We start from the raw sequence: 224,758 nt of genomic DNA, 5'->3' as shown, positions 1-224,758 counted from the left end.
GTCACGATAGACATGACCATCACCACGGTGATGACCTTCTACGTGATCCGCTTCGGCTGGAAGTACCCGCTGCTGCCCTGCATCCTGGCCACGGGCGTGTTCTTCCTGATCGACATCACCTTCCTCGCGTCCAACCTCCTGAAGGTGGCGCATGGTGGCTGGTTCCCGCTGCTGATCGGCATCTGGATGTTCACGCTGATGCTGACCTGGAAGCAGGGCCGGCGCCTGCTCAGCGACAAGCTGCGGCACGACGCCATCGAGCTGCCTGGCTTCCTCGAGGCCGTGTTCATGAGCCCGCCGGTGCGCGTGCCCGGCACTGCCGTGTTCCTTTCCGCCGAGCCTGGCGTGACGCCCAACGCCTTGCTGCACAACCTCAAGCACAACAAGGTGCTGCATGAGCAGAACCTCTTTGTGACGGTGAAGCATCACGAGGTACCCTGGATCGGTTTCGACAAGCGCGTCGAGATGGAAGCCATGGGCAACGATTGCTGGCAGGTCGTGCTGCACTTCGGCTTCAAGAACGAGCCCGACGTGCCTTATGCGCTCAAGCTGCTGGAGCAGCATGGTGTGCAACTGGATGAGATGGAAACCAGCTACTTCCTGTCGCGAGACATCGTCATCCCGACGATAGGCTCGGGCATGGCCCTGTGGCGCGAGAAGCTGTTTGCCAGCATGCACCGCAATGCGGCGGCCGCGGCCGACTTCCTGCACCTGCCGACCAACCGAATCGTGGAGCTGGGGTCGAAGGTCGAAATTTGAGAGGCGGCTTGCGGCACATTGCTGCCATTCGTTTTCTTGTTCCTCTGTTGGTCGAAGATCAGGCCGCCAGCGGGTTCCCCTGCGCTCGTGTCCCCCGGCCCTGGCTGCGCCAGGTCCTCCTCCTTTACCTCGCTTCGGGAAACCCACTGCCGACCTGATCCGCACCACTGTGGCCTTCGCCTGGTGGCATGCGCAGGTTCGGCCGAGGGTGTCGGGTGAGGGTTTGGGCGAGGTAAAGGAGGAGGATCGGGCGAAGCCCGGTCCGGGGGACAGGAGCACAAGCCCTCACCCGATGGCCTCGGCAGCGCGAACGAGCTTCAACGCGAACGGCTGCTACGTGCCGCCACCTTGCATTCAGGCCAATGCGGCGCTGTGATGCCCCTGCGCATCAAAGCGCACCACCGTGCCTTGCGGAATCAGCTCCCAGCCCGTGTGGTCGTCCACCAGCGGCTCGGAGGCCACCAGCAGGCCGCGGGTCTCGAAGTGGTGCAGATAGAGCGTGGGCGCGCGCTTGTCGCTCGAGTAGCGGAAGGCGTGCACCTGCTTGCCGTCGGCCAGCGCAGCAGCAAAGCGCAGCGGCGCCTGGATGTGCAGGACGTGCATCATCGCCAGCGTTTCATTGAGTACCTGGCTGACCGCATCGGGCACCGTCTCGCCCATCTCCATGCGCGCCAGGATCAGCAGGAACAAGAGCTCTGAATCGGTCGCGCCCTTGCGCTGCGCGTACAGATGATCGGGCAGCCGGGCCTCCATCGCACGGCGCAACTGGCCGTAGCCGCCAATCTGCCCGTTGTGCATGAAGAGATAAGGCCCGTAATGGAACGGGTGGCAGTTCTGCCGTGCGATGCCGGTGCCGGTGGCCGCACGCACATGCGCAAAGAACAGGTGCGAGCGCACATTGGCGCACAGGCCCAGCAGGTTCTCGTCCGACCAGGCCGGCATCACCTCGCGGTAGACGCCGGGCGCCTCGCGTTCGCCATACCAGCCGATGCCGAAGCCGTCGCCGTTCGTGACCACCTTGGCCTCGTCGGCCCGCAGCGACTGGCGCACCAGCGAATGCGGCGGCGTGCAGACCAGCTCGTCCAGGAAGATCGCATCGCCTACATAAGCCAGGAATCGGCACATGTTTGACTCGCTCGCTATGCTTGGTCCATGTCGATGATCCAGCAACGCCTGCAACAGCTTTCGCTCAGCGCCATCGTGGCCGGTTTCGTGGCCGTGCTGGTCGGCTTCACCAGTTCGGTGGCCATCGTATTCCAGGCCGCCCAGGCCGTGGGTGCCAACGCGCAACAGACCACCTCGTGGATCTGGGCGCTGGGCCTCGGCATGGGCATCACCAGCCTCGGGCTGTCGTTGTGGACCCGGCTGCCGGTCAAGGTTGCGTGGTCCACGCCGGGCGCTGCATTGATCGCGGCCACGCAAGGGCTGACGCTGCCGGAGGCGGTGGGCGCCTTCCTGCTCTGCGGCGCGCTGATCCTGGTCAGCGGCCTCACGGGCTGGTTTGAGAAGTTGATGGACCGCATCCCGCTTGCCGTGGCGGCTGCGCTGCTGGCCGGCGTGCTGGCACGTTTCGGGCTCGATGCGGTGATGAGCGTGAAGACCGCGCCCTTGCTGGTGCTCCTGATGGCTGCGGCCTATCTGCTCGGCCGGCGCTGGTGGCCGCGCTATGCGGTGCCTGGCGTGCTGCTTGTGGGGATCCTTGTGGCCGCCGGGCAGGGCCATCTGCACATGGACGCCGTGACGCTTGAATGGGCGCAACCGGTCTGGACAACACCGGACTTCAGCTGGGCCGCGGCCATCGGCGTGGGCCTGCCACTCTTCATGGTCACGATGGCCTCGCAGAACCTGCCCGGCGTGGCCGTGCAAAGGGCGTCCGGCTATCAGACTCCGATCTCGCCGACCATCACGGTGACAGGTCTTGCCACCTTGATCCTGGCGCCCTTTGGCGGCTATGCCTTCAACCTCGCGGCCATCACCGCGGCCATCTGCATGGGCCGCGAAGCGCACGAAGATCCGGCGCGCCGCTACTGGGCGGCAGCCATGGCCGGCGTTTTCTACATCCTGCTTGGCTTGTGCGGCGGCGCGGTGGTTGGCCTGCTGGCCGCGTTCCCGAAGGAGCTGGTGGCCGCGATTGCCGGCTTGGCCCTCTTGGGCACCATCGCCGGCGGCCTGGCGCAGGCCTTGAAGGAAGAGCAGCATCGCGATGCCGCGATTCTCACCTTCCTCGTCACCCTGTCGGGCGTTTCGATGCTGGGCATCGGCTCGGCCTTCTGGGGCGTGGTCGCCGGCACGGTTTCCCTGTTGGTGCAACACTTCCGCAAACGCGCCTGAAGCCGCAGGCGCCCGAGACCGATTCAAGAGAGATTGCCCATGAAGATGCTTTTCGTCGCCGACCCGCTCGAGTCCTTCAAGATCTACAAGGACACCACGTTCTCGATGATGCGCGAGGCCGCCCGCCGCGGGCATGAGCTGTGGGCCTGCCATCCGGCCGATCTCGTGTGGCGCTCCGGTGGCCGCGTCGTCGCTCGCGCTGCACGAGCGATCACGCTGACCGGTGATGCCGATGCGTGGTTCAACGTCGTCAGCCAAGGCGAGCTGGCCCTCGCCGACACCGACGCGGTGATCATGCGCAAGGACCCGCCTTTCGACAGCGAATATTTCTACGCCACCCACCTCCTGCAGCAGGCCGAGCGCGAGGGCGCCAAGGTCTTCAACAAGCCGGCGGCGCTGCGCGACCATCCCGAGAAGCTCTCGCTGCTGGAGTTCCCGCAGTTCAGCGCGCCGACCCTGGTCACGCGCAGCGAGGAGGCTGTCCGCGCCTTCCACAAGGAGCATGGCGACATCATCCTGAAGCCGCTGGACGGCATGGGCGGTACCGGCATCTTCCGCGTCGGCGCCGACGGCCTGAATCTCGGCGCGATCATCGAGACGCTCAACAAGGGCGGCGCCGAGACGGTGATGGTCCAGCGCTACCTGCCGGCCATCAAGGACGGCGACAAGCGCGTGCTGGTGATCGGGGGGCAGGTCGTGCCCTTCTGCCTGGCGCGCATACCGCAAGGCGGCGAGGTGCGCGGCAACCTGGCGGCTGGCGGCAAGGGCGTGGCGCAGCCGATCAGCGCGCGCGACCGCGAGATTGCCGAGACGCTGGGCCCCATCCTCGCCGCACGCGGCCTGCTGCTCGTGGGCCTGGACGTGATCGGTGACTCGCTCACCGAGATCAACGTCACCAGCCCGACCTGCTTCCAGGAAATCACCGACCAGACCGGGTTCGACGTGCCCAGGATGTTCATCGACGCGCTGGAACGCAGCCTCTGATCAAGCCGGCGCCAGGGCGCGCAGCAGGTCGCGCCAGGTGACGATGCCGACCGGACGGAATGCCTCGTCGACGACGGGCAGGCAGGACACACCGTGCTCGAGGAACATCTGCACCGCCTCCGTGATCGTGGCCTCGGGCCGCAGCGTCAGCGGCTTGCGGCTCATCACCTGATGGACCCGCTTGTTGAGCGTGGCCTGGTCGCGCGGCGTCTCGACGATGGTGCCCGCGAACGGGCTCAACGCCCGCAGCAGGTCGCGATCGGAGACCACGCCGAACAGCCGGCCTTCCTCGACTACCAGCAGGTGGTGGAACCGGGCCTTGTCGAAGATGTTCTTGACCGTGTTCAGGCTGTCGTCCAGCTCCACGGTCACCAGCGTGGTCGACATCAGCTCGCGAATCTGCATCATCTGTGGGCGTCTCCGGCCAGGTGCTGGCGCCAGCAGATTTTGCCGCGTCCCCTTATGCTTCGCCAACGCAATTCAAAGGAGCTGTTCGATGATCACCACCCGTGCCGCCGTTGCCTGGAAGGCGGGCGCCCCGCTGACCATTGAAGAAGTGCAGCTCGAGGGCCCGCGCGCCGGTGAAGTGCTGGTCGAGGTGAAGGCCACAGGCATCTGCCATACCGATGCCTTCACGCTCTCGGGCGCCGACCCCGAAGGCATGTTCCCGGCCATCCTCGGCCACGAAGGCGCGGGCATCGTGCTGGAGGTGGGCGCTGGCGTCACCTGGCTCAAGCCTGGCGACCATGTGATTCCGCTCTACACACCCGAGTGCCGGCAGTGCAAGTTCTGTCTCTCGCGCAAGACCAACCTCTGCCAGGCGATCCGCCCGACGCAGGGCAAGGGCCTGATGCCTGACGGCACATCGCGCTTCTCCATCGGCGGCCAGCCCATCCTGCACTACATGGGCACGTCCACCTTCTCCAATCACATCGTGGTGCCAGGTATTGCCCTGGCCAAGATCCGCGAGGACGCGCCGTTTGACAAGGTCTGCTACATCGGCTGCGGCGTCACGACAGGCGTGGGCGCCGTGCTGTTCACCGCCAAGGTGGAAGCGGGCGCAACGGTCGTGGTGTTCGGCCTCGGCGGCATTGGCCTGAACGTGATCCAGGGCGCCAGGATGGTGGGTGCCGACAAGATCATCGGCGTCGACATCAACCCGGGCCGCGAGGCGATGGCGCGCCAGTTCGGCATGACGCATTTCATCAATCCGAAGAACGTGGCCAACGTGGTCGACGAGATCGTGCAACTGACCGATGGCGGCGCCGACTACAGCTTCGAATGCGTGGGCAATACGACGCTGATGCGCCAGGCGCTGGAGTGCACTCACAAGGGTTGGGGGCGCAGCATCATCATCGGCGTGGCACCCGCTGGTGCCGAGATCAGCACGCGGCCCTTCCAGTTGGTGACTGGCCGCAAATGGGAGGGTTCGGCCTTCGGCGGCGCGCGTGGCCGCACCGACGTGCCCAAGATCGTCGACTGGTACATGGACGGCAAGCTGAAGATCGATGAACTGATCACCCACAAGCTGCCGCTGGAACGCATCAACGAAGGCTTTGACCTGATGCATCGCGGCGAATCGATCCGCGCGGTGGTGGAGTTCGGATGACGGAGCTTTTGAGCGAGCACGGCTGCTTTGGCGGCGTGCAGCGCTTTCATCGCCACGAGTCGGCCGAGATCGGCTTGCCGATGCGCTTCGGCCTTTTCGTGCCGCCCCAGCCGCGTGCGCTGCTGGTGTTCCTCGCGGGCCTGACCTGCACCGAGGAGACATTCGCCATCAAGGCCGGTGCGCAGCGCCTGGCGGCTGAGCTGGGCCTGGCGCTGCTCACGCCAGACACCAGCCCGCGCGGCGCGAACGTGGCGGGTGAAAGCGAGAGCTGGGACTTCGGTGTCGGCGCTGGCTTCTATCTCGATGCCACTCAAGAGCCTTGGGCCAGGCACTGGCGCATGGAGAGCTATCTCCTGAACGAACTCGTGCCGCTGGCGCAGACCGAGCTGGGCCTGGACGCAGCGCGCACCGGGCTGTTCGGTCACTCGATGGGTGGCCATGGGGCCTTGACGCTGGCGCTGCGCCATCCCGGGTGCTTCGCCTCGCTGTCGGCCTTCGCGCCAATTGCCAATCCGATGCAGTGCCCCTGGGGCCAGAAGGCTTTCACGGGCTATCTCGGCGACAACACGCAGCCCTGGCGCGCCCACGATGCGAGCGAGCTGATGCGCGCTCAGGACGCCGCGCCATACCCGGCCGGCATCCTCATCGACCAGGGGCTGGCCGACAAATTCCTGGCCGAGCAACTGCAGCCGGAGGCCTTCGAAGCGGCCTGTGCGGCGGTGGGGCAGCCGCTGACCCTGCGTCGCCATGAGGGCTACGACCATGGCTACTACTTCATCGCCAGTGTGATGGACGAGCACTTGCGCCATCACGCCGCCCGGCTCGGCGCCGCCGAGGCGCCGTGAGATAAAAAAAGCGGCCCGAGGGCCGCTTGCTACTGGCGGGATCGAAGCCGCGAGGCTTACTTGAAGTCGCCCGCAAACACGAGCTGGAAGCCGTCCAGCTTGAAGTGCTTGCGCAGCGCGGCGTTCACCGCTTCCGGCGTCAATTGCGCGATCTGGTCGAGCTGCTGCTGGCGCTGCGTCATCTTGCGCTCCAGATGCAGGTCGCTCGCCAGCATGCCGGCCAGGGCCGCATCCTGAGCCAGACGCAGGCGGCTTTCGCTGAGCAGTGACTGGCGGCCGTCAAGCACTTCCTCGGCCGTGAAGCCGTCAGCCAGCGCGCGAGCGACTTCCTCACGCAGCGCGGCTTCGACCTTGGCACGGTTCTGCGGCGCGAAGATCGCGTACAGATACCAGCTTGAATCCGCATCGCGCGGGCTCAACTGCACGCCTGAACCGACGCCGTAGGACAGACCGTCCTTTTCGCGGATGCGCAGCCACAGGCGCGAGCTCATGCCGCCGCCGAGCAGGTGGTTGGCCAGCTTCAGGGCCGCATGGTCCGGATGAGCGTCGTTCAAGGACATCGGCAGCAGGCCGAACAGCATGGCATTCTGCTTTTCAGGCGTGGCCACCTGTTGCAGGTGACCCGGCTTGGTCGAGGCGGTGTCGGCAATGCGGGTGTAGCCCTGCTGCGCCTTCCAGTCGCCGAGCGCCTGCGCCGTGGCGGCCTGGACTGCCGCTGCATCGAAGTCGCCGACCAAGGCCAGCTCGGCCGACCCAGCGCCGTACAGGCGGCTGTGGAATGCCTTGACCGCGGCGAGCTTGACGGCCTTCAGATCGGCTTCCTGCTCGGCAAAGTTGCGGGTATGGCGAGCGTCGCCGCGCGGGTACTCGTTGAGCGCCGCAGATGCAACGACCGGCGCCAGCGCCTGCGGCTCATCCTTTTGCGACTGGATGCCGGTCAGGCCTTGCGCCCGCAGCTCTTCCAGCGCCGCGGCATCGAAGCGCGGCTGGCGCAGGATCTCGCCTATCAGCGCCAGCGCCGGCACGGCGTACTCGCGCTTGGTGCTCCAGCTCACGTGCACCATGTCCGGCCGCGGCGCAGCAATGGTGAGCTCAACCTTGAGGGCTTCGAGTGCATCCTTCAATTGCTCGCGGCTGCGCTTGAGCGTGCCCATCTTCAGCATCGCCGCAGTCAGCTCGGCCACGCTTTGCTGGCCTTGCAGGCTCTGGGCCGAACCCAGGTGCAGTGTCAATTGGCCACGCACCGCTTCGCCGCGGGTGGGCTTGGGCAGCAGTGCGAGCTGCAGGCCGTTCTTCAGGCGCGAGGTCTGCGTGGCGCGCTCGACATTGGCCGGCGTTGCATCAAAGGCCGCCACTTCGGCGGCTGCGGCCTGTGGCTTGAAGCTGGCCATTTCCTTGTCGAGCTCGACGAAGGCGGGCTTGGGTGCGCGCTGCGGTTTGTCGGTCGGGATGTACTGGGCCAGCGTGCGGTTGCTGCGCAGGAAGCGCTCATTGGCGACGCGCTGCACGTCTGCGAGCTTGGCGGCCTTGACACGGTCACGCAGCAGGAAGAACAGGCGCCAGTCGCCTTGCGAGATGAACTCGGACAGCGTCACGCCCACGGCCTCGGGGCTGGTGAAGCGTTTTTCCCAGCTGTTGAGCCAGCGGGTGCGTGCGCGCTCCAGTTCGGCGGCTGTCACCGGCTTGTCGGAAAAACCTTCGACGACGCCAATCAGTTCCTTGTTGAGCGCATCCTGCGATGCCTTCGGCGCCAGCTCGGCCATCAGCATGGTGAAGCCGGGCTCGGCCAGGGCCAGGCCGAAATGGCCGACCGAGGAGGCAAGCTTGGTCTGCTCGACCAGGCGCTTGTGCAGACGGCCGCCCGGTGCTTCAGACAGGACCAGCTGCAAGAGTTCGATGGCGGCGTAGTCGGGGTGCGGGCCCGGCGGCACGTGATAAGCGGCCAGCGATTGCGCGGTGCCGCCCACCCGGCGGATCGTCACCAGCGATTCACCGTCCTGCACCGGGTCGATGGTGTAGGTCGGCTTGCGCGGCGCTTGCGAGGCCGGCAGTTTGCCGAAGCTTTGCTCCACCCAGTCCAGCACCTTGTTCGGGTCGAACTTGCCCGAGACGATCAGCGTCGCGTTGTCTGGCTGGTAGTAGCTCTTGTAGAAAGCCTGAAGGCGGCCGATGTCCACGTTCTCGACATCAGCCCGAGCGCCGATCGTGTCCTTGCCGTAGTTGTGCCACTGGTACATCGCGGCCAGCGCGCGCTGCGAGGTGACATTGCCCGGGTCGTTCTCGCCCATCTCCATCTCATTGCGCACCACCGTCATCTCGGTGTCGAGGTGGGCCTTGGCGATGAAGCTGTTGACCATGGCATCGGCCTGCCAGTCAAGGTACCACTGCAGGTTGTCGTCGTTCGCGGCAAAGGCGGCGAAGTAGTTGGTGCGGTCGAACCAGGTCGAGCCATTGGCCTGCAGGCCGCGCTTGGTGAACTCGCCCCAGGGCTCCTTGTACTTGGGGCTGCCCTTGAAGATCAGGTGCTCCAGCAAGTGGGCCATGCCCGTCTCGCCGTAGTTCTCGTGCCTGGAGCCGACGCGGTAGGTCACGTTGACCGTCGTCGTGGGCTTGCTGGCGTCGGGGGCCAGCAGGATCTGCAGGCCGTTGGGCAGGCGGTACTCGGTGATGCCTTCCACCGCATTCACGGGCTTCAGGCTATGGGCGTTGAGCACGCCAGAGAGCCCCGCCAGGCTGAGCGCCAGTGCCAGCTTCTTCATCGTCTCGTTCATTTTTTGTCGGTTCTCCATGTCCTCCGAGGGCCCTTGGTGAGCCCTTCCCCGGGGGCGCACAGTCTAAGCGCCATGGGTGGGGAGGAACCTTCGTCAGGCTTTGACGGACGACAGGAGCTCGAGCCTGGAAGCCTGGTTCTGCTGGTACAGCGACACGGCCTTCAGGGCGGCCTGTTGCTGCATCGTGGCCTGGGAGGCCTGGCTGCTTTCGGCGGCGAGGTCGGCGTCGACCCGGCGGCTGCGCGTGGAGGCGAGCGACTCATAGCTGACCGACAAGCCGCTGACCGTTGCTTCCAGGGCCGACTGTGCGGCGCCGATGCTGGCCTGCTGGTCGCTCACCTGGGCCAGTGCCTGGTCGATCTTGCCGATGGCATCGCGGGCGCTTTCCGGGCTGGTCACCGAGGTGGCGTCCAGTCCCAGGCCCTGGGCCGATACATCGGCGAGATCCAACTGCACGCCTTGCTCTTCGCTGGTCTGGATCTTGGCGCCGAAGCTGCCGTCGAGCAGGGGGCGGCCGTTGTAGCGGGTGCCGGTGGCCTGCTGGTTGAGCGTCTCGGACAGCTTGGCGTATTCGATGTCGATGGCCGTGCGGTCGCGGACCGTGAGGCCGGCTTCATTGGCTTGCAATGCCAGCTCGCGCATGCGCTGCAGGGCGGCGTTGACCTGGCCCAGGGAGCCGCTGGCTGTATCAGTGAGCGAGAGGGCGTCGCTGACATTGCGGCGCAACTGGCTGGAGGCGCTGAGCTGAGCGGAAAGGCGCACGGCAATGGCTGCGCCAGCCGCATCGTCGGCGGCGCTGTTGATGCGCTTGCCACTCGCTATCCGCTGGTTGGCTCTGTCTCTGGAACTGTTGGCTTGGTCGAGTTGGCGCGCGTTGATTTCGATGCCGTTGGCCATGAGCCTGCCTCGTCAAGAATCGCTCGCGAGCCTGAAGGATAGAGCCACAAGGGGCCTGATGTCGAGCCATCAGGGACAATCCGGGTATGAATCCCCTCGACTGCACGTACGCGCGGCACTGATATGGCCGTCCTTTCCATCTCCAACGCCCATCTCGCCTTCGGCCATGTGGCCCTGCTCGACGGTGCGAATTTCGCCCTGGAAACCGGCGAACGCGTCGGCCTGATCGGCCGCAACGGAACGGGCAAGAGCTCGCTGCTGAAGATCCTGGCCGGTATCGACAAGATGGACGACGGCCTCCTGCAACTGCAGCAAGGCCTGACCAGCGTCTATGTGCCGCAGGAGCCCGAGCTGCGACCGGAAGCCACCATCTTCGAGGTGGTCAGCGAAGGCGTGGCCGAGGCCAAGGCCCTGCGCGAGCGCTACGAGATCCACGACGAGAACGACGACCTGGCCTGGGTCCAGGAGCGCATCGAGCACATCGGCGCCTGGAACTGGGAACAGCGGGTCGACGAAACCCTGCACCGCCTGGGCCTGGATGGGGACCGTGTGGTCGGCTCTCTGTCCGGCGGCTTGAAGAAGCGGGTGGCGCTCGGCCGCGCGCTGGTGGCCCAGCCGGATGTGCTGCTGCTTGACGAGCCGACCAACCACCTGGACCTGGACGCGATCACCTGGCTGGAAGGCCTGTTGAACGACTTCAAGGGATCGCTGCTGCTGATCACCCACGACCGGGCCTTCCTGGACAACGTGGCCAACCGCATCGTCGAGCTGGACCGCGGGCAGTTGCGCGGCTACCCGGGCAATTTCGCCGCCTTCCAGGCCGCCAAGGCCTATGAGCTGGAGAACGAGGCACTGTTCAACGCCCGGTTCGACAAGCTGCTGGCGCAGGAAGAGGTATGGATCCGCAAGGGCGTCGAAGCCCGGCGCACCCGAAGCGTGGCGCGCATCCAGCGACTGGAGGCCATGCGCCTGGCCCATGCGGCCCGCCGTGATGTGCAGGGCAAGGTCAGGCTCGATATCGACACCGGCGGCGCCAGCGGCAAGATCGTGGCCGAGCTGGAGAACGTCAGCAAGAGCTACGGCGACCGCTGCATCGTGCGCGACTTCACCGCCACCATCTTGCGTGGCGACAAGGTCGGCCTGGTGGGTTCCAACGGCGCCGGCAAGACCACACTCTTGAAGATGATCCTCGGCGAGCTGCAGCCCGACTCAGGCACGGTGCGCCAGGGCTCGCGCCTGACGGTGGCGTACTTCGACCAGATGCGCGACACCTTGAACCTGGACGCGACCTTGGCTGACACGATCAGCCCGGGCAGCGAGTGGATCGAGATCGGCAGCCAGAAAAAGCACGTCAAGAGCTATCTGGGCGACTTCCTGTTCTCGCCGGCGCGCGCCAATTCACCGGTGCGCAGCCTCTCTGGCGGCGAGCGCAATCGCCTCTTGCTGGCGCGCCTGTTCGCCCGCCCGGCCAATGTGCTGGTGCTGGACGAACCGACCAACGACCTCGACATCGAAACCCTGGAGCTGCTGGAAGAGCTGCTGGCGGACTACGACGGCACGGTCTTCCTGGTCAGCCACGACCGCCGCTTCCTGGACAACGTTGTCACCTCGACCATCGTCAACGAGGCTGACGGCCGTTGGCGCGAATACGAAGGCGGCGTGCAGGACTGGCTGATACAGAGCAAGCGTGCGGCTGCCTTGCAGGCCAAGCAGGCCGCTGCCGCACCGGCCCCCGCGCCAGCTCCGGCACCCGCTCCGGCCCCTGTTGCGGCGGCTGCGCCCAAGCGCAAGCTCAGCTACAAGGAGCAGCGCGAGCTGGACGAGATGCCTCAGCGCATCGCAGCGCTTGAGGCCGAGCAAGCCGTCCTGAACGGCCTGCTCAATGGCAGCGAGCTCTACAGCCAGGGTGCTGCACGCATCGCCGAAGTGACCGAGCGTGCCGCCGCCATCGACGGCGAGCTGCTGGCGCTGATGGAGCGCTGGGAGGCGCTCGAGGCTCGTTGAGGCCCTTCAGAGCTTGTTCAGCTGGCTGGCCGGAACCAGGCTGCCCTGGCCGCGCAGCTGGACCACCAGCTCGCCATGGCGGATCACCACGTATTCGATCGTGGCGGTCTTGCCGCCATGGTTGACCTTGTCGCCAGGCTTCAAGGGCGCTTGCATGGGGGGCAGCACGATGGGACGGGGCGGCGCGGCCTTGGGCGCGGCCGGCGCTTTCATCACCTGCATCATCCGGGCATGGAGCTCGGGCCGTTCCTGGGCCATGCTGTCCAGCGACTTGCGCATGGTGTCGCGCAGGTCGGCGGCAGTGAAGGGCTTCTTCAAGACAAAGCGCGCACCGGCCTGTGCCGCGCGGGCCTCCAGCTCGGGCGTGATCTCGAAGCTCAAGAGCGCCAGTCGGCAGCCCGGGTGCGCCTGCTGCAAGTGCTGGTGCAGGCCGAAGGCATCCATCTCGGCCTTGGGAAAGCTGTCGCTGATCAGGAAGTCGGGCTTGAAATCCAGCCCCTGCTGCAGCGCGCTGGCGATATCGCCGCAGCAGCGGATGCTGTCGGCGGGAAACCCGTAGCTCTCCAGCAGCTGGCGGGCGAAGGTCTGGACACCGGGCAGCGGGTCGACGATCAGGAATCGAAGCGGGTTGGCGGCGCTCATGCAGCTGGGAACTTCCATTGGTGATGGCGGTGATACTAGCGGCCTCTTGCCAATTTCCGATCAAGCGAATGACGCCTTCACGATCATTTTTTTGCGCGATGTCGCTGCTGTCCGCGATGCTTCTGCCGAACGGCGTGAAGGCTGCCGGTGGGCCACCGCTGTGGGAGGTGGGACTGCTTGGATTCAGCGCCAGCCAGAATGCCTATCCAGGCGCCAGTGAGCGCACACAAAAGACGCTTGTCCTGCCTTGGCTGATCTATCGCGGCCCCTTTTTGCGTGCTGATCGTGGCAGCGTCGGCCTGCGGGCGGTGCGTACGCCCGAGTTCGAGCTGGATCTCGGCTTCGCCGCTGCGCTGGGCGCGAGCTCCGAAAAGGTGCAGGCCCGCAGCGGCATGCCCGACCTGGGGTTGCTGCTGGAAGCCGGCCCCAAGCTGCGCTGGAACCTGGCCGAGCAGGGCGCGCTGCGCTGGCGTGCCGACCTGCCGCTGCGCGCGGTGTTCGACGCATCGGACTCGATGAAGATGCGCGGCTGGTCGCTGGAGCCGGCCTTGCAGCTGGAGCATCGGGGCGAAACCTGGATGAGCAGCTGGAGCGTGGCTGCGCTGCTGGGCAATCGGCGGCTGGCCGATACCTTCTATGGTGTGGCACCCGTCTACGCGACGGTCGAACGGCCCGCCTATGAGGCACGCGCCGGCCTGATTGCCTGGCGCGCCAATCTCGCGGTTTCACGCGCCCTGGCAAAAGATTGGCGCGTGTTCGGCTTCACGCGGCTGGAAAGCCTGGCCGGCGCCGCCAACCGCGCCAGCCCGCTGGTGCAGCGGCACAGCGGTGTGAGCTTTGGCATCGGCCTGTCCTGGAGCGGCTGGCGTTCGGACCAGTCAGCCGCCGATTGACTGGCTCCTAGAGCTCCTGCCGCAGCTGCTGCAGGAGCTTCCAGAAACGCGCGTCCTGCGCCGTGGCGAAGTTGATGCGCATCAGCGTGCCGGCGCGCCGCGTCGCGCTGAACAGGAGGCCGGGCGCTATCAGCCAGCCCAGGTCCAGCAGGCGCTGGGCCAGGCGCTCGGTATCCACGCCCACATCGACCCAGCCGAACAGGCCTTGCGGTGGCGTGATGAATTGGCAGCCGGCTTCCAGCGCCAGTCGAACGGCTCGCTGGCGCGCTGCGTCCAGCCGGGTCGTGACGCGCTCGGCATGCCGGCGCAACTGCCCTTGTTCCAGACACAGCGCCACGGCCCGCTCCAGCAAGGGGCTGGTGGTGAGCGTGGACAGGAGCTTCAGGTCGGTCAGCTTCTCGATGCGCTCCGTGCTGCCCGCCAGATAGCCCACGCGCCAGGCGGGCGTGAGGATTTTCGAGAAGCCGGAGACATAGAGCGTGCGCTTCAAGCCATCGAGCGCCGACAAGCGCGGCGCATGGTTGGGCGCCATGAAGGCATAGGTGTCGTCCTCGACGATGAGGAAGTCGCCTCGCTCGGCCAGTCTCAGGATCTGATGGGCTGCGGCCAGGCTCAGGGTCTGGCCGGTCGGGTTGTGCAAGACCGAGACGGTCACGTACATGCGCGGCCGGTGCTCGTCGACCAGGCGCTCCATTGCCGCGAGATCGGGCCCGTCCGCGCCGCGGGGCACCGGCAGCAGGCGCATGCCGGCTTGAGTCAGGCGCGCGTACTCGATCGCCCAGCCGGGATCGTCCACCAGCACGGCATCGCCGGGCTGCAGGAGGCCCCGGGTGATCAGGTCCAGCGCATGGGTCGCGCCCACCGTGGTCAGCACCTGCGCCGGTGTGGCTGCGATGCCGAGGTCTGCATTGAGGCGCTGCGCCAACACCTCGCGCAGCCGCACGTCGCCGCCGGGCTCGCCGTATTGCAGGGCCAGCGCGTCGGCGCTCTGGCTCACCACCTTGCGCAAGGCGCTCTGCAACATGGGCAGGTCGAGCCAATCGGCGGGGAGGGTGCCGAGACCCGGCGAGGTGGCTGCTTCGGCCTGGAACATGCCGCGTATCAGCGCCGTGGCATCGAAGGGCTTGTGCGCAGGCGTTGCCGCAGCAGGCGCGGCACGAGCGGCCGGCTTGGGCCTGGGCGCGGCCTCGCGCACGAAGAAGCCGCGCTGCTTGCGCGCTTCTAGCAGTCCCGCAGCGAGCAACTGGTCATAGGCCGCCACCACGGTGTAGGGGCTCACGCCATGGTGCTGCGCGCAATCACGCACCGAGGGCAGGCGGGCGCCGGGCAGGAGCAGGCGCTGCTGGATGCGCTCAGCGAATCGCTGCGCCAATTGCTGGGCCAGCGGCACGCTGGAGCCGCGGGTCAGGGTGTCGCGTGGAGCGCTTGTGCTGGTGTTCATGCCAATACAGATCCGCAGGATGTCTGGCCAAGTGTATTGGTTCTGTACTGGTCGAGGCGGCTAGACTGGGGCGATGAAAGCTGAACGCATGCTCGGCATCCTGGGCGGCATGAGCTGGGAGTCGACCAGCCACCTCTACCAATTGCTGAACCGCGGCGTGGCCGCGCGCCTGGGCGGCCTGCACAGCGCCAATCTTGTGATGCGCAGCGTGGACTTCGAAACCATCGCGGCCCTGCAGCGCAGTGACGACTGGGCCCAAGCCGGCGCCATCCTCGGCGAAGCGGGCGCTGGCCTGAGGGCTGCCGGTGCGCAGGCCTTGCTGATCGCAGCGAACACCATGCACAAGGTGGCCGACGAGGTCGAGCGCCTCAGCGGCCTGCACTTGATCCACATCGTCGATGCCACGGCCGAAGCCTTGAAGCAGGCCGGCGTGCGCCGCGCGGGCCTGCTGGCCACGCGTTACACCATGGAAGGCGCGTTCTACCGCGAGCGCATGCGCGAACGCCACGGCATCGAGATCCTCATTCCCGGTGATGCGACCCGTGCTGAAGTCCATCGCGTGATCTATGACGAGCTGTGCCTGGGCAAGGTCTGCGAGCCCTCGCACCAGTTCTACCGCCGCGCCATCGCCGAGCTGGCGCAGGTGGGCGCGCAAGGCGTGATCCTTGGCTGCACCGAACTCTGCCTGCTGCTCGATACCGAGCGCGATGGCGACATCCTGCCGCTTTTCGATGGCACCGCCCTGCATGCGCAGGCGGCCGTCGACTGGCTGACCTCCGATAATTCCTGAAGGCTCTTTGAGAGCCGCAACCGAGACCCCCATGAGCAGCACTGTCTGGACCCAAGCGCGCCGCGCCGCGCGCATGAACCCTTCCATCATTCGCGAGATCCTCAAGGTCACCGAGAAGCCCGGCGTGCTGTCGATGGCGGGCGGCCTGCCGTCGAGCGACACCTTCCCGGTCGATGCCCTGAAGGCCGCCTGCGACACCGTGCTCAGCAAGAACGCCAAGGAGGCGCTGCAATACGCCGCCAGCGAAGGCTTTGCGCCGCTGCGCGAATGGGTGGCCGAGCGCGTGAAGGCGCTGGGCATGAACATCAGCCCGGACCAGGTCTTGATCACCAGCGGCTCCCAGCAGGGCCTGGACCTGGTGGGCAAGATCCTGTGCGACCAGGGCGTGCCGGTGGCCGTGGAAACGCCCACCTATCTCGGCGCGCTGCAGGCCTTCACGCCCTATGAGCCGAACTTCACCAGCCTGGAAACCGACGAAGGCGGCGTGCGCCCCGAGGCCTTCGGCCGCCTGGCACATGATGCACCCGGCACGCGCTTTGCGTACCTCCTGCCCAACTACCAGAACCCCACCGGCCGTGTGATGAGCCTGGAGCGCCGCGAAGCCGTGATGGCTGCAGCCAAGGCGGCTGGCGTGCCGGTGGTTGAAGACAACCCCTATGGTGACCTCTGGTTCGACGAAGCCCCGCCGCCGGCGCTGGCCTCGCTGTGGCCCGAAGGCACGATCTATCTCGGCTCCTTCTCCAAGGTGCTGACGCCGGGCTTCCGCCTGGGCTTCCTGATCGCGCCCAAGGAGCTGTACCCGAAGTTCCTGCAGGCCAAGCAGGCGGCCGACCTGCACACGCCCGGCTTCAACCAGCGCGTGGTGCACGAGGTGGTGAAGAACGGTTTCCTCGACCAGCATGTGCCCAAGATCCGCGCGATCTACAAGGCCAACCGCGATGCGATGGCCGAGGGTCTGCGCAAGCACCTGCCCGAGGGCTGCGAATGGCAGAGCCCCAAGGGCGGCATGTTCTTCTGGATCCGTCTGCCGGAAGGCTTTGACGCAATGGCGCTGCTGCCACTGGCGGTGGAGGCGGGCATCGCCTTTGTGCCGGGCGCTGCGTTCTATGCGCAGTCGCCGGACCCGCGCACGATGCGCCTGTCCTTCGTCACCTTGACGCCCGAGCTGATCGCCGACGGCATCGCCATCCTTGGCAAGGTCTTGCGCGAAGCGATGGCCGTCGTCGACGAGCCCACGCCCTGAAGAGCGACGTGATGCAGGCGCAGGGCTGGCGTGTTGATCGCGAATGGACGGCCGAGGATTTCGACGCCATCCACGCCTTCCTCAGCCGCGCCTACTGGTGCGAAGGCATACCGCGCGAGACGCTCGAGCGGGCCATGCGCGGCTCGCTCAACTTCGTCCTGCGCAATGCCACGGGCCGCCTGCAGGGCTATGCCCGCGTCATCAGCGACCAGGCGACATTTGCCTATCTCTGCGATGTCTTCATCGATGAATCGCAGCGCGGCCAGGGCCTGGGTGACTGGCTGATCGGTCAAGTGATGGCGGCCCGCGAGCTGCAAGGCCTGCGCCGCTTCTCACTGTTCACCCGCGATGCCCATGGGCTCTACGAGCGCCATGGCTTCAAGCCGCTCGCCACGCCCGACCGCGGCATGGAAATCGTGCGCCCCGGCCTCTATCTCCAACAAGCCTCCAAGCCATGAGCCTCTTGCGCCGTTTTGTCCAGGTCGATGTGTTCACCGCCGAGGCGCTGAAGGGCAATGCGCTGGCCGTCGTGGTCGATGGTGGTGGTTTGAATGAGGCCGAGATGGCGGCATTTGCGCGCTGGACCAATCTGTCGGAGACGACTTTTCTCCTGCCGCCCACGGATGCTGCTGCCGACTACCGCGTGCGCATCTTCACGCCGGGCGGTGAGCTGCCTTTTGCCGGTCATCCGACGCTGGGCTCGGCCCATGCCTGGCTGGCCAGCGGCGGCGATCCGAAGAAGCCCGGCGAGGTGGTGCAGCAATGCGAGATCGGCCTGGTGCGTGTGAAGCGCATGGGCCAGCGACTGGCGTTTGCCGCGCCGCCGCTGCGTCGCTCTGGGCCTGTCGAGCCCGAGTTGCGAGCGCAAGCCTTGCGCTCGCTGGGCATTGCCGAGGCCGATCTGCTGGACCTGGTCTGGGTTGACAACGGCCCGGCATGGATGGCCGCACGCTTGAAGAGCGCCGAGGCCGTGCTCACCTTGAAGCCGGACTTCGTCGCAATGAAAGGCTTGAAGCTGGGCGTCGTCGGCGCCTATCCGGCCGGCTCTGACCTGCAGTTCGAGGTGCGGGCCTTTGTGCCGGACATCGGTGTGCCTGAAGACCCGGTCACCGGCAGCCTGAACGCCGGCCTCGCCCTGTGGCTGATGCAGGCCGGCCATGCCGCCGACCGCTATGTGGCCGGCCAGGGCCAGGCACTCGGCCGTGACGGCCGCGTGCATGTCTCTCGCGACGCCGAGGCGACCTGGATCGGCGGCGATGTGACGCCGCTGATCCATGGACAAGTCCGGCTGTAGGCGCGCGGCCTTACCTCTCGGATTGGAAGGCGTCGTGGCAGGCCTTGCAGGTCTTGCCGACGGCGCCCACGGCGGCCTTGATCTGGGCCAGGTCACCGCTCTTGCCAGCCGCGTCGAGCTTGGATGCCTCGGCCTGGAAAGCTTCGACGGCTTCCTTGAACTTGCCGGCCTCGCTCCAGACCTCGGGCTTGGCGCGGTTGGGCAGGCCCTTGTCGGTGCCGGGGCCGAAGGAGTTGAAGGGCAGCTTGGCCAGCAGGGCCACCAGATGCGCGTTGTCGGCGGCAACCGTGGCGTCGAAGGGAATGCGACCCTGGGCCATGCCGTTCAGGCGGCCGAAATGTGCACCCATCAATGTCATCGCCGACTGACGGTACTTGATCGCCTGTTCGGGGCGGGGTTGCGGCTGGGCATGGCTGGACAGGGCGACGCACAGCGGCAGTGCTGCACATGCGGCGATCTTCAAATGACGCTTCATCCTTGGATCCTCATTCTGCAAGGTTGGCAGGGGCTGCGACCGGTCGGCCGCGCCGGGCGAGTGTATGGAATTTGCAGCTTCGGCATGCTGCGGTATCGTTGCCGCCTTGTTGCAGTTTTCAAGAAGGCATGACCGAAGGTCAACGCGAAGAGGTGCGGGTATGGGACCTGCCAACACGACTGTTCCACTGGGCCCTGGTGCTGTGCGTGTTCGGTTCGGTCGTGAGCGCCAAGGTCGGCGGCAATGCCATGGTCTGGCACATGCGGCTGGGCTATGCCGTGCTGGCACTGGTGGCTTTTCGGATCCTGTGGGGCCTGGTCGGCGGTCGCTGGTCGCGCTTCACGCATTTCATCTACAGCCCGGCTTCCATCTTTCGCTACCTGCGCCGCAAGCCCAACGCGGGCGAGCGCTTTGATGTGGGCCACAACCCGCTGGGTGGGCTCTCGGTGCTGGCCATGCTGGCCTGGCTGCTGCTGCAGATCGGCTCGGGCCTGATTGCCGACGACGAGATAGCGACCACCGGCCCCTTGATTCGCTTCGTCTCCGGCGACGCGAGCCTGGCCTGGACCGGCTATCACAAGAGCTGGGGCCAATGGGGCATCTTCGCGCTGACGGGTCTGCACATCGCAGCCATCCTGTACTACCGCTTCGGCCATGGCCACGATCTGATCGGGCCGATGCTCAGTGGTGACAAGAAGCTGTCGTGCGGTGCGCAGGCTTCGCGCGATACCTTGGCCACGCGCGTCTTTGCCTTGACCTTGTTGCTGGCTTGTGCGGCGGCGGTGTATCTGATGGTGGTGATCGGAGAGGGGGGTGGATGAGCCAGCCTTTGGTTGAGTTGATCGTGCCTGAGAGCACGGAGCATTGGGATGAAGTGAGGCGGCTGCTCATCGACTACAGCGAAAGTCTGAAGGTCGACCTGTGCTTCCAGGGTTTCGAGGCGGAGCTGGCGAGTCTGCCCGGACCTTATGCCGGCGAGACGGGCCTGTTCCTGCTGGCGCTTGTTGACGGGCAGGCTGCGGGTTGCGGGGCATTCCGAGACCTGCCGGATTCCGACTATCCGAACGCCTGCGAGATGAAGCGCCTCTTCGTCCGCCCGGCCTTCCGCCGCTTTGGCCTCGGCCGCACGCTGGCTCAGACGCTGATAGACCGGGCCGCGCAGGCCGGCTATTCAAACATGCTGCTGGATACGCTGGACGATATGGAGGCGGCGCGCGGCCTGTACGAGAGCCTCGGGTTCGAAGAGGTGCCGCCCTTCTATTTCAACCCGATCCCGGGCGCGCACTACCTGAAGGTGGAGCTGGGCTGACACCAACCCTGGTTACGGCGGGTTTCGGCCCTAGCATCGCGACCATGAGCGAATTCAAGATCGAGCAAGCGGGCCCGACGCCCGCGCGCCTGGGCGAATCCCCAGTCTGGAGCGTGGCCGAACAGGCGCTGTACTACGTGGACATTGCCGCGCATCAGGTCTTGCGCCTGGGTGCAGACGGGCGCCTGAAGCAATGGCAGATGGACGCCGAGCCCGGCTGCATTGCCTTGACTGGAGGCGGCTTGCTGGTCGCACGGCGCGATGGTCTCTGGTGTCTTGACACCGCTAGCGGCGAGGAGCAGCAGATCGCTCCACCACCCTTCGACCCGGCCAGGCAGCGATTCAACGACGGCAAGACCGACGCCGCCGGCCGCTTCTGGATCGGCACGATCGATGACGCCCGGGCGCCGCAGGCCGCGCTCTACCGCTGGGCTGACGGCCAGTTCACGGCCATGGCCGACGGCATCACCAATTCCAACGGCCTGGCCTGGAGCCCCGACCAGTGCACGCTGTACTGGACCGACACCAAGGCGCATGAGATCTACGCCTTTGATTTCGACCTTGCCACCGGCGGCATCGCGAATCGCCGCATCTTCGCCAGCTTCGAGCCGCGCGCCCCTGGTCAGCCCCTGGAGGCATACGGCGGCCGGCCCGATGGCGCCGCCATCGACGCAGAAGGCTGCCTCTGGGTGGCGATGTACGAGGGCGCCCGGCTGGTGCGTCTTGCGCCGACGGGCGAGCTGCTGGGCGAGGTTCGCCTGCCGGTGCGCTGCCCGACCATGCCGACCTTCGGCGGCCCCGATCTGCGCACGCTCTATGTGACAAGCGCGCGCGATGGCAGGCCGCAGGAAGAGCTGGCTCGCGAGCCCTGGGCGGGCTGCGTCCTGAAGCTGCAAACGGCAGTGCCAGGCCGCCCGCCGAACCTGGCGCGCCGCTGAACGGGACTTCCGGCACTGTTGGAGTGCGCCGACCTCGCCACTTTTTGGGGCGGGCACCCAGGGTTTGTCAGGAAACTTCGGGTTTCCACATATAATCTTTGGGTTTTGCCGACAGCCCCCGGATCGATCGTGACCCCTACTGAGACGCGCGACAAAGTGCTTGCAGCGCGGAATGCCAAGGCAGGCACCTGGGATGACGAGAAGTCCGGAGATGCGGGCGGCGAAGCAGCTTTCAAGGTCCTGACGCGAGAAGAAGCCCAGGCCCTGCGAGCGAAAAACCCCTTGTTGTCACCGTGGAAGGTGGTCGCGGCACAGGCTGCGGCGGGCGTGGTGTTCACCGCGCTGTGGTGGTTGTTCGCCGAAGGAAGTGTGAAAGCGTGGTCGGCGCTGTATGGCGCCGTCGCGGTGGTGCTGCCGAATGCCTTGATGGCATGGGGCACGACCCGGCGTCAGGTCACGAACGCAAGCGCTGCGGTGCTTTCGTTTGCGGTCTGGGAGCTTGTCAAGATTTTGCTGGTCATCGCCATCCTGGTGGTGGTGGCCAAGCAGGTGGCTGATCTGAGTTGGGTGGCGATGCTGCTGACCATGATGGGCTGCCTGAAAGTTAACTGGCTGGTCCTGCTCACGCGGGGCCGAAACAAAAGCATTAGCGACGGAAACTGAACATGTCAGCTGAAGGTCACGCGCCCAGTGCTGGTGAGTACATCACTCACCACCTGCAACATTTCCAGAAGAACTTCGCGTTCGAGAACGTCAAGCAAGTCAGCATCGTCGACTTCAGCCTGTTCAACCTCGACTCCCTGATCTACTCCGTGGTCCTGGGTTTCCTGGGCTGCTTCATCCTGTGGCGTGCCGCTCGCAAGGCCACCTCCGGCGTGCCGGGCCGCTTCCAGGCCGCCGTCGAAATCCTCTCTGAAATGGTCGAGAACCAGGCCAAGGGCGTGATCCACAACGAAGCGAGCCGCAAGCTCGTCTCGCCGCTGGCACTCACCGTCTTTGTCTGGATCTTCCTGATGAACGGCATGGACATGCTGCCGGTCGACCTGCTGCCCGCCGCCTGGGGCCAAGCCTACGGCGCGATGGGCCATGACCCGCACCACGCCTACATGCGTGTCGTCCCGACCGCCGACCTGTCAACCACGCTGGGTCTGTCGACGAGCGTGCTCTTGATGTGCTTCTTCTACAACATCAAGATCAAGGGCCTGGGCGGCTGGGGTCACGAGCTGATCTCGGCACCGTTTGGTGCCCACCCGGCCCTGTGGCCCTTCAATTTCCTGATGCAGCTGATCGAGTTCGTCGCCAAGACGGTCTCGCACGGCATGCGACTGTTCGGCAACATGTTTGCCGGCGAACTGGTGTTCATGCTGATCGCACTGATGGGTGGTGCGTTCACGCTGTCGGCTTCCGGTTTCGGTCTGGCCATTGGCCATCTCGTTGCCGGTACGGTGTGGACCCTGTTCCACATTCTTGTGATCACGCTGCAAGCCTTCATCTTCATGATGCTGACGCTGATCTATATCGGCCAGGCGCACGACGCGCACTGATCGACCGCTTTACTTTCCCTTCCTTTCTTTTCTTTCTCATCTCTCTAGGAGCTTCAAATGGAAAACATCCTCGGCCTCGTGGCACTGGCTTGCGGCATCATCGTTGGTCTGGGCGCTATCGGCGCTTCCATCGGCATCGCGCTGATGGGTGGCAAGTTCCTGGAATCGTCGGCTCGCCAGCCTGAGCTGATGAACGAACTGCAAACCAAGATGTTCATCTTGGCCGGCCTGATCGACGCTGCTTTCCTGATCGGCGTTGCTATCGCTCTGCTGTTCGCCTTCGCCAACCCGTTCGCCGCTACGCTGCTGGCCAACCTGCCGAAGTAATCACCGCTTCCCTTTCACGACCGAAAGGATTGAGCCGTGAATATCAATGCAACACTGATCCTCCAGGCGATCGTTTTCGCGATCCTGGTCTGGTTCACGATGAGCTTCGTCTGGCCGCCTATCACCAAGGCACTGGACGAGCGCGCTGCCAAGATCCGCGACGGCCTGGCCGCTGCGGACAAGGCCAAGTCCGAGCTGGCCAACGCCAGCAAGGCGGCCGACGAGCAACGCGCGCAAGCCCGTGGTGAAACCACCCAGCTGCTGTCCGACGCTGAAAAGCGCGCAGCGGCCATCGTGGAAGAAGCCAAGAAGCGTGCAGAGGAAGTCGGCGCCAAGATCGTGGCTGATGCCAAGGCCGAGGCCGACCAGCAAGTCACCCGTGCCCGTGAGGCCCTGCGCGAGCAGGTTGCTGCGCTGGCCGTCAAGGGTGCCGAGCAGATCCTGCAGCGCGAGGTCAATGCCAGCGTGCATGCCGAATTGCTGGGCCGTCTGAAGACGGAGCTGTAATCATGGCCGAGCTCGCAACCATTGCCCGCCCGTACGCTGAAGCGCTCTACCAGGTCGCCAAGAAGCACGATGTGAAGGCCTGGGGCGCAGCGCTCGACGCGCTGTCCCTGGTCTCGCAGGATGCCGAGCTGCGCCAGTTCGCCGACAGCCCCAAGGTCACGGCCGAGCAGGTCTTCGCGGTCACCACCGCGGCGGCCAAGCAAGAAGCCCTGGCCCCGGAGCTGCAGAACTTCCTGCGCGCAGTGATCGAGAACGGCCGCCTGTCGGCGCTGCCGGCGGTGGTCGAGCAGTTCCATGTCCTGGCCAATGCGGCCGCGGGCGTGGCCGATGCGCAAATCTTCAGCGCCTACCCCATCGAAGCAGCCCAGCTGAGCGATGTGGTGGCCACGCTGGAAAAGCGCTTCGGCCGCAAGCTCGAGGCTCATGTGACGCTCGAACCCGCGCTGATCGGCGGCATCCGCGTGGTGGTTGGCGACGAGGTGCTGGACACCTCGGTCAAGGCCCGCCTGGAACGCATGAAGGTGGCACTGACCGCCTGAGCCCTTGGGCTCACGCGCGACGAACATCGACCGAATCACCCCCTCAGTACCAAGGCGCCGCGCTGCACACAGCAGCGCGCGCCGCGGGACCGAGCAGATGGGAGCAAGCAATGCAACTGAATCCTGCTGAAATTTCCGAACTCATCAAGTCCCGCATCGAGGGTCTTGGTGCCTCGACGGACGTCCGAAACCAGGGCACCGTGGTGTCCGTGTCCGACGGCATCTGCCGCATCCACGGTCTGTCCGACGTGATGCAAGGCGAAATGCTGGAGTTCCCGGCCGACGTCTCTGGTCAGCCTTCCTACGGCCTGGCCCTGAACCTCGAGCGCGACTCCGTCGGCGCCGTGATTCTGGGTGCCTACGAGCACATCTCCGAAGGCGACACCGTGAAGTGCACGGGTCGCATCCTGGAAGTGCCGGTCGGCCCCGAGCTGATCGGCCGCGTCGTCAACGCGCTGGGTCAGCCGATTGACGGCAAGGGTCCGATCAACGCCAAGATGACCGACGTGATCGAAAAGGTCGCTCCGGGCGTGATCGCGCGTAAGTCTGTCGACCAGCCGGTGCAGACCGGCCTGAAGTCGATCGACTCGATGGTGCCCGTCGGCCGTGGCCAGCGCGAGCTGATCATTGGCGACCGCCAGACCGGCAAGACCGCCGTGGCCATCGACGCCATCATCAACCAGAAGGGTCAGAACATGACCTGCGTCTACGTTGCGATCGGCCAGAAGGCTTCGTCGATCAAGAACGTGGTGCGCGCCCTGGAACAAGCCGGCGCGATGGAATACACCATCGTCGTGGCCGCTTCGGCGTCCGAATCCGCTGCCATGCAGTACGTCTCGGCCTACTCGGGCTGCACGATGGGCGAGTACTTCCGCGACCGCGGCCAAGACGCGCTGATCGTCTATGACGACCTGTCCAAGCAAGCCGTGGCTTACCGCCAGGTCTCGCTGCTGCTGCGCCGCCCGCCGGGCCGCGAAGCTTTCCCTGGCGATGTGTTCTATCTCCACAGCCGTCTGCTGGAGCGTGCCGCTCGTGTGAATGCCGACTACGTCGAAGCGTTCACCAAGGGTGAAGTGAAGGGCAAGACCGGTTCGCTGACCGCGCTGCCCATCATCGAAACCCAGGCCGGTGACGTGTCCGCCTTCGTTCCGACCAACGTGATCTCGATCACCGACGGCCAGATCTTCCTGGAAACCAGCCTGTTCAACGCCGGTATCCGCCCCGCCATCAACGCCGGTATCTCGGTGTCGCGCGTCGGTGGTGCTGCACAGACCAAGCTGATCAAGTCGCTGTCCGGCGGTATCCGTACCGACCTGGCCCAGTACCGTGAGCTGGCTGCGTTCGCGCAGTTCGCTTCCGACCTGGACGAGTCGACCCGCAAGCAACTCGACCGCGGTGCCCGCGTGACCGAGCTGCTCAAGCAGGCTCAGTACTCGCCGCTGCCGATCAGCCTGATGGGCGCGACGCTGTATGCCGTGAACAAGGGCTTCATGGACAGCATCGACACCAAGAAGGTCCTCGCGTTCGAGCACGGCCTGCACCAGTTCCTGAAGACCAGCCACGCCGCTCTGCTGGCCAAGCTGGAAGCCGACAAGGCCATGGACAAGGATGCTGAAGCCGAGCTGAACGCCGCAATCACGACCTTCAAGAAGTCGTTTGCTTAATTGACCATGACCGGGCTGTGATGCAAAGAACGGCCCGGACCTAACAGGAGAAATCATGGCATCAAGCAAGGAAATTCGCGGCAAGATCAAGTCGGTCGAGAACACCAAGAAGATCACCAAGGCCATGGAAATGGTCGCGGCTTCGAAGATGCGCAAGGCCCAGGAGCGCATGCGCTCGGCTCGTCCGTACAGCGAGAAGATCGGCAACATCGCCGCCAATCTCGCCACGGCCAACCCCGAGTACAAGCACCCTTTCCTGGTCAGCAATGACCAGGCCAAGGCGGCCGGCTTCGTGGTGGTAACGACGGACAAGGGCCTGTGCGGTGGTTTGAATACCAACCTGCTGCGCGCGACGACTGCCAAGCTGAAGGAACTAGAAGCCGCCGGCCAGAAGGCCGAGGTCGTTGCCATCGGCAACAAGGGCCTGGGCTTCATGAACCGCATCGGCGCCAAGGTCGTTTCTCAGGTGACGCAGCTGGGCGACCAGCCGCACATCGAGAAGATGATCGGCCCGGTCAAGGTGCTGCTCGACGCATACGCCGAAGGCAAGCTCTCGGCTGTGTACCTCTGCTACACCCGCTTCATCAACACGATGAAGCAGGAGCCGGTGGTGCAACAGCTCTTGCCCCTGACGACCGAAGGCATGAAGACGGCCGGTGGCAGCCACTCGTGGGACTACATCTACGAGCCGGACGCCAACACCGTCATCGACGAATTGCTGCTCCGATACACCGAGGCCCTGGTCTACCAGGCTGTCGCGGAAAACATGGCGTCCGAGCAATCGGCACGCATGGTGGCCATGAAGGCCGCCACCGACAACGCCGGCACCCTGATCGGTGAGCTGAAGCTGGTCTACAACAAGACCCGCCAGGCCGCGATCACCAAGGAGCTGAGCGAGATTGTCAGTGGCGCCGCCGCCGTGGGCTGATCCCGATCGAACGCTAATAGTTTTGAATTAAGGAACGAAAAAATGGCTAACACTCAACAAGTGGGCAAGATCGTTCAGTGCATCGGCGCCGTGGTGGACGTGGAATTTCCGCGCAACCAGATGCCGAAGATTTATGACGCGCTGAAGATGGAAGGCTCTGCCCTGACCCTGGAAGTCCAGCAACAGCTGGGCGACGGCGTGGTGCGTACCATCGCCCTGGGTTCGTCCGACGGCCTGCGCCGCGGTTCGCAGGTCTACAACACCGGTGAGAACATCAAGGTACCGGTGGGCAAGGCCACGCTGGGTCGCATCATGGACGTGCTGGGCGCGCCCATCGACGAACGTGGTCCGGTCGACCAGGCGCAAACCGCTTCGATCCACCGCGCTGCACCGGCCTACGACGAGCTGAGCCCGTCGCAAGAGCTGCTGGAAACCGGCATCAAGGTGATCGACCTGATCTGCCCGTTCGCCAAGGGCGGCAAGGTGGGTCTGTTCGGTGGTGCCGGTGTGGGCAAGACCGTGAACATGATGGAGCTGATCAACAACATCGCCAAGGCCCACAGTGGTCTGTCGGTGTTCGCTGGTGTCGGCGAGCGTACCCGCGAGGGCAACGACTTCTATCACGAGATGGCCGATTCGGGCGTCGTGAACCTCGAGAAGCTCGAAGACTCCAAGGTCGCCATGGTCTACGGCCAGATGAACGAGCCCCCGGGCAACCGTCTGCGCGTGGCCCTGACCGGCCTGACCATCGCCGAGTCGTTCCGCGACGAAGGCAAGGACGTGCTGTTCTTCGTGGACAACATCTACCGCTACACGCTGGCCGGTACCGAAGTGTCCGCTCTGCTGGGTCGTATGCCTTCCGCCGTGGGCTACCAGCCGACGCTGGCCGAGGAAATGGGCCGTCTGCAAGAGCGCATCACGTCGACCAAGATTGGCTCGATCACCTCGATCCAGGCCGTCTACGTCCCTGCGGATGACTTGACCGACCCGTCGCCTGCCACGACCTTCGCCCACTTGGACGCAACCGTCGTGCTGTCGCGTGACATCGCTTCGCTGGGTATCTACCCCGCGGTCGACCCGCTCGACTCGACTTCGCGTCAGATCGACCCGAACGTCATCGGCGAAGAGCACTACAGCACGACCCGTGCGGTGCAGGGCATCCTGCAGCGCTACAAGGAACTGCGCGACATCATCGCGATCCTGGGTATGGACGAGCTGGCACCGGAAGACAAGCTGACCGTGGCTCGCGCCCGCAAGATCCAGCGCTTCCTGTCGCAGCCTTTCCACGTGGCCGAAGTCTTCACCGGCTCGCCGGGCAAGTACGTGCCGCTGAAGGAAACCATCCGCGGCTTCAAGATGATCGTGGCTGGCGAATGCGACCACATGCCGGAACAAGCGTTCTACATGGTCGGCACCATCGACGAAGCGATCGAGAAAGCGAAGAAGTTGGGCTGATCGTTGGCGACGGAGCGGGCAACCGCTCCGTACCAAGAACAACCCTCTCAACTACGCTAAGGAAGATTGAACATGGCAACCATTCATGTTGACGTGGTGTCCGCCGAGGAGCAGATCTTCTCCGGCGAGGCCAAGTTCGTCGCGCTGCCGGGCGAAGGCGGTGAGCTGGGCATCCTGCCCCAGCACACGCCGCTGATCACCCGCATCAAGCCGGGCGCCGTGCGCATCGAGAAGGCCGACGGCAGCGAAGAGTTCGTCTTCGTCGCTGGCGGCATCCTGGAAGTGCAACCGGGCACCGTGACCGTGCTGGCCGACACCGCCATCCGCGGCAAGGACCTGGACGAGGCCAAGGCCCTTGAGGCCAAGAAGATGGCCGAGGAAGCGATGAAGAACGCCAAGAGCGACATCGACTTTGCCGCCGCGCAAAGCGAGTTCGCCGCCATGGCCGCCCAGATCGCGGCGCTGCGCAAGTTCCGCAAGAAGTAATCGGTCAGTCACCAGCACAGGCGCCGGCCTCGACAGCCCCGCCAATGCCGACGACGATAGACGCCCGCCGACGCGAGTCAGGCGGGCGTTGTTTTTACCAAGCTCTACGCCATGTCCACACCCATTCCCCTGACCCGCCACCAAGGCCTGGAAGCGCTGGAACTGCGCGCGCCCGATGGCGCAGCGGCCACGCTGCTCCTGCATGGCGCGCACCTGCTGTCGTGGACGCCGGCCGGCGCCGGCGAGCAGCTGTATCTGTCGCCCAGCAGTGCCTACGCCACGGGCCAGGCGGTGCGCGGCGGTGTGCCGGTGATCTTTCCGCAGTTCGCCGGTCGCGGCACCGGCTTGCGCCACGGCTTTGCACGCACCAAGCCCTGGCAGCTGGTCTCGGCCGAGGTGGGCAGCGACGACGCCATGGCCGTGCTCCGCCTGCAAGACGACGATGCCACGCGCCTCGTGTGGCCGCACCGCTTCGAGGCAGAGCTGTGCGTGCGCGTCGCCGGCCGCAGCCTCGAGATCGAGCTGGCCTGTGAGAACCGCGGCGAGGAGTCGTTCGACTTCACCGCCGCGCTGCACACCTACCTGGGCCTCGGCAGCCTGCTGGACGCGAGCGTGCGCGGCTTCTCGGGTCTGCATTACTGGGATTCGATCAAGAACAGCGAGCAGCGCCAGCGCGTCGACCTCCTGTTGCCCGAGCCTCCGCTGGACCGCATCTACCACCAGGTCGAGCAAGACCTGACCCTGACTGAGGAGCCAGTCGGCCGCCCGGGTCGCCGCGTCACGATCCGTCAGCAGGGCTTTGCCGATGCGGTGATCTGGAACCCTGGAGCCGAGGCTTGCGCCCAGCTGCCCGACATGCCCGATTCGGATTGGCAGCGGATGTTGTGCATCGAGGCTGCAGCGATTGACCGCCCGATCAGGCTAGAGCCCGGCGAAAGCTGGGCAGGCATGCAAAGCCTGGTCCTAGAGTAGGACCGGCGCGTCCGGAAGTTCGTTGCGGTTGGCCTCGCCGGCCGCCAGCGGGAAGTGCTGGAACAGCAGCTCGCTGACACTCTCCACCGCCTCGATCAGCCCGGCTTCAAACAGGCCGGCTCGGAACTGTTCGCGCATGCGGTCCACCATGCGCTGCCAGACCATGCTGTCGACCTTGTTCATGAGGCCGCGGTCGGCCACCAGTTCGATGCTGTGTTCGGCCAGCAGCAGATAGATCAGCACGCCGTTGTTGTTCTCCGTGTCCCAGACGCGCAGTTTGCCGAACAGGGCCACCGCCCGCTCGCGCGGCGTGGCATCGCGCATCAGGTAGGAGGTCGGCAAGCCGGCCTCGACGACCACACGCAGCTCGCCGCTGTGCAGCCGCTCCGAGGACTGGATACGCTGTTGCAGCGCTTCCATGGCGTGCGGTCCGAGCACGCGGCGCGAGTCGCCGGCATCGAGACTGCGATGCTTGACCAGGCGTTTCAGGCGTCGGAACCAGGCCATCACCAATCTCCCGAGGCGCCACCGCCACCAAAGTCGCCGCCACCGCCAGAGGAGAAGCCACCGCCATCGCTGCTGCTTCCTCCGCCGCCACTCCAGCTGCCTCCGCCACCCCAGATGATGGGCATGTCGCTGCCACCGCCATAGCGCCGGCCGATGCTGCGGCGCGAGGAGCCGATGCCCAGCACGCCCACCAGCACCAGCGACAGCAGTGCTGCCAGGCCGGCAATCCACCAGCTGTTGGCGATCAGCCATCCGACGCCGCCGACACCCACGCTGGTACCCAGGCTGCCGAGCTTGCGGCCGAGTATCGAAGTCAGCACTACACCGACGATGGGCACGCCGATGAAGAACAGCATGGCCAGGGTTTCGAAATCAAAGTCGCTGCCGCCTGTCGCAGCAGCCGGGCCCGACTTCGTGCTCGGGGCCGGCAACGCCTCGCCGCGGATCCGTGCCTGCAATTGATCAACCGCCTGGTTCAGGCCGCCGGCGTAGTCGCCCTTCTTGAAAGCGGGCGTGATCGCGTTCTGGATGATCTGGCGCGCGGCCAGGTCGGGCACGGCGCCTTCCAGCGCCTTGGCCACTTCGATGCGCACCTTGCGCTCGTTCTTGGCGACGATGATCAAGAGGCCGTCGCCAACATCGCGCCGGCCGATCTTCCAGGCATCGCCCACGCGCTGCGCGAAGGCGGCAATGTCTTCCGGCGCGGTGGCCGGCAGCATCAAGATGACGATCTGCGGGCCGGCCTGCTGCTCGAAGGCCGCCAGCTTGTTCTCCAGGCTGGTGACCTGCAGTGCATCCAGGGTGCCGGTCTGGTCGATCACGCGGGCGGTCAGCACCGGCACCGGGCGCAGCTCCTGCGCCCAGGCGGGCAGTGCCAGGGCCAGCAGCAGGGTGGCAAGCAGCCAGCGCATCAAGGGCCTACTTGGAAGCGGGCGCTGCAGGCGCTGCAGGCTTGTCGAAACTGACCGTCGGGGCCGCCGTGATGGCCGCTTCGTTCTGCACCTGGAAGTTGGGCTTCACCTGGTAGCCGAACATCATCGCGGTCAGGTTGTTCGGGAAGCTGCGAGCGTGCACGTTGTAGTCGGCCACCGACTTGATGTAGCGGTTGCGGGCCACAGTGATGCGGTTCTCGGTGCCTTCGAGCTGCACGCGCAAATCCTGGAAGCCCTGGTTGGCCTTCAGGTTCGGGTAGTTCTCGCTAACGACCAGCAGGCGCGACAGCGCGCTGGAGAGCTCGCCCTGCGCGGCCTGGAACTTCTTCAGCGCTTCCGGATCGCGGGCCAGCTCGGGCGTCACATTGATGCTGGTGGCCTTGGCCCGGGCCTCGACCACCTTGGTCAGCGTTTCCTGCTCGAAATTGGCTTCGCCCTTGACCGTGTTGACGATGTTGGGAATCAGGTCGGCGCGGCGCTGGTACTGGCTCAGCACCTCGCTCCAGCTCGCCGTGGTCTGTTCGTCCAGGCGCTGGAATTCGTTGTAGCCGCAGCCCGAGAGGCTCAGGGTGGCTGCGAGCAGGACGGTGGCACCGAGGCTGCGCTTCAGGGTCATGGTCATGTGTTTCTCCAGTGAGGGACGCCGCTGCAGATGGTGCCGGTCTGGCCTGCATCAAGTGCCGGCCGAGTATCGCAGCGGATAATGTTCGGATGACCGCAGTCCTGCAAAACGATACTTTCCTGCGCGCCTGCCTGCGCCAGCCGACCGACTACACGCCGCTGTGGCTGATGCGCCAGGCGGGCCGCTACCTGCCCGAGTACCGCGCCACCCGCGCCAAGGCTGGCAGCTTCATGGGCCTGGCCACCAACCGCGACTACGCCACCGAGGTGACGCTGCAGCCGCTGGAGCGCTATGCGCTGGACGCCGCGATTCTCTTCAGCGACATCCTGACCGTGCCGGATGCAATGGGCCTGGGCCTGTCGTTCGCGCAGGGCGAGGGCCCGAAGTTCGAGAAGGTCGTGCGCGACGAAGCCGCCGTGGCCGCCCTCGAAGTACCCGACATGAACAAGCTGCGCTATGTGTTCGACGCGGTGAGCTCGATCCGCCAGGCGCTGAACGGCCGCGTGCCGCTGATCGGCTTCTCCGGCAGCCCCTGGACCCTGGCCTGCTACATGGTCGAGGGCGGCGGCTCGGACGACTACCGCCACGTCAAGGCCCTGATGTATTCGCGCCCCGACCTGATGGAGCGCATCCTGGCTGTCAACGCCGAGGCGGTGGCGCAATACCTCAACGCCCAGATAGAAGCCGGCGCGCAAGCGGTGATGCTGTTCGACTCCTGGGGCGGCGTGCTGGCCGATGGCGCCTTTCAGCGCTTCAGCCTGGCCTACTCGCGCCAGGTGCTGGCCAAGGTCAAGACCGAACACGCGGGCCAGCGCATCCCGCGCATCCTTTTCACCAAGGGTGGCGGCCTGTGGCTGGACGAAATCGCCGATGCCGGCGCTGACGTGGTGGGCCTGGACTGGACGGTCAACCTGGCCCGCGCCCGCAAGCAGCTGAACGACCGCGTGGCCTTGCAGGGCAACCTGGACCCCAACGTGCTGTTCGCGCCGCCCGAGGCGATCGCCGAGCAGGCCAAGGCGGTGCTCGACAGCTTTGGCAACCCGCTGCGCGCCGATGGCTCCCATGGCGGCCATGTGTTCAATCTGGGCCATGGCATCAGCCAGTTCACGCCTCCCGAACATGTCAGCGCCCTGGTCGAAACGGTGCACAGCCATTCGCGCCGTTTGCGTGCCGGCGCCTGAGCGCGCCGCGGCGCGCCAATTCGTGAAGTAAGCACTCAGGGTTTGGACTTATCCCCAAATGTGTGCAAGCGACGTGCGGCTGCCGGCCATGCTGCGCCGCAAGTTCTCGTTTTCCCGATTGCGGGCTAAGTCCTTGATTTCCAAAGCAAGTACGCATTTCGCACAAGCGGAGCTCCAAGAGGCCGGAGCGTCAGCTTGTTCCACGGAGCAGGGCCTGTGCGTATCTTTCCCACAAAGTTATCCACAGCTTGTGGGAAAGCATTTCAATCCCTTGCAAATCATGGACTTGGGACGGAATGCTGAGCTTTCACCTGAGCGATGGCTTGAGCCATGAGCGAGCAGGCGCCGTCGCAGCTTTTGCCGCCGCTGCAGCGCTTGCGCGTCGCGGTTGACGCGCCCCAGCACAGCGGACTGACGGGCCCGCTGGACTACGCCAGTGAGCAGGCGCTCGCTCCAGGCAGCCTGGTGCGGGTGCCGCTGGGCCGGCGCGAGCTGCTGGGCGTGGTCTGGCCGGCTGCGCGTGAAGATGCGGCAACTGGCGCGGAATTTCCACTGCAAGACTTGCGGCCGGTCACGGCAGCGCTGGACGCGCTGCCGCCCCTGTCGGCGCACTGGTGCTCGCTGGTCGAATTCGCTGCGCTCTATTACCAGCGCAGCGTCGGCGAGTTGGCGGCTGCTGTCCTGCCGCCCCAGTTGCGGGAGCTCGAGCCCAAGCAATTGCAGCTCCGGCTCAAGAAGCTGGACAAGCTGGCCCTGCCGGTGCCCGCAGAGCCTGCCGCCAGGCCGGAGCTGAGCCCGGCCCAGGCTGAGGCGCTGGCTCAGCTCGATGAGCTGCTGGCACAGAACGGTACACAGTCGCCGCAGCCATTGCTGCTCTATGGCGTGACCGGCAGCGGCAAGACCGAGGTCTATCTGCGTGCCGCCGAGCATGCGCTGGCAGCCGGCCGCCAGGTGCTGGTGCTGGTGCCCGAGATCAACCTGACCCCGCAACTGGAAGCCCGCTTTGCCGAGCGCTTTGCAGGCACAGCCATGGTCTCGCTGCACAGCGGGCTCACGCCGGCCCAGCGTCTGCGCAATTGGCTGGCCGCGCATTTCGGGCGGGCGCAACTGGTGCTGGGCACGCGGCTGGCGGTGTTCGCCTCCATGCCCAAGCTTGGTCTGATCGTGGTCGATGAAGAGCACGACCCGTCCTACAAGCAGCAGGACGGCGCCCGCTACTCGGCGCGCGACCTCGCCGTCTACCGGGCGCATCTCGAGAAGCTGCCGGTGATTCTTGGCTCGGCCACGCCATCGCTTGAAAGTTGGCACAGAGCCGAAGAAGGGCGCTATCGCCGCTTGTCGATGCCGCAACGCATAGGCGGTGGCGCGCTACCCAAAGTGCGCCTGTTCGACATGAACAGCCTGCCGCGCAACAAGGGCGTTACCACGGCCTTGAGCAAACCGCTGATCGAAGCGCTGCGCCAGCGTCTTGAGCGGGGCGAGCAAAGCCTGATGTTCCTGAACCGGCGCGGCTATGCGCCGGTCCTGCACTGCCTGGAATGCGGCTGGAAGAGCGAATGCCCGCACTGCAGCGCCTTCCGCGTCTTCCACAAGCTGGACCGCACGCTGCGCTGCCACCACTGCGGTTTCACCGAGCGGGTGCCGCCCGCCTGCCCGGGCTGCGGCAATCCGGACATCGCGCCCCTGGGCCGCGGCACCGAGAAGCTGGAAGAGCAGTTGGCCGAGGCCTTGCCGGGCGCGCGCGTGGCCCGCATCGATGCCGACTCGACCAAGCTCAAGGGCTCGCTGGAAGCGCAGCTCGGTGCGGTGCATGCGGGCGAGGTCGACATCCTTGTCGGCACGCAGATGGTCACCAAGGGGCACGACTTCCGCCGCATCACCCTGGTTGCCGCGGTCAACCCCGATGGCGCCTTGTTCAGCAGCGATTTCCGCGCGCCCGAGCGGCTGTTCGCCTTGCTGATGCAGGCCGCCGGCCGCGCCGGCAGAGATGCTGAAGCTGCGGCGCGCAGCGAGATGTGGGTGCAGACCTGGCATCCTCAGCATGCGCTCTACCAGGCACTGACCACGCACGACTTCGAGCGCTTTGCCAGGAGTCAGCTGGAGGAGCGCCTCTCGGCCGGCTTGCCGCCGTTTGCGCATCTGGCCTTGCTGCGTGCAGAAGCCCGCACGGCCGAGGCCGCGAAGGCCTTCTTGCAGGCGGCGGCTGCCGTGGCTGCCGAACTCGATGGCGCCGGTCAGGTGCTCCTGTACGCGCCGGTGCCGATGCAGGTGGCGCGGGTTGCCAACATCGAGCGGCTCCAGATGCTGGTCGAATCAGAAAGCCGCGTCGCCCTGCAGCGGCTGCTGGCCGCCTGGCTGCCGGCGCTCGGCGCGCTCAAGCGCGAGCACAAGGGACTGATCCGCTGGGCGGTTGACGTGGATCCGTTGGCGATCTAGGCCTCGGCAGTCCTGAAGCTGCTGACCGTCTGCACCAAGGCCCCAGCCTGGCTGCGCATGCTCTCCGATGCAGCCGCCGACTGCTCGACCAGCGCGGCATTCTGCTGCGTGGCCTGCTCCATCTGGCTGACTGCCTGAGTGACCTGCGCAATTCCCCGCATCTGCTCAGAACTGGCCGCATTGATCTCCGCGACGATGTGGTCGACACGGGCGATGGCACCGACGACTTCCTCCATGGTCTTGCCGACCATGCTGGCTTGAGACGAGCCGCTTTCAATGCGTTCGACGCTGGTCTGTATCAGACCCTTGATCTGCTTGGCAGCCTCGGCTGATCGCTGCGCCAAGGCACGAACTTCACTGGCAACTACCGCAAAGCCGCGGCCTTGCTCACCCGCGCGCGCGGCCTCCACGGCGGCATTCAAGGCCAGGATGTTGGTCTGGAACGCGATGCCGTCGATCACACCGATGATGTCGACCACCTGTCGGGATGCCGCATCGATGGCCTTCATGGTTTCCATCATGCCCTCGACCACCGTGCCGCCTTGCTGGGCCGTGCCGCTGGCATCGGCCGCGAGTCTGCTGGCCTGTGCCGCGCTATCAGCGTTGCGTGAGGCCGCGTTGTTGATCGATTCCATGCTGGCTGCAGCCTGCTGCAGCGAAGCCGACTGATGCTCCGTCCGCTTGCTCAGGTCGGCATTGCCGCTGGCGATCTCGGTGCTGGCGCTGGCCACGTGTTCGGCGTTCGCGCGCACCTGCCCGACGAGTGTGCTGAGGCCGGTCTGCATCTGCTGCAATGCCTGCAGCAGCGGACTGAACTCATCACCCTGCTGTTCGATCATGGTCACCGTGAGGTCACCATCACGGACCCGCTCGGCGACCTGCTGAGCCGTGCCCACGCGCAGTCGCATCTGGCGGCCGACCCACCAGATGGAAACGGCCAGCAGGCTGACGCAGGCGACCACCATGCCCTCCAGCACGGACTCGATCTGCTGCGTGCGCTGGCCTGCTCCATCCAGCGCGGCCTCCAGCAATTCGGTCTGATACTTGACCGCCGGCCCGAGCACGCCCAGCACCTCGTTGCGGATCGGTACCGTGCGGTCCGCCAGGTAGGCGAAGGCCTCCGGCTTGCGGTCGTCGAGGATCAGCTGCACGTTGGCTTCGGCCACCTTCCAGAACTCTGCAAACTTCACCGGCAGCCCCTGATACAGCTGCCTGCCGCGCTCGGTGCTGAGATCGCGCTCGTAGGCCCGCAGGTCGTCTTCGATCAGTTGCCGCTTCCTGGCGATGTCTGACAAGGAGGCATCTCGTTCCTGTGTGTTGCGGGCCAGGATCGCGTGCCGGAGTTGCAGCGATGCGCGGGTCAGGTTCAGCTCCATCCGGTTCATGCGGGACAGCTGCGGGACGCTGGTCTGCTTGGTTCGCTGCGTCGTCGCCTCCACCTCGCCCATGGATATGCGGGCGTAGATGGCCACGCCCACCAGGGTCAGGCCGAGCAAGGCGGCGACGGCATAAAGGCGCCAGGTCAGGCTGCGGAAGTTGAGTTTCATGATGCAAGGCTCCAAGCCGGTGAAGTGCGAAATGCGGCTTAGAACGTGGTCCAGCTGTCTCCGTTGGTGCCGGTCTTGAGCGTGGGCTCGACTGGCGCGGCTTGGGTGAACGATTGGCGCTTGGCCGGTGTGGGCAGGCGGCTCACATTGGTGGCACGCTGGCTGCTGCGGCGCTCCTCGCCTTGCCAAGTTGTCGGAGCTGCCCTGACTGCCGTGGCCGCCGTCGCCGGCACGGCTGCGCTGCCGCCGACGCGGAATACCGCCACCGCACTCACCAGCTCCTGGGCCTGGACACGCAGGCTCTCCGCCGCTGCAGCGCTTTCCTCGACCAGGGCGGCGTTCTGCTGCGTGGCCTGATCCATCTGGCTCACGGCATCGCCGATCTGCGTCACGCCCGAGGTCTGCTCGGCACTGGCGGCACTGATTTCGCCCATGATGTCGGTCACGCGCTGGATCGCCTGGACCACTTCGCTCATGGTGGCGCCGGCCTGGTCGACCAGGCTCGTTCCCTGCTCCACGCGCTCTACGCTGGTGTTGATCAGGGTCTTGATTTCCTTGGCCGCGTCGGCACTGCGTTGGGCCAGGTTGCGCACCTCGCCGGCCACGACCGCGAAGCCGCGGCCCTGTTCGCCGGCGCGAGCTGCTTCCACGGCCGCGTTCAAGGCCAGGATATTGGTCTGGAAGGCGATGCCGTCGATCACGCTGATGATGTCGGCGATGCGCTTGGAGGCGTCGTTGATGCCCTTCATCGTGTCGACCACTTCGCTCACCACGGCACCACCGCGCTGGGCCACATCGCTGGCGTTGCGGGCCAGCTGGTTGGCTTGCTGGGCGTTGTCTGAGTTCTGCTTGACGGTGGAGCCCAGTTGCTCCATCGAGGCGGCCGTCTGTTGCAGGGCGCTGGCCTGCTCTTCGGTGCGGCTCGACAGGTCCTGATTGCCCTGGGCAATCTGGGCGCTGGCCGTGGCCACGCTGTCGGAGTTGCCGCGCACCGTGGTGACGATGCCGGCCAGAGCGCGCTGCATGCGTGCCACGGTAGCCATCGTGCTCTGCTCATCGCCGTTGCGTACCGGCACCGGCGTGGCCAGGTCCCCGTCGGCCACGCGCTGCACGGCCGCGCTCAGTTCGCCGGGCTCGGCACCCAGCGCGCGGTTGAGGTTGCGGGTCAGGCCCCAACCAACCAGGCCGCCGACCAGGCCCATCAGACCGGCCAGGGCCAGCATCAGCATGGCCGCAGATGTCGCTTCGTCGCTGGCCTTCTTGGCCAATTCACGTGAAAGCTCAGCCTGCATCATTGTCGAGTCGTCGATGGCCTTGAACAGGGCGTTCTGGTGAGCCCGCACCTCGGTGATCAGCAGCTCGCCGGCTTCCTCGGTCTTGCCCTGCTCTCCCAGGGCGACCACCTTGTCGAGCGCGCGGTTGTAGAGCGTTCGGGTGTCGGCAATCACCTTCAACAAGTCGCGCGACTTGGGGATGGTCAGCATCTTGTCGAGTTCCTGCGTCAGCGCATGGTTGGCCTGCCGCGCATCGGCAAGGATCTTCAGTTCGGCCGCCCGTTCGGCGGGGTCTTTTAGCAAGGCGAGGTTTCGCGCCGTGCGTGCCGCTGTATTCATGTTGTCCTTGACGTCCGTGAACTTGTCGACCTTGACCATGCGATCGTTCGCCAGTTCATTCACTTCGGCGGCGATAGAACGCAACTCCAGGGCGCCCATCAGGGCAATGCCGAGGCCCAGGGCGACAGCGGTACCAAATCCGAGGGCCAGGCGAGTGGAGACCTTCATGGTGCGCTTGTTCATGATGTGTATTCGTGCAGGTTGGTTTTGAGGGCGGTGAGGCTCTTGCGCACTCACTGCAGGACCGGCTGTACCAAGCCCATGGCCGCGCTGGACATCAGCTTCTCGATGTCCAAGAGGACCAGCATGCGAGCGTCGGAGCTGCTTTCGTCGGGCGTGCCGATGCCGGCGATGTAGCGGGCGTCGACGGTGTCGTTGAAGTCCGGGGCGGGCTTGATCTGCGAAGGCAGCAGGGCGATCACATCGCTGACCGAATCCACCACCACGCCGACGATGCGGTCGGCCAGATTGAGCACCACGGTGATGGTGAAGGCGTCATAGGCTGGCACCGGCAGGCCGAAGCTCAGGCGCAGGTCGATCACCGGCACGATCACGCCGCGCAGATTGACGAAGCCCTTGATGAAGTCGGGTGCGTTGGCGATGCGGGTCGGCGCCTCGTAGGAGCGAATCTCCTGCACGCAGCGCAGCTCGATGCCATAGGACACCCCGCCGAGTTGGCAGGTCAGCACTTCCAGCGGCCCGGCGGTAACGGCCGCATCGGCCATCGACGTCAGCGCGGTAGAGCGCTCCTGGACGGCGGGAATCAGGGCTGTATTCATGTCGGACACCTTTCAATCTGTTGGTGCCCTCATGTTAAATGATCAAAATGATTCTTCGATCATTTTGTTCGGCAATTTATCACATTTGCCAAAATTGCCAGCTATAGTTTGATTTCGATCAGGGATTTCCCGGAAGCCGCTGGCGCAAGGCTTGCCACTGAGCGAGGGATTGGGGCCAGTCGGCCTGCTCGGCGCTGTCCTCCAGCTGGCGCGCCAATTGCGACTCGGCGGCGTGACCGAGCGTCAGCAGCACGCTTTTCAAGCTGTGTGCCAGGCGGCGCAGAGCCAGCGTGTCGCGCTGCTCGCATGCCTGATCGCCCTGCTCGCGATCCAGCTCGAACTGGGACAGGCAGGCTGCCCTGAAGGTACGGTAGAGCGGTTCGTCACCACCGAAATGCTGGGCTACGGCCTGAGCCTGGTTCGCCGGCAATGCGCTGGTCGCTGCTACTGCGTCGTCAGCGGCAGCTGCGTTTGCACCTGCAGAAGGCGTCGCTTGCGTCAGGCCCAGCCCTTCCTGCACGCAGGTTTCCAGCTCCAGGATGCTGCACGGCTTGGCGAGCTGGCGCCAGACGCCAAGCTGGGCGAGGTGGTCCTGGACATCGCCGACCAGGCCGGCACTGAACACGGCGATGGGGGCGCCCTGGAGCAGGTCGGAACGCCCAGACAGCTCCTCGATCAGGTCCAGCCCGGAGCCGTCGGGGAGCATCAGATCGGAGATGAGCATCTGCACCGGCGCGGCGGCCAGCGTTGCCCGGGCTTCGGCCAGGGTGCTGGAGATCAGCAGGTCAAGATCTAGCTCTTCGAGCGCCATCCGAACCAGGTGCTGGATGGTCGGGTCATCTTCCAGCAGCAGCAGGCGCGGCCTTGGTTTCATGGGTGGGGCGAAGCCTCGACCAGGGCGGCCCTCAGAAGCGCCGGCAACTCGGTCACCAGACGCGGCTTGTGGATGACGGGCAGGCCCGCCAGGGCAAAGGCGTAGGGGGCCAACTGATCGCCTTCCAGCGAGGTGACCACTATCAGACGGCTTCGCGCGAATTGCGGCTGGGTCCGCAGGCTGGTGATCAGCGTCGCCCCGTCTATGCCGGGCAGCAGGATGTCGACGATCAGCACCTGCGGCTGGATCTGGCCGTACATCGTCAGGCCAACGATGCCATCCGATGCCGTGTGCAGCTGGATCTCCGGGAACTGCTGGTTCAGCAGCAGGGCGATGAGCTTCTGGTAGTGCGTCGAATCCTCGATCAGCAGCACCTGGGGTGCTGCCGAGGCGGGGCGCGTGCTGCGCGGCAGCACGGCCGGCGAGGGCTCAGCAACGCCGCCGCGCCGAGCCATGAAGGCTTCGATGGAGGCCCGCGATATGCGGCGATGGCCGCCCGGTGTCTTCCAGGCCTTCAGCTCTTCGCGATCAACCATCAGTTGCACCGAGCGCACGGCCATGCCCAGCACCTGGGCCACTTCCATGGTGCTGAAGTCGTTCTTGTTCGGGTCGAGCAGGGGGCGGTTTTGAGACATTGAGTAATTTTGCCGAATTTTCGTCGGCATCATAAAGCGAGTCTTGACGCCATTAAATGATAAATGTGATACTTCGCTTCATCAAATCTGAAAAAGCACCGGAGTAGCCACATGAAGAAGATCCTGATCGTCGATGACCACGTGGACATCCGTCGCCTGGTCCGCATGACCCTGGAGTTCGAGTCCTACGAGATCTTCGAGGCCGAGGACGGGGCCACGGCGCTGCTGCTGGCCGAGGCTGTGCGGCCCGACCTGGTGCTGCTGGACGTGATGATGCCGGGCGAGCTGGATGGCCTGGATGTCTGCTGCAAGCTCAAGAGCGACCCGATGCTGCTGAATCCCCGCGTCATCATGCTCAGCGCCCGGGGCCAGGCGCAAGACTGCTCGGCAGGCCGGCAGGCCGGCGCCGACGCCTACCTGGTGAAACCATTCAGTCCCCTGCAATTGATCGACGTGATCGCTCAGCAATGGGAGCACGCATGATTGCCGTCGCCCTCGACACCCCTTCCGGCACCGCGCGCAGCTTCGACGATGCGGCGGCGGCGCAGATGGAGCGCATCGTCACGGACCTCGGCCGTGTCTATCAGGAGCGCAACGAAGCCCTGCGCGAAGTGGCACGCGCCCATCACGAAGCGCTGCTGCGCCTGTCGCTGGCCGCAGAAATGCGCGATGACGATACCGGTGTGCACATCACCCGCATCGGCCACCTGGCGGAAGGCCTGGCGCTGGCGCTGGGCGAAAGCAAGGACTTCGCGCGCGAACTGCGCCTGGCCGCCCCCATGCATGACATCGGCAAGATCGGCGTGCCCGACCTGGTGCTGAAGAAGCCGGGCTCCTACACGGCGGACGAGCGGCAGGTCATGAACCAGCACCCCATCATCGGTGCGCAAATCCTGGGGCGATCGCGAATCAGGCTATTCCAGCTGGCTGCCGAGGTGGCCATGACCCATCACGAGCGCTGGGACGGCAGTGGCTATCCGCTGGGTCTCGCGGGCGAGGCGATTCCGCTGTCGGGCCGCATCGTCGCGGTCGTCGATTTCTTTGATGCCTTGACCATGGACCGCTGCTACCGCGAGGCCTTCAGCGACGAGGTGGCGCTCAAGATGCTGGCCGAGCAGCGCGGCCTGGCTTTCGATCCTCGCGTGGTGGAGTGCATGCTGGCCCATGCGCCGTTGCTGATCGCCCTGCGCGACGCCATCAACCGCAACCCTCCCGACCTCTTAAACCTGACCGTTCCAGACTGAGCCGCGACACACAACTGGTACAAGGACGACTTCATGAGAAAACTCAAGATCACCGTGGCCTGCGTGATTCTGGTGTCGATGCTGGCAAGCTTGCTCGCCTTCGGCACCCGACCAGCCCAAGCGCAATCAGTGCAGGCCGGTGCCAGCACGCTGGAGCGGGTGCGCAGCAGCGGCAAGCTGCGTGTCTGCATCTGGCCCGACTACTACGGCATTACTTACCGCAACCCGCGCAACGACAAGCTGGAGGGCATCGATATCGAACTGTCTGCAGAGCTGGCACGTGATCTCAAGGTCAAGCTTCAGTATGTGGAGTCGTCGTTCCCGCAGCTGGTCGAGGACCTGAAGAGCGAGCGCTGCGATGTGGCCATGTTTGCGGTGGGCATGCTGCCGCAGCGCAAGGCCGTGCTGGACTTCACCCAGCCCTACCTGCAAAGCGACATCTATGCGGTCACCACGCGTGCCAACCGCGTGGTGCGCCAATGGTCGGACCTGGACAAGCCCGGCGTCGTCGTCGCGGTGCAGGCCGGCACCTTCATGGAGCCTGTGATGGCCCAGGCGCTGAAACAGGCCACGCTGCGCACGGTCAAGCCGCCCGAGACCCGGGAGCGCGAGCTGGAAGCGGGCCGGGTCGACGCCTTCATGACCGACTATCCCTACAGCCGGCGCCTGCTCGACAACGCCGACTGGGCGCGCCTGGTGGCGCCGCCGCAGCCCTTTTTCGTTCTGCCCTACGCCTATGCGATCAAGCAGGGCGACGCTCCCTGGCTGGCACGCCTCAACGAATTCGTGGCCACCATCAAGCGTGACGGCCGCCTGAGCGCTGCAGCTGGGCGCAATGGCTTGAGCGACATCGTCGTTCGCTGAACTCGGACCATGCTCCGCGAGACACGCTTCCTGCGAAATGTCGTCCTGGCCTCCGCCAGCGGCGCGGCGCTGGTGGTGGTGCTCGGCCTGAGTGCGCTGGCCTGGTACCAGCGCGCCGAGGCCCTGGGCAACGGCCGCGCGCGGGCGGAACTGCTGGCTGACGTGTTGCAGGACCAGGCGAGCCGAACGGTGGAATCGGCGGCCGTGGCCTTGCGCGCGCTGGGCGACAGCCTGCAGGCCCGGAGCCAGCCAGACCCGGCCCATGAGCAGGCACTGCTGTCGCAGTCACTGCTGGGCCTGAGCTCGGTGCGCAGCCTTGCGCTGGTCGACGAGTCCGGTCTGGTGCTGGCCAGCTCGGAACCGCGTGACGTCGGTGTGCGCCTGCCGCTAGCCGAGCTGGAGTCGCTGCCCGCAGCCGGCCGCAGCAAGCTGCTGAGCCTGCAAACCGGGCGCGCCCTGGCCGACATGCGCAACAGCGGCGCGAGCCACCGTGTCAGCTTCCTGCCGCTGTGGCATCGCATGGCGTCGGGCAGGCTGCTGGTCGCCTTGATCAATCCCGACACCATGGCCACCTATCAGCAGACGGTTGCGGACCGCAGTGCGATGCAGGCGCTGCTGGTCAGTTACCAGGGCCAGGTCTTGACTGCAACGGAGCAGTTGCCCATGGAGGTGGGCAGTTCGCTGGCCAGTCATCCGGTCCTGGCTCTTCTGATCGGCCGGCAGGAGCATGGCAGCTACCTGGGCGATGGCGTGGTCGCGGGCCGCCAGATCGTGGCTTGGCGCGGCTCGCGCAGCCAGCCCTTCCTGATGCTGATCGAACAGCCGCAGGCCTTGGCACTGCAATCTTGGTACCAGGGTGTTTGGAAGCTGGCCGGTCTCGGCCTGCTCATGCTGACCCTGCTGGTGGCGGCCAGCTTCGTGGCGTTGCGCAGCCTGCGTGGCCGCATGCTGGCCGTGCAATCGGCGCAGAAGGCCCATGAGAAGGTGGCCCTGCGCGAGCGCGAGATGAGCGTGGTGCTCAAGAGCGTGCAGGAGCTGATCTTTCGGGCCGGACACGGCGGCGTGCTGACCTTCGTCAATGCACGCTGGGGCGCGGTCACGCAGGACCGTGCCGAGCTGGCCGTCGGCCGCCGCCTGCAGGACCTGGTCGAGCCGGCCGATGCCGCGAAGGCCGCCGGACTGTTCGACCCCGATGATCGCCCTGGCCCGCGCACCGCGCAGATCGGCCTGCGCAGCGCCGAAGGTGGGCTGAGGCAGTATGAGGTCGCGGTCGTGCCGCTCTATGCCAAGCAGCACCTGGTCGGTTTTGCCGGCAGCGCGGTGGACGTGACCGAGCGCGAGGTGGCCCAGCACCAGCTGCAGCGGCAGCTGGCCTTCACCGGCTTGCTGCTTGAAGTGAGCCCGCAGCCGATCTCGCTGGTCGACATGCAGGGGCAATACGTGACGGTAAATCGTGCCTGGGAGGCCTTCACCGGGCTCAAGCGCGAGCAGTTGATAGGCAGCCAGTTCGGCTCCACGCTGAGCATGGCTGACAGGCAGGTGCACGAGCGGCACGATGCCCAATTGCTCGCCGAGGGCGGCACGCTGCGCTACGAGGCCCGCATGAAGCATGCAGACGGCCAGCCGCGCGACATGCAGGTCACCAAGGTGCTGCTGCTGGACGAGCAGGGCGGGCCGGCCGGCATCCTGAACACGCTGATGGACGTCAGCGAGTTCCGGGAGGCCGAACGCGCCACCCGCGAGGCGCGCGATGCGGCCGAAGAGGCCTCGCGCGCCAAGTCGGAGTTCATCGCCAACATCAGCCACGAACTGCGCACGCCGCTGCAGTCCATCCTCGGCTTCTCGGAACTGGGCGTGGCGCGGGGCCGCGATTCGCCCCGGCTGGTGACCATGTTCGAGAGCATCCATGCCTCGGGCCAGCGCATGCTGGCCCTGGTGAACGACCTGCTCGACGTCTCCAAGATCGAAAGCTCGGTCGGCACCTTCCACATGGAGCGCTGCGACCTGCGTGCCCACATTCGCAGCGTGGCCCGCGAGTTCGACCCGCTCTTGCAGCCACGCCGCCTGCAGCTTGACTGCGTCATCAGCGAGCAGCCGCTGAGCGCCAAGGTCGACCCGCTGCGCTTCCAGCAGGTGGTGCGCAATGTGCTGGCCAATGCAGTCAAGTTCAGCCCGGACGGCAGCAACATCGAATTGGCAGCGTCCCTGCACGAGGACGGCCAGATCCACATCGACATCGCCGACCGTGGGCCGGGCATACCGCCGGGCGAGCTCGAGGCGATCTTCGATGCCTTCGTGCAGTCCAGCAAGACCAAGGATGGCTCGGGGGGCACCGGCCTCGGCCTGGCCATCTGCCGCAAGATCGTCGAGCTGCACAAGGGCAGCATCCAGGCCAGCAACCGCGAAGGGGGTGGCGCGCTGTTCAGCATCGTGCTGCCGGGCCGCGGCGATGCGGAAACCGGCTTCACGACCACCTATTGAGCGCCGCTCTCAGGGACGCGGTTCGCCCAGGTGCTGCCTGAGCCAGTGGCTCATTTCCCATTGTGTGTGGCCGACCGACTCGCGCGCGGCGTAGCCGTGCGCTTCATAGGGCAGGGAGACGAAGCGCACCGTGCCACCGAGGCCGGCGAGCGCGTGGTAGAGGCGTTCGCTCTGCAGGGGCGTGGTGCCGGAGTTGTTGTCCGCGTCGCCGTGGACCAGCAGCAGCGGCTCCTTGATCTGCTGCGCATACAGCAGGGGCGAGAGGCGCAGATAAGTTTCGCGCGAGTCCCACAGCGAGCGCCGCTCGCTCTGGAAGCCGAAGGGCGTCAGCGTGCGGTTGTAGGCGCCGCTGCGGGCGATGCCGGCCTTGAACAGGTCGGTGTGGGCCAGCAGGTTCACGGCCATGAAGGCGCCGTAGCTGTGCCCGCCAATGGCCACCTTCTTCGGGTCGGTTACGCCCAGCGATTCGGCCTTGTCCAGGATGGCTCGGGCATTCATCGTGATCTGCTCGATGAAGCCGTCGTTGATGCTGCGGATGTCGCCAACCACCGGCATCGTGGCGTCCGACAGCACCACGAAGCCGTCCAGCGCCAGCAGCTGCGGCGCCAGGCCCGAGTAGCGTGCGAAGCGGCTGGTGGCGCCGCTGATCTGGCCGGCCAGCGTCGGGTCGTTGAACTCCAGCGGATACGACCACACCAGCGTCGGGCGGCGTTCGCCTTCCTTATAGTCGGGCGGCAGGTTGAGCCAGAACGACATCTCCACACCGTCGGCGCGCTTGAAGCTGACGAACTCGCGGTGGATGCGGCGCAGCGACGGCGTCGGGTCGCGCATCTGTGTCAGGGCATGCAGGCCGGCGCTATCGCGCAGGAAGATATTGGGTGGCTCGGACGGGCTCTCGCGACTGAGCAGCAGGCGGTTGCCCTCCAGTAGCGCGAGCGGCTGCTCATAGACGGTTTCGGACGACTGGAACACATGGGCGCTCAGGCCGTCGCGCAGCGAAAGGCGGTCCAGGAAGGGCTGCTCACCCTTGGGCTTGAAGCCGGCGCCCAGCATGTAGATGTCGCCTTGCGGCGAGGTGCGAATCACGCTGTGGCCGTTCGTGAGTATGCGCATCAGCGGCACGCCGGGGTGGCGATAACGCTCACGCTGCGCGTACTCGAACAGCGGCTTGCTTTGCGTGCCGTTGAGCGGTAGCAGATAGGTGCGGACCCAGGCGCGGTTGCGGTCGGTTTCGGTCAGCAGCGCCTGCTGGCCATCGTCCAGGAAGCGCAATTGCGTGAAGCGATGCGGCATGCGCTGCACTTCGCGCGCTTCACCGGTGAAAGGCGGGTCCAGGCGCATCAGGCGGTCGCGGAACGGTACTCGCGCATTGGAGTTGCCGCCGTCCAGCGCCTCGATCCAGTAGACCGCCGCGTCCTTGCTGGGCGAGGGATAGAAGACCCGCGGGCCGATCAGCACGCCGTCGATTGCCACGCCCTTGCGCATCGGCATGCGCGTCAGTTCCTTGAGCACGCGGCCTTCGCGCGAGCGCACTTCCACGACGGTGGGGAAGTCATCCCAGGTCAGGTCGTAGCTGAAGGGGCGGGCGACCCGCTCGGTCAAGAGGTACTGCGGTGTGCCGGGCGCGCCGACGCTGCTGATGCTTGCGTAGAGCTGGGGCTCGCCGACCTCGCGCACCGCGCCGGTGGCGACATTGACCAGCACCATCTGCGAACGAGCGTGGTACTCGAACAGCGACTCGTCGTAGGGCGACTGCAGCAGGTCGGCGTAGTTGCGCTCCGGCGAGGCGCGGCCGCTGGCCTCCTGCACGGCGGGGCGAGGCGTCGGTTTCGGTGGCGGGCCGCGGCGGGCCACGCTCAAGACCAGCAGCTCCTGCGGATTGAGCCAGGCCTGCTCGCCCTGGCCCAGCGCATTGTTGAGCCTCAGCCCGGCGATGGCGCGCAGCCGGCCGCTGGCGGTATCGCCGACCCAGAGCTCGTTGGCCTGTTCCATCCGGCGCTCCAGGACGAAGCGCTGGCCGTCGGGCGCCCAGGCGAAGCTGTGGAAGGCGCCGCCGGCGGGCAGCTCGATGGTCCGCTCCGGCGCATCGGAGCTGTTCAAGGCACGCAGCCGCAAGCGCTGCAGCACCTGCAAGGGCTGCGGCGTGCCGCTGCCGGGCTCGAAGCGCAGGCCTGCCAGGCGCAGCACCGGCCGGGCCAGTTCGTCGATGCCCGGATAGGGGCGGATGTCCATCAGCGCCAGCGTCTGCTGGTCGGGCGAGACCCAGGGCCGCGGCGGCACCGGTGCATCGAGCACCTGGCGGATGGCGGTGCTGGGCTGCAGATAGCCGGCCGGCTCCTGCGCCTGCGCCGCGCCGAGCGCGAGGCTAAGCAGCAGCGGCGCGAGCCACAGGGTTCGGCGCGGCATGCTCATGTCGATCAGCGGCGGGCTTGCGCGGATTGCAGCCGGCGCAGCACCGGCGCGTTCAACTCGCGGGTATGGCGGTTCCAGGCGCGGGTCAGCTTGTCGATGTCGGCCTGCAGCCTCTGCGCCAGGGCCTGGTCGCCGCGCTCCAGCGCCCAGATCGCATACTCGGCGTGCGCCTCGAAACTGCCGAAGCGATGCAGGCCGTTCTCGAACTCGCTGCGGGCGGCGTCCTGCTGGCCATCTGCCGCCAAGGCACGGGCCAGCAGCAGGCTCAGTTGATCGGCGCGGAAGCCCGGCTGCTCGTTGCGGATGGCTTGCAGATGGGCCACGGCGCGCGCGGCCTGGCCGCTTTCAAGCCAGGCGCGGGCAGCACCGAACTTGATCTCGGCATCGCTGGCGAACGGGCCCTTGAGGCAGGTCTCGAAGGCCTGCGCTGCTTCGGCGGGCTGGCCGGCCTCGAGCAAGGCCTGGGCCAGGCGCATCTGGTTCTGGGCCGTCGGTGTGCCTTCGAGCGCCGCACGGGCTTCGCGCAGCTCGCGCCCTGGGTCCAGCGAGCGGGCGGCGGCTGCCACGGTGCGTTGGGCACCGCGCTGCAGTCGCGAGCCGGGCAGGTAGACCGCCGCGAAATAGACGATGCTGCCCAGCAAGGGGAACATGAAGAGGATCAGCATCCAGTACATGGGCTGACCGTTGCGGATGGCGTGGATGGCGAAGAAAAGCGCGACCAGCACATGCAGGCCGACTCCGATGAAAGGCATGGTTTGAGGCTCCCCGGGGCTGTCGAATCTTGTGGCCGCTATTGTGCCGCCGCCGTTGCTGCCGGCCGTATCAAGAGCCAGGCCAGCGCGGTGAAGCTCAGGAAGGCCAACACTGTCGAGGCCATGATGATGCGTGCCACGCGGCCGTTGTCGGCGCCATAGCGCTCGGCCAGCAGTGAGACATTGCTCGCGCTGGGCAAGGCGGCGGCCAGCACGAGCACCAGCAACTGGAATTCGCTCAGCGGCAGGCCGAAGCGCCGCCCCACCAGGCCCAGGCTCCAAACCAGCGCCGGATGCAGGATCAGCTTGATCAGCGCCACCGGCAGATAAAGCGCGACCGGCGTGCGCCCCTGGGCATGCCGGCCCGAGCGCCAGAGCACGGCGCCGATGGTGAACAGGGCGACCGGTGATGCGGCGTCACCCAGCATGCGGATCACGGTGTCCAGCGGCCCGGCCGGATGCAGGCCGGTGGCCGAGGCCAGGATGCCCAGTGCAATCGACCAGGGCAGCGGATTGGACAATGCGCCTCGCAGCGCTTGCGCCAGTGCGGCGCCGGCCGTCGCAGGCCGGCCGTCGGCGCGCGGGTCGTGGGCGCTGGCCAAGGCCACGCACAGGGAACTCGTTACAAAGAGATCGGCCAGCACGGTGCAGATCACCGGTCCGGCGGCGTTCTGGCCCAGCAGCGCCACGAGCAGAGGCACGCCCATGAAGCCGGTATTCGGGAATGCGGCCACCAGGGCACCGAAGGCGGCGTTCTTCATGTCGACGCGGGGCGAGCGGGTCAGGGCGATGGTCAGTCCGACGATGGCCAGGGCCACACTCGCATACAGGCCCAGCATGGCCGGGTTCAGGAGCTCCAGCACCGGCGTGTTCATGCCGAAGCCGAACAGCATGCAGGGCAGGGCGAAGAACAGCACGAAGCCGTTGAGCCCCGGAATGGCGCTTTCGGCCAGCACACCGCGCGAAGCCGCCAGGTAGCCGCACAGCACCAGGGCGAAGAAGGGCAGGGTGACGGCCAGGATTGCTTGCATCGGCCGCGAGTATCGCAAGCCGGCTTGCCCCCTCACACGGGGGATGTGAGCGAATGCTCGCCAGCCCTTTGTTCGAGGGGGCATGGGTTTCGGGCAGGGGTGGGGCTGGCTAACATGGCAAGCCATGCGTTTCGCTTTCAACCACCGTCCGCGGCCGGTCGCCGGTCCGCCAGCAGGTGCCACCCTGGTACCCGAGCAGCGCCTGGGCGTCTGGATGTTGCGCCGTGCGCTGCACGCCAGTGCTGCCGGCCAGTGGTATCGCGCCGAGCATGTGCTGGCCCGCGGGCAGCGCGCCGCCCTGATCGTGTTCGAGAACGCCACCGATGCCGCCGCACTGATGCTGCGCTTCGCCGATGGCGCCTCCGAGCTGGCGCGCCTGGAGCACCATGGCATCGTCACCCCAATGGACAGCGGCGTCACCCCGCATGGCAAGCCCTTCCTGGTGCTGCCCTGGGTGGAAGCGCGGCCGTTGATGAGCCTGACCGAGCGCCTCGCCCTGCGTGAAAGGCTGGCGCTTCTGCTGCAGCTTTGCGATGCGCTGGCCCATGCCCACAGCGAGGGCCTGCTGCTCTCCGAGCTGGACCCAAGCCTGCTGTGGGTGCGCGCCGATGGCCGCCTGCAGCTGATGGGCTTGCACCTGAGCCACGAGGAATTGCCCGAGCCGCCGCACCCGGCCCTGCTGGTCTATGCCAGCCCGGAGCGTCGGCAGGGAGCGGCGCCCAGCAGCGCCAGCGAAGCCTATGCCCTGGGCGCGCTGCTGTGCGAGCTGGTGCATGAACGCGCCCCTGATCATCACGAAGCCAGCCCCGAGCACGACAGTGTCGCCACCCGCTGGCCCGAGTTGAGCCCGCAGCAGCGGCTGAGCCTGGAAGCCCTGGTGCACAAGGCCGCCAGCCCCCTGCCGGAGCAGCGCCATGCCAGTTCCGAAGCACTGGGCCTGGACCTGCGCTCCTGGCTGGCTGGCGAAAGCCATTCAGCCCTGCAATTGACGCCGATGCCGATCGCCAATTCCGCGCCCATGCCCCTGGACAGCGGGGCCGATGAAGCCGCAGGTGCGACATCCTGGTTCTGGCGTTTCTGGCGCCAGATCACGGCCAACGAGCCTCGCTAGTCAGCACCCCGTACGGCCCCAGTACGGCCCGGCACTGGCGGCACTGCGGCACCCGCTCAGGCGAGCTGCGGGCCTGCCTTGCCGGCTTCCACCACGAAGCGGGCCTGCGCCTGCACGGCGCTCTGCGCATCCCAGGGATCGAGCACGGCGCGCAGCTCGGCCTGCATCAGGCCAGCCTTGAGGTCGAACCGCACGTAGCCACGCTGGTCGCTGCGTGACAGCAGCATGTGCGGGTTGTGGGCCAGCCCCTGGGTCATGCGCTCCTGCGAACCGCCGTGGCTGGTGATCGAGGTGCCGCAGAACTCGCTGGCCAGCAGCGGTGAGTCGGTCCGGTCGAAATCGGCGCGCAGGCCCGCCACATGGTTGGCATGCACATCGCCTCCGAGCACCACGGCATTGGGCACCTTGGCCGCGGCAAGGTCGTTCAGCAGGCGCGAGCGGGCGGCCGGGTAGCCGTCCCAGCCATCGGTCCAGTAGCGGCCGCCGCCGTTGCTGGTGTCGCGCTGGCTGTGGCGGGCCATCAGGGTCTGCTGGGCCAGCAGGTTCCAGGGGCGGCTGGCGTCCCAGGTCTGCGCCAGCCAGCGCTCCTGCGCTGCGCCCAACAGGCTGCGGTTAGGCTCGATGAGGGCCGGGCATTCGCTCAGGTCCACGGTGTTCGATCCGCTGCGGCCCGGCTTGGGGCAGACCTGGGGGTCGCGCCAGCTGCGGCCGTCCAGCGTGATCACACGGGCCAGCGATCCCCAGTCCCAGTGCTGGTAGAGCCGCAGCGGCGCCAGGTTGTCGGCCCGTGGCTGCCAGGCCTTGGGGAAGGGCATGTGCTCCCAATAAGCCTGAACGGCAGCGGCCCGGCGTGCCGGGAAGTCTGCCGCCAGGTTGTCGCCCTGGTTGCCTGCATAGTCGTTCGACACCTCGTGGTCGTCCCAGGTGCAGAGCCAGGGTGCGCGGGCGTGCATGGCCTGCAGGTGAGGGTCGCTCTTGTGCAGGGCGTAGCGCTGGCGGTAGTCGTCCAGGGTCTGGCAGGCGCGGCCGGTGTGCTGGCGCTTGGCCTGGCTGTCCTTGCCAGGGCCGTACTCATAGATGTAGTCGCCCAGGAAGAGCACCAGGTCCAGCTCCTGCTCGGCCATGTCGCGCCAGGCGGCGTAGAAGCCGTGGTCATAGCGCTGGCAGGAGGCGATGGCGAAGCGCAAGGTGGCCGGAGCGTCGGGTGCCGGCGCGGTGCGCGTGCGCCCGACGACGCTGCGCTGGCCCAGGGCACTGAAGCGATACCAGTACCAGCGATCGGGCTTCAAGCCGCTGGGCTCGGCATGCACGGTATGGGCGCTGTCAGGGCGCGCGGCCTCCACGCCGCTGGCGGCAATGCGCTGGAAGCCCTCGTCCTCTGCAAGCTCCCAGCGAACCTCGACCTGTTCGGGCAGCGCAGGGCCGGTGAGCCGGGTCCACAACACCAGTCGATCAGGACGCGGGCAGCCCGAAGCCAGGCCCAGGGCGAATCGCTCGGTGTCGGCGGCCAGGGCATGGCGCAGGAACAGCGGCGCCGCGCCCGCCGCCAGGGCCCATTGGAGAAGCTGGCGACGGTCGGTGTTGATGCTCATGGCAGAAGAGCTTACTCAGGAATCGCGATGTGCCATTGACGGGCCAGCTCGCGCAACTCGCCTGTCGCCCGCATCTGGCTCATGACCTGGTCGATGCTGTCGCGCCAGGCTTCGCCCCGCGCATTGCGGGTGTAGGCGAAATGCCCGCGCTGAAAGCTGATGGGAGGATTGATGATCTGCAGCTCCTGGGCGAGACCCAGGGCTTCGATCACCGGTGCGGTGTTGCGCTCATTGCTGGCCAGCAGTTCGATGCGTCCGCGCTTGAGCATCAAGAGGCCGGTCTCCACGGTCAGCGCGGTACTGAGCACCTGCAGGCCCGGACGGGCACGCTCGAACTCGTCGCCGTAGGCCCAACCCTGAACGATGGCCACGGGGACCTGTGCCAGCGCCGTGAAGTCGCCCACCCAGTGCGTGGCCAGGTTGCGCCGGGCATAGAAGACCAGGGCGTCGGCATAGAAGGCCTGGCGCGAGAAAAGAAAGCGCTGCTCACGTTCCGGCGTGCGGTAGGGGCCCACCAGCACATCGGCCTGGCCCTGCTCGACCATGGCCTGCGCGCGCAGCCAGGGCAGCACCTCGAAACGCAGGCCCAGGCCCATGCGCGCGGCGGCGCGGCGCATCAGCTCGGCACCCAGGCCATCGGCCTCGCCTGGCTTGCCGCTGGCCTCGAAGATGCGAGGGAATGAGGTGCCCACGACCAGCAGATCGCGCGCCAGGGCCGGTTGGGCGACCAGGGCCAGCGGCGCCAGCAGGCACAGCCGCCGGACAGCACGATGCTCATCCATCAGTGTGGCGCCCCTGGGGGAAATGCTCATGCCGCAGAGCTTAAGCGATGCATCGCCAGTCATGAGCGATGGCTATCATCCTTTGCATGCCCACCGATGTTTCGCCAGCCCTGTCGGGCCAGCCGCCCGCCCTGCCGGCTCGCCCTGCGCTGAGCCGTCCGAACCACGCAAGCCGCTGGCTGGCGATGCTGCTGGCCCTGGGCTGTGGCCTGCTGGGCCTTGGCCTGGCCAGCCACTACCCTTTGCTGCCGTCGCTGGCTGTCGCTGCCTATCTGGCTGTGCTGGCGGCCAGCTTCCGCTGGTGGCAGGCCGCGCCCCTGCTGTTGATCGGCCTGGTGCCTGTGCTGGGTCTGGCCACCTGGACCGGCTGGTTCATCTTTGAGGAACTGGACCTCCTGGTGATGGCTGCCGCCGCGGGCGGCTATGCCGCCTATGCGCTGGGCCGGGTCGACAGCAAGGCCCAGGCCTGGCGCCGGCCGCTGGCGCCCTCGGCGCTGGCCAAGCTCTTGCTGCTGCTGTTCGCGGCCTCGGTGCTGCTGTCGGTCTGGCGCGGCATCCAGGACGCCGGTGGCCTGGAATTCGGCTGGTGGCAGGGCTACCTGGAATCGCTCAACGGTCCGCGCCAGGCCAAGGGCCTGGTCTATGCCCTGCTGCTGCTGCCCTTGTGGCAACGCGCGGCAGCGAGCCGGCCGGACCGGATCGAGCGCGGCATGCTCTTCGCCATGTGCCTGGCGCTGGCCGGCATCGCGCTGGCGGCCCTGTGGGAGCGGGTGGCTTTCCCCGGTCTCCTGAACTTCAGCTCAGACTACCGCAGCACGGCCATGTTCTGGGAGATGCAGGTGGGCGGCGCGATGCTGGATGGCGCCCTGCTGCTGTGCCTGCCTTTCGCGCTGGCGGCGCTGATGCGCCAGCGCAGCCCGGTGCTGCTGGGGCTCTTGCTGGCCTTGGTGCTGATGGCCAGCTATGCCGCGCTCACCACCTTCTCGCGCGGCGTCTACCTCGCCCTGCCGGTGACCTTGGCAACGCTGCTCTTCCTCAGCTATCGCCAGCACCATGCGCGCAGCACCTCGCTGGCCGAGCAACCCCAGCACCTGGAAACGGCCTTGCGCGCCTTGCCCTTGCTGGCGTTGCTGGGCTTGTTCGGTTTCAGCGCAGCGCAAATCTTTGCGGTGGCTGGCTATCGTGGCTTGCTGGCACTGTCCGGTACGGCCTTGCTGCTGCTGTTTGCGCCGCGGCAATTGCTGGTCGAAGGCGTTGGCGCGCGTGCCCTGGTGCTGTCCATGGCGGCCTTGCTGGGCACGCTGGCGGCGGGCTTGAGTTGGTCGGTGGCGAACTGGATACCCAAGTCCGCCTATGTGATCTATGGGCTGTCCTTCGCCTTGGGCGCCTTGCTGATGTGGCGGCCGCCCAGCCGCATGGAAGCCACGCTGCGCACAATGCTGGTGAGCACGGTGTGGTTCTGGAGCCTGGGTTGCGTGGCCGTGGTGGCAGGCAACTGGGGGGGCGAGCTCGCCTTGCGCGCGACGCTGTGGCCGCTGGCGCTCTGGGCGCTGGCCTGGGTCTGGTTGCTGGGCGCGGCGCCGCAGGCGGCTGATCGCCTGCTGGCGCTCCACTGGCGGGTGCGCGCGATCCTGGCTGGCGTGCTGCTGGTCAGTGGCGCCATCGTGTCGACGCTGGAAGGTGGTGCCTATCTGGGCGAGCGCATGGCCACCGGCGTGCAGGACCTGGGCGCCCGTGTCGATCACTGGCGCAGCAGCTACCGGCTCCTGCAAAGCGATGAGGAGCGTTGGCTGGGGCGTGGCAGTGGCCGTTATATGGCGACGCGTTTCTATTCCGGCCCGGTGGACGAGCGGGTGGGCGACTTCCGCCTCGGCGATGAAGCGGGCCAACCTTTCCTGCGCCTGAGCGGCGGGCGCCATCTGCTGGACTATGGCGGCATGCTGCGCGTGACCCAGCGCATCGCCGTGCCGAGCGGGCCCCTGACGCTGCAGGCGCGCGTGCGGGCCGGCGAAGCAGCAGGCCTCTTTGCCGAGGTGGCCGAAAAGCATCTGCTCTACCAGGAAGGCCGCAGCCACAAGGCCTTGCATGTGAAAGGCAAGCCCGGTGAATGGCAGACGGTGCAGCTCAAGCTCGATGCCTTGCCGCGCGGTGCCGGCGGCGACTGGTGGGCGCCGCGCCTGATCACCTTTGCCATCGCCGAAACCGTGGCGGGCAAGGAGCTGGATGTGGGCGAGCTGCAGTTGATTGACGCCTCGGGCCGCAATTTGCTGGCCAACGGCGACTTCTCCGCGGGCCTGGCGCGCTGGTACTTCACCAGCGACCGCCACCACCTGCCCTGGCATGCCAAGAGCCTGCCCTTGCACCTGCAGTTCGAGCAGGGCTGGGTCGGCCTCTGGATCTGGGCTGCACTGGTGGCCGCGGCGCTTTGGCGCGTCAGCCTGGGCCGTGCGCGTGCCCATGCGCTGGCACCGGCGGTGGCCGCGTCCCTCGTCGGCTTCCTCATGGTGGGCCTGTTCGACAGCCTGCTCGATGCGCCGCGCATCTCCTTCATGTTCTACAGCGTGCTCTTGCTGGGCTTGTGCCTGCGGGCACTGCCGCCGGGCGTGGTGCAGGATTCGCGTCAGTAGCCGCTCACGGGGCGCCGCTATCATGGTCGGCCCCCATAGTGCCGTTAGTGCCGTTATTGCCGTTATTGCCGTCCGTGCCGTCCGTGCCGTTCGTGCCCTTCCCCGATGTCCTCCCCGCCTCTCGACGCTGCCGCCACGCTCAACCCCGCGCAATTGGAGGCGGTCTACCACCTGACCGGGCCCTGCCTGGTGGTGGCCGGTGCCGGCTCGGGCAAGACGCGAGTGATCACGACCAAGATCGGCCAGTTGCTGAAGTCTGGCTACGCGGCGCGCAATATCGCCGCCATCACCTTCACCAACAAGGCCGCGCAGGAAATGCGCGAGCGGGCCAAGGCGCTGGTCGGGCCCCGCGCCGCCAAGGACCTGGCGATCTCGACCTTCCACAGCCTGGGCGTGCGCATCCTGCGCCAGGAGGGCACGCGCGTCGGGCTGAAAGAGCAGTTCTCCATCCTCGACAGCGACGACGTGCTCTCCGTGCTGCGTGATGCCGGCGGCACGACGGATGCCAACCAGGCGCGCTCCTGGCAATGGACGATCTCGCTGTGGAAGAACATGGGCCTGAACGCTGCGCAAGCCGCCGCGCAGGCCAAGGACGAGAACGAGCGCACCGCGGCCATCGTGATGACCAAGTACCAGGAGCGTCTCGCGGCCTACCAGGCGGTTGACTTCGACGACCTGATCTCCCTGCCGCTGAAGCTCCTCACCGAAGATGCCGAGGCGCGCGGCAAGTGGCAGGACACCCTTCGCTATGTGCTGGTCGACGAGTACCAGGACACCAATGCGGTGCAGTACGACCTCCTGAAGCAACTGGTCGGTGAGCGCGCGCTGTTCACGGCCGTGGGCGACGACGACCAGAGCATCTACGGCTGGCGCGGCGCGACCATCGAGAACCTGAAGCGCCTGCCGCTGGACTTCCCGCAACTGAAGGTGATTCCGCTGGAGCAGAACTACCGCTCCACCGGCGCCATCCTGCGCGCGGCCAACAACGTCATCGCGGTCAATCCGAAGATCTTCGACAAGAAGCTGTGGAGCGAGTTCGGTGATGGCGAGCCGGTGGCCCTGGTCGAGTCCGATGGCGAAGACCACGAGGCCGAGCGCGCCGTCTCGCGCATCCAGGCGATACGTGGCCAGGGCGGCGCCGGCATTGAGTTCAAGGACTTCGCCATCCTCTACCGCGCCAACCACCAATCACGGCCTTTTGAACAGGCACTGCGCCGCGCGAACATTCCCTACAAGGTCAGCGGTGGCCAGAGTTTCTTCGACAAGGCCGAGATCAAGGACCTGTGCGGCTGGTTGCGGCTCCTGGTGAACCAGGATGACGACCCGGCCTTCCTGCGCGCGGTGACCACACCGAAGCGCGGCATCGGCCACCAGACCATCGCCGGGCTGAGCCAGTTCGCCGGCAAGTGGAAGTGCAGCATGTACGAAGCGCTGTTTGCCGAGAGCCTCGGCACGGCGCTGAGTGCCAAGCAGATCGGCTCGCTCCACGAATTCGGCCGCTATGTGAACGAGCTGGAATACAAGGCTCGTCACACGTCAGGTGCGAAGGAAGCGAAAGTGCTGCTGCTGGAATGGCTCAGCGACATCGCCTACGAACAGCATCTCTACGACAACGAAGAGAACGAGAAGGTCGCGGCCGCGCGCTGGAACAACGTGCTCGATTTCGTCGACTGGGTGGCCAAGCGCTGCGGCGGCGAGATCCAGGAGGACGGCGGCAAGTTCGAGACCGAAAAGCAGACCGTGCTGCAGGTCGCGCAGACCATCAGCGTGATCCTCTCGATGGCCGAGCGCAACGAAGACCAGGACCAGGTCGTGCTGACCACCCTGCATGCCAGCAAGGGCCTGGAATGGCCGCATGTCTTCCTGGCCGGCGTCAACGAAGGGCTCCTGCCCTTCAAGGCCGACGACGAAGAGATGACGGCCCAGCGGCTCGAGGAAGAACGCCGCCTCATGTACGTGGGCATCACCCGTGCCCGCAAGACCCTGGCGGTCAGCACCCTTCGCCGGCGGCGCAAGGCGCGCGAGCTGGTGATGGGCATCCCGAGCCGCTTCATCCTCGAGATGAAACTGCACGAGTCGTCGGTCAAGGAAGACCCGCGCGAGAAGCTCAAGCGGCTGCGCGAGGCGTTTGCTGCAAAGGGGGCGGCGTCGAGCGCAGCCCAAGCTGCCGACAAGTCCTGAGCGGCGCGACGCCGCCGTTCGCCCGGCCTCTGCGGCGCCCGGATTCCGGACATTTGCAACGCCGGGCCGGCGCCGCTGCGCTTAGGATTGCTGATCGCGTTGGGACAGTGCCAAGACCATGATGAACAAGCGCAGGCAGAGGTGGGCTGTGGGCTTGCTGGGCGTTGCCCTGCTGCCGGCGGCCTGGGCGGCCGATGACGACAGCCTCGAGGCATTGCTGCAGCGCGAGGTGCAGGGGCCGTCGCGCTATGCGCAGAGCCTGCTGGATGCGCCGGCTGCGGTAAGCGTGATCGGCCGGCGCGAGTCGGCCCTGCTCGGCCACGCCACCGTCGCCGACATGATGGCCCGCCTGCCCGGCATCTATTTCAGCCACTCGCGCCAGTACATCTCGGTCGGCATGCGTGGCCTCAACCGGCCTGGCGACTACAACGCCCGCCTGCTGATGGCCATCGACGGCTTCCGCAGCAACGATGCGACCTATGATCAGGCGCTGCCCGAGTACGAGTTCCCGCTCGTCGCGGAATGGATCAAGCGGGTGGAGCTGGTGCATGGCCCCAGTTCCTCGGTCTATGGTGGCAATGCGCTCCTGGGAGTGGTCAACCTGGTGACGCAGGATGGCGCCGACGCGCCGGGGCTGCGCCTTCAGGGCTCGCTGGGTAGTTTCGGCAGTCGTCGTGCGATGCTGCAGTACGGCGGCGTCGATGCCGGCGGCGGCGACCTGTTCGTCGGCGCCAACTTTCAGCGCAGCGATGGCGAGGACCTGGAGCTGCCCGAGCTTGGCCTGCCCGGTGGCCGCGTGTCGGGCCTCGACGGCATGCGCCATGCCAGCCTGTTCGCCAAGTACCGCCGCGGCGACTGGCGCGCGACGCTGAGCGCCATGCAGCGCGACAAGGATGTGCCCACCGCGCCCTATGGAACGCAGCCTGGTGTGGCGGGTACGCGCTACCGTGACAGGTACGCGCATGTCGAGCTCAGCTACGACGAAGGGTGGCGGGACGCTCTGCGGCGCAGCCTGCGCGTCGGCCTGGCGCAAAGCAGCTTCGACGGCCGCTATGTCTACGACCAGGGTCTGATCAATCGTGATCAGGCCGCAGCCCGCTGGGGCAGCGTCGACGCGAGGCTGCAGTGGAAGGGCTGGCTCAACCACGACCTGATGCTCGGGCTGGACGCGCGCACGGTGCCGGGCGTGCACCAGCGCAACTTCGACGAGCAGCCCTTTGCCTCGGTGCTGGACAGCCGTGAATCGAGCCACTCGCTGGGGCTTTACGCGCAGGACCAATGGCGGCTGAGCGAGAGCTGGCAACTGACCGCCGGCCTGCGCCTCGATGCGATCAAGGACTTTCGCGCCGAATGGTCACCGCGCCTCGCGCTGGTTTACCGGCCGCGACCGGAAGAATCGATCAAGCTGATGCTGGGTCGCTCGTTCCGTGCGCCCAACCTGGCGGAACGCTTCTATGCGGACGGGGTTTCGCAGCAGGCCAATACCGGGCTGTTGCCCGAACGGCTGCAGACGATGGAGCTGGCCTGGGAGCGCAGTCTCGACGCGCAGACCGCGCTGAGCTTCAACCTCTACCAGACACGCCTACTCGGCATGATCGAGATCGTGCCGATCGACGATACCAGCCTCGGGCGCTACGAAAACCTCTCGCGTGTCGCCACGCGCGGCTTTGATCTCGGCGTGGAGCAGCGTGGCCGCAGCGACTTCCATTGGCGCATCGATCTCTCGCTGATGCAGGCCCGCAGCGCCGGACAGAGGCTCAGCAACTCGCCGTCCTGGCTGCTCAAGGGTCACCTGATCCTGCCGCTGGCGGCCCACTGGAGCCTCGGCCTGGAGGGGCAGGCGATGGGTGCGCGTGAGGGCCGCGTGCGCGTGCCGGGCCATGTGCTGGTCAACGGACTGCTGCGCTTCACTGGCTGGCAGGGCCAGGTGCTGGGACTGCGCGTGCGCAACCTCGGCGATGCCCGCTACTGGGATCCCGCCGGCCCCGAGAACGAAGCGCTGCAGCGTGTGCCGCAGGCGCGGCGCAGCCTGCAGCTCGACTGGCAGCTCGCTTTCTGAGCCTGGGCAGCCATGTCGAACCGGCCCCTGACGCGAACTCTCGGCTTGCTGCTGCTGGCCCTGTCGCTGGTGGCCGAGGTCCGGGCCCAGGCCGACACGGCGGCCCAGCTGAAGGCGCAGATCCTGATTAAGGCCCTGCGCTTCGTGGATTGGCCCGCGGCCAGCCTCGGCCCGGGCCAGCCCTTGCACCTCTGCCTGGCCGACGATTCACCGCTGGCACAGGCCCTCGGGGCGCTGGCCGCGCCGGCGGTGAACGAGCATGCGCTGCGGCTGCGGGCGCTGCGCGATCGTCAGCTGGCAGCTTGTCACGTGGCGCTGGTCGGCCCGGCCCAGGACTGGAGCGGCGTCGCGACAGGCGCGACGCTGCTGGTGGCCGAGGCCCCCGGGATGCTGGATCGTGGCGCCATGCTGAATCTGCAGGTCGAGGACGGCCGCGTGGTCTTCGACGTCGACCTCGACGCGACGCGGCGGGCCGGCCTGGAGATCAGCGCCAAGCTGCTGCGCCTGGCGCGCTACGTGAGGAAGCGCTGAGATGAAGGCCTCAGGCTCGTTGCGAAGCTGGCGCTGGCTGCGGCTGCTGTTCGAGCAGCAGCGCGAGGCATTGCTGGCCCTGGGTGCCTTGCTGGTGTTCGCGCTGATGCTGACCCTGGTGCAGTACGCACGGCTGGACCAGCGCCTGCGCGAAGACCTGCAGGTGCAGGCCGACATGGTGGCCGACACTGCATCGGCCGCGCTGCTGTTCGACAACGCCGGGGACGCGGCCGAGATCCTGAGCGCCTTCAAGAGCTCGGATGCGGTCGACCAGGCCGTGCTGCTGGACACTGCCAATGGCGTGCTCGCGTCCTATGCCCGTCCGCCGCGCCCGCGTCACCGGCTGGACACGCTGGCCGGCCAGGTGCAGGTGGTGGCGCCGGTCCGGGCCAAACAGGACACGGTGGGCCGGCTCGTCGTGCGGGCGAGCCGGCTGGGCGTCTGGCTCGACCTGCTGAACTTCGTCGGCACCGCGCTGGGCATGCTGTTCGCGGCGCTCGGCCTGGCCTGGCTAGCCTCGCACCGGCTGCGTGCCGATGTGCGCGAAGCCGAGCGCCGCACGCGCTACCTGGCCCACCACGACGCGCTGACCGACCTGCCCAATCGCGAGACACTGCGACTGGCGCTGGCTAGCGCGGCGGCCGAGGCGGCGCAAAACGGCACGCCGGCCGCGCTGCTGTTCATCGACCTCGACAACTTCAAGCAGATCAACGACAACCATGGCCATGCGGCCGGGGACCGGGTGCTGCAGGCGGTGGCGCAACGGCTGCGCGGCCTGCTGCGCCCGGACGACCTGGTGGCGCGCCTGGCCGGTGACGAATTCGCGATGCTGCTGGCGGCCCCGGTCGACGAGGCGCTGGCCCGCGATGTGGCCTCACGGGTTGTGCAGCTGCTGCCGCAGCTGGTGGACGAGGAAGGCGACTGGCTGCGCGTCCATGTTTCGGTGGGTTTGGCGCTGCTGCCGGCCCACGCGCTGGACCCCGACGAGGCGATGCAGTGCGCCGACGCGGCGATGTACCAGGCCAAGCGGCTCGGCAAGGATGGCTACCAGCTGTATTCGCTCGAACTGGGCGAATCGCTGCGCGCGCGGCTCGGCCTGGAGCAGGACCTGCGCGAGGCCCTGGCGGCGCGGCAGCTGAGCCTGGCCTACCAGCCGATCTTCGACCGCGAGGGTCGGCTGGTCTCGATGGAGGCGCTGGCGCGCTGGCGGCATGCGCGCTGCGGCTGGGTTTCTCCGGCCGAGTTCATCCCGCTGGCCGAGGCATCAGGCCTGATCGTCGAGCTGGGCCTGAACGCGATCGAGCGGCTGGCGGCGGACTTGCGTGACTGGCATTCCCAGGGACTGGTCTGCCCGCCGGTGGCGCTGAACCTGTCGTCGCGCCAATGCCGGCGGCCGCGCGACCGCGAGCGTCTGCTGGAGGCGCTGGCCCGGCACGGGCTCGGGCCGCAGACGGTCGAGTTCGAGCTGACCGAGAGTTCGGTGTTCGAGGACCTCGACCAGCCTGATTCGATGGTGGCCCTGCTGCAGAGCCAGGGCTATGCACTGGCGATCGATGATTTCGGCACCGGTTACAGCTCCCTGGCCTACCTGCGGCGCATGCGCTGCCGCAAGCTGAAGATTGATCGTCTGTTCATCCACGGTCTGGCCAACAGCACCGAAGGCCACATGCTGGTCGAGTCGGTGATACGCGTGGCCCAGGCCATGCAGATGCTGGTCGTCGCCGAAGGTGTCGAGGAACGGGCCGACTGGCAGTGCCTGGTCGACATGGGTTGCGACCTGTTCCAGGGCTTTGGCCTGTCGCGCCCGCTGGCGCCGGTGCAACTGGCCGGGCTGCTGCACTCACAGCAGCAGGGGCAGCGCACCTTGATCGAGGCCTGAACGGCGGGTCGGCGGGCGTGCAATCACTCCTGCGGCTTGCGGCCCTCGCCAGCGGTGGCGGGCGCCGGCTCGCCGCGCGGGTTCAGCCAGCCCTCCAGGCTGACCTTGTCTTCCCAGGGCGCCGGGCGGCGCACATCCCAGTGGCCGCGATGCACGGGCTCACCTTCGGGGCTGAGTTCGAAGCTGACCAGCAGGTCGCCCGGCTTGCGCCAGGTCGTGAGCAGCACAGGCTTGCCGTTCAGCTTCACCTCGTTCCTCTTCTCGCCGATCGGCACCGAGGACGGCCCGGCTTCGAAGGCTGACTTCAGCGCGCCCAGTGCGGTGGCGAATACGCGGTCGTAGCGGTTGAAGGGATTGGTGGCCGGGATGCCCAGGTTTAGCGGCGGCACGTTCGAATAGAACACGCGCCGGGACGGCAGCAGCACCAGGTAGCTTTGCTTGTCCGCGCCGGACTGACGCTCGCCCAGCAACTCGCCGTTGTCGAACCAGAGCAGGCGCGCCGCCGAGCCCAGCTTGTCGTCGCGCAGCTCGAGGGCACCGGGGCAGTCCCAATGGGCGGTCGTGCCGCCGCAAGGGCCGGCGGCGGCTCCTTTCCTGTCCTGGGCCTGGGCCGCGGAGCAGGCCAGCAGGAGCAGCAGCGAGAATCGGGCCAGCATTTTTTTCATGGCATGCGAGGGGATGTACCGTGTGGGGCAGAAGTTTCGCATGAGCAGAATGGCAGGCATGACCCTGTCCAAGTTCGATTTCCTGATTTTTCTCAGCGCCCTCATTGCCGTGGGGTTGAGCGCTTTCGGCGGCCCGCCGGCGCTGTTCTTCGTCTTCAAGCCGCTGACCACGATCCTGATACTCGCCTACGCCTGGCAGCGAGGGTCGGGTCTGGCGCAGCGGCGCTGGATACTTGCCGGGCTGCTTGCCTCGCTGGCCGGCGACATCGCCTTGCTGTGGCCGCAACAGGGCTTTCTGCCAGGCTTGGTCTCCTTCCTGGTTGCGCATCTGTGCTACCTCTGGGCGTTCACAAGGGTGCAGCGCCTGGCCGCCTGGCCCTGGGCCTTCCTCGCGTACGGCCTGCTGGCCGGCTTCATCCTCAGCCGCCTGTGGGCTGGCGTGCCGGCGCCGCTGCAAGGGCCGGTCGTCGTCTACGTGCTGTGCCTGAGCGCCATGGGCGCGCAGACCCTGGTGCTGGCCAAGCGGTCGTTCACGCCCGGCAACCGCGTGCTGGCCTTGGGGGGCCTGCTGTTCGTGATCTCCGACGCCTGTCTGGCCACCAACAAGTTCGCCGGCCCGCAGCCGCTGGCGGCCCTGTTGGTGCTGCCGACCTACTGGGCCGCGCAGTGGTGCATCGCCAGCTGGCTGGCCCCGGCCGCGCGGGACTGAGGCTCAGCGCAGCCGCCGGTACAAGGTATTGCGGCTGACACCCAGGCGGCGCGCCGCCTCGGAGACGTTGCCATGGCAGTCGCGCAGCATCTGCTGCATGCGCTGCGAGGCGAGGGTGCGCAGGTCCTCGGTCTCCAGGGGCGCGGATGCTGCCTGCAGCATCAGGTCGTCGAGCAGGTCTTCCGGCAGGTGGGCCTGCACTATTTGTGTCTCATCATCGTCCAGCAGGGCCACGGCCGTGCGCAGCACCTGGGCGAGCTGCCTCACATTGCCGGGCCAGGCATGGGCGGCGAAGGCCTGGGCCAGCGCAGGCGCCAGCGTCAGCGGCCGGCCCGGTGCCAGGTCGTGCAGCAGCTGCGCGATCAGGCCTGCCAGGTCGCTGCGTTCGCGCAGCGGCGGCAGCCTCAGCATCAGGCCGTTGAGCCGGTAGTACAGGTCTTCGCGGAAGCGGCCCTGCTGCACCAGCTCGCGCAGCGGCCGGTGGCTGGCGGCGATCAGGGCGAAGTCCAGGTCGACCGGCGCGCCGCCGCCCAGGGGCTGCACCTGCCGCTCCTGCAGCACGCGCAGCAGGCGGGCCTGCAGGGCCAGCGGCATGTCGCCGATCTCGTCGAGGAACAGTGTGCCGCCCGCCGCTTCGCGCAGCCGGCCGGGCGCACCTTCGCGCCGCGCGCCGGTGAAGGCACCGCCGCGGTAGCCGAACAGCTCGGCCTCGATCAGGGATTCGGGCAGGGCCGCGCAGTTGACGGCGACGAAGGGCCGGGCGGCGCGCGGCCCGCTGTCGTGGCAGGCGCGCGCGAACAGCTCCTTGCCCACGCCCGACTCGCCCTGCAGCAGCAGCGGGATGGGCTTGTCGAGCACGCGGCGGGCGCGGGCGATCTGCTGGGCCAGCGCGGCATCGCCGCTGTCCAGCTGCTGCAGTGCGTCGCGCGGTGCAGGCAGCTTGACCTGGGCGGGGACCGGGGCCGCGGACGGCCCGCGGCGCGCGCCGTCGAGCCGGGCCCACAGCGTGCCGGCCGCCGTGCCCTCGACCGCCTGCGGGCCGCCGCGCTGACGCAGCGCGGCCACGGCCTGCTCCATCACCGCGTCCAGTTGCCACTGGCCGACGGCCGAGGCCGGCAGGCGCAGCAGCTCGAGGGCTGTCCGGTTGGCGCCAAGGATGCGGCCGTCCTCGTCCAGTGCCAGCAGGCCTTCGACCACGGTGCCCAGGCCTTCGGGCCGGCCATGCAGCCGCAGCCTCAGGCCGGCGCCGTGCCGCGCCTCGAAGAGCTGGTGCTCCAGCATGCGGCCGGCGGCGCGCACCAGGCCCAGCGCATGGCGGTGCTCGCCGCGCTGGTCGCCGGAGATGTCCAGCACGCCCAGCAGGCGGCCATCCGGTCCCCAGATCGGCGTGGCGGCGCAGGTCAGGAAGCCATTGCGCTCCAGGAAGTGTTCGCCGCCGTGGACCATCAGCGGCCGGCCCTCGGCCAGGGCCGTGCCGATGGCATTGGTGCCGCGCCACTGCTCCAGCCAGTTGGCACCAGGGCGCAGCGCCACGCGGGCCGCCTTGTCGGCAAAGCCGGTGTCACCGAGGGCCTCGAGCAGCATGCCCTCGGCATCGGCCAGCATGACGATCTGGCCGGCATCGCGAATCTGGTCGTGGACGAATTCCATCACCGGCCGCGCCTGGGCCAGCAGCTGGCGGCGCTGCTCCTGGGCGCGGCGCAACTGGGCGGCCGAGGCATGGGGCACGCCGGCCGAGCGGCCCTGCGGCTCCAGCCCATGGGCCAGGCTGCGCTGCCAGCTGGCCTCCACCGCGGCGTCAAGCAGGCCGCTGGGCGGCGCGCCGGCCTCCAGCAGGGCGCGGCGGGCCTGGCGCAGGCTGCGGCCGTCGGGGCGCGGCCGCGCGGCAGCGGCCAGGGGCAGGGTCCACATCACTCGTTGTCTCCTTGCGGGGCTCCAGGTCGGGCGCCGTCTGGCAGCGACCCTAGGGCCGGGCCCCGCGCCACGGAAGCGGTTCAGCCGGATTGCGGTTGCAACTGCTCCATCGCGTGACAGTCCCGCAGCACAGGCCTGCGTCGTCGGCACAGTCTGCGCGCGCCGCCTGACCCGGTTCTTGCGGGAATGGGCCGCCAGGCTGCCGATCCGGCCCCTGGCACGATCCCTGCAATTAAGCGGCGCGGATGCCAGCAGGCACCGATTCACGACAAACACAGGAGACTGACCATGATCTACGCCGCCCCGGGCACGCCCGACGCCCGCATCGCCTACAAGCCGCGCTACGACAACTTCATCAACGGCCGCTTCCAGCCGCCGCTCAAGGGCCAGTACTTCGACGTGGTCACGCCGATCAATGGCCGTGTCTACACCCAGGCCGCGCGTTCCGGTGCCGAGGACATCGAACTCGCGCTCGATGCCGCCCACGCCGCAGCAGCCCAGTGGGCCGCCGTGCCGCCGGCCGAGCGCGCCGGCATCCTTTTGAAGATCGCCGACCGGCTCGAGCAGAACCTGGAGCTGTTGGCTTATGCCGAGACTGTGGACAACGGCAAGCCGATCCGCGAGACGCTGAACGCCGACATCCCGTTGGCGGTCGATCATTTCCGCTACTTCGCCGGCTGCGTGCGGGCCCAGGAGGGTGCGCTCAGCGAGATCGACGGCCACACGATCGCGTACCACTTCCATGAGCCGCTGGGCGTCGTTGGCCAGATCATTCCCTGGAACTTCCCCATCCTGATGGCGGCCTGGAAGCTGGCGCCCGCGCTGGGTGCCGGCAACTGCGTGGTGCTCAAGCCGGCCGAGAGCACGCCCATCAGCATCCTCGTCCTGGCCGAGCTGATCGCCGACCTGCTGCCGCCCGGCGTGCTGAACGTGGTCAACGGCTTCGGTCGCGAGGCCGGCATGCCGCTGGCCCAGAGCAAGCGCATCGCCAAGATCGCCTTCACCGGTTCCACCGCCACCGGCCGCGTGATCGCCCAGGCCGCCGCCGGCAACCTGATTCCGGCCACGCTGGAGCTGGGTGGCAAGAGCCCCAACCTGTTCTTCGACGACGTGATGGCCGAGGACGACGCCTTCCTCGACAAGGCGATCGAGGGCCTGGTGCTGTTCGCGTTCAACCAGGGCGAGGTCTGCACCTGCCCCAGCCGCGCGCTGATCCAGGAGAGCATCTACGAGCGCTTCATGGAGCGTGCCATCAAGCGTGTCGCCGCGATCAAGCAGGGTAACCCGCTCGATACCGACACCATGATGGGCGCCCAGGCCTCGGCCCTGCAGATGGACAAGATCCAGGGCTACCTTGCGCTCGGCAAGGAAGAGGGCGCCAAGGTGCTGATCGGTGGCAGCCGCGCCGACCTCGGCGGCGATCTGGCGGGCGGCTACTACATCCAGCCTACGCTGTTCCAGGGCCACAATCAGATGCGCATCTTCCGCGAGGAGATTTTCGGTCCGGTGCTGGCCGTGACCACCTTCAAGGACGAGGCCGAGGCGCTGCAGATCGCCAACGACACGCCCTACGGCCTCGGCGCCGGTGTCTGGACCCGCGACGGCAGCCGCGCCTACCGCCTGGGCCGCGCCATCCAGGCCGGCCGCGTGTGGACCAACTGCTATCACGCCTACCCGGCGCATGCGGCCTTCGGCGGCTACAAGGAATCCGGCATCGGCCGCGAGACCCACAAGGCCATGCTGGACCACTACCAGCAGACCAAGAACCTGCTGGTCAGCTACTCGCCGAACAAGCTCGGCTTCTTCTGAGCAGACAAGGGGCCCGAGGGCCCCTTGTGCTCACATGCCCTTGAACAAGTGCGTGTAGCTGCGGCTGACCTCGAGCTTCTCGGTCAGGCCTTTCACGCCCACCAGTTGGCGGCCGCGGAAATCGCGTGTGATGCCGTTGATGGCCTTCACGTTCACCAGCGTCGAGCGGTGGATCTGCCAGAACAGCTTGGGGTCCAGCTCGTCCACGAGTTCCTTGATCGGCTTGCGGATCAGCGCTTCCAGCGTGGCGGTCTGCACCCGCGTGTACTTCTCGTCGCTGATGAAGAACAGCACGTCCTCGACCGGGATCATCTGGATAGCCTGGCCCACGGTGGCCTGGATCCACTGCAGATAGGCCGGCGCGCTGCCCGGGTTGAGCTGGGCCGAGAGCTTGTGCAGGAGCTGCTGCATCGGCGCGGCGGGCTTGCCGTCGTCGGGCACCGGCTCATTGCTGTGGCGCTGCGAGAGGCGCTTCTTGACCCGCTCCACTGTCACCTGCAGCCGCTCGCGTTCGGCGGGCTTCAGCACGTAATCGGCCACACCCTGCTCGAAGGCTTCGACCGCGTACTGGTCGTAGGCCGTGATGAAGACGATCTCGGGCAGCAGCCAGTCCTCGTCTTCCGGCAGCTGGGCGATCTGCCTGGCGGCGTCGACGCCGGTCAGGCCGGGCATGCGGATGTCCAGGAACACCAGGTCCGGCTTGTGCTCCTTGACCAGCTCGACGGCCTCGATGCCATTCTTGGCTTCGGCGACGATGTCCAGGTCGGGCCAAACCTCGGTCAGGCGGCTGCGCAGTTGCTCGCGCATCAAGCGTTCGTCGTCGGCCAGGACCGCGCGCACGCGAGGGGTGTGGTTGGTGTCGTTCATGCGCCGATGTTAGTCGTGGATCAGCGCAGGTTCGACCGGTGTCGCCGGAGCCTGGGGCGGCAGCGGCTTGGCCGGCTTGCGGCGCAGCAGCAGCCACAGCACGAGGCCGATCAGGATCAGCGGCGAGAACACCACGGCACCGACGCTCAGCGCAGCCAGCACACCAAGCGCCAGTACCGCGCCAACGATCAGCAGCGGCAGGCCGATGCCCACCAGCAGGCACAGCGGCACGACCACCAGCACCACCACCGCAGCGATGGCCAGTCCCACGGCGCCGCCGATGATGTCGCCCAGGTCGAGCGCACCAAGAATCATCTCCTCGCCATTGACCGTGATCGACATGCCTTGATGATCACCAATGTGGTGCCAGAGGCTGAAGCCGCCGGAGATGGCCGCGATCAGGATCAGCAGGGTGAAGACGGCGAAGACCTTGAACACGCGTTTCATGCTTTTGCTCCTTCGTTGGAAGAGTCGTCGGTGCGGCTGCGATAGGGCACTTGAATCGTGACCACGGTGCCGCTGGGTTGGTTTTCGGTGACGGTGACGGTGCCCTTGGCTCCGTAGAGCAGCGAGAGGCGTTCGCGGATATTGGCCAGGCCCACGCCGGTGCCGCTGGTGGCGGCGCGGCCGAAGCCCAGGCCCGTGTCGGCCACGGTGATCTGCAGCTTGCCGTGCACGATCTCGGCCTTGACCTTCAGGCTGCCGCCCTCGGCCTTGGGCTCCAGGCCATGCTTGATCGAGTTCTCGACGAGGCTCTGGATCATCATGGGCGGGAACTCGGCCGACAGCAGGCCCTCGGGCACGTCGATCTCGGTCTGCAGCCGTTCTTCCATGCGCACCTTGAGGATCTCGAGGTAGGGGCGGATCACGGCGATCTCGCGGCCCAGCTCACGCACACCGCCGGTCGCGTTGGCTTCGCGCATGGTCGGCATCGAGGCACGCAGGAGGGCGATCAGGTTCTTCTGCATCTGCGAGGCGCGGGCCGGGTCGGTTTCGATCAGGTGATCGATCGAGGCCAGGGTGTTGAACAGGAAGTGCGGCTCGACCTGGGCCTGCATGGCGGCCATGCGGGCTTCGACGACCTGGCGGCGCAGCGATTCGGCCTCGGCAGTCTCGGTGGCCTGGGCTGCCTTCACTTCGGCCTGGATGCGGCTCTTGTACATGGCCTTGATCACGGCCGATGACAGCACGATCAGCCAGGCCAGGCTGTCCAGCAGATCGCCCAGCCGGGCGTAGGTGACACGGGTGCGCGGGCCGCGGCTCGATTCGAGCATGGCGTTGCGCGCTTCTTCCACCTGGTCGCGCAGCTCGTCCATGGCCTGCTCGCGGGCCCGTTCGCGGGCTTCGCGCACCGTCTCCTCGATGGCCTTGCGGGTTTCCTCGACCGCCTTGCGCATCTGGTCGCGGTCCACGCCCTTGGGCAGGCCGATGGCGATCGAAGGCAGGTCCTGCAGCTCCTCTTCGCTGAGGGCGTTGCCGGATGCGGCACTGGCGCCGGCGGCGGCCTTGCGCGGCTCGATGCGCAGGCCTTCGTCATCGATGGTGATTTCGTAGTGGATCGGCTTGTCCGTGGCAATGGCCGGAGTGTCAGCGGCACGCTTCTTGGACAGCTTGGGGATCTTGGGCGCCTCGATGGGCAGCTCTTCCTCGCCGGTGCGGAACTTGAAGTTGAACGGCGGCAGATGCTGCAGGACGTTGGCCCCGATGATCAAGGCAACGGCGAGCAGGGTGAAGCGCTTCCAGCTGATGCTGACCAGCCAGCCCGCATAGATGTGGAATGCGCGGACCGTCAGCGCCGAAAAATGCTGCCAGCGCTGGTAGGGGGTCGGGTTGGTGGGGAGGGTGGCGCTCATGGGAATCTGCCTTGTCGATGGTTTGGACTGTACGCATGCCCAAAGTCAGGCGGGGCGAGGGAGCGATGCACCGTGCGCCCGGAGGGCCCAGATGCACTATCCGGCGACAGTCGGCAGGCCCCAAAAACAAAGCCCGCCGGATGGCGGGCCTCGTTCGTGAACTATGTCACGAGGCGGGGTGAGGCGCCCGCGCAGTCGCGGGCGAGGGGCTCACGTTTACTGCTTGACAGCCTCAACCTGGATCACCAGGCGCACATCCTTGGGGAAACCCCAGGCCAGACCGTAGTCCACGCCCCACTGGGTGCGGTCGATGACGGCGGTGAAGTCGCCACCGCAGACTTCGCGCTTGAACATCGGGTTGTCGTAGCAGCCGAAGTTGCTGGCCTTCAGCGTCACCGGGGCGGTCTTGCCCTTCAGCGTCAGCTGACCCTGCACCTCGACCACCTTGGCGCCGTCGAAGACGAACTTGTCACCGACGAACTTGGCCGTGCCGAACTTGGCCACGTCGAAGAAGTCCTCGCTCTTCAGGTGCTTGTCGAAGGCAGCGGCGCCGGTGTTGATGCCGTTCATGTCGAAGCTGATCTCGACCTTGCCGGTCTTGGCGGCGCGGTCGAGGGTGACCGAGCCTTCCTTCTTGTCGAAACGGCCGCGGTTGGTCGAGACACCGAAGTGCGAGATCTCGAAGGTGGCGTAGGTGTGGGTCGGCTCGATGGCGTAGGTGGCCGATTCGGCCTGGGCGATGCCGGCGGTGGCCAGGGCTGCGGCGAAGAGGAGGGCTTGCTTCAACATGGTTGCGGTCCTTGGGGAGGGTTGGGGGAGAAAACTGGAGAAGAATGGAAAAAGAAGAAGATGCAAGATCAAAGCGGTGCAATGCCGCTGAAAGCCAGCTTGAACTTCACTTGCACATCGTTGGCGACCATCGAGGTGTCGGCCCATTCGCCGTCGCCAATCTTGAATTCCAGGCGCTTCAGGACGAAGCCGCCGGTCGCGGTGGTGGTGCCGCCCGCCTGGCTCAGGGCAATCGGCACGAGCACGTCACGTGTCTGGCCCTTGATGGACAGCTTGCCGGCCACCTCATACTTGCCGCCACCCACGGCCTTGACGGCCGTGCTCTGGAATGTGGCTTGCGGCACTCGCTTGGCATCGAACCAGGAGGCCTTGACCAGCTCGGCGTCGAATTCCGGTGCGCCGAGCGTGGCGCTGGCCAGCTCGATCGCGAAGGCGACCTTGGCGGCCTCGGGCTTCTTCGGGTCGAAGCTCAGTTGTGCATCAAAGCGCTTGAACTTGCCGTCCACCGGCACGCCCATCTGCTTGCTGATGAAGCCCAGCTCGCTCTGAGCCAGCAAGAGCGTGGCGGCGGCGGCCGGCTTGGCAGTCGTGGGGGCCGCGGCGGGCTTGGCCTGTGCCTGCGCAGCGTTGTTCGTCAGGGCCAGCACGGCGGCCGAAGCCAGTGCCAGCAGGGTGGTCGAGAGAGTCCTCATCATTGGTCCTTTGCTGTTGGCGGCAGGGCCGGCAGCATGCGCTGCACCAGGCCGTCGCGGTCGATGAAGTGGTGCTTCAGGGCGGCGGCCACATGGGCCAGCACCAGAGCGCCGAGGCCATAGGCCAGGAATTTGTGGGCCTGCTTCAGCGTCTCGGCCAAGGCCTTGTCCGGGCCCACCAGGTCGGGCAGCGGCAGCAGGCCGAACCAGACGATGGGAAAGCCGGCAGCCGAGCTGTAGGCCCAGCCTGCCAGCGGCACGGCGAAGAACAGGGCGTAGAGCGCGCCGTGGGTGATATGGGCGGCCTGGGCCTGCCAGGCCGGCATCGGCAGATCGGCCGGCGGCTTGCGGTACAGGCGCCACAGCAGTCGCAGGGCCGACAGCGCCAGGATCGTCACACCGGCCCATTTGTGCCAGTTGTAGAGCTTGAGCCGCGCCGGCGAGAAGGGCAGGCTGGTCATGTACAGGCCCACGCCGAAAGCGCCGACGATGGCCACAGCCAGCAGCCAGTGCAGTGCCATGGCCAGCGGGCTGTAGCGCTGCTCGGGGGCGAGGGGGGCTTGCGTCATGGCTGGCGTCGGTGGGTTGCGAATGACGTCAGTTTCCGTGCGGAGCTGCCGCCCGCGGTTCACGGCGCTTGACGCCATGGTTCAGTTCATTTGAAGGATGGGCGACTTGTGGCAGCCCGCACCCCCTTGAGAGGGATGGTTTGTGCACGGCGTGCTGCCGATACTGCGCCCCTTGTGAAGAAGCCTCGCAAGAGGGCTCATCACATGGAGGATGGGAGGGGTTGCCGTGCCGGTTCACCAAGGCCCGAAAGGGGGAGGTGGCCGGCATTGCTCTTTTTTTGAATGCCGCTCCGGCTCACAGGCTCGCAAGCCCGGGGGGGGGGGCTATATTGCGCGCTGCCCCGAGTCTTGAGCTGTCTCTCGCCGTGCCGCCTCTGCCGCTGTCTTCGCCTTCACTTCCCACCGCCACCGACCCCGACGCCGATGTGCTCAGTGTCCAGCAGGAGCTCTTGCGCCTGCTGGCCAGGCAAGGCCGGCGCGTGCCCCTGCCGGTCGGCCTGAGTGCCTTCGTCATCGCCCTGGCTGCCTCTGACGCCCTCGGTTGGGCGGTACCGCTGGCCTGGCTGGCCCTGGTGCTGGGTGTGCTGCTGCTGCGCTGGTGGATGCTGGGCCGCCTGCCGGCCTGGCATCAGCAGAGCATGGCGCATCGCCTGCGCTGGGCGGTGGCCTTGAGCGGCCTCAACGGCCTGGTCTTTGCCGCCTCGTTCGCCTTCACGCCCTGGCTGATCGACCATGCGCGGATGCTTCAGACCATCCTGCTGCTCGGCTTGTGCGCCGGGTCGGTCGCGACGACGGCAGGCTATCGACCGGTCTTTCTGGCCTTTCTCTTGCCGATCACGCTGGCCAACAGCATGGCCTGGGCGCTGCATGCGCATCGCAGCAGCGCCGCGGGGCTGGAATGGGCGCTGGCCGGGCTGATCCTGGCCTTTGCCTGGATCCTGGCCGGGTTGGCGCGGGATGCCTACAAGGTGTTTGCCGACTCGGTGCTGATACGCCAGCAGCAAGTGCGCAGCAACGAGCACCTGCGCCAGGCCTTGCAGCGGGCCGAAACGGCCAACCGGGCCAAGACCCGATTCTTCGCCTCTGCAAGCCACGATTTGCGCCAGCCCCTGCACGCGCTGTCGCTGCTGGGCGCCGCGCTGCAGATGCGGCCGCTGGAGGCGGCCAGCCAGAAGATCGTTGGCCAGATGAACCAGGCGCTGGAGTCGCTCGGTTCGCAGATGGATGCCTTGCTCGACATCTCCAAGCTCGACGCGCAGGTGCTCGCCTTGAAGGAGACGAGTTTCGGCCTGGCGCCCTGGCTGGCCCGGCTGGTGCAGGAGTTCGGCCCGCCGGCGCAGCGCAAGGGGCTGAGCCTGACCCTCGATTGCCCGCCCGAGGCGCAGGTGCTCAGCGACCCGGTGCTGCTGGAGCGCGTCGTGCGCAACCTGCTCGACAACGCGATCAAGTACACCGCCACCGGCGGCGTGCGCCTGCATGTGCGCGCGGCCGGGCTGGGCGGCGAGCCGCGCTGGGAGCTGGCGGTCATCGACAGCGGCCAGGGCATTGCGCCGGCCGAGCAATCGCGCGTGTTCGAGGAGTTCTATCAGGTCGGCAACCCGGAGCGTGATCGCGCACAGGGCCTGGGGCTGGGACTGTCCATCGTCAGCCGCCTGGTGGACCTGCTCGATGCGCAGCTGCGCCTGGAGTCCGAGCCCGGCTGCGGCAGCGTGTTCACGCTGAGCCTGGCGGCCGCGCCGCAACAGGCAGTGGAGGCGCCCGCTCCCACCGATGCTCGTGAGCATCGCCTGGCCGGCTTGCGGGTGCTGGTGCTCGACGACGAGCAATCGGTGCGCGAAGCGATGCAGGCCCTGCTCTCGGCCCACGGCTGCGAGGTGCGTCTGGCTGCGACGACCCGTGGCGCCATGCTGGACAGCCTGGCCGCGCCACCTGACCTGCTGTTGGCCGACCTGCGCCTGCGCAATGGCGACGACGGCATTGCGGCCGTACAGTCCTTGCGCTCGGCGCTGCCCGACCTGCCGGCGCTGCTGGTCAGCGGCGACACCGCGCCCGAGCGCCTGCGCCAGGCCCAGGCCGCCGGGCTGACGCTGCTGCACAAGCCTGTTGCGGCCGAGGCCTTGCTCGAAGCGATGGAGCGCCTGCTGGTGCGGCGCTACCCGACGCTGTCGACCTTGGACGCTTGACCTCGGTTGGCACGGCCCAGCTCGCCGCCATAGTGCGCGGCCACCCGCGCGTCCATTACCTTGAACCACAGCGGCGGCAGGTAGGCCAGCATCAACATGCCGGCATAGCCCATGGGCAGTTGCGGGCTGCTGTCGAAATGGCGCAGCGCCTGGTAGCGCCGGCCCGGATGCGCATGGTGGTCGCTGTGCCGCTGCAATTGGTAGAGGAACAGGTTGGACACCACATGGTCGGAGTTCCAGGAATGCTGCGGCCCGCAGCGCTCGACGCGCCCATCAGCCCCGCGGCTGCGCAAGAGGCCGTAGTGTTCGATGTAGTTCACCACCTCGAGCAGCGAGATGCCGTAAAGGGCCTGGACCAGGGCAAAGGGCAGCACCGCAAAGCCCAGCCAGGCCACGACGGCAGCGTAGAAAAGCAGGCTCAAGCACCAGGCCTGCAGGCATTGGCGGCGGTCGATCTGCCAGGCCGAGCGCAGGCTGCCGACGACGGTGCGCGGCAGGAAGGCCCAGAAGCTTTCGCCCAGGCGCGCACTGGCCGGGTCTTGCGGCGTGGCCACGCGCAGATGGTGGCCGCGGTTGTGCTCGACGAAGAAGTGACCGTAGATCACCGGCGCCAGCGTCAGCAAGGACAAGGCGCGCTCCCAGCTTGGCCGCTTGTGCCCCAGCTCATGCGCGGTGTTGATCGCGATGCCGTTCACGCCGCCGACACTGAGCACCAGGCCCAGCCATTGCCAGCCGCTCAGGTCCATCGTCGCGGCAATCCACAGGCCCAGCAGGGTCGCCGCATATTGCGAGGGAATGTAGGCCACCACCACGGCGCGATGCCAGATCGATTGCTCCAACCCGGCCACGGCTTCTTCAGGCGGGTTGCTGCGGTCTGGCCCCAGCAGGGCGTCCAGCACCGGAATGACGCCGTACATGACGATGCTCATCAGGAACAGCCAGTGCGTCTGACCGGTCTGGATGAACTTCACAAGATGCCAGGCGACGAGCAGGGGCAGGGCTGGCGACAGCAGCCACAGCCAGCGCTTGGGGTCTTGCCAGGAAGGGTCCATGGCGGGCGACGATGCGCGCGCGGCGCCCCTGCGTCAAGAGCGCTTGCCCGGGGCGAGCCCGGTCAGGCGCCAGCGACTGTGCCAGTGCGGTTCGCAGCCTGGCGCCGGCGGGCGGGTTTACCCACTTGCCCCGGGGCGGCCGGGCTTTGATATTCGACCTGGCGAGGCGGGGGCGTGAGCTCACCGCCGGCGCAGATTCGCTTCAGAACAATCACCAGGAGACCGAGATGAATGACAAACCTGTCGCGCCGGCTTCACGTCGACGCTTCTTGAAGAAAGCTGCCACCGGCACGGTTGCCGCCGGAGCCATGGCGGCGCCAATGATTTCCAAGGCCCAGACTGTCAGCCTGCGCTTCCAGTCCACCTGGCCGGCCAAGGACATCTTCCACGAGTACGCGCAAGACTTCGCCAAGAAGGTCAACGAGATGGCCGGCGGCCGCCTCAAGATCGAGGTGCTGCCTGCCGGTTCCGTCGTGCCGGCCTTCCAGTTGCTGGACGCCGTCAACAAGGGCACGCTGGATGGCGGCCATGGCGTGGTGGCCTATCACTACGGCAAGAACTCGGCGCTGGCGCTGTGGGGCTCCGGTCCGGGCTTCGGCATGGACCCGAACATGCTGCTGTCCTGGCACAACTACGGTGGCGGCGAAGCCTTGCTGGAGGAGATCTACAAGGCCATCAACATGGAGGTGGTTTCCTACCTGTACGGCCCGATGCCCACACAGCCCTATGGCTGGTTCAAGAAGCCAGTGGCCAATCTGGAGCAGATGAAGGGCGTCAAGTTCCGCACCGTGGGCCTGGCGGTGGACCTCTATACCGAGCAGGGTGCGGCGGTGAACCCGCTGCCCGGCGCCGAGATCGTGCCTGCGCTGGACCGCGGCCTGATCGACGCGGCCGAGTTCAACAATGCCTCGAGCGACCGGGTGCTCGGCTTCCCTGACGTGGCCAAGAACTGCATGCTGCAGAGCTTCCACCAGAGCACCGAGCAGTTCGAGATCCTGTTCAACAAGGCCAAGTACAACGCGCTGCCGGCCGAGCTGAGGAAGATCATCGACTATGCAGTGCAGGCCTCCAGCGCCGACATGAGCTGGAAGGCCATCGACCGCAATTCCAAGGACTATGCGGAGATGAAGAAGGCGGGCGTCGCGTTCTACAAGACCCCGAACGCCATCCTGCAGAACCAGCTCGACTCCTGGGACAAGGTTGTGGCCAAGAAGTCGGCCGAGAACCCGTACTTCAAGAAGGTGCTGGACAGCCAGCGCGCCTTTGCACAGCGTGCCGGGCAATGGCAGAACGACTATCTGGTCGACTTCAAGATGGCCTGGCACCACTACTTTGGTCGCAAGGGCTAGGCCCGGACCTCAAGGAGGCTGAAACCGGAGAGTGGCAGTCCCCGCCCGACTGCCACTCGTCTGTCGAAGGCCGCTCCGCAAGAGAAGGCCCGCGCAACAAGAAGGACGTCACTGATGCAAGCAATGCTGCTGGCGGTGGATCGCGTCTCCACCTGGTTGGGCCAGGCCTTTGCCTGGCTGATCCTGCTGCTCACAGGCCTGATCACCTGGGAGGTGTTCTCGCGCTATGCGCTGAACACGCCCCACGCCTGGGTGCTGGACGCGCAGATCATGCTCTACGGCACGCTGTTCATGATGGCCGGCGCCTACACGCTGGCCAAGAACAACCATGTGCGCGGCGACGTGCTCTACAGCTTCTTCTCACCGCGCGCCCAGGCCTGGGTGGACCTGGTGCTTTACGTGCTGTTCTTCCTGCCCGGCGTCGTGGCGCTGACCTGGGCGGGCTGGAACTATGCGCAGGAGGCCCTGGCCATCCGTGAGCAGACCTTCTCGGCCGTGCCGTTGCCGCTCTACCCGTTCAAGTTCGTCATTCCATTGGCCGGCGGCATGCTGCTGCTGCAGGGCTTGGTCGAGATCGTGCGTTGCCTGCAGTGCCTGCGCGACGGCGAGTGGCCCTCGCGCGGTGAAGACGTGGTGGAGGTCGACGTCGACAAGCTCAAGGCCATGGTCCATGTGAAGAACGAAGACATCGAAGCACTCGACCGCCTGGTCGTCCCCCCGGTCCGCGAGGAGCGCCCGTGAAAATCCGCAAAGAACTGTGGTTCGGCTTCAGCCTGATGGCGCTGATCCTGCTTGGCGTGGCCGCCATGCTGATCAGCGCCGAGCAGATCACCCGCGGGCATCTGGGCCTGCTGATGCTTTCGCTGGTGGTGGTGGCCATCATGCTCGGTTTCCCCACCGCCTTCACGCTGATGGGCATGGGCATGATCTTCACCTGGCTGGCCTACGACCGCGACACCGACAAGACGCTCACGCTGATGGTGCAGTCGGCCTTCAACGTGATGAGCAAGGATGTGCTGATCTCGATCCCGCTGTTCGTGTTCATGGGCTACCTGATCGAGCGGGCCAACCTGATCGAGAAGCTCTTCCGCTCCCTGCATCTGGCCATGGCGCGCGTGCCGGGCTCGCTGGCCGTGGCCACCATCTTCACTTGTGCCGTGTTTGCCACCGCCACCGGCATCGTCGGCGCGGTGGTCACGCTGATGGGGCTGCTGGCGCTGCCGCAGATGCTCAAGGCCGGCTATGACGTCAAGCTCTCGGCGGGCGCCATCACGGCGGGTGGCTGCCTGGGCATCCTGATTCCGCCCTCGGTGATGCTGATCGTCTATGGCGCCACGGCGGGCGTGTCGGTGGTGCAGCTCTATGCGGGTGCCTTTTTTCCGGGCCTGATGCTGGCGGGGCTTTACATGCTCTACGTGATCATCCTGGCCAAATGGAAACCCCACCTGGCGCCGCCGCTGCCGATGGCCGACCGCTTCGTGCCGCTGCCACCGCTGACGCAGCCGCTTGCCGACGGCATCTCCAACCGTGCACTGCCGGCCCTGCTCGCCGCACTGCGCGGACGCCGCAATATCGGCGTGCCGGCGGCCCATGTGCTGCGTCAGCTGGGCGTGGTGCTGCTGCCGCTGCTGCTGTTCCTGGCCGTGGCGGGCCTGTCCTATCGCGTGTCGACGGCCGCCCCCGAGGCGGCAGTCCTGGTCCAGACCGACAGCGTGAGCACGCCACCGGGTTCCGCAGTTGAAGCGGTTCAAGGTGGCCTGCAAGAGCCCCCAGGGGCCGAGCAGGGCGGCGGTCTGAAGGCGCCGCCCGGCGCCGAAGAGGAGGCCGCCAGCGCCGCCGCGCCCGGGGCGGTCGCTGCGCCGGCCGCAGCCGCAGAGCGCGTGCCGGCCTCGCGCAACTTCTGGATCGGTACCGGCGTGGGCGCCCTGCTGCTGGCGCTGTTCTACCTGCAGTTCACGTTCCAGCGGCTCGAGATCTTCAAGATGCTGCTGGCGTCGTTCTTCCCGCTGGTGGTGCTGATCGTGGCGGTGCTGGGTTCCATCGTGTTTGGTCTGGCCACGCCCACCGAGGCTGCGGCGGTCGGTGCCGCAGGCGGCCTGCTGCTGGCTGCGGCCTACCGGCAGCTGAACTTCGGCGTGGTCAGGGAGTCGGTGTTCCTGACCGCCAAGACCAGCGCCATGGTGTGCTGGCTTTTCGTGGGCAGCGCCATCTTCGCGGCGGCGTTCGCGCTGCTGGGCGGGCAGGAACTGGTCGAGCGCTGGGTGCTGTCGATGAATCTGACGCCGGTGCAGTTCCTGATCCTGTCGCAGCTGATCATCTTCATCCTCGGCTGGCCCCTGGAGTGGACCGAGATCATCGTGATCTTCATGCCGATCTTCATCCCGCTGCTCGACAAGTTCGGCATCGACCCGCTGTTCTTCGGCCTGCTGGTGGCGCTGAACCTGCAGACCGCCTTCCTGTCACCGCCAGTGGCGATGGCGGCCTTCTACCTGAAGGGTGTGAGCCCCAGGCACGTGACACTGAACCAGATCTTCGCCGGCATGCTGCCCTTCATGGGCATCCAGGTCATTGCCATCGTGCTGCTCTACATCTGGCCGCAAATCGGCCTGTGGCTGCCGCACCTGCTCTACAAGTGAGCCTCAGGAACGTGCCAAGGCGCCTTCGAGCCTGAAGGTCTCGACCATGCTCGCCAGTCGCAGGGCCTGCTCCTGCAGGCTGGCGGCGGCCGCCGCGCTTTCTTCGACCAGGGCCGAGTTCTGCTGTGTCATGTGATCGAGCTGGCTGACCGCGGCATTGATGGTGGCCAGGCTCTGGCTCTGCTCGCGGGAGCTGGCGCTGACCTCGCCGAGCACGCTGGTCACGCGCTTGACGCTGTCGACCACGGCGCCCATCGTGGTGCCCGCGCGGCCAACCAGGCTTGAGCCGGCGTCGACCTCGCTGACGCTCTGGCCGATCAGCGTCTTGATCTCCTTGGCAGCACCGGCCGAACGCTGCGCCAGGGCCCGCACCTCGCTCGCAACGACCGCAAAGCCGCGGCCTTGCTCGCCCGCGCGGGCTGCTTCGACCGCCGCGTTCAAGGCCAGGATGTTGGTCTGGAAGGCGATGCCGTCGATCACACCGATGATGTCGCTGATGCGGCCCGAGCTGGCGTGGATGCGCCCCATGGTGTCCACCACCTGGCCCACGACCTGGCCGCCGTTCTGTGCCACGCTGGCGGCGTCCACCGCCAGCTGGTTGGCTGTGGCGGCAGAGTCGGACGAGCTGCGCACGGTGCTGGTGAGCTCTTCCATGGTGGAGGCGGTCTGCTGCAGGCTGCTGGCCGCCGCCTCGGTGCGCTGACTCAGGTCCTGGTTGCCCATGGCAATTTCGCTGGCCGCCGACTTGATGTTCTCGGCGCTGTCGCGCACATCGCGCACCAGGCTGCGCAGGGAGACGACCATGCGGTTGAGGCCGCGCTGCAGGTCGCCGATTTCGTCGCCCCGGCCGCTTTCCAGTTGCACCGAGAGGTCGCCCGCGCCGATGCGCTCGGTCGCGTCCAACGCGAGGCGCAGCGGCGGGATGAAGGAACGCGCCATCAGCCAGGTGCTGACCAGCAACATCAGCACCACGGTGCCGAGCAGCACGGCCGTGATCATCACGCTGGCCGAGCGGGCGCTCTTGGCTGCCGCTGCCACGTCCACGGCCATGCTGCGCTGGAGGTCCACATAGGACTTCTGTGCGGCGAGGTAATGCTCGAGCAGGCTGCGCACGCCGGCGACCTGCGTGTCCGTGTCGCCGCTGCCCCTGGCCTTGGCGGCCGCATTGCGCGCCTCGATGTAGACGGCGCGTGCCTTGGCGATCGCGGCAAGGCTGCTCTTCTCTTCCTGGGTGTCGGCCGTTGCCTCGATCTTCTTCTGCAGCTCGGAGATGCGGGCCGAGGTCGCATCCATCTCGGGCTTGAGCAGGGTCGCTAACCCAGCATCGCTGGCCTGAAGGCCGGCCATGGTGCGGGCCGCATTGGCCTGCGTGAGCCCGGCCCATTGCAGCGAGATCTCCAGCTTTTCCCGCTGCTCGGCCTGTGCGGTCTGCTCGGCCTCCAGCGCCTGGGCGCTGCGCCAGCTCGACACCAGCGTCAGTGTGAGGAGGATGGCCGCCGTCAACAGCGTGGGCAGCCAGAGCCGGAAAGAGATGCCTATGGCCTTGCCGTTCATCATGATGGACCCCTGGAGCGGTTCGCAGTGACCGCCTGAAGTCCATTGAATGCCGGCGCCAGAACTATGTCAATCCGGCCCCGTGCGTTCCGAGCATCTCGTGCACATCGTGGCTCATCACGGCCAGGTAGGCGGCCAGCAGCAGGTAGCAGCTGCCGTACTCCCACTTCACGGCCGCTGGCACAGCGTAGTAGGTCTGGGCCTCGACGCTGTCCTTGCGGTACTTCCAGGCTTTCCACAGCTGGGGCCAGGCCAGGATCGCCATCAGGATCAACATGGGGCTGGGCCGCCACAGGAACAGGCCCACCAGCACGGGCACGCCCAGGAGCCAGATGCGGGGCGAGAGCACGGCCGTGATGCGGCCGCCGTCGAAGGGCGAAACGGGGATCAGATTGAACAGGTTCAGGAAGAAGCCGCTGTAGGCAATGGCCAGCAGCAGGTTCGAGCCTTCGCTGCGCGCGAGCAGGTAGCACAGCGTGGCACCCACGGTGCCCACGAGCGGGCCAGCCAAGCCTACATAGGCCTCGGTCTGCGCATCATGCGGCAGGTCCTTCAGCTCGACCCAGGCGCCGACGAAGGGAATGAAGGTGGGCAGGCCCACGTTCAGCCCCTTCTGCCGGGCCGCCAGGAAGTGGCCCATCTCGTGCACAAAGAGCAGGGCCACGAAGCCCACCGCATAGCGCCAGCCAAAGATCCAGGCATAGACCACGACCGACAGCAGCATGGTGCCGCCACTGGCCAGCAGCTTGCCGAACTTGAGGCCCGAGAAGGCCAGCAGCAGCAACTTGATCATGGGGTGGCTTCAGGCCTGGGGCTTGTTGCGCTTGAAGAACTTTGCAGCGACGGCGGCGACGCCGGCCCCGCCCAGGATGAACACCTTGGCGAACTTGGCGACGAAGGCGAAGACCACGGCCAGGAGGCCCAGCTTCTTGGCGCCCACGCCCAGCACCAGCGCGGCCAGGCCGTATTCGGCCACGTGGTCGGTGCTGCTGTCGAAGTCGGCATAGCGCTTGCCTTCGTTGAACTCCAGCGCGGCCAGCAGGCTTTGCGCCTCGGCCTTGTGGCTGCTCAGCTCGTTCAGGCCGGTCACAAGGTTCAGGCTCATGTAGCCCTCGCGGCCCAGCGCATAGGTGTTGTAGTTGACACCGGCTTCATCGCCAGCCGGCGCGCCCTTGCTGCGTGAGCTCATCGCCCAGACGAGCCGGTGGCTGTCCTTGGCATAGGCGGGCTTCTCGGCCCAGCCGGTGATTTCCATCGCCGGCACGCCCACCTTCACGCGCTCTTCGTTGGAAGCCTCGGTGCCTTCGCGGTAGGACTTGAGGAGATCGTCGGCGTTCCAGTCCTTGGCGTCGTCGTCCTTGATGTAGCCCGACTTCTCGAAGCGCAGCACGGCGAACCAGCCGCCCTGGCCCGCCGGAAAGATGACGCCTTCCAGGTCGGCATAGCTGCCCGGATTGCCCATGGCGCGCATCACGGCCGCGGCCTGCGGCTGCGGGATGAAGACCTTGCCCTCGGGCAGGTGCAGCACGGCCTGGCCGGCCAGGGCGATGTCCTGCGGGCCGGGCTTGGCGGCCTGCTGGGCATCGGCCCAGGCCTTGGCGGCGTCGTCCTTGCCTTGGGCCAGGGCCGGCCCGGCGTTGACCAGCAGCAGGAACAACAGCGCCCGCGCCAGCATGGCGTTCATCTTCATCATTGTTGGAATCTCCCTGTCTGATCGGTAGCCCCGCATGAGGGCGCGTCAGTCTAGCCGCCGCCTGCCGCTTGACTGGCCTTGTCCATGCACGATACTATGCAATGCATAGTAACAATGCATTGCATAGCCATGAGCGACGAAGACGATGACTCGCAGGAGCGCTGGCAGGTCCAGATGCGCAAGGGCACGCTGGAGCTGGTGGTGCTGGCAGCGCTGAAGGGGGGCAGCCTGTATGGGCTGGACCTGCTGCGCCAGCTGCAGGAGTTTCCGACCACGGCCATCAGCGAAGGCACGCTGTACCCGTTGCTGGATCGGCTCAAGCGTGACGGCCTGCTCGACGCCAACTGGGTGCAGGAGGGCGACACGCGGCCGCGCAAGTACTACCAGCTCAGCGACAAGGGCCAGCAGCGGCTGGCAAACCTGAGCGCCTGCTGGATGCAGACGGCCGACGACATCGGACAACTGCTCAGCCGTGCGGCACAGCGCGGCACGGGCAAGCAAGGAGAAGACTGAAATGGACACTCAAGAAAAGATTCAAGCCTATTGCCGCGACCTGGCGCACTTTCTCGCGCCGCTGGATCCGGCCGATGCGGCCGAGGTGATACGGGAGATCAAGGGCCATGTGCTCGATGTGCTGGAACAGCAGGACCAGCTGGGCCAGACGGTCGGTCTTGAGGCAGTCCTGGCTGGCTTCGGCCCGCCGCGCGAGTTGGCGGCACGCTATGTCTCCCATGTACTGGCCGGCACGCCGCCGCCGCGGGGCTTCCGTGCGATCCAGACGGTCAAGCGCGGCGTGACCCGCGGCCTGTACTGGTCGATGGCCGGCTTCGGCTACGGCCTGGCCCTGTTCTGCCTGGGCCTGGCCCTGGTCAAGCTGCTGGGACAGGAGTCTGTCGGCATGTGGTCAACGGCCGGCGGCAACAGCGTGGTGATCGCCTTTGCCGGTGCACCGAATCCAGACGCGCCTGAATTGCTTGGCCACATGTTTGCGCCGGCCGCCCTGCTGGTAGCAGCGGCCATCGGCCTGCTGACCCGGCGTGTGTTGCAGGTCCTCGCTCGCGGCATGGGGGCCGGGCGGTGAAGACCTTGCTGACCCATCTGCGCCACTTCTCCGTGGTGTTGCTGTTGCTGGCGGTGCCGGCCATTGCGCTCGCCCTGGCTTATGGCGTCGATCTCGACTACGGCGATGACATGCGGGCCTGGAAGGTCGGTGACGAGGGGCCGCATGTCTTCGCAGCGGCCGATGGCTGGGTTGTGAACCACATCCGTGGCAGCCGCCAGCAAGGCTTTGTGCTGGAGCAGCAGCGCCACCCGACCGGCCAGGGTTTCGAGACCAGCGTGCACTTCCCGCTTGACGACAGCAGCTTCAGCGTGCGCGTCGAGCCCGGCATCGCGGCGCCGGCCGCGGTGCATGAAGACGGCCAGCCCATCCTGGCCGTGTCCGACGTCGAAGGCAACTACAGAACCTTCCGCGACTTTCTCATCCAGCAGCGCGTGATGGATGCTGCGCTGGAATGGACCTTCGGCCGAGGCCATCTGGTGCTGGTCGGCGACTTCGTTGACCGCGGGGCCTCGACGACCCAGCTGCTCTGGCTGATCTACAAGCTCGAGCAGGCTGCCCGTGCCAAGGGCGGGCAGGTGCATTTCATCCTCGGCAATCACGAGATCAAGAACCTGCAGGGCAACTTTCGGGCCGCGCACAAGAAGTATCTCGGCGTGGCTGGCATCCTGGAGCGCCAGCACCAGGAGCTGACGGGCGCAGATTCCTTTCTCGGCCGCTGGCTGGCCAGCAAGAACACCATCGAGAAGATCAATGGCCATCTGTTCGTGCATGGCGGCCTGCATCCGGGTCTGGCCGAGGCCGGATTCGATCTCGATCAGATGAACCGCAGCGTTCGCGAGCACTATCGCCGACCCTACTACCCGCGCCAGCAGCGTCTGGCCGAGGACCTGCTGATCAACACGCAGACGGGGCTGGCTTGGTACCGCGGCTACTTCGAGGACGGGGTTTCGCAGGCGCAGATGGAGGCCACGCTGCGGCACTTTGACGCCAAGGCCGTTGTGGTCGGCCACACGCCGGTCTGGCGTGTGCAAACGCGCTTCGACGGCCGGCTGCTTGCCATTGGCGTCAAGCATCCGCTGGACTACCGTGGCAGCCTGCCACCCCGGCGCTCAGAGGGGCTGCTGATCGTGGGCGGCCAGTACAGCCGCGCCCTGCACGACGGTTCGACCGTGCCGCTCTAGCCGCGAGGGCGCGCGTGCGGCCCGTTCAGCGGGCCGTTGCTCAGGCGGCGCGCCACTGCGCCATCAGGCCGTCCCACTTGCCGCGCGCGGCATGCACATGGCGCTCCTTCACATGGCCGTAGCCGCGGATCTCTTCCGGGATGCGGGCAATGTCGGTGGCGAGCGGCAGGCGCTCGGCCGTCAGGCCCTTGCTCAAGATCGCTTCGATGCTTTCGCGGTACTGCTGGATCAGCGCGCGTTCCATCTTGCGCTCTTCGGTGTAGCCGAAGATGTCCAGCGCCGTGCCGCGCAGGCCCTTCATCTTCGCCAGCACCGAGAAGGCCGGGCGCACCCAGGCGCCGAATTGGCGCTTGATCAGCTCGCCCTTGTCGTTCTTCTTCGACAGCAGCGGCGGCGCCAGGTGGTGCACGATCTTGTAGTCGCCCTCGAACTGCGCGGCGATCTTGTCGGTGAACGAGGTGTCGCTGTGCAGGCGGGCGACTTCGTACTCGTCCTTGTAGGCCATCAGCTTGAACAGGTACTTGGCCACGGCTTCGGTCAGCTTCGTGCTGTTCAGGGCGCCTTCTGCCGCACGCACCTTCTCGACGAAGGCCTTGTACTGCTCGGCATAGGCCGCATTCTGATAGCCGGTCAGGAACTCGACGCGCTTGGCGACGATCTCGTCCACGCCCGGGCGCTTGACGAAGTTGATCACCTGCTTGGCGGCGAACAGGCCCTGCACGGCGGCGAGGTCATGGGCGCAGCGACGGCCCCATTCGAAGGCGGCCTTGTTGTTGTCGATCTGGACGTTGTTCAGCTCGATGGCGCGCATCAGGGCTGCATAGCTCAGCGGGATGCGGCCCTGCTGCCAGGCATAACCCAGCATCAGCGGGTTGGTGTACAGCGAATCGCCCACCAGCTTCACGGCCACTTCCTCGGCGTCGAACATGCCGAGATGGTCCTTGCCGACGGCGGCTTGAATGGCGCCCTCGCAGGCGGCGCCGGGGAAGCTCCAGTTGGCGTCATTCACCAGGCTCGCGGTGGGCGAGCCATGGGTGTTGAGCGCCACGAAGGTGCGGCCTTCGCGCATCACGGCCAGCGTGGTCTTGTTGGCAGCGACGATGGAGTCGCAGGCAATCACCAGCTGCGCTTCGGCGGTGCCAACCTTGGTGCAGTGGATGTCGTCCGCATGGTCGGCGATCTGGATGTGACTCCAGGTGGCGCCGCCCTTTTGCGCCAGGCCTGCCGCGTCCTGCGTGATCACGCCCTTGCCTTCCAGGTGGGCGGCCATGCCCAGCAGCTGGCCGATGGTGATGACGCCGGTGCCGCCGACGCCGGCGACCACGATGCCCCAGGCTTCGGCTGCGCTCGGGATCGTGGGCTGCGGAATGACGCCCATGGCGGCATCAAAGGGGTTCAGCGACTTGTCCTTCTTGGGCTTCCTGAGCGCGCCGCCTTCGATGGTGACGAAGCTCGGGCAGAAGCCCTTGGTGCAGCTGTAGTCCTTGTTGCAGCTGTTCTGGTTGATCTGGCGCTTGCGGCCGAAATCGGTTTCCAGAGGCTCGACCGACAGGCAGTTGGACTGGATGGAGCAGTCACCGCAGCCTTCGCAGACCAGTTCGTTGATGACGACGCGCTTGGCCGGATCCACGAGCTTGCCGCGCTTGCGGCGGCGGCGCTTCTCCGTGGCGCAGGTCTGGTCGTAGATGATGGCCGTCGTGCCCGGGATCTCGCGGAACTGGCGCTGGATCGCGTCCAGCTCGTCGCGGTGGTGCACGGTCACGCCCAGGCCCAGCGGCTTGCCGGCGTACTTCTCGGGTTCGTCGGTGACGATCACCAGCTTGGCCACGCCTTCGGACAGCACGCTGTTCATGATCTGCGTGACGCTGTGGCCTTCCGGGCGCTCGCCCACCTGCTGGCCGCCGGTCATCGCGACCGCGTCGTTGTAGAGGATCTTGTAGGTGATGTTCACGCCGGCAGCGATGCTCTGGCGGATCGCCAGGATGCCGCTGTGGAAGTAGGTGCCGTCGCCCAGGTTGGAGAAGATGTGCTTCTCATCCGTGAATGGTGCCTGGCCGACCCAGGGCACGCCTTCGCCACCCATCTGCGTGAAGGTGGCTGTGTTGCGGCCCGGCATCCAGGTCACCATGTAGTGGCAGCCGATGCCGCCCACGGCGCGCGAGCCTTCGGGCACGCGGGTCGAGGTGTTGTGCGGGCAGCCGGAGCAGAACCAGGGCGTGCGGTCGGCACCGCCGGCGGTCTTCTCCTCGGCCTTGAGCGCGTTTTCCTTCGCGTCGATCACGGCGACGCGGGCGTCCAGGCGGGCCTGGATGTCGCTGTCAACGCCCAGCTTCTTCAGGCGCTTGGCAATGGCACGGGCAATGATGGCCGGCGTCAGGTCAGCCTGAGGGCGCAAGAGCCAGTTCTGGCTCGGGTTGGCCTGGTTCCATTCGCCGCCGGTGTTGTCACCTTCGATCTCGTCGAACTTGCCCAGCACATTGGGGCGCACATCGGGGCGCCAGTTGTACAGCTCTTCCTTGAGCTGGTACTCGATCATCTGGCGCTTTTCTTCGACGACCAGGATCTCCTGCAGGCCGGTGGCGAAGTCGCGCGTGATGGTGGCTTCCAGCGGCCACACGACGTTGACCTTGTGCAGGCGGATGCCGAGGCGCCGGCAGGTGTCGTCGTCCAGACCCAGGTCGTGCAGCGCCTGGCGGGTGTCGTTCCAGGCCTTGCCGCTGGCGATGATGCCGAAGCGGTCGTGCTTTGTTTCCACGACGTTGTAGTTCAGCTTGTTGGCACGCACATAGGCCAGGGCGGCGTACCACTTGTAATCCATCAGGCGCTTTTCCTGCTCCAGCGGCGCATCGGGCCAGCGGATGTGCAGGCCGCCCTCGGGCATCTGGAAGTCTTCCGGCAGGATGATGTTCACGCGGTCCGGGTCGACGCTGATGCTGCCCGAGGATTCAACGATCTCCTGGATCGTCTTCAGGCCCGACCAGAGGCCAGAGAAGCGGCTCATGGCGAAGGCATGCAGGCCCATGTCGAGGATGTCCTGCACGCTGCTCGGGAAGAACACCGGGAAGCCGACGGCCTTGAACACGTGGTCGCTCTGGTGCGCGGCCGTGGAGCTCTTGGCGATGTGGTCGTCACCGGCCACGGCGATCACGCCGCCATGCTTGGAAGTGCCGGCCATGTTGGCGTGCTTGAACACGTCGATGCAGCGGTCCACGCCCGGGCCCTTGCCGTACCAGATGCCGAACACGCCGTCGTACTTGGCCTTCTCCGGGAACAGGTCCAGCTGCTGCGAACCCCACACGGCGGTGGCGCCCAGCTCTTCGTTCACGCCCGGCTGGAACACGATGTTCTGCTTGGCCAGGTGCTTCTTCGCCTGCATCAGCATCTGGTCGTAGCCGCCCAGCGGAGAACCGCGGTAGCCCGAGATGAAGCCGGCAGTGTTGAGGCCGACCATCGCGTCCCGCGTGCGCTGCAGCATGGGCAGGCGCACCAGGGCCTGCACGCCGCTCATGAAGGCGCGACCGTTGTCTAGCGAGTATTTGTCATCCAGCGTGACCTTTTCGAGGGCGCGCAGGATGTGTTCGGGCAGCGGTGCATTCATGGGCGATGGCTCCTGGGGGACGAGGCTGGCAGTGCTCGCTTGTGGCGCGCGTGCGGGCCCGGATATCGGCAGTATTCCGGATCAGCGAGTGTAGGGAAAGCATGGCGAGGGGTGCTTTCTCATTTGCGCCCAAAACCGAAGCTTGGAGCAATAATCTTTCTCAAACTGGCAAATCACTACCAATATGGCGACGAAATTCCGCAAATCAGGGCAAACCCAGGTCTCCGTGCCGGCGTCTTCTCAGGCTGGCCAGCCCGTGCCCGCCGAGAGCGAAGACGGCGCGCTGGACCGCTATCACATCGCCATCCTCGTCGAGCTGCAGCGCGAGGCGCGCCTGTCCAATGCCGAGCTGGCGGCGCGCATCGGCCTGTCGGCCGCGCCGACCTGGCGCCGCGTGCGCTGGCTGGAGGAGCAGGGCTACATCACAGGCTATCGGGCCGAGATCGACCGCCGCAAGGTCGGCCTCGGTGTGCTGGCCTTCGTGAAGGTGGATGCGGACCGCAACAACGCGCAGGCCACCAAGGTGCTGGAAGAAGCGATACGCCGCCTGCCCGAAGTGATTTCCTGCCACTACATCTCGGGTGCCGGCACCTTCGAGCTGCAGGTGCTGGCCACCGACCTCGATGCCTTCAGCCGATTCACCATCGACACGCTCTTGAACCTGCCCAACGTCAAGGACGTGCACACCAGCTTCTCGCTGGGCGAGGTCAAGGCCGGCGGCGGTGTGCCGCTCGCACACTTGCAATCGGCACGGGGCGGCTGATCGGGTAGGCTTGTGGCTCATGACACGCGTCACCACGACACCTGGCTGGACAGACCGCCTCGCGGACCTGCTGTTCACCACCGAGCCGGTGCAGCGCATACGCCTGCGCCAGGCCAGCCTGGCCATCGCCCTGATGGCGATCTGCGTCTGCATCATGCAGTACGCGGCCTGGGTCACGGGCGTGGACCAGGGTCCGCTGTGGTGGTGGACTGTCCTGTCCCTCGGCGGCCTCCTGACGGCCTACCTCCTGATCCGCTGTGGCTGGAGCAAGCGCCTGGCCGATCCCTCGCTGACCGTCGGGCAGATGGTGTTCGCGATTGCCAGTGGCGCCATCGGCTACTCGATGGCCGGGCCGGTGCGCGGCGCGACCTTTCCCATCCTCATGATCATCCTGGTGTTCGGGATGTTCCAGCTGCGCGCCAGCACGACCCTGCGCATCAGCCTCTATGCCCTCGGCCTGTTCGGCCTGACGATGGCGGCGATGTCGCAGTGGAAGCCCGCGGTCTACCCGCCAGCCGTCGAACTGGGCCACTTCCTGATGCTGGCCTGCACGCTGCCGGCGGTATCCATCCTGGCCGGGCGCCTGAGTCGCATCCGGCACCGGCTGGCGCAGCAGAAGACCGAGCTGGCCGAAGCGCTGGCGCAGATCCAGTCCATGGCCACGCGCGATGAACTGACCGGGCTCCTGAACCGCCGCCACATGCAGACGCTCCTGGACCAGGAGGTGCAGCGCTGCCAGCGCAGTGGCCAGAGCTTCTGCGTCGCGCTGCTGGACATCGACCACTTCAAGCGCATCAACGACCAGCATGGCCACGGCGCTGGCGACGCGGTGCTGCGCGGCTTTTCCGACGTTGCGCAGGCGGCGATCCGCGCCTCCGACGTGCTGGCGCGCTGGGGCGGCGAGGAGTTCGTGCTGCTGATGGCCGATGCGCGCATGCCGCCGGCCGTGGCTGGCGTTGAGCGCGTGCGCGAGCATGTGGAGGCGCTTCGTGTGCCGATGGGCGAACGCATGCTGCAAACCAGTGTTTCGGCCGGCCTCACCCAGCACCGCCCCGGTGAAAGCCTGGAGCAGACACTGGAGCGGGCCGACCGACTGCTCTACCAGGCCAAGAATGAAGGCCGCAATCGCGTGCTTTACGGCTGAGTCTGCAGCGGTGCCCAGGCCTATGCTGAAGCTCTCATGATCAGGCGCCATCTTCTCGTACACCTGCTTCCCGCGCTGCTCCCAGCGGTGGTCCTCGTGCCGCTGCTGGCGCGGGCCGCCGAGCCGCCACAGCTGATGTTGCAGATCGAGCTGCGCTGGGTCGAGTCCAGCATCAGCGGCGCGGCTCTGGCCGGCAACAAGCAGGGTGCCGTGGTGGTGGGCACTGGCGGCTCGGTCTCGCCCAAGGGCGGCAAGATGGTCTCCACCCGGCCCGACGATGCCGGCGTCGGCGCTGTGCAAAGGCTGATGGTGCTCAATGGCCGCTCGGCCAGCGCCTTGATGAATGAGCGCAAGCGTGTCGAATGGATCGATTGGGGCGTCGAGATGCGCCGGGGCCAGATGCAGCCGCAGGCGCAGTCGCGTTCGGTCTGGGTTGAACGGCAGACCGGTGTGCAGCTCAAGGTGAACTGGCCCGGTGGCGCCAAGCCGGCCCTGCTGGAGCTGCGCAGCTTGCAGCCGCGCGACGAGGCCGGCAGCGAGGAACTGATCAGCAGCCTGCTGGTACCGTTGCAGCAATGGGTGGTGATAGCCCGTGACGGCGTCGGCCCGCAGGCCTCACCGCCTGGCGTCTACAGCAGCCGCGACGCCGAGCCGCAACTCAGCCGCGAGCTCCAGGTACGCATCAGCCCGGCGCCGCAGTAGTTTGAAATTGGTATCTGATTGGTAGTAAATTGGTGTTAGTCTTCGCGTCGCTTGCGACACGGAGTCCTCATGCGCCTGCCTGCTACCGCGGTACTGTCCTTCTGTTGTTCCCTTTCCCTTTCCCTTGGCCTGAGCGGTCCGCTGCTTGCTGCGCCGCCGGCTTTCGGCGGCAAACCTCTTGCGTTCAAGACGCAGCCCGATTCGCCCGTCGTCGGCGCCTATGTGCCCGGCTGGGAAGACATCAGCCTGCTGGACCGGATCCAGCCCGGCAGCCTGAGCCATGTGCTCTATGCCTTTCTGCGCATCTGTGGCCCGGGCCAGTTGGCCAAGGACGAAAAGCTCTGTGCTGGCCGGCCCGAGTTCTCGCTGAGCGATGGCGAGACCGAGCGGCGCTTTGACGCCGGTTTCCTCAAACTCAAGCAGCGCCTGCCCGAGCTGCAGGTGCTGGCCTCGGTTGGTGGCTGGGGCGGCTCGGACGGCTTCTTCCATCTTGCTGGCGACGCCGCCAGGCGCCAGGCCTTCGCCACGGACGTGGTGCGCTTCCTGCGCGAGCATCCGGGCTTCGATGGTGTGGACATCGACTGGGAGCACCCGGGCGACAACGGCAAGGTCAATGGCGTGCAGCTCGGCAGCAAGAGTGACGGCCAGGGCTATGCCGACCTGATGGACGATCTGCGCGCCGCCGTCGAGCTGCTGGGCCGCGAGACCGGCCGCCGCTACCTGGTGACCACCGCCGTCAATCCGACCAGCGCCATCGTTGAGCGCATCAACTTCCAGCAGGCCGCCAAGGCGCTGGATCTGGTCTTCATGATGAGCTACGACTACTACGGTGCCTGGTCGCCCGATGCCGGTCATCACACGGCCTTGAGGAGCCAGCGGCCGGGCGATGAAAGCCTGGAGCGCTCGGTGCAGAACCTTGAACGTGCCGGCGTGCCGCGCAAGAAGCTGGTGGCCGGCGTGGCCATGTACGGCCGTGGCTTTGCCGGTGTCAGCAAGCCGGTGAACGGCGCCGCACGCAGCGGGCCGTATCCGGCTGAAGGCGATGTCGGTGCCGTCACCTACCGTGCCCTGCGTGCAGACCGTATCGATGATCGCGGCCAGCCCGCGAAGGGCTGGCAACTGCGCCACGATCCGGGCACCGGCTCCTGGAGCCTGTACGAGCCCGGGCAGCAAATCTGGATCGGCTTCGATGACCCGCGCGGCGTGCTGGACAAGGGCCGCCATGCGCGCCGCGCCGGCCTCGCTGGCCTGTTCGCATGGGAGCTGTCGCAGGACTACCGTGGCGAGCTGCTCAATGCCATGAATCTCGGCCTGGGCAAGCGCCCCCGCTAGCTGCATGGGGTCAGGCCGTGCCTGCCGCGCCACGTTGATCGGGCCGATGCCGGCATTGCCTTGACCTCCGCCTCCGAAAGGAGGTAAATCGGCGCGTCGTGCGCCGTGCATGTGCGCATGCTGCTGCTGCCGCCTCCGCAAGGAGCATGGGAAGGAGCCCGCCGTGCTGTACAAGCCCTACCGCATCCTCAGTCTGGACGGCGGGGGCACGTTTTGCCTGGCACAGGCGCGGGCACTGCAGGAGCTGTTCGGCCCCGACATGCCGGGGCGCCAGCTGCTCTCGCAGTTTCAGCTGGCGGCCGGCACCTCGGGCGGTTCCTTCGTGATCGCTGCGCTGGTGGCCGACCTGACACCCGGCCAGATCGTCCGACTGTTCCAGAGCGAGCAGAACCGGCAGCGTTTTTTTTGCAAGCTGCCCTGGTACGAGCGCCTGCTGTCGGTGCTCACGATGGGCGACATCGGCTGCCGCTTCAGCATGGAGAGCAAGCGCGACTTCATGGCCTCGGTGGTGGGCACGAACGGGCCCAGGAAGATGTCGGAGCTGGCCGATGAGTGCGGCATGCCCGAGCTGCTGATCGTCGGCTACGACTACCAGTTCGACCGCGCCAAGCTGCTGCGCAGCCGCAGCGACAGCGGGGCCGCCAACTTTCCGCGCAACGACGGGCATATCAGCCTGCTCGATGCGATCAATCTCTCCACGCATGCGCCGCTGAACTGGTTCGGCGGCCTGGCCAGCGCCGCAGGCAGCAACTCACCGGGCTTCTGGGACGGCGCGCTGACCGGCTTCAACAACCCGGTGCAACTCGCGGCCAGCGAGGCGATTGCCAATGGCGTGCCCCGCGATGCCATCGGCGTGCTCTCGCTCGGCTCCGGCAACTGCATGCTGCTGCATTGGGACGCCGATTGCGACCCGTCCTTCAAGGTCAAGGCCCCCAGACCCTGCCTGCGCAAGGACCTGCGCAAGGTGGCGCGCGCCATCATTGCCGAGCCGCCGGATGCCGACAGCTACCTGGCCCATCTGTCCCTCAGCGCGCAGGTGCCGCGGCAGGCGGGTCAGGTTTGCGAATCGCCGATCATCCGTTGCAGCCCCCTGATCCATCCGCGCCGTGAGGGCCAGCATTGGGCGGCGCCCAAGGGCTTTGCCTCGCCCGAGGAGTTCGGCCGTCTGGTGGACATGGACATCGCCGCCACCGCCGATGAGGACGTGCGCCTGATCGAGCTGCTCTGCGACAACTGGATCTCCGGCGCCAGCCAGAACCAGGCGGTGCGCCGTGCGGGCGGCTACTTCTCGCTCGATGCCAACGGCCGCTGGAACGAGCAACGCTGCTGCGAGATCGGCTACGCACGCTTTGCCGATGCCAAGGCGGCCTGGGCGAGCATGAGCCGCGAGCCCGCGGTGACGACACAAGGCCGCGAATGCGCAAGCTCAGAGTCCTGATCGTCAACTGCTACTCCGACAACAACCGCGGTGCGCGAGGCAATCCGCTCTTCGTGCCGCAGTCCATTGCACCGCTGGCGCTGGCCGGCGCCTTTGCCCGGGAGTGCTGCGAGCTGCAGGTGCATTGCGAGTTCCGCCAGGGGCCGCTGGACGAGCTCAAGCGCCTGGCCTGGGCGCAGCTGCTTGTGCTCACCGGCCTCAACAGCGCACTCGACCGCATGAAGCAGCTCTGCGCCTATGCCAAAAGCTTGAACCCGGGCGTGGTCGTGGTGGCTGGCGGGCCGCTGGCGCGCGTGCTGCCCCAGCTCTGCGCGCGCTACTTCGACATCGTGCTGAGTGGCGACGTCGAGTCGCTGGCCGAAATGGTGGCCGGCATGTATGGGCCCGAGATGCGCGCGGCCGCGGTGACGCCGCGCCTGGACCTCGGCCCCCGCTGGCATCCGGTCGGCTATGCCGAGGCCAGCCGCAACTGCAACTTCGCCTGCAGCTTCTGCTCGATGACGGCCGAGGGCCGGCCCTACCAGTCGCTGGCCCTGGCCCAGGTGAGGGCGCAACTGGAGCAGCTGCAGGGCAAGCAATGCGTGATGTTCCTGGACCAGAACTTCTTCGGTGGCGCGAGGTGCGACGTGGAGGCGCGCATGGAGCTGCTGCGGGAGTTTGTCGATGCTGGCCACATCAAGGGCTGGGCAGCGCTCGTGACCTCGGACTTCTTTGCCAAGGACGATTGGCTGCAGCGGGCGCGGCGCAGCGGCTGCATCGGCTTCTTCAGTGGCGTCGAGTCAATGGATGACGCGCAGTTGAGGCATTATCAAAAGAAGCAGAACCTGCAATTGCCCGGCGCGCAGCGGATCGAGCGTTGCCTGTCCGCCGGCATGACCTTTCATTACGGCCTGATCTTCGACCCCCGCGAGCGGCGGGTGGCGGCGATGCGGTCCGAGGTCGAGGCCATCGCGTCCAATCCGGCCTTGACGCTGCCGAGCTTCATCAGCCTGGCGATTCCGCTGCTGGGCACGCCGATGTTCAGGCGCCTGGTGGCCGAGCATGCGCTGCTGCCCCACCTCAAGCTGCGCGACATGGATGGCCGCTCGCTGCTGACTGAATGCCTCGACCCGGTAGACGAGGTCTGCCAGCTGCTGGCGGAGATGGACTTCTGCATGATTGACACCACCCGCGCGCGCCGCCATGCCTGGGGCCTGTGGCGTCGCTATCGCGGCACGCTGCCGGCACGGGCGCTGCTGTCGGCGCTGAGCCCCGACCTGGCCTGCCTGCTGCCGCGCTTCTCGACCGCATCGCGTGAGGCGCACCTGGGCGCCGGGGCCGCCCGGCGCACCCACTACGGGCCGAGCGAGCCGCTGGGCACGCTGTACCAGCCGCGCATCCCGCTGGAGGCGCGCTACCAGGCCTTCTTTGAACCCACCCGTGTCACCGATGCCCAGGGAGAGCTGCATGCCGACATGCAGGCCGACCTGGGCTCGTCCGTCAGCACCGAGATGCCGGTGCAAATCCTGATCGAGCGGCAGCGCTTGCCTGCGATGATCCGAGGGTAGGCCAGCACAGCCAACAGGATCGCGATGACCAGCAGTACCCGGCATCGAATCGACCTTTCCTCCCGGACCGGGCCGGCCTGGCTGTGGCTGCTCATGCTCCTGGGCTGCCTGCTGTGCGATGGCTCGGCGGCTGCCGAGTTGAAAAAGCTTTCGTCCTGGCCGGATGAAGCGGGGCGTGAGCAACGGCTGAACGAGGCGCTCTTGCAGTCGCTATCGGCCGCGGCCTGGTGCCCAGGATCGGCCCCTGCACAGCTGCTGTCCGGCCGCACGGCGCAGCTCTTCCGGCTCGAAGGTCCGGTGGCCGCCGACACCCTGGTGGTCGACGAAGACCCCATCGTCGAGCTGTTCGGCCTGGCCTATCGCGAGTCCAGTGGCTGTGCCCGCTTGCGCATGGGCGGGCGCACGCAGGCCAACCCGGCCGGCAGCCTCCTGAGCCCCTGGCCCCATCACGGTCTGGACGCCCGCGCGGCCGATTCGCCCATGCTCCTGATCATCCAGGATGCCAAGGCAGTGCGCTCCTGGATCGAGCTGGTGCCGCGCGAGGAGCTGCAGCGCAAGACCGGCCAGCACTGGATGGTGCTGGCCTGCTTCATGGGCATGCTGCTCTTGATCCCGTTCCTGAGCCTGCAGCTGGGCGTGCTCGGCGAGGCGAGGCTGTCGCTCGCCTATGCGTTCTATGTGGCGACGCTCGTGTTCTGGTCGGTTCAGAACTTCGGCCTGGCGCAGCAGTGGTGGGCCTTCTGGCCGGCACCGCGATGGTTTCCCGAGCTGCATGGCCTGTCGGTCAGCCTGCTCACGCTGGGCATCGGCCTGGCCACGCTGGAGTCCCTGCAATTGCGCGGGCGCGAGCGCCTCGCGCTGGCCGCGCCGGTGGCCGTGGTGGCCCTGATGTTTGGCGTGGCGTACAAGTTCGAAGGCCTGTACCGCAGCGCGGCCATGGCCCTGGTGCTGCTGGCCGGCGTGGTGATCGCGCTGCTCGTGCGCCGGCTGCGGGCGCGTCAGCTTGTGGACCCCTGGTTCCTTGCGGGCCTGGGCGCCAACATGCTGGGCGGTGCCATCCAGTCGCTGACCATCGTGCTGCCCGACACCGCCTTGCGCGGCTTCGGCGGCCATGCCTTCGCCATCGGCAACCTGGTGCATGCACTGGCCTGGGTCACGGCCGTGCAGCGCCGCCATGTGCGAGACCGCGAAGCGCAGCGGGTTCAGCTTGAATACGACGCCAATCACGACACGGTCACCGGCCTGCCCAACCGCAAGTGGCTGGACGCCTGCCTGACGCGCAGCATCGAACAGATCCGCAGCGTGCCGGCATTGAGCCACGGCGGCCTCTTCGTCGATCTGGACCGTTTCAAGATCCTCAACGACACCCTGGGCCACTCCAAGGGCGACGAGCTCCTGTGCCTGCTGTCCAAGCGCCTGGCCGATCTCTTTGGCGAGCATGGCTCGATCACCCGCTTTGGCGGCGACGAGTATTTTGTCGTCGTGCACCAGCCCTGCGGTGAGATCGAGCTGGCGCTGCTGGGAAGCGATGTCTTGCGCCGCCTGCAGGAGCCGATCCAGCTGGACGGCCGCACGCTGCGGGTCTCGGCCAGCATCGGCATGGTCGTGATCGGCGAGCAGTACAACAGCGCCGAGGAGGTGATCAAGGACGCCGATCTGGCCCTGCACCTGGCCAAGACGCGCGGCCGCGCGCGCTTCGAGATCTTCGAGCCGCCCATGCGTCAGGCGGCCGAAAACCGTTTCCGCATCGAGTCGGACATGCGCCAGGCCATCGAGCGCGGCGAGTTCAAGCCCTTCTTCCAGCCCATCGTGCGGCTGGACGGCCAGACCCACGCCGGCTTCGAAGCACTGGTGCGCTGGGAGCATGCGCAACGGGGCTTCATTGGCCCCGGCGAGTTCATCCCGGTGGCCGAGGAGAACGGCCTGATCAACGAGATCGGCCTGCAGGTCATGGAGGGCACCATGCGCCAGGTCGCGGCCTGGCGCCGCGCCGGCCAGTGGCAGGAGGGCTGGTATGTCAGCGTCAATGTCTCGGGCGTGCAGTTGCGCGATGCCGGCCTGGTCGAGCGCTTCACCGACCTGCGCTCGCAGCTGGGGTTGCTGGTTGGCGACATCCGTATCGAAGTGACCGAGAGCTCGGTGATCGCCAACCAGGACGTGGCCTTCGGCCTGCTGCCGCGGCTCAAGGAGCAGGGCTTCCTGCTTTGCATGGACGACTTCGGCACCGGCTATTCGTCGCTCAGCTATCTGAGCGAGCTGCCGTTTGACGTCTTGAAGATCGACCGTTCCTTCATCACCGACCTGTGCCGGCGCCAGGAGCTCGGCGCGCTGGTCAACACGGTGATTTCGCTCGCTGACAGCATGGGCATGATCGTCGTGGCCGAGGGTGTTGAAGAGCCGGCGCAGTGCGAGGCACTGCACAAGCTGCACTGTGGCTACGGCCAGGGCTATATGTTCTCGCGGCCGATGAATGCTGCGAACGCGACGGCCTGGCTGGAGGCCGCGGCGCGGCCCAAGCAGTCGGCGGCGGCCTGAGCCCGGCATCTGGTGCTGGCGTTGCATTCAACCAACCACCAGCAGGCTGAGGGTGCCGGGGTGGCGTGATTTGCGCGAAATCAAGCCTTGCTGCGGCTTCGACGGCCTATAAAGCCTCATGGCCCGACAGAAGCCTGCCGGGGAATTGGAGTGCTTCCACCAGGAGTTTCGGATGCGAGCTTTCAGATCTTCTTCGGCCGTGTTGGCCCTGGCGCTTGGCGCGCTGGCGGCGCCGGCCGCTTGCGCCCAGGATCTCAGCCTCAGCGGCTTCGGCACGCTGGCGCTCGGGCGCAGTTCCGGCAGTTGCGAGAGCAACGCGGCCATGGCCAGCGCCTATACGGGCTACTGCACGCGAGCCATCGCCGACTGGGGGCATGGCGGCGTGTACACCCCTTCGACCAGTGCGAAGCCGGAAAGCCGGCTGGGCCTGCAGGGTCAGGCCAAATTCGATGCCAACTTCTCCGCCACGGTGCAGCTGACGGCCAGGTCGCTGGAGGAGCAGCACCTGAACCTCGAATGGGCCTATCTCACGGCGCGCCTCAGCCCCGACTGGACGCTTCAACTGGGCCGCAAGCGCTTGCCGCTGTACTACTACTCCGATTTCCAGGACATCGGCTTTGCCTACAACACGGTGCGCCCGAGCCCCGATGTCTACGGCTGGGACGTGGTGAACTACAACGGCGCCAGCCTCGCCTGGAGCCGTGACGTCGGCGAGTGGACGCTGCGGGCCGAGGCCTTGGCGGGCAGCGAGAACAGCAAGAAGAATCCCTATTCGCGCCTGGTTGTCGACGACCCCATGGACGTCAAGTGGAGCGGCATCACCGGCCTGGTGCTGGAGTTCAGCCGCGACTGGTTCAGTGGCCGCCTGAGCTACACCCGCTCGCAGTTTCAGCAGACCGACCACAACACCGGCGTCGTGCTGGCCACGCTGTCAGGCAAGACGCGCGTGAACCAGAGCTTCCTGGGTGCGGCTTTCAACGCCGATATCGGCGCCTGGACGCTGCGCAGCGAAGTCGGCCGCAGCGACCGTGCCGAGCTCGGCTACAAGGCCAGCTTCTACCTTCTGACGGCGGGCTACCGGATCGGCGCGTACACGCTGACCGCAGGCACCAGCCAGTACCGCGAGACCACCCCTTACCCGGCCGACTACGTGCCCGTCGTTGACCGCGGCAGCCTGCTGGCCTTGCGCTATGAGCTGCACAAGGGCGGGGCACTCAAGCTGCAATACGACCGCATCAGTGATCGCGGCAGCAGCCCGTTTGCCGGCAGCGCACGGCTGCTGAGCGCCAGCTATGACTTTGTCTTCTGAACCGGAGCCCATCATGACCACGCCAATCCGTGCTGCCAGCCTGACCCTGCTGCTGATGCTGCCCCTGCTTGCCGCTGCGCAGGTAGCGGTGATCGTCAACCCGAAAAGTGCCCTGACTTCGTTGACGGCTGACCAGGCCGCCGCCATCTTCATGGGGCGCACCAATGTGCTGCCCAGTGGTGCCGCAGCCCAGGCTGCAGACCTGCCGGAGGCCAGCACCAGCCGCGAGCAGTTCTACAGCAAGGCCGCCGGCAAGAGCTCGGCCCAGGTCAAGGCGGCCTGGTCGCGCCTGACCTTCTCTGGCAAGGCCACGCCACCCAAGGAGCTGACCAGCGCCGCCGATGTCAAGAAGCACGTGGCAGCCAATCCTGATGCGATTGGCTACATCGAGAAATCCGCTGTCGACGCCACGGTCAAGGTGGTGCTGGTGCTGGACTGACGAGGGCGTTCAGCCCCAGGCGCTGAACGGCCGCTACGGCAGCAGGAGCTGCAGCTCGCGCAGCGCGGCATTGCCGCTGGCGTCCTGCACCCGCACCTGCAGAAGGTACTTGCCCGCAGGCAGCGAGCCGGGGTCCCAGTGGCCCGGCGTGGCGCGGCCGCTGCGCAGTTCATTCGCCAGCTGGTAGCGGAACTGCGTGGCCCGGGCGCCATGCACCGTGATGCCGCTGCTGGGCGCATACGCCAGCTTCACGCCCAGCTCGTCGTCTACCGGCAGGGCCTCGAAATTGAGCGTTTCGCGCCAGCCGTTCTCGAAGCCTGTCGCCGGGCTGCCGTCGTCCTTCACGAGCTGCCAGGCGAGCGTGCGCACGCCCAGGCGGCGGCGCTCCAGGTTGTCGTTCACCTGGTCCCAGGCATCGACCACGATCTGCAGGGGCGCCCTTGGCACGACCAGAACACCCGCCCTGTCGCGCCTGGCCAGGCGCTTGCCTGCGGCATCGAACAGCTCGATGGAATCGATGCGCGGCTGCACCTCGTCGACAAAGCCCTTGAAGCCCAGGGCCAGCGGGTCGCGCAGGAAACCCGGTGCCCCCAGGGCCAGGTGCACATGGGCCATGGGATTGATCGAGCCGATCACCTCGCCGGCGTTGTAGCGGGTGCCACGGGCCACGCGCACGCGCTCGACCTTGCCGGCAGCATTGCGCAGCATCTGCATGCGGCGCGGGTCCACCGGCTTGCCGGCCTTGTCGCGGCCGATCTTCACGTGGATGTACATCAGGGGCCCGATGGCCAGGCCTTCACCCAGCCGCCCAAAGCCGTAGGCGGCTGCCGGGCTCAGAACCTTGCCGTCGGCAATCGTCACCACGGCTTCACCCACGTCGCCGCGGATGTCGAGGCCCGCATGCATGTGATGGCGGCTGTCGAGCTTGCCCTGCTTGTCGCGGCCGCCGCGCACCTCGCCGAGCATGCCCACCACCTCATGCCAGCTGTTCTGCGGACGCAAGGGCCAGCGACCCTCACTGGCGAGCGGCGGCTGTTCGAGCGCGGGGCCCAAGGCACCGGAGGCGCCTTCACCCGCCAGCACCTCGTGGATGCGAAAGGCCGGTGCATCGGCCACCAGCACGCGGCCGCGTGCGTCCACGGCAATGCCGCTGGCTCGTGCGAAGCGCAGCGCGCCACCGGTCAATGCATGGACCTGCTTGCTCGCCGTGATCTGCAGGAGCTGCCCCTTGCTCAGCAGGCCCACCAACATCACGCCGTCATGCGAGAAGGCCAGGCTCAGCGGCCTGCGCAGAAGTGCTTCCTCATCGTCCTCACGGCTGTGCAGCCAGGTCTGCACTTCGCCGGTCCGGGGGTCGACGCTGCGAATCGCATCGTTGCGGGTGTCGGCCACCCAGAGCCGACCCTGCGCATCGAGCGCGAGGGCCGAGGGCGTGTCGAACAAGGCCTTGTCGCCCGGGCCATCGGCGTCGCCGGGCCGGCTGCCGCCGGCCAGCGTCGTCACCAGGCCATCGGGCGAGATCATGCGGATGCGGTCGTTGTGCGTGTCGGCGACAAAGACCCGGCCCTGGCCGTCCACCGCCACGGCCAGCGGCGCATTGAAGCGCGCCTGCGCACCGGCGCCATCTCGCCAGCCCGGCGTGCCGTCGCCGGCCACTGTCGTCACCTGGCCTTGCGGACTGACCTTGCGGATGGCGTGATTGCCCGTGTCGGCCACATAGACATTGCCGGTCGCATCGAGCGCCAGGCCCGAGGGCGTGTTGAAGCGGGCTTGCGCGCCCGCTTCGTCAGTGAAGCCTTCCACACCGCCGGCGAGCGTGCGCAGCTGGCCGTTGCGCTCCAGCACGCGGATGCGGTTGTTGTCACCACCATCGGCGATGAAGAGGCGGCCGTCGGGCGCAGCCACCAGGCCGTAGGGGTCGGAGAAGCGCGCCTGCGCGGCCGGGCCTTCCTGCGAGCCCGCCACGCCGTCTCCCGCGAGTACCGCGATGTGCGCCGGGCCGCCGATCAGGGTGGGTGCGGGCGGGGCCGGCGTGGCTGGCGCCGGGGCGGCCGCGCTGGCCGCACTAGAGGCCGCGGGCGTTGGCGCTGATGGATGGTCGGGTGGCACCAGCAGCCAGGCCAGGCCGGCCGCGCCAGCCACCAGGCTCAGGAGAGCCAGCTGGCGGCGCATGGGGTCAGGGAAGCTTGCGTCATGGGTCGGGCATCGTAACCGCGCCCCTCGCACAGAGCAGCCGTCGCTTGGGCAACAATCCGGGGGCCCAACGGAGGAACCGACCTTGCCAGCTCTCAAGTCCCGCCTTCTGCTCATCCCCTTGCTGCTGGCCGCTGCGCTGGCGCCGCTGCAGGCCGCCACGCCCAAGGATTCCCTGATCCTGGCGATGGCCTTCGACGACATCATCTCGATGGACCCGGCCGAGGCCTTCGAGATTGCCGCCGGCGAGATCATCGGCAACACCTACGAACGCCTGGTCGAGTTCGATGTGGCTGACCCCACGAGGCTCAGTGGCGAGCTGGCCAAGGGCTGGACCGTCTCGGCCGACGGCAAGACCTTCACTTTCGAGCTCTTGCCGGGCCTGCGCTTCTCCTCCGGCAATGCCCTGACGGCTGAAGAGGTGGTCTGGTCTCTGCAGCGCGCGGTGCTGCTGGACAAGACGCCGGCCTTCATCCTCACGCAGCTGGGCCTGTCGAAAACCAATGTGGCCGAGAAGGTGCGCCAGACCGGCCCGCTGACCTTGACCATCGAGACCGACAAGTCCTATGCGCCCAGCTTTGTGCTGAACTGCCTGACGGCCAATGTGGCCTCGGTGCTGGACAAGAAGCTGCTGCTCGCCAAGGCGCAAGGCACGGACTTGGGCAATGCCTGGCTGAAGCTCAACCATGCCGGCTCCGGCCCCTACAAGCTGCGCGAGTGGCGGGCCAACGAGCTGGTGGTGCTGGAGCGCAACGATCAGTTCCACGGCAAGAAGCCGCCGCTGCAACGCGCGATCTATCGCCATGTGAAGGAAGCCGCCACTCAGCGCCTGCTGCTGGAGAAGGGCGATATCGACATTGCCCGCAACCTCGCGCCGCAGGACATCGACGCGATGAAGGGCCGGCCCGATGTGCAGCTCACCTCCACGACCAAGGGCACGGTCTATTACCTGAGCCTGAACCAGAAGAACCCGAATCTGGCCAAGCCCGAGGTGCGCGAAGCCTTGAAGTGGCTGGTGGACTACGACGCCCTCGGCGCCACCCTGATCAAGAACATCGGCGTCCCGCACCAGAATCTTCTGCCTTCCGGCATGTTCGGCGCGAGCAGCGACAAGCCCTACAAGTACGACCCGGCAAAGGCGCAGGCCCTGCTGGCCAAGGCCGGGCTGCCGCAAGGCTTCAAGGTGACGATGGACACGCGCACGGTGCAGCCGGTGCAAGGCATTGCCGAAGCGGTGCAGGCCTCGGCCAAGCGCGGCGGCGTGCAGATCGAGATCATTCCCGGCGACGGCAAGCAGACGCTGACCAAGTACCGCGCCCGCAAGCACGACATCTATATCGGCGAATGGGGTTCCGACTACTGGGACCCGCACAGCAATGCCGATGCCTTTACCCGCAACGTCGACAACAGCGATGAGGCCAAGCTGAAGCCGCTGACCTGGCGCAATGCCTGGATCTCGCCCGAGCTGACGAAGAAGACCGATGCCGCGCTGCTGGAGCGTGACCCGGCCAAGCGCGCAAAGATGTACCAGGAGATCCAGGCCGACTTCCGCAAGCACAGCCCCTTCGTCATGCTCTTCCAGCAGACGCAGGTGGCAGCGGTGCGCAAGGGCGTCGAGGGCTTCCGCCTCGGCCCCACGTCGGACACGACCTACCTCTTCACGGTGAGCAAGAAGCCTTGAAGACGAAGTTCCTGCGCGCCGCGGCGGGCCTCTTGTCGACGCTGGCGCTGACCTATCTGGGCTTGCTGGCCGTCACCTTCTTCATCGGCCGCGTCGTGCCGGTGGACCCGGCGCTGGCCATCGCGGGCGACCGGGCAAGTGAGGAGCAGCTGCAAAGAGTGCGCGTCGAGCTGGGCCTGGACCGTCCGCTCCTGGAGCAGTTCGGCCTCTACCTGAAAAAGGTGGCGCAGGGCGACCTGGGCCAATCCATCCTGAGCAACAACCCGGTGGCCGAGGACATCGCCCGCGTCTTCCCGGCCACGCTGGAGCTGGCCACGGTGGGCATCACCATCGGCGTGCTCTTCGGTGTGCCGCTGGGCGTGTGGGCGGCGGTGAAGCGTGGGCGCATGGCCGATCAACTGCTGCGGCTGATCGGGCTGTTCGGCTACTCGATGCCGATCTTCTGGCTGGGCCTGATGGGCCTGCTGCTGTTCTACGCCAAGCTTGGCTGGGTCAGCGGGCCAGGGCGCATCGACATCGCGTTTGAATACAACGTGCCTGTCGTGACGGGCCTGATTCTTGTCGATGCCGCCATGGCCGGCGAATGGGAGGCCTTTCGCAGTGCGCTCTCGCACCTGGCCTTGCCAGGCGCCTTGCTGGGCTACTACTCGCTGGCCTACATCAGCCGCATGACGCGCAGCTTCATGCTCAAGGAGCTGGGCCAGGAATACGTGGTGGCGGCGCGGGCCAAGGGGCTCTCCGAGATGCGCATCATCTGGCGCCATGCCTTGCGCAATGCCGCCGTTCCTTTGCTCACCGTGATTGCGCTGAGCTTTGCCGGCCTGCTCGAAGGCTCGGTGCTGACCGAGACCGTGTTTGCCTGGCCGGGCCTGGGCCAGTACATCACCAACTCCCTGCAGAACGCCGACATGAACGCGGTGCTCGGCGGCACGCTGGTGGTGGGCACGATCTTCATCGCCTTGAACCTCGTGTCCGATCTGCTTTACCGATTGCTGGATCCGCGTACTCGATGACTGCATCGTCACTTCACCAATGGCTGACGAGCGAGCGGCCAGAGTCTCGCCGCCAGGCCGCGCTCGGGCGGCTCTATTCAGGCTGGCGCAGCTTTGCGCGCAACCGCCTGGCACTTCTCGGACTGATCCTCGTGCTCGGGCTGATGGGGATGGCCGCACTGGCGCCCTGGATCGCGCCCGCGGCGCCGGATGTGGGCGACCTGATGAACAGCCGCCTTCTGCCGCCCTCCGGCGCGCACTGGATGGGCACGGACGAGCAGGGCCGCGACATCTTCTCGCGCATCGTCTGGGGCTCGCGCATCACGCTCTTTGTCGTCACCGTCGTGGCCATCCTGGCCGCGCCCATCGGCCTGCTGGTCGGCACGCTGGCGGGCTATTTCGGTGGCTGGGTCGATGCGGTGCTGATGCGCATCACCGACATCTTCCTGGCCTTTCCCAAGCTGATCCTCGCGCTGGCCTTTGTGGCCGCGTTGGGCCCCGGCATCGAGAACGCGGTGCTGGCAATCGCGATCACGGCCTGGCCGGCCTATGCACGCATTGCCCGCGCCGAGACCCTGAGCCTGCGCGGCGCCGACTTCATTGCCGCCGTGCAATTGCAGGGCGCCTCACGCTGGCGCATCGTCCTGCGCCACATCATGCCGCTGTGCCTGCCATCGCTGATCGTGCGGGTGACGCTGGACATGGCCGGCATCATCCTGACCGCTGCCGGCCTGGGCTTCCTCGGCCTCGGCGCGCAGCCGCCCAGCCCGGAATGGGGCGCCATGATTGCCGGCGGCCGCGCCTTCGTGCTGGACCAGTGGTGGGTGGCCGCCGGGCCGGGGATCGCCATCTTCATCGTCAGCCTGGCTTTCAATCTGCTGGGGGACGGGCTGCGGGATGCGCTCGACCCAAAGGAGGCCGAGTGACAAAGCCTCTTCTTGAAGTCGAAGACCTGCGCGTCAGCTATCCGGCCCGCGATGGCGGCCGTATCGAGGCGGTGCGTGGCGTGTCTTTCACGCTCGGCCGCGAGCGCCTGGGTATCGTCGGCGAATCGGGCTCGGGCAAGTCGCAGACCGGCCGGGCCATCCTCGGCCTGTCGGCACCGGGCGCGCGTGTCGAGGCCAAGGCCTTGCGCTTTGATGGCATCGACCTGCTCAGCAGTTCTGCAGCCGAGCGGCGCGCGCTGCGCGGCCAGCGCATGGCCCTGGTGATGCAGGACCCGAAGTACTCACTGAACCCGGTCATGAAGATCGGCGCGCAGATCGTCGAGGCCTTGCGGGCGCATCGCAAGCTGGGCAGCGGCGATGCGCGCGAGCGCATGTTGAAGGCCTTGAGCGAAGTCGGCATCGAAGCGCCCGAGCGCGTGGCCGGCCTCTATCCGCACGAGGTGTCGGGCGGCATGGGCCAGCGCGTGATGATCGCGATGATGACCATCGCCGAGCCCGAAGTGCTGATCGCGGATGAACCCACATCGGCGCTCGACGTCAGCGTGCAGCTGCAGGTGCTGGCGGTCCTGGATCGCCTGGTGCGCGAGCGCAACCGTGTGCCCGCCCCCCGAGGGAGTGGAGAGAGCTTGGGGCGGCCCGGCGCTTCCTCCATGGGCCTGGTCTTCATCTCCCACGACCTGCGCCTGGTTGCAAGCTTCTGTGACCGCGTGCTGGTGATGTACGCCGGCCGGGTGGTTGAAGAGATTGAGGCCACGCGGCTGCACGAGGCGAAGCATGCCTACACCCGCGGCCTGCTCGATTGCCTGCCTCGGCTTGATGCGCCGCGTCATCCCTTGCCGACCTTGCAGCGCGAGGAGGCGTGGAAGTCATGACGGCGAATCAGGTAAATCGGGCTCTCGGCCTCGAGGTCAAGCATCTGCAAGTGCGCTTCGGCGAGTTCACGGCCCTGCACGACATGAGCTTCACGGTCGCGCCGGGCGAAAGCCTGGGCCTGGTCGGCGAATCCGGTTCGGGCAAGTCCACGGTCCTGCGTGGCATCTGCGGCCTGGTTCAGCGCAGCGCGGGCGAGGTGCAGTTGCTGGGTGAGTGCGAGCTGCCCAAGCCAGGCAGCAAGGAATTTCGCCGTCGCGTGCAGATGGTGTTCCAGGACCCCTACGGTTCCCTGCATCCGCGCCAGACCGTGGACCGCATGCTGGCCGAGCCCTTGGCCATCCATGGCATCGGTGATGCGGAGTCGCGCATCGAAGCGGCGCTGGAGGCGGTGGGTCTGGGCAAGGGCTATCGTTTCCGTTACGCGCATCAGTTGTCGGGCGGTCAGCGCCAGCGTGTCGCCATTGCGCGAGCCTTGATTCTCGAGCCGCAATTGCTGCTGCTCGATGAGCCGACCTCGGCACTCGACGCCTCGGTGCAGGCCGAGGTGCTGAATCTGCTGGAAGCGCTGCGCCGCGAGCGCGGCCTGAGCTTCCTGATGGTCAGCCACGACCTGGGCGTGGTGACGCACTTGTGCGAGCGCGTGATGGTGATGCAGCGGGGGCGCGAGGTCGAGACGCTGGAGGCTGCGGCGCTGGCGCAAGGCCGTGTGAGCCAGGACTACACGCGGGAGCTCATGGTGGCGGCCCAGGGCTTTGTCAGGCGCGCGGCCTGAGACCGATGCGTCTTTTAGTCGCTGACAAAGACCATGCCCAGCACGCCCACCGTGCGGAGCTTGTCGTTCACCGTGGTGTAGGAGGCCAGGCCCAGCGAGTGGTACTTGGAAGCGAAGGCAGTGATCTGGCCGACGCCCAGGGCGCCTTCCAGCTGGCTGCGCTCTGCCACGGCCTTCTTGATCTTGTCGCGGTGCTGGTCGGCCGAGGGGTTGGTGGCAAAGCCGGCAACCACGAGGGCGGCCAGCACCAGCAGGGAGATCAGGGATTTGCTCATCAGGAATCCTTCGGGCTCAGGGTCTTGAACATCACATGGGCATCGACATAGCCCAGGCACTGGTGCTTGAAGGCGCCGGGCAGGGTGCCCACGATCTCGAAGCCGAGTTGCTGCCACAGGCGCACCGCGCCGGTATTGGTCGAGACCACCAGGTTGAACTGCATGGCCCGGTAGCCGCGGCGCAGGGCTTCGGCCTGCGAGTGCTCGCACATCAGGGTGGCGAGGCCCTGGCCGCGTGCGGCAGGTGCCACCAGATAGCCGCAGTTGGCCACATGGCTGCCCTGGCCCGGCTGATTGGGTCGAAGCGCATAGCTGCCCAGCAGCTCTCCGTCTTCACCACAGATCACGAACGTGGCCTCGGGGCCCTCGATCCAGGTCTTGTGGAGTTCGGCGTCGGAGCTTTGCGGCGCATAGGCATAGGTATCGCCGGTGGCGAAGACCTCTTGCAGCAAGGGCCGCAGCTGCGGCCAGTCACTCGCCTCGAAGGCGCGTATCAGCGGCACAGCAGGTCGGCCAGCGATTCGGCGGCGATGGCCCAGTCGGCATCTTCCGCAATCGCTTCGCTCAGGAAGGCGGCCTGGCTGGCCGACCAGACTGGTGCGTCCTGCACCGCGCAACCCAGGCATTGCTGGCGGTTGCTTTCGATGAAGACGCGGATCTGCGCCGGCTCATGCGGCAGGCCCAGTTGCTTGAATAGATCGACAAGGCTGTGGAACGGTGATTCCATCTTCAACTCCCGGAGCTTTGATTCAGTCTAGCGACTACTTTCAACGGCTCAAGCCGCGCGCGGCAATTGGCCAGACCGCCTCGACCCGGCCGGCGCGCACGGCGATCACCTCGTCGTGCAGGTTGAAGGTCGGGTCGCAATGGCCGGGCACCAGCCAGAGCTGCGTCCCCAGGGCCGGGCGTTCCGCCTCGGGACTGAGCAGCTGGACGATGCCGTGCTCGTCGCTGGCGGCGCTGTAGCTGAGCTGCTGGCTGACCTGGCCATGGCCCCACACCAGCGGCAGGCCCGAGTCCAGGGTCAATGACTTGAGGCCGGCGTCCACCACCGTGCGCTCGCCATTGCCCACGCTCATCACGCTGCTGGCCAGGAACAGCGCATGCTCGAAGTGCAGCGTGCCGGTGAAATCATTGCGACCGTAGTCGGCGTCCATGCCGATGTAGGAGCCCGGCTGCACCTCGGTGTAGACGCCGCTGGCCAGGTCGAACTCGACCGTGCCGCTGCCGCCGCCCGTGATCACCTCGCAGGCATGGCCGGCCTGCCTCAGCGCAGCCACCACGGCCGCCGTGCGCTCGGCAGCACCTGCTGCGGCGGCGCGCCGCTCTTCATGGCCGCGCACATGCTGGATGCTGCCCAGATAGGCCTGCAAGCCCTTGAAGCGCAGTTGCGGATGGCGCTGGATCTGCTCGATCAAGGCCAGCACGGCGGGCGCGTCGGTCACGCCGCAGCGGTTCTGGCCGATATTGATTTCCACCAGCAGGGCCATCTGGCTGCCGACCGCCTGGCTGGCAGCGGCGAGGTCGGCAATCTGGCTTTCATGGTCGACGCACACGGTCAGCTGGCAATGCCTTGCCAGCTCGGCCGCCAGCGCGGCCTTGGCCGGGCCCACGGTTTCGTTGCTGATCAGGATGTCCTGCACGCCGGCGTTGGCGAAGGGAAAGGCCTCGCTGACCTTCTGGCAGCAGATGCCTACCGCGCCGCGCTGGATCTGCGCCAGCGAGATGGCCGGGCATTTGTGTGCCTTGGCATGCGGGCGCAAGGCCACGCCGGCCGCCGTCGCTGCGGCCTGCATGCGGTCCAGGTTGCGCTCGAAGGCATCGAGTTCCAGCAGCAGGGCAGGGGTGTCGATGCTTGAGAGCGCATCGCCAGGGCGCGCGGCAGGCGGCAGTTGCAGAGGAGATGTCATGCGATCACAAGGCTGAGCAGATTGATGCAACGCCGTAACCGGCGGCGGGCTAGCATGGTGCCATGAACAAGCCCTCCGCTCCGCGCCTGGCCCTGATCGCCCATGACCACAAGAAGGACAGCATGCTGGCGCTGGCCTCCGAGTTCCTGCCGCTGCTGCAGGCCTGCCGCCTGATGGCCACCGGCACGACCGGGCGGCGGCTGCGCAATGAATTGGGGCTGGAGGTCGAATGCATGCTCAGCGGCCCCCTGGGTGGCGACCTGCAGATCGGTGCGCGCCTGGCCGTGGGTGAGGTGGATGCCGTGGTGTTCCTGCGCGACCCGATGACGCCGCAGCCTCATGAGCCCGACATCAATGCCCTGGTGCGTGCCTGCGATGTTCATGACGTGCCTTGCGCCACCAATCTTTCCGGAGCACGCCTGCTCTTGCGGGCCTTGGTTGCCCTGCCGACGCAGGTGTGAGCACCGCAGCGAGGCGCGCCTTCAGCGGCAGGCCCGGGCGTCGAGCAGGCGCTTGTTCAGCTCCAGTTGCAGCGGCTTGTTGTCGCGATTGGCCAGCTTGCTGATGTCGATCTCGATGTCGCGGATCTCGCGCGCCGAAGGGCAGGGCTTGCCGGCCTGGGCTGCGCGCGCAGGCGGCGGGTCGACATCGTCGAAGGCCACGACCACGCCATTGCGCAGCGAGACGTAGAAGCCGCGGCCGCCGCGCTGGTAGTAGAGCTGATCGGTCGAGTCGGGCCCGACCTGGCCGCTGCTGCTGCGCAGCGGCGAGCCCATGGCCGAGTCGAGCTCGGCGCGGGTCATGGAGACCATGGGCCGGCCCGCCATGATGGCCTCGCGGACCTTGCGCTGGCGTTCCAGCTCGCTCAACTGGCGGCTGTAGTCCGCAGACGCCGCCGCAGCAGCGGGCTGGTCCACGCGCATGTCCAGCTTCTGCTGGCCATGGCCATCGGGGCAGGGGTTCTGCTGGAAGCTGAGGGAGCCGTCGGGCGCGCGGCAGCGGTACTGGGCGGCGGCCGGCAGCGACACGCTGGCAAGCAGCAGGAGGATCAAGAGGGGCAGGGAGGGTGGATGCATGGTCGCAGCCTAACGCCGGCTCGGCGCAGCGAGTTGACCGCTTGTGCGCATTGCCGGCCCCGCCTTGTGGCAAGACCTGGCGCCAGTTGGCGCGGCGTCCCTGCAACGCGATGTCATACTGACCAGCCATCGAACATGGGAGTGAGGCGATGCTGACTCGTCGCAAGACACTGATCGGCGCTGCGGCCCTGGCCGCACCGGTCTGGGCCCTGGCCCAGCAGCGCGGCGCCGCGCGCGTCGTTTCGACATGGGACTTCGGCGTGGGTGCCAACCAGGCCGCCTGGAAAGTGCTGGGCAGCCGGGGCGCAGCGCTGGATGCGGTGGAACAAGGCGCACGCTGGGCCGAGGGTGAGTTGTGCAATGCCACGGTGGGCCGCTGTGGCTATCCGGATCGAGAGGGCTACCTGACACTCGACGCCAGCATCATGGATGGTGATGGCCGCTGCGGCTCCGTGGCAGCACTGGAAGACATCCGGCATCCGATTTCGGTAGCTCGCCGGGTGATGGAGAAGACACCCCATGTGATGCTGGTTGGCGCGGGGGCTCAGCAGTTCGCGCTGGAGCAGGGCTTTGCCCGCGAGGCCTTGCTGACCGACGCTGCCCGCAAGGCCTGGCGCGAGTGGAAGCTCGAGTCCAGGTACCAGCCGAAGATGAACGTGGAGCGTCTCTCGACCTCACGTCCCGGCGACAGCGCCAATCACGACACGCTGGGCCTGCTGGCCATCGACAGCCAGGGCCGTCTGGCAGGCGCCTGCACCACCAGTGGCATGGCCTGGAAGCTGCGCGGCCGCGTCGGTGACAGCCCCATCATCGGCGCAGGCCTGTATGTGGACAACGAGGCCGGTGCCGCCACGGCCTCGGGCGTGGGCGAGGAAATGATCCGCAATGCTGCGAGCTTCCTGGTCGTCGAGATGATGCGCCAGGGCAAGTCGCCGCAGGAAGCCTGCGTCGCGGCGCTGGAGCGCATCGTGCACAAGCGTGAGGCCGCGAGCAAGCAGCTACAGGTCTGCCTGCTGGCCATGAACAAGCACGGCGAGGTGGGGGCCTGCGCGCTGCACCACGGCTTCACGTATGCACTGTGCGATCACGACCAGGACCGGCGCCTGCTGGAGGCACCGTCGGTCTATCCGAAATCCTGACCTCGGCCAGGCGCCGCGCCAGCCCATGAGGGGTTCCTCAGGCCCGCAAGACCTGACCCTTAAGCGCCCCTCCACTGTAGCCCGGGAAGACCTGAGCCAGCGCCGCATCACTCACGCCGAGGTGACGTTGCAGGATCGGGCTCAGCACCGAGCGGAAGTCAGTTGTCACCGCCAGGTCGCGGCCGTCGGCCAGCGCCGAGGTCTCGAGGCCCGGCCAGTCGCCCAGCACCTGGCCGCCTGCCACCGGGCCGCCGAGCAGCCACATCACATTGCCGCGGCCATGGTCGGTGCCGCCGGTGCCGTTCTGGCGCACCGTGCGGCCGAACTCGCTCATCACGACGATGACGGTGTCCTTGAGGCTGTCGCCCAGGCCCTGGGCCAGGGCTTCCAGGCCTTCGCCGAGGCTCGCCAGCTTGTTGGCCAACTGCCCCTTGGCACCGCCCTGGTTGACGTGGGTGTCCCAGCCGCCCACCGAGGTGAACGCGAGCTGCGTGTGGGCGTCGGCCTGGATCAGCTGGCCCAGGCGCCGCGCATCGGCGGCAAAGCTGCGGGCCGAAGGCGCGCCGTTGTCGGCACTGGGGTCCATGCTGCGGCCGCCGGCCATGCCGCCACCCTGGGCGCGGCGGGCTTGGCCCGCTTCCATGCTGCGCTTCATCTCGCCGCGGCCTTCGGTGGTGTCCTTGTAGGTGCGGGCCATGGTGGCGTCCTGGCCGTACATCTTGTCGAGCGCGGCCTGCACCTTGGGGTCGTCGATGGCCTTGGGGTCGAGCGCGCGCGGGCCCACGCCCAGCGAAGCGACGCTGGCGGTGCCGGCAAAGATGCGCGGCGGCGTGGCGCCCATGCTCACGGCGCGGGTCGGCGCGGCCTCGCCGGGCATGCGGGCCACGAGGCGGTTCATCCAGCCGTCGGGCGTGCTCTTGCGGCCGGGCGTGCCGCTTTCCATGTAGTCCTGCGCGTCGAAGTGCGAACGCGTCGGATCGGGCGAGCCGCTGGCATGCACAAACCCTAAAGCGCCCTGGTCCCAGAAGGGCTTGAGCCGCGCCAGCGCCGGATTCAGGCCGAAGCGGCTGTCCAGTTTCAGCACGCCGTCTTCGGCGCCTGGTGCGGCGAGCGCGGTGCTGGTTCGCGACTTGGCATAGTCAGCTTCACCGTAGGGCACGACGACCGAGAGGCCGTCCACCGCACCGCGCAGCATCACGACGACCAGCTTGCGCTTGGCGAGTTCGGTGCTGGCAGCGGCCCGGGCTGCGCGTGACCAGAGGGTCCAGCCGGCGAGGGCGCCGGTCTGCAGGAGGAAATTTCGGCGTTGCATGATGTGTGCTTCCTTCAGCGGCGCATGAAGTCGGGGCTGCCCAATGCGAGCGTGAGCTGCATGGCAGCAGGCTCGGCGGCGATGCTCTTGCGGGTGCTGTCGCTGAGCAGAGGGCCCAGGGTGTTGATCAGCGCCTGGCTATCCAGGTTGGCGTTGGTGCCGCGGCGCATGCGCCGCTCCGACAAGGTGGAGGCGAATTGCACGCGCTGGGCCAGCGCTTCCGGATTCATCCACGCGGCGGCCGTGTTCTTGTAGCCATCGGGCGTCTGCGAACCGTAAAGCGGCATGCCGGCCTGGGCCAGCAACTGCATCAGCGGCGCCACGTCGGCCGGCGTGCTCACGTCCAGCGCGCGCAGGCTGCTCAGGACGTACTGGTAGGGCGTCTTGAACTTCGCGCCATAGGCCTCGCGGCTCCAGAACTCTTCCGAAGTGATCAGGGTCTGCGTGACAGCTTTCAGGTCGCCCTGGGTGGCGAGGAATCGGTCGGCCAGGCGCTGCACCAGGGCCGGCGGCGGCTGGTCAGACACAAAGGCCTGCGCCAGCTTGAAGGCCAGATGCCTGGCGGTGGCCGGATGGCTGGCCAGCACGTCCAGCGCCATTTCGCCTTCGCCCTGCGCATTGCCGGTCACCGTGCGACCCAGCCATTGCTTGGTGCCGCCGTCGTGGCGGCGCGGGTCGAATTCGAACAGCGCGCCCTTCGTGCCCCTCTGCGCCGCGCGGTAGTCGACGGTCCATCCGGTCAGCATGCGCGCCAGTTCGGTCACGTCGCGCTGGCTGTAGCCACCGTCCACGCCCAGCGTGTGCAACTCCATCAGCTCGCGGGCGTAGTTCTCGTTGAGGCCGGTCAGTCTCTGGGCATTCGGGTTGGCGCGCGCCTGGCGGCCCGGCGGCTGGTAGCCGGTCTTCACGCTCTGGACATTGTCCAGATAGATCAACATGGCCGGATGCTTGGCCGTGGCGGCCAGCATGTCGCGGAAGCGGCCGAGCACAAAGGGCCGGATCGCCTCGCGCTCGTAGGAACCGACCAGCACCGACACCGGCCCCTTGCCGGCGAAGACATTGAAGTGGTTGAACCAGAATTCGACCAGCACTTCCTCCAGCTGGGCCGGGCTGTCGATGGCGCGCAACAGCCGCGCCTGGCCGGCCTGCGCCAGCACGGGCCGCACCAGCTCGCGGCGGGCATTGGCCTGCGCCTCCTGCACCTTGGCGTTGTCGGCCTTGCCGTCCATGGCAGCAGCTTCGCGCCTGGCCACGCGGTTGGCCTGCGTGGCCTCGCGGTAACGGCCGATCAATTCGCCCTGGCTGAGCCTTTGCGTATCGAGCGCGGCGAGCCGGGCTTTCAGCGCCTCGGGCGGGGCCAGCTTGGCAGGCTCCAGTTGCGCAGCAAGAAAGGACTGCAGCCAGCGCTCCGCCCCGTGCTGCCTGATCGCCGTGATGTCGCTGGGCCGCGGGCCGTAGCCCAGGCGGTTCAGCGCATGCAGGGCCTTCTCATCGGCGCTCAGGCGCGGAGCCTGGGCCCAGCTGATGCTGCCTGCCAATGGCAGGGCCGATGCCAACGAAATGCCCTGGAGGGCTTGTCTTCTTGTGAGTTTCATTTTGCGACTCCGTACTGCCAGGTCCGCAGAGTCGCAAGTGTCGATCAAGCCGGCATTGCCTGTGTGCAAAGCTTTGTTGCCAGGGGGCGCCGGCTCGCTAGTGGCTTACCCGCGGCTCAGTTCGCCAGCTTCCAGTCGCCCTTGTCGATGGTCAGCAGCACGCGGGCGTTGTCTTCCAGGCCCCAGTGGTCCTTGGCCGAGTAGCGGATCACGCCCTGGGTGATCGTCACGCCCTTGCTGTTCTCCAGCGCCTCCTTGAGCGCGGCGCGGAATTCGGGCGTGCCGGGCTTGGCCTTCTTGAGCGCCACCGGCACTGCCGCCTGCAGGAGCAGCTGCGCGTCGTAGCCATGGGCCGAGAACTGATTGCGCGTGCCCGCGCCGAACTGCTGCTCATAGCGCTCGACGAACTCGGTCGCCAGCTTCTTGGACGGATGCGCCGCCGGCAGCGATTCCGGCATCACTGCCAGGCCCGCCACCACGATGGCACCATCCACCTCCTTGCCGCCCAGGCGTATCAGGTCGCGCGAGGCGGCGCCGTGGGTCTGGTAGATCTTGCCCTTGTAGCCCCGCTCCACGATGGCCTTGTGCGGCATCGCCGAGCCACTGCCGGAGGCGCCGATCAGGATGGCGTCCGGCTGCGCCATGGTGACCTTCAGCGCTTGCGCCGTCACGCTGGTGTCAGACCGTGCGAAGCGTTCCGTGGCCAACGATGCCAGCCCAGCCTTCGCCGCCAGCGCATCGAAGGACTTCAGCCAGGTTTCACCATAGGCGTCCGAGTAGCCGAGGTAGGCGTAGCTCTTGATGCCGCTCTTCTTCATGTGCTCGATCAGCGCGGAGGCCATCAGCGGCGTGGACTGTGCGACGCGGAAGGTCCAGGCGTCCTTGCCTTCGGGCAGATCGACCGGCGAGGTCGAGATCTGCACCGTCTGGCCCTCGGCCGCCACGACCGACAGCGCGATGGAGGCCGGCGTGGCGGTGGAGCCGACGATCACGTCCACCTTGTCTTCGGTGATGAAGCGGCGACCGTTCTTGACCGACTGCGTCGCATCCGAGGCATCGTCCAGGATGATCAGCCGGACCTTCTCTCCGCCAATGGTGTCGGGCCACAGGGAGATGCCGTTCCTGGTCGGAATGCCCAGACCCGAGGCCGGCCCGGTCAGTGGCAGGCTCACGCCGATGGTGATCTCGGCCTGCGCGGCGCCGAAGGCGAGTGTGCTCAGGACTGCCGCAACGAGCGGTCGGATGGACTTCTTCTTCATGATGTCTCCTGGGTGGGTTGAATCGGCTGCGGCTTGCGCGGCCTGCCTTCGGATCAGGGAGGACACAGCTTGCGCAGCAGTGCGCACAGCTGCTTCTTCTCGGCCTGGTTCAGCGCGGCCGAGATGCGCTCGTCATGCTCTTTCACGGCCTGCTTGTAGCGCTTGAGCTGGCGCGCGCCGGCCTTGGTGAGCAGCAGGCTGTAGGAGCGGCGGTCGCCGGAGGCCTGGCGCTCGATCAGGCCTTTCTCCTCGAAGCCATCGATGATCGCGACCACGCCGGAGCGCGCGATGCCCATCACCTCGGCCAGGCGCGTTTGTGAGATGCCGGGGTTGTTTTCAACAATCACCAGCGACGAGAAGCGCTGCGGCGTGATCTCTTCCCCGTCCATCGTCGCGGCGAAGTCTTCGTAGATCGACAGCTGCGCGCGACGCACCGCATAGCCGACCAGCTCGTCGAGCACGTCGTACTCCACGCCTTCTATACGGGCATTGAAATGGATGCGCTGGGTCAATCCGTCTCCTGGGTCTTGTCCATCTTTTGCCTGCTCGACGCTTGTGTTCGTTGAGATAATTGTTATAGGCTATAACAATTAAGCGCGCATGTCATCTTGCGACGCAGCATCAGCAACAGGAAACGGAGAGCGGCGTGAAAGTCACGATTGCAGGGGCCGGTATCGGCGGGCTCAGCCTGGCGCTGATGCTTCATGAGCGCGGCATCGAGGTGGAGTTGTTCGAGGCCGTCGGTGAAATCAAGCCGCTCGGCGTCGGCATCAACTTGCTGCCACACGCCAGCCAGCAGCTGTGCCGGCTCGGGCTGGAAGACGCTCTGGCCGCCCACGCGATAGAAACCTCCACGCTCGCCTACTTCAACAAGTTCGGTCAGGAGATCTGGCGCGAACCGCGGGGCCGCGCGGCCGGCTACGACTTCCCGCAGTTCTCGATCCACCGCGGCGATTTGCAGATGACTTTGCTGGCGACAGTGCAGGAGCGCATTGGCCGCGACAAGGTGCACGCCGGCCACGCTTTTGCCTCTTTCGAGCAAGGCACCGACAAGGTCGTCGCCTGCTTCATGCGCCGCGCAGACGGCGTGACGGTGCAGTCCGAATGCGATGTGCTGGTCGGCGCCGACGGCATCCATTCCTCGCTGCGCAAGTTCCTCTACCCGAGTGGCGATCAGCCGCGTTTCTCGGGGCGCATGCTGTGGCGTGCGGTGACTGAAGCGGAGCCCTACATGGATGGCCGCAGCATGTTCATGGCCGGCCACCAGGACCAGAAGTTCGTCTGCTACCCGATCTCCGAACCCTTGCGTCGCGAGGGGCGTTCACTGATCAACTGGATCGCCGAGCTGCGCGTGCCGGGCGGCGAACTGCCCAGCACCGACTGGAACCGAAAGGTCGACAAGTCGGTCTTCGCGGCACCGTTCCAAGATTGGAAATGGAACTGGATCGACATTCCCGCCATCATTGACGGCGCGAAGGAAATCTACGAATTCCCGCTGGTCGATCGTGACCCCTTGCCGCGCTGGACCTTCGGCCGCGTCACGCTCCTGGGCGATGCCGCGCATCCGATGTACCCGATAGGCTCCAACGGCAGTGCGCAGGCCATTCTCGATGCGCGCTACCTGGCCGACTGCCTGGCCGACGACGCCGACACGCCCTACGCGCTGCGCGAGTACGAGGCCGAGCGCCTGCCCAGGACCACCGGCATCGTGCTGCGCAACCGCATGAACGGGCCCGAGCAGGTGATGCAGCTCGCCGAATCACGGGCGCCACAGGGCTTCAGCAGCATCGATGAAGTGATTCCCCGAGAGACGCTGGAAGCCATGTCCCTGCGCTACAAGCGATTGGCGGGATTCGACAAGGACAGCTTGAAGGCCAAGGCCTGATCAAGCCCGCCCACCGCTGTGGGCCGGGTCCGTTGCCGCTAGCCCAGCGCCCTGGCGATCTTGTGTCGCGCCACCGTGGGACGCGGCACCTTGAATGGGAACCAGCGCCGCACATCGTCTTCCAGGCCGATGCCGTGCATGAAGTTGTAGATTGCCTTCTTCAGCGCCACGCCCAGCTGGTCGTGGTCCACGCCCGTGGGGTCGATGAAGCCGACGTCGTTCTTCGCGAACGGGCTCTCAGGCAGCGGCAGCAGCTTCACACCGAAGTCTTCGGGTTTCTGGCCGACGGGCGAATGCACGGTGCAGGCAAAGCGGTGGAAGAAGCCGCTCTGGATGCAGCCGTTCTCGAACAGCTGCCGCACATATTCCAGCGCATCGACCGTGTCCTGCACCGTCTGCGTCGGGAAGCCGTACATCAGGTAGGCATGCACGAGGATGCCGGCGTCGCTGAAGGCCTTGGTGACACGAGCCACCTGCTCGACCGACACGCCTTTCTGCATCAGGTTCAGCAAGCGGTCCGAGGCGACTTCGAGGCCGCCGGAGATCGCGATGCAGCCGCTGTTCGCCAACTGCTGGCAGAGCTCGGGCGTGAAGGTCTTCTCGAAGCGCACATTGCCCCACCAGCTCACCGCCGTGCCGCGCTTCTGCAGTTCGGCGGCCAGGGCCTTCAATGATTTCGGCGGGGCTGCTTCGTCCACGAAATGGAATCCCGTCTGGCCGGTCTCGGCCACGATGGCCTCGATGCGGTCCACCAGCAGTTCGGCGGAAGCCGCGTCGTAGCGCGAGATGTAGTCCAGCGTGACGTCGCAGAAGCTGCACTTCTTCCAGTAGCAGCCATGGGCCACGGTCAGCTTGTTCCAGCGGCCGTCGCTCCACAACCGGTTCATCGGATTGAGCATGTCCAGCAGCGACAGGTAGCGCTCGAGCGGCAGTCCATCCCAGGTGGGCGTACCGACGTCCGCGAAAGGCACGTCGGGCTCGACAAAGTTCACGTACTTCACGTCGCCTGCTTCATCCCGGATGAAGGTGCGCACCAGGCGTTGCTGCGAGCGCTTGCCAGCAAGGTGCTCGATCAGCGCCAGCAGCGGCCGCTCGCCGGCATCCAGGGTCACGTAGTCAACGAAGTCGAACACGCGCGCCTCGCTCAGCTCGCGCAGCTCGGTGTTGACGAAGCCGCCGCCTAGCACGATCTTGATGGTGGGGTTCTGCGCCTTGACCGTCTGCGCGATTCGCAGGGCTGCATAGACCGCACCTGGGAAGGGGACGGAGAGCAACAGCAGCTCCGGCTTGTGTCGCTCCAGCGCCTCGATGGTCAGCGCCTGCAAGGTTTCATCCACCCAGTTCGGCGCTGCCAGCAAGGCCTGGTGCAGCGGATCAAAGCTCGGCTGGCTGGTGGCCAGTTGCTCGGCATAGCGGACGAACTCGAAGCGCGGGTCCACCGCTTCGCGCAGCACGTCAGCCAGGTCGTTCAGGTAGAGCGTGGCGAGGTGGCGGGCGCGGTCCTGCAGTCCCAGTGCTCCAAAGGCCCAGGAGAGCGGATCGCCGCTGCCATCGTCGGCATAGGCTTCCAGCGTCTCGAAGCGTGGGCCTTCCGGTAGAAAACCGCGCGTGTTGATGCGATGAGCCAGCGTGGCGTCGCGGCCCTGCAGGAAGGCCAGCACCGCATCGATGGTGGCGATGTAGCGCGCGCCCTGGGCGATGAAGCTGCGCAACTTGGCCGAGGGTCGCGCCACCGCTTCGCTCAGCTCCAGCAGCTTCTCCAGACCTGGGCGCGAGAGCAGCCGCAGCACCAGAGCCAACGCCAGGTCCTCCTGCGCCGCATCGGCGAAACCGCGCGAGCGCAGAAAGCCGGTCAGGTAGGCGGTGGACGGGTAGGGCGTGTTCAATTGCGTCATCGGCGGGATGACGCTGAGGATGCGCAGGGAGGTGGGGGCAGGAGACGACATCGGGGGGCAAGGGCGCGACAGCCCTCGATTGTCCGGCACCTTGGCCCTCAGGCGCTCAGCTCGCGCAAATACCCGCTGGGCTGGGCACCGGGACCTGCATGCCGCTGAAGCGGGGCTGCTCGGGGCGGCTCACATCGAAGTGGCTCAACTGATCGCTGCGCTGGTTGCTGACCCACAGCGAACTGCCGACAACGCAGGCATTGCGCGGGTAGCTGCCGCGGGTCCAGTGGTGGTCGATCAGGCGCGGCTGCTCGGGCGTGTCGATGGCCAGCACCGCAATGCTGTCGTAGAGCCGGTTCAAGGCATAGAGATGCCGGCCGCCGGGCGCCAGCACGAGGTCGGACGCATAGCTGGTGCCAGCGAAGCCGGCCGGCAGCACCGAGCGCTCGTCCAGCAGTTGCGGGCCTTCGGGCAGCAGCCGCACAGTGGACAGGGTGCAGGACTCTTCCTGCAGCACATAGACCAGACTGCCGTCTTGCGGATGAAAGACAAAGTGGCGAGGGCCGGAGCCCGGGCTCAGCATCAGCTCGCTGGCCGGCGGTGGCGGCAGGTCCTTCACGAGCGGCCAGACCAGCAGCCGGTCGCGGCCGAGGTCGGTGCCCAGCAGCCAGCGGCCATCGGGGCTGGCCTGGATCATGTGGCCATGCGGCGCGTCATGCCCGCTGCGCGCCTGGCTGCCGCGCGGCGCACGCAGCGCCTGCTCGGGGCCGGGGCGACGGTCGGGGCCGCGGCAGCCGTCCCATGAAATCGCAGGGGCCAGGCTGCCATCGGCAAGCACCGACAAGCCGGCAAAGCGCGCATCACCATAGTGCGCCACCCAAAGTCGACCAGCGGCGAGGCTCAGGTGCACCGGCCCTTGTCCGCCGCTGGGCAGGCGCTGCTCGAAGGCCAGCCGGCCTTGGCTGTCTTGCTGATAGACCGAGATCGCGTTCCCGCTTTCTTCGGCCGCATAGAGGCGTTGCGATGCCGCGTCTGCCAGCAGCCAGCTCGGGCTCTGGGTGTTCTCGGTGATGCCGATGTCGCGCAAGCTGCCGTCAGCCTCGATGGCAAAGCTGTAGAGCCCGCGTCCCGCCGGGGCATGGCTGCCCACATGCAGGAAGCGGGCGGCGGACGTCTGAGGCAGGAGGAGGGCAGCCATGCTCAGCAAGACCTCGCGTCGAGTCGGGTTCATCAGAGACGCAGCCGCAGGCCGCGGCGCAAGAACAGATGCAGGAGCAGAAGCACCCACAGCAGGAAGACCCCGCCACGCAAGAGACCCGCCCAGCCTTCGCTGAGCGCAGCCGGCCAGTCCCAGCCGATCAGCGAAGTCAAGGCGCCCAGCACAAAGGGAATCAGATAGGCCAGCAGCGGATGCTGGCCCGCCTCGCGCAGTCCGCCGGTCACTTTGCCGCTCGCTGGCCAACGCAGGAGCGCTTGCTGCAAGAGCAGGTAGAGCAGGGCACTGGCGCCCGCGCACAGCAGGCCCCAGGCAGGCGTGGCGTAGATCTTGGAGATGCCGCCCCAGGGCCGCAGCGCGAAGCCTGCGGCCAGCAGCGCCAGCGCCAAGGCCAGCGTCCAGCGCGCCGCATGCGATGGCGCTTGCGGGCCATGCATCAGCAAGGCGGTGATCACGCCGGACAAGACCAGCAGCAGATGCGTGGCGTGCCCGCCGCCACCGACGCTGGGGTTCAGCAGGTAGAACCAGGCCAGGCACAGCGGCAGCACGGCCGCTGCAACAACAAGGCGAGCCTGCGCCGGGCTCAGTAGAAAGATCAGGGCTGCCAGACCGTAGGCCCAGCCGATCAGGCCGAGGATGCCCCACCAGTGCGGCTGCAGGCCTGTCCATTGACCCTCGGCATGTGGATAGACCGAAGCCAGGGCCAGCAGCACGATCACGCCGGCAAGCCGCCAGGGCCAGGCCAGCGCCGGCCCGCCGCTCACGCTGCCCCACAAGACAAAGCAAGCCGCCAGCGCCGCGAGCAACCAGGCCGCTGAAGCGAAGCCGGCCGGCGCCATCTCGGCATTGACCATGAAGACGCCCAGCACCAGCAGGCCGGCTACACGCATGGCCGCTTGCCGCAGCGCGCCGCTCAATCCGGCCTTGGCCAGTTGCGCCTGCAGTGCGAAAGGCATCGACATGCCGACGATGAACAGGAAGGCCGGGAACACCATGTCGACAAAGCTCAGCGCATCGGCATCGGCCGGCATGTGCTTCATCCACGCCGGCAGGCCGGCCACGCCCGCCCATTGGTTGACCAGCACCATCACTGCCACCGTCAGGCCGCGCATCAGGTCGATGGCCGGCCAGCGCACGGCCTTGGCTTGCACAGCATTCATCCGTCGCTCCGCAAGTTAAAAAAGGGGCGGCCGCGAGGGCCGCCCAAGACAGGGGCAGGAGACAGCTGCCTCCGCTTCGAGGATCAAGCTCAGTAGTTGACCGTGGCACGCAGCCCGACCATGCGTGGCGGGTTGTAGCTGTTGAAGGTGTAGCCGCCGGTGTTGCCCTGGCCCATCCAGTTCTTGATGATGTTGTTCGTGAGGTTGGTGCCCCACAGTTCCAGGCTCCACTTGTCGTTGCTCGGCGCGAAGCGCACGGAGGCATTCCAGTTGGTGTAGGCCTTCTGGAAGTCGCCGATGTGATCGTTGTCGAGGTTGCGCACCGTGAAATACATGCGGCTCTGGTAGCGCATGCCCACGCTCGGCGACACCACATAGTCGCCCACCGGGATGTAGTGCGAGTAGTTGACGGCGTAGGAGATCTTGGGCGCATAGGGCAGGCGGTTGCCGGTCACGTCCTTGATGCGGCGGCCGCGCTTGTCGGCGTCTGCGCCCAGATAGATCGGCGCGCATTCCTCGGCCTTGAACATCGAGCGGTAGCCGCAGATCCAGTTGTCGTCATAGGTCGGGTAGGACTTGACCTTGGCGTCCAGGAAGGAGAGGTAGCCCGACAGCGTGCCGTTCTCCCAAGGCAGGACCTTGTACTCCAGCTCGACGCCACGAATGCGGGCCTTGCCGATGTTCTCGGTCTTCCAGGCGTTGACGATGTCGCAGGCCGGGTTCCAGTCCGGGCAGGTCTGGCCCGCCGCGAGCTTCTTCTGGCCGACTGCATTCATGCCCGTGGTGTGCATGTCGTTGTAGTCGGTGCTGAACAGCGTGACGGACAGGTCCAGCTTGTTGTCGAACAGCCGGCCCTTGTAGCCGAGCTCGAAATTGCGCGTGGTCTCGGGCTTGTACTCGAGGAAGCTGAACTTGTTGCTGCCGCCGTCCACGCAGGTGCCGCCGCCGCAGGTGTCGAACTGGTCGCCGAAGCCACCCGGCCTGTAGCCGGTGGCCAGCGAGGCGAACAGCATCTGCTTCTTGTCGATGTCGTACTGCAGGCCCAGGCGGTAGGTGGCCTTCTTCCAGTTGGCCTCATGCTCGTTGTTGCTCGGCGGCGTGTAGGCCGAGGGGCCGGCGAACGGGCCCATGCCCATGGTCAGGTCGGTGCCGTTGTGCGGCGTGCACAGGCCCAGCTCGCAGGGCACGGTGTGCTGGCCGTTGTAATACCAGGGCGTGCCGGCGTCCCAGTTGCCGTAGGAGCGGCCGCCCTTGTCGCTGCGGCGGTCCTTGCTGAAGCGGATGCCTGCGGTGCCGGTCCAGCCTTCGGCCAGCGCCATGTCGCCCTGCGCGAACAGGCCGCGCGATTCGACGCGGCGGTCCGGCTGGTCGTAGTACTGGCCATAGGCCATGGCCCAGGGCGCTTCCACCAGCATGTCCTGCGCGAACAGGATGGCGTTCTTCTCGTCCATCGTGAAGATGCCGGCCACGTAGCGCCAGTCCTTGGTCTGCTGGCGCAGCTGCAACTCGTTGACCAGGGACTTGTAGTTCGAGGCCACGGTGTAGGTGGCGCGGTCGAAGGCATGCTGGTTGCCCCAGTTGCCCCAGGGCTGCATGATGCCCACGTCCTCGTTCAGCCAGGCCTGGCCGCCGTCGTCGTCGTGGTCTTGCGAGCGCTTCTGCACCGCGTAGGCGGCCTTGTAGCCCAGCTCCATGCCGTTGCCGAGCTTCCAGGTGATGTTGCTGCGGGCGGTGTCGATCGACATGTCGATGCGGCCCGGCACATTGATCTTGGCAAACCACTGGCCCTCCGGGCCGCAAGCCCACTTGGTGCCGGCCGCCATCTCGCAGTCCTTCAGGCCGACTTCACCGGCGCTGTTGTTCTGGTAGTGCTCGTAGCCGAACTGCCATTCGAGGTCCTTGCTGATGGCCCAGCGTGCGGTCACGCGGGCGGCGTACTGGTCGGAGTTTGTGTAGTAGTCAGACGGGTCGACCTTGCGGTTCAGGCGCTGGTCGACGTCGGGCTTGCCGTCCGGCGAGAACGTGCCGTCGGGCTTCTTGATGCCGCGGTCGCTCAGGTCGCGCACCTGCTGGATGTAGCCGTCGCGCTTGTCCATCATGAAGGCGCCGCGGATCGCGAAGTTGTCGGCCAGCGACACGTTCTGCACGATGCGCAACTGGCGGCCCTGGTAGCTGCTCGTCTGCAGCTGGGTCCAGCCGTAGTTGTTCTTGAAGTCCGGCGCGGCGGGGATGATGTTGACCACGCCGGCCGTGCTGTTTCGGCCGAACAGCGTGCCCTGCGCGCCGCGCAGCACTTCAACCCGGTCCAGGTCGAACATCAGGGCGAGCGAGCCTTGCGGCCGCGGCGAGTAGATGCCGTCGATGTGGATGCCCACGGCCGGGTCGCCGATCTCGGTGAAGTTGGTCGAGGTCACGCCGCGGATCGAGGCCAGCACGCCGGAGTCGCCGCTGGACAGGCCCAGTTGCAGGTTGGGCACGTAGCCGCTCAGGTTGATCAGTTCCTTGACGTTCTCGCGCACCAGGTCGTCGGCCTGCAGGGCGCTGACCGAGACGGGCGTCTTCAGGAGGTTGGTGGCGCTGCGGGTGGCGGTGACTGTCACCGAGGGCAGGGTGTTGGGCGCTGCGGTCTTCTTCTTGCCGTCCTTTTCCTCCTCCTTGTTGGTGGCCTGCTGGGCCAGCGCCGGCAGGGCCAGCGTCAGCAGGGCGGCGGTGGCCACGGCCGATAGACGGGGGAAACGGGTGGTTTTGTCTCTCATTCTCAGGTCTCCAAGGCTCTTGTGAATCAACACCCCAGCGGGTGCAGGACGGGAACGCCAAACAGTGCGCTGGCGTGTTTGTAGTAATCGATGCGGCGCTGGTTCTTGCGCCTGGCGTCGGCGTCGTCGGGCTTGTCGCATTCCAGCGGCCCGTTGATGGCGCGGGTGGTGGCGCCGAAGCCCTCGCCCTGGCGCAGCGCCTGGTGGGCCGAGCGCGGTGCTTCGCCGGTCTGGCTCATCCAGTACCAGAGCGCGGTGCGCCAGGCGACGGTGGAGTCGCGGGCCACGCGGTCGGGGTCGGCCCAGAGGTCCAGCCCCAGGTAGTCGCCCGCGGCCTTGTACTGGTAGTTCCAGCTCAGCTGGATCGGGCCGCGGCCGTAGTACTGCTGGCCGGGCGCGCAGCCGAAGACATCGGTCTTGCGGCAGTAGTGGTCCCAGTTCTCCTTGCGGTACTCGCGCTGGGCGCGCAACTGGTCGCTCTCATGTGCGATCTGGCCGAGGAAGGCGGCCATCTCCTGCGCGCGCTGCTGAGCGCTGCCCCAGGCGGCGAATCCCGGCGTCTGGCGCACGGCTTCGGTGAAGCCCTCGTAGCTGTAGAAGGCGAGGCGCCTGGGAAAGAGCTGATCGAACTGCGCCAGGCTGGGCAGGAAGGCGTGTTCGGCCGCATGGGCATTGGCAGCCAGCGGCAACTGCAGGGCAAGGGACAATACGGAGGCCAGGCGGCGGGTTCGGATCATGCGGAAAGGCAGCAGCATCGATGCAGATGGCAGACTGTCCGCCGGACCGCCTATGCGGCACTTCAAGGACTTGTTAAGACTGCCTTAACGCCGTTCTCGCTAGAGTTCACGCCATGAGAATTTGCTTGCTTGAGGACGACCTGGAGCTCGGACGCTCCCTGCAGGCCTTGCTGCAGAACGCCGAGCACGAGGTGATGTGGCTGCGCCGCATCGCCGATGCCAAGCTGTGGTTGCAGGAAGGTGGCTTCGACGCGGTGGTGCTGGACCTGGGGCTGCCGGATGGCGACGGCATGGAACTCTTGCTGCGCATCCGCCGCAGCGACCGCAAGCTGCCGGTCTTGATCATCACGGCGCGCGACGCCATCGAGCACCGGCTCGACGGCCTGGACGGTGGCGCGGACGATTACCTCGTCAAGCCCTTCGCTGGCTCCGAGTTGCTGGCGCGCCTGCGCGCCGTCACCCGCCGCTCACTGCCTGCCGATGCCGATGAAGCCGCCGCCGAATGGCAGCTGCGCGACCTGGTGCTGGACGAACCCCGGATGGAGGTGCGCCGCGGCATCGAGCGGGTGTCGCTGTCGCGCACCGAGTTCAGCCTGCTGCTCACCCTGGTGAAGCTGCCGGACCGCGTCGTCACACGCCGCCAGCTGGAAAGCCGCGCGCCATGCCAGATGGATGGCCGCAGCCTGGACGTGCACATCTCCAACCTGCGCCGCAAGATCGGCGAAGGCTATATCCGCACGGTGCGCGGCGTGGGCTACCTGGTCGAACGGCATTGAGCGCCGCCACGCCTCCTCAGCGATCGCTGTTCCGCCGCAGCGTGGGCGCGGTCTTCGTCGTGCTCTTCCTGACCTGGCTGGCGCTGGTGGCGCGCGAGTTGATAGACATCGGCCTCCTCCAGGTGCGCAATGGCCAGGCCGAGAACGCGCTGTGGGCCGGCCTCTCGCTGGACCGTGCACGCGAGACGGCGGACGAGCCGGCAGAGCTGCTGCAGGCGCTCGAAACGCTGGACGGCCTGCGCGACAAGGAGTGGCAGCAGAAGGGCTACCGCGCGCCGTTCCGCTTGCTGCAGGTCCTGCACCGCGGCCAGGTGCTGGCGGAGATGAAGCCGGTCCTGGAAGGGCGCGGCCGTGTGCTGCCGCAGGAGAAGCGGCGCGGCGACGACCCGAGCTGGCTGTATGTCGAGTTGCGCGATGAAGCGCGTGAGCTGACCGTGCGCCGCTGGCAGGAGCGGCCAGGCGACTGGCATTTCAGCGTGGCCGGCCTGAGCTATTACGCCCGGCCCCTGCTTTACGGACTGCCCCTGCTGGTGCTGCCCTTGTGGCTGCTGTTCCGGCTCGGATTTGCACCCTTGCAGCGCATGGGGGCGTTGATCTCGCAACGCTCGGCCCAAGACCTGACGCCGCTGCCGCCAACGCCCTACAAGGAACTGGCACCGCTGGTCAATGCCGTCAACTCCTTGATGCTGCGGCTGCAGCAGCGCATGGACCGCGAGCATGAATTCCTGATGGACGCGGCGCATGAGTTGAAGACGCCGCTGGCCGTGGTGCAGCTCGGCGCCGAAGCGCTGGACCAGGGTGACGCGCAAGCCCGCGAAGAGGCACGCGAGCGGCTGCGCCTGGGCGTGCAGCGCGCCACGCACACGGTGCATCAGCTGCTGGCCCTGGCTCGCTCCGGTGCCGACTCGCTGGAGCTGAGCAAGTGCCACCACGACCTCGTCGACCTGCTGCGCGAACGCATCGCCCTGTCCAGCGGCCTGGCGGTGCAGCGCCGGATCGAGCTGGAGCTGGTGTCGCCCGAGCATCTGGAGATGTGGCTGAATCGCGAGTCCATGGGCAGCCTGATCGACAACCTCGTCGACAACGCCATCAAGTATTCGCCCGACGGCGGCCAGGTGACCGTGAGCCTCGGTGAGGAAGCTGAGGTCGTGGTGCTGCGGGTCAGCGACCAGGGGCCTGGCATTCCGGCAGAACTGCGTGAGCGCGTGTTCGAGCGCTTTGTCCGCCTGGACGGCGCGCGCTGCCACGGCAGCGGCCTGGGCCTGACCATCGTCGAGCGCGCTGCCGGCCAGCACCAGGCCGAGGTGCTGCTGCTCGATGGGCCGGGTGGCGTGGGGCTGACGGTGGAGGTGCGCTTCCCGAAGGTGCTTGGAGGCTGATCGGCCCAGTGTCAGCCCCCTTTTCGCGCATCACTCCTCCGGCAGGAACAGCCACAGCAGCAGGTAGACAAGCACACCGCCGCCGGCACACAGCGTGCCCAGCGTGAAGGCCAGGCGCCAGACCCAGGAGGCCAGGCCGGTGCTGCGGGCGATGCCGCCGCAGACGCCGCCGATCCAGCGGTCATTGCGGCTGCGATGCAGCGTGTTGATCGCCGTGGCACCGTTGGCGTAGTTGGAAGCCCCGGCTGCTTGCGCAGCCGGTTCGCCATTCAGGACCCGGGCCTTGGCGCGGGCAAATTCCTCGTCGCTCAGGACGCCGCGCTGATGCAGTTCGGCGAGCTTTTCGAATTCGTTGCTGTAGTTCATCTGGCTTCTCCTCGAAAGTGTTTCGATGAGGCAAGACTACGCCTGTGCACCAGGCAAACCAGCGCGACGCGACGGACTGCAGCAGGGCCTGCACAGGCCAGCAACAACGCGGCATCAGTGCAAAGTGGGGCTCACCAGCTGCCGGTGTTGGGCATCGAGATCCAGGGCTCTGCGGGCGCCAGGGCCGGGCCCTGCTGCAGCAGCTCGACCGAGATCTCGTCGGGCGAGCGCACAAAGGCCATGCGGCCGTCGCGCGGCGGGCGCAGGATGGTCACGCCATGGTCCTGCAGCCGCTGGCAGGTCGCGTAGATGTCGGCTACCGCGAAAGCCACATGGCCGAAGTTGCGGCCACCGCTGTAGACCTCGCCCTTGCCGTCCGCGTCGGGCCAGTTGTAGGTCAGCTCGATCTGCGCATCTTGGTCGCCTGGGGCGGCCAGGTAGAGCAGGGTGAAGCGGCCCTGCGCATGCTCGCTGCGGCGAACTTCTTCAAGACCGAGGGCGTCGCGATAGAACTTCAGCGAGGCTTCGAGGTCGGTGACCCGGACCATGGTGTGCAAGTACTTCATGCAGGACTCTAGGAGGAGGATGCCCGCATTGTCGGGGCTGCCGCGCCCCCGTGCGGGCGGCCTGCGGAAATCCCGAGCAGGTCCCGCAACAGGGGGACGCGGCGGACGAGCACATAGCCCAAGAGGCACAGCGCAAAGGTCAGCACGATCAGCAGCAGGCCTTCAGCCACCGCTGGCAGCGCCAGGGGCAGCAGCAAGCGGGTCAGCAGCACGATGACGGTCTGGTGCAGGATGTAGACGCAGAAGATCGCCGGCGTCAGCCAGCGGCGCCAGGCATGGTCGAAGTTCAGCCATTGCCTGGCAAAGCCGCAGGCGGCCGTGATGGCCCACCATTCCAGCCCACCCCAGACGCAGCGCATCAGCAGGCGCAAAGCCTGCGGCGGTTCGACCTGGTCATAGGCCTTGAAATAGCCGATCAGGACCGCCCAGGCCAGAAGGGCCAGGCCCAGCGCCCAGCGGCGCCATTGCTGCATCAGCGTCCATAGCGCGCTGTGAGCGCCCAGCAGGCCCAGCAGGAAGAGGTAGCCGTACTGCGCATGGTTGTACCAGTCCCAGGTCAGGTTGTGGGTGGAGGGGAACAGGCTCACCAGCTGGCGGGCGGCCATCAGCGGCAGGGCAAGGGCGAGCAGGGTGAACAGCGCGCCGCGCGGCTCGCCGATCCAGCGCTCGAAGCGGTCGGCGAGGCCCGGCCAGACCCGCCACAGCGCCCAGCCGATCAGGCTGTAGACCCACAGGTAGGCAACGAACCAGAGGTGGTTCCAGGTCGGCAGGTCCAGGCATTTGCCGTCCTTGCCGCAGAAGCCGTGATATCCGTGGACATAGAGGTCCATGAAGTCCAGATAGCTGCCGGCATAGCCGAGCTTGGTCTGCACCTCGAAGAAGGGCTGCGGCGGCACGATCACGAACATGCCGAAGATCAGTGGTATCAGCAGCCGCTTGGTGCGCGAGCCGACAAAGCCCTGCCCCTTGCCCAGGAGATGGCGAGCGGCCGCACCGCCGACCAGGAACAGCAGGCCCAGCCGCCAGGGCGAGGTCAGGATCATCAGCGGTTCGATGAAGTCACTGGCCGACGCGCTCTTCACATGCCAGTCCCAGCTCACGTAGTACATGCCCACGTGATAGGGCACCAGGAGGCCGAAGGCCAGGATGCGCAGCCAGTCGAGGAAGTACTGGCGCGAAGAAGCTGTGGTGGTGTTCATGGCCGCAGCATCGCGGGCTTGTCTGCGTGCGACGAGCCTTCTGTGGCCAGTCGCACCGGCCTTGGGGCCAGCCGCATGGCGGGCAGCGAACTCAGCAGCGCAACTGATCGCGGTAGCTGCGTGAGACACGCAGCTCTTGGCCGCTGCTGAGTGTGAGTTGCGCTTCACCATGCGGCAGCGCTGCGATCTGCTTGATGTGGCTGGCGTTCACCGCATGGCCCCTGTGCACGCGGACGAAGCCGGCGGTGGCCGGGTGCGCGAGAAAGTCGGCCAGCGTTCGCCGTTCGAGATAGGTCTCGGGCGGCGCATGCAGCTCGATGTAGTTGTCGGCCGTGGCCACCCATTCGATATCAGCCAAGGCCAACTTCCGCAAGGCGCCGCGCCGCTCCACCAGCCAGTGCCCCGCAGCCGGCTGCAGCTGCTGCAAGGCGCTGACAAGCCCGCCCTTCGCGGGCGCTGCACGCTGCTGCAAGCGGCCACGCAAGCGTTGCAGGGCGGTGCTCAGTCGCTCCGGCGTGAAGGGCTTGAGCAGATAGTCCACCGCATGGAGGTCGAAAGCCTGCAAGGCATGCTCGTCGTAGGCCGTGCAGAACAGGCAGGCCAGCTCGGGGCGCTCCTGCAGCAGCTGCATGGCGAGATCCAGGCCGGTCCGGCCCGGCATCTGGATGTCCAGGATCAGGGCGTCTATATCGGGCTGAGCCTGCAGCGCCAGCAAGGCCTCGTCGGCATCGGACGCTTCGCCGAGCCACTTCACGTCGGCCTCATCGCGAAGGAGCCGGCTCAGCTTGGCGCGGGCCGGCGCTTCATCGTCAACGATCAGGAGCTTCATGCGGCACCTCGCGCGGGCAGCAGCAGCTCCAGCGCCGTGCCGCCGTCAGCCGCGGGGCCGATCTGCATGGATGCGCCCGCACCATAGGCCGCCTGCAGGCGCTGGCGCAGATTGGCCAGGCCGAGGCCGCCTTCGCGTTCGAGCCGCTCGGCGACCACGCCGCTGTTGTGCACGCAGATGCGCAACTGCTTGCCATCGCCGATCAGGCCGGCCTCCAGCCGCAACGAGACCGTGCCGCGGCTCAAGGCCACGTCGTGCTTGATCGCGTTCTCCACCGGGTTGAGCAGCAAGAGCGAGGGAACCGACCAGGCCTGGGCTTGCGGCTCGATCCGCCAATGCACCTGCAGCCTGTCGCCAAAGCGGGCCTGCATCAACTCCAGGTAGGGTTCGATCAGCGTCAGCTCCTGCTGCAAGCTGTGCCAGCCCTGCTGCTGGGCGGCCAGCGCGGAGCGCAGAAGATCAGCCAGACGGCACAAGAGCCGGTCGGCCTTCTTCACGTCCTCGTACATCACCGAAGAAATCAGGTTCAAGGTGTTGAAGAGGAAATGCGGCTGGACTTGCTCGGTCAGCCGTGCGAGCCGCGCCTCGGCCAGCTCGGCGCGAAGCCGCGCACTCTGCTGCATGTGGAACAGGCCATGACAGATGGCCACGGTCAGCGTGTAGCCGATGAAGTCCTTGCCCGCCTCGTAGCCCAGCACGCTCCAGACCGTGCCGGCGTCGTAGTCGACCTGCATCAGTGCATAGACGGCAAAGCGGATGCCGAACATGCCGCCCACATGGGCCAGCATGTAGAGCAGGGCGCCGCCGGCATGGCGCCGCACCTGGCGCAGCAGCGGCGCACCGATGCCGGCCACATGCCAGTGATAGACAAGGACGGAGAGCGGCCCGGTCAGCGCCGCCGAGCTCAGCTCCCACAGAAAGGGCTCCCAGGCATGCTCGCCACCGCGGGCCAGGTAGTGCTGCAGCTCCGAGAGGCTGCGCAGCAAGGCCACGGCCAGCACAAATGCGGCATAGGCCCAGGGCCACAGGACCCGCTTCTTCCCGTCTTGTCTTGGCTCCAGCATCCGCGCAGCATAAGGGCGCGCTCGCCTTGACGCGGGCGCTTCGCCCCAGCCGGCCGGGCTTTCGCCCCTTGGCCGCAGCGCTCCGGCCTTCAGTTCAGAAGTCCAGCCACTCCAGTTCGGCGGCCAGTCGGCCGCCCTTGATGTATTGCAGGGTCTGGCTCAGGAGGTCGAGGTTGCGGTCGAAGCTGGCGTGGCCGGCGCTGGTCTGGTCCAGCGCCTTGGTCGTGCGCACCTTGGTGCTGCCGATGACGTGGGTGTGGCTCGCGGCGCGGCGGCCGAAGGCCTTGGCCCAGCGCGCCACCTCGTCGGCCCCAGCGCCGTCCCAGTGCCTGGCATCGTGGGCGGCGGCCAGGCCCAGCAGCGCTTGCCTGCGCTCGTCTTCCAGGGCGCGCGACACCAGGTAGAGCAGGCTCTTGCCATAGACCGGCTCGGCGGCGCTGGGCAGGCCGTCGGCCTGCTCGTTGGCATCGCTGAGCAGGTGCAGGTGCAGTCGGTCCAGGCTGAGCACGCCGGCGGCGTCGGCCGCCAGCCAGTGCTTGTTGGCAAAGGCCATCGAACAGGCCGGCGCGAACAGGTTGCAGCTGCTCAGCCTCAGCGGCGCGCCGCTGTCACTGATGCGCGTCAGGCCATGGCCGAGCAGGATGCTGCCGGCCGAATGGGCGATCCAGTGCAGCTCCAGGCTGGCGCCCGCCTGGCCGAGCCGGGCCTGCAGCTCGGTGAGCCGGCTGACCAGCAGGTCCAGCACATGTCCTGGCGCTGACGCGGCCGCCGCGTTCTCGCGCATCTCGCTCCAGATGCCGCGGGCCAGCGTGCGCGCGGCGACCTCCAGCGCCCGGTCGCGGGCCTCGCCCTGGCTGGCCATCAGCGTGCCTTCGCGGCCTTCGCCCGCCGTGCGGCGGCGCCAGTCCTCAGCCACTTGCGAGAGCGCCTCGCCGATGCCGTTCTTCCAGGCGATGAAGACCGGGTAGATCCCGTTGGCCTCGAAGCAGGGCGCCAGCACGCGGATGCGGCGTATCGCCTCGGCTTCGCCGTACAGGCCGCCGAGCGCATAGACCGCAAGCTTCAGGGTCTTGGGCTTCCTGGCCGCCTTCCACCAGCGCAGCGGCGCCTCGCTCAGCAGCTCGGCGGCGTGGCCCTCGCGATCAGTCATGTCACGGGTGAGGTCGCTGACGACCAGCAGGCCTTCGCCACCCATCACCAGGCTGTGCCGGTAGGCGCGCTCGCTGGGCCAGGGCCGGTAGGCGTGGTGCTTGAAGGGATGGTCGACCGGCCAGGGGTCGTCTGCCGGGCTGCCGTGTTCGCTGTTCACCGGCTGCAAGGCGCCGAGTGCCCGGCCGACCGGGAAGGACGAGGCTGCGGCACGACCGGCCAGGCCCTGTGCTGCCGCCAGTGTCACGCCCAGGGCCACGGCCCAGGCATCGGTCGAGTTGGCGATCCAGTCGGCATAGGGCAGCACGGCAAAGCCGCTGGCGCCGAAGTTGGCGCCCCAGGAGTTCTGCACGATGAAGCCGTGTTCGTTGTAGCCCACCAGGGCGAAGGCATGGTTGCCCGCCTTGCTCTTGTCGACCTCGGGCGGAATGATGGGCAGCTCGGCATGCGAGTCCACGCTCTCGCGCTTGCCGCAGTTGTCCCAGCCGTCGTGGGCCGAGCCCGAGCAGTAGACGGCGCCGATTTCGCAGATGGCCGCCTGCATGTCGACGATGGAGAGCCGGTTGATGCGGTAGTAGACGCCCAGCGGCCGCGTGACGGCGTCTTCCGCCCAGCCTTCGCTCGGACGTTGGAAGATCGGCTTGTTGTTCGCATCCAGCGGATAGGGCCAGAGCCGGTCGGCGCAGGCGCCGTGCTTGTGCCAGCCCTTCAGCGCGCCGCGGCAGCTGGAGCCGTCGTAGTCGGTGCCCGGCCATTCGTCGTAGCGCTTCGCCAGCTCATAGAACATGCGCGCGCTGACCCCTTCGAACTTGCCTTTGCCGCCGCTCTCGACATGGCGGCGCCACATCAGGTAGTTGGCCACGCAGGCCAGGCCGAAGCCGGTGCAGGCGCCCTCCAGGCCTTGGTTGAGCAGGAGGCCGGCCTTCAGGTAGGCGGGGATGAAGCGCTTGATGTCGGCATCGTCCGGGAAGCGCGGCGGCAAGGAGCGCAGGGGGGCGCGATAGAGCAGGTCGCGGAAGTCCAGGCGGTCGGGGCGCGCGTCGAGCATGCGCAGCCGCAGCCCGCCCTGTTTCGCATCAGCCTTGCTCTTGCTCTTGCTGGCCATGGCGCGCTCCTGTTGCCGTGGCCGGCATCATCGGCCGGGTGCCAGGCCTTGCCTGCCCCTAGAACATGGGCTGTGGGAGACTTCCGGCCCCAGGAGGGATGAGAGATGGAAAAAAAGCGGGTTTGCATCGTCGGCGCAGGTGCCGTGGGTGGTTGGATAGGCGCCTTGCTGGGCCGTGCCGGCGAGGTGGATTTGAGCGCGCTGGCGCGGGGCGCCACGCTTGAAGCGCTGAGAGCACAGGGCTTGCGGCTGGACATCGGTGGCCAGCGCGTCACCGTGCCGGTGAATGCAAGCGGCGACGCGGCTGGACTGGGGCCGCAGGACCTGGTCATCGTGGCCGTCAAGGGTCCGGCGCTGGCTGCCGTTGCGCCGGCCGTGGCCCGGCTGCTGGGCCCCGAGACCCGCGTGCTGGTGGCGATGAATGGCGTGCCCTGGTGGTTCTTCCAGGGCCTGGCCGGCGAGGGCCAGGGCTGGCAGCTGGAGTCGGTCGATACCGGCGGCCGCATTGCGGCGCTGATACCGGCCGAGCGCGTGATCGGCTGCGTGGTTCACGCGAGTTGCAGCGTCAGCGAGCCGGGTCTGGTGCAGCACAAGATGGGCGCGGGGCTGATCGTGGGCTCGCCGTCGGGCGGGCGTCCGGCCGAGCTGGAGCAGTGGGTGGCACTCTTGCAGCGCGCCGGCTTCGAGGCGACGCTCTCCGAGCACATCCAGCGCGACATCTGGTTCAAGCTCTGGGGCAATATGACCTTCAACCCGATCTCGGCGCTGACCGGCGCGACCGGCGACAAGATCCTCGACGACGAGCTGGTGCGCGGCTTTGTCACCCGCGTGATGCTGGAGGCGCAGGCGATCGGCGCGCGCATCGGTTGCGCCATCGAGCAGACGCCCGAGCAGCGCCACGAGGTCACGCGCAAGCTGGGCGCCTTCAAGACCTCGATGCTGCAGGACGCCGAAGCCGGCCGGCCGCTGGAGCTCGATGCCCTGGTCGGTGCGGTGCGCGAGATCGGCCAGCGGCTGGGCATGGCCACGCCCAACACCGATGCCTTGCTGGGCCTGACACGGCTGATGGCGCGAAGCCGCGGCCTCTATCCGCACGCTGGGTAAAACCTCAACCTCTTCACGCCCGCTTCACGCGGAGCTCCGTAGCCTGCAGACCTTCTTGTTCATTCCATCTGCGGAGCTCCCATGACGCTTTCCCTCCCTCGCCGCCTGCTGGCGCACGCCGGCCTCGCGGCGCTTTCGCTTGGTCTCATCGCGGCACCGTCGCTTGTTGCTGCCGCGGCACCGAAGGCAGAGCAGCGCGTGCTGCTGGTGCTCAGCAGCCAGGGGCAGCCCGAAGACAAGGGCAAGCTCGGTTACGACTTCCATGAGTTCGCGCTCGCCGCCGAAGTCCTGAAGGCCAACGGCCTGGCTTTCGATATCGCCAGCCCCAAGGGCGGCGCGGTGCTGGGTGAGCAGGCGGATGAAAGCGCGGCGGTTCGTGCGCAAGCAGACCCTGCCTTGATGGCCCGCCTGCAGGCCACCTTGCCCATCGCCAACTTGAAGTCCGGCGAGTATGCGGCTGCCGTTGTGATCGGTGGCAAGGGCCCGATGTTCGACCTGCATTCGAACCAGGCCTTGCAGGATCTGCTGGGCCGGATCCATGACCAGGGCGGCGTGCTGGGTGCGGTCTGCCATGGCCCGGCTGCGCTGCTCAACGTGAAGCTGGCCAATGGCAGCTCGCTCCTGCACGGCCGGCGGGTCACCGGCTTCAGCAATGCCGAGGACCGTCGCTTCTCCAAGGGCCTGCTGGAGCGCTTCCCCTTCATGCTGGAAGACGCCTTGCGTGAGCGGGGTGCGCGCTACGAGTCGCGTGGCCTGATGCTGCCGCTGGTGGTGCGCGACGAGCGCCTGATCACCGGCCAGAATCCCTTGGCCACGCCGACGATGGTGGAGGCCGTACTGGAAGCGTTGGGCCGCAAGCCCGCGCCGCGCGAGCCGGGCGTGGAAGAAGCGACGCTGGAGCTGATCGAGCTGCATCTGGCCGGCAATCCGGCGGGCGCGCGTGCCGCCCTGGCGGCCCGGCCGGCCCGCTACCAGCCCATCCTGATGGGTGGCTACGGCCACTTGCTCAGCGAGACCGAGACGTCGCCCGAGCGCCTCGCCATCGCCGTGAGCCTGCTGCGCCATGCGCAGGAAAGCGTGCCCACGCATGCGGGCGTCAACACGGCGCTGGCACGCACATTGGTCAAGGTCGGCCAGAAGGCTGAGGCGATTGCACTCTTGAAGGCTTTCCTGGACAAGCAGCCGAGCAGCCCGCGGGCGCGACAATTGCTGACCGAACTGGAGGCCTGAGCCCTTGCCATGTCCAGCACTGCGCGCCTCAATATCCTGCTGATAGAAGACCATGCGGCGCTTTGCGACACCATCGCCGAGTACCTGGGCCTGCAAGGGCACCGGGTCGATTGCGCGGGTGACGGCAAGCTGGGCCTGGACATGGCCTTGGCGCAGCACTACGACCTGGTGCTGCTCGACCTCAACCTGCCCCGGCTCGATGGCCTGCAGGTCTGCGAGCAGTTGCGCGCCACGGCGGACAGGCATCTGCCCGTGCTGATGCTCACGGCGCGCGACCAGTTGGGCGACAAGCTGGCCGGCTTTGCGGCTGGCGCGGACGACTATCTCGCCAAGCCGTTCGAGCTCGCCGAACTGGCCGCGCGTTGCCTGGCCATGGCGGCAAGGCCGCGCATGCAGCAGGTGCATGTGCTGGAGATCGGTGACTTGAGCCTGGACCGCCGCCGCCAGGTGGCGCGCCGCCAGGGCCAGGTCTTGACCTTGCAGCCGCTGGGCTGGCAGATTCTCCTGGCGCTGGCTGAAGTCCATCCCGCCTTGATGAGCCGCCATGAGCTGACGCGGCGGTTGTGGGGGGATGAGCCGCCTGATTCCGATGCGCTGCGCTCGCACATCTATCAGCTGCGCCAGGCGCTGGACAAGCCCTTTGATGCGCCACCGATGCTGTGCACGGTAGCGGGCCAGGGCTACAGGCTGGAGCCTGCGTCATGAGGACGCGAGCAAGTTCCTTGCAGCAACGCATCGTCCTGGCTTTCGCCGCCCTGAGCCTCTTCATCTGCGCGCTCTTCGTGCTGTTGTCGCTGGCGATGATGTACACGGTGGAAGACAGTTTCTTCGAGCGCATGCTGGCCGAGGAGGCTGAGCATCTGCAGGCTCAACCGGGCACCTCGCCCTTGCGCAGGTTCGTCAGCCTGCATGCCAGTACGGCCAGTTTTCCGAATGATCTGGCTGCGGCTTTCGCCGCCGAGCCCAGGCGGCGCGAGTTCGCCGGCAGCGAAGGTCGCCACTACCACCTGCTGCAAGTGCAGGAGCCGCAGGTCTGGCTGGTGGCCGAGGTCAGCAGCCAGCTGCAGGTGCGGCCGCAAAGGGCGCAGCTTCTGAGTCGATTGGGGCAGTTGTGTGCGGCGCTGCTGCTGGCTTCGACGGCCCTGGGTTGGTGGCTGGCGCGACAGGCAACGCAACCCCTGGCACGCCTGGATCGGGCGCTTCGCGATGCCGAGCCGGGCGCTGCGTCCCTCATCGATCCCGCCAGCTATCCGCCGAATGAGATCGGGCGGCTGGCCGAGAGCCTGCGTCAGGCCTGGCAGCGCAACAAGGAATTTGCCGAGCGCGAGAAGGCCTTTGGCCGCGACGCCAGCCATGAGTTGCGCACGCCGATGGCCGTGATCGCAAACGCGGCCGAGCTGATGCAGGCGCGCGGCGAACTGCCGGCGCATGCCCAGGCCCCCCTGGCGCGCATCCGCGAAGCCAGCCGTCACATGGCGCTGACGGTGCGCAGCCTGCTGAGCTTGTCTGGCGACGCGCCGCTGCCTGAGCCACGCGAGTTCGATCTGCGCGCGCTGGTCGAGCAGGCGCTGGCCCAGCATCCGGCGTTGACGCGGGTCGAGATCGACCTGCCTCCAAGCCTGATCTTGCAAGGCCAGGCCGAGGCTCTGTCCGTGATCGTCAGCAACCTGCTCGGCAACGCGGCCCAGCATGCGCCAGGCAGCCTGGTGCGCCTGGATTGGCGCGCGGGTGAATTGCGGGTGACTGACGAGGGGCCGGGCTTTGCCGATGGTCCAAGTGCGAGCGCCGGCTTCGGCTTCGGCCTGTCCATCGTCCAGCGGCTTTGCGAGCGCCATGGCATTGGCCTGAGCATCGCCAGCGGGCCCGCTGGAAGCACGGTGGCGTTGAAGCTCTGAGCGCTCAGGCTTCGCCCGTCTGCAGCCGCCACAGCGCCGCATAGGCGCCACGGCGAACGAGCAACTGCTCATGCGTGCCGCTCTCGACGATGCGGCCGTTCTCCAGCAGGTGGATGCAATGGGCTTGCCGCACCGTGGACAGGCGATGCGCAATGACCAGCGTCGTGCGGCCCTGGCTGACCACGGCCAGCGAGCGCTGGATGGCGGCCTCGGTTTCGTTGTCCACCGCGCTGGTGGCTTCGTCCAGGATCAGCACGGCCGGGTTCTTCAGGATCGCGCGGGCCAGGGCCAGGCGCTGGCGCTGGCCGCCGGAGAGCTTCTGGCCGCGCTCGCCCACACGCGTGGCAAAACCGAGCGGCAGCTTCTCGATGAACTCCAGGCATTCGGCCTGGCGCGCGGCCGCGTGGATCTGCGCATCGCTGGCGCCGGGCGTGCCGTAGGCGATGTTGTCGGCAATCGTGCCGTCGGTCAGGAAGCTGTCCTGCGCTACGTAGCCCAGCTGGCGGCGAAGGTCCTGCAGGTTCAGCCCGGCGATGGGTTCGTCGTCGAGCAGGATGCGGCCCTGCTGCGGCTCGTAGAAGCGCAGGAGCAGCTTGACCAGCGTTGACTTGCCTGAGCCGGTGCTGCCGACGAAAGCTGCCGTCTCGCCGGCTTTGATGGTGAGGGAAATGTCGTGCAGCGTGGGCTGCTCGCCATAGGAGAAGCCAAGTTGCTCGAAGCGCAGCTCGCCCCGGCTGCGGCCGCCGAGGTGCCGGCCCTCGTAGGCGATATTGATCGGCGTGGCCAGCAGGCCCAGCGCCCGCTGCGTGGCGGCCATCGAGCGCTGGTACATGTCGGCCACTTCGGCCAGGCCGGTCAAGGGCCACAGGAGGCGCTGGGTCAGGAAGACCAGCACCGAGTAGGCGCCCACGGCCAGCTTGCCCTGCAGCGTCAGCCAGCCGCCATAGATCAGCGTGGCGGTGAAGCCCGCGAGGATGGCCATGCGGATGACCGGCGTGATCGCCGAGGAGATGCGGATCGCGCGGGCATTGGCCTGGCGGTAGGCGTCGCTGGCCTGGCGGATGTGCTCGGCCTCGAAATCCTCGGTCGTGTAGGCCTTGATCGTGGGCAGGCCCAGCAGGTTCATGTTGAGCCGGGCGGACACATCGCCCGCCGCCTCACGCACCTCGCGGTAGCGCGGCGCGAGGCGCCCCTGGAACCAGAAGGCGCCGAACAGGATGAGCGGCACCGGCAGCAGCGCTATCAGCGCGAGGCCCGGTTGCAGCGCGAAGAACACGGCGCTGACCATGACCGAGGAGCAGACGACCTGGATGATCTGGTTGGCGCCGCTGTTGACGAAGCGCTCCAGCTGGTTGATGTCGTCATTCAGCACCGACATCAAGGCGCCGGTGCGCTGGTTCTCGAAGAAGGCCAGCTCCAGCTTCTGCACATGGGCGTAGGCGTCGAGGCGCAGGCGGTGCTGGATGTCCTGCGCCAGGCCGCGCCACTGCACCTCGTACAGGTACTGGAACAGGGATTCGCCGCCCCAGATCACGACGTTCAGGGCGCCCAGGAAGAGCAGCTGGTGCCAGGTGTCGCTGATGCCCACGCCGACGAGGATGTTCTTGGCGAGAAAACTCTGCTCGCCGCGCACCACCACGTCCACCGCCGTGCCTATCAGCACCTCGGGCAGGATGTCGAAGAACTTGTTGAGGGTCGAGTAGAGAACGGCCAGGCGGACCTGGCCGCGCTGTGCCCGCGCATAGGCCAGCAGCTGGCGCAGCGGATGGGAGGGAGAACTCACGGTGATCGGATTCCTGTCGCGGACGGCGCCCGCGCGCACGCCAGGAGTGCGTCGCTTCAGTAGGGCAGGCCGGCGGCATTGTCGCGCCACAGGCGCTGGAACTCGCCGCTCTTCTTCATGGCCTCGATCACGGCATCGACGCGCGCCAGCAGCTCGCGGTGCGGGCCATTGATAGCGGTGACCAGGTGCAGGCCGGGTGCAGGGGCGTCCGGCACGTTCGTGTGCTGGAGGTCGGGCTTGTCCAGGTAGTGATGGCGGCCGCCGTCGATCTGCTGAATCACCTCCAGCTCCTCGACGAAGTAGTCGCAATTGCCGAGCAGGGTCTTGGAGATCAGGGCGGTATAGCTGCGCGACCCCTGGTCCAGGTCCTTGTCGCTGAGTCCGTAATGAAGGTAGCTGGAACCGTTCATGCCGCAGCCGCGGTATTTCTTGAGGTCGGCCCGGCTCTTGATCGTCAGCGGCTGGCTGCGACGAAAGAACACCTGGGGCGTGAGCACCTTGTACGGCGCAGAGAAGGCCAGCACTCGGGCCCGCTCCTTATCGCGATAGGCGCCGATGGCGAAGTCAACCTCCCCCATGGCCACGGCCCTGAGGCAGCGCTTCCAGGGCAAGCCGCCTTCGATTCGGACCTGAAGGCCCAGCCGCTCAAACACGGCCGGCCACAGGTCGGCGCTGAAGCCGGCCAGCTTGCCGGTCGCCTTGTTCCTGTACAGCCAGGGCGGGCCGTCACCGGGTTCGGAGCAGAGTGTCAAAGTGCCGGCCTGCGCGGCCGACAGCGAGGTCAGCAGCAGGGCGGCAGTCAGCAGTCGCGTCGCCAGGCTCATGGATCGTATGCTGCCATCGAATCCGGCCGTGCGCGCTGAAACCAGTCGTGTCGGCGCGTCCTGTCCGTTTCAGAGGGGACGAACACCCATCAGCCACTGATGGGCCCAGAACGCGAACCCGGCCCAGGCGAGCGTGCCGATGGCGATGGTCAGCGAAGTCATGGCTGCACTGCCCCCCGGGCGCACCAGGCCGGCCGCCGCGTCGCGCTGCCGCGAACTGCGAAAGCACAGGATGGCCCAGACCAGGAAGCCGCCGAAGAGCAGCACATCGGCCAGCGTGTTGTTGGCGAGCAAATGGGCCAGGGCCCAGGTCTTGGTGCCCAGCAGCATCGGGTGGCCAAGCCTGGCCTTGATCTGGTTGCCCGGCACATAGGCCGCCACCAGCAGGATGAAGGCGAGGAGGGTCAGGAGGGCGGCCAGGTGGCTCATGCCCGGGAGGGGCTGCCACAGGATGACTTGCGCCATGCGGGCCTGGCCATAACCGTAGATGATCAGCCCGAAGCCGAGCAGGGACAGGGCGGTGTAGCTCAGCTTCCAGGCCTTGTCGCCCAGGTTCGCGATCTGTCGGCTGCGCCAGTCGTCTGCAAACATCCGTACCGAGTGCAGGCCCAGGAAGATCAGCAGTCCGGCAATGAGTTCAAGCATGGGTCAGCTCCGCGCCAGTTCGTGGCGGGGCTGACTATAGCGGCGGGCGGCCGCAGCTTCAGGCGGAGGGCACCAGCAGCTGCATGCCCCAGAGCAGGGCCGGGTAGCCCAGGCCCCAGATTGCGGCCACGAGGACCAGCACCTTCACGGCGGTCAGGGCCTGGTGGGCACGCGGGGTATTCAGCACGGGTTTCAGTGTGGTCATCTCGCACTCCTTGATGCAGGTGTAGCTGATAACGAGCAAGAGATGTGCCTGGCCTACCTCCAGAATCCCCGCGTTCCGGGCATCTGTCACAAGCCGTGTCAGGCCGTGCGGTCCACCCGCAACGCCAGCACCACCGAGCTGGTGGTCTTGATCACGCCCTCGATCTCGCCGATCTCGTCGAGCAGCTGGTCCAGCCGGGCCGTCGTTTCTGCAGTGAGCAGGGCCATGTAATCGAACTCGCCGCTGACGGATGCGAGCTGGCGCAGCTCGGGGATCTTGGAGATGCGCAGCACCACCTCGCGCCCGGCCTTAGGCTGCACCGTGATGCCTACATAGGCCTGCACCGCACGCTCGCCGGCCTCGGTGCCGAGACGGGCCGTGTAGCCCACGATGGCACCGCTGGCCTCCAGCCGGGCCAGCCGGGCCACCACCGTGGTGCGCGCAATGCCCAGTTTGCGTGCGAGATTGGCCGTGCTTTCGCGGGCATTGGCCTGCAGGAGGGTGATCAGCTGGCGGTCGGTGGCGTCGGTCACGGGTTTACCCTTGTTTGATGCGATTCGTCGAGATGTGCTGACGAAATGGCCTGGATGCCTAGTTTATCGACGATAGGTCGCTTTCTTTCGTCCGCACCCCTTCCTAGACTTCGGGCCATTCGCGGATTCGCGTTCCCACAGATTTCCAGGAGACCCACCATGATGAAGATTGCCCTGCTCGGCGCCGGCCACATCGGCGAAACCATTGCCCGCCTGCTGCATGGTTCCGGCCATTACGACGTGACCGTGTTCGACAAGAACGCCGCCGCCCTGGCCGTGCTGGCCGGCGAGGGCATCAAGACCCAGGTCGTGCAGGAAATCGGTCCTGGCGCTGCCGCCCAGGTGCGCGGCTTCTCGGCCATCGTCAACGCGCTGCCCTACCAGCTGGCCATCCCCGCGGCCCACATGGCGCTGGAAGCCGGCTGCCACTACTTCGACCTGACCGAAGACGTGGCCGCCACCAAGGAAATTCAGCGCATCGCCACCGGCGCCAAGACGGCCTTCATGCCGCAGTGCGGCCTGGCCCCGGGCTTCATCGGCATCGTCGCCGCCCACCTGGCCAAGAGCTTTGACAGCCTGCATGACGTGAAGATGCGCGTCGGCGCGCTGCCGGCCTTCCCAACCAATGCGCTGAAGTACAACCTGACCTGGTCGGTCGACGGCCTGATCAACGAGTACTGCCACCCCTGCGAGTGCATCCACGACGGCGAGAAGATCGACGCGCTGCCGCTGGAAGGTCTGGAGCATTTCTCGCTGGATGGCACCGAGTACGAGGCCTTCAACACCTCGGGCGGCCTGGGCACGCTGTGCGAGACCCTGTCCGGCAAGGTCAAGAACCTGGACTACAAGACGGTGCGCTATCCCGGCCACCGCGACCTGATGCAGTTCCTTCTGGGCGACCTGGCCCTGAAGAACGACCAGGAGCTGCTGAAGGACATCATGCGCAAGAGCATGCCGGCCACGATGCAGGATGTGGTCCTCGTGTTCGTGACCGTCTCGGGCATGAAGAACGGCCGCCTGGTGCAGGAAGTGTTCGCCCGCAAGATCTTCGCCGAGCGCGATGGCGCCCGCCCGCTGTCGGCCATCCAGATCACCACCGCCGCCGGCATGTGCGCGGCCGTCGACCTGTTCCGCCAGGGCAAGCTGCCGCAGTCCGGCTTCGTCTCGCAAGAAGAAGTCTCACTGCCGGAATTCCTGGCCAACGAGTTCGGCAAGGCTTACCAACAGTCGCGCCAAGTGGAATCGATTGGCTGAGTCAGGACCGAGGGAAGTCCCTGCGGACTTCCCGACGCCTGACGAAGAACCGCGCGCCTGCCAGCGCGCGGTCGGACGAAAAAGGACAATCCCCACATGAACACCTCTGAACTTCTGAACGCCCTGGGCGTTCCTTCCTCCGCCTTCACCGGCGGCTCGCTGACCGTCCGCTCGCCCATCGATGGCGCGCAATTGGGCGCTGTGCACGAAGCCACGGCTGCCGAGATGACGGCCGCTGTCGAGCGTGCCCACGCCGCCTTCCTGCAATGGCGCAATGTGCCCGCACCGAAGCGTGGCGAGCTGGTGCGCCTCTACGGCGAAGAGCTGCGCGCCAACAAGGCCAACCTGGCCCGCCTCGTGTCGCTGGAAGCCGGCAAGGTGACCAGCGAAGGCGAGGGCGAGGTGCAGGAGATGATCGACATCTGCGACTTCGCCGTCGGCCTGTCGCGCCAGCTGCATGGCCTGACCATCGCCAGCGAGCGCCCGGGCCACCGCATGATGGAGCAGTACCTGCCGCTGGGCGTGGTCGGCATCATCTCGGCCTTCAACTTCCCCGTCGCCGTGTGGGCCTGGAACTCGGCCCTGGCCTTGGTAGCCGGCGACACCTGTGTCTGGAAGCCCAGCGAGAAGACCCCGCTGACAGCCCTGGCCACGCAGGCCCTGTTCGACAAGGCGCTGCAGCGCTACATCGCCGCCGGCCATGCCGCGCCGGCCCATCTGTCGCAGACGCTGAACGGCGGTGCAGCTGTCGGCGAGGCGATGGTGGATCACCCAAAGGTGGCCCTCGTCTCGGCCACCGGATCGACCCGCATGGGCCGTGCCGTTGGCCCTCGCGTGGCGGCCCGCTTCGGCCGTTGCCTGCTCGAACTCGGCGGCAACAACGCCATCATCGTGACGCCCAGCGCCGACCTGGACCTGGCCGTGCGCGGCATCCTGTTCGGCGCCTACGGCACGGCCGGCCAGCGCTGCACCACCACGCGCCGTGTGATCGCTCACGAGAGCATCCATGACGAGCTGGTCGCCCGCCTGGACCGCGCCCGCGCGCAACTGAAGATTGGGTCCCCCGTCGAGCCCGGCAACCTGATCGGCCCGCTGATCGACAAGGCCTCGTTCGACGGCATGCAAGCTGCGTTGAAGGCAGCCCGCGAGCAAGGCGGCGAAGTGAGTGGCGGCGACCGCGCGCTGGCCGACACCTACCCGAACGCCTGGTACGCCCAGCCGGCCCTGGTGCGCATGCCCTCGCAGACGGCCATCGTGAAGCACGAGACCTTCGCCCCCATCCTGTACACGCTGAAGTACAAGACGCTGGACGAGGCGATTGCGATCCAGAACGATGTGCCGCAAGGCCTGTCCTCGGCGATCTTCACCAACGACGTGCGCGAGGCCGAGGCCTTCATGGCCGCCAGCGGTTCGGACTGCGGCATCGCCAACGTCAACATCGGCACCTCGGGCGCCGAGATCGGTGGCGCGTTCGGTGGCGAGAAGGAAACCGGTGGTGGCCGCGAGAGCGGTTCCGATGCGTGGAAGGCCTACATGCGCCGCACGACGAACACCGTGAACTACTCGCGCGAGCTCCCCCTCGCCCAAGGCGTCAAGTTCGATATCTGATCGCGATTGACAGACTGACACGGCGGGCTCCGTGCGGGCCCGCCCCACGGAGTACCCCCCCCATGCTTGAAACAGGCCTTGGCCGCCTGCTCGTTGCCACCCTGGGCGACGCGGCGGCCAAAGAACTCTTTGCCCAGGTCCATGTCACGCCCGCGCTCCTGAAGCCGGCGGCGGAGACGATCAGCCGCGCCGAGTTGGCGCAGGCCTTGAACCTGGCCTTGTTCCGCGACGTGCTGCAGCGCGTGCCGGTCGGTGCCGCCTATGTGGCCGATTGCCAGCGCGCCGGCGAGCGCGTGGTGTTCGACCATGGCGCGCTGCGCACCGTGGCCTGGCCCAGCGGCGCGCTGCCGCCCGGCGAGGCGGCGATCACGCGCGTGTTGCGGCCGCTTGGCTTCTTGCGGGCCGAGAACTATCCGCTGCCCAAGCTGAAGATGACCGGCCGCAGCTGGCGCCATGCCGACTTCCCGGAGGACATCGCGCAGTTCTTCGTCTCCGAGCTGCACCCTGAAGAGTTCACGCTCGAGTTCCAGGAAGCCGTCAGCCGCGTGATCGGCGATTCGCGCGACCCCTTGTCCCCGGTCCACCTGGCCCTCTTGGAGCAACTGGCCCGAGATGGCTCGCTGGCCACCGAGCAGGCGCAGGCCTTGCTGCCTGCCTTGATTGGCTGCTTCGCCCGCCAGCATCCGCTCTTCACGTGGCGCGACTACGAAATCCTGCTCGGCGAATCGGCCGAGATGGCCTGGATCGCGACCGAGGGCAATGCCTTCAACCATGCGACCGACCGCGTTGTCGACATCGAGGCCGTGGCCGCGCTGCAGCGCTCGCTGGACCGCCCGATCAAGCCCAGCATCGAGACTTCGGCCTCCGGCCGCGTGCGCCAGACCGCCTTCCGCGCGGCGCAGGTGCAACGCCAGTTCCTGCATGGCAGCCAGATCGTCACGCGCACCGTGCCGGGCTCCTTTCATGAGCTCATTCAGCGAGCCAATGAGGACGAGGGCGGCCTGGACCTGCGCTTCGACGCCGGCAATGCAACAGGCATCTTCAAGATGACGGCTGCCGAATCCTCGGCATGCTGATGGACGAGTTCCTGCGCGCCGCGGACGAGGTCTGCGGCGCGGGCTTCGTCGTGGCCGGCCCGGCCATCGAGCCGCGCTACCTGCAACCGGCCCGCTATGCGGCGGGCCAGGCCGCGGCACTCGTGCGGCCGTCAACGACGGCGCAGGTCGCGGCACTGGTCAAGCTGTGCGCGCGCCATGAATTGATCCTGGTGCCGCAGGGCGCGCACACGGGTCTTGTGCAGGCAGGCACGCCGACCGATGCTTCCATGCACGTGCTGCTGACCACCGAGCGGCTGCGCGAGGTCTTCGAGTTCGACCCGCTGGATCGGACCTTGCGGGTGTCGGCCGGCTATCGTCTCTCGGAAGTGAATGAACGCCTGGCCGCACACGGCCTGTGGTTTCCCATCGACCTCAGTGCCGACCCGAGCATCGGCGGCATGCTGGCCCACAACACCGGCGGTACGCGCATGCTGCGCTATGGCGATGTGCGGGCCAACACGCTCGCGCTGACGGCGGTGCTGGGCGAGGGCCAGGTCTTGCACCTGGGCCGGGGCCTGCAGAAGGACAACGCCGGGCTGGCCTTGCAGCATCTGCTGGTCGGCAGCTCGGGCGCGCTGGGCTTGATCACCGAAGCCACACTGAAGCTGCATCCCCTGCCGCGTCAGCAGGCCTCGGCGCTCATCGCGCCCGCCAGTCTGGAGGCGGTGATGCCGCTCTATCAGCGTGCGATGGCTGGCGAACTGGCTGGCATGGTCAGCGCCTTCGAAGGCATGTCGGCGGCCGCATTGCAGGCGGCACTTCATCTGCGCGGCGACCCCGGCCGGCTGTTCGGTGGCCAGTTGCCGGCTTATGCCCTGTTGCTCGAGCTGTCGAGTGAGCTGCCTGCCGCGAGCCTGGACCTCCATGCCTTGCTGCAGCGATGGCTGGAGTGCGAGTTCGAAGCTGGCGCCGTCGTCGATGCGGTGCTCGGGGCGGACGACACCGTCTGGTCCTTGCGTCATGGCATCAGCGAAGGCCTGCGCGAGCAGGGGCGCGTGATCGGCTTTGATCTCAGCCTGCCACGCCGCCACTTCATGCGCATGCGCGAACTGGCGGGTGCCTGGCTCGGAGCCGAGTTCCCCCAGGCGCTGGTTGCCGACTTCGGTCATCTCGGCGACGGTGGCATGCACTGCAACCTGGTCTGGCCCAAGTCAGCGCCGCCGCTTGATAACGAACAAATGGCGCGCCTGCGCTCCGGCATCTATGCCATCTGTGCGGACTTGGGTGGCAGCTTCAGTGCCGAGCATGGCATTGGCCCCTCGCTGCAGGCCGACTACCGCGCGCTGACCGAGCCGGCCGTGCTGCGCCTCTCGGGCCAGGTCGAGTCCTTGTTCGATCCGCGCCAGACGCTCGGGCTGACAAGTTTCGGGCCGGTCTGGAAATCAGTGCTATAGTGCGGCCTCTTCGCTGAACGGGGTGACCCGGCAGGCGCAGAGAAACTAGCCCAGATGGCGGAATTGGTAGACGCACTAGTTTCAGGTACTAGCGGGTAACTCCGTGGAGGTTCGAGTCCTCTTCTGGGCACCAAATCAAGAAAGGCCGATGCGAATGCGTCGGCCTTTTGCGTTGTGCGCCCAGAAAGCAAGGTCCCTGCGGACCTTGCGGGAGGAATCGAATGGCGTCCGCATGCTTGCGGCGCCGGGGTCGCGGGACGTGACCGAGTCCTCTTCTGGGCACCAAATGCAGAAGGCCAGCACGAGAGTGCTGGCCTTTTTCATTCGCCAAATCAAGAAAGGCCGATGCGAAAGCGTCGGCCTTTTGCGTTGTGGATCACCCCGCAAACAAGCCATGCCTGGCGGGACTTCCCGTTCTAAACTCGTTCGCAAAGAGCTATCAGGATCAGGGTGGATCAGGGCGTGCAGGAGGCAGCATGCAGCGAGCGGCGGCGCGAAGCGATTCCATGGGTGCGGGCGTCACGCTGTTGCTGATCGCCTTGCTGGCCATGGCGGCCGTGACCGGCCTGCTCGCCCTGCGGGCACAGCAGGCCGTGGCGATGGTCGAGCGCCAGCATCAGGTGAGCGAGCAGCTGCGCGGCCTGAACCAGCTGATGATCGCGCTGCTGAATGCAGAGACGGGCCAGCGCGGCTTTCTGCTGACCCGCCGGGACGCCTATCTGCGGCCTCATGCAGAGGCGGTGCACGAGCTGGACCATCGCCTGGACGAGCTGAGCCGCATGCTGACAGTGCCCTCGCAGCAGGCGCGCCTGACCCGCGTGCTCGAGCTGGTCCGGGACAAGCGCGAAGAGCTGAAGCGCAGCATCGAGCTGAGTCGGGAAGGGGCGCATGAAAAGGCGCTCGCCATCATGCTGAGCGACCGGGGCAAGAGCGACATGGACAGCCTGCCCAGCGAACTCGGCGTCCTGATGGCGGCGCTGCGTGATGAGCGCAGCGGGCTCGCGGCCGACCTCGCTGCCGATGCCGGTACCACGCGCCTGATCCTGCTGCTTGGCCTGAGCCTGCTGGCAGTCTTCGCCACACTGGCCCTGTGGCAGGTCCTGCGCGGGAGCGCGAAGCTGCGCGAGGCCGAAGGGCGGCTGCGCCGCATCGCCAACCATGTGCCGATGCTGATCACCCAGTTTGATCGCCAGCGCCGGATCATCTTTGCCAACGAGCAGGTACGCCGGCTCTATGACATTGCGCCGCACGACGTGCTGGGCAAGACGGTAGGGGCGGTGCGCGGGCCGGACGCCGACGCCGCCCTGCAACCTTTCATGGACCGGGTGATGAGTGGCGAGGCGGTGCGCTTCGAGAGCCAGAGCGAAATCAAAGGCCGCCTGCACTACTTCGCGCAGCACTACGTGCCCGACCTGGGTCCCGATGGCAGGACTCGGGGCTTCTTTTCGGTGACGCTGGACATCACCGAGCGCAAGGAGAGCGAGGCCCGGGCAAGCGCCAGCGAACGCAGGCTTGCGGTCATTGCCGATGCCCTGCCGGGCCTGATTGCCTACCTCGATCAGGACCTGCGGCTGCGCTATGCCAATGCCACATTCCACGAGTGGCTCGGGGTGGCGCCCGCCGCCGTGATCGGGCGCCCGCTGGCCGAAGTCATCGGCCCCGACTTGTTTGCGCAGCGCGAGCCGCATCTGCGGACGGCGCTCGGCGGCCGACGGGTGCAGGTCGAGCTGAGCTCCGAAGCCTTGGGGCAGTTGCGCCATCTGCAGAACGACTACATCCCGGACCTGCAGGCCGATGGCCGCGTGGTGGGCATCTTCGCGCTCAGCACCGATGTCACGACGATCAAGCGTGCGCAGCTGCAACTGGCCGATATGGCCCGCACCGATGCACTCACCGGCTTGCCCAATCGTCGCGAGCTCGACCAAAGGCTGGCGCTGGCCCTGGTGCGGGCGCAACGCGAGGGCTGGAAGCTGGCGCTGCTGTTCCTGGACCTTGATCGCTTCAAGGCGATCAATGACGAGCGCGGGCATGCTGTTGGCGATGCGGTCCTGCAGGCGTTTGCAAGGCGGCTGCAGGCTTGTGTACGTGCCACCGATACCGTGGTCCGCCTGGCCGGCGATGAGTTCGTCATCCTCGTCGAAGGCCTCAACGAGGCCGGCGATGCCACCGCCGTGGCCGAGAAGATCCTGCAGGCGATGGAAGAGCCCATGGTGCTGGGCAGCCTGCGGCTCGACGCCGCCGCCAGCATCGGCGTGGCACTGCACGAGGGCCAGGCAGGCCAGACCGCCGAGCAGCTGCTGGCCCAGGCCGATGCGGCGCTCTACGAGGCCAAGCGCGCTGGAGGGCAGCGCTATGTGCTGCGCTCGGCTGTCTGAGCTTGCGCCGCAATCTCGGGGATTCGCGCGAAGCCGAGCTTTACGGGCCGGGAGCCGCTGACAGCTTGGGCAGCCACAAGCTCACCTGCAGGCCGCCGCCTTCCCGATTGGCCAGCGCGATGCCGCCACCATGGGCCTCGGCGATCTCGCGGGCGAGGGCCAGGCCGAGGCCGGTGCCGCTGCGTTTGGTGGAGTAGAAGGGCAGGAGCGCCTGCGCGAGCACGGCCTCGCTCATGCCGGGGCCGCGGTCGCTAACGCTCAGGCGCCACTGGTCGCCCTGGGCCTGGATGGAGAGCGTCACGTCCGCACGCTCGCCGCCGGCCTCGTGGGCGTTCTTGACCAGGTTGATCAGCGCCTGCTCGACCTGGGCCGGATCGATGGTCGCCGGCCCCTCGGGCAGCGGGCCGTCCAGCGTCAGGTCGCCTTGGGCCAGAAGGCCGGCGACAAACTCGGGCCAGGCAATCGTCTGCAGGTGCGGCGCTGGCAGCTTGGCCACGCTGGCATAGCCGGCCAGGAAGCTGTGCAGGTGGGCGGCGCGCGCGCCGATGCTGGCAAATACCTGGCCCGCGCGCTCAGCGTCCCCGCGCCGCACCAGCTCGGCGCCGCTGTGCGCCAGCGAGGAGATGGGCGCCAGCGAGTTGTTCAGCTCATGGCTGATCACGCGTATCACCCGCTTCCAGCTGGCCACCTCCTGGCGCGAAAGTTCGCGTGTCATGCGGCGCAGGAGGATCAAGCGATGCGGCCTGCTCTGCATCAGGAGGCGGCGCTGCGAAAGATGGAAGCGCTCCTCGGTGCCATGCACCGTATCGTCGATGCTGAACAGCCGGTCTTCTCGGCTTTGCAGCGCCTCGCGCAGGGCCGGCGGCGCATCGACCAGCAGCTCGGCGAGCCGGCGGCGCGTCAGGCTGCGGCCCTCGTCCATCAGCTGGCGCGCGGCCAGGTTGGCGTAGACGATCACGCCGTCCTGCTGATCCTGCTCCACAGCGCAGAGCAACAGCGCCACCGGTGTGTTTTGCACCAGGGTGTCGAGCAGCAGCTCGCGCTGGGCCAGCTGCGTGCGTTGCTCCCGCAGCGCCAGGCCCAGCTCGGCATGTGCGCGGGCCAGCGCCTCGAGCTCGCGGCCACCGCCGCTGATCGCCGCGATGGAGCTGCTGTAGTCGCCATCGCGGTAACTCAGCGTCGCGCCTTCGAGGGCCCGCAACAGGCGCTCCAGGGGTCCCAGTTGCCAGTTGGCGAGCCAGATCAACCAAGGCAGCATCAGGACTGTGCTCAAGGCCAGGCTGACCCATCCCCAGGCCTGCGGCGCTGAACCCCAGTCCAGCCATTCCAGCACTTGCGGCAAGGGCCAATGCACAAGCGCCGCATGCACCAGCATGAAGGCAATGCCGCTGAGCAGCAGCAGGATCAGGAGGCGGCTGTGCAGGCTGCCGCGTAGCATCGCAAGACTCACTCGGCGCCTACTCGCTGCTGATGCCGTAGCGTTCCATGCGCCGGTACAGCGCCTGGCGCGACAGCCCCAGCTGCTGGGCCGCGCGGGCCACCACGCCGCCCGCATTGCGCAGCGCGGCAAGGATGGCATCGCGACCGGGATCGTCAAGATTGCGCGGCGCCGCCGCCGTGTTCAGCTCCAGGCCCAGGTCGGCCGGCATGATCAGGCCATCGCGGCACAGCAGCGCAGCGCGGGCCATCACGTTCTTCAGCTCGCGCACATTGCCGCTCCAGCTGTGAGCCAGCAGGAACTCCCGCGCGCTGTCTGACAGGCGCGCGGCACCGGCCAGGAAATGCTCGGCCAGCGGCAGGATGTCTTCGCGCCGCTCGGCCAGGGCCGGCAGGCGCAGCTCCACCACATTGAGGCGGTAGTAGAGGTCTTCGCGGAAAGCGCCCTGCGCCACCATGGCCTTCAGGTCGGCATTGGTGGCGCTGATCACGCGCACCCGGGTTTCGCGCGTCTTGCTGGACCCGAGGCGCTCGAAGCGGCCCGTCTCCAGCACGCGCAGCAGCTTGACCTGGCCCGCCAGCGGCAGGTTGCCGATCTCGTCCAGGAACAGCGTGCCGCCATTGGCCGCCTCGAAGCGGCCTTCGCGCGCCCGGTTGGCACCGGTGAAGGCGCCACTCTCCGCGCCGAACAGCTCGGCCTCGATCAGCTCGGCCGGCAGCGCGCCGCAATTCAAGGCAATGAAGGGACCGCCGACCGCAGCGGAATTCGCATGCACCACGGCGGCGATGCGCTCCTTGCCACTGCCGTTCGGGCCGGTGATCAAGACAGGCAGCGGTGCCCGCGCCACCTGGCAAGCCAGCTCCAGCGTTGCCAGCATCGCATCCGATGCGCACACCAGGTCGTCGAGCTTGAAGCGCTGGCGCAGGCTGTCGATGCGCGCGCGGCGAGCCTGGCGGCCACGCTGCGCCTCGGCATTCGACTCGGCCAGCTCCAGCAGGTTCTCGACCGTGGCCAGCAGCTTGGCGTCATCCCAGGGCTTGGCCAGGTAATCGGCCGCACCGGCTTTCACCAGCGCCACCGCCTGCTCGAGCTGGGTCCACGCGGTCAGCAGGATCACCGGCAGGTCGGGTGAACGTGCGCGGATCTGCTGGAACAGTGCCCGACCTTCCTCGCCCGAGGTGGTGTCGGCGCTGAAGTTCATGTCCTGGATCACCAGGTCCACCGGCCGGCTGGCGAGTAGGGCCAGGCCCTGCTCGGGCGTGGCGGCGTAGTGCGCTGCAATATCGTGCAGCGACAGCAAGAGGCTCAGCGCTTCGCCAACGCCGGGGTTGTCGTCAATGATCAGTACGGTGCGCATGGGCTGCGCAGCATAGCGCTCAACTCCGGAGTGCGGCTACAGGGGGCAAGGCCGCTGCGCGCCGTGCGGGCGAAAGAACCGCCAGCTGCCCGAGCAGGAACAGCGTCACCGCGCCCACCGGCAGATAGAACAGCGGCAGGCGTGGCAGCTCGTAGTTCTTCATCAGCAGCACGCTGATGCCGTAGGCCGCAGCCATGCCAAGCAGCAGGCCGAGCGAGGTGAGCAGGAAGTTCTCGGCCTGGAAGTAGCGCAGGATCTGGCCGCGGGTGGCACCCAGGGCGCGGCGGGTGCCGATCATGCGCGTGCGCTGCTGCACCCAGAAGCTGGCCAGGCCGACGATGCCGAAGGCGGTCACCAGCAGCAGCGCGATGCACACGGCGCCCATCAACCAGGCCATGTTGCGGTCCTGGCGGTAGTAGGTCTCGCGCAGGTCGGTGAACAGGCTCTTCTCGCGCACCACACGGCGGGCCTGCATCTTCTCCAGCCCGGCAGCGGCCTTGCTCAGCACGGCCTCACGTTCACCAGGCGCCACCCGCACGAGGAACACGCCACCGCGGAAGCTCATGCGGATCGGCTGGATCAAGGTGTGCAGCTGGTTGCTGCTGTTGCCGCCCGGTTGCGGCGACACCAGGCGCTCGACCACGCCGACGATGCGCGCGGGCTCGTCACCACCGGTGTACAAGGCTTGACCAACGGCCGGCTTGCCGGGGAACAGCTTCTCGGCCAGGGCCTTGTTGATCAGCACGGCCGACACGCCGGCCTTGGCATCGTTCTCCATCTCGCTCTGGTTGCGATATTCCTCGTTGGCAAAGTCGCGGCCCTCCAACAGCTTGAGGCCCAGGGTCTGCAGCCAGCCCTCCGAGACCATGTAGTTGGCCACGCCAATCCCGTCTTCCTGGCCATCGGGTTTCAGGCGCACGCCAGTGGCCCAGAAGTTGTCCTTGAACGGGATCTGGTTCACGAGGCTGACCGATTTGACGCCGGGCAATGCACGCAGCATCTGCAGGTCCAGCCTGGTCACCGCATCGGGGTTCTCGACCCGTGTGAGCGTGGAGACCTGCAAGGTCAGCAGCTCGTCCTCGACGATGCCGCTGGGGGCTTCCATGCGCTCGACGCGCTGGAAGATCAGGAACAGCGCATTGCAGACGATGGCGCAGGTCAGGGCCACCTGCAGCACGATCAGGCCGGCGGCGGTCTTGTGGCGCTTGAGCGTGGCGAGAATGGGCATCAGGTCCATGGCTCGGCTCCCTTTATTGGGTCTTCAGTTGCAGGGCCGGCGTCACCTGCGTGGCGCGCCAGGCGGGCAGGAGGCCGGCGGCCAGGCTGGCCAGCAGGGCCAGGCCCAGGGTGGTGAGCAGCATCGCCGTGTCGAGTTCGATCATGCCGGCGTAGTCTGCCGAGCCATTGCGTACCGCCCAAAGGCCGAGGCCCGTGAGCACGAGGCCCAGCAAGCCCCCAGCCAGGCCCAGGCTGCCCGCCTCGACCAGGAACTGCAGGAAGATCTGCCGACGCGGCGCACCCAGGGCGCGGCGCACGCCGATCTCGCCCGAGCGGCGCAGGCACTTGGCCAGCAGGAGCCCGACGGTGTTGACCAGGCACACGGTCAGGAAGCCGAAGGCCAGCCACAGCTGCAGCTTGATGTCGCTGGGCACGACCTCCTGCTTGTTCAACCAGTCCATCACTTTGTAGAAGCCCACATTGGTCGGGCGCTCGAAGCGGCCCGCCTTGCGCTGCAGTTCCGAGTAGTCCTTCAGGTACTGGTGGTAGGCACTGGCCTTCTCGGGTGTGCCGAGCTCGGCCCAGTACTGGATCCAGGCGCAGGGCGCGCCGCTGTCGCGGCTGGTGCTGGGCGCATGCTCGGCCCAGCAGTTGAAATTGCCCATGGAACCGAACTTCAGGTCCATCGCTGTGGTGAAGGGCACGAAGACGTCTTCGGCATTGCGGTAGGCGCCGATGGTCATGTCGTAGAAGGTCGGCACCGGCCGCCACTTGCCCAGCACGCCGATGATGGTCAGGTCTTTCTCGCGGATGCGGATGACCTTGCCCAGCGGATCACCGCCGCCGAACAGCTGCTCATTGAGCTTGTCCGAGATCACCACCACGCGGGCGGCAGCCTTGTCGTCGGCGGCGTTCCAGGTCCGGCCCAGGCGGACCGGCACATTGAACATCGCGAAGAAGTCGGCCGTGCTGTAGCGCGCCGTGGTGAAGGTCGGCTTCTGGCCGTCCAGCTCCACTGCCACGCCGCCGGCGGTCATCATCACCTGGCGGTCGGCACGCGCTTCGCGGATCAGCGCTTCGGCGTCATAGCGGGTCAGCTGCAGCGGAGGCTCGTCGCCGGGCTTGTAGCCGCGCAGGGCAAAGGCGTCGAGCTGGATGTTGAAGAGCTGCCCGCTCTTGGCCGGAATCGGGTCGCCCGACAGCACATGGAACACCGTCAGCGTGGTCATGCAGGCGCCCACGCCGATGGCAATGGTCAGGAGCATCAGCGCGGTCAGCCCGGGGCTGCGCCGGAAGCTGCGCAGCGCGAGTTCAAAGTAATACTTGATCATCATCTCGTCTTCCTCTTAGTTGCCGCGCAGCGCGGCCACTGGGGGCAGTGCGGCGGCGCGGCGGGCCGGCGCGAGCACGGCGAGCTGGCCGAGCAGGTAGAGCGTCAGGGCGCCGACCGGCAGGTAGCTCCAGGGCAGGCCGGCGATCTCGGCGTTGCGCATCAGCACGGCACTCAAGCCCAGCGCACCGACCACGCCCAGCACGATGCCGGCGCTGCTGAGCAGAAAGTTCTCGGCCTGGAAGTAGCGCAGGATCTGGCCGCGCGTGGCGCCCAGCGCGCGCCGCGTGCCAATCATCCGTGTGCGCTGCTGCACCCAGAAGCTGGCCAGGCCGACGATGCCCAGGGCCGTGACCACCAGCAGCGCAAGGCACACGCCACCCAGCAGCCAGACCATCATGCGGTCCTGCTTGTAGTACTCCTCGCGCATGTCGCTGAGCAGGCGCTGGCGGATGACGACCCGGTTTGCATCCTGCTGTTCCAGCGTGGCGACCACCTTCTGCAGCATCGCTTCGCGCTGGCTCGATTCCACGCGGATCACATAGCTGCCGCCGGCATACGAGGGCCGCAGCGGCAGCAGCATCGAGACATTGCCGTCGTCGCCGGTGAAGCGGGCGGGGCTCGGCGGGCTCAGGCGTTCCAGCACGCCGACCACGGTCTGCGGCTTGTCGCCGAAGACAAAGACTTGCTTGCCCACCGCGGATTCGTTCGGGAACAGGCGCTTGGCCAGCGTGCGCGTGATGATGACGGCCGGCATGTTGACGCCTTCGCTGTTGCCCTGGAAGGCGCTGCCGTTGAGCATCTCCTGCGGCTCGAAGTCGCGACCCTCGACCAGCTTCAGGTCGAGGCCCTTGATCATGCCCTCGCTGCTTTCGTACTGCGAAGCTTCGATGCGCTGTGCTTGCTCGTCCTGGGAGAGGCTGACGCCGCTGCTGTTGTTGTTCCCGCCGTAGGGTACCTGGTTCACGATCATGGCCGTCCGGACGCCGGGCAGGGCGCGCAGGGCGGCCAGGTCGCGTTGCGTGCCGGCGTCGGTGTCGGTGCTGTCCACCTTGGTGAGGCCGCGCAGGTCCACCACCAGCAACTCCGACTCCGGGATGCCGAGATCATTGTTGAGCACGGCCACACGCTGCGAGATCAGGTGCAGGGCATTGCAGACGATGGTGCAGGTCAGGGCAATCTCGAGCACGATCAGCGCGGCCGCGGTCTTGTGGCGGCGCAGCGTCGAGAGAATGGGCATCAGGTCCATGGCGCCCTCCTTATTGGGTCTTGAGTTGCAGGGCGGGCGTCACGCTGGCAGCACGCCAGGCGGGCAGCAGGCCCGCCAGCAGGCTGGCGACGAAGGCCAGAAGCAGCGTCAGGCCGAGCATTTCCCAGTCCATGCGCGCCAGGCTGGCGTAGTCGCTCGGGCCCAGGCGCACCAGCCACAGGCCGCCCCAGGCCAGCAGCAGGCCCAGCACGCCACCGGCCGCGCCCAGCACGCCGGCTTCGACCAGGAACTGCGAGAAGATGGCGCGTCGCGAGGCGCCCAGGGCTCGGCGCACGCCGATCTCGCCTGAGCGGCGCAGGCACTTGGCCAGCAAGAGACCCACGGCATTGGTCAGGCACACAAGCAGGAAGCCGAAGGCCAGCCAGACCTGCAGGCGGATGTCGCCGGGCAGCACCTTGCGGTGGGCCAGCCATTCCATCACCGTGCGCAGGCGCACATTGGCGGGCCGCATGAAGCGCCCGGCCTTGCGCTGCGCCTCGGAGTACTGGACCAGGTAATCGCGATAGCCGGCGGCCTCCGCCGGGCTGGCCAGCTCGACCCAGTATTGAATCCAGTCGCAGGGCGCATTGAGCGCGAGCGGGTCGCCGCCCGGTGCCTCGGCCCAGCAAGACATATTGCCCGAGCGCGAGAAACGCAGCTGCGCCGCCGTGGCGAAGGGCAGGTAGATGTCCTCGGCCTTGGCGTAATTGCCCACGTGCAGGTCATAGAAGTGCGGGGCCGGGCGCCAGGGCTTGAGCACGCCCTGGATCTGCATGGCCACGCTGCCGACGGTGAGCGTCTTGCCCACGCTGTTGGCGCCACCGAAAAGCCGCTCGTTGAGCTCATGCGAGATCACCAGCACGCGGCCGGCGGCAGCGTCGGCGGCAGCGTCCCAGCCGCTGCCGAAGGCGAACGGCGTTTCGAACATCGTGAAGAAGTCGGCCGAGGTGTAGCGGGACGAGGGGAAGAAGGCCTTGCCGGTCTCCGGCCGCACCGAGACCCGGCCGCCGCTCATCATCACCTGGCGCAGACCGCGCTTGTCGCGCAGCAGGGCCTCGGCATCGAAGCGCGAAAGCTGCAGGTTGGGCTCGCCGCCCGGCTTGTAGCCGACCATGCCACGTGCATCGAGCTGCACATTGAAGAGCCTGTCACTCTTGCCCGGCATCGGGTCGCCGGAGAGCACGTGATAGACGGACAGCGTCGTCATGCAGGCGCCGATGCCCAGGCCCAGGCCCAGCACCATCAGGGCGCTCAAGGCCCGGCTGCGCTTGAAGGCGCGCAGGGCCAGGTCGAAGTAGTAGCCGAGCATCATGATTTGGCTCCTCCGCTCACGGCGGGTTGCAGCAAGGCGTTGACGGCGGCCAGCTCGGCTTCGCCCAGGGCGCCTGCGGCCTGGCGCAGCAGCAGCGTGGCCAGCACATAGCGGTGGCGAGCCTGGGTTTGCGCCATCTGGGCCTGCGCCTGCACCTGGATGGCCAGCAGCAGGTCGGTCATCGTGCGGGTGCCCAGTTGCTGGCCGGCACGCGTGGCGGTGAGCGAGCGATCGGCGGCCGCAACAGCCGCCGAGCTGCTGCGCACCAGGGCCAGCCCGGCCAGCACGGCCTGGTACTGGGCTTGTGTTTCACGCACCAGCGCACGGCGGGCAATCTCGACCTGCTCGCGCTGGTTGTCGCGCTGGTACATGGCCTGGCGTTTTTGCGATTCGGTGGCGCCGCCGGCGAACAGCGGAATGGTGAGGCGCACCGCGATCTGGTGCTGGGTGCGGCCGATGTCCAGCGGCGGCACGCCGCTGCCGCTGGTGCGACGGTCGCTTTCCACACCGGCGCTGAGTGTGGGCAGGTGGGCCGAGCGGGCCGCGTCGACGCGGTACTCGCTGCCCTGCAGCTGCGCCTTGCCAGCGATCAGCTCGGGGTTGCCGGCCAGCGCTCGCTCGACCCAGGCGGCGGGGTCGGCCGGCTCGGGCGGCATCACGTCCAGCTGAAGCATCAGGGGGCGCAGTTCACCCGGCATGCGGCCGGTGATCTCGGCCAGCGCTTCGCGGGCGTCCATCAGGTTCTGACGGGCCTGGACCGTGGTGCCACGGGCCAGTTCGTGGAAGGTGCGCGACTGCTCGACGTCGATCTGCGCCGCCAGGCCGGTCTCGAAGCGCGTCTGTGCCTGCGAAACCTGGGCTGCGAACGCGCCTTCGTTCGCCTCGGCCGTGGCCAAGGCGGCCTGGGCCGACAGCACGCCGAAGTAGGCCAGCGCCACGCGGGCGCAGAGCTGCTGTTCTGCGGCGCGCCAGCGGGCGTCTTCTGCTGACAGTTCAGACTGGGCGGCATCGAGCCGCTTCCACTGGCTCAGGTCGATCAGCGTCTGGCTGATGCTGCTCGAGATGCCGCGGCTCGCTGCACCGCCCGGCTGCGTGCGCGTGTCGCCGATGCTGGCTGTCCAGCTGGGCAGCAGTTCGGCGCGGGCCTGCACAGCGAGCTCTTGCTGGATGCCGCGGCGGGCACCGGCTTGCGCCAGACGCGGGTCGGCCGCGCGGGCCTGCGCATAGACCTCCAGCAGATCCTCAGCCTGGGCAGGGAGCGCCAGCAGGCAGGCAAGGGCGAGGGCGGAGTGACGAAGCAGAGACGGCATGGTGAGAGAGAGAGAAGGCGGGCTTCAGGCTGCAGCGTGGTGTGCGGTGTCTCGCATCGCGCGCTCGAGCTGCAGGTCGGCGGTCATGTCGACCACCTGGCCGTCCATCACATGCACATTGCGCTGGGCGCGGGCGGCGAGCTGCATGTCATGGGTCACCATCACGATGGTGGCGCCGTCGCGGTGCAGCTCTTCCAGCAGGTCCATCACGCTGCGGGCCATCTGGCTGTCGAGGTTGCCGGTCGGCTCGTCGGCGAGCAGCAGGCGCGGCTCACCTGCCAGTGCGCGGGCAATCGCCACGCGCTGCTGCTGGCCGCCGGACAGCTCTGCCGGATAGTGCTTCTCGCGGGCAGAGAGGCCCACGCGCGCCAGCGCTTCGCGGGCGCGGCGGCGGCGCTCGTCGCTCTTCATGCCGCGGTAGCGCAGGGGCACCTCGATGTTGTCCAGCACGTTCAGGTCGGGAATCAGATTGAAGGCCTGGAAGATGAAGCCGATCTTCTGGTTGCGCAGGCGGCTGCGCTGGTCGTCGTTCATGCGGCTGACGTCCACGCCATCGAGCAGGTAGCTGCCGCCGGTGAAGGCTTCCAGCAGACCGGCGATGGTCAAGAAGGTGGTCTTGCCCGAGCCCGAGGGGCCGGTCACGGCGACAAACTCGCCTTGCTTCACTTCGAGGTTGAAATCGCGCAGCGCGTGGGTCTCGACCATCTCGGTGCGGTAGACCTTGGAGAGGGATTGCATCTTCAGCATGGTGTTTCCTTGGACGTGATGGTTCTATCGATCAGTTGCTGAGGGTGACGCGCTCGGCGCCCTTGAAGAATTCGGTGCCCGAGATGACGACGGTCTCGCCGGGCTTCAGGCCTTCCAGCACCTCGACCTGCGACAGGCTTTGCGCGCCCAGGCGGATGGGGCGGCGCACGGCCTGGCCGTCCTGGATCACATAGGCGATGCGGCCACCGCCTTCATCGACGAAGGCGCCACGAGCCACTTGCAGCACGTTCTCGCGGTGGTCCAGCAGCACGCGCACCGAGAGGCGCTGGTTCTGGCGCAGCTGGGCCGGCTGCTCGCCTTCGAAGCGCAGGCGCGCCGAGACTTCGTTGTTGACCACTTCCGGCGAGATCGAGCTGACGCGGCCCTTCCAGGTCTTGCCATTGCCGGAGATCTCGCCCGGCATGCCAGCCTGCAGTTCGCGGGCGAAGCTCTCCGCCACCTGCATCTGCACTTCGAGGGCGCTGAGGTCGATGACGGTCAGGAGCTTGGCGTCCTTGGCCACGCTCATGCGGTCGGTGATGAACAACTGGCCGACCTGGCCGTCAACGGGCGATCGCACCGACAGCTCTTCCTGCTGGCGCTGCAGGTCGGAGACCACCAGCTGCTGGCGCTCGTAGGCCTGGCGCTTGGCGGCGAGCTCGAACTTCAGCGCATCTTCCTTCAGCGTCAGCAGCTCACGGGCCTGCTTCAGCGCCACGTCGGCGCGGGCCACGGCGTCGCGCGCCAGGTCCACCTGCATGCCGGCCGTGGCACCGGCGGCATAGGCCTGGGTCTGACGCTGCAGGTCGTTCTGCGCGGTCTTCTGTGCGATGGTGGCTGTCTCGAGGCCGCTGGCCGCCTGGGCGCGTTGCTGTCGGGCGTCCGCCTCGGCGCGCAGCCATTCACTCTTCAGCGCATCGGCGTTGGATTTTTCCTGGTTCAGCTTGGCCAGCAGGTCGGGACTTTGCAGGCTGAGCAAGACCTGACCCTTGGTGACGGCGTCGCCGGCCTGGATCTTCAGCGTCACCGTGCCCGCGTTGCCGGCGTAGAGCGTGGGGCTGTTGGCGGCAACGACCTTGCCCTCGCCGGCCACATCGCGGGTCAGCGGGCCTACCAGCACTTGCGCCAGGGCCAGGCGTGAGGACTGGACCGAGGTGTCGGAGGCCAGCATCCGCTTGGCGGCGGGTGCCAGGAAGAACAGGGCGGCGAGGGTGGCGACCCCGGCGCCTATCCAGACGGCGCGGCGTTGGGTGAAGCTCTTCTCGGGGAGCAACTGGTCGGTGGCGGAGGTGTCTCGAATCGTCATGGCTGTCCGTGGGGAAGTCGGGACAGCTTTTGCAAGCGCCGTGCCATCTGGCGATGCTGGAGAACATGAGCAAAATCAAACACTTGGGCGCGTCGACCCGGCGGGCAATGTGTCCGCGGACAGTCGTGGACGGCCGGCCGGACGCCGGCGGACGGTCACCGCGGCCTCAGCGCAGGTCGCGCAGGCCGCTCAGGGCCCCGCCACCAGGCGTGCGCACCACCGGGCAATTGACCACGATGCCGGTGTGGCGCAGCTCGACCTGGCCGGCCTGCTCGGCGGCCAGCAGCGCCTCCTCGGAGCTCAAGAGCCTGGGTGTGGCACCGGCCTTCCAGCGCACCTCGACCAGGGCCCACAGTGGGCTGTAGCTGGCGTCGGCGTTGGCGCCACCCACGGGCCTGGGCACCGAGGGGAAGATGCTCAGCTGCTCGCCATTGGCGAACTTGTAGACCCGCTCGACCGGCGTGCGCGGCCGGCCTGGCGCGACCGGCGCCAGTGCCTGGGCCAGGGCCGGGACATGGTTGACACCCATTGCACTAGCCATGGCGGCGTCGGAAATGTCGGTGGTGACGTAATCGACCTTGAGGCCCTCGAACCAGGCTTGCTGCAAGGGCAGGCCGACGTGCGTCGCCGGCGCCGCGCAAGCGGCAAGAACGAGGAGGGGCAGGCAGTGCAGCAGCCTGAGAGCGATGGCAGGAATGTATGGGCGCATGGCGCTAGGTCGCTGCAGCCGGTGCAGACCTTACAGCTCAGGCCAGCAGCGTCAGCAGCAAGGCGGCGCCGACGGCCAGCACGGCCACCGCCAGCGTGCTCAGCAGCGGGGCAGCGCGGCGCAGCGAGGGAGTGAGAGCGAGGTGCATGGCGGGCGACATCACGGGATGAATGAGCTGATTCTGCTCAGACCTCGCGCCGCCTGCCATTGCTGGCCTGTAAAGAATCTTTCCTAGGGGGGTATTGACCGGACCGGGCCCCGGTTCAGGGCGTCGATTGCGGGGCTGAGGCCTCGAAATGCTCCACCTTGGGCGGCTCGGCGAAGAAGGGCCCCACGATGGCGCGCCACTGGGCGAACAAGGGGCCGCCGCGGAAGTCCACCGTGTGGTTTTCCAGCGTCGCCCATTCGATCAGGAGCAGGAAACGCTCGGGCGACTCGATGCCGCGCTGCAGCTGGTATCGCAGAAAGCCGGGGCTTTGCGAAATCACCGTGGCCACGCCCTGGCGAATGGCGGCTTCGAACGGGGCCTGCTGGCCGGGCAGGATGCGGATGTCGGCGACTTCAAGAATCATGGCGGACTCGGGCAAGAGCGAAATGAAGGCAGATGCTAGCGCGCTGCCGATGGCGTGTTGCGAGGCGCGCTGCGCCGAATGGCGGAATTGACGTCGCGCCAGTAGCGGCGCATCCTGACTGCTCGGATGGTTGCCAGGAGCACATCATGGGCATTGCACGCAATGGGGCTGACGGCGTCGCTTTCGTTCTGCTCGTTCTTGCGTCCACGCCGGGCCTGGCGGCCGGCACCGGCGTCTTCGTCAACGGCAGCGAACTCAAACCCGAAACCCTGCGCGCCCTGCAGCAGGCTTATCCGGTGGCAATAGCCGCCGGGCGCTACTGGTACGACGCTCAGTCCGGAGCCTGGGGCCTGGAAGGCCAGCCGATCGCCGGCCAGATGCTGCCCGGCCTGGCCCTGGGTGGTGCGCTGAAGACCGATGCCTCCAAGGGCAGCTCGGGTGTCTTCCTGAATGGCCGCCAGCTCACCGTGGGCGAGAAGACCTATCTGGAAATGCTCTGCCAGACCCCGGTGCTGCCGGCCCGCTATTGGGTGACGGCGCAAGGCATGGGCGGCTACGAGGGCGGCCCGCCCAGCTTCAACCTGGCGCAATGCCCGGGGCTGGCCAGGGGCAACGGCAATGGTGGCGCCCGTTCCAGCTCGCGCACCTATTGCGACGCCAATGGCAACTGCACCAGCACCGGCGTGCTGGGAACCATCACCACCGGCCGCTGAAGCCGCGCGCGGCCCCGGGCATCTACCAAGTCACAATGCGCGCCGAGTCCCGATGATGCGGGACGCGCGCGCATCGACCATGCGCGCCTCACAAGACCAACCTCCAGCAAGGCCTGCCCGTGACCACAAGCCACACCATGCCCGATCGTCCCAGCGAGCTGACCGTACGCGGCCTGCTTCTGGGCATCGTCATCACCTTCATCTTCACCGCTGCCAACGTCTATTTCGGCCTCAAGGCCGGCCTGACCTTCGCCACCTCGATCCCGGCTGCCGTGATCTCGATGGCCTTGCTGAGCCGCTTCAAGAACACCACGATCGAAGAGAACAACATCGTGCAGACGGTCGCATCCAGCGCCGGCGCGATCTCCTCGGTGATCTTCGTGCTGCCGGGCCTGATCATGGTCGGCTGGTGGAACGGCTTCCCGTACTGGACCACGATGACGATCTGCGCACTCGGTGGCGTGCTGGGCGTCATGTATTCAATTCCGCTGCGCCGCGCGCTGGTGACGGACTCTGACCTGCCCTATCCGGAAGGCGTGGCCTGCGCCGAGGTGCTCAAGGTCGGCTTCCAGGAAGCCGATGCCGGCCAGGCCGCTGAAGAGAACCGCAAGGGCCTGATGGCCATCCTGACCGGCGCTGTGGTCTCCGCCGGCTTCAGCCTGGTGATCGCCTCGCAGTTGTTCGCGGCTGAAGTGCAGCGCTTCTTCCGCCTCGGCGAGGGCGGCCGTGGCGGCGCCACCGGCTACACCTTTGCGCTGTCGTTCGCGCTGTTGGCCGTGGGCCACCTGGTGGGCCTGTGGGTAGGTATCGCCTCGCTTTTGGGTGCCGCGATTGCCTGGGTCGTCGCTGTTCCCTACTTCTCGGGCCTCCAGGACGCCGCCAGCAATGGCGCCATCCCTGAGGCCGCCAAGCTGGCGGTCACGGTGTGGAAGGAAAAGGTTCGCTATATCGGCGCCGGCGCCATCGGCGTGGCCGCGATCTGGACCCTGATCAAGCTGGCCCAGCCGGTCACCGCCGGCCTGCGTGCGGCCATGGCCGCTTCCCGCAAGCGCAAGGCTGGCCAGGGCGCCAGTCTGCCGCGCACCGAACAGGACATTCCCATCGGCTGGGTGGCTGCCATCACCGCGGTCTGCATGCTGCCGATCGGCTTCATCCTGGCCCAGTTCGCCCAAGGTGCCGGCCTGGGTGAGCAGGTCGGCCTGCTGGTGATCGGTGGCGTCGCCTATGTGGCGCTGATGAGCTTCTTCGTCTCGGCCGTCTGCGGCTACATGGCCGGCCTGGTCGGCTCGTCGAACAGCCCGCTGTCGGGCGTCGGCATCCTGGTCGTCATCGGCATCTCGCTCCTGCTGGTGTCGGTGATCAAGCCGCTGGTGCCTGCCTCGCTGCATCCGGCGCTGGTGGCCTTTGCGCTGTTCGTCACTGCCGTGGTGATTGCCGTGGCCGTGATCGCCAACGACAACATGCAGGACCTGAAGACCGGCCAACTGGTGGACGCCACGCCCTGGCGCCAGCAGGTGGCGCTGGTCATCGGCGTTGTGGCCGGCGCGCTGGTGATCCCGCCGGTGCTGGACCTCCTGAACCAGGCTTATGGATTCACCGGCGCTCCCGGTGCCGACCCCGCCAAGGCGCTGGCCGCACCGCAGGCCGCCTTGATCTCGGCACTGGCCAAGGGCGTGATCCAGGGCGACCTGAACTGGAACCTGATCGGCATCGGCGCCCTGATCGGCGTGGTGATGATCGTGGTCGACGCCTTGCTGCGCAAGAACGTCAAGGGCGCCAGCATGCCGCCGTTGGCCGTGGGCCTGGGCATCTACCTGCCGACCTCGACCACGCTGATGATCAGCATCGGCGCCATCGTCGGCCACATCTACGAACGCCGCGCCGAGCGCAGCGCCAAGCCTGAGTTCAGCAAGCAGCTGGGCGTGCTGCTGGCCTCCGGCATGATCGTCGGCGAAGGCCTGCTGGGCGTGATCATCGCGGCCCTGGTGGTGTTCTCCGGCCAGGACTTCCCCTTGGGGCTGGTCGGCGGCGAGTTCACCGAACACTATGGTGTCTGGCTGGGCGGCGTCGGCTTCGCTGCCGTGGTGTTCGTGGTCTACCGCTGGATCCTGCGTCAGGGCGGAGTGGCCAAAGGCTGAACGGCCAGGAAGTCGGCTATCGCCTCCACCACCTGCTGCGGGGCGCTGACATGCGGCAGGTGCCCGGCGGCCTCGATCAGGGCCAGGCGGGCGTGCGGGATCTTGTCCAGCATGTACTCGGCCACGGACAGGGGCACGGCTGCATCCTCGTGGGCCTGAATCAGCAGCGTCGGCTGACGCAGCTGCGCCAGGTCGGCGCGATGGTCTGACTGGAAGATCGCGCACAGCGTCGTCAGCGCGTCCTCGGGGGGAATGCTCTTGATCGAATCGGCCAGGCGCAGCGCCAGTGCCGGACGGTCCGGGTTGCCCATCATCACCGGCGCGAAGGCCTCGGCCCATTGCTCGTAGTTCAGGGTCACGGCACGGTAGAGCGCGTTCAGGTCGGCGTCGCTGAACCCGCCCACATAACCAGGGGCGTCGAGGTAGCGTGGCGAAGCGCCGATGAGCACCAGCCGCCGGGCCAAGGCTGGCTGCCGCAAGGCGGCCAGGGCGCAGATCATCGCGCCGGCCGAATGCCCGATCAGGGTGGCGCCCTGCAGGTCGAGGGCAGCGCCGATCGCTACCAGGTCTTCGGCATAGGCCCGCAGGTTCAGGTAGCGATGGCGCTGCGCGCCGAGCCCTGCCCCGGCGCCACAGCCGGCATTGTTGAGCAGCACCAGCCGGTGGCTGGACTCGAAGGCCTGAGCCACCGCTTGCCAGGCCTGCTGGCTGGTGCCGAAGCCATGGACGAATACCAGCGTGTCCGGCGCGTCGAGGCGCCCGATGATGCGAACCTGGTGGCGTTCGAGCAAGGGCGGCGGCATGGATGAACCTTCGCTGGCGGGCCTGACCTTCAGCCGGCCTTGTGGTCGCGGCTATGCTTTGTCGGTCCTGATTTTGTTCCCGCGATGACCTGGAGTATTCGACATGCGTCAAGTTTTTCTGCATCGAGAACAGGGCGCCGGCTTGCCGCGTCGCGACCTGCTGGCCGCTGGCCTGGCTGCCATGGCCAGTGCTGGCCTGAGCACTGAGGCCGGCGCGGCACCACGCCCACTCAACATCCTGATCCTCGGTGGCACCGGCTTCACCGGCCCGCACCAGGTGCGCTATGCGCTGTCGCGCGGCCACAAGGTCACCTTGTTCAACCGCGGCCGCCGTCCGAAGGAATGGCCGGCCGCGGTGGAAGAGCTGACCGGCGATCGCGACGTCAACAACTACGAATCCCTGAAGGGCCGGCAATGGGATGTCTGCATCGACAACCCGACCAGCGTGCCCTTCTGGGTGCGTGATGCCGCCGCGGTGCTCAAGGGCAACGTCAAGCACTACATCTTCATCTCCACGGTCTCGGTCTACGAGAGCAATGGCAAGCCCGGCGAAGACGAGACCGGCGCCCGCGCCGTCTACAAGGGCGCCGACGCGATGAAGGAAACCACGGCCGACCTGCGCAAGAACATGGCGCTCTACGGCCCCTTGAAGGCGCTGAGCGAAGACGAGGCGCACAAGCATTTTGCGGGCATGACCACGGTGATCCGCCCCGGCCTGATCGTCGGCCCGGGTGACGAGACCGACCGCTTCAGCTACTGGCCCCACCGCCTGCAGCGCGGCGGCAAGACCCTGGTCCCGCCGCTGCAGGACCCGGTCAAGTTCATCGATGGCCGTGACATCGCCGAATGGGCGATTCGCATGGCCGAGCAACGCACGTTCGGTGACTTCAACGCCTTTGGTCCGGCCGGCGAGATGAGCATGGGCGCCATGCTCAAGGGCATCAACGAGGCGGTGGGCAACAAGGCCCAGTTCGTCGAGGCCTCCGAGAAGTTTCTCGAGGAGAACAAGGTCGGCGCCTGGATGGACCTGCCGGTCTGGGTGCCCGGCGGCGGCGAGACCGCCGGCTTTCACCGCCGCAGCAATGCGCGTGCGGTGAAGGCGGGCCTCACTTTCCGCAGCGTGGGCCAGACGACGACCGACTACCTTGCCTGGTGGGCCACGCTGGACGAGAAGCGGCGCAACGGCCCGCTGCGTGCCGGCCTGAAGCCGGAGCGCGAGGCCGAGCTGTTGGCCAAGCTCGGGGCCTGAGCGATGAAGAGGCGGCATGCAGCGCTGCTGACGCTTGCACTGTTGCTGCCCTCGTCATTCGCCCGCGCCGATGCGTTCCAGCGCATCACGCCCGACGCTGCCGGCTACTCCAAGGAGAAGCTGGCGGCGCTGCCCGAGTTCCTGGGGAAGTCCGGCTCCGAATCGCTCCTGCTCCTGCACGATGGCAAGGTCTTCTTCGAATGGGGCGACATCAGAAGGAAGCGGCTTGTGCATTCAATGCGCAAGGCCTTGCTGAGCAGCCTGATCGGCATCGCCGAATCGCGCGGGCAAATCGAGCTGGATGCCACGCTCGAGCAGCTGGGCATCGATGACGACACGCCACTGAGTGCCGCCGAGAAGAAGGCCCGTGTCGTCGACCTCCTGGCCTCGCGTTCCGGCGTCTATCTGCCGGCAGCCGCCGAGTCTGCCGGCATGGCGGCCGGGAGGCCCGCCCGCCACAGTGCTGCGCCTGGTGAGCGTTATTACTACAACAACTGGGATTTCAACGTCGCTGGCTTCCTGTTCGAGAAAGCCAGTGGCCGGCGCATCTACGACGCATTCCGGAGCGATATCGCTGAACCCCTGGGCATGCTGGACTACCAGGGCAAGGTCGGTGAACGAGAGCAGCCCGAGGTCGATGGCTTCTACCAGCTGGAACCCGATCGCTCACGCTACCGGGCCTATCACCTGCGCCTCTCGGCACACGACCTTGCGCTCTATGGCCAGCTGTGGCTGCAGCGCGGGCAGTGGCAGGGCCGCCAACTGATTCCCGCGAGCTGGGTGGACCGCAGCACGCAGCCGATCTCCATCATCGAGCCGCGCTGGGGTTTGGCGTATGGGCTCTTGTGGGACGTGCTGGTGCCTGAGCCGGGGAACGAGCGCCCCTCGTTCTTCCACACCGGCGCCGGCGTGCACATGCTCGGCGTCTATCCCAGGCATGGCCTGGTGATGGTGCATCGCGTCGATACCGAACGCGAGGACTATCGCTTCAATGACGGCGACCTGGTTCAGCTGATCCGGCTCGTGCACGGGGCGCGGCTGCCGCGCCGGCCCTGAGCACGCAAGGGTCGGCGCTCGGCTCAGCCCAGCATCGCGCGGTGCCGCCCCAGGGCCTCCAGCACCAGGGGCATGAGGCCGCTGTCGGCTGTTGCGTCGACATGGGCGAGCAGCTCGCGCCGCATCCGCGGGTCCCAGAATTTCTTGAGGTGGTTGGCAATCCCGTCCAGCGCCTCCTGGTGGTCGGGCATGGCGGCAAAGAAGCTGCCGATCTGGTTGGCCATCGAGACCAGCTTGTCAATTTGCATGGCTTGGATTCTGTTCGTCCTGCAGGGCCAGGCGCTCGACGTGGCAATAGACCACCAGGTCTTGCTCGCGGGCGAAGCCGACCAGGGTCATGCCGGCCAGCTCGGCCGTGGCCACGGCGAATGAGGTGGGGGCTGAAACGGCCGCCAGCAGCGGCACGCCGGCAAAGGCGGCCTTCTGCACCATCTCGAAACTCGCGCGGCTGGTGATGGCGATGAAGCCTTGGCGCACATCGACCCGATCCCGGACGAGCGCGCCGATCAGCTTGTCCAGTGCGTTGTGGCGGCCCACGTCTTCGCGCAGCCATTGCACCTCACCGCGGGTTGTGCACCAGGCGGCCGCGTGCACGGCGCCGGTGACCTGCTGCAAGGCCTGCTGCTCGTTGAGCTGGGCCATGGCGCGGGCAATGGCGCCCCGGCTCAGGGGATGACCGGCCTGAAGTGGCGGCAGCTCGCGCGCCACTTGCGCCAGGCTCTCGGTGCCGCAAAGGCCGCAGCCGGTGCGGCCGGCCATGCTGCGGCGGCGCTCCTTCAATCGGGCGAAGGCTTCGCTGGCAATTTCGCAGTGCAGCGTGATGCCGAGTTCGGACGCTTCTATTTCGACCGAGTAGAGCTGCTCCGCGCCTTGCAGAAGGCCTTCGGTGAGAGAGAAGCCCAGGGCGAAGTCTTCCAGGTCCAGCGGCGTGGCCAGCATCACCGCATGCGAGACGCCATTGAACTCCAGCGCCACCGGCACTTCCTCGGCCACCCAGTCCTGCTGCTCGAAGCTCAGGCCCGCGCGCACGCCGCGCACCGGCAAGGAGCGTGCGCCTTGACAGGCTTCGACCGCGACCGCGGGCCGCTTTGCTCTCAAGGGCATGGCTTCAATCCCCGGCCGCCGAAGCTTCTGCACGTGCGTCCAGAAGATCCTGCTGCTCCCTCACGAAGCGCTGGTTCTCAATTTGCCAGGCCGACAGATGCCCCGGCTGCTGCACCGGCATCACCTGCACCGCCGTCACCTTGTACTCGGGGCAGTTGGTTGCCCAGTCGGAGTTTTCGGTCGTGACCACATTGGCGCCCGACTCCGGGAAATGAAAGGTGGTGTAGACCACGCCCGGCTGCATGCGCTCGGTGATGGTGGCGCGCAGCACCGTCTCGCCGGCGCGGCTCCTGATGCTGACCCAGTCGTCGTTCTTGATGCCGCGCTCTTCGGCGTCGTGCGGATGCAGTTCCAGCCGGTCTTCGCTGTGCCAGCGATTGTTCTCGGTGCGGCGGGTCTGCGCGCCGACGTTGTACTGGCTCAGGATGCGGCCGGTGGTCAGCAGCAGCGGGAACTTGCGCGTCACCTTTTCATCGGTGGGCAGGTACTGCGTGATGAAGAAGCGGCCCTTGCCGCGCACAAAGCGGTCCACATGCATGATGGCCGTGCCGGCTTCAGCGGTGCTGTCGTTGCAAGGCCATTGCACGCTGCCAAAGCGTTCGATCTTCTCGTAGCTGACACCGCTGAAGCTGGGCGTCAGCGCGGCGATCTCGGCCATGATTTCCTGCGGGTTCTGGTAGGCCATCGGGTAGCCCAGCGCATTCGCGAGGCGCACCGTCACTTCCCAATCGGCCAGGCCGGCCAGCGGCGGCATGACCTTGCGAACGCGCGAGATGCGGCGTTCGGCATTGGTGAAGGTGCCGTCCTTCTCCAGGAACGAGGAACCCGGCAGGAAGACATGCGCGTACTTGGCCGTCTCGTTCAGGAAGATGTCCTGCACGACCACGCATTCCATCGCCCGCATCGCGGCCGACACATGCTGGGTGTTGGGGTCGGACTGCACGATGTCCTCGCCCTGGCAGTACAGGCCCTTGAAGCTGCCGGCGATGGCCGCGTCGAACATGTTCGGAATTCGCAGGCCCGGCTCCGGGTTGATCTCCACGCCCCAGGCCGCCTCGAAGCTGGCGCGCACGGTGCTGTCCGACACATGGCGGTAGCCCGGCAGCTCATGCGGGAAGCTGCCCATGTCGCAGCTGCCCTGCACATTGTTCTGGCCGCGCAGCGGGTTCACGCCTACGCCTTCGCGGCCGATATTGCCGGTGGCCATGGCGAGGTTGGCGATGCCCATCACCATGGTCGAACCCTGGCTGTGCTCGGTGACGCCCAGGCCGTAATAGATGGCTGCATTGCCACCCGTTGCATAGAGCCGTGCGGCAGCGCGCAGCTCTGCCGCTGGTACGCCGGAAGCGTCTTGCAGCGCCTCGGGGGAGTTTTCCGGCTTGGCCACGAACGCGCGCCAGTCGGCGAAGGACTTGGCATCGCAACGCTCGGCGACAAACGCCTCAGCCACCAGCCCTTCGGTGACGATGACATGCGCCATCGCCGTGATCACCGCCACGTTGGTGCCGGGGCGCAATTGCAGATGGTGCTCGGCCTGGATGTGGGGCGAGCGGACGATGTCGATGCGGCGCGGATCGACCACGATCAGCCGGGCGCCGGCGCGCAGCCGCCTCTTCATGCGCGAGGCGAACACCGGATGGCCGTCGGTCGGGTTCGCACCGATCACCATGATCACGTCGGCTTTGTCGACCGACTCGAAGGTCTGCGTGCCGGCCGAGGTGCCGAGCGTCTGGCCCAGGCCATAGCCGGTCGGTGAATGGCAGACGCGGGCGCAGGTGTCGACATTGTTGTTGCCGAAGGCCGCGCGTATCAGCTTCTGCACCAGATAGGTTTCTTCGTTGGTGCAGCGCGAGGAGGTGATGCCGCCGATGGCATCCTTGCCGTACTTGGCCTGCAGGCGGCGGAACTCGCTGGCCGCATGCGTGAGCGCCGCTTCCCAGCTCACCTCCTGCCACGGGTCGTCAATCGACGCGCGGATCATCGGCCTGGTGATGCGGTCTGCATGGGTGGCATAGCCCCAGGCGAAGCGGCCCTTGACGCAGCTGTGGCCCTCGTTGGCCTTGCCGTCCTTCCAGGGCACCATGCGCATGACTTGCGTGCCCTTCATCTCGGCCTTGAAGCTGCAGCCCACGCCGCAATAGGCGCAGGTGGTGATGACGCTGTGCTCGGGTTGGCCGAGCTCGATGACCGTCTTTTCCTGCAGCGTGGCGGTCGGGCAGGCCTGCACGCAGGCGCCGCAGCTGACGCATTCGGATTCCATGAAGGGCTGGTCCTGGCCCGGTGACACGCGCGCCTCGAAGCCGCGGCCCGAGATCGTCAAGGCGAAGGTGCCTTGGGTCTCTTCACAGGCGCGCACACAGCGGTTGCAGACGATGCACTTGCTGGGGTCGTAGGTGAAATAGGGGTTGGATTCGTCTTTCGCAGCATCGCAGTGATGCGCACCCGCAGCCTCGCCCACGCCGTAGCGAACATTGCGCAGGCCCACGACGCCGGCCTGCGTCTGCAATTCGCAGTCGCCATTGGCCGAGCAGGTCAGGCAGTCCAGCGGATGGTCGGAGATGTAGAGCTCCATCACGCCCTTGCGCAGCGCCTGCAGCTTCGGGCTTTGCGTGCGCACCTTCATGCCCGCTTCGGCTGGCGTCGTGCAGGAGGCGGGGTAGCCCTTGCGGCCTTCGATTTCGACCAGGCAGAGCCGGCAGGAACCGAAGGGTTCCAGACTGTCGGTCGCGCAGAGCTTGGGTACCTGGATGCCCGCATCGATGGCCGCGCGCATCAGCGAGGTGCCCTTGGGCACGGCCACTTCGAAGCCGTCGATCTCCAGCTTCACGGTGTCGGTGGATTCACGGCGGGGTGTGCCGTGGTCGATGTCGGCGTGTTTCACGGAATCGAGCATGTTCTTTTTCCTGGCCGCCTTCAAGTGCGCGCCGGCGCCGCCAGGCCGAAGTCCTGCGGATAGTGATCGAGGGCCGACAGCACGGGGAAGGGCGTCATGCCGCCCATGGCGCACAGCGAGCCGTGGGTCATGGTGTCGCAAAGGTCGCGCAGGAGCGCGACCTGCTGCTCGCGGTTCTGGTTGTTGCGGATCCGGTCGATCACCTCGACGCCGCGCGTGGACCCGATCCGGCAGGGCGTGCACTTGCCGCACGACTCGATGGCGCAGAACTCCATCGCATAGCGGGCCAGCTTGGCCATGTCTGCGGTGTCGTCGTGCACCACGACGCCGCCATGGCCCAGCACGGCGCCGACCGCGGCATAGGCTTCATAGTCCAGCGGCAGGTCCCATTGCGATTCAGGCACATAGCTGCCCAGCGGGCCGCCCACCTGCACCGCCTTGATGGGGCGGCCACTGGCCGAGCCACCGCCGAAGTCGAACAGCAGCTCGCGCAGGCTCAGGCCAAAGGCCTTCTCGACCAGGCCGCCACGCAAGATGTTGCCGGCCAGCTGGAAGGGCAGGGTGCCGCGCGAACGGCCGACGCCGAAGTCCCGGTAGAAGGCGGCGCCGCGCGACAGCACCAGCGGCACGGCGGCAAAGCTCAGCACGTTGTTGATGACCGTGGGCAGGCCGAACAGGCCTTCGATGGCGGGCAGCGGTGGCTTGGCCCGCACCACGCCGCGCTTGCCTTCGATGCTTTCCAGCATCGCCGTTTCCTCGCCACACACATAGGAACCCGCGCCCTTGCGAACCTGCAACGTGAAGGCGCGGCCACTGCCGCAGACGCTCTCGCCGAGGAAGCCGGCCTTCGTGGCCCGAGCAATCGCCTCGTTCATCACGGCAATCGCATGCGGGTATTCGGAGCGGATGTAGACATAGCCCCGGGTGGCGCCGACGGCCAGGCCCGCGATGGCCATGCCTTCGATCAGCATGAAGGGGTCGCCTTCCATCGCCATGCGGTCGGCGTAGCTGCCGGAGTCGCCTTCGTCGGCATTGCAGACCACGTACTTCTGCGGGCCTTCAGCGGCCAGCACCGTCTTCCACTTGATGCCGGTCGGGAAGGCGGCGCCGCCGCGGCCGCGCAGGCCGGAATCGAGCACCTGCTGGACGATGGCTGCGCCATCCAGCGCCAGGGCCGCGCGCAGGCCGGCCCAGCCTTCCATCGCTTCGTAGTCGGCCAGCGAGAGCGGATCTGTCACGCCCATGCGGCGGAAGTTCAGCCGCTCCTGCTTGGCGAGAAAGGGGATCTGTTCGGTGAGTCCCTGGCAGAGCGGATGGGCGCGGCCATGCAGCAGCCCGGCGTCCAGCAGCGAAGGCACATCCTCTGCGATGACTGGGCCATAGGCCACGCGGCCGGCGGGCGTTTCCACCTCCACCATCGTCTCCAGCCAGAACAGGCCGCGCGAACCATTGCGAACGATCTCGACGGCAAGGCCGTTGCGCGCGCATTCGGCTTGCAGCGCAGCGGCCACCTCGTCGGCCCCCACGGCCAGCGCTGCGGAATCCCGCGGCACGTAGACACGGACGGGCGCGCTCATCGCAGGCCCTCCAGCTTCGCGATCAACTGGTCGAACCGCTGGGGCGTCACCCGGGCATGCATCTGATCGTCGATCTGCAAGGCCGGTGACGAAGCACACAGCCCCAGGCAGTACACCGGCTCCAGCGTCACCGCGCCGTCAGCCCGCGTTTGGTGGGCCGCGCAGCCCAGCACCTGCTCGGCATGCGCCAGCAAGGCATCCGCGCCGCGCGACTGGCAGGCCTCGGCCCGGCAGACCTGCACCACATGCCGGCCTGGCGGCGTGCTGCGGAAGAAATGGTAGTAGCTGATCACGCCATGCACCTCGGCGCGCGACAGATTCAGATGCTCGGCCAGCAGCGGCACGGCGGCCGGCGGCACATGGCCCAGGCGCTCCTGGATCGCATGCAAGAGCGGCAGCAGGGCGCCTTCCTGCAGCGGCTGCTCGGCGAGCACTTCACGCACCTGGCTTTCTATCGAGGAACTCATGGGGCAGGACTTTGTTCAGCGCCAATCAGCGCAATTCGGAAAAGAAGGCGGCCGTGCTGGCGATCACCCGTTCGGGCTGATCGCGCTGCGGTGAATGCCTGCATTGTTCCAGGGCCAGCAGCCGGGTGGTGGAATGCATGCGCTGGATTGCGCGGATTTGTTCCAGCGTCGCGTACTCATCGTCCACGCCCTGGATGGCCAGCACCGGGCAGGCGAGATGGTCGCGAAGGTCCGACTCGATATTCCACTGCCCCTCGAAGCCGGGCCGCAGCCAGGCATCGTTCCAGCCGTAGAAGGCCGAATCGGTATCCCGGTGATGTCGCGCCAGCGCCGCGCGCAAGGGGCTGCGTTCCTGCTCGTAGGCCTGCTTGGCGGCGCGCAGGCCGATGATGGTGATGGGTTCGACAAAGAGATGCGGCGCCATCGCCACCAGCGCGCGAATCCGCTGCGGGAAGTAGGCGGCGAACAGCAGCGCCAGGCTGGCGCCATCGCTGTGGCCGAACAGCAGCAGGGGCTCGTCTTGCAAGCCGAGCGAGTCGAAGAACGCGGGCAGCAGATGCCGCGCCTGCTCCTGCAGATAGTCCTGCGGCCAGGGCTCAGTGCGTGGGCTGCTCTTGCCATAGCCGGGCCGCGAGAACACGAGGCCCCGGCAGTTCGCCGCATCGCAAAGCCGCTGCGGAAAATCCTTCCACTGCGACAGCGAACCCAGGCCCTCGTGCAGGAAGACGATCAGCGGGCGCTGCCGTTCCTCATTGATCCATTGCGCCTCGATCTGGATTGCAGTGCCGGGCAGCGTTTGCAGAAAGGGATCGGACATGGCCATCAAGCTGGCGGTTGCCGCGCGTAACTGACAGTCAGCATTTCCCACTGATGGCCGTCCGGCACATTCCAATAGACCATGCTGCCGCCGTAGTCGTGGTTGATCTGCATGTCCATGGGGCCGCGCACATTGCTGCGGTAAGGGATGCCGGCCGCCTGCAAGCGCGCCAGGATGGCGTCGAACTTTGCCTGATCGACGCGGAAGCAGAAGTGATAGATCTCGAAGGCTTCATCGGTGTCGATGAAGTCCAGCGTCAGGCCGTCGTTGACGAACACTGGCGCGAACGGGCCTAGGCCTGTGGGCGACCAAGGCACGTCCAGCAGTTCAGCCAGCTGCTTCGCAGCGGCCACCTTGTCTCGTGATGGGACGATGGCGTGGTCGAGTTGGATGCTCATGGCCTGATTCCTCAAGGCTTGCGCAGCTTCTTGAGCTTGTCCAGTGCGATGCCGGCCGCGTCCAGGGATCGATCAGCCAGCTGGCCCAGCGCCGAGCCGGAAGCCTGCAGCCCCCGCTCGGCCTGCTTCTTCAAGCTGGTGGCGAGCTCCTTGACGGCAGGCTTCTCGGCCAGGTCCTGAACGGCTTGCTTGCTGGTTTGCGCGGCATTGCCGGCGGTCTCCAAGGCGGTGTCCAGGGCCTTGTCGAACTTGCTCTTGCCGATGTCGGTGAACACCGCCGTCACGGCTTGCAGCGCAGCTTCCTCGCGCGCATCGATCTGGCCGTCGGCCTCGGTCACCGTCTTCAGGAAAGCGAGCAGGTCGCGGATCATGGCCGCGTAGTTGCAGTCCGGGCTGCCCTTGATGAAGGTGGCCAGTTGGGCGGCGACCTCCTCGATCTGGAACGCGGCCAGACGAGGCTCGATCAGGGCCAGCGCTTCGCCGACGAAGGCCGGGTTGTAGCCCCAGTCCTGGGTCAGATGCCTGTGGATGGCATCGCGCTCGGAGGCCGAAACTTCGCCATCTGCATCCGCCAGCTTCAAGGCCAGCGGTGCCATCAGGTCGAAAAGGCTCAGGGCCAGCAGGTCGATCGGTGTGTTGATGAACTTCGGAATCACGATGACGCGATCTTCGGTCGCGCCATTGAGCACCCGCATCACGCCCCACCAGGCGCCGCCGGACAGCGCCGCGCCCGCCAGCACCCAGCCAAGCGGCGTGCTCGCCGCGCCCAGAGCCAGCAGGCCCGTCTTGGTGAGCGCTGCGCCAGCACCGGCTGCGCCAACCAGGTCCCAGTACTTGCGCGCTGCATTGACGTTGCGCAACGAGGCGTAGGCGTTCTCGCCGATGGCCAGCCGCGCCTTGAAGCGCAGCGGCTCCAGCACCAGCGCATCTATGCCTTCGAATCTGGGCCTTTGCTCTGTGTTCATCGTCCCCTTGCCCGGCTGTGCGCCGACCTCTCCATGTTTGCCGGCGAGTTTGCCACGGTGCCCGGCTGCGATACTTCGCGCACTGACCAGGAGCCCCACTGTGGACACATTGCACATCGCCGTCGACGCGCGCGGCGTGGCCCATCTGACGATGACGCGCCCGGAGGTGTTCAACGCCTTCAACGAAACCATGATCGGCGAGATGGCGCAGGCCATGGGTCACCTCGTGGCCGACCCCAAGGTGCGCGTGATCGTGCTGGCCGGCGCCGGCAAGGCCTTCAGCGCCGGCGCCGACATCGCCTGGATGAAGCGCGCCGCGGCTGCTTCGCATGAAGACAACCTGGCCGACGCGCGCCGCTTTGCCGGGATGCTGTCAGCGATTGCCGAGTCCCCGAAGCCGGTGCTGGCGCGCGTGCAGGGCCTGGCGCTGGGCGGAGGCGTGGGCCTGGTCGCGGCCTGCGATATTGCAGTTGCCGCAGACGACGCCAAGTTCGCGGTCAGCGAGGCGCGTTTCGGCATCCTGCCCGCCGTGATCGGCCCCTATGTGATCAACGCCGTCGGGCCACGCCAGGCGCGTCGGCTCGCGCTGACGGCCAGCCGCATCGGTGCCGAGCCTGCCTTGCAGATGGGCCTGGTGCATGAGGTCGTGCCAGGTGACGAGCTCGATGTGGCGCTGGAGCGCTGGATCCACGAGCTCTTGCAGAACGGCCCGCAGGCGCAGGGCGAGATCAAGAAGCTGTTCGCGCAATTGGAAGTCGGCCCGGTGACGGCCGAGGTGCGCGAGCTGACGGCGCAGACGATTGCCCGCGTGCGCATGGGCGATGAAGCCCGCGAGGGCTTTGCGGCCTTCACCGGCAAGCGCTCGGCGGCATGGATTCCAGGAGACAAGACGTGAGTGAAAACAAGATTCAGGAAGGCGCCCTGATCGGTGTCGTCGGCGCCGGTGTAATGGGCGCAGGCATTGCTCAGGTGGCCGCCCAGGCCGGGCATCCGGTGCGCCTGCTCGACGTGCGCGAAGGCGCTGCAGCTGCGGCGATTGCGCAGACGGCCAAGGGCCTGGACGGCCTCGTGGCCAAGGGCCGCATGACGGCCGAGGAACGCGACGCGGTGATCGCTCGCATCCAGCCCGCCATCGCCACGGCCGAGCTGGCTGATGCAGCGCTGGTGATCGAGGTCATTGTCGAGAAGCTCGAGCCCAAGCAGGCACTCCTGCGCGAGCTCGACGGCTTGCTGGCGCCGGCGGCCATCATTGCCTCCAACACGTCTTCCATCAGCGTCACGGCGCTGGCCAATGGCATGGCGAATCCGCAGCGCCTGGTGGGCATGCACTTCTTCAACCCGGTGCCGCTGATGAAGCTGGTGGAAGTGGTGTCGGGTGCCGAGACCGAGCCGGCCATTGCCGATGCGATCTTTGATCTGTCCAGGCGTTGGGGCAAGACGCCGGTGCATGCCAGGTCCACGCCGGGCTTCATCGTCAACCGGATTGCGCGGCCGTATTACGCCGAGACGCTGGCCTTGCTGCTGGAGCAGGCCGCCGAGCCCGCGCATCTGGATCGCGCCCTGCGCGGCGCGGGGTTCCGCATGGGACCTTGCGAGCTGATGGACCTGATCGGGCACGACACCAACTTCCTGGTCACGCAGTCGGTGTTCGAGGCGAACTTTGGCGACAAGCGCTATCAGCCCTCGCTGGTGCAGCGCGCGCTGGTGGACGGCGGTCGGCTGGGCCGCAAGGTCGGCAAGGGCTTCTATGTCGGCACGCCGGCGGCTGCCGCAAGCGTGCCGGCGCCCGCCGGTGATGTGCCGCACGCGCTGACCTTGTGCGGCCGCGGGGGCTTGGTCGATACGCTGGCCGGCTGGCTCACTCACAAGGGACTGGTGTTTTCGCGCGGCGAGTCTGCGGACTGGTGTGGCCTGCAAATCGGCGAGCTGCAGCTGCACCTGAGCAGCGGCGTCAGCGCAGCGCAGTTGGCCCATGATCGCCAGCATCCGGCGCTGGCGGTGATCGACTGGCCGGTCGCGCCGGATCGCTGCGATGCGCTGGCCTTGTCGCTTGCGCCCAAGCTGTCGGCTGCGCATCAAGCCCAGGCGGAAGATCTGCTCCTGCACCTGGGCTGGCAGCCGCTCGTGGTGCGCGATGCACCGGGCCTGGTGGTGGCGCGCACGGTGGCGATGCTGGTCAACGAAGGGGCCGATGCCGTCTGGCAGGGCGTTTGCGACGAGGCCGGTGCAGACACGGCGATGAAGCTCGGCGTCAATTACCCGGCCGGGCCGTTTGAATGGCTGGCTCTGCTGGGCGCCAGCACGGTGGCCGAAACGCTGGATGGCTTGTTCGCCGCCTATCGCAGCGAGCGCTACCGGATCAGCCCGTTGCTGCAGCAGCGGCGTTGGGCTTGACCAAGGCGATCTCGAACTCCACGACGATCTCATCTGACACGGCCAACAAACCACCCAAGAGGCTGAAGGGCTGCAAGCCGAAATCGGTTTGACGCAGGACCAGCGAGCCGCTGACTGTCAGTCGGCGCTCTTGCTCGTTCACCCGCAAGACCAGCCATTGCTGTCGACGCTGGCCGTGGAGCTCGATCTCGACCAGGGCCGCCAGGCGCGGCGCTTCGCCGACCAGCTTCACGGAGCGCAGGCGCAGGAGCGGGTAGACCGTGGCCTGCAGCCCTCGCTCGCCCAGCATGTTGGCTCGCGTGCCCTGGATCGCGTCAGCGTCCAGCGGCTTGGCGAAAGCACCGCCCAGTTCGGCGCGCAGGGTCGGGTCGTCGACCAGCAGCTTGTCGAGCTGCAAGTCCATCTGCAGCCGCGCTGAACTCAAGCCGGTTTCGCCTAGAAAGGCGCGCGCATCAAAGTCGGTCGCGCTCAGCACATGGTTGTGACCGAGGCGGGCCGCTGCACCGGCGCGAAAGATGTAGGCGCGCAGCTTGGAGGCTTGCTTGTCGATGCCCAGTGGCTGCTCACCGGCTTGGACTTGCAGCGCTTCCCAGCTGGCGAGCGGGACAGTGGATACCGGCGGTGTTGCACAACCGGCCAGGGCCAGCGCCAGAGCGATGAAGGAGCGACGCTTAAGCATCGAGCGCCAGGCCCACATAGTTTTCCGCCAGTGATGTCTGGGCTGCTGTGGAGCTGAACAGATAGTCGAGCTCGGCCTGCTGCAGCCTGTGGTCGAAGCTGCCCTGGTCCGGGAAGCTGTGCAGCAGCCGCGTCATTGCCCAGGAAAAGCGCTCGGCCCGCCAGACCCGCTGCAGCGCGCGCGCCGAATAGTGGTTGAGCGCGATGCTGCTGTGTTCGCGGTAGTGCTCGATCAGGCCCTGAGCAAGATAGCGCACGTCAGAAGCCGCGAGGTTCAGGCCCTTGGCGCCGGTGGGCGGCACGATGTGCGCCGCGTCGCCGGCCAGGAAGAGCCGGCCGAAGCGCATCGGCTCAGCCACGAAGCTGCGCAGCGGCGCAATGCTCTTCTCCAGCGCTGCGGCCGGTTGCAGCGCGGCGGCGGAGACCGGATCGAGCCGCATGCGCAGCTCGGCCCAGAACAGCTCGTCGCTCCATTGATTCAGCGAGTCGGTCAGGCAGCATTGGATGTAGCAGCGGCTGCGTGTCCTGCTGCGCATGCTGCACAAGGCAAAGCCTCGCGGATGCTGGGCATAGACCAGCTCGGGTGCCACGGGTGGCGTGTCTGCCAGCACGCCCAGCCAGCCGAAGGGATAGGTGCGCTCGAAGGTCTTGAAGGCGTCGGGCGCAATGCTGTGGCGCGACACGCCATGGAAGCCGTCGCAGCCGGCGATGTAGTCGCAATGCAGCACCTCGGGCTTGCCGTTGCGCAGATAGCTGACCCAGGGCTTGCCGCCGCTCTCGAAGTCGTGCAGCGCCACGCCGGCGGCTTCGTAGTGCGTGCTCAAGCCGGCCGCGGCGCGCGCGGCCATCAGGTCGCGGGTGATCTCGGTCTGGCCATAGACGGTGACCGAACGGCCGCCGGTCAGGCTCGACAGGGCGATGTGCTGGCGTTCGCCGTTGAAGGCGATATAGATGCCGTCATGCACCAGACCTTCCTGGTGCAGCCGGTCAGCCACGCCGGCTTCTTCCAGCAGATCGACCGTGCCTTGCTCCAGGATGCCGGCGCGCACCCGGGCCAGCACATGCTCGTCGCTGCGCTGTTCAAGAATGACGTTGTGGATGCCGGCTCGGCTCAGCAACTGGCCCAGCAACAGGCCCGAAGGCCCGGCGCCGATGATGGCGACCTGGGTGGATTGCATGAGGCGGGTCTCCTGAGGTGAAGGCCCGCCTGACTGTCATTGCGCTGCGGACTTACAGCAGCATGCGCAAATGCGCCTGGGCCTGCAAGAGGGGAGGCAGGCAAAGTTCAACCATCTGTTCCATGCTCATGCGCGAGGCATGGACGCACAGCGTCATGGCGGCCACCACATCGCCGCGGTAGTTCTTCAGCGGCACGGCCAGCGTGCGCAGGCCCAGCTCCAGCTCCTGATCGATCACGGCGTAGCCGAGCGAACGGGCACGGGCGATCTCGATGCGCAGGCGCTCGGGATGGACGATGGTGTGGGCGGTGAGCGGCTTGAAGTCCTGCTTGGCGATCCAGGCGTCGACTTCGGCTTGCGGCAGGGCGGCGAGCAGCACGCGGCCGATGCCGGAGCAATGCGCCGGCACGCGGGCGCCGGGTTGCAGCGTCGGCGAGACCACACGGCCGGCACTGGCGGCCGAGATGCAGATCACGTCGTTGCCGTCCAGGACACCGGCCGAGCTGGCTTCCTTCAGGGCGTAGGCCAGCTTGTGCAGCTCAGGCTCGACGATGCGCGGCAGCCGGGCCGAATGCATGTAGCTCTGACCCAGGCGCAGCACGCGCGGGGTCAGGGCAAACATCTTGCGGTCCTGCGACACGAAACCCAGATGGGTCAGCGTCAGCAGGTAGCGGCGCGCGGCCGCACGGGTCAGGCCGGTACGAGCGGCAACCTCACTGATGGTGAGTCGGGGGCGTTCCTGATCGAAGGCTTCGATCACGGCCAGGCCTTTTTCAAGGCCAGCCACCAGGTCACGCTTGAGCGGCGTGGTGCCTTGCGTGGCCTCGGCTTCGGTCGCCGGCAAAGGCGTGGAACTCAGGTCGTCAAAGGCGCGAGCTGCAGACATCGAAAACTGAATGTGCGATTAACGCCCAAAACTGCGGGGCGCAAGCAGGTCAGCCGGCGACTATAGGGATGGACAACCGCTTTGTCCGCTCATTGACACCATCCCTGAATCGCCAATCGCACGAAACCGCACCATCCTGGGGAATTGGAGCAAATACTGGCGAAAGAACTTGGAAAAGTGCTTTCGATGTGCTCATTGCGGCGAATGCGAACGGCAGCGCGTCGGTTTGAACCGCTTCATGTGCGCTGCACAGGCCAATCTGGATCCAGTATCCCACCGGCAACATCAATTGGTCTGACGACAACCTGAACAGGGGTATGCCAAACGTGTTGGTATTGCGCATGTTTTCTTATGGAATCCGTCCCGAAATCAAGGGACGGCCGGGCGCATTTCGCCCTGCGTGCTCATACGCGCTCGAGCACCAGTGCTATGCCCTGGCCGACGCCGATGCACATGGTGCACAAGGCATAGCGGCCGCCGCTGCGGTGCAACTGATTGACGGCCGTCGTGACCAAGCGTGCGCCACTTGCGCCGAGCGGATGTCCCAGCGCTATGGCGCCGCCGTTCGGATTGACCCGAGCGTCGTCGTCTGCAAGGCCCAGGTCGCGCAGCACGGCCAGGCCTTGCGCGGCGAACGCTTCGTTCAGCTCGATCAGGTCGATCTGGTTCAGGGAGAGGCCGGCAAGCGCCAGCACCTTGCGCGTGGCAGGCGCCGGCCCCATGCCCATGATGCGCGGCGCTACGCCGGCCGTGGCCATGGCCAGCACGCGGGCGCGCGGCGTCAGGCCGTGGCGGGCGGCGCTGGCCTCGTTGGCCAGCAAGAGGGCGCAGGCGCCGTCATTGACGCCGGAGGCATTGCCGGCGGTGATCGTGCCGTCTGGGCGCACGATGGGCTTGAGCTTGGCCAAGGCCTCCAGGCTCGTGGCACGCGGGTGCTCGTCGCGGTCCATGACCAGGGCTTCGCCCTTCTTCTGGGCAATGCTGACCGGCGTGATCTCGGCGCTGAAGAAACCTGCCTCCTGTGCCGCCACGGCCTTTTGCTGGCTGGCCAGGGCCATGCGGTCCTGCGCCTCGCGGGAGATGCCGAAGTCGCCAGCCACGTTCTCGGCCGTCTCAGGCATCGAGTCGACGCCGTACTGCTCCTTCATCAATTTGTTGATGAAGCGCCAGCCAATCGTCGTGTCGTAGATCGCGTTGCTGCGCGAGAAGGCGCTGTCGGCTTTGGGCATGACGAAGGGGGCACGGCTCATGCTCTCTACGCCGCCGGCAATCATCAGCCCGGCTTCGCCGGCACGGATGGCGCGCGCGGCCGAGCCCACGGCGTCCAGGCCGGAGCCGCAGAGGCGGTTGATCGTCATGCCCGGTGCACTGACGGGCAGGCCAGCCAGCAGTGCGGACATGCGGGCGACATTGCGGTTGTCCTCGCCGGCCTGGTTGGCGCATCCGAACAGCACATCGTCCAGCGCTTCCCAATCGACGCCGGGGTTGCGGGCCATCAAGGCGCGCAGCGGGATGGCGCCCAGGTCGTCGGCGCGCACCGAAGACAGTGCGCCGCCATAGCGGCCGAAAGGTGTGCGCTGCGCGTCGCAGATGAAGGCGTGGTTCATGGTGAGGCTCCTGGTTTGTTTCTGTGCAATCAATGGAGAGGCAGGCCGAGCAGGCCTTGCAGCTTGGATAAGTCCAGGCCTTCGCAGCAGTCCAGCAGGCGCAGGCCGGCGGGTGTGATTTCGAGGACGGCCAGGTCCGAGTAGATTCGCGCAACGCAGCGGGTGGCCGTCAGCGGATAGCTGCATTCGCTCACCAGCTTCGGCTTTCCCTCGCGGTCCAGCAAGTCCATCATCACGAAGACCTGCTTGGCGCCCAAGGCCAGGTCCATCGCGCCACCGACAGCGGGAATTGCGTCCGCTGCACCCGTGTGCCAATTGGCCAGGTCGCCACGGACCGAAACCTGGAAAGCGCCCAGCACGCACAGGTCCAGATGACCGCCGCGCATCATGGCAAAGCTGTCGGCTTGATGGAAAAACGAGCCACCAGGTTTCAAGGTCACCGGCTGCTTGCCGGCATTGATCAGTTCGGCGTCTTCGAACCCAGCGGCGGGCGGCGGGCCCATGCCGAGGAGGCCGTTCTCGCTATGCAGGATGATCTCGCGCCCGGCGGGCAGATGCGCGGCGACCAGCGTCGGCAGCCCGATGCCCAGGTTGACCACGGCGCCCTCTGGAATGTCGCGGGCCAGTCGGCTGGCCATCTCATCGCGGCTCCAACGCTTCATGCGGCGGCCTCCGGCAAGTGAACGAGCCGCTGGACATGAATGCCTGGCGTGATCACCGTCTCGGGGTCGATCTCGCCCAGCTCGACGAACTCGCGCACCGCGGCAACCGTGATGCGCGCCGCCGCCGCCATCACCGGCCCGAAGTTGCGGGCCGTCTTGCGATAGCAGAGATTGCCCCAGCGATCGCCGCGCTGCGCCTGCACCAGCGCGTAGTCGGCATGGATCGGGTACTCCAGCACCTGCATGCGGCCGGCGATCTCGCGCTGCTCCTTGCCGCGCGCCAGCTCGGTGCCGGCACCGGTTGGCGTGAAGAAGGCGCCGATCCCGGCCCCGGCCGCGCGGATTCGCTCGGCCAGATTGCCTTGCGGCACCAGCTCCAGCTCGATCTGGCCGGCGCGGTAAAGGCGGTCGAAATGGTGCGAATCGGCCTGGCGCGGGAAGGAGCAGATGATCTTGCGCACGCGCCCTGCAGCCAGCAGCGCTGCAAGCCCGACATCGCCATTGCCGGCGTTGTTGCTGATCACGGTCAGTTCGCGCGCCCCCTGTGCCAGCAAGGCATCGATCAGCGCCACCGGCTGACCGGCCGACCCAAAGCCGCCGACCATCACGGCGGCGCCGTCCGGCACGTCGGCCAGGGCGGCATCAGCGGACTCGCGCAACTTGTTGATCATCAAGGGCCTGGGGCTGAAAGTTCATTAATAGAACTGAGGTTCATTAATTGAACCTGGTCTCGAGTATCCGTCCATGCGGCTGGCGATGCACGTGACAATATGCACGGCAATTTGTCCGCATGTCCCAGACTCTGTGTCAAGCTGTCAGCCTGTCTCAAGGTAGGCTCGGCCAAGAGAAAGAGATTGACGAGGGCGTCCCGGTCAAACGGGCGTAGAACAAGATGAAGGACAGAGCTTCAGATCCATTGATCGATGTGGGCCAGCTCAAGGTGGGCATGTTCATCCACCTGGATCTGGGCTGGATGTCGCATCCGTTCCCGCTCAGCAGCTTCAAGCTCAGCACCGAAGAGCAGCTGCAGGTGCTGCGTCGCCTGGGTCTCAAGCAAGTGCGCTGGAGCCCCGGCAAAAGCGATCTGCAGACCGACGCCGTGCCGATGCCCGCGCCGGTGGCCGCACCGCAGAGCAACGAGCCCACGCCGGAACAGCTGGCGCTAGAAGCGCATCGCCGCGCGCTGGCTGCGCAGCGCGAAGCGCTGGTCCTTTGCGAGAAGCAATACAACGAGGCCGCCACCGCGTTCCGCCAGGTGATGGAGCTGGTGCCGCGCGACCCGCGAGATGCCAAGGACCAGTCCTTGGCACTGGCCAATGCACTGCTGGACAAGATGCTGGTCGAGGGCGACCTCAACATCCGCCTGCTCAATGAAGGCGCCGGCGACCGCAATACCGCTCATGCCCTGAACGTTTCGATCATTTCCCTGCTGCTTGGCCGCGCGTTCGGCTTGGGCCGCGAGGAAATGGTCGATCTCGGCGTCGGCGCGCTGCTGCACGACATCGGCAAGATCGAGCTGCCGGCACGTCTGCGCAACCGCGATGACAGCTTCAGCGTGGCCGAGCTGCAAACCTACCAGCAGCATGTGATCAAGGGCGTGGCCCTGGCGCAGACCATGAGCCTGCCGCCCGGCCCGATGCTGGTGATCGCCCAGCATCACGAGAACGCCGATGGCTCGGGCTTCCCGCAGCGCATCAACGTGGACAAGATGAGCGCCGCCGCCCGCATCGTGGCGCTGGTCAACCGCTTTGACGGCCTGTGCAACCCGCTCCTGCCGTCCAAGGCCATGACGCCGCACGAAGCCCTGTCGCTGATGTTCGCGCAGGGCCGCAACCGCTTCGATGCCACCATGCTGAATGCCTTCATCCGCATGATGGGCGTCTATCCGCCGGGCTCGACGGTGCAGTTGACCGACGACCGCTATGCCCTGGTGGTGGCGGTCAATTCCAGCCGCCCCTTGAAACCCCGCGTGATGGTGCATGACGTCAAGGTGGCCAAGGAAGAGGCACTGATCGTCAATCTGGAAGAGCATCCGGACCTCGGCATCCGCCGCAGTCTGAAGCCGACTCAATTGCCGCGAGCCTCGCTCGACTACCTCAGCCCGCGCACCCGCGTGGCCTACTTCTTCGAGTCCAGCGGGCCGGCGCCGCTAGGGGAGATAGCTGCGTGACAGTCGTCAGGCTGCGAGCGTCGGACCAAACCCTTCTGGCCCAGCGCAACGCAGCGCTGCTGGAGGCACTGCAGGAAGCTGTCTGGTTGGTCGATGCACGCACCCGTTGCATCGTTGCTGTCAACAGCGCTTCGACCGAGCTGCTGGGAATGCCGGCCGAGTCCATCATCGGCAGCCCGGTCGAGACGCTGGCCAGCACGCCCGAAGACGCAATGTTCTGGCTTGAGGCAGCCGCCGGCAGCCGCACCGGCCTGCGGTCTGACACCCTGGTACGCCACGCCCAAGGCCACATGCTCTGGGTCACCCGCTGCATCAACCCGGTCAACCTGCCCGAGGGCGGCGAGTTCTGGCTGGTGTCGATGCGCGACCAGAGCAAGCAGCGCCAGCAGGAAGAAGAACGCGAAACCCTGGTGGCCGAGTTGCGCGCCACGCTGGAGTCCACCGCCGACGGCATCCTGGTGACCGACCTGGCCGGCCGCATGCGCTCTTTCAACCAGCGCTTTGCCTCGCTGTGGGGCATTCCGGACGACCTCCTGAAAGAGCGCAACGACGAAGCCGTGCAGGCCTGGATGCGCCGCAGCGTGGCGGATGGCGCGCTCTACCAGCAGCGACTGTCCGCCGTGCAGGAGGCGCCGCTTCTGCAGAGCAGCGACATCATCCAGCTCAACGATGGACGTGTGCTGGAGCGAGTTTCGCTGCCGCAGTGGCATCGCGAACGGGCTGTCGGCCGCGTCTATTCCTTCCGGGACCTGAGCGAGAAGATCGCGGCCCGCCAGCGCATCGAGGAGCTGGCGCACACCGACATGCTGACCGACCTGCCCAACCGGCGCGCGCTCACCGAGCGGCTGGATCATGCATCGGCTGTTTCGCGGCGCGAGAATTCTTCGTTCGCCCTGCTCAATGTCGACCTGGACCGCTTCAAGCAGATCAACGACACGCTGGGCCATTCCTATGGCGACCGGGTGCTGAAGGAAGTGTCCGAGCGGCTGCAGGATTGCCTGCGCGAAGTCGATACCGTGGCGCGCTTGTCAGGCGACGAGTTCGCCTTGCTGGTGCACAACGCCGACATGCGCGGTGCCGAGCATGCGGCGCGTCGCGTACAGGAGGCGATGTCGCGCCCCTTCAGCTTCGACACCCTGAATTTCACGGTCACCGCCAGCACCGGCATTGCGCTGTTCCCGAGCGACGGCGGCAATGCCGAAGAGCTGCTGGCCAGCGCCGAGCGCGCCATGCACTGGGTGAAGGAAAGCGGCCGCGCGGCCTACCACTTCCACCAGCCGCGCAAGGATGTGGACCTGCTCTCGCGCATGCGCCTGGACCATGCGATGCGCAAGGCTCTGGCCGAGCGTGAGTTTCAGCTGCACTACCAGCCGCAGGTCGAGCTGGGCACCGGCCGGGTGATCGGTGCCGAGGCCCTGATCCGCTGGCGCGATCCGTTGCGGGGCGATGTGTCGCCTGCCGAATTCATCCCGGTGGCGGAGGAGAGCGGCTTCGTCGTCGCCATCGGCGAATGGGTCTTGCAGCAGGCGGTGCAGCAGGCTGCCTCTTGGCTGCGCCAGGGCTGGCGCATGCCGGTGGCCGTGAACGTTTCAGCCTTGCAATTCCAGCAGGCGCAGTTCGTCGAGACGGTGGCTCGCGTGCTCGAAGAAGCCAAGCTGCCGCCCGAGCTGCTGGAGCTGGAGCTCACCGAATCCATTCTCCTGAAAGATGCCCAAGACGCCTTGCGCCGCCTGGAGCGGCTGGCCGCCCTGGGCATCTGCATGTCGATCGACGACTTCGGCACCGGCTATTCGAGCCTGGGCTACCTGAAGCGCTTCCCGATCCAGCGCCTGAAGATCGACCGCAGCTTCGTGCAAGGCCTGCCGGACGACGCCAGCGACGCCGGCATCGTGAACGCCATCGTGCAGATGGGCCGCGCCCTGCGCCTGCAGGTGATCGCCGAGGGCGTGGAAACCGAAGCGCAACTGGACTTCCTGCGCCGTGCCGGTTGCCATGAGATGCAGGGCTATCTCTACGCCCCGGCGCTCGAGGCCCGCAGCTTCGAAGACCGCGTCTGGCGCGCTGCGCAGGGCCAGCCGCGGCTTTGAAGTTTCAGGTCGGCTGAACCTTCAGCCGCTGCTCGCCGAGACCGGCGATGCCCAGCGTCATCACATCACCGTCCTGCAGGAACTTCGGCTCCGGCTTCATGCCCGCGCCCACGCCCGGCGGCGTGCCGGTGCAGATCACGTCACCCGGCAAGAGCGTCATGAAGCGGCTCAGGTAGCTGACGATTTCCGCCACGCCGAAGATCATCGTCGCGGTGTTGCCGCGCTGGCGCTGCTCGCCGTTCACGTCGAGCCAGAGCGCGAGCGATTGCGGGTCGGGTACCTCGTCACGGGTCACCAGCCAGGGGCCGATGGGGCCGAAGCTGTCGCAGCCCTTGCCCTTGTCCCAGGTGCCGCCGCGCTCCAGCTGGAAGGAGCGCTCAGATACATCGTTGACCACGCAATAGCCCGCCACATGGTCCAGCGCCTTCTCAAGGCTCACCGAGCGAGCGGTCTTGCCGATCACGACGCCCAGCTCGACCTCCCAGTCCAACTTGGCCGAACCGGCCGGGCGCAGCACCGGGTCCTGCGGGCCGCTGATGCAGCTGGTCGCCTTCATGAAGACGATGGGCTCGGCCGGTATGGCCATGCCGGCCTCGATGGCGTGGTCGCGGTAGTTGAGGCCGATGCCGACCAGCTTGCTGATGCCGGTGAACGGCACGCCCTGCCGCGGCCTGCCCTTCACTTTCGGAAAGTCTTCCGGCTTGAGTCTGGCCAGCTTGCGCAGGCCTGACTGGCCAAGCGTGGGCAGGTTCAGATCCGCCACGGCGCTGCTCAGGTCGCGCAGCTCACCACGGGCGTCAATGCAGCCCACCTTCTCGCGGCCCGCCGGACCGAATCGAACGAACTTCATGGCTTCACTCCTGGCCCACAATGCGGGGCAGCAAGGAGCGTAGCCGTGATTTACCGTTTCAAGAGCAAGGCCGGTGCCGATGTGATCATGATGGGGGCGAATGGTGAGCAGGTCTTGCGCCTGCTGGGCCGCGAGCCCGCCGCCGAAGGCCTGCTGCCGGTTGACCAATTGGTCGCGGCCGTCAGCGCGCTGGAGCATGCCGTGGCGGAGGATGAAGCCCGTTTTGCCCAGCTGCAAGCCGATGCACAAGCCGCCGGCGAGCCGGCGCCCAAACGTGAGGGAGTGACCCTGCGCCAGCGCGTCTGGCCCTTGATCGAGCTGATGCGGCACAGCATCTCCGCCAAGGTCGATTGCTTCTGGACTGCCAAGTGAGCCCCGCAGCGCAGGGCCGCCCCAAGCAAGGGGCGTCCCCCCGGGGGGGCGGCCGCTGTATTCATCGGACGAGGGGCAGACATGTCTCTTGATGCAGTGACTACCGTGCTCGCCATCCGGCACGGCGAAACCGCCTGGAATGCTGACACTCGCATCCAGGGCCACATCGACATTCCCTTGAACGAGCGCGGCCTCGCACAGGCGCGGCTGCTGGCTGAAGCGCTGGCTGGCGAGCAGATCGACGCCGTGTATTCGAGCGACCTGCAACGTGCGCAGCAGACGGCTGCGGCGCTCGCATCAAGCCGCGAGCTGCCCTTGAACCTGGACGCTCGCCTGCGCGAGCGCCACTTCGGCATCTTCGAAGGCCTGACCTGGGCCGAAATCGAAGCCAGGCATGCCGAGGACAGCGCCCGCTGGCGCCGCCGCGAGCCCGACTTTGCCGCCCCCGGCGGTGAAAGCCTGCAGGACTTCTTCGCCCGTGCCGTGGCCGCGGTCGAGCGCATCGCGCTGACACATCCAGGCCAGACCATCGCCATCGTTGCGCACGGCGGCGTGATGGACTGTCTCTACCGCGCCGCCTCGCGCCAGCCCTTGCAGGCCGTGCGCACCTGGAAGCTCGGCAATGCCGCTGTGAACCGGCTCCTGTGGTCCAGCGAAGGCCCGACCCTGGTCGGCTGGAACGACGACATGCACCTGGACGGTCTGGACAACGAAGCGGAAGGCTGAGGAAGCAGAGATGGAAGGCGCCCAGATCATCGTTCTCGTCACACCGATCTTCTTCGCGCTGATCGGCCTGGAGTTCTGGATCGGTCGCCGCCGCGGCCGCAACACCTATCGCCTGAACGATGCGCTCTCCAGCATCAGCCTGGGGATCCTGAGCCAGGTCGTGGGCGCGCTGACCAAGCTGTTCACGCTGGGGATCTATGTCTGGGTCTACGAGCATGCGGCCCTGCTCCATCTGAGCGCCACGTCGCTGTGGGTCTGGGGCATCGGCCTGCTGCTCTACGACTTCCTCTACTACTGGCACCACCGTCTGGGCCACACCACGGCGCTGTTCTGGGCCGCGCATTCGGTGCATCACCAGAGCGAGGACTACAACCTCTCCACCGCCTTGCGCCAGACCAGCAGCGGCTGGATCGCCGGCTGGATCTTCTACCTGCCCATGGCTCTGCTCGGCTTCCCGCCGCTGGTGTTTGCCGTGGTCGCGCTGATCGACCTGCTCTACCAGTACTGGGTACACACGCAGCAGATCGGGCGCCTGGGCTGGTTCGACCGGTGGTTCTGCGCGCCCTCGAACCACCGGGTCCATCATGCCGTCAACGAGATCTACCTGGACCGCAACTACGGCGGCATCCTGATCATCTGGGACCGGATGTTCGGCAGCTTCCAGCCCGAGCTCGACGAGGAGCCCTGCGTCTATGGTGTGCGCGATGCGCTGCAGAGCTGGAACCCCTGGACGGCCAACACCATCGTCTACCGCGCGCTGTGGCGCAAGATGAAGACCGTGCCCGGCATCTTGAACAAGCTGCGCGTCTGGTGGGAGCCGGCGCACTGGCTGCCGGGCCAGGTGGCGAATCTGAAGGACTACGACCCGCGTGCCCAGCGCAAGTACGACCCGCCCGCGCATCCGAAGCGGCTGATGATGGCCGCCGGGCTGTTCCTGCTGGCGCTGAACGCCACGACGGCCTACCTGTGGTGGGCCCACCTGCTGAGCTGGCCGCTGCTGCTCATCAGCGGCGCGGCCATCCTCCTGATGCTGATCGCAGTGTCGAACTACTCGTCGAACAGCAACTGACCTGCCGCCTTGGGCGGCGTCACGCCGAGGTGGCGGAAGGCCGCCAGCGTGGCGATGCGGCCGCGCGGCGTGCGCTGCAGAAAGCCCTGCTGGATCAGGAAGGGCTCGATCACGTCCTCGATCGTGCCGGGCTCCTCGCCGATGGCGGCTGCCACGTTGTCCAGGCCCACGGGCCCGCCGTCGAAGCGGTGCACCACGGCTTCCAGAAGCTTGCGGTCCATCAGGTCGAAGCCTTGCGGGTCCACGTCCAGCATCTTCAAGGCCAGGTCGGCGATCCTCTTGCTGATGCGGCCGTCGCCCTTCACGTCCGCATAGTCGCGCACGCGGCGCAGGAGGCGGTTGGCAATGCGCGGCGTGCCGCGCGAGCGGCGGGCCACTTCGAGCGCACCTTCGGCATCGATCGGCGCGCCCAGCAAGCCGGCCGAGCGCGTGACGATGCGCTGCAATTCCTCGGCCGTATAGAACTCCAGCCGGGCCACGATGCCGAAGCGGTCGCGCAGCGGGTTGGTCAGCATGCCGGCGCGCGTGGTGGCGCCCACCAGCGTGAAGGGCTGCAGGTCCAGCTTGATCGAGCGGGCTGCCGGGCCTTCGCCGATCATGATGTCGATCTGGTAGTCCTCCAGCGCCGGGTAGAGGATTTCCTCGACTACCGGGCTGAGGCGATGGATCTCGTCGATGAAGAGCACATCGTTCTTCTCGAGGTTCGTGAGGATGGCTGCCAGGTCCTTGGGCTTCTCCAGCACCGGGCCCGAGGTCTGGCGCAGGTTCACGCCCAGCTCGGCCGCGATGATGTGCGAGAGCGTGGTCTTGCCCAAGCCCGGCGGGCCGAACAGCAGCACATGGTCCAGCGCCTCCTCGCGCTTGCGCGCCGCGCCGATGAAGATCTCCAGCTGCTCGCGCGCCTTGGCCTGGCCGACGTATTCATCGAGCAGCTTGGGCCGCAAGGCGCGCTCGATGGCTTCCTCGTTGGGCGAGGTGGCCACGGCGCTGATGACGCGCTGCTGCGGCTGCGGTGCGAAGTCGTCCGTCTGGATGCTCATGGGCTCGTCTTCAGGTCAGCTTCTTCATGGCAAGCTTGATGCCTTCGCTCACGCCCACGTCGGGCGGCAAGGCCTTCAGGGCCGCTGCTGCTTCCTTGTCGCTGTAGCCCAAGGCGATCAGCGCCTGCAGGATGTCGGCCTGGTTGTCATTGGCCACACTGGCGGGCAGCGCGAGGTCGGGGCCCAGCTTGCCCTTGAGCTCGAGCAGCAAGCGTTCTGCAGTCTTCTTGCCGATGCCGGGCACCTTCACCAGGCGGCCGCTGTCCTGCTTGGACACGGCTTGCGAAAGCTCTGCGACAGACAGGCCGGAGAGCAGCGACAAGGCCATCTTGGGGCCCACGCCGCTGATCTTGATCAGCTGGCGAAAGGTGGTGCGTTCCTCGGCCGTGAGAAAGCCGAACAGGATCTGCGCATCCTCGCGCACGACGAAGTGGGTCAGCAGGCTGACCTTGTCGCCGAGATTGCCAAGGTTGTAGAAGGTGCTCATCGGCACGTCGACCTCATAGCCGACGCCTTGCACATCGATGAGCACGAGCGGAGGCGATTTCTCCGCGATGACGCCTGTGAGCTTTCCAATCATCAGGCCATTATCCGGCCCGATTCAGATCAGTTCCGACCGAACAAACCCAGGCGCTGTGCTTCAAGCGCCGCCTCGGCGCGCGAAGACACATTCAGCTTGCGGTAGATCTGCTTCACGTAGTCCGCGATCGTGTGACGGCTCAGACCCAACTGCACGCCGATTTCCGGCAGCGTGAAGCCCTTGGCCACGCGCAACAGCACTTCGGTTTCGCGATCCGTCAGCGACACCTCATGCAGGAGTGCAGCCGCTTGCGGGCGACGCTGCGCAGCGAAATACGCGATCACCTTGCGGGCAATGGAGGGCGAGAGCGGCGGCTCGCCACCGCTCATGCGCTGCAACTGCTCGACCAGCAGTTCTCGTGATTGTTCTTTGAGCAGGTAGCCGAAGGCACCGGCCTGCAGAGCGGGGAACAGGTGCTCGTCGTCATCGTGGATGGTGACGATCACCGACTGCACTTCCGGCTGCTTCTCGCGCAGTGCCGCAATCACGTCGACGCCCGAACCGTCGGGCAGGCCGAGGTCCAGCAGGGCCAGCGTGAACTTCTGCAGCTGCACCTGCTGCAGCGCGTCTTGCACGCGCGAGCATTCGGTGATCTGAGCATTGGCAAACACCTGTTTGATCAGCGCCTTGAGCCAGGCGCGGATTTCAGGAATGTCTTCGAGCAGCAGGATATGGTTCATGGCGGCCTAGTATGTTGGATACGCCGACGGACTCAACACGAGCAACAACACTTTTCAGAGGGGGATCGTGAGGCGTATCACGGTTCCCCAGCCGGGGCCTGACTCGACCAGGCATTGGCCATGCATCTGCTTGGCACGCGACTTCATGCTGGCCATGCCATGGCCCTTGTCGAGGCGGCCGTCCGGTTCGGTCGAGATGCCCTGGCCGTTGTCCTGGATGATGAACTGGAAATCCCCGTCCTGCACATTGCAGGTGACGGTGCAATGGGTGGCGCCACTGTGCTTGATGATGTTGCTGACCGATTCGCGCAGGATGCGCGTGGTCTGCACGTAGGCGCGCGCGGGCAGAGTGTGGACGATGTCCTCGGCCGGCGACTTCCATTCCGCAAGGATATTGGCCTGACCCAGGCGCGAGACCACTTCTGCGCGCCAGTCGCCCAGCGCATCGAGCAATTGCACCGGCTTGCCGGTCAGGCCGCGCACCGAGAGGCGCATTTCTTCCAGCGCTTCGCGCGCCAGGGTGGAGATGCGGTCCGATTCGCTGGTGTGGACGATGGTCAGCAGCTTGGCGCCCAGGTCGTCATGCAGGTCAGCGGCAATGCGCTTGCGCTCGCGCTCGGTCACCTGCTCGAGCTTCTGTTCGGCCATCTGCGCAAAGCTGCGCTCGACATTGGCGATCTTTTCCTGCACCTCGGCTTGCAGCGCCAGGTATTGCTGCTCAGCCGTCAGCCGGGCCTTGGCCATCTGGGCACCGGCGTACAGGGCCAGAACCATCAAGAGCGGCGGCAACAGCAGCGGGCTGATCAGGAGCTGTTCGCTCTGGCGCAGATGCTGGAACACCAGCTCGGCCATCAGCAGGATGCCGCCCAGGGCAACCAGCCAGCGCGGCAGCGGGCCGGCCGGCGGGTCGACCGCGACGTCGACCTGGCTGTTGCGGCGGCTCAGCCGCAGGAACCAGACCATGGCCGCCAGCACCTGCAGGCCCAGCAGCATCGCCCAGAAGCGACAGACATTGCCATGCTGGGCACTGCCGACCAGCACGGCGCTGAGCGGCACCAGGCCGCACTGCACGCGCAGGCCCCAGTCGATGCGGCTGTCGCGAACGCCCACCTGGCGCAGCAGCAGCTGAACGGCACACAGGGCCAGCACCGGCAGCAGCCCGATGCGCAGCAGTGCATCCAGGCTTGACGACAGGGCCAGCGGCGCGGGCCACAGTCCGGTATTGAGCGAGACCCAGGCCAGCATCAGGCCGGCCAGGTATGCGAGGCGACGCTCGCCGCGCTGCAGCCAGGCCAGCATCACCAGCCAGGCCGCCATACCGAGCAGCATGGCGTTGAACAGGGCCGGCAGGCTGTGCAGCCAGAACAGGCTGGTCTCGGGCGCCAGCGCGCTGGACCAGGGGACGGAGGTTCGCATGGGCGCCGATTGTGCAGTAGCCAGCTGTTGCAAGTGCGTCCGGGCGACAATCGCGGCCTGCTCGTTTGCAGCTTCCTCCCCAAGCAATTCACACAATGATTCTTCGCCACGAATTCAGCCCCGCCGACAACCAGCGCCTGGCCCAGCTCTGCGGCAGCCTGGACGCCAACCTGCGCGAGGTGGAGGCAACGTTGGGCGTGACCATCACCCGCCGCAACGAGGCCATCCGCATTGAAGGGGCCAAGAAGCCCGCCGAGCGGGCCTTGCAGCTGCTGCAGACGCTTTACGAAAAGGGCCGCCGCACGATCACGGCTGAGGCGCTGCAGCTCGCGCTGTTCGAGGCTGCCAGTGAGCTGGGCCTGAAGCCGGTCTCGGCCCAGCCGGTCTCCGCGGCACCTGCCGGTGGCGAACTGGTCTTGCGCACCCGCCGGGCCGACCTGGCCGGCCGCACGCCGAACCAGCATGAGTACCTGGCCAACATCCTGTCGCACGACATCACCATGGGCATCGGCCCGGCCGGCACCGGCAAGACCTTCCTGGCCGTGGCCTGTGCCGTGGATGCGCTGGAGCGCAACAGCGTGCAGCGCATCATCCTGACCCGCCCGGCGGTCGAGGCAGGCGAGCGCCTGGGCTTCCTGCCTGGCGACCTGACGCAGAAGGTCGACCCCTATCTTCGCCCGCTGTATGACGCGCTCTACGACCTGATGGGTTTCGACCGAGTGACCAAGGCGTTCGAGAAGGGCCAGCTGGAGATCGCGCCGCTGGCCTTCATGCGGGGCCGCACGCTCAACCATGCCTTCGTCATCCTCGACGAAGCGCAGAACACCACGCCCGAGCAGATGAAGATGTTCCTGACCCGCATCGGCTTCGGCAGCCGCTGCGTGGTGACCGGCGACACCAGCCAGATCGACCTGCCCAAGGGCACCCACAGCGGCCTGGTGGACGCCGAGAAGGTGCTATCCAAGGTCAAGGGCATCGCGATGACGCACTTCACCTCGTCGGACGTGGTGCGCCATCCGCTGGTGGCCCGCATCGTCGAGGCCTATGAGGCGCAGACCAAGGCCAAGCTCAAGGCCGAAGCCAAGCTGCAAGGAGCTGCCAAATGAGCCAGCCGGAACTGAACCTGTCCCTGCAGTTCGCGGACCCGCGCCATCGCGCGCTGCTGCCGCGCCACAAGGTGATCCGCTACATCCGCGCTGCGCTGGAGCTGCCCGGCGAGATCGCGGTGCGCATCGTTGGCGCCGAGGAAGGCCGCGCGCTGAACAAGGAATATCGCGGCAAGGACTACGCGACCAATGTGCTCACCTTCGACTACAGCCATGAGCCGGTGGTCGGCGCCGACCTGGTGATCTGCGCCGAGGTGGTGGAGCAGGAAGCCAAAGAGATGGGCATCGACATCCTGGCCCACTACGCCCACATGCTGGTGCACGGCACCCTGCATGCGCAGGGATACGACCATGAGGAGGACGACGAGGCTGCCTGCATGGAAGCCCGCGAGACCGAGCTCATGGTCGGGCTGGGCTTTGCTGATCCCTATCAGCGCGGCTGAGCCTCCTGGCGTCTCATCGCGCCTGGGTGCCCAGGTAGCGCTTGCGCCAGAAGAAGGCGCCCAGGGTGAGGCCCACGGCGGCCATCATGCCGAAGGCGATCCAGATGCCCGTGCTGCTGTGGATCAGGGGCAGGCCATCGAAGTTCATGCCGAAGATGCCGGTGATCAAGTTCAAGGGCAGGAAGATGGCGGTCAACACCGTCAGCGTGCGCATGATGCTGTTGGTGCGGTGGCCCAGCGCCGAGAAGTGCATCTGCACCGCGCTCTCGGCCGACGACTCGAGCCGGCGTACATGGCTGAGCACGCGCTCGACATGCTCCAGCACGTCGCGTGAGCGCACGCGCAGGAGCTCGCGCTCGCGCTGGGCATGTGGGTCGTTGTCGGCGGGCCATTCGTCCAGCGCGTCTATCCATTCCTGGAGTGCGCTGCGCTGGTCTTCGCAGGTGTCTTCGAGGCGGTGCAAGGCGTCGCGCGAGGCGAGCAGCATGGCCCAGTCGTCGAACTGGCTGTGCGGGTCCAGCAGCATCTTCTGCAGCGTTGCCAACTGCTTGCTGAGCAGTCGTCGCAGGTCCAGATAGCTGTCCACCATGTGGTTGAGCATGCGCAGCATCAGGTCGGCCGTGCTGGCCGGCATGCGGCCGCTGCCGCGCAAGTCGCGCCCGCCGTTGCCGGGGCTCATCTTGCCGAGCTTGTCGGCGAAGAAGTCGCGCACCAGGCAGTCGGTGGGGTGCACGGTCAGCAGCACGCGATCGAACAGCGCGAAGCCGACCGGGCTGGTGTCGATGGCCTTCAAGGCCTTCTCGGCCGAGGCCAGCGTGCCGTGCTCATCGTCGAAGAACAGGGCCTCGCTGCCCGGTGCCGCGGCCAGGCGGCGGAACACCATCAGGTCGTACCAGCTGGTGTAGTCGAAATGCGAGGGCAGCTGGTTGTTCAGGAGGTCCGACACATGCAGGTCGACCAGTTGCCCGCCGGCCCAGGCTTGCAGATGGGCCTGGACCTGGTTCAGTTCCACCTCGAACTCGCGCCGGCCCAGACCCAGCCACAGGAAGCCCTGCTCAGGCAGGTCTGCAGGCAGCTCTCTCAGCTCGCTGAACTGGTCGCCGTGGATGTGGAAGAGACGCACGCTCAGGCGGCCTTCAGCAGGCGCGCTGCGTCGAGTGCGAAGTAGCTCAGGATGCCGTCGGCGCCGGCGCGCTTGAAGGCCAGCAGCGCTTCCATCATCACGGCGTCGTGGTCCAGCCAGCCGTTGGCGGCAGCGGCCTTGAGCATCGCGTACTCGCCGCTCACCTGGTAGGCGAAGGTGGGCACGCCGAACTCGTCCTTCACGCGGCGCACCACGTCCAGGTAAGGCATGCCGGGCTTGACCATCACCATGTCGGCGCCCTCGGCCAGGTCGGCCGCAACTTCGCGCAGAGCCTCGTTGGTGTTGCCGGGGTCGACGTAATAGGTCTTCTTGTTCGACTTGCCCAGGGCGCTCTTGGAACCCACCGCGTCGCGGAAGGGGCCGTAGAAGGCGCTGGCGTACTTGACGCTGTAGGCCATGATCCGGGTGTGGATGAGGCCGCGGCTCTCCAAGGCCTGGCGGATGGCGCCGATGCGGCCGTCCATCATGTCGCTCGGGCCCACCATGTCGGCGCCAGCCTCGGCTTGCGTGAGCGCCTGGCGGACCAGCAGCTCGACCGTCGCATCGTTGATCAGGTAGCCGGTCTCGTCGGGCAGGCCGTCCTGGCCGTGGCTGGTGTAGGGGTCCAGTGCCACGTCGGTCAGCAGGCCCAGCTCGGGGAAGCGGGATTTCAGGGCGCGCACGGCGCGCGGGATGATGCCTTCGGGGTTGAAGGCCTCAGAGCCGTCCACCGTCTTCAGGCTCGGATCGATGGCCGGAAACAGGGCCAGCACTGGAATGCCCAGCGTCGCAGCCTCCTCGGCGGTGCGCAGCAGGTGGTCCAGGCTCTGGCGGTTGACGCCCGGCATCGAGTCGATCGGGTGCAGGTGGTTTTCGCCCTCATGAACGAAGACCGGCAGTATCAGATCCTTGACGCTCAGGCTGTGCTCGCGCACCAGATCGCGGCTGAAGGCGTCGCGGCGCAGGCGGCGCGGCCGGCTGGCCGGAAAGGGGGCGGGAAGGTGGGAAGAACGGGCCAAGATCTGCTGCTCCAGGAGTCGCCCCCGGGTTCGCGGGGGCGGGAGCCGCCGGGCGTGATTTCAGTCAAAACTTCTACGCATCTTCCCGTAGAAGCCACCCGAGGGGCTCTGTTAATATTGGTCCCGGATGATAGCCGCAAGGTGGTCGTCCCCTGCTTTTCCTCCCTGAGCAGGAGCCTTGACGTGATGACAGCGAAAAGGCTTTGCCGCCCCGGCCTAGAGCCGGGGCTTTTTTTTGCCCGCCGCATGCGTGGGCTGGCTCAAGGGCGGCCGAATCTCCAGCACATGCCGCCATTGATAATGGTTCGATGTACCTCTGGATCAAAGCCTTCCACATCGTGTTCGTGGCGTCCTGGTTCGCCGGGCTGTTCTACCTGCCACGCATCTTCGTGAACCTGGCCATGGTGCCGGCCGACAGCCACGCCGAGCGCGAACGGCTGCTCTTGATGGCACGCAAGCTGCAACGCTTTGCCCACATGCTCTCCGGCGTCGCCATCCTGCTTGGCCTGTGGCTGTGGCTGGGCTTCGGCACGGGTCGCTTTGCCGGCAGCCACTGGCTGCATGCCAAGATCGCCCTGGTGGTGGTGGCGATTGGCTACCAGCACTACTGCGGCAGGCTGCTGCGCGACTTCGAGGTGATGGCGAACCGGCGCGGCCACCGCTGGTACCGGGTCTTCAACGAGGTGTCGGTGCTCGTGTTTGCGGCGGTCGTGGTGCTGGCCGTGGTCAAACCGTTCTGAAAATGCTTCCCCCGCGCCGGCGCAGCTCCGCCACCTGGCTGACCCTGATCTATGCGCTGCTGGTGGTGCATGCCAGCCTCTATCCGTTCTGGCCCTGGCGCGAGCCGACCGGCCTGACGCCGGGCTGGCTGGTCGGCCTGCCCTGGCCGCGCTACTGGGGCCCGTTCGATATCTGGGTGAATGTGCTGGGCTATCTGCCCATGGGCCTGCTGGCCTTTGCGGCGGTGGTTCGCAGCGGCGGCCGGCTGCGTTACGGCTTCCTGCTCGCCACCGTGGGCCTGTCCGCCTTCTCGTATGCGCTGGAGAGCTTGCAGTACTTCCTGCCCAGCCGGGTGCCTTCACTCGCAGACTGGCTGCTGAACAGCGCGGGCGGCCTGTGCGGCGGCGTGCTGGGTTGGGGCCTGAATCACTTTGGCGGCCTGCAGCGCTGGCATGGCTGGCGCGAGCGCTGGTTCCAGCCTCACAGTGCCGGTGCGGTGGCCTTGCTGGCGCTGTGGCCCATCGGCCTGCTGTTTCCGGCGCCGCTGCCGCTGGGCCTGGGCCAGCTGCTGCCTCGCTTGAGAGAGCTGAGCGAGAGCGCGCTGGCCGGCACGCCCTGGGCGCTCGCCGCGGCGACCGAATTGCCGGGCCGCCCCTTGCCGCCGGGCCTGGAGGCGATTGCGATTGCCCTGGGCCTCCTTGGTCCGGTCCTGCTGGCCTTGTCGGTGGCCCGGCCCGGTAAGCGGCGCGTCTTCCTGGTGCTGGGTGCGCTGATTCTGGGCGTGGTGGGTACGACCTGGTCGACTGCGCTGGCCTTCAGTCCCCAGCATGCCTGGGCCTGGCTCACGCCGGCCACCTGGCCCGGCCTGGGCGTCGGTGCCGTCTTGGCGCTGCTGGCCTGTCTGTTCTCCCGCCGCATCGCGGCGGCCTGGGGGCTGGTGGTGCTGACGGCCCTGATCGCCCTGGTCAGCGAGGCGCCGTCCGACCCGTACCTGGCGCAGAGCCTGCAGACCTGGGAGCAGGGCCGCTTCATCAACCTCTATGGCCTGGCGCAATGGATTGGCTGGTGCTGGCCGTTCGCGGCGCTGGCCTGGCTGCTCTGGCGCATCGCGCAGCGCGACGAGTCTCGGTAATTAGACTCTTTGCGCGCTGGTTGCTGCTGTGGGGTTGGTGGCAGCTCATGGCCTCCCGGGCGAACACGGCTTGAAGCGCAATGAGTCAGTGAAAACCCGGGCCTGCCTACAATGGCGGACATGAGCGAACCGTACTTTCAGCATCATGTGTTTTTCTGCCTGAACCAGCGCGAGGGCGAGAACGCCTGTGCCCAGCACGGCGCCCAGGAAGCCTTCGACCACTGCAAGCAGAAGGTCAAGACCCTGGGCCTGGCCGGCAAGGGCGGCGTGCGCATCAACAAGGCGGGTTGCCTGGACCGCTGCGCTGGCGGGCCGGTGGCGGTGGTGTATCCGGCAGGCGTCTGGTACAGCTACGTGGACAACGCCGACATCGACGAGATCGTCGAGCAGCACCTGAAGCAGGGCAAGGTGGTCGAGCGCCTGGTGCTGCCAGACAACGTCGGACGCTGAACAGTCTCCGGCATGAACTCCCAAACCGAGAAGCTCGTCATCGCCGGCCCGGCCGGTGCCCTCGAGATCGCCATCGACCGGCCGAGTGCAGCGCTGCGCGGCGTGGCCGTGATCTGTCACCCCAACCCCACGCAGGGGGGCACGCTGGACAACAAGGTCGTGCAGACCCTGGCTCGTGCCTTCGTCCAGATGGGCTACCGCGCGGTGCGCTTCAACTTCCGTGGCATCGGCAAGTCCGAGGGCCAGTGGGACGAGGGTCGCGGCGAGGTGGATGACGCGCTGGCGGTGATTGCCCACGCCCGTGAAGCCGGCTTGCCCTTGGCGCTGGGCGGCTTTTCCTTCGGCGGCTATGTGGCCTCTCATGCGGCCCAGCGGCTTGACGACAAGGCCGAGCGGCTGTGCCTGGTCGGCCCCGCCGCCAGCCGCTTCGACATGACGACCGTGCCCGCCGACACCCTGGTGGTGCATGGCGAAACCGACGACGTGGTGCCGCTTGCCAGTGTCCTGGACTGGGCGCGCCCGCAATCGCTTCCGGTCACCGTGGTGCCCGGCGTCGGCCATTTCTTCCACGGGCAGCTGCCGCTGCTCAAGAACATCATTCTGCGGGGCTGGCATGAGGCCGGTGCCGCCAGTTCTTCCTGAGAATTCCCTCGATGAAACGACTGATTGCCTTCGTGCTGGCGGCAGCCAGCGGGCTGTCCGCCCTGGCCCAGGCGCCGCAGCCGCCCGAGATCGCGGCCAAGGGCTATTTCCTGATCGACCTGACCGCCAACAAGGTGCTGGCCGAGCGCGAAGCCGATGTGGCCAACGACCCTGCCTCGCTCACCAAACTGATGACCGCCTACCTGGTCTTCAATGCCTTGAAGGAAAAGCGCCTGACGCTGGAGCAGACGCTCACCGTCTCCAGGCGTGCCTGGGATGAGCGCAAGGAAGGCGCCTCGCTGATGTTCGTCGACACCACGATGACGCCCAAGGTCGATGAACTGCTGCGCGGCATGATCGTGCAAAGCGGCAACGATGCGTCGGTCGCCCTGGCTGAAGGCGTGAGCGGCACCGTGGAGCAATTCGTGGCGGCGATGAACCGCCAGGCCCAGGCCTGGGGCCTGAAGAACACCCAGTTCACCAATGTGACCGGCATGACCGAGCCTGGCCACAAGAGCAGCGCCCGCGACATGGCGATCATTGCGGCCAACCTGATCCGCGACTTCCCCGAGTTCTATCGCTACTACTCGATCCGCGAGTACACCTACAACAAGATCAAGCAGGGCAACCGCAACCTGCTGCTGGGCCGCGACCCGAGCGTGGACGGCATGAAGACCGGCTTCACCAAGGACGCCGGCTACTGCCTGATCGCCAGCGCCCAGCGCGAGTTCCCGAACGGCAAGCGCCGCCTCGTGAGCGTGGTGATGGGCACGGCGTCCAAGGAAGCGCGCGCTTCGGAAAGCCAGAAGCTCCTGAACTGGGGCTACTCGGCCTTTGACGCGCTGCGCCTGTTCGAGCAGGACGCGGCGATTGCCAAGGCACAGGTCTGGAAGGGCACCGCCCCCGAGGCCAGGCTGGGTGCGGCCACGGCCGTCTATGTGGCCGTGCCGCGGGGCGAAGGTGCCAATCTGAAGACCCATATCGAACGCACCGATCCGCTGATCGCACCGCTGGCCAAGGGCCAGAAGGTCGGCACCCTGAAGGTGAGCACGGCCGGTGGCGTGCTGGTGGCCGAAGTGCCGCTGGTGGTGCAGGAAGCGGTGCCGCTGGCCGGCATCTTCGGCCGCGCCTGGGACGCCATCCGCCTCTGGATCAAGTAAGCGCCAGCACGTAAGCTGGGTACCTGTCGTCAAGGAGTCTGCCAATGACCGCGTTGCCTGATGTGCCCTGCTACCTGAATGGCGAATACCAGCCACTGGCCGCGGCGCGCATTTCGCCGATGGACCGGGGCTTCATCTTTGGCGACGGCGTCTACGAGATGGTGCCGGTCTATGGCGGCCGCATGTTCCGATTCGACGAGCACATGGAGCGGCTGGACCGCAGCCTGGCCAAGCTTCGCATCGACAACCCCCTGACCCGCGCCGAATGGATGCAGGTGGGCCGCGAGCTGGTGGCCCGTGTGGGTGCCGCCGATCAGTGGTGGTATCTGCAGGTGACTCGTGGCGTGGCGCCTCGCGACCATGTGATGCCGGTCGGCATTGCGCCCACGGTGTTTTCTTACAGCACGCCCGCGCGACCGGTCTCGGCCGAGGTGCGCCACCACGGTGTGGCCTGCATCAGCGCACGCGATTTCCGCTGGGAGCGTGGCGACATCAAGAGCACCTCGCTCCTGGGCAATGTGCTGGCCCGCCAGATCTCGGCCGACGAGGGTGCTGTCGAAACCATCATGTTCCGCGATGGCCATCTCACCGAGGCTTCGGCGTCGAATGTGTGGATCGTCAAGGAAGGCGCTCTGCTGGGCGTGCCCAAGAGCGAGCAGGTGCTGGAAGGCATCCGGGTCGAGCTGATCAAGGAACTCTGCGCGGAGCTGAGCATCGGCTACAACCTGCGGCCCATCTCAGAGGCCGAGGTGTTTGCCGCCGATGAAATCATCCTCAGCTCGGCCACCAAGGAAGTGCTGGCGGTGACCACGCTGGACCATGAGCCGGTCGGCCATGGTGCCCTGCATGGCAAACCCGGGCCGGTTTACGCGCGGCTCTACGAGGCCTACCAAAACGCCAAGCTGGCCCAATCTGTCTGACCATGAACCAATACATTCCGCCCGAGCAGTCGCTGATCGAGTACCCCTCGCGCTTCCCGATCAAGGTGATGGGCGCGCAGGTCGAGGGCTTTGTCGAGGCGATTGCCCATGTGGCCCGCCAGTTCGATCCCGAGTTCGATGCCACGACCATCGAGCAGCGCCCCAGCAAGGGCGGCAACTACCTGGGCCTGACGATCACGATCACTGCCACCAGCCGCGAGCAACTGGATGAGCTGTACCGTACCCTGACCACGCATCCGATGGTCAAGGTCGTGCTCTGAGCATGTTGGTCAAGGTCCTGGGGCGCGTCGATTACGCGTCCACCGAGGCCGCCATGCGCGCCTTCACCGAGGCCCGCGGCGCTGACACGCCCGACGAAATCTGGCTCTGTGAGCATCCGCCCACTTACACGCAAGGCCTGGCTGGCAAGGCCGACCATGTCTTGAACCCCAGCGGCATTCCGGTCGTGCAGACGAACCGGGGCGGGCAGGTGACCTATCACGGGCCTGGCCAGGTGGTGGCCTATCCGCTCGTGGACCTGAAGCGCCTGGGCATCTACGTCAAGGAATACGTGTTCCGGCTGGAAGCCGCCGTTATCCAGACACTGGACCAGTTCGGCATCACCGGCCACCGCGTGGCCGGTGCGCCGGGCATCTATGTGCGGCTGGACGACCCAGGCGCGCATGCGGCGCTGACCGGGCCGAGCGATCCGAACGATGCTTTCAAGGGCCTGGGCAAGGTGGCGGCGCTGGGCATCAAGGTCAGCCGGCACTGCACGTATCACGGTGTCGCGATCAACGTAGACATGGATCTGCAGCCCTATCTCGGCATCAATCCTTGCGGCTATGCAGGGCTTCAAACGGTGGACCTCGCTACACTGCGGGTTTCCACGGACTGGGCCACGGTGGCCCGGCGGTTCGGCGAGCGCCTGGAGGCGCTGCTGAGCCGCTGAACCCTGAGAAGCACAGCAATGGCGACCGAGAACATCACGCACGAAGCATTGACCGGCGAGGCCTACGACGCCAGCGCCAAGCAGAAGGCGCAGGCCAAGACGGCACGCATCCCGATCAAGATCGTGCCGGCGGGCGAGATGCTCAAGAAGCCGGACTGGATCCGCGTGAAGGCTGGTTCGCCCAGCACCCGTTTCTACGAGATCAAGCAGATCCTGCGCGAGCACAAGCTGCACACGGTCTGCGAGGAAGCCTCCTGCCCCAATATCGGCGAGTGCTTCGGCAAGGGCACGGCCACCTTCATGATCATGGGTGACAAGTGCACCCGCCGCTGCCCGTTCTGCGACGTGGGCCATGGTCGCCCCGATCCCCTGGACGCGGACGAGCCGGTCAACCTGGCCAAGACAATTGCCGCGCTGAAGCTCAAGTACGTGGTGATCACCAGCGTGGACCGCGACGACCTGCGCGACGGCGGCGCCGGCCACTTTGCCGAATGCATCCGCCAGGTCCGCGAGCTGAGCCCTGCGACGCAGATCGAGGTGCTGGTGCCCGACTTCCGCGGCCGCATGGACCGCGCCCTGGACATCCTCAAGGCCGCGCCTCCGGACGTGATGAATCACAACCTGGAAACCGCGCCGCGCCTGTACAAGGAAGCTCGCCCGGGCTCCGATTACGAATTCAGCCTGAACCTCCTGAAGCGCTTCAAGGAAGAGGTGCCCGGCGTGCCGACCAAGAGCGGCATCATGGTGGGCCTGGGTGAAACCGACGAGGAGATCCTGCAGGTGATGCGCGACATGCGCGCGCACAACATCGACATGCTGACCATCGGCCAGTACCTGGCACCCTCGGGCCATCACCTGCCGGTGCGCCGCTATGTGCACCCCGACACCTTCAAGATGTTCGAAGAAGAGGCCTACAAGATGGGCTTCTCGCATGCGGCCGTGGGCGCCATGGTGCGTTCGAGCTACCACGCAGACCAGCAGGCGCACGACGTGTTGGCTGCCGGCTGAAGCCAGGCATCAGGCTGACGGTCCGATGACAGGGCTGCCGCTGAAAAGCGGCGGCCCTTGTCGATTCTGGCGGGGCTGGCCCGTCGTGGTGTTGAAAGCTCTACGGCCGTAGAGTCTTCCCAAGCAGACAGACCCGAATCAGGAGCGCCACATGACCAAGACGATCTTCATCAGCCTGCCCGTCGCCGACCTCGCGCTTTCGACCGCCTTCTACCAGGCCCTCGGGTTCGAGCGGAATCCGCAAATGAGCGACGACAGCGGCTCCTGCATGGTGTGGAGCGAGGCGATCAAGGTGATGCTGATCAGCCACGCCAAATGGCGCACCTTCACCGACCGGCCGTTCCCGGCCAAAGGCTCGGCCGGCCACATGCTCTCGTTGTCGCTGGAAAGCCGTGCGGCCGTCGATGCGATGAACGCGGCGGCCGCCGCCCATGGCGGCACGGCCGACGTGAACCCACCCGAAGACCATGGATTCATGCTCACCCGCGACATCGCCGACCCCGACGGCCACATGTGGGCGGCCCTCTGGATGGATACGACGCCGCCGCAGCAGGCTTGATCCAGTCCCGGCTTCAGCCGCTCACGCCGGCGTCCAGCGGCCGGCGATGTTCTTCAAGAGCAGGTTGACGGCCGCCAGCTGGCGGTTGCGCGCGTTCAGCAAGCTGATCTCGCTCGTCAGCGCCGCGTTCTGCGCCGTCACCACGTTCAGATAGCTGACGGTGCCAGCGCGGTACTGGTCCATCACGATCTCGAGATTGCGCTGCGCCGCGGCCAGCGCCTCTTGCTGCAACTTGGTCTGCTGCTGCAACTGGTCGGCCAGCAGGAGGTTGTCTTCCACTTCCTGCAAGGCCGTCAGCACCAGCTGGCGGTAGTTGGCCGACACCACTTCGGCGCTGGCGCGGGCCTGGGCGCTGGCTTGTCTGCGCTGGCCGCCGTCGAAGATGGCTTGTGCCGCCGAGCTGCCCAGCGACCAGAAGAGATTCGGCGCGCTGACCAGGTCGGACAGCGAGCTGTTGCGATAGCCCGCATTGGCCGAGAGGCTCAGCGAGGGGAAGAAGGCCGCGTCGGCAATGCCGATCTGCGCATAGGCCGAGGCCACGCGGCGCTGCGAGGCAGCGATGTCGGGCCGGCGCTGCAGCAGGGTGGAGGGCAGCAGCTTGGGCACGGCCGGCGGCACCGGCAGCGCGGCGCTGCGGGTGATCGAGAAGGCCGACGGCGGCTGGCCCAGGAGCACGGCGATGGCATGCTCCAACTGGCTGCGCTGTGTGCCGGCATCGATCAGTTGGGACTGCGCATTGCGAAGCTGCGTCTGCGCCTGCAGCATGTCGCTGCGCGAGGCCACGCCGCCCTTGTAGCGGGCTTCGGTCAGCTCCAGCGAACGCTGGTAGGCCGCCACGCTGCGCTCCAGCAGCGCCTGCTGCATCTCGGCGGCGCGCATCGAGAAATAGCTCTGCGTCAGGAGCGCTTGCGCCGAGAGGCGCGCTGCCGCCAGATCGTTGTTGCTCGCCTGGTAATTGGATTGAGCCGCGCTCGATGCCTGCGACAGGCGGCCCCACAGATCGACCTCCCAACCCGCAGTGGCCGACAGCGAGAGGCTGTTGGCCGGGCCGCTGCCGTTGCCTGCTGCATCGCTGCGCGTGCCGGAGAGGCCGGCCGACAGCGTCGGCAGCATCGCCGTGCGGCTCGCGTCCACCACGGCGCGTGCGCTGGCCACCTGGGCGGCCGAGGCCTTCAGGTTTTCGTTGCCGACCACCAGTCGTTGCTGCAGGTCTTCCAGCACCGGATCCTTGAAGAGCAGCCACCAGGCGTCTGGCACGGTCTCTTGCACGGCCTCCTGCCTGGCAGCGCCGCGTTGCCAGAGGCCTGTTTCCTTGAACTGGGCCGGCGCCGCGGCGGCAGCAGGCGGTTCGACCTTTGTGATGGCGCAGCCGCACAGCACGAGGGCGCTGGCGAGCAGGGTCAGTCGGAGCAACATGTTCTTGAAACCTCAGGCAGGTGAGACTTGGATCGTGGCGGCAGCAGCAGCAGCGCGTGCCTTGCGGCGCTGGCGCCAGCGCAGCTTGTCCATCAGCACGTAGACGACCGGTGTGGTGTAGAGCGTCAACAGCTGGCTGAGGATCAGGCCACCGACGATGGCGATGCCCAGCGGCTGGCGCAGTTCGGCGCCGTCACCGGTGCCCAGTGCCAGCGGCACGGCGCCGAAGATGGCGGCAAAGGTGGTCATCAGGATCGGGCGCACGCGCAGCTTGGCAGCCCGGAAGATGGCCGCACCGGCGCCCACGCTGCTGCCACCTTTGTCGCCCTTCTGCCGCTCGATTGCGAAGTCGATCATCATGATCGCGTTCTTCTTGACGATGCCGATCAAGAGAATCACGCCGATGAAGGCAATGATCGAGAACTCGGTGTTGAAGAGCTGCAGCGCCAGCAGCGCGCCCACGCCGGCCGAGGGCAAGGTGGACAGGATCGTCACCGGATGCACCAGGCTCTCGTACAGCATGCCCAGCACCAGATAGATGGTGATCACGGCGGCGAGGATCAGGATGGGCTGGCTGGCGAGCGCCGCCTGGAACGCATTGGCCGTGCCGGCAAACGTGCCGCGCACCGACACCGGCACGCCCAGCTCGGCCATGGCGTTGTTGATGGCGGCGGTGGCTTCGGAGAGCGACACGCCCGGTGGCAGGTTGAAGCTGATCGTCGAGGCCGGCGCACCGCCCTGGTGATTGACCGACAGCGGCGTGTTGGTCGTCTCCACCTTGGTGAAGGCGGCCAGCGGCACCTGCGCCCCCGTGCGACTCAGGACATAGAGCTGCTTGAGCGTCTCGGGCCCCTGCAGGTATTCGGGCGCCAGCTCCATCACCACGCGGTACTGATTCAGCGGGTTGTAGATCACGCCGACCTGGCGCTGGCCGAAGGCGTTGTTGAGCGTGATGTCGAGATTGCTCACGGTCACGCCCAATCGCGCTGCTGCTTCGCGGTCGATGATGATCGAGGTCTGCAGGCCCTTGTCCTGCTGGTCTGTGTTGACGTCGGTGAGCTCGTTCAGGCGCGACAGCGCGTTGCGCACGCGTGGCTCCCAGGTGCGCAGGTCTTCCAGCGCGTCGGCCTGCAGCGTGTACTGGTAGGCTGCATTGGCCTGGCGGCCGCCGATGCGGATGTCCTGCACCGGCACCAGGAAGAGGTTGGCGCCCGGCTCATGCGAGAGCTTCTCGCGCAGCCGGTTCACCACCGTGTCGGCAGACACGCCGCGCTCGGCCAGCGGCTTCAGGGCGACATAGAAATTGGCGCCGTTGCGCTGGCCGCCGCCGGTGAAACCGTTGACGTTTTCCACCGCCGGGTCTTCCTTGATGATGGCCATGAAGGTGTCCACCCGTTGCCGCATCATCTGGAAGGAGCTGCCCTGGTCGGCCTGCACGCCACCAACGATGACGCCGGTGTCCTGCTGCGGGAAGAAGGCCTTCGGTATCACGCCATAGAGATGGATGTTCAGGCCGATCACGGCCGCCAGCGACAGTAGCGCCACCGGCTGATGGCGCAGCGTCCAGACCAGCGAGCGCTGATAGCCGCGCAGCACTGCGCGGTTGAAGCGGTTGGCGATCCGAGCGATACGGCCGGGCTTCTTCGGCGCGTGGTCGCGCGCCTTCAGCAGCACCGCCGCCATCATCGGTGTGGTGGTGAGCGACACCAGCATCGACACCAGGATGGCCGAGGACAGCACCACGGCGAACTCGCGGAACAGCCGGCCCACCACGCCGCCCATCATCAGGATGGGGATGAAGACGGCGATCAGCGACAGGCTGATCGAGACCACGGTGAAGCCGATCTCCTTGGCGCCGCGCAGCGCCGCCTCGCGCGGCTTCATGCCGCGTTCGATATAGCGGCTGATGTTCTCCAGCACCACGATGGCATCGTCCACGACAAAGCCGGTGGCCACGGTGAGCGCCATGGCCGAAAGGTTGTCCAGGCTGTAGCCGCAGAGGTACATCACGCCGAAGGTGCCGCACAGCGACACCGGCACGGCCACCGCCGGCAGGAGCGTGGCACGCCAGTTGCGCAGGAACAGGAGCACGACCAGGATCACCAGGCCCACCGAGATGGCCATGGCCCGCTCCACTTCCTGCAGCGAGGCGCGGATCGTCGGCGTGCGGTCGCTGACCACTTTCAGGTCGATGGCCGGCGGTATCGAGGACTTCAGGCGCGGCAGCACCTCGTACACCCGTTCAACCGTCTCGATGATGTTGGCGCCCGGCTCCTTCTGCACGAACAGCAGCACCGAGGGCTTGCCGTTGGCGGCGCCGTAGTTGCGGATGTCCTGTACCGAATCGCTGACCTCGGCCACGTCGCGCAGCCGGATCGAGGCGCCATTGCGATAGCTCAGCACCACCGGCGCGTAGTCGGCTGCGGTGCGGGCCTGGTCGTTCGCGCCGACCTGCCAGTAGCGGTCGCCTTCTTCCACCGATCCCTTGGGCCGGTTGGCATTGGTGTTGGTGATGGCCTGGCGGACTGCGTCCAGCGAGATGCCGGCGGAGGCCAGCTTGTCCGGATTCAATTCCACGCGCACCGCCGGCAGCGCGCCGCCGCCCACATTCACCTGGCCCACACCCTTGACCTGCGACAGCCGCTGCGCGAGCACGGTGGAGGCTGCGTCGTACATCTGGCCGCGCGTCAGCGTGGCCGACGTCAAGGACAGGATCATGATCGGCGCGTCCGACGGGTTCACCTTGCGGTAGGTCGGATTGCCGGGCATGCCGGTGGGCAGGAGCGTGCGGGCCGCGTTGATGGCGGCCTGCACATCGCGGGCCGCGCCATTGATGTCGCGGCTGAGGTCGAACTGCAAGGTGACATTGGCCGAGCCCAGCGACGAGCGCGAGGTGATCTCGGTGACGCCGGCAATGCTGCCCAGCGCCCGCTCCAGCGGCGTGGCGACCGTGGCCGCCATGGTGTCCGGGCTCGCGCCCGGCAGGCCGGCGCTGACCGAGATGGTCGGGAAGTCCACCTGCGGCAACGGCGCAATGGGCAGCAGCTGGAACGCCAGGATGCCAGCCAGGGCCACGCCCGCCGTGATCAGCGTCGTGGCCACCGGCCTCGCGATGAACGGGGCAGAAATATTCATGTGGCCACCGGCACCGCACGGCGCGCACGCCAGGCCTTCAGCCGGTTGAGCTGGTTGGCAAAGCCCAGATAGATCACCGGCGTGGTGAACAGCGTGAGCAGCTGGCTGACGATCAGGCCGCCGACCATGGTCACGCCCAGCGGATGGCGCAGCTCATGGCCGACACCCGTGCCCAGCATCAGCGGCAGCGCGCCCAGCAGGGCCGCCATCGTCGTCATCAGGATGGGGCGGAAGCGCAGCAGGCAGGCCTTGTGGATCGCGTCACGCGGCGCCATGCCCATCTCGCGTTCGGCCTCGAGGGCGAAGTCGATCATCATGATCGCGTTCTTCTTGACGATGCCGATCAGGAGCACGATGCCGATGATGGCCACGATGCCCAGGTCCAGCCGCGCTGCCAGCAGCGCCAGCAGCGCGCCAACGCCAGCCGAGGGCAGGGTGGACAAGATCGTGATCGGATGCACATAGCTCTCGTAGAGCACGCCCAGCACGATGTACATGGTCACCACGGCCGCCAGGATCAGCAGCAGCGTGCTGGTCAGCGAGGAACGGAAGGCCTCGGCCGCGCCCTGGAAGCTGGTTTCCACGCTGGGCGGGAAGTCCAGCGCCGCCTGCTCCTTGTGGATTGCATCGACCGCATCGCCCAGCGAGGCGCCGGGCGCCAGATTGAACGAGATCGTGGCCGCCGGGAACTGGGCCACGTGATTGATCGCCAGCGCCGCCGGGCGCTCCACGATCCGGGCCACCGAGCTCAAGGGGACCTGCACCGTCGAACTGCCGCCGTTCGCGTTTTGCTTGCTGCCCGGCACGTACAGGCCTTCGATGGAGCGTGGGCCCTGGCGGAACTCGGGCGCCGCTTCCAGCACCACGCGGTACTGGCTGCTCTGCGTGTAGATGGTCGAGATCAGGCGCTGGCCGAAGGCGTTGTAGAGCGCCGTGTCGATGGCCGCCACCGAGACGCCCATGCGGCCGGCCGCCTCACGGTCGATCTGCAGATAGGCCTGCAAGCCCTGGTCCTGCAGATCGCTGGCCACGTCGGCCAGCTGCGGCAGCGTTTTCAGGCGCGCAATCAGGGCTTCCGTTGAATCGCTCAGGTCCTTGGCGTCCGGCGAGCTGAGCAGGAACTGGTACTGCGTCTTGGACACGCGGTCTTCAATCGTCAGGTCCTGCACCGGCTGCATATAGGCGGTGATGCCCGGCAGCCTGGAGGTCGCTTCGTTCAGACGCTGGATGATCTCGCTGGCCGAGGCCGTGCGGTGCTCGAAGGGCTTCAGCGTGATCTGCATGCGGCCGGTGCTGAGCGTTGCGTTCGCACCGTCCACGCCGATGAAGGAGGCCACATGGTCGACGTCTTCGTCCTTCAGGATGATCTCGGCCAGCTTCTGCTGGCGCTCCGACATCGCAGCGAAGGAGCTGCTCTGCGTGGCCTCGGTGATGACCTGGATCAGGCCGGTGTCCTGCAAGGGGAAGAAGCCCTTGGGCACGGCCATGTAGAGCAGCCCGGTCAGGCCGATCGTGGCGGCGAACACCAGCAGCGTGCTGCGCGGCCGGTCGAGCACCCAGTCCAGGCCGCGGCCATAGGACGCGACCAGGTTATCGAACCAGCGGCCGAACCAGTCGCCCAGCTTGCTGTGCTTGTGCTGGCTCTCCGGGCGCAGCAGGCGCGCGCTCATCATCGGCGTCAGCGTCAGCGAGACGAAGGCCGAGATCAGGATGGCCACCGCCATCGTGATCGCGAACTCGTGGAACAGCCGGCCCACCACATCGCCCATGAAGAGCAGCGGTATCAGCACGGCGATCAGCGACACCGTCAGCGAGATGATGGTGAAGCCGATCTGCTTGGAGCCCTTCAGCGCGGCCTCCATGACGATGTTTTGGCGCCGGCCGGGCGCATCCGCGCCCTTGACTTGGCCCTCGGCCAAGTTGGCCTGTGCCGAAACATCGCGCTCCATCTCTTCGAGATTCCGCGCGATGTTTTCAATCATCACGATGGCGTCGTCCACCACGAAGCCGGTCGAGATGGTCAGCGCCATCAGCGTCAGGTTGTTGATCGAGAAGCCGGCCATGTACATCACGCCGAAGGTGCCGACCAGGGACAGAGGCACGGCCACGCTCGGGATCAGTGTCGCGGCGCCGCTGCGCAGGAAGATGAAGATCACCATCACGACGAGCGCGATGGCCAGCAGCAGCTCGAACTGTGTGTCTTGCACCGAAGCGCGGATCGTCGTCGTGCGGTCAGAGATCACCTGCACATCGATGGAGGCCGGCAGCGTGGCCTGCAGCTTGGGCAGCAGGGCTTTCACGCGGTCCACCGTCTGGATCACGTTCGCGCCGGGCTGACGCTGCACGTTCAGGATCACGCCCGGAACGTTGTCGGCCCAGGCGGCGAGGCGCAGGTTCTCGGCGTCGTCCACGATCTGCGCCACGTCCTTCAGGCGCAGCGGGTTGCCGTTCTTCCAGGCGATCACCAGGTCCTGATATTCGGCGGCGGACTTCAGCTGATCGTTGGCATCGATGGTGGAAGCGCGTTGCGAGCCGTCGAAGCTGCCCTTGGCCTGGTTGACGTTGGCCGCGGCAATGGCCGAGCGCACGTCGTCCATCGACAGTCCCAGCGTGGCCAGCGCCTGCGGGTTCGCTTGAATGCGCACGGCCGGGCGGCGGCCGCCGGCAATGCTCACCAGGCCCACGCCTTCGACTTGCGAGAGCTTGGGCGCGAGGCGGTTCTCGGCCAGGTCATGCACCTTGACGACAGGCAGCGAAGGCGAGGTGACGGCAATCGTCAGCACCGGCGCGTCGGCCGGGTTGACCTTGCTGTAGACCGGCGGCATGGGCAGGTCATTGGGCAGGAGGTTGCTGCCGGCATTGATGGCGGCCTGCACTTCCTGCTCGGCCACGTCGAGCTCCAGGCCCAGCGAGAAGCGCAGGGTGATCACCGAGGCGCCGCCCGAGCTGCTCGACGTCATCTGGTTCAAGCCCGGCATCTGACCGAACTGGCGCTCCAGCGGCGCCGTGACCGTGGTGGAGATCACGTCGGGGCTGGCGCCGGGGTAGAGCGTGACGACCTGGATGGTCGGATAGTCGACCTCGGGCAGGGCCGAGAGTGGCAAGAGCCGGTAGGCGAGCAAGCCGGCCAGCAGGATGGCCAGCATCAGGAGCGAGGTCGCGACCGGCCGCTCGATAAAGGGACGTGAGGGATTCATCGCTGGCTGCCGTCAGTCAATCAATTGCCTGCGGCTTCGCGCTTGGCGCGCTCGGCGCGGCGCTGGGCGATCCAGGCCTCGCGCTCTTCCTTGTTCATCTTCATGAACTTCTCCTGCACCTCGGGCGGCAGGCGGTCCAGCCAAGCCGGACGCTCGTCGCCACCGGCAGCAGCCGCAACAGCGGTCCTGGGCGCGCTGGCGCCAGCCGCCGCCTTGCCCGAACGCTCGCCACGAGGCGCCGAGGCGCCAGGCATCGCCGGCGCAGCGCCGGGGCCGGCACCGCTGGCCGCGCCTGGAGCGCCGCTACCACCACCACGGCGGCGGCCACCGCCGGTCGCGCCCTGGCGCTGGCGCGGGTCGGCCGCGATCACTTCGACCTTGGCACCGTCGCGCAAGCGATCGACACCGTCGATGACGACCTTCTCGCCGACTTCGAGCTGGCCTTCGACAGCGACCCAGTCACCGTCTGCGGCGCCCGGCTTCACCACGCGGGTGCTGACCACGTTCTCGGCGCTGACCACATAGACATAGAAGCCCTGCGAACCGCGCAGCACGGCGGCTTGCGGCACGGCCATCGAATCCGACTGCGTGTCGAGCTGCAGACGCACGCTGACGGCCTGGTTCGGATAGAGGTTGTCGTCGCTGTTGGCGAACAGGGCCTTGAGCTTGATCGTGTCGGTCGACAGGTCGATGGCGTTGTCGGCGGTGGCGACCTGGCCGCGGGCCAGGAACTTGTTGCCGTTGCGGTCCAGCGCTTCGACCATCAAGGGCTGTTTGGCGCGCAGCTTGGCGTTGATCTGCGGCAGCTGGCTTGAGGGCACCGAGAACACCAATGCGATCGGGCGGGTCTGTGTGATCGTGACAATGCCGGCGCTGTCGCCCGGGCTCACCACATTGCCGAGGTCCGCCTGCTTCAGGCCGACGCGGCCCGGGATGGGTGCGCTGACCTTGGTGTAAGAGAGCTGCAGTCGCGCGCTGTCCACATTGGCCTGGCCGGCCTTGACCGTGCCTTCGAGCTGGCGCACCAGGGCTTCCTGGGTGTCGAGCTGCTGCTTGGCGATGGCGTCCTTGCTCAAGAGCTCGCGGTAGCGGGCCAGGTCGATGCGAGCGTTGTCGAGGTTGGCCTTGTCGCGGGCCAGCGTGCCTTCAACCTGGGCCAGCGATGCCTGCAAGGCGCGCGGGTCGATCTGGGCGAGCTGCTGGCCTGCCTTGACCTGCTGGCCTTCTGTGAACTGCAGCGCTTGCAGCACGCCGCTGACCTGCGGCCGCACGATGGTGGTGTTGGCCGCGGCGAAGGTGCCGACCGCACTGACCATCACGCGGATGTCCTGCTTGCGCACCGCCTGCACCGAGACCGGCTGGATGCGGTTGGCGCCGCCAAAACGGCGGGAACCCGGGCCGCCAGGGCCGCCTTGGCCCGGGGCACCTGGCGCACTGGCACCCGAGGCGGGTGTGCCCGCCGCTGCCGCAGCGCTGCTCTGCCCCTTGCCCCACCAGCCGATGCCGGCGCCGGCGGCCAGGGCAGCCAGCAGCACGGTAGCAAGAGTCCAGCCGCGGATGGCACCCGATTGGGCATGGCGGGCGGCAAGGGGGCTGTGGGTCAGGATGGGCATGACGTAAGGCATGTTTTTTGTGGATTGTTCTGGGCGAAGCCATCCTGGCCTGTGCCTCATGCGAGGCGCGCAGGCAGGGTGCACAAAGCGGGCCAGGCGGATGCCAGCGACTCTACCCGGGGCAGGGTCGCTTGGGCTTGGCTGCTATGAAAAGTAGCGCAAAGCTGGGGCGCAGAGCGCGCCCCGGCATTTCAACCCAGCAGCGCGGGGCGGGCGGGCCGGGGCTGGGGCGCCATCGGCGGCGCCTGGGGCGCCTCGTTCAGGCGCAGGAACTTGAAGCCGGCCAGGCTGGCCTTGTTCTGGCCGGCATTGCGGGCGTCGCGCTCGGCCAGGCGGGCGATGAAGCCCTGCAGTGTCTCCTCGCGCACCTCGGGCTCGGCCGAATGCAGGATGTGGCGGTTGCCGTCCTTGCCCAGCACGATCAGGCCCACATGCGAGGCCCAATAGCCGCCATCCTTGCCCGAGATCACGTTGACGAAGTCGCCTTCCTGCAGGCCGGCTTCGATCTGCGCCACGGCCTCCTTGGGCACGAACACATCGTCGAACTGCTGGACCGGGATGTCCCGTTCGATCTTGAACTGCTTCTTCAGGAAGGCCTTGCGGTCGATGCGCTGGCGGTAGGGCGTCACCTTGTCGCCGGCCAGTTCCTTGGTGATGTCGGTCACCAGCCAGCTGTTGGCCGGGTTCCAGTCGGCCTCGGTGTAGTGGTTGCGCGTCGCCGCGCCGATCACGCCATCGCGATAGCGGATGCGCTGCAGCATCCAGAAGAACTCTTCCCAGGAGGCGCTCAGCGCCATGGCATAGACATGCTCGACGAAGACCACGCAATCGCTCTTGGCCAGGCTGAACAGCGGCTGCGAGTCGTAGGTCTCGTAGGGGAACTCGCCCAGCAGATAGAGCTCGTAGGGCTGGCCGATGTTCTTGCGCGCCAGGGCGGCCACGCGCTGGCGCAGCAGCGGCTGGTCGAGCTGCTGCCAGCCCAGGAAGCGGCCGAGCTCGGCGGGCTGCATCTTGTGCCAGGGCTTGTTGAGCATCTCGCTCAGTTGCTCGGGCGGCAGGGCCACGCGGCGTGCTGCCTCCAGCTGGACGGCCGTTGCTTCGATGCGCGGTGCAATGACAGGCGCAGGAGACGTGGCGCAGCCTGCAAGCAGCAGGGCGATGGCGGCTGTGACGAGCGTGGGAGGGGCAGCGATCTTCATCGCGGCAGTGTCATTCAAGCCGGGTCGACCCGCCATGAGAACTCATGGGCCAGCCATAACCCGGGCTGAAGATCTGAGCAGATCAGCTTTCGGCCAGCAGCTGCTCGACCAGCGCATGCAGGGCATTGAAGTCGGGCTCGCCCACGTACTTCTTGACGATCTCGCCGCGCTTGTTGATCAGGAAGGTTGTCGGTGTCAGCTGCACCTTGCCGAAGGCTTGGGCCACACTGCCTGTGTTGTCTATGGCGACGCCGAAGGGCAGCTTGCGGCTCTCGGCAAAGCTGGCCACGAAGGCCGGCGGGTCGTAGCTCATGGCCACGGCCAGGGTGTCGTAGCCGCGCGCCTTGAACTTCTCGTGCGTGGCGACGATCTGCGGCATCTCATGCACGCAGGTGGAGCAACTGGTGGCCCAGAAGTTCACGAGGGTCACCTTGCCGGCCCATTGCGCCGAGTTGAGCTTGCTGCCATCCAGCAGCACATAGTCGACGCTGGGCGCCTGCGGTTTCACGAGCAGGCTGCGGTAGGCCAGGGCCGCGCCCACGGCCAGCACGGCGATCAGCAGCAGGGGGGCGAGGAATCGGGGCAGCTTCATGGCCCGCAAGTCTATTCGCTGTGCGCTCAGAGCGCTTTCGAGAACTCAAAGAGCAGCATTGACGGCAGGGCATCGACCAGATGCTTGCGCGAAATTCGCGCAATGCCGTCTGCCGTGGCGGTGGAGAGCTGGGTGATGTGCTCTTCGTCCAGCACCTCGATGAAGCTGAAGGAGGGCACCTCCCGCAGCACTTCGCTACGGAGCTCGGCCAGCGCCTCGCTGCGGGCGGCGGCCTCGTAGACGATGCCGTGCGGCAGGCCTTCAAGGCAGAACTGCGCGGCTTCGTCGACGGTGCCGACCATGTCGATGATCAGGCCCATGTGGCGCACAGCGTCCTGCACTTGCGAACGCAACTCGCGCCGTGGCGAGATGATCAGCAGATGGCTGCCTGCCAGGGGCTTGGAATTGGCCGAAGGATGGAAGTCTCGCGGGCTCGGCTCGACTGGGGGCGGCGCCTCGACGGCGCTCATGCCGGGCTCTTCTCCCACGGTGTGCGGGAATTCCAGCGTCAGCATCGTGATGCCGGCCTCGTCCTCGCGCAGCGGCAGGATGCCCATGGTCAAGGCGGTCTGTTCCACCAGGCGCCAGGCCAACGAATCGAGCCGGCTCGGCGCCTCGCCTTGGCCGCGAGCGTCCGTGATCAGTTCCAGCGAACGGTGGGCAAAGCGGCAGCTCAGGCGCGCCTTGGCGGGCCAGGAGCTCAGCTCCAGCCGCAGGTCGATGGAGGAATGCGTGCTGGCCAGTGCCCAGTCCATCAAGGCATTGAGCAGCGAGAACAGCAGGGCGCCGTCGCCCATGATCTCGATTGGCTTGAGTGCCTGGCGCACCTGGATGCCGCGGGCCTGCGTCTCGCGGCTGCGGTGCGCCAGCACGCCGCGCAGCACCTGGGTGAGGTGCAGCCGCTCGCGCGACAGGCGCAGGCGCCCCGAGGCCAGTCGGGCCAGCTGTTGGCCCACCATGCCGGACTCGCGCGCCTGGGCCACGCTCTCGCGCAGGGAGCGCAGGCTCTGCCGGTCGATCTGGCCGGTGCTGATCAGGTTGTGGATGCGTTCCAGCGCCGTGCTCAGCGGACCGGCAATCTCGGCGCCGAGCTGCTGCACGATGTCCGCCCACTGGGCATGGCTCGGCCCATGCAGCACGTCATTGGCTGCGGCGGGTGGAGCTGGCGGCGGTGCGGGCGGTTGGCTGGACATGGGAGAGCTGCAAGCAGCCCCGTGAAGGAATTTGTAACAAAGGTCGAATTGGGCGCATGGTCCCGGTTGCCCCAGGGAGCGTCCATCCCCCGTCCCCGGGGGCGATCTGCAGACCGCACGGAAGTGCTCTTCAGCGTGCGCAATCGATCACGCTTTTCCGGCTATCTCCAGCAAGGCGGCACTCAAATGAGTGGGGGCGCTGACCATGGCGTCGTGGCCCGTCGCGAGCTCCCGGACCTGCCATCCGGGCTGTTCTCGTACCCTTTGGCGGGAGGCGGCAACCGTGGGCAGGGCGGGGTCGATGCAGGAAATGAAGTGGCGCGGCAGAGCCGCCCAGCGGTTTGCGTCGAAGTTCAGGGGCTCGTCGTAAACGCCGCCGGGTTGCGGTGTCTGGCGGCGGTTCACCCACTCCGCATCCGCTCCCGTCAGGCCGAAAGCGCTGGCCGGTGCCGGAGCAATCACGCCGGTGGCGGCAATCGCCGCGCGGCGCTCGACCTGCGTCTCCGGCGGGTTGCGGCTGGCCCAGCTTTCGCCCGGCTGCGGCACGACCGCATCCAGATAGACCAGGGCCGCCAGGCGCTCATGGACACGGTCTGCCACGCCGGTGATGACCAGGCCGGCATAGCTGTGGCCGACCAGGATCGCGCCTTGCAGCTCTTCGGCCTCGATCACCGCTTGCACGTCGGTGATATGGGTGGAGAGATTGATGGCCGGGCTCAAAAGATGGGCGCGCTCGCCAACGCCGCTGAGACTGACGGCAAACGCGCGGTGGCCGGCCGACCAGAGCATAGGCAGCACACGCTTCCAGCACCACGCGCCATGCCAGGCGCCGCCGACCAGAACGAAATCACTCATTGGGGCACCCTTCGGCCTGCGGCCTGCCGCCCACAGCGGGAGCGAACTTGCTTGGGGCGGCCCGGCGCTGCGTTCATGCGACGACCCGTTTCTCGCTCAGCGCGTGGATTTCAGGTTCGCTCAAGCCCAGCTCGGCCAGCAGTTCCGCCGTGTGCTGACCCAGCAGTGGCGGCGCATGCCGGTACTGCACCGGTGTGGCCGACAGCTTGATCGGGCTGGCGACCAGCTTGAGCCTGTCGCTCAAGGGGTGTTCCATCGCCACCGTCATCTCTCGGGCCTGGACATGCGGGTCGGCAAAGGCTTCGGCCAGATTGTTGATCGCGCCGCAAGGCACCTTGGCTGCTTCCAGCGCACCCAGCCACTCGGCCCGGGTTCGGGTCTTGATGGCTGCTGCGATCTCGGGCACCAGGACCTCGCGGTTGCGCACGCGGTCTGCGTTGCGGGCAAAGCGCGGGTCTTGCGCCCAGTCCGGGCGGCCGGCGATCTCGCAGAACTTTGCGAACTGACCGTCGTTGCCGACGGCGAGTATCAAATGGCCGTCGCTGCATTCGAACACCTGGTAGGGCACGATGTTCTGGTGCGCGTTGCCCATGCGGCCCGGCGCCTTGCCGGTGCAGAGGTAGTTGCTGCCAAGGTTGGCCAGCATGGCCAGTTGGGTGTCCAGCAGCGCCATGTCGATCACCTGGCCCTGGCCCGTCGCGTCGCGGTGGCGCAGGGCAGCGAGGATGGCCACGGTCGAATAGAGGCCGGTGAACAGATCGGCCACCGCCACGCCCACCTTCTGCGGCCCGCCGCCAGGCAGGTCGTCGCGCTCGCCGGTCACGCTCATCAGGCCGCCGATGCCCTGGATCGCGTAGTCGTAGCCGGCGCGGTCCTGGTAGGGACCGGTCTGGCCGAAGCCGGTGATCGAGCAGACGACGAGACCCGGGTTGATCGCGCGCAGCGTCTCCGCGTCCAGCCCGTAGCGGGCCAGGTCGCCGACCTTGAAGTTCTCGACCAGCACGTCGCACTGCGTGGCCAGGCGCTTGATCAGGGCCTGGCCCTCGGGGTTGGCGATGTCGATGGCGATGGAGCGCTTGTTGCGGTTGGCGCCGAGGTAGTAGGCGGCCTCCGAGGTATCGGCGCCTTGACTGTCCTTCAGATAGGGCGGGCCCCAGCTGCGGGTGTCGTCGCCGCCGCCGGGGCGTTCGACCTTGATCACATCGGCGCCGAGATCGGCCAGGGTCTGGGTGCACCAGGGGCCCGCCAGCACGCGGGAAAGATCCAGCACGCGTACACCGGCCAGGGCTTGGGGCGAAAGAGGGCTCGTCATGGCGGCGATTGTGCGGCAGCGGGCCTGGATAATCGGGCAATGCCGACCCTGTTCCGATCAATCTTGCCCTTGTTGCTGGTGACGCTGCTGGCGGCCTGCGCCCCCAGTCTGAACTGGCGCGAGGTGCGGCCCGAGGGCACGGACCTGCTCCTGATGTTCCCCTGCAAGCCCGAGCAGCAGACGCGAGCCTTGAGCGAGCCGGGTGCGCCGGCCGAAGCGCGCATGGGCCTGGCGCGCTGCGAGGCGGCGGGCCTGGGATTCAGCCTCTCCTGGTCGGACGTGCCGGATCCTGCGCAGTCCAATCCTGCCCTGAAGCAGATGAAGGAAGCCGTCATCGCTGGCACGAAGTTGCCGGCAGGCGAGCCGCAGGCCTTGCAATTGATCGGCATGACGCCAGGCACCGAGGCAGTGAGCCTTTCACTCGGAGCGCCGAATGGCAAAGGGCAACAAGCGCGGCTGGCCGTGTTTGCCCGTGGCCTGCGGGTCTACCAGTTGCTGATGATCGGCCCGCGGGCCGACGCGGCCGCCTGGGAGGGTTTTCTGGGCTCGCTCAAACTTGGTGAGCCCCAGGCTCGATAATCCAGCCATGACTCATCTGCTCCTGATCGCCCACGCGCCGCTGGCCTCTGCGCTGCGAACCGTGGCCGAGCACACCTTCCCCAGCTGCGCGCCGCAACTGACTGCGCTGGACGTCGAGCCCGAAATGTCGGCCGACGAGGTCGAGAGCCGCGCCCGTGCGCTGCTGGCGGAAGCGGGCGCCGAAGAGATCCTGGTGCTCACCGATGTGGCGGGCGCCACGCCCTGCAATGCTGCACAACGTCTGCTCGGCGAACAGGTGCGCATCGTCAGCGGCGTCAATGTGCCAATGCTCTGGCGCACCCTGTGCTACTCAGCCGAACCGCTGGACGCGCTTGCCCAGCGGGCCATCGAAGGTGGTGGCCGGGGCATCACCCCGGTTGCCCCCATCAATCCGGAATCCACCTGACCCGAACTAGAAGAAGCCTGCCTGCCGATGATCAAAACGACGCTCACCATCAGCAACAAGCTGGGCCTGCATGCCCGCGCCTCGGCCAAGCTGACCAAGCTGGCCAGCAGTTTCAAGTGTGAGGTCTTCATGAGCCGCGGCACCCGCCGGGTGAATGCCAAGAGCATCATGGGCGTGATGATGCTGGCAGCCGGCCTCGGCTCCCAGGTGGAGCTGGAAACCGAAGGGCCGGACGAGCAGGCCGCTCAGGATGCGATCAAGGCACTGGTTGACGACAAGTTTGGTGAAGGCCAATAGGTTGGCCTCTGGTGAAAAGCCCTAAGACCTTCCGCTGACCTCATTCGCCGAGGAAATGCCGGCGGTAGCGTGCTGGCAGGTCCTGGATGCGCATCATCAGCGGCAGGTCGGCGGTGTTGAAGTCCGGGTCCCAGGCTGGAGCGCCAAGCACCCGGGCACCGCAGCGCAGATAGCCCTTGATCAGCGGGGGCGCCTCGGCCTCCAGGCCCTGCTCCAGATCGGCAACCGGCAGGGCCAGCCGGGGCTGAACCTGCCATTCGGGCGCGGCCAGATGGGTTTGCTGCAGGCGCTTCCACAGGCTGGCCGCATAGTGGCCACCGTCGCGCATGCTGACGCTGGCGCAGCCAATCATGGTGTCCAGGTTGTTGCGCTGCATGAATTCACCCAGGGCGCCCCACAGCGCCATGATGGCGCCGCCGGAGCGATGGTCGGGATGCACGCAGGATCGGCCCAGCTCGACCATGCGCGAGCGCAGGCTGGCCAGCGGCGACAAGTCGAACTCGGTCTCGCTGTAGAGGCCGCCGGCGCGGCGTGCGGCGTCCGGCGTCAGCACCCGGTAGGTGCCGATCACTTGGCCAGGTCGACCGTCGGCCTGGACCGCGCGCACCAGCAGGTGCTCGCAGAAGGCGTCGAAGCGGTCAACATCCAGGCCGTCTGGCGTGCCCGGTGGCGGTGAAAGCTGCGCTCCCATCTCGCCGACAAACACCTGGTAGCGCAGGGCCTGAGCCTGCATCAGATCCTCTTGCGTGCGGGCCCAGGCCACATCGAGCCGAGGCGCCGTAAAAGTTTGCGGCAACGCTGCTGGAAGTGACCTCCGGTCCGCGCTGTTCAGCTCGGCAAAGGGCAGGGTTGGCAGGGGCAGATCTCGCATGGCTTGGCTTCGATGGCTGAGATGACCAGATGCTCGGTGCATGCAATGACGCGCCTGTGACCGGGCAGTTACGAACTGATGACGCAGGGCACTGCTACATTCGGCGCATGAGCTTTCAGGTCTTCGGCATTCCGGTTTCTCGCGGCGTGGCCATCGGCCGGGCCGTGCTCGTGGCATCGAGCCGGCTTGACGTGGCGCATTACTTCATCAACGAGGCCGATATCGAGGCCGAGATTGCCCGCTGCCTGCGGGCACGCGACGAGGTGGCGCGCGAGTTGTCAGCGCTGAAGGTGGACCTGCCTGAAGATGCGCCGCACGAGCTGGCCGCGCTGCTGGACGTGCACCTGATGCTTCTGCATGACGAGGCCCTCACTGGCGCCACCAAGCAGTGGATCGTCGATCGCCACTACAACGCCGAGTGGGCGCTTTCGGCCCAGCTCGAAGTGCTGGCCCGTCAGTTCGACGAGATGGAAGACGACTATCTGCGCGAGCGCAAGGCTGACCTTGAGCAGGTGGTCGAGCGCATCCTGGATGCATTGGCTGCCGAGTCTGGCAAGACGCCGCGTGGCGCGGCCAGCGTGACCCAGCGCGACTTCGCGGGCGAAGATCCGCTGCTCTTGGTGGCGGCCGACATAGCGCCCGCTGACATGCTGCAGTTCAAACGCAGCGTGTTCCATGGTTTCATCACCGACATCGGCGGCAAGACCTCACACACGGCCATCGTCGCGCGCAGCCTGGATATTCCGGCCGTGGTCGGCACTCGCGAGGCCAGCCGGCTGATCCGCCAGGACGACTGGGTCATCATCGATGGCGATTCGGGCCTGGTCATCGTCGACCCCTCGCCTATCGTCCTGGAAGAGTACCGGTTCCGCCAACGTCAGAGTGAGCTCGAGCGGGCGCGGCTGGCGCGGCTTCGGCATACGCCGGCAGTGACGATGGACGGCGAGCGCATTGAGCTGCATGCCAATATTGAATTGCCAACCGATGCCGAGGCCGCCGTCGTGGCCGGGGCGACCGGGGTCGGACTGTTCCGCAGCGAATTCCTGTTCATGAACCGCGATGGCGAGCTGCCCAGCGAGGATGAGCAGTTCGAGGCCTACAAGGCCGCAGTGGAGGCGATGCGCGGCATGCCGGTGACCATCCGCACCGTAGACATCGGCGCCGACAAACCGCTGGACCGCATGAGCGCCAATGAATTGCGGCATGAGCATGTGCTCAACCCGGCCATGGGTCTGCGCGCCATCCGCTGGAGCCTGGCCGAGCCGAGCATGTTTCGCCAGCAGCTGCGCGCCATCTACCGTGCCAGCGCCTTCGGCAAGATCCGGCTGCTGATACCAATGGTGGCGCACCTGGCTGAAGTTCGGCAGATCCTGGAGTCGATCAAGCGGGTTCAGCAGCAGCTCAACGATGCAGGCCATGCCTATACCAAGGTGGAGCTGGGCGTGATGATCGAGATTCCGGCGGCCGCCGTGATGCTGCCCCTGCTCTTGAAGCATGTTGATTTCGTTTCCATCGGCACAAACGATCTGATTCAGTACACCCTGGCGATCGACCGCGCCGATGAGGCGGTGGCGCATCTGTATGACCCCTGGCATCCGGCGGTATTGCAGCTGATCGCCAGTTCCATTGCCCAGGCGCGGGCTGCAGGCAAGTCCGTCAGCGTCTGCGGCGAGATGGCCGGCGACCCTGCCTTTACCGATCTCCTCCTGTCCATGGGGCTCCGCAGCTTTTCCATGCACCCGGCGCAGATCCCTTCAGTGAAGCAGCGCATCCTGCGTGCCGACAGCGCCAAACTGGCAGGGGCGCTGCCGGCGATCCTCGCCAGTGAAGACCCCCAGGAGACGGCACGACTGGCGCTGAGTACTGGCGGCCAGGCCGCCGTGAGAACTTTTCACTGAGAAGTTCTCCGAACCCTGAAATTCTTGTGCTACAGTCGTGGGCTTCGCTGCTGAGAGCGGTGCTTCGAAACGAAGTGCAGATCTGGGTGG

At 66.9% G+C, this 224,758-nt stretch carries 203 protein-coding genes and 1 tRNA gene (1 of these 204 cut by a window edge); 101 read left to right on the top strand and 103 right to left on the bottom strand.

The features are described 5' to 3' along the window. On the top strand, nt 1-759 hold the final stretch of the coding sequence (locus V3596_RS10035) for a potassium transporter Kup (RefSeq protein ID WP_334277579.1). It extends 1,128 nt beyond the left edge of the window; the window shows 759 of its 1,887 coding nt (coding positions 1,129-1,887); its start codon lies off the left edge, out of view; its stop codon occupies nt 757-759. Between the two features lie 354 nt (nt 760-1,113). Here V3596_RS10035 and V3596_RS10030 read toward each other — a convergent pair whose 3' ends face one another. Beyond that, complete coding sequence (locus tag V3596_RS10030) at nt 1,114-1,884, bottom strand: class II glutamine amidotransferase (protein ID WP_334277578.1); 771 nt, start codon at nt 1,882-1,884, stop codon at nt 1,114-1,116. Between the two features lie 33 nt (nt 1,885-1,917). Here V3596_RS10030 and V3596_RS10025 point away from each other — a divergent pair, with 33 nt between their 5' ends. Beyond that, a complete protein-coding gene (locus V3596_RS10025) occupies nt 1,918-3,090 on the top strand; it encodes a benzoate/H(+) symporter BenE family transporter (protein ID WP_334277974.1) in 1,173 nt (390 codons plus the stop codon). Between the two features lie 39 nt (nt 3,091-3,129). Continuing rightward, nucleotides 3,130-4,074, top strand: a complete 945-nt coding sequence (gene gshB / locus V3596_RS10020) for a glutathione synthase (protein ID WP_334277577.1) — start codon at nt 3,130-3,132, stop codon at nt 4,072-4,074. On the opposite strand, the gene V3596_RS10015 is transcribed toward gshB, so the two are convergent. Further along, nucleotides 4,075-4,482, bottom strand: coding sequence for a CBS domain-containing protein (locus V3596_RS10015; protein ID WP_334277576.1), 408 nt, complete (start codon nt 4,480-4,482; stop codon nt 4,075-4,077). A gap of 91 nt (nt 4,483-4,573) precedes the next feature. On the opposite strand from V3596_RS10015, the gene V3596_RS10010 reads away from it, so the two are divergent. After that, the gene (locus tag V3596_RS10010; RefSeq protein ID WP_334277973.1) at nt 4,574-5,683 is read left to right on the top strand and encodes an S-(hydroxymethyl)glutathione dehydrogenase/class III alcohol dehydrogenase; all 1,110 of its coding nucleotides are present in this window, start codon (nt 4,574-4,576) and stop codon (nt 5,681-5,683) included. Next, nucleotides 5,680-6,528 (top strand): S-formylglutathione hydrolase, encoded by an 849-nt coding sequence (fghA, locus tag V3596_RS10005; RefSeq protein WP_334277575.1) that lies wholly within the window; start codon nt 5,680-5,682, stop codon nt 6,526-6,528. The genes V3596_RS10010 and fghA overlap by 4 nt, the downstream gene beginning before the upstream one ends. 56 nt (nt 6,529-6,584) lie before the next feature. Here the strand turns inward: fghA and V3596_RS10000 are convergent, their stop codons facing one another. After that, nucleotides 6,585-9,299: a M16 family metallopeptidase gene (locus tag V3596_RS10000; protein ID WP_334277574.1), complete on the bottom strand. Its 2,715-nt coding sequence runs from the start codon at nt 9,297-9,299 to the stop codon at nt 6,585-6,587. A gap of 93 nt (nt 9,300-9,392) precedes the next feature. Further along, complete coding sequence (locus V3596_RS09995) at nt 9,393-10,196, bottom strand: flagellin (RefSeq protein WP_334277573.1); 804 nt, start codon at nt 10,194-10,196, stop codon at nt 9,393-9,395. Between the two features lie 123 nt (nt 10,197-10,319). On the opposite strand from V3596_RS09995, the gene V3596_RS09990 reads away from it, so the two are divergent. Next, a complete protein-coding gene (locus tag V3596_RS09990; protein ID WP_334277572.1) occupies nt 10,320-12,200 on the top strand; it encodes an ATP-binding cassette domain-containing protein in 1,881 nt (626 codons plus the stop codon). A gap of 6 nt (nt 12,201-12,206) precedes the next feature. On the opposite strand, the gene V3596_RS09985 is transcribed toward V3596_RS09990, so the two are convergent. Further along, nucleotides 12,207-12,842 (bottom strand): response regulator, encoded by a 636-nt coding sequence (locus V3596_RS09985; protein ID WP_334277571.1) that lies wholly within the window; start codon nt 12,840-12,842, stop codon nt 12,207-12,209. A gap of 98 nt (nt 12,843-12,940) precedes the next feature. On the opposite strand from V3596_RS09985, the gene V3596_RS09980 reads away from it, so the two are divergent. Further along, nucleotides 12,941-13,735 (top strand): MipA/OmpV family protein, encoded by a 795-nt coding sequence (locus V3596_RS09980; RefSeq protein ID WP_334277570.1) that lies wholly within the window; start codon nt 12,941-12,943, stop codon nt 13,733-13,735. 7 nt (nt 13,736-13,742) lie between these two features. Here the strand turns inward: V3596_RS09980 and V3596_RS09975 are convergent, their stop codons facing one another. Then, complete coding sequence (locus V3596_RS09975) at nt 13,743-15,176, bottom strand: aminotransferase-like domain-containing protein (protein WP_334277569.1); 1,434 nt, start codon at nt 15,174-15,176, stop codon at nt 13,743-13,745. Between the two features lie 73 nt (nt 15,177-15,249). On the opposite strand from V3596_RS09975, the gene V3596_RS09970 reads away from it, so the two are divergent. Genes V3596_RS09970 through V3596_RS09955 form a run of 4 tightly spaced genes read left to right on the top strand, consistent with a single transcriptional unit; the run spans nt 15,250 to nt 18,503 of the window. Then, the gene (locus V3596_RS09970; RefSeq protein ID WP_334277568.1) at nt 15,250-15,966 is read left to right on the top strand and encodes an aspartate/glutamate racemase family protein; all 717 of its coding nucleotides are present in this window, start codon (nt 15,250-15,252) and stop codon (nt 15,964-15,966) included. 31 nt (nt 15,967-15,997) lie between these two features. After that, a complete protein-coding gene (locus V3596_RS09965; protein ID WP_334277567.1) occupies nt 15,998-17,209 on the top strand; it encodes an aminotransferase-like domain-containing protein in 1,212 nt (403 codons plus the stop codon). A gap of 11 nt (nt 17,210-17,220) precedes the next feature. Then, nucleotides 17,221-17,667 (top strand): GNAT family N-acetyltransferase, encoded by a 447-nt coding sequence (locus V3596_RS09960; protein WP_334277566.1) that lies wholly within the window; start codon nt 17,221-17,223, stop codon nt 17,665-17,667. After that, the gene (locus V3596_RS09955; RefSeq protein ID WP_334277565.1) at nt 17,664-18,503 is read left to right on the top strand and encodes a PhzF family phenazine biosynthesis protein; all 840 of its coding nucleotides are present in this window, start codon (nt 17,664-17,666) and stop codon (nt 18,501-18,503) included. Before V3596_RS09960 ends, V3596_RS09955 begins: the two co-directional genes overlap by 4 nt. Nucleotides 18,504-18,513: 10 nt before the next feature. Here V3596_RS09955 and V3596_RS09950 read toward each other — a convergent pair whose 3' ends face one another. Then, entirely contained in the window at nt 18,514-18,978 is a 465-nt protein-coding gene (locus tag V3596_RS09950; protein ID WP_334277564.1) for a c-type cytochrome, read from the bottom strand. A 128-nt stretch (nt 18,979-19,106) separates the two neighbouring features. On the opposite strand from V3596_RS09950, the gene V3596_RS09945 reads away from it, so the two are divergent. The 13 genes from V3596_RS09945 to V3596_RS09885 all read left to right on the top strand — a co-directional run bounded on the left by V3596_RS09945 (nt 19,107) and on the right by V3596_RS09885 (nt 29,647). Further along, on the top strand, nt 19,107-19,799 hold the full coding sequence (locus V3596_RS09945; protein ID WP_334277563.1) for a cytochrome b/b6 domain-containing protein: 693 nt from the start codon (nt 19,107-19,109) through the stop codon (nt 19,797-19,799). Then, nucleotides 19,796-20,287 carry a GNAT family N-acetyltransferase gene (locus V3596_RS09940; protein ID WP_334277562.1) on the top strand — a complete coding sequence of 164 codons (492 nt, stop codon included), beginning with the start codon at nt 19,796-19,798 and terminating at the stop codon, nt 20,285-20,287. Before V3596_RS09945 ends, V3596_RS09940 begins: the two co-directional genes overlap by 4 nt. Nucleotides 20,288-20,331: 44 nt before the next feature. After that, nucleotides 20,332-21,225: an SMP-30/gluconolactonase/LRE family protein gene (locus V3596_RS09935; RefSeq protein WP_334277561.1), complete on the top strand. Its 894-nt coding sequence runs from the start codon at nt 20,332-20,334 to the stop codon at nt 21,223-21,225. A gap of 129 nt (nt 21,226-21,354) precedes the next feature. Further along, nucleotides 21,355-21,888: an ATP synthase subunit I gene (locus tag V3596_RS09930; protein WP_334277560.1), complete on the top strand. Its 534-nt coding sequence runs from the start codon at nt 21,355-21,357 to the stop codon at nt 21,886-21,888. A gap of 2 nt (nt 21,889-21,890) precedes the next feature. Further along, nucleotides 21,891-22,769: a F0F1 ATP synthase subunit A gene (gene atpB / locus V3596_RS09925; protein WP_334277559.1), complete on the top strand. Its 879-nt coding sequence runs from the start codon at nt 21,891-21,893 to the stop codon at nt 22,767-22,769. 57 nt (nt 22,770-22,826) lie between these two features. Then, complete coding sequence (gene atpE, locus V3596_RS09920) at nt 22,827-23,096, top strand: F0F1 ATP synthase subunit C (protein ID WP_282827241.1); 270 nt, start codon at nt 22,827-22,829, stop codon at nt 23,094-23,096. Between the two features lie 36 nt (nt 23,097-23,132). Further along, nucleotides 23,133-23,603, top strand: coding sequence for a F0F1 ATP synthase subunit B (locus V3596_RS09915; protein WP_282827239.1), 471 nt, complete (start codon nt 23,133-23,135; stop codon nt 23,601-23,603). A 2-nt stretch (nt 23,604-23,605) separates the two neighbouring features. Continuing rightward, the gene (locus V3596_RS09910; protein ID WP_334277558.1) at nt 23,606-24,142 is read left to right on the top strand and encodes a F0F1 ATP synthase subunit delta; all 537 of its coding nucleotides are present in this window, start codon (nt 23,606-23,608) and stop codon (nt 24,140-24,142) included. 110 nt (nt 24,143-24,252) lie between these two features. Then, complete coding sequence (gene atpA, locus V3596_RS09905) at nt 24,253-25,806, top strand: F0F1 ATP synthase subunit alpha (RefSeq protein WP_334277557.1); 1,554 nt, start codon at nt 24,253-24,255, stop codon at nt 25,804-25,806. A 55-nt stretch (nt 25,807-25,861) separates the two neighbouring features. Further along, a complete protein-coding gene (gene atpG, locus V3596_RS09900; protein ID WP_334277556.1) occupies nt 25,862-26,734 on the top strand; it encodes a F0F1 ATP synthase subunit gamma in 873 nt (290 codons plus the stop codon). 42 nt (nt 26,735-26,776) lie between these two features. Then, nucleotides 26,777-28,189: a F0F1 ATP synthase subunit beta gene (gene atpD / locus V3596_RS09895; protein WP_334277555.1), complete on the top strand. Its 1,413-nt coding sequence runs from the start codon at nt 26,777-26,779 to the stop codon at nt 28,187-28,189. A 72-nt stretch (nt 28,190-28,261) separates the two neighbouring features. Further along, nucleotides 28,262-28,675 carry a F0F1 ATP synthase subunit epsilon gene (locus tag V3596_RS09890; protein ID WP_334277554.1) on the top strand — a complete coding sequence of 138 codons (414 nt, stop codon included), beginning with the start codon at nt 28,262-28,264 and terminating at the stop codon, nt 28,673-28,675. A gap of 111 nt (nt 28,676-28,786) precedes the next feature. Then, nucleotides 28,787-29,647, top strand: a complete 861-nt coding sequence (locus tag V3596_RS09885; protein ID WP_334277553.1) for a D-hexose-6-phosphate mutarotase — start codon at nt 28,787-28,789, stop codon at nt 29,645-29,647. On the opposite strand, the gene V3596_RS09880 is transcribed toward V3596_RS09885, so the two are convergent. From V3596_RS09880 to V3596_RS09870, 3 genes are read right to left on the bottom strand one after another with little or no spacing between them, the layout of a single operon-like run. Next, nucleotides 29,639-30,154 carry a TPM domain-containing protein gene (locus tag V3596_RS09880; RefSeq protein WP_334277552.1) on the bottom strand — a complete coding sequence of 172 codons (516 nt, stop codon included), beginning with the start codon at nt 30,152-30,154 and terminating at the stop codon, nt 29,639-29,641. The two genes, V3596_RS09885 and V3596_RS09880, sit on opposite strands and share 9 nt — an antisense overlap. After that, nucleotides 30,154-31,065, bottom strand: a complete 912-nt coding sequence (locus V3596_RS09875; protein WP_334277551.1) for a TPM domain-containing protein — start codon at nt 31,063-31,065, stop codon at nt 30,154-30,156. Before V3596_RS09875 ends, V3596_RS09880 begins: the two co-directional genes overlap by 1 nt. Before the next feature lie 7 nt (nt 31,066-31,072). Further along, nucleotides 31,073-31,702: a LemA family protein gene (locus V3596_RS09870; RefSeq protein ID WP_395386799.1), complete on the bottom strand. Its 630-nt coding sequence runs from the start codon at nt 31,700-31,702 to the stop codon at nt 31,073-31,075. 95 nt (nt 31,703-31,797) lie between these two features. On the opposite strand from V3596_RS09870, the gene hemE reads away from it, so the two are divergent. Beyond that, nucleotides 31,798-32,889, top strand: a complete 1,092-nt coding sequence (gene hemE / locus V3596_RS09865; protein WP_334277549.1) for a uroporphyrinogen decarboxylase — start codon at nt 31,798-31,800, stop codon at nt 32,887-32,889. A gap of 330 nt (nt 32,890-33,219) precedes the next feature. Beyond that, complete coding sequence (locus tag V3596_RS09860) at nt 33,220-35,325, top strand: primosomal protein N' (protein ID WP_334277548.1); 2,106 nt, start codon at nt 33,220-33,222, stop codon at nt 35,323-35,325. On the opposite strand, the gene V3596_RS09855 is transcribed toward V3596_RS09860, so the two are convergent. The 5 genes from V3596_RS09855 to V3596_RS09835 form a co-directional block, all read right to left on the bottom strand. Continuing rightward, nucleotides 35,322-36,872 (bottom strand): methyl-accepting chemotaxis protein, encoded by a 1,551-nt coding sequence (locus tag V3596_RS09855; protein ID WP_334277547.1) that lies wholly within the window; start codon nt 36,870-36,872, stop codon nt 35,322-35,324. The genes V3596_RS09860 and V3596_RS09855 overlap by 4 nt on opposite strands. A 38-nt stretch (nt 36,873-36,910) precedes the next feature. After that, complete coding sequence (locus V3596_RS09850) at nt 36,911-38,668, bottom strand: methyl-accepting chemotaxis protein (RefSeq protein ID WP_334277545.1); 1,758 nt, start codon at nt 38,666-38,668, stop codon at nt 36,911-36,913. Nucleotides 38,669-38,718: 50 nt separating this feature from the next. Beyond that, nucleotides 38,719-39,264, bottom strand: a complete 546-nt coding sequence (locus V3596_RS09845) for a chemotaxis protein CheW (protein ID WP_334277544.1) — start codon at nt 39,262-39,264, stop codon at nt 38,719-38,721. A gap of 118 nt (nt 39,265-39,382) precedes the next feature. Continuing rightward, nucleotides 39,383-40,138, bottom strand: coding sequence for a response regulator (locus V3596_RS09840; RefSeq protein ID WP_334277543.1), 756 nt, complete (start codon nt 40,136-40,138; stop codon nt 39,383-39,385). Next, entirely contained in the window at nt 40,135-40,773 is a 639-nt protein-coding gene (locus V3596_RS09835) for a response regulator (protein ID WP_334277542.1), read from the bottom strand. The genes V3596_RS09840 and V3596_RS09835 overlap by 4 nt, the downstream gene beginning before the upstream one ends. A gap of 111 nt (nt 40,774-40,884) precedes the next feature. Between V3596_RS09835 and V3596_RS09830 the strand changes: the two genes are divergently transcribed. From V3596_RS09830 to V3596_RS09815, 4 genes are all read left to right on the top strand, one after another. Next, a complete protein-coding gene (locus tag V3596_RS09830; protein WP_334277541.1) occupies nt 40,885-41,256 on the top strand; it encodes a response regulator transcription factor in 372 nt (123 codons plus the stop codon). After that, nucleotides 41,253-42,017 carry an HD-GYP domain-containing protein gene (locus V3596_RS09825; RefSeq protein WP_334277540.1) on the top strand — a complete coding sequence of 255 codons (765 nt, stop codon included), beginning with the start codon at nt 41,253-41,255 and terminating at the stop codon, nt 42,015-42,017. The genes V3596_RS09830 and V3596_RS09825 overlap by 4 nt, the downstream gene beginning before the upstream one ends. Before the next feature lie 78 nt (nt 42,018-42,095). After that, nucleotides 42,096-42,881, top strand: a complete 786-nt coding sequence (locus tag V3596_RS09820) for an ABC transporter substrate-binding protein (protein ID WP_416383980.1) — start codon at nt 42,096-42,098, stop codon at nt 42,879-42,881. Nucleotides 42,882-42,890: 9 nt separating this feature from the next. Continuing rightward, a complete protein-coding gene (locus tag V3596_RS09815) occupies nt 42,891-45,362 on the top strand; it encodes a sensor histidine kinase (RefSeq protein ID WP_334277538.1) in 2,472 nt (823 codons plus the stop codon). Between the two features lie 9 nt (nt 45,363-45,371). Here the strand turns inward: V3596_RS09815 and V3596_RS09810 are convergent, their stop codons facing one another. From V3596_RS09810 to V3596_RS09800, 3 genes are read right to left on the bottom strand one after another with little or no spacing between them, the layout of a single operon-like run. Beyond that, nucleotides 45,372-47,768, bottom strand: coding sequence for an alpha/beta hydrolase family protein (locus V3596_RS09810; RefSeq protein ID WP_334277537.1), 2,397 nt, complete (start codon nt 47,766-47,768; stop codon nt 45,372-45,374). Nucleotides 47,769-47,779: 11 nt separating this feature from the next. Continuing rightward, entirely contained in the window at nt 47,780-48,526 is a 747-nt protein-coding gene (locus tag V3596_RS09805) for a tetratricopeptide repeat protein (RefSeq protein WP_334277536.1), read from the bottom strand. Between the two features lie 38 nt (nt 48,527-48,564). Continuing rightward, the gene (locus V3596_RS09800) at nt 48,565-49,557 is read right to left on the bottom strand and encodes an AEC family transporter (RefSeq protein WP_334277535.1); all 993 of its coding nucleotides are present in this window, start codon (nt 49,555-49,557) and stop codon (nt 48,565-48,567) included. 124 nt (nt 49,558-49,681) lie between these two features. Here V3596_RS09800 and V3596_RS09795 point away from each other — a divergent pair, with 124 nt between their 5' ends. Further along, entirely contained in the window at nt 49,682-50,668 is a 987-nt protein-coding gene (locus tag V3596_RS09795; RefSeq protein ID WP_334277533.1) for a protein kinase family protein, read from the top strand. A 56-nt stretch (nt 50,669-50,724) separates the two neighbouring features. Here V3596_RS09795 and V3596_RS09790 read toward each other — a convergent pair whose 3' ends face one another. After that, a complete protein-coding gene (locus V3596_RS09790) occupies nt 50,725-52,260 on the bottom strand; it encodes an alkaline phosphatase D family protein (RefSeq protein ID WP_334277532.1) in 1,536 nt (511 codons plus the stop codon). Nucleotides 52,261-52,271: 11 nt separating this feature from the next. Next, nucleotides 52,272-53,072: a substrate-binding periplasmic protein gene (locus tag V3596_RS09785; protein ID WP_334277531.1), complete on the bottom strand. Its 801-nt coding sequence runs from the start codon at nt 53,070-53,072 to the stop codon at nt 52,272-52,274. A gap of 38 nt (nt 53,073-53,110) precedes the next feature. On the opposite strand from V3596_RS09785, the gene V3596_RS09780 reads away from it, so the two are divergent. The 5 genes from V3596_RS09780 to V3596_RS09760 all read left to right on the top strand — a co-directional run bounded on the left by V3596_RS09780 (nt 53,111) and on the right by V3596_RS09760 (nt 62,319). Then, nucleotides 53,111-55,669, top strand: coding sequence for a hypothetical protein (locus V3596_RS09780; protein ID WP_334277530.1), 2,559 nt, complete (start codon nt 53,111-53,113; stop codon nt 55,667-55,669). 105 nt (nt 55,670-55,774) lie between these two features. Continuing rightward, nucleotides 55,775-57,850: an ATP-dependent helicase gene (locus V3596_RS09775; RefSeq protein ID WP_334277529.1), complete on the top strand. Its 2,076-nt coding sequence runs from the start codon at nt 55,775-55,777 to the stop codon at nt 57,848-57,850. Nucleotides 57,851-57,971: 121 nt separating this feature from the next. After that, a complete protein-coding gene (locus V3596_RS09770) occupies nt 57,972-59,909 on the top strand; it encodes a TonB-dependent receptor plug domain-containing protein (protein ID WP_334277527.1) in 1,938 nt (645 codons plus the stop codon). A gap of 12 nt (nt 59,910-59,921) precedes the next feature. Further along, a complete protein-coding gene (locus tag V3596_RS09765) occupies nt 59,922-60,440 on the top strand; it encodes a YfiR family protein (protein WP_334277526.1) in 519 nt (172 codons plus the stop codon). A gap of 1 nt (nt 60,441) precedes the next feature. Further along, nucleotides 60,442-62,319: a putative bifunctional diguanylate cyclase/phosphodiesterase gene (locus tag V3596_RS09760; RefSeq protein WP_334277525.1), complete on the top strand. Its 1,878-nt coding sequence runs from the start codon at nt 60,442-60,444 to the stop codon at nt 62,317-62,319. Nucleotides 62,320-62,342: 23 nt separating this feature from the next. Here the strand turns inward: V3596_RS09760 and V3596_RS09755 are convergent, their stop codons facing one another. Further along, entirely contained in the window at nt 62,343-62,984 is a 642-nt protein-coding gene (locus V3596_RS09755) for a hypothetical protein (RefSeq protein ID WP_334277524.1), read from the bottom strand. Nucleotides 62,985-63,024: 40 nt separating this feature from the next. Between V3596_RS09755 and V3596_RS09750 the strand changes: the two genes are divergently transcribed. Next, complete coding sequence (locus V3596_RS09750; protein ID WP_334277523.1) at nt 63,025-63,693, top strand: lysoplasmalogenase; 669 nt, start codon at nt 63,025-63,027, stop codon at nt 63,691-63,693. A gap of 3 nt (nt 63,694-63,696) precedes the next feature. Here V3596_RS09750 and V3596_RS09745 read toward each other — a convergent pair whose 3' ends face one another. Then, complete coding sequence (locus V3596_RS09745; RefSeq protein WP_334277522.1) at nt 63,697-65,604, bottom strand: sigma-54-dependent Fis family transcriptional regulator; 1,908 nt, start codon at nt 65,602-65,604, stop codon at nt 63,697-63,699. Nucleotides 65,605-65,895: 291 nt separating this feature from the next. Between V3596_RS09745 and exaC the strand changes: the two genes are divergently transcribed. Further along, nucleotides 65,896-67,416: an acetaldehyde dehydrogenase ExaC gene (exaC, locus tag V3596_RS09740; RefSeq protein WP_334277521.1), complete on the top strand. Its 1,521-nt coding sequence runs from the start codon at nt 65,896-65,898 to the stop codon at nt 67,414-67,416. Between the two features lie 30 nt (nt 67,417-67,446). Here exaC and V3596_RS09735 read toward each other — a convergent pair whose 3' ends face one another. From V3596_RS09735 to V3596_RS09710, 6 genes are all read right to left on the bottom strand, one after another. Further along, nucleotides 67,447-68,283: a LytR/AlgR family response regulator transcription factor gene (locus V3596_RS09735; RefSeq protein ID WP_334277520.1), complete on the bottom strand. Its 837-nt coding sequence runs from the start codon at nt 68,281-68,283 to the stop codon at nt 67,447-67,449. A gap of 9 nt (nt 68,284-68,292) precedes the next feature. Beyond that, entirely contained in the window at nt 68,293-68,730 is a 438-nt protein-coding gene (locus V3596_RS09730) for a hypothetical protein (RefSeq protein WP_334277519.1), read from the bottom strand. Beyond that, the gene (locus V3596_RS09725) at nt 68,727-70,136 is read right to left on the bottom strand and encodes a sensor histidine kinase (RefSeq protein ID WP_334277518.1); all 1,410 of its coding nucleotides are present in this window, start codon (nt 70,134-70,136) and stop codon (nt 68,727-68,729) included. Before V3596_RS09725 ends, V3596_RS09730 begins: the two co-directional genes overlap by 4 nt. 216 nt (nt 70,137-70,352) lie before the next feature. Then, nucleotides 70,353-70,925, bottom strand: coding sequence for a YceI family protein (locus V3596_RS09720; RefSeq protein ID WP_334277517.1), 573 nt, complete (start codon nt 70,923-70,925; stop codon nt 70,353-70,355). Between the two features lie 68 nt (nt 70,926-70,993). Beyond that, nucleotides 70,994-71,617 carry a YceI family protein gene (locus tag V3596_RS09715; RefSeq protein WP_334277516.1) on the bottom strand — a complete coding sequence of 208 codons (624 nt, stop codon included), beginning with the start codon at nt 71,615-71,617 and terminating at the stop codon, nt 70,994-70,996. Beyond that, complete coding sequence (locus V3596_RS09710; RefSeq protein WP_334277515.1) at nt 71,617-72,186, bottom strand: cytochrome b; 570 nt, start codon at nt 72,184-72,186, stop codon at nt 71,617-71,619. Before V3596_RS09710 ends, V3596_RS09715 begins: the two co-directional genes overlap by 1 nt. 365 nt (nt 72,187-72,551) lie before the next feature. On the opposite strand from V3596_RS09710, the gene V3596_RS09705 reads away from it, so the two are divergent. Further along, nucleotides 72,552-74,369 carry a hybrid sensor histidine kinase/response regulator gene (locus tag V3596_RS09705; protein ID WP_334277514.1) on the top strand — a complete coding sequence of 606 codons (1,818 nt, stop codon included), beginning with the start codon at nt 72,552-72,554 and terminating at the stop codon, nt 74,367-74,369. On the opposite strand, the gene V3596_RS09700 is transcribed toward V3596_RS09705, so the two are convergent. Continuing rightward, on the bottom strand, nt 74,339-75,421 hold the full coding sequence (locus V3596_RS09700) for an alkane 1-monooxygenase (protein WP_334277513.1): 1,083 nt from the start codon (nt 75,419-75,421) through the stop codon (nt 74,339-74,341). The genes V3596_RS09705 and V3596_RS09700 overlap by 31 nt on opposite strands. 227 nt (nt 75,422-75,648) lie before the next feature. Here V3596_RS09700 and V3596_RS09695 point away from each other — a divergent pair, with 227 nt between their 5' ends. The 3 genes from V3596_RS09695 (at nt 75,649) to V3596_RS09685 (ending at nt 79,406) form a co-directional block, all read left to right on the top strand. Beyond that, nucleotides 75,649-76,770 carry a TRAP transporter substrate-binding protein gene (locus V3596_RS09695; RefSeq protein WP_334277512.1) on the top strand — a complete coding sequence of 374 codons (1,122 nt, stop codon included), beginning with the start codon at nt 75,649-75,651 and terminating at the stop codon, nt 76,768-76,770. A gap of 114 nt (nt 76,771-76,884) precedes the next feature. Beyond that, nucleotides 76,885-77,511, top strand: coding sequence for a TRAP transporter small permease subunit (locus V3596_RS09690; protein ID WP_334277511.1), 627 nt, complete (start codon nt 76,885-76,887; stop codon nt 77,509-77,511). Continuing rightward, entirely contained in the window at nt 77,508-79,406 is a 1,899-nt protein-coding gene (locus V3596_RS09685; protein WP_334277510.1) for a TRAP transporter large permease, read from the top strand. The genes V3596_RS09690 and V3596_RS09685 overlap by 4 nt, the downstream gene beginning before the upstream one ends. A gap of 3 nt (nt 79,407-79,409) precedes the next feature. Here the strand turns inward: V3596_RS09685 and V3596_RS09680 are convergent, their stop codons facing one another. From V3596_RS09680 to V3596_RS09670, 3 genes are all read right to left on the bottom strand, one after another. Further along, the gene (locus tag V3596_RS09680; protein WP_334277509.1) at nt 79,410-80,963 is read right to left on the bottom strand and encodes a methyl-accepting chemotaxis protein; all 1,554 of its coding nucleotides are present in this window, start codon (nt 80,961-80,963) and stop codon (nt 79,410-79,412) included. Between the two features lie 61 nt (nt 80,964-81,024). Further along, a complete protein-coding gene (locus V3596_RS09675; protein WP_334277508.1) occupies nt 81,025-81,753 on the bottom strand; it encodes a site-2 protease family protein in 729 nt (242 codons plus the stop codon). A 9-nt stretch (nt 81,754-81,762) separates the two neighbouring features. Continuing rightward, nucleotides 81,763-82,644 (bottom strand): DUF2167 domain-containing protein, encoded by an 882-nt coding sequence (locus V3596_RS09670; RefSeq protein ID WP_416383979.1) that lies wholly within the window; start codon nt 82,642-82,644, stop codon nt 81,763-81,765. A 138-nt stretch (nt 82,645-82,782) separates the two neighbouring features. On the opposite strand from V3596_RS09670, the gene V3596_RS09665 reads away from it, so the two are divergent. Genes V3596_RS09665 through V3596_RS09655 form a run of 3 tightly spaced genes read left to right on the top strand, consistent with a single transcriptional unit; the run spans nt 82,783 to nt 84,897 of the window. Continuing rightward, complete coding sequence (locus V3596_RS09665; RefSeq protein ID WP_334277506.1) at nt 82,783-83,166, top strand: PadR family transcriptional regulator; 384 nt, start codon at nt 82,783-82,785, stop codon at nt 83,164-83,166. 1 nt (nt 83,167) lies between these two features. Beyond that, nucleotides 83,168-83,734 (top strand): HAAS signaling domain-containing protein, encoded by a 567-nt coding sequence (locus tag V3596_RS09660; protein WP_334277505.1) that lies wholly within the window; start codon nt 83,168-83,170, stop codon nt 83,732-83,734. Further along, a complete protein-coding gene (locus V3596_RS09655) occupies nt 83,731-84,897 on the top strand; it encodes a metallophosphoesterase (protein WP_334277504.1) in 1,167 nt (388 codons plus the stop codon). The genes V3596_RS09660 and V3596_RS09655 overlap by 4 nt, the downstream gene beginning before the upstream one ends. A gap of 40 nt (nt 84,898-84,937) precedes the next feature. Here V3596_RS09655 and V3596_RS09650 read toward each other — a convergent pair whose 3' ends face one another. After that, nucleotides 84,938-88,495: an indolepyruvate ferredoxin oxidoreductase family protein gene (locus V3596_RS09650; RefSeq protein ID WP_334277503.1), complete on the bottom strand. Its 3,558-nt coding sequence runs from the start codon at nt 88,493-88,495 to the stop codon at nt 84,938-84,940. A gap of 184 nt (nt 88,496-88,679) precedes the next feature. On the opposite strand from V3596_RS09650, the gene V3596_RS09645 reads away from it, so the two are divergent. The 9 genes from V3596_RS09645 to V3596_RS09605 all read left to right on the top strand — a co-directional run bounded on the left by V3596_RS09645 (nt 88,680) and on the right by V3596_RS09605 (nt 99,704). Continuing rightward, nucleotides 88,680-89,258 (top strand): Lrp/AsnC family transcriptional regulator, encoded by a 579-nt coding sequence (locus tag V3596_RS09645; RefSeq protein ID WP_334277502.1) that lies wholly within the window; start codon nt 88,680-88,682, stop codon nt 89,256-89,258. A 19-nt stretch (nt 89,259-89,277) separates the two neighbouring features. Further along, entirely contained in the window at nt 89,278-90,402 is a 1,125-nt protein-coding gene (locus V3596_RS09640) for a diguanylate cyclase (RefSeq protein WP_334277501.1), read from the top strand. Nucleotides 90,403-90,438: 36 nt separating this feature from the next. Continuing rightward, entirely contained in the window at nt 90,439-91,104 is a 666-nt protein-coding gene (locus V3596_RS09635) for a hypothetical protein (protein ID WP_334277500.1), read from the top strand. Between the two features lie 69 nt (nt 91,105-91,173). Continuing rightward, nucleotides 91,174-92,436, top strand: coding sequence for a glycoside hydrolase family 18 protein (locus V3596_RS09630; protein WP_334277499.1), 1,263 nt, complete (start codon nt 91,174-91,176; stop codon nt 92,434-92,436). 163 nt (nt 92,437-92,599) lie between these two features. Continuing rightward, nucleotides 92,600-93,874, top strand: a complete 1,275-nt coding sequence (locus V3596_RS09625; protein ID WP_334277497.1) for a patatin-like phospholipase family protein — start codon at nt 92,600-92,602, stop codon at nt 93,872-93,874. After that, nucleotides 93,853-95,421 carry a B12-binding domain-containing radical SAM protein gene (locus V3596_RS09620; RefSeq protein ID WP_334277496.1) on the top strand — a complete coding sequence of 523 codons (1,569 nt, stop codon included), beginning with the start codon at nt 93,853-93,855 and terminating at the stop codon, nt 95,419-95,421. Before V3596_RS09625 ends, V3596_RS09620 begins: the two co-directional genes overlap by 22 nt. Nucleotides 95,422-95,445: 24 nt before the next feature. After that, nucleotides 95,446-97,956 carry a putative bifunctional diguanylate cyclase/phosphodiesterase gene (locus tag V3596_RS09615; RefSeq protein ID WP_334277495.1) on the top strand — a complete coding sequence of 837 codons (2,511 nt, stop codon included), beginning with the start codon at nt 95,446-95,448 and terminating at the stop codon, nt 97,954-97,956. Between the two features lie 172 nt (nt 97,957-98,128). Then, entirely contained in the window at nt 98,129-99,265 is a 1,137-nt protein-coding gene (locus V3596_RS09610) for a porin (RefSeq protein ID WP_334277494.1), read from the top strand. Nucleotides 99,266-99,278: 13 nt separating this feature from the next. Beyond that, nucleotides 99,279-99,704 carry a type 2 periplasmic-binding domain-containing protein gene (locus V3596_RS09605; protein ID WP_334277493.1) on the top strand — a complete coding sequence of 142 codons (426 nt, stop codon included), beginning with the start codon at nt 99,279-99,281 and terminating at the stop codon, nt 99,702-99,704. 33 nt (nt 99,705-99,737) lie between these two features. Here the strand turns inward: V3596_RS09605 and V3596_RS09600 are convergent, their stop codons facing one another. Continuing rightward, nucleotides 99,738-101,876 carry an NHL repeat-containing protein gene (locus tag V3596_RS09600; protein ID WP_334277492.1) on the bottom strand — a complete coding sequence of 713 codons (2,139 nt, stop codon included), beginning with the start codon at nt 101,874-101,876 and terminating at the stop codon, nt 99,738-99,740. Nucleotides 101,877-101,982: 106 nt separating this feature from the next. On the opposite strand from V3596_RS09600, the gene V3596_RS09595 reads away from it, so the two are divergent. Genes V3596_RS09595 through V3596_RS09575 form a run of 5 tightly spaced genes read left to right on the top strand, consistent with a single transcriptional unit; the run spans nt 101,983 to nt 107,162 of the window. Next, nucleotides 101,983-103,578 (top strand): ABC transporter substrate-binding protein, encoded by a 1,596-nt coding sequence (locus tag V3596_RS09595; protein WP_334277491.1) that lies wholly within the window; start codon nt 101,983-101,985, stop codon nt 103,576-103,578. Further along, the gene (locus V3596_RS09590; RefSeq protein ID WP_334277490.1) at nt 103,575-104,591 is read left to right on the top strand and encodes an ABC transporter permease; all 1,017 of its coding nucleotides are present in this window, start codon (nt 103,575-103,577) and stop codon (nt 104,589-104,591) included. The genes V3596_RS09595 and V3596_RS09590 overlap by 4 nt, the downstream gene beginning before the upstream one ends. After that, nucleotides 104,588-105,496: an ABC transporter permease gene (locus V3596_RS09585; RefSeq protein WP_334277489.1), complete on the top strand. Its 909-nt coding sequence runs from the start codon at nt 104,588-104,590 to the stop codon at nt 105,494-105,496. Before V3596_RS09590 ends, V3596_RS09585 begins: the two co-directional genes overlap by 4 nt. Next, complete coding sequence (locus V3596_RS09580; protein WP_334277488.1) at nt 105,493-106,389, top strand: ABC transporter ATP-binding protein; 897 nt, start codon at nt 105,493-105,495, stop codon at nt 106,387-106,389. Before V3596_RS09585 ends, V3596_RS09580 begins: the two co-directional genes overlap by 4 nt. Next, on the top strand, nt 106,386-107,162 hold the full coding sequence (locus V3596_RS09575) for an ABC transporter ATP-binding protein (RefSeq protein ID WP_334277487.1): 777 nt from the start codon (nt 106,386-106,388) through the stop codon (nt 107,160-107,162). The genes V3596_RS09580 and V3596_RS09575 overlap by 4 nt, the downstream gene beginning before the upstream one ends. Before the next feature lie 14 nt (nt 107,163-107,176). On the opposite strand, the gene V3596_RS09570 is transcribed toward V3596_RS09575, so the two are convergent. Genes V3596_RS09570 through V3596_RS09555 form a run of 4 tightly spaced genes read right to left on the bottom strand, consistent with a single transcriptional unit; the run spans nt 107,177 to nt 109,347 of the window. Next, nucleotides 107,177-107,437, bottom strand: coding sequence for a hypothetical protein (locus V3596_RS09570; RefSeq protein ID WP_334277486.1), 261 nt, complete (start codon nt 107,435-107,437; stop codon nt 107,177-107,179). Next, the gene (locus V3596_RS09565; protein WP_334277485.1) at nt 107,437-107,940 is read right to left on the bottom strand and encodes a GNAT family N-acetyltransferase; all 504 of its coding nucleotides are present in this window, start codon (nt 107,938-107,940) and stop codon (nt 107,437-107,439) included. The genes V3596_RS09570 and V3596_RS09565 overlap by 1 nt, the downstream gene beginning before the upstream one ends. Beyond that, nucleotides 107,931-108,164, bottom strand: a complete 234-nt coding sequence (locus V3596_RS09560; protein ID WP_334277484.1) for a DUF2789 family protein — start codon at nt 108,162-108,164, stop codon at nt 107,931-107,933. The genes V3596_RS09565 and V3596_RS09560 overlap by 10 nt, the downstream gene beginning before the upstream one ends. A gap of 40 nt (nt 108,165-108,204) precedes the next feature. After that, nucleotides 108,205-109,347, bottom strand: a complete 1,143-nt coding sequence (locus V3596_RS09555) for a DSD1 family PLP-dependent enzyme (RefSeq protein ID WP_334277483.1) — start codon at nt 109,345-109,347, stop codon at nt 108,205-108,207. 62 nt (nt 109,348-109,409) lie between these two features. Between V3596_RS09555 and V3596_RS09550 the strand changes: the two genes are divergently transcribed. After that, nucleotides 109,410-109,808 (top strand): methylglyoxal synthase, encoded by a 399-nt coding sequence (locus V3596_RS09550; protein ID WP_334277482.1) that lies wholly within the window; start codon nt 109,410-109,412, stop codon nt 109,806-109,808. A 21-nt stretch (nt 109,809-109,829) separates the two neighbouring features. On the opposite strand, the gene V3596_RS09545 is transcribed toward V3596_RS09550, so the two are convergent. Then, nucleotides 109,830-110,423: a DUF4124 domain-containing protein gene (locus tag V3596_RS09545; RefSeq protein WP_334277481.1), complete on the bottom strand. Its 594-nt coding sequence runs from the start codon at nt 110,421-110,423 to the stop codon at nt 109,830-109,832. Between the two features lie 149 nt (nt 110,424-110,572). Here V3596_RS09545 and V3596_RS09540 point away from each other — a divergent pair, with 149 nt between their 5' ends. Further along, nucleotides 110,573-111,562, top strand: coding sequence for a N(4)-(beta-N-acetylglucosaminyl)-L-asparaginase (locus V3596_RS09540; RefSeq protein WP_334277480.1), 990 nt, complete (start codon nt 110,573-110,575; stop codon nt 111,560-111,562). Between the two features lie 37 nt (nt 111,563-111,599). Here V3596_RS09540 and V3596_RS09535 read toward each other — a convergent pair whose 3' ends face one another. The 4 genes from V3596_RS09535 to V3596_RS09520 form a co-directional block, all read right to left on the bottom strand. Next, nucleotides 111,600-112,874, bottom strand: a complete 1,275-nt coding sequence (locus tag V3596_RS09535; protein ID WP_334277479.1) for a DUF1501 domain-containing protein — start codon at nt 112,872-112,874, stop codon at nt 111,600-111,602. 14 nt (nt 112,875-112,888) lie between these two features. After that, nucleotides 112,889-114,469, bottom strand: a complete 1,581-nt coding sequence (locus V3596_RS09530; RefSeq protein WP_334277478.1) for a DUF1800 domain-containing protein — start codon at nt 114,467-114,469, stop codon at nt 112,889-112,891. 116 nt (nt 114,470-114,585) lie between these two features. Continuing rightward, nucleotides 114,586-115,728, bottom strand: coding sequence for an ABC transporter substrate-binding protein (locus tag V3596_RS09525; protein WP_334277477.1), 1,143 nt, complete (start codon nt 115,726-115,728; stop codon nt 114,586-114,588). Nucleotides 115,729-115,781: 53 nt separating this feature from the next. Then, nucleotides 115,782-116,240, bottom strand: coding sequence for a MarR family winged helix-turn-helix transcriptional regulator (locus tag V3596_RS09520; protein ID WP_334277476.1), 459 nt, complete (start codon nt 116,238-116,240; stop codon nt 115,782-115,784). Between the two features lie 134 nt (nt 116,241-116,374). Between V3596_RS09520 and V3596_RS09515 the strand changes: the two genes are divergently transcribed. After that, nucleotides 116,375-117,613: a flavin-dependent oxidoreductase gene (locus tag V3596_RS09515; protein ID WP_334277475.1), complete on the top strand. Its 1,239-nt coding sequence runs from the start codon at nt 116,375-116,377 to the stop codon at nt 117,611-117,613. A gap of 38 nt (nt 117,614-117,651) precedes the next feature. Here V3596_RS09515 and V3596_RS09510 read toward each other — a convergent pair whose 3' ends face one another. The 5 genes from V3596_RS09510 to V3596_RS09490 all read right to left on the bottom strand — a co-directional run bounded on the left by V3596_RS09510 (nt 117,652) and on the right by V3596_RS09490 (nt 125,386). Beyond that, nucleotides 117,652-119,559, bottom strand: a complete 1,908-nt coding sequence (locus V3596_RS09510) for a B12-binding domain-containing radical SAM protein (RefSeq protein WP_334277474.1) — start codon at nt 119,557-119,559, stop codon at nt 117,652-117,654. 55 nt (nt 119,560-119,614) lie between these two features. After that, on the bottom strand, nt 119,615-120,730 hold the full coding sequence (locus V3596_RS09505; RefSeq protein ID WP_334277473.1) for a lactonase family protein: 1,116 nt from the start codon (nt 120,728-120,730) through the stop codon (nt 119,615-119,617). Beyond that, entirely contained in the window at nt 120,730-121,875 is a 1,146-nt protein-coding gene (locus tag V3596_RS09500; RefSeq protein WP_334277472.1) for a DUF5009 domain-containing protein, read from the bottom strand. The genes V3596_RS09505 and V3596_RS09500 overlap by 1 nt, the downstream gene beginning before the upstream one ends. Before the next feature lie 89 nt (nt 121,876-121,964). Beyond that, entirely contained in the window at nt 121,965-124,631 is a 2,667-nt protein-coding gene (locus tag V3596_RS09495) for a TonB-dependent receptor (RefSeq protein WP_334277471.1), read from the bottom strand. Nucleotides 124,632-124,657: 26 nt separating this feature from the next. After that, a complete protein-coding gene (locus tag V3596_RS09490) occupies nt 124,658-125,386 on the bottom strand; it encodes a chitinase (protein ID WP_334277470.1) in 729 nt (242 codons plus the stop codon). Nucleotides 125,387-125,481: 95 nt separating this feature from the next. On the opposite strand from V3596_RS09490, the gene V3596_RS09485 reads away from it, so the two are divergent. Both V3596_RS09485 and V3596_RS09480 read left to right on the top strand, forming a co-directional pair. After that, nucleotides 125,482-126,144, top strand: a complete 663-nt coding sequence (locus V3596_RS09485; RefSeq protein ID WP_334277469.1) for a response regulator transcription factor — start codon at nt 125,482-125,484, stop codon at nt 126,142-126,144. Then, nucleotides 126,141-127,523 carry a sensor histidine kinase gene (locus V3596_RS09480; RefSeq protein ID WP_334277468.1) on the top strand — a complete coding sequence of 461 codons (1,383 nt, stop codon included), beginning with the start codon at nt 126,141-126,143 and terminating at the stop codon, nt 127,521-127,523. Before V3596_RS09485 ends, V3596_RS09480 begins: the two co-directional genes overlap by 4 nt. Before the next feature lie 30 nt (nt 127,524-127,553). Here the strand turns inward: V3596_RS09480 and V3596_RS09475 are convergent, their stop codons facing one another. From V3596_RS09475 to V3596_RS09450, 6 genes are all read right to left on the bottom strand, one after another. Next, complete coding sequence (locus V3596_RS09475) at nt 127,554-127,889, bottom strand: PspC domain-containing protein (protein WP_334277467.1); 336 nt, start codon at nt 127,887-127,889, stop codon at nt 127,554-127,556. A gap of 131 nt (nt 127,890-128,020) precedes the next feature. Then, complete coding sequence (locus V3596_RS09470; protein WP_334277466.1) at nt 128,021-128,455, bottom strand: VOC family protein; 435 nt, start codon at nt 128,453-128,455, stop codon at nt 128,021-128,023. An 8-nt stretch (nt 128,456-128,463) separates the two neighbouring features. Beyond that, complete coding sequence (locus tag V3596_RS09465; protein ID WP_334277465.1) at nt 128,464-129,654, bottom strand: acyltransferase family protein; 1,191 nt, start codon at nt 129,652-129,654, stop codon at nt 128,464-128,466. A 91-nt stretch (nt 129,655-129,745) separates the two neighbouring features. Further along, entirely contained in the window at nt 129,746-130,483 is a 738-nt protein-coding gene (locus V3596_RS09460; RefSeq protein WP_334277464.1) for a LytR/AlgR family response regulator transcription factor, read from the bottom strand. After that, nucleotides 130,480-131,547, bottom strand: a complete 1,068-nt coding sequence (locus V3596_RS09455; RefSeq protein WP_334277463.1) for a sensor histidine kinase — start codon at nt 131,545-131,547, stop codon at nt 130,480-130,482. The genes V3596_RS09460 and V3596_RS09455 overlap by 4 nt, the downstream gene beginning before the upstream one ends. Nucleotides 131,548-131,641: 94 nt before the next feature. Continuing rightward, on the bottom strand, nt 131,642-133,801 hold the full coding sequence (locus tag V3596_RS09450; RefSeq protein WP_334277462.1) for a C1 family peptidase: 2,160 nt from the start codon (nt 133,799-133,801) through the stop codon (nt 131,642-131,644). Between the two features lie 105 nt (nt 133,802-133,906). On the opposite strand from V3596_RS09450, the gene V3596_RS09445 reads away from it, so the two are divergent. From V3596_RS09445 to V3596_RS09430, 4 genes are all read left to right on the top strand, one after another. Continuing rightward, on the top strand, nt 133,907-134,905 hold the full coding sequence (locus tag V3596_RS09445; RefSeq protein WP_334277461.1) for a 2-dehydropantoate 2-reductase: 999 nt from the start codon (nt 133,907-133,909) through the stop codon (nt 134,903-134,905). 81 nt (nt 134,906-134,986) lie between these two features. Continuing rightward, nucleotides 134,987-136,135, top strand: a complete 1,149-nt coding sequence (locus tag V3596_RS09440; RefSeq protein ID WP_334277460.1) for a DJ-1/PfpI family protein — start codon at nt 134,987-134,989, stop codon at nt 136,133-136,135. A 9-nt stretch (nt 136,136-136,144) separates the two neighbouring features. After that, entirely contained in the window at nt 136,145-136,840 is a 696-nt protein-coding gene (locus tag V3596_RS09435; protein ID WP_334277459.1) for a response regulator transcription factor, read from the top strand. Continuing rightward, nucleotides 136,837-138,030, top strand: coding sequence for a sensor histidine kinase (locus tag V3596_RS09430; protein WP_334277458.1), 1,194 nt, complete (start codon nt 136,837-136,839; stop codon nt 138,028-138,030). Before V3596_RS09435 ends, V3596_RS09430 begins: the two co-directional genes overlap by 4 nt. A 4-nt stretch (nt 138,031-138,034) precedes the next feature. Here the strand turns inward: V3596_RS09430 and V3596_RS09425 are convergent, their stop codons facing one another. From V3596_RS09425 to V3596_RS09405, 5 genes are all read right to left on the bottom strand, one after another. Then, nucleotides 138,035-139,813: an ABC transporter ATP-binding protein gene (locus tag V3596_RS09425; RefSeq protein ID WP_334277456.1), complete on the bottom strand. Its 1,779-nt coding sequence runs from the start codon at nt 139,811-139,813 to the stop codon at nt 138,035-138,037. A 56-nt stretch (nt 139,814-139,869) separates the two neighbouring features. Then, nucleotides 139,870-140,637: a substrate-binding periplasmic protein gene (locus V3596_RS09420; protein WP_334277455.1), complete on the bottom strand. Its 768-nt coding sequence runs from the start codon at nt 140,635-140,637 to the stop codon at nt 139,870-139,872. Between the two features lie 69 nt (nt 140,638-140,706). Beyond that, nucleotides 140,707-141,282: an NnrU family protein gene (locus tag V3596_RS09415; RefSeq protein ID WP_334277454.1), complete on the bottom strand. Its 576-nt coding sequence runs from the start codon at nt 141,280-141,282 to the stop codon at nt 140,707-140,709. Nucleotides 141,283-141,340: 58 nt separating this feature from the next. Further along, nucleotides 141,341-141,487: a hypothetical protein gene (locus V3596_RS09410; protein ID WP_334277453.1), complete on the bottom strand. Its 147-nt coding sequence runs from the start codon at nt 141,485-141,487 to the stop codon at nt 141,341-141,343. 98 nt (nt 141,488-141,585) lie between these two features. Next, nucleotides 141,586-142,020 carry an Lrp/AsnC family transcriptional regulator gene (locus V3596_RS09405; RefSeq protein WP_282827081.1) on the bottom strand — a complete coding sequence of 145 codons (435 nt, stop codon included), beginning with the start codon at nt 142,018-142,020 and terminating at the stop codon, nt 141,586-141,588. A gap of 162 nt (nt 142,021-142,182) precedes the next feature. On the opposite strand from V3596_RS09405, the gene V3596_RS09400 reads away from it, so the two are divergent. From V3596_RS09400 to V3596_RS09375, 6 genes are all read left to right on the top strand, one after another. Next, nucleotides 142,183-143,274, top strand: coding sequence for a saccharopine dehydrogenase family protein (locus tag V3596_RS09400; RefSeq protein WP_334277972.1), 1,092 nt, complete (start codon nt 142,183-142,185; stop codon nt 143,272-143,274). A 96-nt stretch (nt 143,275-143,370) separates the two neighbouring features. After that, on the top strand, nt 143,371-144,882 hold the full coding sequence (amaB, locus tag V3596_RS09395; RefSeq protein ID WP_334277452.1) for an L-piperidine-6-carboxylate dehydrogenase: 1,512 nt from the start codon (nt 143,371-143,373) through the stop codon (nt 144,880-144,882). 62 nt (nt 144,883-144,944) lie between these two features. Continuing rightward, entirely contained in the window at nt 144,945-145,958 is a 1,014-nt protein-coding gene (locus V3596_RS09390) for a DUF1338 domain-containing protein (RefSeq protein WP_334277451.1), read from the top strand. Next, nucleotides 145,952-147,373: an FAD-binding oxidoreductase gene (locus tag V3596_RS09385; protein ID WP_334277450.1), complete on the top strand. Its 1,422-nt coding sequence runs from the start codon at nt 145,952-145,954 to the stop codon at nt 147,371-147,373. The genes V3596_RS09390 and V3596_RS09385 overlap by 7 nt, the downstream gene beginning before the upstream one ends. 48 nt (nt 147,374-147,421) lie before the next feature. Continuing rightward, a tRNA-Leu gene (locus V3596_RS09380) sits at nt 147,422-147,506 on the top strand. A gap of 343 nt (nt 147,507-147,849) precedes the next feature. Then, nucleotides 147,850-149,748, top strand: a complete 1,899-nt coding sequence (locus tag V3596_RS09375; protein WP_334277449.1) for a diguanylate cyclase domain-containing protein — start codon at nt 147,850-147,852, stop codon at nt 149,746-149,748. Between the two features lie 40 nt (nt 149,749-149,788). Here V3596_RS09375 and V3596_RS09370 read toward each other — a convergent pair whose 3' ends face one another. The 11 genes from V3596_RS09370 to V3596_RS09320 form a co-directional block, all read right to left on the bottom strand. Continuing rightward, nucleotides 149,789-151,186: a sensor histidine kinase gene (locus V3596_RS09370; protein WP_334277448.1), complete on the bottom strand. Its 1,398-nt coding sequence runs from the start codon at nt 151,184-151,186 to the stop codon at nt 149,789-149,791. A gap of 19 nt (nt 151,187-151,205) precedes the next feature. After that, the gene (locus tag V3596_RS09365) at nt 151,206-152,543 is read right to left on the bottom strand and encodes a sigma-54-dependent transcriptional regulator (protein WP_334277447.1); all 1,338 of its coding nucleotides are present in this window, start codon (nt 152,541-152,543) and stop codon (nt 151,206-151,208) included. A gap of 19 nt (nt 152,544-152,562) precedes the next feature. Beyond that, the gene (locus tag V3596_RS09360) at nt 152,563-153,780 is read right to left on the bottom strand and encodes an ABC transporter permease (RefSeq protein WP_334277446.1); all 1,218 of its coding nucleotides are present in this window, start codon (nt 153,778-153,780) and stop codon (nt 152,563-152,565) included. A gap of 13 nt (nt 153,781-153,793) precedes the next feature. Further along, entirely contained in the window at nt 153,794-155,095 is a 1,302-nt protein-coding gene (locus V3596_RS09355) for an ABC transporter permease (RefSeq protein ID WP_334277445.1), read from the bottom strand. Between the two features lie 12 nt (nt 155,096-155,107). Next, entirely contained in the window at nt 155,108-156,340 is a 1,233-nt protein-coding gene (locus tag V3596_RS09350; RefSeq protein WP_334277444.1) for an ABC transporter permease, read from the bottom strand. Nucleotides 156,341-156,350: 10 nt separating this feature from the next. Further along, on the bottom strand, nt 156,351-157,652 hold the full coding sequence (locus V3596_RS09345; RefSeq protein ID WP_334277443.1) for an ABC transporter permease: 1,302 nt from the start codon (nt 157,650-157,652) through the stop codon (nt 156,351-156,353). After that, a complete protein-coding gene (locus V3596_RS09340; RefSeq protein ID WP_334277442.1) occupies nt 157,649-158,962 on the bottom strand; it encodes a TolC family outer membrane protein in 1,314 nt (437 codons plus the stop codon). The genes V3596_RS09345 and V3596_RS09340 overlap by 4 nt, the downstream gene beginning before the upstream one ends. Nucleotides 158,963-158,986: 24 nt before the next feature. Then, nucleotides 158,987-159,709 (bottom strand): ABC transporter ATP-binding protein, encoded by a 723-nt coding sequence (locus V3596_RS09335; RefSeq protein ID WP_334277441.1) that lies wholly within the window; start codon nt 159,707-159,709, stop codon nt 158,987-158,989. A gap of 31 nt (nt 159,710-159,740) precedes the next feature. Further along, complete coding sequence (locus V3596_RS09330) at nt 159,741-161,015, bottom strand: efflux RND transporter periplasmic adaptor subunit (RefSeq protein ID WP_334277440.1); 1,275 nt, start codon at nt 161,013-161,015, stop codon at nt 159,741-159,743. Nucleotides 161,016-161,181: 166 nt separating this feature from the next. Beyond that, nucleotides 161,182-161,724, bottom strand: coding sequence for a DUF7482 domain-containing protein (locus tag V3596_RS09325; RefSeq protein WP_334277439.1), 543 nt, complete (start codon nt 161,722-161,724; stop codon nt 161,182-161,184). A 263-nt stretch (nt 161,725-161,987) separates the two neighbouring features. Continuing rightward, complete coding sequence (locus V3596_RS09320; RefSeq protein ID WP_334277438.1) at nt 161,988-162,296, bottom strand: antibiotic biosynthesis monooxygenase family protein; 309 nt, start codon at nt 162,294-162,296, stop codon at nt 161,988-161,990. Between the two features lie 146 nt (nt 162,297-162,442). Here V3596_RS09320 and V3596_RS09315 point away from each other — a divergent pair, with 146 nt between their 5' ends. Together V3596_RS09315 and V3596_RS09310 are read left to right on the top strand one after the other, a co-directional pair. Next, complete coding sequence (locus V3596_RS09315; RefSeq protein WP_334277437.1) at nt 162,443-163,009, top strand: hypothetical protein; 567 nt, start codon at nt 162,443-162,445, stop codon at nt 163,007-163,009. A 137-nt stretch (nt 163,010-163,146) separates the two neighbouring features. Beyond that, nucleotides 163,147-165,147, top strand: a complete 2,001-nt coding sequence (locus V3596_RS09310) for an OPT family oligopeptide transporter (protein ID WP_334277436.1) — start codon at nt 163,147-163,149, stop codon at nt 165,145-165,147. On the opposite strand, the gene V3596_RS09305 is transcribed toward V3596_RS09310, so the two are convergent. Beyond that, complete coding sequence (locus V3596_RS09305) at nt 165,123-165,950, bottom strand: alpha/beta fold hydrolase (RefSeq protein ID WP_334277435.1); 828 nt, start codon at nt 165,948-165,950, stop codon at nt 165,123-165,125. The two genes, V3596_RS09310 and V3596_RS09305, sit on opposite strands and share 25 nt — an antisense overlap. Nucleotides 165,951-166,053: 103 nt before the next feature. On the opposite strand from V3596_RS09305, the gene V3596_RS09300 reads away from it, so the two are divergent. Then, nucleotides 166,054-167,199: an NAD-dependent epimerase/dehydratase family protein gene (locus V3596_RS09300; protein WP_334277434.1), complete on the top strand. Its 1,146-nt coding sequence runs from the start codon at nt 166,054-166,056 to the stop codon at nt 167,197-167,199. A 3-nt stretch (nt 167,200-167,202) separates the two neighbouring features. After that, nucleotides 167,203-168,255, top strand: coding sequence for a serine hydrolase domain-containing protein (locus V3596_RS09295; protein WP_334277433.1), 1,053 nt, complete (start codon nt 167,203-167,205; stop codon nt 168,253-168,255). 23 nt (nt 168,256-168,278) lie between these two features. Here V3596_RS09295 and V3596_RS09290 read toward each other — a convergent pair whose 3' ends face one another. The 8 genes from V3596_RS09290 to V3596_RS09255 are packed head-to-tail and all read right to left on the bottom strand — an operon-like array spanning nt 168,279 to nt 176,476. Then, complete coding sequence (locus V3596_RS09290) at nt 168,279-168,503, bottom strand: formate dehydrogenase subunit delta (protein WP_334277432.1); 225 nt, start codon at nt 168,501-168,503, stop codon at nt 168,279-168,281. Then, nucleotides 168,493-169,359, bottom strand: coding sequence for a formate dehydrogenase accessory sulfurtransferase FdhD (gene fdhD / locus V3596_RS09285; RefSeq protein ID WP_334277431.1), 867 nt, complete (start codon nt 169,357-169,359; stop codon nt 168,493-168,495). Before fdhD ends, V3596_RS09290 begins: the two co-directional genes overlap by 11 nt. Nucleotides 169,360-169,363: 4 nt before the next feature. Beyond that, on the bottom strand, nt 169,364-172,252 hold the full coding sequence (fdhF, locus tag V3596_RS09280; RefSeq protein WP_334277430.1) for a formate dehydrogenase subunit alpha: 2,889 nt from the start codon (nt 172,250-172,252) through the stop codon (nt 169,364-169,366). A gap of 20 nt (nt 172,253-172,272) precedes the next feature. Beyond that, complete coding sequence (locus tag V3596_RS09275; protein WP_334277429.1) at nt 172,273-173,829, bottom strand: formate dehydrogenase beta subunit; 1,557 nt, start codon at nt 173,827-173,829, stop codon at nt 172,273-172,275. Next, nucleotides 173,826-174,296 carry a formate dehydrogenase subunit gamma gene (locus V3596_RS09270; RefSeq protein ID WP_334277428.1) on the bottom strand — a complete coding sequence of 157 codons (471 nt, stop codon included), beginning with the start codon at nt 174,294-174,296 and terminating at the stop codon, nt 173,826-173,828. Before V3596_RS09270 ends, V3596_RS09275 begins: the two co-directional genes overlap by 4 nt. 25 nt (nt 174,297-174,321) lie before the next feature. Continuing rightward, complete coding sequence (locus V3596_RS09265; RefSeq protein ID WP_334277427.1) at nt 174,322-175,113, bottom strand: alpha/beta fold hydrolase; 792 nt, start codon at nt 175,111-175,113, stop codon at nt 174,322-174,324. Nucleotides 175,114-175,118: 5 nt separating this feature from the next. Beyond that, complete coding sequence (locus V3596_RS09260; RefSeq protein WP_334277426.1) at nt 175,119-175,511, bottom strand: VOC family protein; 393 nt, start codon at nt 175,509-175,511, stop codon at nt 175,119-175,121. Between the two features lie 11 nt (nt 175,512-175,522). Then, nucleotides 175,523-176,476, bottom strand: a complete 954-nt coding sequence (locus V3596_RS09255; RefSeq protein WP_334277425.1) for a TerB family tellurite resistance protein — start codon at nt 176,474-176,476, stop codon at nt 175,523-175,525. A 100-nt stretch (nt 176,477-176,576) separates the two neighbouring features. Between V3596_RS09255 and V3596_RS09250 the strand changes: the two genes are divergently transcribed. Then, a complete protein-coding gene (locus V3596_RS09250) occupies nt 176,577-177,371 on the top strand; it encodes an enoyl-CoA hydratase-related protein (RefSeq protein ID WP_334277424.1) in 795 nt (264 codons plus the stop codon). Further along, complete coding sequence (locus tag V3596_RS09245; protein WP_334277423.1) at nt 177,368-178,870, top strand: 3-hydroxyacyl-CoA dehydrogenase; 1,503 nt, start codon at nt 177,368-177,370, stop codon at nt 178,868-178,870. Before V3596_RS09250 ends, V3596_RS09245 begins: the two co-directional genes overlap by 4 nt. On the opposite strand, the gene V3596_RS09240 is transcribed toward V3596_RS09245, so the two are convergent. The 7 genes from V3596_RS09240 to V3596_RS09210 form a co-directional block, all read right to left on the bottom strand. Further along, nucleotides 178,836-179,549, bottom strand: coding sequence for a YceI family protein (locus V3596_RS09240; protein ID WP_334277422.1), 714 nt, complete (start codon nt 179,547-179,549; stop codon nt 178,836-178,838). The genes V3596_RS09245 and V3596_RS09240 overlap by 35 nt on opposite strands. Further along, nucleotides 179,542-180,726, bottom strand: coding sequence for a 4-hydroxybenzoate 3-monooxygenase (gene pobA / locus V3596_RS09235; protein ID WP_334277421.1), 1,185 nt, complete (start codon nt 180,724-180,726; stop codon nt 179,542-179,544). The genes V3596_RS09240 and pobA overlap by 8 nt, the downstream gene beginning before the upstream one ends. A 52-nt stretch (nt 180,727-180,778) precedes the next feature. Beyond that, nucleotides 180,779-181,612: an IclR family transcriptional regulator domain-containing protein gene (locus V3596_RS09230; RefSeq protein WP_334277420.1), complete on the bottom strand. Its 834-nt coding sequence runs from the start codon at nt 181,610-181,612 to the stop codon at nt 180,779-180,781. A 49-nt stretch (nt 181,613-181,661) separates the two neighbouring features. Beyond that, the gene (locus V3596_RS09225; RefSeq protein WP_334277419.1) at nt 181,662-181,955 is read right to left on the bottom strand and encodes a hypothetical protein; all 294 of its coding nucleotides are present in this window, start codon (nt 181,953-181,955) and stop codon (nt 181,662-181,664) included. A 61-nt stretch (nt 181,956-182,016) separates the two neighbouring features. Then, the gene (pcaF, locus tag V3596_RS09220) at nt 182,017-183,219 is read right to left on the bottom strand and encodes a 3-oxoadipyl-CoA thiolase (protein WP_334277418.1); all 1,203 of its coding nucleotides are present in this window, start codon (nt 183,217-183,219) and stop codon (nt 182,017-182,019) included. A gap of 29 nt (nt 183,220-183,248) precedes the next feature. Further along, nucleotides 183,249-183,881 carry a 3-oxoacid CoA-transferase subunit B gene (locus V3596_RS09215; protein WP_334277417.1) on the bottom strand — a complete coding sequence of 211 codons (633 nt, stop codon included), beginning with the start codon at nt 183,879-183,881 and terminating at the stop codon, nt 183,249-183,251. Continuing rightward, nucleotides 183,878-184,552, bottom strand: a complete 675-nt coding sequence (locus V3596_RS09210) for a 3-oxoacid CoA-transferase subunit A (protein ID WP_334277416.1) — start codon at nt 184,550-184,552, stop codon at nt 183,878-183,880. The genes V3596_RS09215 and V3596_RS09210 overlap by 4 nt, the downstream gene beginning before the upstream one ends. Before the next feature lie 221 nt (nt 184,553-184,773). Between V3596_RS09210 and V3596_RS09205 the strand changes: the two genes are divergently transcribed. Both V3596_RS09205 and V3596_RS09200 read left to right on the top strand, forming a co-directional pair. Next, on the top strand, nt 184,774-186,051 hold the full coding sequence (locus V3596_RS09205) for an HD-GYP domain-containing protein (protein WP_334277415.1): 1,278 nt from the start codon (nt 184,774-184,776) through the stop codon (nt 186,049-186,051). Next, complete coding sequence (locus tag V3596_RS09200) at nt 186,048-188,138, top strand: putative bifunctional diguanylate cyclase/phosphodiesterase (protein WP_334277414.1); 2,091 nt, start codon at nt 186,048-186,050, stop codon at nt 188,136-188,138. The genes V3596_RS09205 and V3596_RS09200 overlap by 4 nt, the downstream gene beginning before the upstream one ends. A gap of 4 nt (nt 188,139-188,142) precedes the next feature. On the opposite strand, the gene V3596_RS09195 is transcribed toward V3596_RS09200, so the two are convergent. Next, nucleotides 188,143-188,988: a fumarylacetoacetate hydrolase family protein gene (locus V3596_RS09195; RefSeq protein WP_334277413.1), complete on the bottom strand. Its 846-nt coding sequence runs from the start codon at nt 188,986-188,988 to the stop codon at nt 188,143-188,145. Between the two features lie 45 nt (nt 188,989-189,033). On the opposite strand from V3596_RS09195, the gene V3596_RS09190 reads away from it, so the two are divergent. From V3596_RS09190 to V3596_RS09180, 3 genes are all read left to right on the top strand, one after another. Then, nucleotides 189,034-189,360 carry a DUF1840 domain-containing protein gene (locus V3596_RS09190; RefSeq protein WP_334277412.1) on the top strand — a complete coding sequence of 109 codons (327 nt, stop codon included), beginning with the start codon at nt 189,034-189,036 and terminating at the stop codon, nt 189,358-189,360. An 81-nt stretch (nt 189,361-189,441) separates the two neighbouring features. Continuing rightward, the gene (locus V3596_RS09185) at nt 189,442-190,086 is read left to right on the top strand and encodes a histidine phosphatase family protein (protein ID WP_334277411.1); all 645 of its coding nucleotides are present in this window, start codon (nt 189,442-189,444) and stop codon (nt 190,084-190,086) included. A 10-nt stretch (nt 190,087-190,096) separates the two neighbouring features. Next, entirely contained in the window at nt 190,097-191,155 is a 1,059-nt protein-coding gene (locus tag V3596_RS09180) for a sterol desaturase family protein (RefSeq protein WP_334277410.1), read from the top strand. Here V3596_RS09180 and ruvB read toward each other — a convergent pair. Genes ruvB through V3596_RS09160 form a run of 4 tightly spaced genes read right to left on the bottom strand, consistent with a single transcriptional unit; the run spans nt 191,134 to nt 194,871 of the window. Further along, entirely contained in the window at nt 191,134-192,195 is a 1,062-nt protein-coding gene (gene ruvB, locus V3596_RS09175; protein WP_334277409.1) for a Holliday junction branch migration DNA helicase RuvB, read from the bottom strand. The genes V3596_RS09180 and ruvB overlap by 22 nt on opposite strands. A 10-nt stretch (nt 192,196-192,205) precedes the next feature. Further along, nucleotides 192,206-192,775 (bottom strand): Holliday junction branch migration protein RuvA, encoded by a 570-nt coding sequence (ruvA, locus tag V3596_RS09170; RefSeq protein WP_334277408.1) that lies wholly within the window; start codon nt 192,773-192,775, stop codon nt 192,206-192,208. Nucleotides 192,776-192,801: 26 nt separating this feature from the next. Beyond that, nucleotides 192,802-193,455: a response regulator transcription factor gene (locus tag V3596_RS09165; RefSeq protein WP_334277407.1), complete on the bottom strand. Its 654-nt coding sequence runs from the start codon at nt 193,453-193,455 to the stop codon at nt 192,802-192,804. 54 nt (nt 193,456-193,509) lie between these two features. After that, on the bottom strand, nt 193,510-194,871 hold the full coding sequence (locus V3596_RS09160) for a sensor histidine kinase (RefSeq protein WP_334277406.1): 1,362 nt from the start codon (nt 194,869-194,871) through the stop codon (nt 193,510-193,512). Nucleotides 194,872-194,966: 95 nt separating this feature from the next. On the opposite strand from V3596_RS09160, the gene V3596_RS09155 reads away from it, so the two are divergent. Together V3596_RS09155 and ybeY are read left to right on the top strand one after the other, a co-directional pair. Further along, the gene (locus tag V3596_RS09155) at nt 194,967-195,977 is read left to right on the top strand and encodes a PhoH family protein (RefSeq protein ID WP_334277405.1); all 1,011 of its coding nucleotides are present in this window, start codon (nt 194,967-194,969) and stop codon (nt 195,975-195,977) included. Continuing rightward, a complete protein-coding gene (gene ybeY, locus V3596_RS09150; protein ID WP_334277404.1) occupies nt 195,974-196,420 on the top strand; it encodes an rRNA maturation RNase YbeY in 447 nt (148 codons plus the stop codon). The genes V3596_RS09155 and ybeY overlap by 4 nt, the downstream gene beginning before the upstream one ends. Nucleotides 196,421-196,433: 13 nt before the next feature. On the opposite strand, the gene V3596_RS09145 is transcribed toward ybeY, so the two are convergent. Both V3596_RS09145 and hemB read right to left on the bottom strand, forming a co-directional pair. Continuing rightward, entirely contained in the window at nt 196,434-197,543 is a 1,110-nt protein-coding gene (locus tag V3596_RS09145; RefSeq protein WP_334277403.1) for a magnesium transporter CorA family protein, read from the bottom strand. 2 nt (nt 197,544-197,545) lie between these two features. Further along, complete coding sequence (hemB, locus tag V3596_RS09140; protein ID WP_334277402.1) at nt 197,546-198,562, bottom strand: porphobilinogen synthase; 1,017 nt, start codon at nt 198,560-198,562, stop codon at nt 197,546-197,548. A 308-nt stretch (nt 198,563-198,870) separates the two neighbouring features. On the opposite strand from hemB, the gene V3596_RS09135 reads away from it, so the two are divergent. The 10 genes from V3596_RS09135 (at nt 198,871) to V3596_RS09090 (ending at nt 206,105) form a co-directional block, all read left to right on the top strand. Beyond that, the gene (locus V3596_RS09135; RefSeq protein WP_334277401.1) at nt 198,871-199,302 is read left to right on the top strand and encodes a CopD family protein; all 432 of its coding nucleotides are present in this window, start codon (nt 198,871-198,873) and stop codon (nt 199,300-199,302) included. Nucleotides 199,303-199,304: 2 nt separating this feature from the next. After that, on the top strand, nt 199,305-200,414 hold the full coding sequence (locus V3596_RS09130) for a VanZ family protein (RefSeq protein ID WP_334277400.1): 1,110 nt from the start codon (nt 199,305-199,307) through the stop codon (nt 200,412-200,414). A 111-nt stretch (nt 200,415-200,525) separates the two neighbouring features. After that, nucleotides 200,526-200,864 (top strand): (2Fe-2S) ferredoxin domain-containing protein, encoded by a 339-nt coding sequence (locus V3596_RS09125; protein ID WP_334277399.1) that lies wholly within the window; start codon nt 200,526-200,528, stop codon nt 200,862-200,864. A gap of 12 nt (nt 200,865-200,876) precedes the next feature. Beyond that, complete coding sequence (locus tag V3596_RS09120; RefSeq protein ID WP_334277398.1) at nt 200,877-201,506, top strand: alpha/beta hydrolase; 630 nt, start codon at nt 200,877-200,879, stop codon at nt 201,504-201,506. Nucleotides 201,507-201,517: 11 nt separating this feature from the next. Then, on the top strand, nt 201,518-202,666 hold the full coding sequence (locus V3596_RS09115; protein WP_334277397.1) for a D-alanyl-D-alanine carboxypeptidase family protein: 1,149 nt from the start codon (nt 201,518-201,520) through the stop codon (nt 202,664-202,666). A 44-nt stretch (nt 202,667-202,710) separates the two neighbouring features. Then, a complete protein-coding gene (locus V3596_RS09110; RefSeq protein ID WP_334277396.1) occupies nt 202,711-203,586 on the top strand; it encodes a D-amino acid aminotransferase in 876 nt (291 codons plus the stop codon). A 2-nt stretch (nt 203,587-203,588) separates the two neighbouring features. Beyond that, entirely contained in the window at nt 203,589-203,867 is a 279-nt protein-coding gene (locus tag V3596_RS09105) for a DUF493 family protein (protein ID WP_334277395.1), read from the top strand. 2 nt (nt 203,868-203,869) lie between these two features. Beyond that, the gene (gene lipB, locus V3596_RS09100) at nt 203,870-204,538 is read left to right on the top strand and encodes a lipoyl(octanoyl) transferase LipB (RefSeq protein ID WP_334277394.1); all 669 of its coding nucleotides are present in this window, start codon (nt 203,870-203,872) and stop codon (nt 204,536-204,538) included. An 18-nt stretch (nt 204,539-204,556) separates the two neighbouring features. Further along, entirely contained in the window at nt 204,557-205,546 is a 990-nt protein-coding gene (gene lipA, locus V3596_RS09095; RefSeq protein WP_334277393.1) for a lipoyl synthase, read from the top strand. Nucleotides 205,547-205,697: 151 nt separating this feature from the next. Further along, complete coding sequence (locus V3596_RS09090) at nt 205,698-206,105, top strand: VOC family protein (RefSeq protein WP_334277392.1); 408 nt, start codon at nt 205,698-205,700, stop codon at nt 206,103-206,105. A 21-nt stretch (nt 206,106-206,126) separates the two neighbouring features. Here the strand turns inward: V3596_RS09090 and V3596_RS09085 are convergent, their stop codons facing one another. The 9 genes from V3596_RS09085 to V3596_RS09045 form a co-directional block, all read right to left on the bottom strand. Next, the gene (locus V3596_RS09085; protein ID WP_334277391.1) at nt 206,127-207,521 is read right to left on the bottom strand and encodes an efflux transporter outer membrane subunit; all 1,395 of its coding nucleotides are present in this window, start codon (nt 207,519-207,521) and stop codon (nt 206,127-206,129) included. Between the two features lie 12 nt (nt 207,522-207,533). Next, nucleotides 207,534-210,656 (bottom strand): multidrug efflux RND transporter permease subunit, encoded by a 3,123-nt coding sequence (locus V3596_RS09080; protein ID WP_334277390.1) that lies wholly within the window; start codon nt 210,654-210,656, stop codon nt 207,534-207,536. Continuing rightward, entirely contained in the window at nt 210,653-213,853 is a 3,201-nt protein-coding gene (locus V3596_RS09075; protein ID WP_334277389.1) for an efflux RND transporter permease subunit, read from the bottom strand. Before V3596_RS09075 ends, V3596_RS09080 begins: the two co-directional genes overlap by 4 nt. A gap of 20 nt (nt 213,854-213,873) precedes the next feature. Continuing rightward, on the bottom strand, nt 213,874-215,478 hold the full coding sequence (locus V3596_RS09070; protein WP_334277388.1) for an efflux RND transporter periplasmic adaptor subunit: 1,605 nt from the start codon (nt 215,476-215,478) through the stop codon (nt 213,874-213,876). A gap of 179 nt (nt 215,479-215,657) precedes the next feature. Continuing rightward, on the bottom strand, nt 215,658-216,665 hold the full coding sequence (locus V3596_RS09065) for an N-acetylmuramoyl-L-alanine amidase-like domain-containing protein (protein ID WP_334277387.1): 1,008 nt from the start codon (nt 216,663-216,665) through the stop codon (nt 215,658-215,660). Nucleotides 216,666-216,747: 82 nt separating this feature from the next. Next, nucleotides 216,748-217,257: a peroxiredoxin family protein gene (locus V3596_RS09060; protein ID WP_334277386.1), complete on the bottom strand. Its 510-nt coding sequence runs from the start codon at nt 217,255-217,257 to the stop codon at nt 216,748-216,750. Between the two features lie 26 nt (nt 217,258-217,283). After that, on the bottom strand, nt 217,284-218,450 hold the full coding sequence (locus V3596_RS09055) for a sensor histidine kinase family protein (RefSeq protein ID WP_334277385.1): 1,167 nt from the start codon (nt 218,448-218,450) through the stop codon (nt 217,284-217,286). A gap of 147 nt (nt 218,451-218,597) precedes the next feature. Then, a complete protein-coding gene (locus V3596_RS09050) occupies nt 218,598-219,305 on the bottom strand; it encodes an alpha/beta fold hydrolase (RefSeq protein ID WP_334277384.1) in 708 nt (235 codons plus the stop codon). A gap of 73 nt (nt 219,306-219,378) precedes the next feature. Next, nucleotides 219,379-220,617 carry a CaiB/BaiF CoA transferase family protein gene (locus tag V3596_RS09045; RefSeq protein WP_334277383.1) on the bottom strand — a complete coding sequence of 413 codons (1,239 nt, stop codon included), beginning with the start codon at nt 220,615-220,617 and terminating at the stop codon, nt 219,379-219,381. A gap of 39 nt (nt 220,618-220,656) precedes the next feature. On the opposite strand from V3596_RS09045, the gene V3596_RS09040 reads away from it, so the two are divergent. From V3596_RS09040 to V3596_RS09030, 3 genes are read left to right on the top strand one after another with little or no spacing between them, the layout of a single operon-like run. Continuing rightward, nucleotides 220,657-221,196 carry a hypothetical protein gene (locus tag V3596_RS09040; protein WP_334277382.1) on the top strand — a complete coding sequence of 180 codons (540 nt, stop codon included), beginning with the start codon at nt 220,657-220,659 and terminating at the stop codon, nt 221,194-221,196. 7 nt (nt 221,197-221,203) lie between these two features. Further along, nucleotides 221,204-221,602 carry a PTS sugar transporter subunit IIA gene (locus V3596_RS09035; RefSeq protein WP_334277381.1) on the top strand — a complete coding sequence of 133 codons (399 nt, stop codon included), beginning with the start codon at nt 221,204-221,206 and terminating at the stop codon, nt 221,600-221,602. Nucleotides 221,603-221,629: 27 nt separating this feature from the next. Continuing rightward, complete coding sequence (locus V3596_RS09030) at nt 221,630-221,899, top strand: HPr family phosphocarrier protein (RefSeq protein ID WP_334277380.1); 270 nt, start codon at nt 221,630-221,632, stop codon at nt 221,897-221,899. 40 nt (nt 221,900-221,939) lie between these two features. Here the strand turns inward: V3596_RS09030 and V3596_RS09025 are convergent, their stop codons facing one another. Then, on the bottom strand, nt 221,940-222,770 hold the full coding sequence (locus V3596_RS09025) for a GNAT family N-acetyltransferase (protein ID WP_334277379.1): 831 nt from the start codon (nt 222,768-222,770) through the stop codon (nt 221,940-221,942). A gap of 107 nt (nt 222,771-222,877) precedes the next feature. Here V3596_RS09025 and ptsP point away from each other — a divergent pair, with 107 nt between their 5' ends. Next, nucleotides 222,878-224,668 (top strand): phosphoenolpyruvate--protein phosphotransferase, encoded by a 1,791-nt coding sequence (gene ptsP / locus V3596_RS09020; protein WP_334277378.1) that lies wholly within the window; start codon nt 222,878-222,880, stop codon nt 224,666-224,668. The last annotated feature ends 90 nt before the right edge of the window (nt 224,669-224,758 follow it).

This window comes from Roseateles microcysteis, assembly GCF_036880965.1.
In the GTDB taxonomy this organism is placed as follows: Bacteria; Pseudomonadota; Gammaproteobacteria; order Burkholderiales; family Burkholderiaceae_C; genus JAUASW01.
Note: the sequence above shows the minus strand (reverse complement) of the source record. Positions and strands in the feature narration are given on the sequence as shown.

What these genes read in the sequence shown, in the direction of transcription:
- V3596_RS09810 (WP_334277537.1), bottom strand. Translation starts at nt 47,768, where the DNA reads ATGCCGCGCCGAACCCTGTGGCTCGCGCCGCTGCTGCTTAGCCTCGCG.
- V3596_RS09335 (WP_334277441.1), bottom strand. Translation starts at nt 159,709, where the DNA reads ATGCTGAAGATGCAATCCCTCTCCAAGGTCTACCGCACCGAGATGGTC.
- V3596_RS10000 (WP_334277574.1), bottom strand. Translation starts at nt 9,299, where the DNA reads ATGAACGAGACGATGAAGAAGCTGGCACTGGCGCTCAGCCTGGCGGGG.
- V3596_RS09410 (WP_334277453.1), bottom strand. Translation starts at nt 141,487, where the DNA reads ATGACCACACTGAAACCCGTGCTGAATACCCCGCGTGCCCACCAGGCC.
- V3596_RS09400 (WP_334277972.1), top strand. Translation starts at nt 142,183, where the DNA reads ATGAAGATTGCCCTGCTCGGCGCCGGCCACATCGGCGAAACCATTGCC.
- V3596_RS09845 (WP_334277544.1), bottom strand. Translation starts at nt 39,264, where the DNA reads ATGAATACAGCCCTGATTCCCGCCGTCCAGGAGCGCTCTACCGCGCTG.
- V3596_RS09320 (WP_334277438.1), bottom strand. Translation starts at nt 162,296, where the DNA reads ATGATTCTTGAAGTCGCCGACATCCGCATCCTGCCCGGCCAGCAGGCC.
- V3596_RS09835 (WP_334277542.1), bottom strand. Translation starts at nt 40,773, where the DNA reads ATGTCTCAAAACCGCCCCCTGCTCGACCCGAACAAGAACGACTTCAGC.
- V3596_RS09640 (WP_334277501.1), top strand. Translation starts at nt 89,278, where the DNA reads ATGACACGCGTCACCACGACACCTGGCTGGACAGACCGCCTCGCGGAC.
- gshB (WP_334277577.1), top strand. Translation starts at nt 3,130, where the DNA reads ATGAAGATGCTTTTCGTCGCCGACCCGCTCGAGTCCTTCAAGATCTAC.
- V3596_RS09840 (WP_334277543.1), bottom strand. Translation starts at nt 40,138, where the DNA reads ATGAAACCAAGGCCGCGCCTGCTGCTGCTGGAAGATGACCCGACCATC.
- V3596_RS09180 (WP_334277410.1), top strand. Translation starts at nt 190,097, where the DNA reads ATGGAAGGCGCCCAGATCATCGTTCTCGTCACACCGATCTTCTTCGCG.
- V3596_RS09795 (WP_334277533.1), top strand. Translation starts at nt 49,682, where the DNA reads ATGCGTTTCGCTTTCAACCACCGTCCGCGGCCGGTCGCCGGTCCGCCA.
- V3596_RS09370 (WP_334277448.1), bottom strand. Translation starts at nt 151,186, where the DNA reads ATGCTACGCGGCAGCCTGCACAGCCGCCTCCTGATCCTGCTGCTGCTC.
- V3596_RS09465 (WP_334277465.1), bottom strand. Translation starts at nt 129,654, where the DNA reads ATGAACACCACCACAGCTTCTTCGCGCCAGTACTTCCTCGACTGGCTG.
- V3596_RS09275 (WP_334277429.1), bottom strand. Translation starts at nt 173,829, where the DNA reads ATGAGCGCGCCCGTCCGTGTCTACGTGCCGCGGGATTCCGCAGCGCTG.
- V3596_RS09360 (WP_334277446.1), bottom strand. Translation starts at nt 153,780, where the DNA reads ATGGACCTGATGCCCATTCTCGCCACGCTCAAGCGCCACAAGACCGCC.
- V3596_RS09970 (WP_334277568.1), top strand. Translation starts at nt 15,250, where the DNA reads ATGAAAGCTGAACGCATGCTCGGCATCCTGGGCGGCATGAGCTGGGAG.
- V3596_RS09695 (WP_334277512.1), top strand. Translation starts at nt 75,649, where the DNA reads ATGAATGACAAACCTGTCGCGCCGGCTTCACGTCGACGCTTCTTGAAG.
- V3596_RS09160 (WP_334277406.1), bottom strand. Translation starts at nt 194,871, where the DNA reads ATGCGAACCTCCGTCCCCTGGTCCAGCGCGCTGGCGCCCGAGACCAGC.
- V3596_RS09165 (WP_334277407.1), bottom strand. Translation starts at nt 193,455, where the DNA reads ATGAACCATATCCTGCTGCTCGAAGACATTCCTGAAATCCGCGCCTGG.
- V3596_RS09385 (WP_334277450.1), top strand. Translation starts at nt 145,952, where the DNA reads ATGCTGATGGACGAGTTCCTGCGCGCCGCGGACGAGGTCTGCGGCGCG.
- V3596_RS09485 (WP_334277469.1), top strand. Translation starts at nt 125,482, where the DNA reads ATGAGAATTTGCTTGCTTGAGGACGACCTGGAGCTCGGACGCTCCCTG.
- V3596_RS09120 (WP_334277398.1), top strand. Translation starts at nt 200,877, where the DNA reads ATGAACTCCCAAACCGAGAAGCTCGTCATCGCCGGCCCGGCCGGTGCC.
- V3596_RS09110 (WP_334277396.1), top strand. Translation starts at nt 202,711, where the DNA reads ATGACCGCGTTGCCTGATGTGCCCTGCTACCTGAATGGCGAATACCAG.
- V3596_RS09215 (WP_334277417.1), bottom strand. Translation starts at nt 183,881, where the DNA reads ATGAAGCGTTGGAGCCGCGATGAGATGGCCAGCCGACTGGCCCGCGAC.
- V3596_RS09155 (WP_334277405.1), top strand. Translation starts at nt 194,967, where the DNA reads ATGATTCTTCGCCACGAATTCAGCCCCGCCGACAACCAGCGCCTGGCC.
- pobA (WP_334277421.1), bottom strand. Translation starts at nt 180,726, where the DNA reads ATGCAATCCACCCAGGTCGCCATCATCGGCGCCGGGCCTTCGGGCCTG.
- V3596_RS09330 (WP_334277440.1), bottom strand. Translation starts at nt 161,015, where the DNA reads ATGACGATTCGAGACACCTCCGCCACCGACCAGTTGCTCCCCGAGAAG.
- ruvB (WP_334277409.1), bottom strand. Translation starts at nt 192,195, where the DNA reads ATGAGCATCCAGACGGACGACTTCGCACCGCAGCCGCAGCAGCGCGTC.
- V3596_RS09430 (WP_334277458.1), top strand. Translation starts at nt 136,837, where the DNA reads ATGAGGACGCGAGCAAGTTCCTTGCAGCAACGCATCGTCCTGGCTTTC.
- V3596_RS09305 (WP_334277435.1), bottom strand. Translation starts at nt 165,950, where the DNA reads ATGCCGCCGCCCTTGCTCGAACGCCACCAGGTTCGCATCATCGGGCGC.
- ruvA (WP_334277408.1), bottom strand. Translation starts at nt 192,775, where the DNA reads ATGATTGGAAAGCTCACAGGCGTCATCGCGGAGAAATCGCCTCCGCTC.
- V3596_RS09950 (WP_334277564.1), bottom strand. Translation starts at nt 18,978, where the DNA reads ATGAAGCGTCATTTGAAGATCGCCGCATGTGCAGCACTGCCGCTGTGC.
- ptsP (WP_334277378.1), top strand. Translation starts at nt 222,878, where the DNA reads ATGAGCTTTCAGGTCTTCGGCATTCCGGTTTCTCGCGGCGTGGCCATC.
- V3596_RS09525 (WP_334277477.1), bottom strand. Translation starts at nt 115,728, where the DNA reads ATGAAGAAGAAGTCCATCCGACCGCTCGTTGCGGCAGTCCTGAGCACA.
- V3596_RS09710 (WP_334277515.1), bottom strand. Translation starts at nt 72,186, where the DNA reads ATGACGCAAGCCCCCCTCGCCCCCGAGCAGCGCTACAGCCCGCTGGCC.
- V3596_RS09700 (WP_334277513.1), bottom strand. Translation starts at nt 75,421, where the DNA reads ATGGACCCTTCCTGGCAAGACCCCAAGCGCTGGCTGTGGCTGCTGTCG.
- V3596_RS10030 (WP_334277578.1), bottom strand. Translation starts at nt 1,884, where the DNA reads ATGTGCCGATTCCTGGCTTATGTAGGCGATGCGATCTTCCTGGACGAG.
- V3596_RS09975 (WP_334277569.1), bottom strand. Translation starts at nt 15,176, where the DNA reads ATGAACACCAGCACAAGCGCTCCACGCGACACCCTGACCCGCGGCTCC.
- V3596_RS09040 (WP_334277382.1), top strand. Translation starts at nt 220,657, where the DNA reads ATGCCGACCCTGTTCCGATCAATCTTGCCCTTGTTGCTGGTGACGCTG.
- V3596_RS09550 (WP_334277482.1), top strand. Translation starts at nt 109,410, where the DNA reads ATGAACAAGCCCTCCGCTCCGCGCCTGGCCCTGATCGCCCATGACCAC.
- V3596_RS09910 (WP_334277558.1), top strand. Translation starts at nt 23,606, where the DNA reads ATGGCCGAGCTCGCAACCATTGCCCGCCCGTACGCTGAAGCGCTCTAC.
- atpA (WP_334277557.1), top strand. Translation starts at nt 24,253, where the DNA reads ATGCAACTGAATCCTGCTGAAATTTCCGAACTCATCAAGTCCCGCATC.
- V3596_RS09260 (WP_334277426.1), bottom strand. Translation starts at nt 175,511, where the DNA reads ATGAGCATCCAACTCGACCACGCCATCGTCCCATCACGAGACAAGGTG.
- V3596_RS09210 (WP_334277416.1), bottom strand. Translation starts at nt 184,552, where the DNA reads ATGATCAACAAGTTGCGCGAGTCCGCTGATGCCGCCCTGGCCGACGTG.
- V3596_RS09455 (WP_334277463.1), bottom strand. Translation starts at nt 131,547, where the DNA reads ATGCTGGAGCCAAGACAAGACGGGAAGAAGCGGGTCCTGTGGCCCTGG.
- V3596_RS09530 (WP_334277478.1), bottom strand. Translation starts at nt 114,469, where the DNA reads ATGAAACTCACAAGAAGACAAGCCCTCCAGGGCATTTCGTTGGCATCG.
- V3596_RS09670 (WP_416383979.1), bottom strand. Translation starts at nt 82,644, where the DNA reads ATGAACGCCATGCTGGCGCGGGCGCTGTTGTTCCTGCTGCTGGTCAAC.
- V3596_RS09855 (WP_334277547.1), bottom strand. Translation starts at nt 36,872, where the DNA reads ATGAAACTCAACTTCCGCAGCCTGACCTGGCGCCTTTATGCCGTCGCC.
- V3596_RS09440 (WP_334277460.1), top strand. Translation starts at nt 134,987, where the DNA reads ATGACGCTTTCCCTCCCTCGCCGCCTGCTGGCGCACGCCGGCCTCGCG.
- V3596_RS09390 (WP_334277451.1), top strand. Translation starts at nt 144,945, where the DNA reads ATGCTTGAAACAGGCCTTGGCCGCCTGCTCGTTGCCACCCTGGGCGAC.
- V3596_RS09805 (WP_334277536.1), bottom strand. Translation starts at nt 48,526, where the DNA reads ATGCCTTTCATCGGAGTCGGCCTGCATGTGCTGGTCGCGCTTTTCTTC.
- V3596_RS09495 (WP_334277471.1), bottom strand. Translation starts at nt 124,631, where the DNA reads ATGAGAGACAAAACCACCCGTTTCCCCCGTCTATCGGCCGTGGCCACC.
- V3596_RS09585 (WP_334277489.1), top strand. Translation starts at nt 104,588, where the DNA reads ATGACTGCATCGTCACTTCACCAATGGCTGACGAGCGAGCGGCCAGAG.
- V3596_RS09265 (WP_334277427.1), bottom strand. Translation starts at nt 175,113, where the DNA reads ATGTCCGATCCCTTTCTGCAAACGCTGCCCGGCACTGCAATCCAGATC.
- V3596_RS09875 (WP_334277551.1), bottom strand. Translation starts at nt 31,065, where the DNA reads ATGCGCTGGCTGCTTGCCACCCTGCTGCTGGCCCTGGCACTGCCCGCC.
- V3596_RS09030 (WP_334277380.1), top strand. Translation starts at nt 221,630, where the DNA reads ATGATCAAAACGACGCTCACCATCAGCAACAAGCTGGGCCTGCATGCC.
- V3596_RS09225 (WP_334277419.1), bottom strand. Translation starts at nt 181,955, where the DNA reads ATGCGCAATACCAACACGTTTGGCATACCCCTGTTCAGGTTGTCGTCA.
- V3596_RS09460 (WP_334277464.1), bottom strand. Translation starts at nt 130,483, where the DNA reads ATGAAGCTCCTGATCGTTGACGATGAAGCGCCGGCCCGCGCCAAGCTG.
- V3596_RS09130 (WP_334277400.1), top strand. Translation starts at nt 199,305, where the DNA reads ATGCTTCCCCCGCGCCGGCGCAGCTCCGCCACCTGGCTGACCCTGATC.
- V3596_RS09600 (WP_334277492.1), bottom strand. Translation starts at nt 101,876, where the DNA reads ATGCGCCGCCAGCTGGCTCTCCTGAGCCTGGTGGCTGGCGCGGCCGGC.
- V3596_RS09570 (WP_334277486.1), bottom strand. Translation starts at nt 107,437, where the DNA reads ATGAGCAAATCCCTGATCTCCCTGCTGGTGCTGGCCGCCCTCGTGGTT.
- V3596_RS09195 (WP_334277413.1), bottom strand. Translation starts at nt 188,988, where the DNA reads ATGAAGTTCGTTCGATTCGGTCCGGCGGGCCGCGAGAAGGTGGGCTGC.
- V3596_RS09295 (WP_334277433.1), top strand. Translation starts at nt 167,203, where the DNA reads ATGAAGAGGCGGCATGCAGCGCTGCTGACGCTTGCACTGTTGCTGCCC.
- V3596_RS09365 (WP_334277447.1), bottom strand. Translation starts at nt 152,543, where the DNA reads ATGCGCACCGTACTGATCATTGACGACAACCCCGGCGTTGGCGAAGCG.
- pcaF (WP_334277418.1), bottom strand. Translation starts at nt 183,219, where the DNA reads ATGAACCACGCCTTCATCTGCGACGCGCAGCGCACACCTTTCGGCCGC.
- V3596_RS09135 (WP_334277401.1), top strand. Translation starts at nt 198,871, where the DNA reads ATGTACCTCTGGATCAAAGCCTTCCACATCGTGTTCGTGGCGTCCTGG.
- V3596_RS09540 (WP_334277480.1), top strand. Translation starts at nt 110,573, where the DNA reads ATGCTGACTCGTCGCAAGACACTGATCGGCGCTGCGGCCCTGGCCGCA.
- V3596_RS09890 (WP_334277554.1), top strand. Translation starts at nt 28,262, where the DNA reads ATGGCAACCATTCATGTTGACGTGGTGTCCGCCGAGGAGCAGATCTTC.
- V3596_RS09730 (WP_334277519.1), bottom strand. Translation starts at nt 68,730, where the DNA reads ATGAAACGCGTGTTCAAGGTCTTCGCCGTCTTCACCCTGCTGATCCTG.
- V3596_RS09630 (WP_334277499.1), top strand. Translation starts at nt 91,174, where the DNA reads ATGCGCCTGCCTGCTACCGCGGTACTGTCCTTCTGTTGTTCCCTTTCC.
- V3596_RS09690 (WP_334277511.1), top strand. Translation starts at nt 76,885, where the DNA reads ATGCAAGCAATGCTGCTGGCGGTGGATCGCGTCTCCACCTGGTTGGGC.
- V3596_RS09080 (WP_334277390.1), bottom strand. Translation starts at nt 210,656, where the DNA reads ATGAATATTTCTGCCCCGTTCATCGCGAGGCCGGTGGCCACGACGCTG.
- atpD (WP_334277555.1), top strand. Translation starts at nt 26,777, where the DNA reads ATGGCTAACACTCAACAAGTGGGCAAGATCGTTCAGTGCATCGGCGCC.
- V3596_RS09085 (WP_334277391.1), bottom strand. Translation starts at nt 207,521, where the DNA reads ATGTTGCTCCGACTGACCCTGCTCGCCAGCGCCCTCGTGCTGTGCGGC.
- V3596_RS09860 (WP_334277548.1), top strand. Translation starts at nt 33,220, where the DNA reads ATGAGCGAGCAGGCGCCGTCGCAGCTTTTGCCGCCGCTGCAGCGCTTG.
- V3596_RS09645 (WP_334277502.1), top strand. Translation starts at nt 88,680, where the DNA reads ATGGCGACGAAATTCCGCAAATCAGGGCAAACCCAGGTCTCCGTGCCG.
- V3596_RS09980 (WP_334277570.1), top strand. Translation starts at nt 12,941, where the DNA reads ATGTCGCTGCTGTCCGCGATGCTTCTGCCGAACGGCGTGAAGGCTGCC.
- V3596_RS09785 (WP_334277531.1), bottom strand. Translation starts at nt 53,072, where the DNA reads ATGAGCATTTCCCCCAGGGGCGCCACACTGATGGATGAGCATCGTGCT.
- V3596_RS09815 (WP_334277538.1), top strand. Translation starts at nt 42,891, where the DNA reads ATGCTCCGCGAGACACGCTTCCTGCGAAATGTCGTCCTGGCCTCCGCC.
- V3596_RS09610 (WP_334277494.1), top strand. Translation starts at nt 98,129, where the DNA reads ATGCGAGCTTTCAGATCTTCTTCGGCCGTGTTGGCCCTGGCGCTTGGC.
- V3596_RS09635 (WP_334277500.1), top strand. Translation starts at nt 90,439, where the DNA reads ATGATCAGGCGCCATCTTCTCGTACACCTGCTTCCCGCGCTGCTCCCA.
- V3596_RS09300 (WP_334277434.1), top strand. Translation starts at nt 166,054, where the DNA reads ATGCGTCAAGTTTTTCTGCATCGAGAACAGGGCGCCGGCTTGCCGCGT.
- V3596_RS09270 (WP_334277428.1), bottom strand. Translation starts at nt 174,296, where the DNA reads ATGAGTTCCTCGATAGAAAGCCAGGTGCGTGAAGTGCTCGCCGAGCAG.
- V3596_RS09555 (WP_334277483.1), bottom strand. Translation starts at nt 109,347, where the DNA reads ATGACATCTCCTCTGCAACTGCCGCCTGCCGCGCGCCCTGGCGATGCG.
- V3596_RS09255 (WP_334277425.1), bottom strand. Translation starts at nt 176,476, where the DNA reads ATGAACACAGAGCAAAGGCCCAGATTCGAAGGCATAGATGCGCTGGTG.
- V3596_RS09735 (WP_334277520.1), bottom strand. Translation starts at nt 68,283, where the DNA reads ATGAACGACACCAACCACACCCCTCGCGTGCGCGCGGTCCTGGCCGAC.
- V3596_RS09880 (WP_334277552.1), bottom strand. Translation starts at nt 30,154, where the DNA reads ATGGCCTGGTTCCGACGCCTGAAACGCCTGGTCAAGCATCGCAGTCTC.
- V3596_RS09575 (WP_334277487.1), top strand. Translation starts at nt 106,386, where the DNA reads ATGACGGCGAATCAGGTAAATCGGGCTCTCGGCCTCGAGGTCAAGCAT.
- V3596_RS09355 (WP_334277445.1), bottom strand. Translation starts at nt 155,095, where the DNA reads ATGATGATCAAGTATTACTTTGAACTCGCGCTGCGCAGCTTCCGGCGC.
- lipB (WP_334277394.1), top strand. Translation starts at nt 203,870, where the DNA reads ATGTTGGTCAAGGTCCTGGGGCGCGTCGATTACGCGTCCACCGAGGCC.
- V3596_RS09780 (WP_334277530.1), top strand. Translation starts at nt 53,111, where the DNA reads ATGGCTATCATCCTTTGCATGCCCACCGATGTTTCGCCAGCCCTGTCG.
- V3596_RS09760 (WP_334277525.1), top strand. Translation starts at nt 60,442, where the DNA reads ATGAAGGCCTCAGGCTCGTTGCGAAGCTGGCGCTGGCTGCGGCTGCTG.
- V3596_RS09025 (WP_334277379.1), bottom strand. Translation starts at nt 222,770, where the DNA reads ATGCGAGATCTGCCCCTGCCAACCCTGCCCTTTGCCGAGCTGAACAGC.
- V3596_RS09115 (WP_334277397.1), top strand. Translation starts at nt 201,518, where the DNA reads ATGAAACGACTGATTGCCTTCGTGCTGGCGGCAGCCAGCGGGCTGTCC.
- V3596_RS09240 (WP_334277422.1), bottom strand. Translation starts at nt 179,549, where the DNA reads ATGCTTAAGCGTCGCTCCTTCATCGCTCTGGCGCTGGCCCTGGCCGGT.
- V3596_RS09185 (WP_334277411.1), top strand. Translation starts at nt 189,442, where the DNA reads ATGTCTCTTGATGCAGTGACTACCGTGCTCGCCATCCGGCACGGCGAA.
- V3596_RS09060 (WP_334277386.1), bottom strand. Translation starts at nt 217,257, where the DNA reads ATGAAGCTGCCCCGATTCCTCGCCCCCCTGCTGCTGATCGCCGTGCTG.
- V3596_RS09075 (WP_334277389.1), bottom strand. Translation starts at nt 213,853, where the DNA reads ATGAATCCCTCACGTCCCTTTATCGAGCGGCCGGTCGCGACCTCGCTC.
- V3596_RS09620 (WP_334277496.1), top strand. Translation starts at nt 93,853, where the DNA reads ATGCGCAAGCTCAGAGTCCTGATCGTCAACTGCTACTCCGACAACAAC.
- V3596_RS09325 (WP_334277439.1), bottom strand. Translation starts at nt 161,724, where the DNA reads ATGCGCCCATACATTCCTGCCATCGCTCTCAGGCTGCTGCACTGCCTG.
- V3596_RS09510 (WP_334277474.1), bottom strand. Translation starts at nt 119,559, where the DNA reads ATGTCGTCTCCTGCCCCCACCTCCCTGCGCATCCTCAGCGTCATCCCG.
- V3596_RS09660 (WP_334277505.1), top strand. Translation starts at nt 83,168, where the DNA reads ATGGACACTCAAGAAAAGATTCAAGCCTATTGCCGCGACCTGGCGCAC.
- V3596_RS09725 (WP_334277518.1), bottom strand. Translation starts at nt 70,136, where the DNA reads ATGAGCGCCACCCTCCCCACCAACCCGACCCCCTACCAGCGCTGGCAG.
- V3596_RS09345 (WP_334277443.1), bottom strand. Translation starts at nt 157,652, where the DNA reads ATGATGCTCGGCTACTACTTCGACCTGGCCCTGCGCGCCTTCAAGCGC.
- V3596_RS09755 (WP_334277524.1), bottom strand. Translation starts at nt 62,984, where the DNA reads ATGAAAAAAATGCTGGCCCGATTCTCGCTGCTGCTCCTGCTGGCCTGC.
- V3596_RS09340 (WP_334277442.1), bottom strand. Translation starts at nt 158,962, where the DNA reads ATGCCGTCTCTGCTTCGTCACTCCGCCCTCGCCCTTGCCTGCCTGCTG.
- V3596_RS09315 (WP_334277437.1), top strand. Translation starts at nt 162,443, where the DNA reads ATGGGCATTGCACGCAATGGGGCTGACGGCGTCGCTTTCGTTCTGCTC.
- V3596_RS09650 (WP_334277503.1), bottom strand. Translation starts at nt 88,495, where the DNA reads ATGAATGCACCGCTGCCCGAACACATCCTGCGCGCCCTCGAAAAGGTC.
- hemE (WP_334277549.1), top strand. Translation starts at nt 31,798, where the DNA reads ATGACCGCAGTCCTGCAAAACGATACTTTCCTGCGCGCCTGCCTGCGC.
- V3596_RS09445 (WP_334277461.1), top strand. Translation starts at nt 133,907, where the DNA reads ATGGAAAAAAAGCGGGTTTGCATCGTCGGCGCAGGTGCCGTGGGTGGT.
- V3596_RS09885 (WP_334277553.1), top strand. Translation starts at nt 28,787, where the DNA reads ATGTCCACACCCATTCCCCTGACCCGCCACCAAGGCCTGGAAGCGCTG.
- V3596_RS09825 (WP_334277540.1), top strand. Translation starts at nt 41,253, where the DNA reads ATGATTGCCGTCGCCCTCGACACCCCTTCCGGCACCGCGCGCAGCTTC.
- V3596_RS09055 (WP_334277385.1), bottom strand. Translation starts at nt 218,450, where the DNA reads ATGTCCAGCCAACCGCCCGCACCGCCGCCAGCTCCACCCGCCGCAGCC.
- atpE (WP_282827241.1), top strand. Translation starts at nt 22,827, where the DNA reads ATGGAAAACATCCTCGGCCTCGTGGCACTGGCTTGCGGCATCATCGTT.
- V3596_RS09435 (WP_334277459.1), top strand. Translation starts at nt 136,145, where the DNA reads ATGTCCAGCACTGCGCGCCTCAATATCCTGCTGATAGAAGACCATGCG.
- V3596_RS09490 (WP_334277470.1), bottom strand. Translation starts at nt 125,386, where the DNA reads ATGCTGCTGCCTTTCCGCATGATCCGAACCCGCCGCCTGGCCTCCGTA.
- atpB (WP_334277559.1), top strand. Translation starts at nt 21,891, where the DNA reads ATGTCAGCTGAAGGTCACGCGCCCAGTGCTGGTGAGTACATCACTCAC.
- V3596_RS09940 (WP_334277562.1), top strand. Translation starts at nt 19,796, where the DNA reads ATGAGCCAGCCTTTGGTTGAGTTGATCGTGCCTGAGAGCACGGAGCAT.
- fghA (WP_334277575.1), top strand. Translation starts at nt 5,680, where the DNA reads ATGACGGAGCTTTTGAGCGAGCACGGCTGCTTTGGCGGCGTGCAGCGC.
- V3596_RS09205 (WP_334277415.1), top strand. Translation starts at nt 184,774, where the DNA reads ATGAAGGACAGAGCTTCAGATCCATTGATCGATGTGGGCCAGCTCAAG.
- V3596_RS09375 (WP_334277449.1), top strand. Translation starts at nt 147,850, where the DNA reads ATGCAGCGAGCGGCGGCGCGAAGCGATTCCATGGGTGCGGGCGTCACG.
- V3596_RS09935 (WP_334277561.1), top strand. Translation starts at nt 20,332, where the DNA reads ATGAGCGAATTCAAGATCGAGCAAGCGGGCCCGACGCCCGCGCGCCTG.
- V3596_RS09830 (WP_334277541.1), top strand. Translation starts at nt 40,885, where the DNA reads ATGAAGAAGATCCTGATCGTCGATGACCACGTGGACATCCGTCGCCTG.
- V3596_RS09545 (WP_334277481.1), bottom strand. Translation starts at nt 110,423, where the DNA reads ATGCATCCACCCTCCCTGCCCCTCTTGATCCTCCTGCTGCTTGCCAGC.
- V3596_RS09870 (WP_395386799.1), bottom strand. Translation starts at nt 31,702, where the DNA reads ATGACCCTGAAGCGCAGCCTCGGTGCCACCGTCCTGCTCGCAGCCACC.
- V3596_RS09105 (WP_334277395.1), top strand. Translation starts at nt 203,589, where the DNA reads ATGAACCAATACATTCCGCCCGAGCAGTCGCTGATCGAGTACCCCTCG.
- V3596_RS09990 (WP_334277572.1), top strand. Translation starts at nt 10,320, where the DNA reads ATGGCCGTCCTTTCCATCTCCAACGCCCATCTCGCCTTCGGCCATGTG.
- ybeY (WP_334277404.1), top strand. Translation starts at nt 195,974, where the DNA reads ATGAGCCAGCCGGAACTGAACCTGTCCCTGCAGTTCGCGGACCCGCGC.
- V3596_RS09775 (WP_334277529.1), top strand. Translation starts at nt 55,775, where the DNA reads ATGTCCTCCCCGCCTCTCGACGCTGCCGCCACGCTCAACCCCGCGCAA.
- V3596_RS09420 (WP_334277455.1), bottom strand. Translation starts at nt 140,637, where the DNA reads ATGAGCCTGGCGACGCGACTGCTGACTGCCGCCCTGCTGCTGACCTCG.
- V3596_RS09045 (WP_334277383.1), bottom strand. Translation starts at nt 220,617, where the DNA reads ATGACGAGCCCTCTTTCGCCCCAAGCCCTGGCCGGTGTACGCGTGCTG.
- V3596_RS09350 (WP_334277444.1), bottom strand. Translation starts at nt 156,340, where the DNA reads ATGGACCTGATGCCCATTCTCTCGACGCTGCGCCGCCACAAGACCGCG.
- V3596_RS09050 (WP_334277384.1), bottom strand. Translation starts at nt 219,305, where the DNA reads ATGAGTGATTTCGTTCTGGTCGGCGGCGCCTGGCATGGCGCGTGGTGC.
- V3596_RS09790 (WP_334277532.1), bottom strand. Translation starts at nt 52,260, where the DNA reads ATGAGCATCAACACCGACCGTCGCCAGCTTCTCCAATGGGCCCTGGCG.
- V3596_RS09665 (WP_334277506.1), top strand. Translation starts at nt 82,783, where the DNA reads ATGAGCGACGAAGACGATGACTCGCAGGAGCGCTGGCAGGTCCAGATG.
- V3596_RS09820 (WP_416383980.1), top strand. Translation starts at nt 42,096, where the DNA reads ATGCTGGCAAGCTTGCTCGCCTTCGGCACCCGACCAGCCCAAGCGCAA.
- V3596_RS09765 (WP_334277526.1), top strand. Translation starts at nt 59,922, where the DNA reads ATGTCGAACCGGCCCCTGACGCGAACTCTCGGCTTGCTGCTGCTGGCC.
- V3596_RS09560 (WP_334277484.1), bottom strand. Translation starts at nt 108,164, where the DNA reads ATGGAATCACCGTTCCACAGCCTTGTCGATCTATTCAAGCAACTGGGC.
- lipA (WP_334277393.1), top strand. Translation starts at nt 204,557, where the DNA reads ATGGCGACCGAGAACATCACGCACGAAGCATTGACCGGCGAGGCCTAC.
- V3596_RS09615 (WP_334277495.1), top strand. Translation starts at nt 95,446, where the DNA reads ATGACCAGCAGTACCCGGCATCGAATCGACCTTTCCTCCCGGACCGGG.
- V3596_RS09290 (WP_334277432.1), bottom strand. Translation starts at nt 168,503, where the DNA reads ATGCAAATTGACAAGCTGGTCTCGATGGCCAACCAGATCGGCAGCTTC.
- V3596_RS09995 (WP_334277573.1), bottom strand. Translation starts at nt 10,196, where the DNA reads ATGGCCAACGGCATCGAAATCAACGCGCGCCAACTCGACCAAGCCAAC.
- V3596_RS09770 (WP_334277527.1), top strand. Translation starts at nt 57,972, where the DNA reads ATGAACAAGCGCAGGCAGAGGTGGGCTGTGGGCTTGCTGGGCGTTGCC.
- V3596_RS10015 (WP_334277576.1), bottom strand. Translation starts at nt 4,482, where the DNA reads ATGATGCAGATTCGCGAGCTGATGTCGACCACGCTGGTGACCGTGGAG.
- V3596_RS09945 (WP_334277563.1), top strand. Translation starts at nt 19,107, where the DNA reads ATGACCGAAGGTCAACGCGAAGAGGTGCGGGTATGGGACCTGCCAACA.
- V3596_RS09605 (WP_334277493.1), top strand. Translation starts at nt 99,279, where the DNA reads ATGACCACGCCAATCCGTGCTGCCAGCCTGACCCTGCTGCTGATGCTG.
- V3596_RS09965 (WP_334277567.1), top strand. Translation starts at nt 15,998, where the DNA reads ATGAGCAGCACTGTCTGGACCCAAGCGCGCCGCGCCGCGCGCATGAAC.
- V3596_RS09035 (WP_334277381.1), top strand. Translation starts at nt 221,204, where the DNA reads ATGACTCATCTGCTCCTGATCGCCCACGCGCCGCTGGCCTCTGCGCTG.
- V3596_RS09985 (WP_334277571.1), bottom strand. Translation starts at nt 12,842, where the DNA reads ATGAGCGCCGCCAACCCGCTTCGATTCCTGATCGTCGACCCGCTGCCC.
- V3596_RS09675 (WP_334277508.1), bottom strand. Translation starts at nt 81,753, where the DNA reads ATGATCAAGTTGCTGCTGCTGGCCTTCTCGGGCCTCAAGTTCGGCAAG.
- V3596_RS09310 (WP_334277436.1), top strand. Translation starts at nt 163,147, where the DNA reads ATGCCCGATCGTCCCAGCGAGCTGACCGTACGCGGCCTGCTTCTGGGC.
- V3596_RS09090 (WP_334277392.1), top strand. Translation starts at nt 205,698, where the DNA reads ATGACCAAGACGATCTTCATCAGCCTGCCCGTCGCCGACCTCGCGCTT.
- V3596_RS09680 (WP_334277509.1), bottom strand. Translation starts at nt 80,963, where the DNA reads ATGATGAACGGCAAGGCCATAGGCATCTCTTTCCGGCTCTGGCTGCCC.
- V3596_RS09750 (WP_334277523.1), top strand. Translation starts at nt 63,025, where the DNA reads ATGAGCAGAATGGCAGGCATGACCCTGTCCAAGTTCGATTTCCTGATT.
- V3596_RS09745 (WP_334277522.1), bottom strand. Translation starts at nt 65,604, where the DNA reads ATGTGGACCCTGCCCCTGGCCGCTGCCGCGCGGCCGCGCCCCGACGGC.
- V3596_RS09500 (WP_334277472.1), bottom strand. Translation starts at nt 121,875, where the DNA reads ATGAATGCTGTGCAAGCCAAGGCCGTGCGCTGGCCGGCCATCGACCTG.
- exaC (WP_334277521.1), top strand. Translation starts at nt 65,896, where the DNA reads ATGATCTACGCCGCCCCGGGCACGCCCGACGCCCGCATCGCCTACAAG.
- V3596_RS09960 (WP_334277566.1), top strand. Translation starts at nt 17,221, where the DNA reads ATGCAGGCGCAGGGCTGGCGTGTTGATCGCGAATGGACGGCCGAGGAT.
- V3596_RS09535 (WP_334277479.1), bottom strand. Translation starts at nt 112,874, where the DNA reads ATGCAACGCCGAAATTTCCTCCTGCAGACCGGCGCCCTCGCCGGCTGG.
- V3596_RS09470 (WP_334277466.1), bottom strand. Translation starts at nt 128,455, where the DNA reads ATGAAGTACTTGCACACCATGGTCCGGGTCACCGACCTCGAAGCCTCG.
- V3596_RS09125 (WP_334277399.1), top strand. Translation starts at nt 200,526, where the DNA reads ATGGCGGACATGAGCGAACCGTACTTTCAGCATCATGTGTTTTTCTGC.
- V3596_RS09415 (WP_334277454.1), bottom strand. Translation starts at nt 141,282, where the DNA reads ATGCTTGAACTCATTGCCGGACTGCTGATCTTCCTGGGCCTGCACTCG.
- V3596_RS09955 (WP_334277565.1), top strand. Translation starts at nt 17,664, where the DNA reads ATGAGCCTCTTGCGCCGTTTTGTCCAGGTCGATGTGTTCACCGCCGAG.
- V3596_RS09450 (WP_334277462.1), bottom strand. Translation starts at nt 133,801, where the DNA reads ATGGCCAGCAAGAGCAAGAGCAAGGCTGATGCGAAACAGGGCGGGCTG.
- V3596_RS09070 (WP_334277388.1), bottom strand. Translation starts at nt 215,478, where the DNA reads ATGCCTTACGTCATGCCCATCCTGACCCACAGCCCCCTTGCCGCCCGC.
- V3596_RS09505 (WP_334277473.1), bottom strand. Translation starts at nt 120,730, where the DNA reads ATGAACCCGACTCGACGCGAGGTCTTGCTGAGCATGGCTGCCCTCCTC.
- V3596_RS09475 (WP_334277467.1), bottom strand. Translation starts at nt 127,889, where the DNA reads ATGAACTACAGCAACGAATTCGAAAAGCTCGCCGAACTGCATCAGCGC.
- V3596_RS09800 (WP_334277535.1), bottom strand. Translation starts at nt 49,557, where the DNA reads ATGCAAGCAATCCTGGCCGTCACCCTGCCCTTCTTCGCCCTGGTGCTG.
- V3596_RS09065 (WP_334277387.1), bottom strand. Translation starts at nt 216,665, where the DNA reads ATGAAGATCGCTGCCCCTCCCACGCTCGTCACAGCCGCCATCGCCCTG.
- atpG (WP_334277556.1), top strand. Translation starts at nt 25,862, where the DNA reads ATGGCATCAAGCAAGGAAATTCGCGGCAAGATCAAGTCGGTCGAGAAC.
- V3596_RS09715 (WP_334277516.1), bottom strand. Translation starts at nt 71,617, where the DNA reads ATGAGGACTCTCTCGACCACCCTGCTGGCACTGGCTTCGGCCGCCGTG.
- V3596_RS09720 (WP_334277517.1), bottom strand. Translation starts at nt 70,925, where the DNA reads ATGTTGAAGCAAGCCCTCCTCTTCGCCGCAGCCCTGGCCACCGCCGGC.
- V3596_RS09230 (WP_334277420.1), bottom strand. Translation starts at nt 181,612, where the DNA reads ATGTCTGCAGCTCGCGCCTTTGACGACCTGAGTTCCACGCCTTTGCCG.
- fdhF (WP_334277430.1), bottom strand. Translation starts at nt 172,252, where the DNA reads ATGCTCGATTCCGTGAAACACGCCGACATCGACCACGGCACACCCCGC.
- V3596_RS10025 (WP_334277974.1), top strand. Translation starts at nt 1,918, where the DNA reads ATGATCCAGCAACGCCTGCAACAGCTTTCGCTCAGCGCCATCGTGGCC.
- fdhD (WP_334277431.1), bottom strand. Translation starts at nt 169,359, where the DNA reads ATGCCCTTGAGAGCAAAGCGGCCCGCGGTCGCGGTCGAAGCCTGTCAA.
- amaB (WP_334277452.1), top strand. Translation starts at nt 143,371, where the DNA reads ATGAACACCTCTGAACTTCTGAACGCCCTGGGCGTTCCTTCCTCCGCC.
- V3596_RS09850 (WP_334277545.1), bottom strand. Translation starts at nt 38,668, where the DNA reads ATGAACAAGCGCACCATGAAGGTCTCCACTCGCCTGGCCCTCGGATTT.